Source organism: Roseivirga sp. (assembly GCF_965216855.1).
GTDB lineage: Bacteria > Bacteroidota > Bacteroidia > Cytophagales > Cyclobacteriaceae > Roseivirga.
Genome location: NZ_OZ244204.1, coordinates 865,074 through 1,095,759, shown reverse-complemented (window position 1 = coordinate 1,095,759; position 230,686 = coordinate 865,074). Strand labels below are relative to the sequence as shown.

Sequence of the window (230,686 nt, the reverse complement as noted above, 5' to 3'; positions counted from 1 at the left end):
TTTCGTCTCAACCGAAGCAAGCGGTCTTGAAAGCATTAGCTCGGCTGAAATTGCAGTAGAGTTAGACAAGGTAAATCCTCTTGATATCACTGTTGATTATACCGTAACCGGTACGGCTTCAAGCGGAATCGATTATACCCTTACTTCCGGCACCCTTACCATTAGTGCAGGCACAACCAGCGGAACAATTAATATAGCTGATATAGTAGCCGATGAAATTGTCGAGACAGACGAAACAGTCATTATTACTCTGTCTGATCCTGTCAATGCATTCCTCGGAGTCAACACAGTTCATACTTACACCATTACCGATGATGATCAGGCTACAGTCACTATCGGAAATATATCAGTTGCTGAGGAAGAGGGAGTTGCGACTGTAACCTTAACACTGGACAAAGCGGTAGACGGAGGCTTTACCCTTGAATTAAGTACAGCTGACGGAACCGCCACAGCAGACGATGGAGACTATATAGCATTAAGTGGTCAGGAGGTAGTTTTTGGCGGAATTGCCGGAGAAACTCAAGAAGTCAATATCACTATCGGGTCAGAGGCCAAACTGGAAGCCAATGAGAGCCTGACGGTTTCAATGGATGGTCTTAGTCCGGTTACTGTTTCTTCATCAGACATAGATATCACTGGTACAGCAATCGTCACCATTACTAACGATGATACTGCAACAGTAACCATAGAGGACGCAAGTGGAGTGGAAAATGAGGGAGCCATTACTCTCACAGCCACTTTGAGCAATGCTGTACAGGGGGGCTTTACAGTTGATGTGAATGCTACTGATGTTACTGCATTTGTGGGAACAGATTATTCATTATGGGCAGGTCAAACCCTAACTTTTGTCGGAACTGAGGGAGAAACCCAGTCCTTCACCATCACCCCCATCAATGATGACGTAGAGGAAGTCGATGAGACATTCATCATTAGCATGAATAATCTAGCGTCCACTTCTTTAGTCATCGATATTTCTGCCGAAGCTACAGTTACCATCCTCAATGATGATGACAATACTGCTCCTTCAGGCTATGCTGTTGAATTTGATGATGTGCTCATTGGTGGAGGAGAAGCCTCTATCTCAAGTTTTACTTTCGCAGGGGCTGAGATAGGAACTACCTATAACTACACCGTCAGCTCTGGCAGTGGGGGTGCGGACATCACAGGTTCGGGAGCAATTACTATGTCTACACAACAGGTAGTTTTGGCTGATCTATCTGGCCTCGAAGACGGTATCTTGACTCTGTCCGTTACACTGACTGATATATATGGTAACACCGGTATAGCAGCAACTGATCAGGCAACACTTGATACTACAACGCCCGCTGCTCCGGTGATTACCGTGCTAAGTGAGGATACCGGCTATAGTAATAGTGATAAAATCACAAGTGATAATACCCCTGATATCAATGGAATTGCTGAAGCTAATTCAATTATAGAAGTCTTCGTTCACGGCAGCTCAGTGGGAATTGCTACTGCTAACTCCTCAGGAGAATGGGTTTTGATATATGATGCTATAAGCAGCCCTCTGGCTGACGGCACAATCTCGGTCAGTGCCCGGGCGACAGATGAAGCAGGAAATATAGGCCCACATAGCCTTGCTGTCAATGTCACCATCGATACTTCGGCTCCTGAAACTCCAATTATTCTTGGTTTTTCAGGAGACAGTGGTTCAAGCAATACAGATGCCATTACGAATGATCAGACCACTATGGTAGTGAGGGGAACGGCCGAAGCTAATGCCTCCTTAACCATGACCTTCAATGGAACAACTTTCTCAGATATCTCAGTTGATGGAAATGGTGACTGGTCATTAGACCTGAGTGGGCTATTTGCTGAAGACGGTACGAAAACACTAGAGGTAATAGCATCAGACCTGGCAGGGAATAGTAGTGGAGAAGCCACTTACCATATCACTTATGATACCCAGGCACCGACTGTTCCGACCATAGGCCTTGCTTCAGAGTCTGATTCAGGTAAAAGCAATACCGATAACCTGACCAATGATCCGACTCCAACTATCCAAGGCCAAACGGAAGCCGGAAGTCTCGTAGAAATATTGCTCAATGGAAACAGCCAGGCCTTTGTAATGGCAGACAGTAATGGGGACTGGACCTACTCGGTCTCCGGTGATCTGAGTACAGGTGCCAATAGCTTTAAAGCCAAAGCTACCGATGTGGCAGGCAATACCAGTGATGAAAGTGTTGTTCTGACGGTCGTAGTGGATCTGTCGGTTAACAACCCTGAGTTCAGCCCCGCTGATGATGCTTTATATATCAGTCCGAATACCAACCTTGTGTTGACTTTTGATGAAGACATTAACAAAGGAATCGGAAATATCAGCATCAAGAGAACCAGTGACAATAACTTAATTGAAACGATCAGTGTGGTTGACACTCAGGTAAGTATTTCAGGAGGGGAAGTCATTATCAACCTTGAAGATGCATTACTTTCTTCGGCTACTGAATTTTATGTACTGATTGACGCAGGAGCTTTTAAGGATAATGCAGGTAACAGTTATATAGGAATCAGCAATAATACGGATTGGACATTCACTACCCTGGATGCACCCACCGTGACCTCTGTTGCCGTTCCATCAAAAGGTACTTATGGCATAGGATCTCATCTGGATTTTGAAATTAACTTCAGTTTACCAGTGACTATTACCGGTTCACCTGATATACCACTTACTATAGGAGATGAAACTGTAAGTGCTGGATTATACGGTACTGTCAGCAATAGCTATACCGCCACCTTCCGCTATACAATTACTGAAGGGAATGAAGATTTAGATGGTATCAGCCTGGCTTCATCCATTAACCTGAACGGTGGCACCATAGTAGATGAGTTTGGTGTCAATGCTACCCTTGGCCTAAATGGACTGGGGGCAACCGCAGGCATTTTGGTAGATGGAATCAAACCACAAGCGGCTATTACCAGTACTGTCAGCGAATTAACCAATGCTGCCTTTACAGCTACTTTTACTTATAATGAGTCGGTAACAGGATTCGAACTCAGTGATATCACGGTCACCAATGGTACGCCCAGCAACCTGACGACCGTGACTGCCGGGAAGGTATGGAATGCAACTATTACCCCTTCTACCGATGGAATTTGTACAGTTACCCTCGAAGCCGCTGTAGTGCAGGATGCTGCTGGCAATTCCAGCAAGGCCGGTAATATAGTCAGTACTACTTTTGATGGGACTGCCCCCAAAGTGACGGCAATTACAAGGGTAGACAAAGAGCGGCTGGCTACAGGTACAGCAAGTGCCGCTTTCGAGCTTGTATTTAGTGAAGAGGTTTTTGGTGTAGACGTGACTGATTTGGCGATCCACTCAACGGGATCAGTCATGGCCACGGTGAGTTCGGTGATAGCCTCAGATACTCATACTTATGCAGTGACAATTGACGGTATTTCTGGTGAAGGTACTCTGGGCCTGACTGTAAAGACTGATGGAAATATTAAGGATGCGGCTGGAAACCCACTTTCGACAGCCTTTTCAGGGGAGGTCTATAAAACCAACTTTGCTCCTAAAGATATTGGACTCACTGAAACCAGCATTCAGGAGAATAATGTCTTGGGAGCAATTGTTGGGACTTTGAGTACGGAAGATGCGGATGTTTCAGATAGTCATAGTTATAGCCTTGTTTCAGGCGAAGGAGATGAGGATAATGCCAGCTTTACCATTTCCGGAGCAAACCTCATGGCAGCAGTCAGCTTTGATTATGAGACCAAAACCAGTTACCATCTCCGGGTTAAAGTTGATGATGGTTTCGGAGGAACTTTGGAAAGAACCTTCGAAATTCTGATAACTAATCAACCTGAGGCATCCCTTTCCATTGAAGGAGATGAAATCTTTCCTGAAACTGGATTAGCATTGACATCAGTTATCACATGGACATTAAGTAACAGTGGTGATGCTGCTACAACGGTCAACATAGTTAATCCCATTGCTGCTTTCAGTACAAGTGCGGAGGAAATAACACTTGATGCTGGTGCAAGTACCAATCTTACAATAAGCTTCACACCGGTATTGGTAGAGGAATATTCCGGAGAAATCATATTTAACTATACGGTTGTCAATGCCACAGAGAGTAGCCTCTCGAAACCTCTTTCGGGAACCGGAATAGTAATTACCGGATTGGAGGTTCCTCAAATCACGGATCAGGGCATCAGTATTTTTCCCAATCCCACATCTGATTTTGTCACAATAGACCTGAAGTCACTTCAGGGATTACCGGTCAATATTCAAGTGGTGAATGCTGCAGGGGTAGTTATAGAGACGAGGATGGAGTTTAAAAAGCCTGAGCTGAGAATCGATCTAACCGGATATGAGAATGGATTATATATTATTCAATTCAGTAACAGAGAGTCTCTGGTAAGGAAAAAAATAATGATCAGGAAATAAGCTTTAAGAATAACAATTGGAGCATATGGACATAAAGGAAAAAGAATATCGAATCAGGAAAAGGGAGAAAATAACTGCCCGGATCATAGTCACTTACTGCATTATCATAATGCTGTTGTTACTGGCCTTTTCCTGTAGAAATAAAAAGGGGCCGGCCGAACCTAATCCTCAGGAGCTGACCTTTGAAAAACTGGCAGGCCAATGGGAGTTAGGCCAGTTCGGAAGTATACAGGTAGATGGGGTGAATTTAAGTGTAAACTACCCTGGTTTTGCCCTTTCCTTCGGAGAGCAAACCTACACAACCACCAATGCAGGTCAACTTTTTAAGTCTGGTGGTACCTGGGAATGGTTAAACGAAGAGGCAACTCAGATATCTCTGGATGATGGAAAGGTGATTACTATCAATTCGCTAACCACTGATCAATTCGTTTTTAGTTTTACCAAGTCAGATGGCCCGGTGTCGGCAGGTATAGCAGGTAGCTATCAGATTACCGTGGAGAAATGAGCCTAAGACTGTAAGTGATTTGGAGAAATTTTGATTATTTCGCTCTAAACACATTAGTCTTGAATACGGATAAGCATATTGTTCAGCAGATAGCAGAATTCATTAAAAGCATTGGGTTGAAAATTGAAAGGTCTGATATACCCAGCGAAACCTTTGTTCCTGGTATCCATATTGATCAAGGGGTGATTCTTTATGATGAATCAAGACTTAGCTACCCGGGAGACCTCCTTCACGAGGCAGGTCATTTGGCTCTGATGAAATCTGAAGAAAGAGCAAACGCATCTGGAGATCTGGAACCGGGGGAGGGGATGGATATCAATAGTTTGGAACCAGGCGCTATACTTTGGAGCTATGCTGCATTGAAGTACCTTAATTTAGATCCACATGTTGTTTTTCATGAAGCAGGATACAAGGGCTCTTCAGAATGGTACATCGAGAACTTCGAGTCTGGCAATTACATCGCTTTACCATTGCTGCAATGGATGGGGCTGTGTAGAAGCGAAGAGGAGGTTGCGAAAGGTCAGGCGGGGTTTCCTGTACTTACGAGGTGGTTAAGAGATTAATTATCAGAAGCTGTATTTGAATTCATCAATATCCTTTTCGCAGAGCCTGCTTACAAGGTTTTTGGTTGCTGTTGAATAATAATCACGATAGGCACTGGTCAACCGATTATTGTTCAGCTTGGGAATTTCATTGATGGGCATTTCAAGATATTCAAGTACTGCTTTTACATCATGTTCGTAATTTTCATATCTGTAAATTTGGTTGGCTATCTTCCCATTAGCCTCTGGTGTTAAGTAATCTACCTGATTAAATAGAAAGCTTCCGCATAAGCGTGACTCTTCTGCCTGAATCAAGTCTATAAATGTGATAAAATCTGTTTTTGTTTGAGCACGGCTTTGGACAAGAAGGTACCATGACATTATTCTTTCCCAGGGGTTACGAACCATGGAAAAAACGAAGAAACTATCGTTATACTCGGGATAGCATTTTGCTAAACAATTGAGCCGACAATGTTGGCTGAGTATTATATCATTCGGTTGTTTAGCCTGATGTAGCAGACTACTAATAGTGCTTCCTCCGGTCCGGTGAATGTGAATAAAAGCAACCTTTCTTTGTTGAGTCATTTGGGTAATTGGAAAAGTGTATGGTCTGATGATCTGCTTCCGGGATGAAAGTAACGAACACCTATCAGTACCCTATCTGAATTATGTTTTGTCTAACTAATTTCGTCTTCGAGCCCATATTTGCCAATGAGTTCTTTGGCCAGGTTAACAGAGGTATCACTATTCATCGCCAATAAAGATTTTATCATTTCGACTTTGGCAGATTTGGGTTGGCTGTCCATCGGATCAGGTGCCTCTTCTCCGGGACTAATGATACCCTCATTTTCAAACAAAGAAGTTAGCCAGTCATTGACCTTCATGTCGATTACTAAATGAATTCTATCGGTTTGTCCACCATTGTAAACACTATGCAACTCATTAAAATTAGCAAACCAGCATTCCCCCTCTTTCATGTATAGTTTCTCTCCTGCTACTATAAACTCAATATCTGGGTTAGTTTGTAAAGGAATATGCAGGCGAACGAGTCCATCAAAAAAGCTTAATCCATGGTCAGAGTGTTCCTTTATTTGACTGCCCGGAGTTAATTTAAGAATTCTGACTGCTGTCTTTTCACAATGAAAATAGTTCAATATGGACTGAGTAGAACTCATTAGGTCTGAATACTCAGTGTCTTGATAAACATCGCTTTGTTGATCTCCCGCACTCAATTCGTGACGGGAATCAACTGGTTTTCTCAAAGCCAGGCCACTCCATTCTCCATCGTAGTAACCAGTGTTGAAATGCTTCTGGCAGTCAACTGATAATGACTGAAATTCATTAAGTATAGGCTTATGATCAAATTGAAAGGAAAAGCAATGTGCGTGTTTCAAGGTGTGGTTATTTAAAGTGAGGACCGGTTATCCAGGCCACTAATGACTTTCTGCTTCCCGTCAAAACTGGTGTTACACGATGTTGTATAAATGAAGGGAAGATAATAACCGATCCCTTACTCCTCGGTGCGTTAATCTGATTCGTGTTTACCTTGAATTGTAGGTCTCCACCCGTATACGTATCAGGTTCTGAAAGTTGAACACTCAGGCTTAGTTTACGCGTTGAAGCCTGGCCATTACCAAAGTCAGAATGCCAGTCAAAGAAGTCCCCTTCTGTATATTCAGCAATTTGTAGGGGCTCATAAATTCCGGAGAGATCAAAGTGATACCGCTGATGATTAATCTGAATGGCTAGCTGGGCCAGTTTATGAATAAAGGCTGAATGTGCTGGATTGTCAGGTTGAAGTAGACTTACTTTTGACTTTCTAAGTTCCGGATTATTCAATCCTTCATCAGAAAGCTCTGCCTCTGACTTTTCATTGCCTTGATACATTTCAAGAATAGGAGCAATCTCGTCTGAAGTGAAGAGACCTTCAACCCAACAGGCATCCATAAATTGGTTTAGACCTGGTGGTTGAAATGGTAGTTTTCCATTTGTACTCATGGTTAAACAACTTTTGGGTCTTCGAACCAGATTTTTGTATCTGTGTAATTAACGGTGAGGGAAAGCTTTTGCCCCGCCTTGCCGGAAATTGGCTCATTGAAGTATGAGATAGCTTGTCCCCAGTGATTATCTTTTCTACCCGGAGCACTACTGAGTTGTATTTGACCATCCATAAAAAGTGTAAACCAAAAGGCTACTCCATGAATGGGTTTTTCGCGTTCAATGGGAATTGAAGCAATAAATCTAATACACTGATTAGGTGCCATAGGCGCCCATAGATTCTCAAAATCTACTTCCAGAATTTTAAACTCTTCTGAGCAAAAATCATGAGTAATGTCACTCAATTGCTGGGTTACATATTCCTCAGGGACTCTAAATTGGTCAAAGGCGGATACATCAAAACCGGAGATTTTCTTCATCGGGTTAACGGAAGCTGCTTTGGGAGCATGAATCAATCTGCCTTTTACTTCTGCTGCTTTTGGGATTATTCGAGTATTTTCAGAACAGAGATTCTCTAGCGCATGTCTGAACGATGGGATCGCATGTTCTCCTAATAACCCCGAATCAAATATTTCTGCTACAATCAGGTTAGGTTTAGGGTCTAACTGGCTTTCATTGATTTGACTTGATTTTGACTGGAAAAGCTGGATTTTATCAGCCAACTGGTTTTTTGCAATGTTTTGTTTAGCTGCCTCAGCGATATACTTTGACTGCTCACAGGCATAAACTTTTTTAGCTCCATGTCTGGCGGCCATCATGGCAAGCAAACCAGAGCCGGTTCCTATATCTAGTGCTACAGTATCTTCGTGAATCATATTTTTCAAAGCGCCTTCGAAGGCGTCATTCCTTTCATGATCGGCCAGCATTTTTAAATGCCAGGGGGGGACAAATCTGGATAGCACTCTGCTAAGATTTTGTCTGGTACCAAGATCATTAGGGTTAATACTTAGTGCCTTTTGGTAAGAAACAATGGCCTGGTCAAAATCTCCACTATCCTGAAAAGCATTTCCCAGGTGTACATGTAGCCCCCAATCTTCTGGTTGAATCTCTTTTGCTTTGTTCAGATAACCTATTCCTTCGGTCAATTGTCCCTGGCTACTTAGAAACCTGCCCATCTCCAGGTTTGCCTGAAAATGAAAGGGTACTCTCTGGATAGCATTTCTTAGGTGCTTTTCTGCTTCTTCTGTCTGACCCTCATTTTCCAGAATAGAAGCCAGGTTAATCATCGCTTCAGGCTGATTACTATCACGCTCTATCAGTCGGGATAAGGTTTTTTTGGAACCAGAGAAATCTCCTTGCATTAGTTGCAATTGAGAGTACATCAAAAAACTATTAGGGCTAAGCAAATTATCTTCTAGAAAGGGCTCTAACATCTTCATTGCTCCTTCCATATTACCATGTTGCGCCCTTATTTGTGCTATTTGTAAAGCAATATCATCTCTTTCTGGAGCTAAACTGTATGCTTTTTCCAGGTATTTAACAGAGTTGTTAAAGTCCTGTACCTGAGAATAAACGTATCCCAGATTGGTTAGACTTTCTAGATTATTTTTGTCTATCTCAAGCGCCTTATGCCAGTGGTTAACAGCATTCTGCGTGTCCCCTTTCATTAAAAAGAGCATGCCTAGGTTTGATATGGCCTCAACAGAGTCGGGATCTTCTATAAGTGCCTGATTGTAAAATTTTTCTGCGTTAACCAAGTCTCCATTTCTTTGGAATTTCTTGGCCTGTTCCAGTACGGATTGATCGTTTGTGGTGTCCATCTTATTAGTTCAGTGGGTTGAAACTATTCATTTAGAAATTATTCCGCAAGGTCTAATAGGTTGTCTTACTCTTTTTCTTGACCGGCCACCTAAAATCTGTTGGTTGGCTTTATTTATCCGTCTGCAATGATTAAACTCGTCAGATTTTTCAACTCAACCAACACAATGAAAATAAACACCAGCAACTATCTTGAACTTCAAAACCTATTAAACCAGGAAGAGCTCTCTGCCGTACTGCAGCTTGTTAATCAGGCCGGTTTTACTGATGGAAAAACTACTGCATCTGATAATGCAGCATCTGTAAAACAAAACCTTCAGATTAGTGCTGAGAATAACTTTCATGCGCAACAAATAGGACAAATTGTTCTTCAGGCATTATCCAGAAATCGTGAATTTCAATCTGCGGTAATGCCAAAGATGATCTTACCACCATTAGTGAGTTTGTACCAGCCGGGGATGCATTACGGAGTTCATGTAGACAGTCCTTTGATGGGTAATCAATTTACTATTCGGACTGATGTAGGTATGACCCTGTTTTTGTCTGAACCTGATAGCTATGAAGGTGGTGAACTGGAAGTAATGTCCGAGTCAGGAATCAAGCAGTTTAAGTTGTCGGTCGGAAGTGCCGTAATTTATCCTACCACCCGTTTACATGAGGTAAAACCTGTTATATCTGGAAAGAGAATCGCGGTAGTTACCTGGATGCAATCAGCGATACGGGAAGCTAATCAGAGGGAAATTATTCATCACCTTAACCAGGTAATCAGAGAGATGCCTGCTGATAGTCAAAAGGAGAATATACTTGTTCTTCAACAGGTTTATAGTAATCTGGTTAGAATGTGGGCTGAACTTTAGTTAGAAAACAAAAAAATCAAATCAGAATCAAAACACAACAATTGATTATGCAATCATATACTATTGGAATAATGATACCCACTTCGGGCATATTGCCTATGGGGAAACATTTTGATCGGGCTTTCAGGAAAGCCATAGAGGCAGAGCTCCTGAATGAAGAGGTAGAGTTAGAAATTATCACAAAAATGATTGGCCAGGGTGTACCATCCTATATTGAAAAGGCACTGGATGAGTTTATCGGCTATCATGATGTAGATATGGTGGTAGGGTTGGTCTCCAATAAGGTGATTGACGGTTTTGTTGAGCGTTTTGAGAAAAAAGGAGTGCCTTTATTAATTAATAACCTTGGAGAACACTTTATTCCAACAAAGGGATTTAACGCCAATGTAATTGTAAATTCAGAACACTTGTGGCAGCATAGTTGGGCCTTAGGGAGGTATGCGGCACAAAGCTTGGGTAAAAAGGGATTGATCATTAGCTCTGTTTATGATGCCGGATATGCCTTTATTAACTGTTTTCAGTTAGGTATTTTATCAGTGGATGAAGATTTCGATCATGATTTGAGGCTTTTGCCTATGCCTGAAGCTGGCTCATTGTCAGATATAAAGTTAGCATTTGAAATGGTAGACATGAGTGAATATGACTTTGTTATTCCACTTTTCTGCGGAGAGGAGGCCATGCTGTTTCTAGAGGAGTTTCATGGCAGAGGTTATCATGAAGAAATCTCTTTAGTTGGGTTACCTTTTTTGCTTGAGACTAAAGAAAAGCATCTTCCTGGCTTAGAAGTTTATTCCACAGTCATGACTGGCCAACCAGAAGGAGAGTGGTTATGGAGAGAATCATTTGCAAAAATGGGTGAATCCTCAGGTAAAGCCACTGGTCAGGCGATCAGGGAGACAAAGGGTTTGAATACAGAAGGAATTGTCAATTTTCTAAAGGAGATTAAGCCTGGGATAAATCCTGTATCTACGGATATTCCTCGTTTAATGGAAGATGTCTTGATAGTTCGACTTAATATTGAAGGAAATAATCATTTGAATTTCAGTCAGGTTGGCAAAGTGAATGCTGATATTTCTAATGATGAGAAAATAGTACAATCGAGAGACTCTTTAAACAGTGCATGGATGAATTCTTATTTAGCTGTATAATGAACATACTCGTATTAACTAATTCAGATATTTTATCAGGTCCTACACTTAAATACTTATTGGAGACAAACCAACTGGGGGGAGTGGGTTTTGTACAAAGTAGTGAAAGACAGGTGCTTCCAATGCTTGAGGGGTTGGGGTTGGGGAGCGATCATACTCTTAGCCTAAAAAGAGAAGATTGGGTCAAGGTCATGACAAGGTTTATTGAGGAACGGCAAATTCAGTCGGTTTGGGTACTCACTTTTCCATGGATTATTCCTTCAAAACTTTTGGAGATTTCTGATTTGACCTTTGTCAACTTTCACTTTGGTCTTCTTCCAAAGTACAAAGGAGCCGACCCAATTTTTTGGCAATTGAAGAATAGAGAACAAGAGGGAGGAGTAACTATTCATTTAATGAGCGAGCAGGTTGATGAAGGTCCAATTCTTTTGCAAAAGAAACTCAGAATTATTCCGGGAGAAAACTATGGTCTTCACTGCAAGCGTCTTGGTGAAACCAATAAAGAGTATCTAGATGAGTTGTTCGAAAAACTAAATGAAAAGGATCAGTCATTTTTGACATTGGAATCTGAGGAGGCTTTGTTTGATCGTAAACCATCCGAGCAGGATTTAAGCATCAATTGGAGCCAGCAATCAGCAGAAGAAATTGAATGGTTGGTGAATGCTGCTAACCCTAAATATCAGGGAGCCAGAACCAGTATTGCTGGCATTGAAATAAGAATTCTTGAAGTCACCCCCGTCAATATGGAGCAGTCTGTCGAAGCAAATCCTGGTCAGATTGTTCATGCGGATGTGGTGTATGGTATTGTGGTAGCATGTAGGGATCAGGAGTATTTAAGAATAACAGTGGTACAAACATCGGAGGGTTATCTATCAGGAGTGAAGCTCTTTAATTTAGGGTTTCTTGCTGGTCATTCTTTTGCAGATTAATTCAAATCCTATTGGAAATCGTTTTACTCCAACCGAATATTTTTATATCTTCCAAAGATTTTAAACAATACACATAGTTAAAATGAATCACACAAATCTTTTCTCACACATCAAATCAATCAAAACACAATGGAAGGATATTTAGCCGAAATCCGTGGCTTTGCCGGGAATTTTTCCCCTAGAGGCTGGGCTTACTGCAATGGACAACTAATGTCAATTGCACAAAATACTGCACTATTTTCCCTGTTAGGAACAACCTATGGTGGAGATGGCAGGACAACTTTTGCATTACCCGATCTAAGAGGCAGGGCCCCAATTAGTGCAGGTACCGGACCAGGGTTGACCCCCAGGAATTTAGGAGCAAGAGGTGGTACAGAGTACAATTATCTAACAGCTAATCAACTGGCAAGCCATACTCACCATGTAGTATCAGGTACGTTGCCTGTTTTGGGAAGTGCAACCGCAACAATGCTTGTTAATAATAGTGCAGGTAGTAGTTCAAACCCAGATGGTAATTACCTTGGGGTTGAGGGCGGCTCTCTAGGTTTGTATGAATCAACAGCTGACGGTACCAGTACTCTTAACGCAGGAGCTATTACGGTTGATACTAGTGGAATGGCTGTCAATGCAAGTAGCATTACTATAGCTAATGCGGGAGCGTCATCTGCTATTAACAACATGCAACCATATCTGGTGATTCATTGGATCATTTGTATGCAGGGAATATTTCCTTCTAGAAACTAAGGTTCATTTTGATTTATAAATTATGGAAGGAACTATAGGAGAAATAAGAGGGTTCGCTGGTAATTTTTCGCCAAGAACTTGGGCTTTTTGTCAAGGTCAGCTATTGGCGATTTCACAGAATAGCGCCCTCTTTTCAATATTAGGAACAACATATGGGGGTGATGGAAGGACAACATTTGCATTACCTGATTTGAGAGGACGTATTCCGATTCACTCGGGGACTGGTCCGGGGTTAACACCCAGACCGCTTGGTGCACGGGCAGGAACGGAAACCAATACTATGTCTTATAACCAATTGCCAGTACATCACCACTTTGTAACCGGTGGAGTTTTACCTGTTTCAGGGACGATTTCTGCTCATATGAATGTTAATAATTCTGCTGGGTCAGATTCTAATCCTGATGATGGATATCTAGGAGTAGAGGGTGGTTCTTTGGGATTATATGAACCAAATCATGATTCCTCATCGCTTGCCAGTGGGGCAATTCAAGTTAGTACCTCTGGCTTAGCTGTCGATGCCTCAACAATTACTCTTGATAATGCTGGAGCTTCACAGCCTATTAATAACATCATGCCATATGGTACATTGAATTGGATAATATGCATGTTTGGCATTTACCCATCACGGAATTAGAGACTTAAGTTATTTTAATAAAAAAGGTGCTTTATGATTAGAGCACCTTTTATTGCTTTATCTATTCAGTATTATTACTCATTTAATGGAACGCGTATAAATACTTGTTGAATTTTGATAAAGTATTGAGCTTCTTGTCACATTAAATCATTCTTCATCCAAACCATGAAAATATCTGTCTTTCATCTGTTTCTGTCTTCTCTGTTTTCAGGGATATTGTTATTTAGTCCTTTAGATTTGAAGGATTTGGGAGCTCCTTCTATAGGCACAACTACGTTCAATGATATAACGACCTCAGCTTCTGAAGTTGTGGGGTCGTCTGGATCAGGTAGTGCCTCGGCAAGTGATGTTTATTCTACAGGATGGGATATATCCGCAACTGGTGGAGGAACAGTCTCTGTCCGAGGTCAAAACAATCAGGGACAATTAGGAGATGATAATATGCTCATACTTGCAACAGGTGGGGTTTCGTCTTTTACAATTGCCAGTAACGATGGCTCTGGATTTAAGTTTAATGGAATGTATTTATATACATTGACCGGAAGTGGTTCGCTGGCCAGTTCAATTACAATTCAGGGGAAAAAGCTCGGGTCGAACGTCACTGGTGCCACTTTGACTCAGTCTAGTTTAAGTCAGTCAGTATGGATTCAATTTGATACCAGCGGAGATTCAGATTTTAACGATATCGATGAATTTGTAATTACCGTAAACTCGGGATCTCCTGTACAAATTAGGTTTGAAGATATTAGTATATCAGCAGCCGTAGCAGCTAACGCAGCACCCACTGCCTCTTCATTCACAGCAAACCCTTCAGAAAACCTTACCTATACCTTTTCAACAGCAGATTTTAGTTATAGCGATGGCGATAGCGATCCTTTAGATCATGTCTTGATTGAGGCTACACCTGCGAACGGTACGCTTTATCTTGATGCAGATAATGATGATGTTTTCGATGGGGGAGAGAGCGTTTCGGTTTCTCAACAAATCAGTAAGGCCGACTTGGACGCTGGTAACCTTCAATACATCCAGAATGGTTCTACGGCATCGTCATTCCAGTTTGAAGTGAATGATGGTACGGATAACAGTAGTGGTAATTATATAGCTACTTTGAGTATGCTGGCAGTGCCTACGGTTACATTAAGTGTAGCTCCAACATCAAAAAGTGAATCTCTAACAACAGCAACTACAGTTACAGCAACACTGTCTAATTCATACGGAGCAAATACTACCGTTAATCTAGCCTTTTCAGGAACCGCAACCGGAAGCGGAGTGGATTATTCTCTCTCCGGAACTTCTATTGTGGTAGGAACAGGAAATACTTCAAACTCAATCACACTTACCAATGTGCCAGATGCCCTTTATGAGGGAAATGAGACGGTTATAATAGATATTAATAGTGTGACGAATGGTACGGAGAGTGGAACCCAGCAAAGGACATTTACCATTATTGACGATGATTCTCAACCAAATGCTACCTTGGAGGTACTTCCTATTTATAACCCAATCACAGATGAAAGTGGCGGACAAGCTTATGTTCGAGGGAAAATTGATGCCGTTGCCGGGACTACGATTACCATCCCATTGTCATTTAGCGGAACAGCCTCTGGTGGAGGGACTGACTATTCTATAACAGGATCAACAATAACACTCTCACCTGGAGAGACAATGGATAGTATTAGAATAACCTCTCAATATGATGGAATAGAAGAAGGGAGTGAAACAGTAATAGTAGATATGGGTTCACCTACCAATGCTGTTGAAAGTGGTACTCAGCAGGTGACTATCACCATTGAAGATGAAGATGCTACCTTCCCTTCAACCACTATAAGTACTGGTGCCAGTAATCCAACTAACTCTTCACCGTTTTCAGTGACCATTACCTTTAGCGAATCGGTGACGGGCTTTGTGGTGGGAGATATCTCTGTTGGCAATGGATCAGCGAGTAATTTTTCCGGTTCTGGCACTACTTATACCGCAGATATAACCCCTTCAGGAGAGGGAACTGTTACGGTGGATGTGGGAGCAGATGTTGCAGCTGATGGTTTTGGAAATGGTAATACAGCTGCTACTCAACTAAGTCGCTCTTATGATGCAACAGCTCCAACGGTATCAATCACCACAGGAGCCAGTGATCCAACGAATAGTTCACCATTCTCAGCGACATTTACTTTTAGTGAGTCCGTTACCGGCTTTGCACTGGGAGATATTTCTGTTGGAAATGGGTCGGCAAGTAATTTGGCTGGCTCAGGCGATACTTATACCGCGGATATAACCCCTTCAGGTGATGGAACTGTCACTGTAGATGTAAATGCTGGGGTGGCTACAGACGCAGCAGGTAATTCAAACACTGCGGCAACACAACTTAGCCTATCTTATGATGGAACGGCTCCAACGGTTACAATCAGTACGGGAACTAGTGATCCAACCAATAGTTCTCCATTCTCTGTAACCTTTACTTTCAGTGAGTCAGTGAGTGGCTTTGTGGTTGGCGATATTTCAGTAGGCAACGGATCTGCCAGTAATTTTGCTGGCTCAGGTGATACTTACACAGCAGATATTACACCTTCTGGTGACGGCACTGTTACAGTAGATGTAAATGCAGGTGTGGCAACAGATGGTGCCGGTAACTCGAATACAGCAGCCACTCAGTTGAGCTTAACCTATGACGCCACTTCTCCGACAGTGACCATTAGCACAGGAGAGGGGGACCCTACCAATACTTCACCATTTTCAACAACTTTCACCTTCAGTGAATCGGTAACCGGTTTTGCTTTGGGCGATATTTCAGTTGGAAATGGGTCGGCAAGTAATTTGGCTGGTTCAGGCGATACTTATACCGCAGACATTACCCCATCTGGTGATGGAACGGTTACTGTAGATGTGAATGCAGGAGTAGCCACAGACGCTGCGGGTAATTCAAATACAGCAGCTACCCAGTTGAGTTTAGTCTATGATGTAACCGGACCAACCATAACAGGCCTTGGACTAAATAATAGCAATCAGTATGTAGAAATATTCTCAAATGAAGGCTTGTATAATACTAATGGTGGAAGCGGAGCACTAGAGGTGAGTGATATAGATATTTCTATCTCTGGAGGAACTGCTACCAACCCGGTAATTACCAGCCTTAAACAAAACGATGGTACCACTGACCTTGTTGGGGGTGAAACCATAATAAGAGTCAACTTTACCACAACGGGTGTTGCTGATGGTGGAGAAACGGTCACTATTAACTTTGCAGATGGTAGTTCTGTATTCGATGTTTTAGGTAATGCCGCTGCTGCATCTCAAAGTAATAATACAAGGGTCTTGAATGACCTCACTAACCCATATGTGACAGGAGTAAGCCTTGCAGCAGACAACTCTTATATAGATGTTACCTTTAACGAGGCAGTTTATAATGATAACTGTCTTGGAGGGGCACTAGATGCAACTGACTTTGATTTAAAAATAACGGGAGGTACGGCTTCACTGAACGCAATAACCTCTGTGACCAAAACGGATAACACCGCGGCAACTGGTGGAGAGACTTCTCTGAGAATTAACTTCACCTTAACAGGTACGCCTGATGGTGCTGAGACCATTGAAGTAGACCTTCAGGCCAATGAGGTATTCGATCAGAATGGACTCACCGGAGATGCAGACCAAACAAGTAATAATACCGCGACTTTAAATGATGAAACTGCTCCAACAGTGACTGTTACTACTGGTGCGAGTGACCCTACTAATAGCTCACCATTCTCGGTGACTATTACATTTAGTGAGTCGGTGACAGGTTTTGTGCTAGGCGATATTTCAGTTGGAAATGGGTCGGCAAGTAACTTGGCTGGCTCAGGCGATACTTATACCGCGGATATAACCCCTTCAGGTGATGGAACTGTCACTGTAGGTGTAAATGCTGGGGTGGCTACAGACGCAGCAGGTAATTCAAACACTGCGGCAACACAACTTAGCCTATCTTATGATGGAACGGCTCCAACGGTTACAATCAGTACGGGAGCTAGTGATCCAACCAATAGTTCTCCATTCTCTGCAACCTTTACTTTCAGCGAGTCAGTGAGTGGCTTTGTGGTTGGCGATATTTCAGTAGGGAACGGATCTGCCAGTAATTTTGCTGGCTCAGGTGATACCTACACAGCGGATATTACACCTTCTGGTGACGGAACTGTAACAGTAGATGTAAACGCAGGTGTGGCAACAGATGCTGCCGGTAACTCGAATACAGCGGCTACCCAGTTGAGCTTAATATATGATGCTACAGCCCCTACAATAACAGATATAACAATCCCCAATAGTACAGCCAAGGTTGGAGACGACATAACGGTAAGCATCACTGCTGGCGAAACAGGCTTAAGTTTGGTGAGTGGTTCTGTTAATGGGGTAAATGTCACAGGTTTCGTTGATAATAGCGATAACACTTATTCTGCTACATATACTGTTGTTGAAGGTAATACTGACAGAGCAGCAGTGGATGACATCCCCGTTAGCTTTGTGCTGGCTGATGCTGCAGGTAATAACTCAACAGCTTATACAACACCAATTAGTCAGAATGCTGATATAATCGATGCCAATTCACCGGGTATTCAATCTACCTCTCCTGTTGATGGCAGTACCAACCTATCAACTTCAGGAGATAGTTATTTGATCACCTTTGATGAAAATATTGCTTTTGGAACCGGATTGATTCAGTTGGTAGATGTAACTGATGCTTCTAATACTTTTAGCTTCGATGTAACATCAAGTTCAGATGTGTCAATTAGTGGTCAGGAACTAACCATTACACCTACTACCAGTCTGGATGCTTCAACCAATTACGCCATACAAATAGCAGCAACAGCTATTGTTGATAGCAATGGAAATGCATTTGCAGGTGTTCTTGATAATACAACCATTGATTTTACGACATCAGAGGCTAACGTGTCATTTAGCTCATCGAGTATTAGTTATGATGAGTCTTACTCTGGCTTTAGCTTACCGGTATCTCTATATACACCTGCGAGTGGAGTAGATGTGACTCTGGACTATACAATTAGTGGTACTGCAACTGGAGGAGGTGTAGATCATTCCCTGGCTAGTGGTCAGATAACCATTTCTGCGGGGAATAAAACTGCAAGTATCGATTTCTCAAGTGTTGTTGATGATGCTCTGGACGAAGATGATGAGACCATTATTGTTACACTCTCAAATCCTGTAAATGCGACCCTGGCAAGTCCTGATGTATTTACCTACACTATCGAGGATAATGATGATGCTCCTGAAGTTTCTTTGAGTGTATCACCACAAGATATCGATGAGGCTGCCGGAACTACAACAATAACAGCGACTCTTTCTGCAGTAAGTGGAAAGGATGTAACGGTTAATCTTGATTTGGATGCAAATCCCGGAACAGCTACTCTTACCGATGACTTTACCTTATCATCAAACTCAATTGTAATCACTGCCGGAAATACTACCGGTACGGCAACTGTCACAGCAGTTCAGGACGATCTGGACGAGGTCTTTGAGTCTATTAATGTAGCAGCGGATCCAACCAACGCGACAGTAGCGGCCCTGGCAGGAAATGTAAGTATAACAATCAACGATGATGATACTTCTGGTTTTACAGTAACAGAATCAGCAGGAAGCAGTACGGTGAGTGAGACAGGGACTACAGATGACTTCACAGTTGTACTCGATAGCGAACCATTCAGTGATGTGGTACTAACTGTAACCAGTGGAGATACAGGAGAAGGCACAGTAGATGCTTCAACCTTAACTTTCACTTCGGCCAACTGGAATACACCACAAACAGTGACTGTGACAGGGGTGGATGATGATATCATTGATGGTAATTCAAATGTTGTAATTACTATCTCGGTTGACGATCTCAACAGTGAAGACAATTACGATGCTGTATCGGATCAAACTGTCACCTTTATCAATACAGATGACGATGTAGCCGGCTTCACTATTACAGAAGCAGATGGATCAACCACTACTTCGGAGACCGCTACCACAGATGAGTTTACCATTGTGTTGGATGCCGAGCCTTCGAGTGATGTAGTATTGACAGTAAGCAGTGGAGATACAGGAGAAGGTACAGTAAGTCCTTCAACACTGACCTTCACATCAGCGAACTGGAATACACCACAGACAGTGACTGTAACAGGCGTGGATGATGACATCATTGACGGAACGATCAACTACAATGTGACTGTGGCTGTAGACGATGCCAACAGTGATGACGACTTCGATGGAGTGGTTGACCAGACAGTGGATGTAGATAACAGTGATGATGATGTAGCTGGCTTTACAGTAACAGAGTCAGATGGATCAACAACCACAGCAGAGACAGGAACTACAGATGACTTTACAGTAGTACTGGATGCAGAACCTTCGAGTGATGTAGTGATCAATGTCACCAGTGGAGATACAGGGGAAGCCACAGTGAGTGTATCCTCTTTAACCTTCACATCAGCGAACTGGAATACACCACAAACTGTGACCGTAACAGGAGTGGATGATGATATCATAGACGGCACTCAGACTTTCAATATTACTATGTCGATAGATGCAGCAGGTACAGATGATGACTTTGATGCAGTAGGCGATCAGACAGTGAGTGTAGATAATAGTGATGATGATGTGGCTGGCTTTACAGTAACAGAATCAGATGGTAGTACAAGTGTTTCTGAATCAGGAACCACAGACGACTTTACCGTAGTGCTGGATGCAGAGCCGGCCAGTAATGTAGTGATTAATGTCACCAGTGGAGATACAGGGGAAGCCACAGTGAGTGTAGCCTCCTTAACCTTTACTACAGCGAACTGGGATACTCCACAGACAGTAACAGTGACTGGTACAGATGATACAGACCTTGATGGAGATCAGTCTACGACCATTACCCTTGCTATTGATGACGCAAGTAGTGACGATGACTTTGATGGATTAGGAGATCAGACAGTATCAGTTACCACAGTTGATGATGATACTCCAGGTATTACAATTGGAGAAAGTGGAGGAACCACAGTTACTTCTGAGACAGCCACTACAGATGACTTCACCGTAGTGCTGGATGCAGCACCAGTAAGTGATGTGGTACTAACCGTAACCAGTGGAGATACAGGAGAAGGCACAGTAAGTCCTTCAACACTGACCTTTACTACAGCGAATTGGAATACACCACAAACAGTAACTGTGACAGGAGTGGATGACGATGTGATTGATGGAACAATCAACTACAACATTACCGTAGCAGTAGATGCAGCCTCAAGTGATGATAACTATGACGGAGTAGCCAGTGAAACAGTAGATGTAGATAACAGTGATGACGATGTAGCCGGCTTCACTATTACAGAAGCAGATGGATCAACTACTACTTCAGAGACTGCTACCACAGATGAGTTTACCATTGTGTTGGATGCCGAGCCTTCGAGTGATGTAGTATTGACAGTAAGCAGTGGAGATACAGGAGAAGGTACAGTAAGTCCTTCAACACTGACCTTCACATCAGCGAACTGGAATACACCACAGACAGTGACTGTAACAGGCGTGGATGATGATATCATTGACGGAACGATCAACTACAATGTGACTGTGGCTGTAGACGATGCCAACAGTGATGACGACTTCGATGGAGTGGTTGACCAGACAGTGGATGTAGATAACAGTGATGATGATGTGGCTGGCTTTACAGTAACAGAGTCAGATGGATCAACAACCACAGCAGAGACAGGAACTACAGATGACTTTACAGTAGTACTGGATGCAGAACCTTCGAGTGATGTAGTGATTAATGTCACCAGTGGAGATACAGGGGAAGCCACAGTGAGTGTATCCTCTTTAACCTTCACATCAGCGAACTGGAATACACCACAAACTGTGACCGTAACAGGAGTGGATGATGATATCATAGACGGCACTCAGACTTTCAACATTACTATGTCGATAGATGCAGCAGGTACAGATGATGACTTTGATGCAGTAGGCGATCAGACAGTGAGTGTGGACAACAGTGATGATGATGTGGCTGGCTTTACAATAACAGAATCAGATAGTAGTACAAGTGTTTCTGAATCAGGAACCACAGACGACTTTACCGTAGTGCTGGATGCAGAGCCGGCCAGTAATGTAGTGATTGATGTCACCAGTGGAGACACAGGAGAAGCCACAGTAAGTGCAGCTTCCTTAACCTTTACTACAGCGAACTGGGATACTCCACAGACAGTAACAGTGACTGGTGCGGATGATACAGATGGTGACGGTACACAAACCACTATTATCACTCTGGCTATTGATGACGCAAGCAGTGATGATGATTTTGATGCTTTAGCAGACCAGACTGTCAGCGTAACAACTATTGATGATGACGATGTCACAGCTCCTGCAGGCTATACAATTACCCTGGATGATGCATTGATTGGTGGTGCTGAATTGACCACCTCAACCTTCACTTTTGCGGGTGCAGAAGTAGGTGCTACTTATGACTACGATATCACCGATGGAACAACTACAGTTTCAGGAACAGGTACCATAGCTACTGCAACAGACCAGATAACATTAGCGGATCTAAGCTCCTTAAATGATGGTACATTGAACCTGTCAGTTACATTAACGGATGCTGCAGGTAATGAAGGTATTGCAGCAACTGATGACACATCGTTGGATGCTACTGCACCATCTGCCCCGGTAGTAAGCAGTATAAGTGATGATACAGGATCAAGTAGTAGCGATGGTATTACAAGCGACAATACACCATCCGTGGTGGGAACAGCAGAAGCCAACAGTACCGTAGAAGTATTTGTGGATGGAAGTAGCGTAGGAACAACTACTGCCGATGCTTCAGGAGACTGGACATTAACTTACAATGGAACCGATCCATTATCGGATGGTACCATAGCAGTAAGTGCAAAAGCCACAGATGCTGCTGATAATACCAGTGCTGAAAGTACAGTGGTTAACGTAACCATCGATACTTCTGCACCAGATGCACCGGTCGTGAATGGCATTACAGGAGATTCGGGAGCAAGTAGTACAGATGCTATCATTAATGATGATTCAAACATGACTATTAGTGGTACAGCAGAAGCTAATGCCACTTACGAATTAACCTTCAACGGTACAACTTTCTCAGGTTTATCAGTAGATGCAAATGGTGACTGGTCACTGGATCTTTCAGGCTTCTTTGGAGGTGTAGAAGGTACGCAAACAGTGAGTGTAACAGTGACTGATGCCGCTGGTAACAGCAGCGGAGTAACTACTTATGATATCACTTTGGATACTACCCCTCCTGATGCGCCAACAATAGCGTTAGCAACTTCATCAGATACAGGTATTAGCGATAGCGATAACTTAACTAATGATGACACCCCAACCCTGGAAGGTAAAGCAGAGGCAAATAGTACTGTTGAGGTAATAGTGGATGATGCTAAAGTTGCTGAGGTATTAGCAGATAGTAATGGTGATTGGTCATTTACACCACCATCTCGCCCACAAGGGGTCTATCGAGTTAAAGCCAGAGCAATAGATATAGCCGGAAATACGGGAGATGAAAGTGATGAGGTATCTTTGACTCTTGATCTTAACATTTCTGCACCTGTTCTTAGTCCAGCAGACAACGCTATAGATATCCTACCAGGCGCAAATCTTGAGATGACATTTGCTGAAGATGTATATAAAGGAGCTGGTAATATCGTCATTAAACTGAGTAGTGATAATTCAATTCTGGAGACAATAGATGTAACCGGTGCCAAGGTGACAATTTCAGGAGGTACGGTAACCATCGATCCGGATAATGCCTTGCTTCCTCCGGCTTCTGAATTCTATGTCATGATAGATGCCGGAGCATTGACGGATGCAGCAGGTAATGATTATGCGGGTATAAATAATAACACTGAGTGGACATTTACCACCGTAGCTGCTTCTGTGGTTACATCTGTATCTGTTCCTTCTGATGGAACATACGGTATCGGAGATGTCCTTGAGTTTGACTTGAACTTCAGCTTGCCAATAACTATTACAGGTTCTCCGGTATTGGAGGCAACAATTGGTACAAATACTGTTCAGGCAACACTTCAGGGTTCGGTAAGTAACAGCTCAACTGCAACATTCAGTTATACCGTTCAGGAGGGAGATCTTGATGTAAATGGTATCGGACTGGCTGGAACTATTACCCTGAATGGAGCTACGATCAAGGATGCTTTTGATGTAGACGCTATTACTACATTGAATAATGTTGGTGCTACTACAGCCGTATTAGTCGATGGAGTGAAACCTACACCGACAATTACGAGCGATGCAGGAACACTCATCAACGGAGCATTTACTGCAACATTCACTTATGATGAGACAGTATCCGGACTAGATATTAGTGATATCACCGTAACAAATGGAGCCGCCAGCAATTTCACTAGCGTGACTTCGGGTACGGTATGGACGGCTACGATTACGCCAGCTGCTGATGGTACAACAACTGTTACATTGAATGCCGATGTAGCAACTGACGCTGCAGGTAATGCCAGTAAAGCGGGTAACACAGTAAGTACAACCTTTGACGGAACAGTACCAACTGTGAATAGTATTACCCGAGCGGAATCAGACCAGATTCCTACGGGCACGACAAGCAGAGACTTTACTGTAACCTTTAGCGAAGATGTAACCGGAGTCGATGCTACTGATTTTGAGGTAGTTACCACCGGAACAGCAACGGGTTCGGTGAATACGGTAACCGCTATAGATGCTTCCACATATACTGTTAATGTCAATGGTATTAGTGGAGAAGGAACTATTGGTCTGAATGCCAAAGCTGATGACAGCATTGTAGATGCTGCAGCTAATGCTTTGGGAGCCACATTTACAGGAGAGGTTTACACAACCAATTTCGCGCCAACGGATATTGGCTTAAGCAACTCAGAATTACAGGAGAATAATGCCATAGGTGATGTGATTGGCACCATTAGCACTACAGATGCCGATGCAGGTGACAGCTTTACTTATAGTCTGGTGGCAGGAACCGGAGATAGCGGAAATGGAAGTTTCACCATCAGTGGAGATCAACTTCTGGCCGGTGCTGCTTATGACTTTGAGACACAAGCCAGCTACAGCATCCGTGTGAAAACTGATGATGGATTTGGAGGTACCTATGAAGAAGTCATCACCATTACTGTCACTAATGAAGCAGAAGCTATTATTGTGGTAGAAGGTGAAGGAGATTTTGAACAGACTATTCTTGGACTTTCGAGTACGAAGAGCTGGACAGTAACCAACAATGGAGATGTGGCCACAGAAGTGAGGGTAATCAGTACTTCACAAGGCTTTAGTGTACTCCCTGGTTCAATACAGGTAGGTGCAGGTGAAACTAAAAACATCTCAGCTGTATTCAGACCAGCAGAAGCCAGATTATATGATGGTGTGGTGGTGTTTAATTATGATGTTACTGATGACATAAAGGACAATGTAATTGAGATAGGCCTTTCTGGTGAAGGAGTTATTGTGACGGGAGTAGATAATGGTCAAATCAGCGATGATCAGATTAATTTATTCCCTAACCCAGCCAGTACCACAATTACTATTGACCTGAGTGAATTGAATGGATTACCAGTAAATATTCAGATGATCAATCCAACAGGAGTGAGCAAACTGGAGAAAGAAGGCTATGATAAGTCTGAGTTGACCATAGATGTATCAGGCTTTGAAAGTGGGCTATACATTATTCAGTTCAGCAATGAGAAGTCATTGGTAAGAAAGAAAGTCCTGATCAGAAGATAGACCACAAACCATTAGATAGTTAATCGAAATTGAAAATTGTAAATCAGAAAGATGAAAATCAGAAGTATATATAGCTACACATTGATGGCCATGATCGCCATGCTTAGTTTGTCTTGTGGTCCTGATGATGGTCCTGCTACTCCTCGTGCTACAGATGTGGCTTTTGAGAAACTGGCAGGTCAATGGACTCTGGGTCAATTTGGTAGCATCAAGGTAGATGGAGCCGATGTAAGCGCTAATTACCCCGGTTTTGCCTTGTCTTTTACCAGTACAAGCTATACCACTACCAATGCAGGAGACCTGTTTCGAGCTAGTGGTACCTGGGAGTGGTCAGATGAGTCGGGTCGTGTAGTAGACCTCGATGATGGTAAGGTTATTAATATACAGCAACTCACTCCAAGTAAGTTTGTATTTAGCTTCACTAAGTCTGATGGACCTGTTAGAGCAGGCATTGCCGGCAACTATGTTATAACAGTTGAGAAGTAAATCAGTTAATATTGTAACTAATGTAAACTTATGAGAAAACTAATCTTACTTTTTAGCTTAATGTCAGTCTGTGCTTTAGGAGTACAGGCTCAGGAACTCGGTGTTAGATTCGGTAATGTCACAGGAGGAGATGTTGCAGTAGATGCTATTTTTTCTGCCGGAGAATTTAGTCGTATTCATGCCGATGTTTCATTTGGTAATGACATTGTAGGTATTGATGCTTTATGGGACTTTTTATACCGTCCTTTTGAAGCTGAGGGAGAAACATTCTTCTGGTATGTAGGTGCTGGTCCATTCCTTGGAATTGGAGATAACTTTAGCCTGGGTGCTGCAGGAGAAATTGGCGTTGAGTATCACTTTACCGGAGCACCTTTAGCCCTGGGTATAGACTGGCGTCCCGGATTGAGGATTGTTGATGAAACAGACTTCTCAGTGGATGGCTTTGGTCTCAACCTGCGTTATGTTTTTGGCAAATAGAGAATTTTAGAAACTTACTATAAAAAGCCCTGAGTCATTTGATTCGGGGTTTTTGCTTTACTAACCTTTTGTTTCTGATCAGAACAATGATAGCCACAATAATCAAAGCGATTGAAATACTTAGAAAGCCGCCCCTAATCGAAGTGGAATTGATGATGGGTTGAAACATTAGAGGAGAAGCAAATTGCCCCAGAAAGATAAAGGTGGTCAGAAATCCCAATACTTTGCCTCGATTCTGATTGCTCGCTAAAGTCACCAGACAGAGATTGGAATTAGGCATAAGGAGTCCTGCACCCAGGCCTGATATTAGCAATCCGGGAAAGGTCGTCAGATAGCTATTCGCATTCGAGAGAAGAAAATAGCCGATACCCAAGGAGAGAAAGGTAAGGCCATAGATCTGATAGTGAGTGAGCCTCTGTTTGATTTTTGGGTAAATAAAAGACATGATGCCACCAACCAGCATGACCGCGGCAATGGCGAGTCCGGTAGCAGTATTACCAACACCCGATATTTCTTTAAGAAAGAAAGGAACTTGTACGGGCATCATGTAGAAAACCACCATCCCCAGAAAGGAGATTAAATAAATGGTCCATGCCATTTTAGGAATGCGTGATTCTGTACGAGACATCTGGTTTGTCTCTTTGCTTTCCCTTTTTGGCTCTTTCAGAAAAATAAGAACCATGGGTATAGCGAGGAGAGCTAACAAATAAATGGCGAAGGGGTATCTCCATCCCAGATCAGCCAGGAACCCACCCAGGCTGATAAACAGTGTGCCTGAAAGGGCCATGATCCCCGCCTGGATACCTAAAAATGATTGCCGCTCTTCGCCCTCGAAATAATCGCCAATTAGGGCAATCGCTGTTGTCATAATGCCCCCAACAGCAATCCCCAGGAAAACTCTGCCTACAATAATTTCTAGCAATGTGTTCAAGTATAAACCTGTACTCCCGGCTGCGGCATAAAGAAGAAGCATAAAGGCCAGCAACCGGATACGTCCGAAACGGTCAATAAACCAACCTGAGAAAGGAGAAGTAATTGCTATGGCTAAGCCCGGGATGGTTAGCACAAGTTTAACCAGCGTGTTGGCGGCAGGGTTATCCGGGAAAGCTTTCGCCATTTCCGGTAATGAAGGCGCAATGGTTGCTCCGGCCATTACGGTCATCATGCTACAAAAGAGAATAGTGGCTTTTACAAAAGGTTTGTTCAAAGTGGGCTGCATTAAGGTGAGAGAACACCCGTATGCTGCTAAATGGTTCAGGTACTGACTATCTTTCTCAGGTATACAGCCATGCCCAATAAATCAGCAAAACTTGGAGAGGGAGTCTCAACCAAAGAGCTGCTCTGTACCAGAGTCTTTTGCCTTTGTATGAAGTTAACATGTAAATGTTGGCGGGGAATACGGCTATCAATGTCAGAATAATCCCCCAGGCACCTATTATTCGGGTAGAAGGAAAGAACAACATGGCCCCAAATACCATTTCACATATTCCACTCAGGTAAACCAGCTCCTTGTGATAGGGTAGATAAGGCGGCATGATTTTAAGGTAAACTTTCGGTTTGATAAAATGGAGCAGGCCTGCCAGTAAGTAAAGACCTCCCATTATGTATAATCCCAAATGTTCCATTATCTCAAAACTCCTTTAAGGCTTCCACGGTTTTTGATCAGTTCAGGAATTTCATCAACTGATGGGTTAATGGCTAGAATCTCTCCTTCCGGACTGATTAAGTAATAAAAAGGAAGGAAAACCACGCCCAATTGCTGCAAAAACTCATTGTCAAATTCACCTTCAGCATGCGCCTGTTTCCACGGGAAGTTTTGTTTCGAAAGGTATTCAAGGGCCCGATCCTGAGTTGGGTTGATAGAAACTGCCAGGACCTCCAGCTGACCATCGAGCTCTTCATAGATTGGGACCAGTTCTTGAAACCCTTTTAGGCAGGGGCCACACCAGGTAGCCCATACATCAATCAGTAGATATTGATTCGGAAAACTCTCAATCGTGTAAATTTCACTATTGAAGCCGGTAAAGCTAAAGGAAGGAAACTGATCACCGGGGTTAAGTCTTTCCATTCGGCTGAGTGCTGTTCTAACAGATTTCAGGTCTGTAGGGTCCATAAGAAGCGTGTCGATAGTCTGGAGCAGCTGATTGGACTGCTGAATCGTGATAAAATCACTTGTAACCACTTCTGAGGTCAGTTCCCCTACAAATTCATTTCTTGGATAGAGATGAGCAATTGAGTCAATGTAGAGGAACATTTCATTGCTTCTCAGTCTTTCTTCATCTTCCATAATGGCTTCGAGGTCTGAAAGGATTTTAGCCATTAAGAGGTTGGAGGGACTCTTTGCTTCTACCATCCCCAGGCGGGAGTTTTGAAAGGAAGCCGTTAACTGAACTTCCTCATTACCCAGGTAAAAGGGAGCAAAATATGCTCCGTCAGACTGGTTCGTCAGCGTGGCCTGAACTACATGATCTACCTCACCTGTAAACTCGAAGGTGCCATTTTGGACCAGCGTGCTATCCACAAAATCGTTGTATCTAAGAAAAATATAGCCCTCATAGTTTTCAATTGTGCCTTTTATGAGATATTCCGGAGATTGGCTACAGCCAATTATAAAAGGCAATAAAAGAAGGTATAGTTTATTCTTATTCATGATTGGGTATGTTTTATAAAAGAAAATCCAGTCCTCAGAACTGGATTCAATATAATAATTCATGATAAGTTAAAGGCTAGACCTTCTGCAAATCAAATGGAAGCTTCCTGATGCGTTTACCAGTTAAGTCATAAACTGCATTGAGCAGGGCAGACCCGATAGGGGGTAAACCTGGTTCTCCAACACCTCCAGGAGCTTCATCATTATCTATGAGATGTACTTGAACGTCTCTTGGTGCCTCATCAATTCTCAACATTCTGTAAGTGTCGAAATTAGCTTGCTCTGCAGCTCCATCCTTGAAAGTGATGGGGTCTTTTAGAGCAGCTGTCAGACCAAAGATGATGTTACCCTCTGTTTGGGCTTTCACCTGATCTGGATTGACATAAATACCGCAGTCTACCACAGATACCACTTTAGGGATAGTCACTTTGCCATTTTCCTTTTTAAGGAATAAAGCGTGGGCTACAATGGTACCAAAGGACTCTACAATAGAAATCCCTTTACCTTCATTATCTCCAAGTGACTGATTCCAGTTAGCTTCCTTTTCCAGCCTTTCAAGCACCTTAATAAATCGTGGCTCTTTACTCAGCATCTCCTTTCGAAACTGCAAAGGGTCCTTTCCTGACTTCACTGCCACCTCATCTATAAAGGCTTCATGCGCCACACCATTGGTAGAACCAAAGACAGAACGCCACCAATGGATAGGTACCTGGCTTCGGAACTCGTTGTAGCGAACAGACATGTTCTCGAATTCATAGTGGGTATTAATTCCCTCCATTACTTCGAATGGTACGCGATTACCTTTAGGTCTGGCTTGCGCGGTTATGGAAGAGCTTACCATTTTATGCTGTAGACCAACTGGCTCACCCTCTTGGTTAAAAGGAGCCTTAAACTGATGCACAGTTCCCTGTCGGAATGGCCCTTGCTGGGTATCATCTTCCCTGGACCAGATCAGCTTTACAGGCTTCCTCAGAGCTTTGGAAATTTGGAAGCACTCTTCCAGTGAATCATTCATAGACCTGCGTCCAAAACCACCTCCCATAAAGGGCATATGTACCTTTATTTTGTCTTCCGCTTCTTCTGCCGATATACCCAGTTCACGGGCCAGCTGTCGCTGTACTTGTGGGCTTTGACTTGAGGCCCATATTTCAGCTGTATTGTACTCTCTCACGTGAACCGTACAATTCATGGGCTCCATACATGTGTGAGATAGATATGGCAACTCATAAGTGGCTTCCAATATTTCTGAGGCGCTACTAACGCTCGCTGAGAAATTGCCTTTTTCAACATGTTCCAGCCCCTCTTCATTGGCTAGATTTCTCATTTGCTCGTACAAACTGGCCGTATTCACCTTTTTGAATTCGGCATTGTCCCATTGTACATTTAGCTTTTTTCTTCCTTCTTGAGCAGCATAATAACTTTCGGCAATTACGGCTATACCGGTGTTTTCTTTGCCGTAAACTGTTCTTTTGATCTCCATGACATCATGAACTCCGTCAACAGACATGGCTGCTTGTTTATCGTAGCTCTTTACTGCTCCCTGTAGTGTTGGGCACCTTTCTATGGTGGCATATAAAAGGCCTTCTGTTTTGGCATCTATTCCAAAATCTGCCGAACCATTTACTTTGCCGATAAGGTCAGGCCGTTGGGTAGCCTTACCGATAATTGTGAATTCTGACTTGTTCTTCAGTTTGGGATTATCAGACAATTCCAGTTGAGCGGCTGATTTCACCAGTTCACCATAGCTAAGGCTTTTGGAACCATCTTTTGAATAGATTTTGGCATCTCTGGCTTCACAACTTTCCGGACTAACTCCCCATTCTTTGGCCGCAGCACGAATGAACAGGTCTTTAGTAGCTGCACCTAATTGCCGCATGGGGTTGAACATGGTTCGGATACTTCGGCTCCCACCAATAGATTGAGCTCCATATTTCCTTAAGGCGCTGGCTTTAATAATGGTTACCTGATCCATATTGACTCCCATTTCTTCAGCAATTACTGCCGGAATACCCTGGAAAATACCCTGTCCTAATTCCGGTATATGGGCCATCATGGTTATCTCACCTGATTCACTGACCGTGACATAAGGGTTAAGGCTTTCTCCTGAAATCAAATCTTCAGGCATGAGTTTCTTCAGCGTGCTTTCGTTGCCGCCAAATGCCAGCTTATCAAAACCAATGGCCAGAAATGCTCCGGTTATACCGGTGACTTTCAGAAATTTTCTTCGATTGACTCTATTTGCTTCCATTGGTAATTTCGTTTGAGGCTACATGAATCGCTTTTCTAATTCTGTGATAAGTCCCACAGCGGCAAATATTCCCGGACATGGCCTGATCAATCTGCTCATCATTCGGATTTGGGTTGCTGTTGAGCAAGGCAGCTGCTGACATGATTTGTCCCGACTGACAGTATCCACACTGAGGAGTTTGTACTTCCAGCCAGGCCTTCTGCACCGGGTGACTGTTGTCATTAGACAGTCCCTCTATGGTGATAATTTCCTGATTGGCAATGGCTGAAACTGGAAGCGAGCATGACCTTACAGCACTTCCATTCAGGTGAACTGTGCAGGCACCACACTGAGCGATACCACAGCCATATTTTGTTCCGGTGAGGCCAACTTCATCTCTGATGACCCAGAGTAGGGGAGTCTGAGGTTCAGCCTCTACCGTATAGCTTTTGTTATTAATCTTGAGATTGTACTTAGGCATGACGATGATCGATTTCTTTCAAGTTAATGAATTCAGCAATTAAAAGAGTGTCGTACTGTGATGAACAGCCTGGAATAGAAATAGTTGTGAAATGGTACTCTTTTGTGAAAAGGAAAGAAGCTGTTTTGAACTCAGACCAGAGTACGTCATGCTGAATTTATTTCAGCATCTCTGGCTTGTTACTCTCTCATTGAGACCCTGAAACAAGTTCAGGGTGACGCTGGAGGAGTGAGGTTCAAAACAGCTTCTTTAAATACTGCTAATGTCTATTGACAATTACTTTTTATTCTCAATAGCTTCTGCTTTCCAGTCGTTATTGTCTCTGTTGATATCTGCCATTCTTCCTGATGGATCGATTTGAATAGAAGCAATCTCAGAGATAGGTTTGTCAATGCTGAATTCATAAGTTGGATTGGTCCATGGCCAGTCAGCGTGGACAACTCTTGGATCATCTGTTTCAGCAGGCTTCTCTCCACGCATCATTCTCAAAGCCATATAGTGTACTTCTTTGGTGCCATCCTTATAGGTGACCACAACATCCATCGGCATCGGCATCAGGCCAATTTTCTCAAGGGTTACTTTAGTTGAATTTCCTTCGCCTACTACATTGCCAATACCATAGTCGATGGTCTTGGTGGTATAAACAAAGTATTCGTTATACCAGTCAAGCTCAAGACCCGATACGTTTTCAAACACTCTTAATACGTCATTTGGATTTGGGTGCTTGAACTTCCAGGTGTTGAAGTATTCGATCAAACCTTTGTTTAAGGCTTCTTCACCAATTACATAACCCATTTGACTCATCCAAACGGAACCTTTGCTATAGGCTGCAGCGCTATAAGCTCCGTTCAGGTTATAGTGATCAGAATGAGTACTCAATGGTTCTTCAACCCCACTTTGAGCGATTCTGATATAACCACCATTGGCACCCATTCCCAGGTTATCGATGGTAGTTTCTTCGTCTCCATTAGATCTGAGATGTCTTGAGATTCTTGATGAGGCATAAGAGGTGAAACCTTCGTCCATCCATGGGTGAAGTGCTTCATTGTTACCCAAAACTCCATGGTACCAATCGTGAAGTGCTTCGTGAATGGTCACACCAAGCAGGCTTCCTCTCATTCCGGTAATCATGGTAGACATAGGGTATTCCATTCCACCGTCACCGCCTTGAATTACTGAGAACTGCTTGTAAGGATACTGGCCAAAGTTGGCACTGGCATATTCAAAAGCTCTTTCTGCCAATGGCATCAGGTCTGCCCAGTTTTTCTCATTCTGTCCTTTTTGGTGGAAGAAATGAAGCACAAGACCACTATCCATTGTCAGTTTGTCGTGCACATAATCAGGATCGGCAGCCCAGGCAAAGTCATGCACATTAGGTGCTATGAAGTGCCAGGTTAGCTTTCCGTTTTGAATCTTCTTGTTGACGGTTTCTCCTTCATTCTCATATCCATGACCTATTTCAAGAGGGTTCTGAAGGTATCCGGTACCACCAATGACATAATCCTTGTCTATCGAGATTTTTACTTCATAATCTCCCCATACACCGTAGAATTCACGGCCAATGTACTCGTCAGCATGCCAGCCCTGATAGTCATACTCAGCTAATTTAGGGAACCACTGAGTCATGGTATATCTGACTCCTTCGGCATTGTCTCTACCCGATCTTCTGATCTGAAGCGGAACCTGACCTTCGAAAGTCATGTCGAAAGTAACCGTTTGTCCTGGCTGTATAGGCTTTGCCAGTTGTACTTCTAAGACAGTTCCAACCACTTCATAGTCCAGGTCCTGACCATCTTGCTTCAAAGAGAAGATTTTCTGATATCCGATTTCTTCATCGGAGAGTTTTGAGATTCTGTCTCTCACTCTTCTGTCTGGGTCATTGATAGTTCTGGATCTGACATCCATCATACTTCCCGGCTGGAAAGCATTGAAGTAGAGGTGATAGAATACCTGATTTAAAACATCAGGAGAATTGTTGGTGTATTCTAATTTCTGCACTCCCTGGAATCGATTGGTTTCTACGTTCATATCGATTTCCATATAGTATTTGGCATATTGCTGCCATCTTTCGCTGTTCTTTCTTGTTGCTTTCTGTTGAGCCAGCCCAGTAGATACCAGTCCAATTAAAGCGATGAAGAATACTGTCAGTTTTAGCTTCATTTCTATTTACATTTTAGGATTCGGAAATTATCAAAGTTTGGGTTGACCAACAAACCAAATGGGTTAAATGGAAGGATTATCTGATCTTGAACCTTAACTGAAATCTAAGATCAGTTTTTTTGTTTCCCTGAATGGTTTCAAGACCTGTGCCAATTTCATCCCGGTCGTAATAGCTTGTTCTGGCCAACCTCAGCCAGAAGTCTAACTGCCTGTTAAGTTTGTATTGTATCAGCAGATAGTTGCGAATACCCTCTCCACTATAGGCGGGAATGGAAAAGGCGTAGAGCGCATCTCTTTCATAAGCATATTGACGGTTATTGAGACCCTCGGTGTCAAACAGTGCTATTCGCCCGCTGAAAACAAAAGGGCCGGTATGATAAATGGCATCCTGAATGAAAGCATAGCCATTCGAGCTAAGTCCGGACATCTCATAACGGCTCATTTGTATTCTTGACCTTAGCTTGAGTCTTTCATGAATATCATAATCAAGGTTGATTAGGGCTTGTTCCTTAACCCCTCTTTGAACCATCTTTAGGGCGTCAATACCAGGGCTTCCATTTTCCTCTTTAGCTTTATTTCTATACTGTACATACACCTGAAGCCCCGATCTTGGTAGGTAATTCAGCCTCAACATATAATCATTACCTTCTGATGGAGTATCAGCTCTGAATCTAAGCCAGGGGAAGTAGAAGGTGTCATAATATGCTGTAAGAAATAATTTACTATTCAGAGTGTACTTGAATCCCCAGTAGATTCCGTTTTCGTTGATGTTCCTACTGCCTTCGGCAAATGAATTGCCTCTGAGTGAATGAAAATCTCTGGTGTAGTTTCTGAACAGCATGGCGAATTCAAGTTGAGGGATCAGCTTTGAGGTAAATCCGAATACCTGCCCCCTTCCACCACTTTTAGAGATACCCAACTCTCCAAAAAAGCGAAATTGCCTGATCTTGAAATTCGTGTAGAAGCTGGCATTCTGATTATGATTGCCGGTAAATTCAAAAAGATTATAAGCCTGATTACTTCTTTGTACCGGAAGGCTGTAATGTGTAGTGCTCAAGACTACACCAAATTGAGTGATTTCATTGACTTTAAGGTGAAGATTTGCTCCGAGCACCGTCTCAATGACCTGATTTTTGTTCTCAATTTCACTTGCAGTTCTGTGATAACCCGAGGTTTGAAAGGATGAAAAATAGCTTTCGTAGGATTCGGAATCATTTCTGATAAATGCATCTTGTCTGGTTCTGGAAACAAAAGTGGTTAGCTCCAGAGGTTTTCCTAATTCAAGAGTAAAGGCAGTGCCTCTGAGGAAGCCTCCCTCTAAAACTGAAGTATATGGCCTGATCCCCAGATTGACCCTTTCCAGGGTGTTGATTGTTTCTGAACCTTTGCCAATCCCTAATCCGGTACCAAAAATGAGACCCTGCCCAAACTGAAGCTGATAATCTCCCAGGATAATTTTTCTGAAACTCTTATGGTGTTCAACCATAAAGTGTGCTGACCAGAAATCCATTCCATATCGATGTGTTTCCGAATCCCAGGTGAATTTTTCTCCGGCATCTATTTCAGTAGTCAGGCCAAGACTGAAGTCCCCGGGTTTAGAAACCCTGTACCTCAGGTAATGGCTTGCTCTTCCTCCTGCATACTTATTGTCGTCAGGAGATTCTTGTGGAGTAAAGCCTTCTTTGGTTTCCAGGGTTTGACTATATCTATAAATGAGGTAGTTGTTTCTTTCAGTAAGTATTCTTTGATGAAGAGGCCGGTCATCACGTGTGAGCTCACTTGAGTCTACAGTGATAAAGGGCAGAATTCTTTCAATCGTATTGATATCAAACCCTTCAATCAATTGGAGCTCATAAAGTGTTAACAGTTTGCCGTTTTGATCAATGTAGCTTTTGAGAGAATCTATTTGAGCATTGGAGAGGAGATGTATGCTCTTCAATTCATTGTCTGATGCCGAGTTTAAATTGATTGGGTTCTCATACAATAAGAGTAGTCTCTCATAGAGGTCTTCATAGTTTATGGACTCATCCTGAAGGTTAAAAAAGGACTCGATGAAGAGTTGTAAATCAAATGATTGATTCTTTTGTGCGCAGATTCTCGTTGAGCATAAGATCAGTAGAGAAAAGGTCAGGACGATATGTTGGAGTTTCATTAGTCTCGGATCTGAAATGTCAGCCCGAAATTGTGCGTGGCCCCGGTGGTTCTATTCGCCCGGATGGCATAGTCGATTGTAAAGCGCTGAAAACTAAAGCCTGCGCCAAAAGAGTGTCTGTTCGTAAGTGTTGAAAAGCCCGTTCTCAGCCATAGGTCCTCCATCAGGCTATAAGCCAGACCCAGCCGTAAGTCAGGATCGGTTTCCACATCCTTTTCACCTTCAATAAATAAATTGAGCGTTTCTTCAGGTCTGTAGTTCAATGAGAGTCTGATGATGGTGGGTACTTTCTCCTGACTCTCCACAGCAATAACAGCCTGAGTGAAATTATAAACATGGACGCCAAAGTATAGCTGAGGGGAAAACTGTGCCAGGGCACCCATTTCAGCCACAAAGACCGAGCGCTTTCCAAACCCATCAATGTTATATTGCAGAACATTGGCTTTGACTCCCAGGCTCATGATACCAATCTTCCTGGCGAAGCCAAGACTTGCCATCTGATTGCTGAATAATTCATCGCCAAAGCGATAAACCCCAAAAGAAGCGTTGCCCCAGGGCGTTTCGGAATTGACTGCAGCAGCCACCGTATTGAATGGTGCAAAGTTGAAAATGGTTTGGTATGAAACTAAGGCATTCAACCCTTCATTGGCAATTAGACCAGCCGGGTTATTGAATATGGACCATTCATTTGCAGTAGACGAAGAGACACCACCCAAAGCCAGTGAAACAGGTCCCTTGGGAGGAACTCCTGAAATCTGACTTCTCGACTGACCAATAAAAGCCAGCAGAATAAATATTGTGAGTGTGACTTTTCGCACTGTTCAATAAGGTGTTAGGCTCTAGATTACTGGTATTGACTATAGAGCAGACCTGAAGTTCACAAAAAATCCGGTATTTCCTTCACGGTTAACACTGTATTCGAAGCGAATTACGAAATCATAGTAGGTAACAATGTCTAAACCGGCACCTACACTGCCAATCCATTTGTTGTTGAAGAAGTTATTGGAGTTCACTGCCAGTGGATCGCCTGCATAACCGGCATCCATAAAGAGCTTAATGTAGAAGGCATAGGGCAGGGTTCTGAACTGATCGATCATACTCCTTGGGTTCAATTCTTTTACCCCTTTCAGAATTTGGTATCTCATAGAGGTGCGATAAGCTCCAAGGAAGTCGCTTTCTACCACATACCTCTCATATCCCCTAATAAAGTCAGGATTATAACCAAAACCGGAACGGACGAGGTAGGGAATATCACTTGCAAAATTTTTGTAGATATCTACCGAGTTAGCCCAAAATAGTTTTTCTCCCAGTTGGGTATAGGTAGAGTAGTCGATTCGGGCAGAAAACATATCGATATCATCAAAGATACCCAGCCCCAATTGGCTTATACTTCCGGAAAAACGAGTTCCGGTGAGGGGATAGGCCACATAATCTCTTTTGTCGTGTACAAAGGAATAAGCGAAAGCAAAGTATTCCTGAAGTGTGGAACCTTGCCCAAAGTACTGGTCATTGAGGATTAGCACATCATCAGCAATGGTCGCACGGTTATATCCTAAGGAAAAGGTGTGTCGGTTATAGAAGGAAGGTCTGAATGTAAGTGCTCCAGAACTGCTGAATAATCTACGAATGGTATTATCGCTTTCTACAAACTGCAGCCTGTGGCCATCAGAAGAATAGCTGACTGTCTTATTGGTGGCAAAAGAGGTAGACAAAGTGAGTCCTGCTGTTTGCTCTTTGTTGATGTAAGGGATGGAATACTGAAAACTGTATTGCTTGGTAAACCCAAATTGAGTTCTAAGCACCAACTTATCGTTTCTGCCTGAAAAATTCAGATGGTAGAGTTGCAACCCGTAATTGACCCTTGAAAAATCCCGATTCTGATTTACCCACCACTCGGTGAAGTTTCTGTCGGCCAGTTTAAATATGGGGACAGGGAATATGTACCACCTTTCCTGCACTCTGATGAGTATTTCGGCATTGTTGGAGGAAAGGAATAGAGGGACAATTTCTGCGGTTACAAAAAGCCTGGTATTGATCAGTTTTTGCTGATCGAGTTCAATCGTTGTGGCCAGGTCTTTCATTTTCAGAGTCTGACCTTCCTCAAAATTCAATTCTCTCAGAATGATTGAGCGGAGTGTCCTTTTGTTACCCGTAATGTAGATTTTACCAATAGTAACATCAGTTTCAGGATCGATATCGGGATAGTCCTGGCAAAGACTGTCAAGGCCGAAGCTCAAACCACACAACACCAACAAAACCAATCTTGACAAATTTCTCCGCACGCTATTCTTTAGCTTTCTTAGATAATACTATGACTCTTACAAGTATAAATACCCCTATTAGTACCAGAGGAATACTCAACAACTGCCCCATGTTATAAGTCATACCATCTTCAAAGGCTACCTGATTTTCTTTGAAAATTTCATGGAACCACCTGAGTCCAAAGATCCATATCAGAAACAAGCCGGTAAGCAGGCCTTCAGGAGTTTTTTCTTTCCAACGGAACCAGATGACTAATAGAATAATAAATAATAGAATGCAGGTAGCGGATTCATAAAGCTGAGAGGGGTGTCTGCTTATTCCCCAGGTATGAACGACAGCCTGCATTTTGCGATCTACAAGACCCAGTTCATAATCCAAAGGAGCATTGGGTTGTACATAGTGTTCAGCTATGTTAGGATCACTTACCAATATGCTTCGTACATTACTTTCGATGATTTGTGCTGCCTGCGCTTCAGATATTTGATTGTTTTCGAAAATGAAGGTAAGGTCTACCGGAACAATTCCTGGCTCGAGTCTTTGATCAGAATAACCTTTAGAGGCCTCTACTGATTCAAAGCCAAGCGAAGATTTTTCGAATCTTTCTTCTGCTACTCTGCCAAATACCACCCCATAATCTGATTCAGTTGGTTTACCAATAATCTCAGAGTTTACGAAATTTCCAAAGCGAATGAATGCTCCTGCCAGCGCTACCGTTATGACGATTCTGTCTACGATCCATAAATAGCTTTGCCCTTCACGTTTCTGCTTAATGAATTTAAACTTAAAAGGACTCCATTTCGCTACCACAAAGTAATTGGAGTACAAAAACAGAGCGAGAAGAATTCCAAAGGCTGCTCCGTGACTGGCTAAGCCACCTTCCCAGGTTTTAAAGAATACCAAGGGGTTGGCCAGTAGCTTTTCCGGTTCATAGAAAAGTAAATGACCAAGCCGTGCACCTATAATGGTGGCGAGAATCATATGCACTGAAAGCGTATCTACATTGAGCGGGTTTTTGCCTTCTTTTTTGAAAATGTATACCATGATCTGGTATCCGAAAATGAACCCTGCAGCGAATAATACACTGTACCAGACTGGTGGTTGTATACCCTTAATGATTTCGCGCATGGGATCCCATACGATGTACGATAGCAATGATAGACTGTGCATGGAGCAAATATATACGAAATGCTTTAAGCTGGCAGTTTCCATGCCATAAAGCCTTCAACTTTCAGGAATAAATTATAATTCTTCTAGTTCTTCAGAAAAACCTGCTGACAGGATAGGGAATCTGCACCATGTTCTGGGATCAACATTAAATTCATCCAGATGAAAAGCCGGGGCTAGTCTTTCACGCTTCCACTGATTCCTGCTCCAAAGCCTGTAGAACTTGCGAATGTGTTCTTTCAAAAGAGTATCAGATTCCAGGTTCAAAGTCTTAAGCTGATTAAAAACTTCAAGTGGAGACTTATGATCTCGAATAGCAAGCTTTTCGATTTCAACCATAATGTGATAGGGCATTAAGTCATCCTCATCCGTTTGTTTGTGTTCCTGAGGTCTTAATTCAGCAGTGGGAGGAAGGCTGTTAATATATTTCAGGCCTTCATATCCAAGTTGTTCCTCTGCATATCTCAGCCATTGTCTGATAAAGTGCTTATCAACAGATGAAATAGGGGCCAGGCTACCGCTGGTATCACCATCCATAGTGGCATAGCCTACATCTCCTTCACTTCGGTTGGAGGTAGTTAGGAGCAGTGTATTGGTGATGTTGGTCAACATCCAGATAATGGGGCTTCTGGATCTGGCCTGAATATTCTGTAAGGCCAGGTCATCCTGTTCCCAGCTAAGCTTTCGTTCAAGGGCACCTTCTATAATTTCTGTATTCGCCTGAACAGTTGAATCAATCGTCCAGCTGTAGAAGCGGGCACCAATTGAATCGGCCAGGTATTTAGCCGCATTCAGCGTAGTCTCAGAAGAGTTTACCGTACCCTGGTAGGCAGTATTAAAGATGTTAAAGACTATTTCTTTTTCACTCAGTTTGGCCAGTTGTGGAAAGCCAATCGATTGACAGAAGGTTTCTTTACCAAGCTCTGATATGCCTCTTTTAACCATTTCAGCTACCATAACCGCACAGGTAGCAGAGTCTGCTCCGCCACTTAGTGACAGCGTATAGCCTCTTGATCGGCTTTTTCTCATGTAGTCGAAAAGGGCCAGACTACAGGCCCTAGGAAACTCAGTTTCTTTAGACTCTACCGGAGCAATCAGGTCTGGATTTCTTTCCGTAGACTGATCTGGTGAGAAGTCCCCAAAACTAAGCTGGTGAGGTTTGAAGCTTAGTAACTCATTTCTTAACAGTATTTCTCCACGTTGAGCGATCATGATTTCTCCATCATAGATCATTCTTCCGGCTTCATTGCCCAAAAGGTTGGCATAAACGTAGGTGCAGTTAAAATTCTTTGACGATGCTGCGACTAAATCAATCCGTTCTTTAGTCTTTTGCATGGCAAAGTGACTGGCACTGGGATTGAGAATCAGGTTAACGCCTTTTTCTACCAGGCGGCAGGCAGGCCTTACATCTCCTCTCCAGGCATCCTCACAAATTTCGATACCGATTTTCCAATCCTCAAAGTCGAAAGTCAGATCTCCGATTGGATACCGATTGCCCGCAATTTCGATTTCTTCTACAACTCCCTGAGGCCAGGGGTTAAACCAGCGTGGTTCGTAATGCACTCCATCCAGGGCCATGTATTGCTTGGCATAGACACCCAGAATGTTTTTGTTCTGAACCATGACTGTACAATTGTACAAAAGTCCGTTATGACGAATCGGTAAGTTGAGGGTGGTGAGGAGTCCCTTTGTTTCTTCAACCAATTCAGGGATGAAGGTAAGCGCCTTTTTAGGTAACCAGTCGCTTAGAAATATGTCTTCGCAACCGTAGCCTGTAATGGATAGTTCAGGGAGGCATAAGATTTCAACTTGCTGTTCCCTGGCTTCCCGCAATACGACCTTCAGTCGCTCAATATTACCTTTCCAATCCAGTGGGGTTTGATTAACCGTAGCTCCTCCAACTCTGTACTTTCTCATTGCTCCTCCAGCTCTAGAATTAAACAGGCTTCTCTCGCAGCATCCTGCTCAGCCTTCTTCTTGCTTAAACCATGCCCCTTGGCTATTGGTTCGTCATCAATTCTTACTTCCATCACAAACTCCTTATAATGGCCTTTGTCAATGGTGGAGAGGTGTTCGAAAGTTGGAGTTTTAGCATTCTTCTGAGTCCACTCAATCAGCTTACTCTTATAGTTCTTGGTGGTACTTATGATCTCCTCCAGGTCGAAGTGGGGAAGAAGTAGTTTCTTTAATATGAATCTTCTGCTGTAGTTGAACCCCTTGTCTAGATAGACTGCTCCAATCAGAGCCTCCAGGGTGTTTCCGTATAGAGATTTATGAGAATTGGGTGTTTTGCGCTTTCTGTCGTAGCGTACGATCTGAGGAACACCAATGGTTCTGGCCACTGCATTAAGGCTTTCTCTACTCACAATGCGTGACCTGACTTCAGTAAGGAAACCTTCATCTTTGAATGGGAAGCGCTTAAAGAGGTACTCGGCAACCACTACACTGAGTACTGCATCGCCAAGGTATTCAAGCCTTTCATTAGATTCTTTGAAGCCCTTTTTAACAGATTTGGCCACAGAGGTGTGCTGAGTGGCAATGAGGTAAGGCTTTAAATTAAAAGGCTTACTGCCTGTTATCATTTTGATAGAGGCAATAAGCGCTTTGTCTTCTTTACTATAGGTTCTAAAAAAGGACTTTAGACGGTTTATGAATAACCGCACGTTTAGTCAATTTTACGGAATACAACTGATGTGTTATGCCCTCCGAAACCAAAAGTATTGCTCACTGTTGCATTGATGGTTCTTGACTGAGCCTTGTTGAACGTAAAGTTCAGTTTAGGATCGAATCGGTCATCATCAGTAAAGTGATTAATGGTTGGGGGCACAATTTGGTGCTGAATAGCCATAATACTGGCAATAGCTTCAATAGCTCCGGCAGCACCAAGCAGGTGACCTGTCATCGATTTGGTAGAGGAGATATTCAGCTTGTAAGCATGTTCTCCAAATACCTTTTCTATAGCAACGGCTTCAGAAATATCACCCAATGGGGTAGATGTTCCATGTACATTGATATAGTCGATTTCTTCTGGTTTCATCTGTGCATCTTCCAGTGCATTGATCATTACATTTTCTGCACCCAATCCTTCCGGATGAGGGGCTGTAATGTGATAAGCATCGGCAGACATACCGCCACCTACCAGTTCTGCATAGATTTTTGCACCTCTGGCCTTAGCATGCTCATACTCTTCGAGAATGAGAGCTCCGGCTCCTTCACCTAATACGAAACCATCCCTGTCTTTATCAAACGGCCTTGAAGCAGTCTCAGGAGAATCATTTCTCTCAGAAAGGGCTTTCATTGCATTGAAACCTCCCATTCCGGCTTCAGTCACAGAGGCTTCAGAACCACCGGTGATCATCACTTTTGCCTTACCTAATTTGATATAGGTCATGGCATCAATCATGGCATTGGTAGCAGAAGCACAGGCTGAAACTGTAACGAAATTAGGCCCGTGAAAACCGTATTTGATAGAAATCATTCCTGCAGAGATATCTGCAATCATTTTTGGAATGAAGAAAGGATTGAACCTTGGAGTGCCATCGCCCTGGGCGAATGACATTACTTCTTCCTGGAAGGTTCTGAGACCACCGATTCCTGAACCCCAGATAACTCCGGCTTTCATTTTATCGATGCTTTCCAGGTCAAGACCAGAATCCTTTACCGCCTCATCGGCAGTTACCATGGCATACTGGGTAAACAAATCCATTTTCCTGGCTTCTTTTCTGTCGAAGTAGTCATTTGGATCATACCCTTTTACCTCACAGGCAAATTTGGTCTTGAATTTCTCAGGATCGAATTTGGTGATGGGTCCGGCACCACTCACACCTTTAACCAAGTTATCCCAATAAGTATTGAGACCATTGCCTAAGGGCGTAAGTGCACCTAAACCTGTTACTACAACTCTTTTTAATTGCATATAGGAGTCGTAAGTGAAAAGTTATTGCTGAACGTTTGCTTCCAAATAGGATATTGCATCGCCTACTGTTGCGATGTTCTCAGCTTGATCGTCTGGAATTGAAATGTTAAACTCCTTCTCGAACTCCATAATCAATTCCACAGTGTCAAGGGAATCAGCGCCAAGATCGTTGGTGAAGCTAGCTTCAGGAGTAACTTCAGAATCTTCAACACCTAATTTATCAATAATAATACCCTTAACTTTTGATGCGATTTCTGACATTTTGGTTAATATTTAGTTAAAACTCGATGCAAAGAAATGCAATTCTGCCCATATGTCAAACAAAATTTTTAATCTTGTCCTAAGTGGCTAAATGCCCTAATTTCGCCCATTATGGCTAAAAATAAGCTTCAGGTATCTTACGATTTTGACTTTCTGATTTTGGCACTCAATGCCAACGTTAAGCCCTACAAGCTCGCATGGTCTATTAATAAGGAGCTAGGGCTCAACTTAATCATGGCTGAGAACATAGAGATAGGCTTTAATGAAAAGAAGAGTCTCTCTATTCTTAACTATATAGATTCTGATGAATTCAGAACGGTACGATTAATTAAGAATAGAGCAGAAGAAACAGAAGAGGCTTTTAATGCCTATTTGCTCCCTGAATTGAAAAATTTTGACTATTTCCTGCTTTTGGAAAACGAAACCAATACTTTCGATGAGAATGCTTTTATTAGCGAAATCAAACAAATACCTTTCGTGCAGTTTACAACCAAAATCAACGCTCAGACACTAAAGTCTAAGGATAACCTTATTTTCTAAAATGGGTCACTCTATACATTCAAAAAGGGCCAAAATTGTTGCAACAGTAGGTCCGGCAAGTCAATCTAAGGAAGTATTAAAAGAACTTGTATTAGCCGGTGTAAACGTTTTCCGGCTTAATTTCTCTCACGGAGAGCACGAAACGCATGCAGGTGTAGTCGAGAGAATCAGAGAAGTCAATCAGGAATTGGGAACACATGTTTCCATTTTACAGGATTTACAAGGACCGAAAATCCGTGTAGAGAAGGTGGAAAATGGTGAGGTTTTTATTGAGCCGGGAGAAGATTTGATTATCACTACCGATAGCCTTTTGGGGACTTCAAAAAAAGTGAGTACCTCTTATCAGGATTTGCCAAAAGATGTTCAGATCGGAGATGTGGTATTAATTGACGATGGTAACCTTGAACTCTTTGTAAAAGACAAAAAGGGCAACGAGGTAATCTGCGAAGTAAAGTATGGCGGATCTTTAAAATCAAGAAAAGGAATTAACCTTCCGTTTACTGATGTTTCGGCTCCTGCCTTGACTAAAAAGGATAAAAAGGATTTAGAGTTCGGTATCTCTCAGGATGTCGATTGGATAGCTCTTTCGTTTGTTCGTACTGCCAAAGATATTATTGACCTCAAGGAGCGAATCAAGAAGTCCGGAAAGGATATTCGTGTAGTTGCCAAAATCGAAAAACCAGAGGCGCTAAAGAATATAGATGAAATCATTGAAGCGTCTGATGCATTGATGGTGGCCCGTGGAGACCTAGGGGTTGAGATTGTAATGGAAGAGGTTCCTATGGCTCAAAAGATGATTGTTGATAAGTGTAACAAGGCATCTAAACCGGTAATTATTGCTACTCAGATGATGGAGAGCATGATTAGCAATCCAAGACCGACCAGAGCGGAAACCAATGATGTGGCGAATGCGGTACTGGATGGGGCTGATGCTATGATGCTTTCTGCTGAAACAGCTGCGGGTAAATATCCTATTGAAACCGTGAAGTACATGGCCAGAACCATCTCTTCAGTAGAAGCATCGGCCGAAATATATGACCGATTCCATAGCCCGAATGAAGATAGTGATACCTTCATCAACGACAACGTGATGTTGGCTGCAACCAAGTTGAGTGAACAAGTGGGTGCTCATGCTATTACAGGGAACACAGTTTCCGGATATACAGCCTTTAAACTGTCTTCTCACAGACCACATGCAAAGATTTTTATCTTCACTGCCAATAAGAATCTACTGACCAAATTGGGATTGGTCTGGGGTGTGGAAGGTTTCTATTATGACAGCAAACAATCTACTGATCAGACTTTCGAAGATCAGGAAGAGATATTGAAAAATGCAGGCAGACTACAGCAGGGTGAAATATTCATCACCACAGCCAGTATGCCCATCAATGAGTTGGGTAGAACCAATACCTTAAAAATCAAGGTAGTAGACTAATCGTCTATTTCGATTTTTAATCCATCAAAAGCTATTGAGACATTGTCGGGAAGTAGAGCTTCTACTTCCTGATGTTTCCCCATTCTATGACTCAGGTGGGTCAGATAGGTTTTCTCTGCGCCAATTTTTTCTGCCATTTTCAGGGCTTCATCCAAAGTCAGATGGCTTAAATGCTCGGTTCTCTGAAGTGCATTGAGAATAACTACTTTACTCCCTTTTATTTTCTCCAGAGACTCCTCTCCAATTTCTTTGGCATCAGTTATATAGGTGAAATCACCAAAGCGAAAACCATAGACCGGTAGTTTATAATGTAAGACCTCTATTGGGGTGATTTTGACTCCTTCAAAGTCAAACGGTTCACCATCGAGCAAATGAACTTCTACTTGCGGAACACCTGGGTATTTCTTTTCAGAAAATACGTAGGAAAACTCCTGCTTCAGTTGATTCAATACCCGTGGATCAGCATAAAGCGGCATGTCTTTTTGTTGCATAAAGTTGAAGGAACGGATATCGTCCATTCCGGCAGTGTGATCCTTATGCTCATGAGTAAAAAGAAGCGCATCAAGTTGCTTTATGCGCTCTCTTAAGACCTGTTGCCTGAAATCAGGTCCGGAGTCCACAATGATGCTTTTACCCTTTGTCTCCACATGGATGGAAGCGCGAAGTCTTTTATCTCTGAAATCAAGTGAGGTACATACTGAACAATTGCATCCTATTACAGGTACACCTTGTGAGGTTCCGGAACCAAGTACAGTGATTTTCAAAGCTCGAGAGAGGTTTGAGATAGTTCCATCAACAGCTTAGCGTTTTTGTCGCTAAGCCGCTTCTGGTCAATTTCTACAGATTTAAGAATGTCGATCAGGCAATTTACTTTGCCTTCTGTGGTGTAGTATTTATTCACAATAGCAATCTTGGTATCTTTCAGAATACAGTAACCAGACTTAAAATTGCCTTTTTCATAACGCAATACATAATCCGATTCTGCGAAAATGTCTTCGAGTTTACCTAAGAAGTGCTTCGTGTATTTTACCGACATTAATTAGTTTGAGTGTATTTCTTTACCAATTCTATGAGCTTGTCATAGTCAAGCGGTTTTTGAATGTATTCATTCATACCCGCTTCAAAGAATTCGTCAACAGGAAGGTTTTTAGCGTTCCCTGAAATACCGATAATTGGAATTTTAGACTTCTTAGTCTTGCCTGCTCTGATCTTTTTTGTAGCCTCAAGGCCACTTAAAACAGGAAGGTTAATATCCATTATTACTAAGTCGAAATCTTCAGCATTGAATTTGTCAAGAACACTTTGTCCATCCTTAGCTGATGTAATTTTGCAATTTTCAAACAGAAGGATTTTCTTCAGTAGGTTTTGTATTACTGAACTATCTTCTGCAACCAGAACCTTCTTGTATTCTGCGTTTGTCATAATTAATTAATCTTTAACAGTCTGTGGTAGTCTCTCAAAAGGGAATCTGAATATTCTATAAATCCATCGAGGTCTGAATCAATGGTTTCAAGTTGTTTACTTTTTATCTTCACCTCAATTTCAGCCGCTAAAGAGGAAAGAACTGTGAACCCGAAAGAACCGGCATTCCCTTTTATGGTGTGCAAGATACTTAAAATTTCAGAGTGTCTATCTGACTCTTTAAATTTAGCAATTGACTGGATATCAGACCTTGTTTCCTCAACGAACTCATCGATTAAACTGAGTAGTGACTGGGCATCAGTAAACCTCAACAAGTCATTCAGTATATCATGATCTATATGTTCCAAATTTTCATTCATAGGTGATGAAAGTTTGTCATTGCTATTGAATCGGGAAAGCCAGAAGTTGACAATTCCCAGTAAAGTATCTGGTTTAACGGGTTTGGCAATATAATCATTAAAGCCAAAATCGAGAATTTCCTGTTTATCGGTCTGGTCAGAGAAGGCGGTGATGGCAATAATGGGACATCTCAATTCATATTGCTGCCTGATTTGATTATAGCATTCGAACCCATCCATTTCGGGCATTTGGATGTCTACCAACACAAGGTTGGCTTTGTTTGTTTTCAGCTTTTCCAGAGCTTCTTTGCCGCCTGAACATAGGATAGGGTTATACTTGTCATTACTGAATACAGACTTAAGATATTTTCGATTGATGGCATTGTCGTCTATGATTAGAATTGTGTTGTGCTTATTAGTCATGTCTCTTTATCAATTATAATATATTTGATGCCTGAATAGTATATAGCCGCTGTGAGAAAGTATTTAATCTGTTTTGTTGGTCCAACTGCTGTAGGTAAAACGTCAATGGCTATAAAAAGCGCAGTTTTTTTTAACACAGAAATTATATCATCCGATTCCCGACAGTTCTACCGCGAACTCGAGATAGGAACTGCTAAACCCAATGCTCAAGAGTTGGCTCAGGCACGACATCACTTGATTAACTCTCTCTCTATTCATGATCATTATGATGTAGGGCTTTTTGAGAAGGAGGCTTTGGAGTTGATAAATATGATTCATCAAAAGAATCGGGTTGCCATTATGGTAGGAGGGTCTGGCCTTTTTGTTGATGCCGTGTGCAATGGTTTAGACCAATTTCCTGAAGTCAAACCAGGTGTAAGGGAAGCGTTAAACCTGGAGTTCAAGGAGCAAGGTTTGCAACCATTGACTGAAGAACTGAAACGTACAGACTCCGAATATTATACTCAGGTAGATTTAAAAAACCCTCAACGTGTGATCAGAGCATTGGAGGTAATCAGGTCGACCGGGAATACATTTTCATCATACCGAAAAAAGAAGAGCAAGCCCAGGCCATTTGAAGTGATCAAAGTGGGATTACATATGGACAGGGAGGAGCTTTATAGTCGCATTGATCATCGTATGGATTTGATGATTAATGAAGGCTTGTTTGAAGAGGCCAAGAACTTTTTGCCTTTTCAATCGCTCAATGCACTACAAACTGTCGGCTATCAGGAGATATTCCCTTACCATGAAGGACAGTATGATTATGAAGAGGCTGTTCGCTTGCTCAAACGTAACTCAAGAAGATACGCTAAAAGGCAGCTTACCTGGTTCAAAAGAGACCCTAACGTACAATGGTTTGAACCATCTCAGACTACTGAAATAGTGAAGTGGATAGAAGAGCAGTTAAAAAGCTCTGAATCCGAAAATTGATGCTACAACACTGGCCGGTGATTTTTTAATGAACCCATTATATTCAGTGGCTTTGGCTTTTAGCATTTTCATCAATTCAACCTGCTTATTGTTGTGAGCCTGGAGTTTCTCTTTCAGATCGGTATTCGAAAGTCCTACAAGGGTATTGTCAATTTCCTGAATGAATTCTTCTTCTTTTTTATAACTCTGAAATCTATCGGTAGAGGTTCTTTTCAGTTTTTCTGCCAATTCAGAGAGTTGAGATTCAGGATTTTGAGCATCGTACTGCAGCACAAGTTGTTTTCTGTCTCTGCTATTAGCTGCCATCTGGTCGATGACTCTGGTTAAATTGGCCTTTCTGGGCTTGATCTGGTTATAAGTATAAATAGTGTATAGCAGAATGAGACCCAGAAGAGCAACAAAGATTGGTAAAAAGCCCATAGTTGAATTAGTTGAGTTTGACCTTATTTGATGGCTGAAATAAGATTTTTTTATTCTTAATTGCAAGTGAACTGTTAACCGAACTCCTAAAGCGCAATTTCAGACACCTGTTGAAACAAGAGTTAAAACCAATTCTGATCATCACCTATTACTGGCCTCCCAGTGGGGGAGCTGGAGTGCAGCGCTGGCTCAAGTTTAGCAAATACCTTCCTGAGTTCGGTTGGCGCCCCATCATATTTACCCCCGAGAATCCAGATTTCGACCTGAAGGATGAGTCCTTACTCAAGGATATTCACCCTGATGTTGAGGTACTGAAATTTCCGATTTGGGAGCCTTACCGGATATTTAAAAAACTGTCAGGGAATAAGGAACTCAGGCAAGGACAAATTCTTGAGGGTGGAAAACAGAGTTTTTTTAAATCCCTGGCCATTTGGCTTAGAGGGAATGTCTTTATACCTGATCCAAGAATTGGATGGGTAAAACCATCCGTCAACTACCTTCTGAGTATTCTGGAGACCAATCATATCAGACATGTGATTACAACAGGGCCGCCACATAGTATGCACTTGATTGGAGCAAGGTTGAAGATGAAAGTCCCTTCAATCACCTGGGTAGCAGATTTTCGTGACCCCTGGACTCAATGGGAGATTCTTCATGAAATGAGGATTTCAAAGCCTGTCTGGAGAAGACATGTAAAGCTGGAGCAGCAGGTAATTAAAGTGGCCGATTCATTATTAGTGACGAGTCCAAGTGCCAAGGATGAGTTTGAGCAATTAGGAGCCCGAAGAGTGAAAGTTATCACGAATGGTTTTGACGAGTCTGATTACATTCCTACCACAAATCAGAAAAAGGGTAGGTTCATCATTAGCCATATTGGTATGCTGAGTAAGCAAAGGAACCCTCATGCACTATGGTCTTCTTTGGATAAGGTGATTGATGAAACCAACCATGAGGTCTCTGTAAAATTCACAGGTATTATTAGTCCTGATGTGCTGAACAGTATTAATCAGAATCTGAACCTCAAAGGTGTTCTGGACTTGCAGGAAAGTGTGCCTCACGAACAGGTTTCGAAACGGTATGCTGAAAGTAGTTTGCTATTGCTAATTCAGACAAAGACAGATAGGAAACAGACCCAGTTACCGGGTAAGCTGTTTGAGTATCTTCAGGCCAGAAAACCAATCCTTTGTATAGGAGATACATCCAGTGATTTGGCCCGAATAGTTAAGGAAACCAATTCCGGGCAGTGCTTTGATTATGAGGATGAGAGAGGGGTTAGAGACTTTATTCTAAAAGTGGTTAACAGCGAAGTGGCTTTTTCTTTTGATCATATAGATCATTACAGCCGCAAGAGTTTGTCCAGAGACTTGTCGGCATGGCTGTCAACGCTTTAGTTTTTTGAATGCAGTGTAAAACAATTGGTTTACTTCTTCTGATATTTTTAATATGACGACAAGGCTTAAAAGGCTGAAACTGATGATAGCGGACCTTAGGATCAGATCAACTAAGTGACTGTTTAACACTGGAAGCCAAAAGTTAATGAGGAGAACAATGCCAATTATAAGCAGCATTTTTAAGGTTGAAATGCCAAATGGCTGAATCCCAAATTTCACCCATACAAATACATACTTAACGAGATTAAAGCTTAGCATGGCTACAAACGAAGCTATGGCAGCTCCCTCAATGCCGTATTGAGGAATAAGCCAAAGATTAAGTAGTACTGTAATCACCGCCAGAAAGGCTACTGCAATCACATTGAACCTGAAATACCGGGACATTACTATGATTTCGCCATTTGTACCGAAAATCATATCTGATAACTTACCGAGTCCTATAAAAAGCACCACGCTCAGGCCTCCTAAATATGCTTCATTATTGGGAATGAATGAATAGATGTTGTTAATGTTGGACCAAATACCAATAAGTAACAACGCCCCTATTATCATCTGATTGATTGACGTTTGTTTATAGAGTTTCTCTACGGCCTGCATGTCATTTTTATTAAATGATCGTGCAAGTAGTGGAGCGCTTAGCTGTGTGATGGCTCTTTTGGGCATTTCAATCACTACTCCAATAAAAAAGGCAATGGTATAGATGCCGGTCTCATCTAAACCTAGACTTCCACTGATCATCACACTATCAATTTGAAGAATGATTTGAGTACCTCCTGCACCAATAAGTGAGAAAAGACCATAGTTTAAGATCCTTTTCCATTGGCCCTTTTTTAGAAAACTAAAGTCTAGGGAAATAGATAATTGTTTGTTGCTGGCAAAATGAACGAGTAGCCCAATAACTGCTAATCCATATACCAGGAGCAGAGAGTGGATTAGGGTCGTGAAACTTATGTAAGATACACCATAAATAATCAGTAATAACATTGTTGATAACCTGAGACCAACATCCTTTAAGATAGTAGGCACAACGATGTTCAGAAGACTCCTGGAATAGGCCTCCAGCAGTTGATAAAGAATTATGAGGTAACTGATAAGTAGGGTAAGCTGAAAAAACTCAACGAAGAGGGGAGATTCTTGAGCAAAGTAACCGGCAATTTGTTTCTGAAATAATAGTGAGAAACCACATAAGAGGAGGAAACCTATAGTTCCACCAATGAGAGCGACAGGCAGATATCCTTTTTGCGATTTGTGTTCCGGGTAAAACCTGATAAAGCTTTGCGCCAATCCGAATTGTCCAAAGGTGGCGAGTAGATAAGCAGAACTTTGTATTAATCGAAAGAGACCTACTTGTTCTGTATCGAGAAAATAGGTGTAGAGCCAAAGCACATTAATGTACCCAATTAATACTCCCAGATAGGCAATTGCAGATGACTTTATACTTTGCCTTATAATGATTCCCAAAACTTCCTGTCTTTAAAGTGCAAAGTAATATTTCCTATTGACTTTAGATTGTAGAGACGAAGCTCGTCTCTAGTCTCGAGCGAGGGGACTCCTTGAGGCTTCCACAATGTAGTATCTGGGAGTGAACCTTCTTAAAATAGGTCTAATGCCTATCATCGATGTAGGGCTGGTCCATTTTTCAGATCTTTCGATATGCCATCCTGATTTTTCTAGTAGCCAGTCGAACTGCCAATCTTCAAACTCATGAAAGTGTTGGTCCCATTGATCATTTTTGTTTCTATAGGCCTTGGCAAACCATAAATCCAGTGGCACAGATGCATACAACTTGGGAGCTTTAATTTGAAGCAAAATACCCATTGGGTTGATCAGATGTTCCAGTACTTCGAAAATAGTCACAGCATCATACCCTTCAAGGGAAATGATCTCCGGATGTAAGTCAAAATCCTCTCCATAGGCATTGTCCACCTGATAGCCTGATTCAATTAAGAAATTAGAAAGGTCGTTGGGTGTTCCCAGGTCTAATATTTTGCTTCCTTTTGGAAGTCCCTTTTCCATAAAGCGAAGTGTTTTTTCAAACCTTGCCTTTTTGGTCTTCTCTTTATTTCGGTTCATAAGTTATGCCAGAAGTTCTTGATAAAGAGAGACTAGTCTAAGGCCCTCTGCTTCCCAGTTTACGTTATTTTTGGTTGTTTGCTCCAGGCCATTTGCACCAAGGGTTTTATACAAGCCGGAATCTGAATATAATGCATTGATTTTTTCTGCACAGTCATGCGGGTTGCCGGCTTCAAATACAAGCCCACTTTGAAGGGAGTTGACTACCCTTTCTAACGGTGGAGCATTACTGACTAGTACAGGTTTACCTACCAGCATACCCTGAAATAGTTTGTGTGGTATTGTATTGTCCGTATGGCCATTCCTATTATGAGGGATTAAGTTCACATCGGCTAAGGCCATATAACTGAAAAACTTATGGAAAGGCTGATAACCATTTAACTTCACCTGACTTCCAACACCATTTTCGTCAATCAGTTGATTCAGCCAGTTCTCAGTATCCTTAGATAGATTTCCAGTGATTTCAAGCCTGATCGCAGGCTTATCCTTGAGGTTTGCAAGAGCTTTGATGATTGTATCTACTCCCCGATGTGGCCCGACATTTCCTGTATAGGCTAAAATGAAATCTCCCTTATTCTTTTCATAAACATCTGGGTATAGCGTTTGATTTAGAAAATCTGTACTTTCTGAGTTGGTAATAACGGTTATCTTGTCAGGGTTTAAGCGATGGGTGTTAATAATACGATCTTTCATTTCTTCAACGACTACAATGATATGATCAGCCTTCTGAGAAGCCTTCTTTTCATATTTCAGCCAGCGTGAGAAATTAAAGAACAATCTGTTTTTGAGCCTTATCAAGGGATTGGACTTCCACTGAAACCAGACCTTTAATGCCTCCGGGTAGTTCTCGTGGAAGTCTAGTATGACTTTAAGCTCAGGATATTTCTTTTTCAGACGGAGAGCTGTATGAGACAATGGGAGATCATGAACATGGATAGCATCAAATCCATATTGTTTCATTAATGCCTTGAGCTTTCTATAAAAAACAGGTTGGTAAAATCCGAAAACAACCAGTAGAATATCCCAAATACCTCTCCAAAAGAAGCTTTGTGCAATATCAATTCTGTGGACATGGATTCCATTTACTTCGCCTTGAGCTGATTCACCTTTTCTTTGCAGGCAAATCAAATGGATATCAAAACCAGCTTCAATTAAAGGTGCTACTTCTTTGCTTACCCTAATGTCGTTGGGGTAATATTCATGCAAAAGCATACAGATTTTCTGGTTACCCATCATCTTTCTTGTGCAATTAAGTGTTCCCTCAAACCTTAGGACTATTCTTGAATATAAGTCCTGATAGAAAGATAGACTGATCCGAAGAACAATATTAAGACAATGACAGAAAAGACAGTCATAATCAGGCTTCCCACAGTATAAATCTTAGGCTCAAAACTGAATTCAATCGTATGGTCACCAGCAGGTATTTGAAGAGCTCGAAGAACATAGTTAGCTCGCAGCATTTCTACTTCATTGCCATCGATTTTTACTTTAAATCCTTTAGGATAATGTACCTCTGAGAATACAGCAAAACCTGAAGAGGAATTGGAAGACTCATATTTCCAATAGCCGGGGTGATAATCAACCAGGTTAATGTCTCCATCTACTGATGTGGTAATACCTTCGGGCACTTCATTCTTGTTAACTATGGCAGTGGTTCCTGGGGTTCTTAGGCTTAAAGTATTATTGAATTCGCCATCAGCGTCCTCTACATATTTTAAGTCGGATACAAACCAGGCTGCCCCAAGTGCCCGAGGATTCTCCATAGCACTTTGAGCACCTCTTTCAATGATGAATCGTGTGTTCATCATGTTTAAAACAGGGGTACTACTAAAGTCAGGTATAGAGCCATTATTAAGGTCGCCAGCTACATTTGAAAACTCCTGAATAATTGATTTATCCATTAATTCCTGATATCTCCTGATTCTGGCACCATGATACCCATTCACTAAATGGTGGTGGTAAGATGAAACGGCATTATAAAACTGACTATTGACGTCAATTACACGGTCACCCAAAGATTGATTCTGTTTGATGCTTCTGTCCGCAGGGCTAAGAGCAAACGCATTGTTTCTATAAGTTGTACTATAGTTTCTGTCTGAAATAAATCTGTTACTTACCATTACGATCTCTGCTATTCCTATGCTGATTAAGCAGAGCTTAAGGACTAAAGGTTTTACTTGTCCTATTTTATTCAGAAATATCACCAGAGCAAAGAGAGCGATAAAAAAGAAAGCCCGGAGTGTATCACTAACAAAAAGTGCTTTTCTATCTCCTTTCACTATACTGGCTAGCTCCTGAGGGAGCTGACTATCGATGGAAGACCTAAAACTGAATATTCCGGCAATAGCTGCTAACAGTAGTGCGAGGCCTGCCGTTGAATTGAAGGCTATGAGGAATTTCTTTTTAGAGACTTTATCCCACTTCATATCAAGGAGTCTCTGTAGGCCGAGCATGCCTAAGAGCGAAATGGCAAAAATGGGCATCACCATAGTAAAGGTGACAGATCTAAATTTGTTGTAGCCTGGGAAATAATTGAACATTAGGTCATTGAACCAACTCATATTTCGGCCATAACTCAATATGATACCTAATACTGCAACTGCCACCAGCCAGATTACATATTTTCTTTCTACCAACAGACAACCGAGTATAAAGAGGAATACCATAATAGCTCCGGCATAGTAAGTAGTAGGTGATTCTGATCCCCAATAAGTAGGAATGCCTTGTAAATACTGTTGCATTTGAGCTGTGTTAGCCCCATTTCTTCTCAGGTAGTTCGCCAAATCTGAATCTCTGTCAAACGGGCCGTTGCCTCCTAATGCATTAGGAATGAAGAGGGTAAAGGGATCCCATGTGCCGTTTGAGTATTGAAAGGCATAGCTAGGAGATAATCCATCAGCATTCATTTCGTCATCTACCTGTTGCGTAAGTTCGGAAGCTCCTCTATTAGAGTATTTTCCATATTCATAAGTCGCATAAAACTCTCCGAAAAAAGTACCTATTGCCAAAATTGCTGCTATTGTCAAAAGACCTAATCGTTGTCCATATTCTTTTATCTCACCTTCCTTGTAAGCATAAATCAGTTGCAGGAGGACGTAAATTCCTATAATAAAGGCCAGGTAATAGGTAATCTGAAGGTGATTGACTCTTAGTTGCATGGCTAATGCCAAAGCGGTAAGGCTGGCACCCAGCCATTTATTCCTGGTCATAGCCAGGTGTACTCCTCCCATGACCAGGGGCATAAAAGAAACAGCCGATATTCTGGCGTTATGACCTGCTGTTAGTCCAATAATGTTATATGATGAAAGGCCAAAGGCTACAGAACCAATAAGAGCCAGATAAGGATTGACTTTAAAGCAAAGTAACATGATGTAGAATGATAGCATGCTCACGAAAATGATCCTGACTGGGTGAGGCAAGCCTAAGGCGAAAACAGCATGGGTATGTTTGATAAGCTCATTACCCCATTTCACACTAATTAGATAGGCTGGCATTCCTCCAAAAATGGAGTTAGTCCAAAGACCTTCCTCACCTGTTTCTGATCTATACTCCATGAGCTCATGGGCACTCGCTTCCCATTGCACTATATCGCTCTGAGCTAGTTTTTGATCATCGAAAAAGACCGGATTGAAAAAAGAGATAGTGATGATTAGGAAGATAATGACTGCTACCAGATGTGGGAGTATGTCTTTGGCAAAGCTGATCTTTTTCATTCGGTTAGTTCGGTTTGGGCCACAATATGTTCAATAGGGCACTAATACAAAAGTATATGATTCGATTTGTAAGCCTATTGGTGGCCAACGGCTTTTTAAGACCAGAAATATGGCTATTTTTGCAAGCCAAAAGTTAAAAGCATGTTTGAAAATTTAAGCGGCAAGTTAGATAGAGCTTTTAAAACCCTCAAAGGTCAGGGTTCAATTACTGAGATCAACGTAGCAACCACTGTTAAGGAAATTAGAAGAGCCTTAATTGATGCTGACGTTAACTATAAAGTTGCCAAGGACGTAACGGACAAAATCAAAAATGAAGCCTTAGGCAGAGACGTACTTATTTCTGTCTCTCCAGGTCAATTGTTGGTTAAGATCGTGAATGAAGAACTCACCCAAATGATGGGTGGGCAGAAAGTAGATATGGTATTGCAGGGTGATCCCGCAGTCGTGTTGATTTCTGGTCTTCAGGGTTCTGGTAAAACTACTTTCTCTGGTAAGCTTGCGAGAATGTTGAAATCGCAAGGGAAGCAAGTGTTACTAACCGCTTGTGATATCTACCGTCCTGCAGCGATCGATCAGTTGAAAGTATTGGGTGAACAAATCGGTGTAGAGGTTTATGCTGAACCTGAGAATAAAAATGCTGAGGAGATTGCCAACAATGCGATCAAACATGCCAAGGCTACCGGTAAAAAGATTGTGATTGTCGATACTGCGGGTCGTCTGGCTGTCGATGAGCAGATGATGCAGGAGATTGAAGGACTTAAAAGAGCCCTAAAGCCTTCTGAGACACTCTTTGTGGTTGACTCCATGACAGGTCAGGATGCAGTTAATACTGCAAAGACTTTCAACGAACGACTGGATTTTGATGGGGTAGTTCTAACCAAGCTCGATGGTGATACACGTGGTGGTGCGGCTCTTTCTATCAGAAGTGTGGTTGAAAAACCCATTAAGTTTATTTCAACAGGTGAGAAGATGGAGGCCATTGATGTCTTCCATCCGGATCGTATGGCTAACAGAATCCTGGGAATGGGTGATGTAGTATCATTGGTTGAAAAAGCACAACAGACTTTTGATGAGGAGGAGGCCAAAAAGCTCAACAAGAAAATCCGTCAGAATAAGTTCGATTTTGATGATTTCCTTTCTCAGCTGGAACAAATAAAGAAAATGGGTAACCTGAAAGACCTGATGGGGATGATCCCGGGTATGGGCAAAGCCATGAAAGGTCTGGATATAGATGATGACTCATTCAAACCTATTGAGGCAATCATTCGCTCTATGACTAAGGAAGAGAGAGCAAACCCTGAATTAATGAATGGAAGCCGAAGAAAAAGAATCGCTGATGGTTCAGGAACATCTATTCAGGAAGTCAATAATCTTATGAAGCAGTTTGGCGATATGAGGAAAATGATGAAGATGATGAATAAAGTGGGAGGGAAGAGAGCCATGCAGAACCTTGCCCAAATGGGTGGAAGAAGGTAGTCGCTTCTACATCAACGATATTTAAAAGGCCAATCGTTAGATTGGCCTTTTTCAATGAGGATTGATCTATAATTCTTGATGGAGATATTCCAAGATTATCTTTTTATTGCTCTGATGCTGGCTGAGCCACCAGGCCTCGAGCCTCCTTGTAAGATTCCCACTTTACCCAAGCCATTTGATAGTCATAATCTGAAGTCTGGAAGGTGAGCTTATAACGATGTCTTTTGTCATCAAAGTATCGTATGTCATTAGCAGCTATGGTCATAGTGCTATCTGCTTTTTTGTTTACAACATATTCAATGTCCGTATCTTCTCTTTTCCACTTCAACGTATAGTAGTCTATGTTCTCATTGATTTTGTACTTGCCATTGCTCTTAACCAGTACATTTTCATTTTCCAGTAGTTTTTTGTTGTGGTAGTCATTGATGTAGATTTTTGCGGCTCCATATTTATTGAGAAACTCATGTGATTTATCTTCTCTGAGATAAGCCTGTATTTTAACTAGTAGACTATCAATAAAATAAAGGTTGATGTCATCAATGAAATAAGACTCAGCCAGGTAGTCTATGCGGTCAAGCCGGTAGATGGTAAAATCATCTGTATAGAACTCGCCATAGTGTTTAAATACACGCAAGTCCAGATCGTCCATATGTTGATTTAGCTCTAACGATCCAAATTGAAATTGATAGTTAGGCATCTCAGCAATGACCCGGGTTTTAGGCTCGTTAACTGTTTCTACTACTTCAGGTAATTCTTCTAGTTTATCTGGTTCTTTCTGAGGAGCAGAACAGGAGCATATGACCAATAATAGGATTGAGAATAAGGTGATTGACTTTTTCAAAACTAAGACTTTCGTTAAATAAAATGCTTTCGTTTCGTTTATGCAAGCATAAGATTGGATTTCACCTAAGTCTTTCGGTAATCTTCTGTATATCTATATCATTGAAGTCTTGCAACTCAAAGTCAGCAATGATTTGATGAGGATTGTGATTTTTAAGGTGTGCATTCCAAACATGTTGAATAAACCAATCCGGTTCAGCTCCCCAACGTTTTTCCTGGTGTCTCCTTTTCTTGAACTCAACCTCATCGATAGAAAGGAGGATGGATATATCGGCTTGTTTAACTAGCTGCAGATCGCTGAGCGTAAAAATTCCTTCTGCAATGACGTAATCATGTTCTGATGTGGCTTTTGCTATGGCTTGGGTCCATTTTGCCCAATTGATGGATTCCGGAGTTTCCCAGTCGATTCGATCATTGATAAGAGGAATCTCATCTTCTTCTTTTACAAAATTATCCTGATCTAGGTGAACAGCCTTATTTAATCTCGAGCATAGCTCTTTCGCCAGGGACGATTTACCTGATCTGCTGACACCTGCTATAAGGACTAATTGGCTCATAATAAAAAAGCCCTGACGGGTTGGTCAGGGCTTAAATTTAATTCTTTATTACTCTTATCTGTACATTACCGCATCAACTGCTTCTAATGTTCTCTTCACGTTAGGAAGAATAGCATCGATAAGGGTAGGAGCGTAAGGTAATGGAAGGTCCATACTGTTTACCCTTTTTACAGGAGCATCTAGATAATCGAATGCATCTTTCTGTACATTAAAGGCTATATCAGTAGAGATTGAGGCTAAAGGCCATGCTTCTTCAATAATCACCAAGCGGTTAGTTTTCTTCACCGAATCAATGATTGTTTTGTAGTCTATTGGTCTTACAGATCTTAAGTCTATTACTTCAGCGTTGATTCCTTTTTTCGCCAGTTCTTCTGCAGCTTCGTTGACAATCTTCATCATTTTACCAAAAGAGAGTAGGGTTACATCACTACCTTCTTTAACAATGTGCGCTTGTCCGATTGGAATGAGATATTCTCCATCAGGAACTTCACCTTTATCACCGTACATCAATTCTGACTCCATGAAGATTACAGGGTCGTTATCACGGATCGATGACTTAAGCAGGCCTTTGGCATCAGCTGGATTAGAAGGAACCACCACTTTAAGACCTGGAGTGTTAGCGTACCAGTTTTCAAAGTTCTGAGAGTGTTGTGAACTCAACATACCTGCATTACCGGTAGGCCCTCTGAATACAATCGGCATAGGGAACTGTCCACCAGACATTGACATCATTTTGGCAGCGGAGTTGATTACCTGATCAATGGCTACCAGAGAGAAGTTGAATGTCATGAATTCGATAATTGGTCGAAGGCCGTTCATGGCAGCACCTACTCCAATTCCTGCAAAACCCAGTTCAGCAATAGGGGTGTCAATTACCCTGTCAGCACCAAACTCATCGAGCATGCCCTGGCTTACTTTATAAGCACCATTGTATTCAGCCACTTCTTCACCCATCAGGAAGATCTTTTCATCTCTTCTCATTTCTTCTGACATGGCTTCTCTTAGGGCTTCTCTGAACTGTATTTCTCTCATCGAATTCTGTTTTAAACGGCCGTAAAAATAATCAATCAGGGTTCAAATCCCAACATAGAATTTAATAAGAAGGGACATAAAAAAAGCCCAATCAGAAGATCGGGCTTTAATATTTTAATTGAACTAATTCTTAGTTCATCAGATCAAGGAAGGCCTGAGAACCAGAGAAGTCTCTGAACTCAAGGTCAGACACTGCTTTAGCTTTCAAAGAAGCATCTGCATTGATCGCGTTTCTTAAGTGCTCAATTACTTTGTTTTCATTGTTTTGACGAGCAGCAGCTACGGCAGCAGCATAATGTGCCATTACGTAACCTCTGTCATTGCTGATTACACTTTCGAGAGTCGACTGTGCATTTCTGAAGTCCTTTCTCAACAGTTGAACCAAACCTTTGTTAAACTGATCTACTGATCTGTTAGTCGCTCTGTTCAAAGAAGCAATGGCAAGATCATAACGACCTACCATGATTTCAACAGCACCTTTGGCACCATTTACACCTTGGCTTACTTCGTTGTTAGGATTCATTCCAGCGGCTTTGGTCAGGGCATCATGAGCTCCCCAAAGGTTGCCTTGCATGGCAAGTGCCATTCCCATGTTAGCCTGAGCAAATACGTTAGACTGCTTTTGGTTTGAGATATTGAAGTGATTCAATGCAGTTCTTACATGGTTAGTCATTTCTCTTCCTGAAGTTTGTGTAGCCATCTGAAGATGAACTGCACCCAGGTTGTTATGAACTACGTAAGTGTCATTTTTCTTAGCGGCAGCCTCGTAAATCTTCTGCTTTTCTTCCAAAGAAGGGTTGTTAGCAGCAGCATAAAGCATTTCTTCGAGAGAAAGAGCATCTGCAGAAGCAGAACCGTTGGCGATTTGAGTAGCCAGTGTAGCAATTTCTTCTCTTGATTTCTTAGGCTTAACTGTTAGTACTTCAGTTTTGGCAGTTCTTAATTGAGGGTAGATATCATCAAATACCTTCTTGTAAGTGCTAAGTTTCTGAAGTTGTTTTTCTTTTTGCTCGAATGAACCGGTACCGTTGATGATAGAAGTCCACTCAGATTTTTGAGCAGAAGTAATTCCATCGTAGCTGGCCAGCATAGATTTCAAACCATTCCAATCTTGTACGATTGGCTTCTGGATGAACCTGATTTGATCGGCCATGCCTTGGTAGTCGTACATATCCATCTGCTCTCTGTACCACTTTTCGATAGCAGCAGCTCTTTCTTTAGATAAGTCAGAGTTGATAGTCTCTTTACCTTCAGGAGAGTGAGTACCAGTAATAGTAACAGTTCTGGTTACGTTCTTCTCTGCAATGAAAGCAGCGAATCTGGTTCCTCTGTCACTGTTTTTCTCTGAAGTTTTGAAAACTGATCTACCCTGGTCGAAGAAGAATTCAACATTAGTAGGGATTAGCTCTTCCTGATCGTTATATCCGTGTGGAGCATAAGAAGCATGGTAAGAAGGCTGAACCAATTTTGAAGTAGTAATCACACCATCAGCAACACCTAATCTCTCAGTGTCGAGGAAGTTTCCGTTCTTAGGGTTAAGGGCTTTACCTTGCACCTGAAGACTACCTCTTTCCATTCCTTCAACAAAAGGAAACATGAAAGTTTCAGTCACTTTTGGTTGCTCGGTAGCAGCATTAGGGTAATCAACTTCTCTGAACTGAATAGTTTTAAGTTGACGTTCCTGAGTGCCATAAGTATAATATGTGTTCAACTGGTATACTTTGCCAGGTTTGAGCATTTTCTCCGGGAGATTGGCAGCCATTTCGAACTTAACAGTGTCGGCATGTACTTCAAGAGGACTTGGAGTAACAGTCAACTGTTGGTCTTTTGCCATCTTCTTCATTGTACTCAATGCACATCCTGACAGGGTCAGAACACCGGCAAGAGCAAATAGAAAAAACTTTTTAGCAGTTTGGGTTTTCATAAGAATTTTGATTGTTTTCGTCTGTTATAGCCTGATTTAGCAGGCTGCAAGTTTAATAATTTTTTAGTACTTTCCGATTTCACTAATGATAAATTGTTTCTAAATTCGTACATCTTTTAGCGAAATGGAAAGAATTCAGCAGTTTTTTGAGAATCAGGCTTTTGGGGTCTGCACCAAACTTGGAGAAAAGCTCAACCTTTCAACTTCAAGCATCAGATTGTTCTTCATTTATGCATCATTTCTAACCTTCGGCTCACCTTTGATTGTGTACCTGGGTTTAGCTTACATCATTAACATTCGTAAGCACTTGAGGAGAAGACAAAATCCCGTCTGGTATAATTAATCAGCTCTCCATCTGAGTTGGCTGAAGTGCTTGTACCCCTTTACAAAATACTGCCAGGCTATAAACTTTTTGTAGATCGGAATGTTTGTGGAATTTTTGGAGCCTCTGTTTCTCTTACTTAGTGTATGCGGAAGGGAAAGGAGGGTGCTTAAGTGGGCATGAAGAATTGCTAATCCATGTTGAGGGCCACTTTGCACCGAAAATTTAAGAAGAGCTGTCCAATCGAGAAGAATTCGTAAAGGTAGTTTCCAAAAAAGGTGCTTTAAAGGTTCATTTTTGACCAATAGACTTAGACCATTTCTGAAGTTGAGGTAGGTCTTTTTCGGCTTTGACTTATCAAGGGTCCCTCCGCCTAAATGGTAAACGGTGCTATCCGGGCAGTAGCGAACTTCTCCTCCGGCATTCCAGAGTCTCCAGCATAGGTCGATTTCTTCCATGTGTGCGAAGAAATCTTCGTCCAGTCCACCCAAGTCTATATAAGTTTGTCTGTGAATGAACAGGCAGCTACCTGATGCCCAGAATATTTTGGCTGAATCGGAATATTGCTTTTGATCTGCTTCTAAGCTTTCGAAAATTCGTCCTCGACAGAAAGGGTAGCCCATTAAGTCTATGTACCCGCCTGCAGCTCCTGCATATTCAAATTTCTTTTTGTCATGGTAGGAGAGGATTTTTGGCTGAATGGCTTTGACTTCGGCTTGTTCCCGGAATGTTTTTAAAATGGGCTCAGTCCAATTGGCAGTTACTTCAACATCAGTATTCAATAGAACCACATATTGCGACTCAATCAGTGGAATGGCTTTGTTGTAGCCCCCACAGAAACCATAATTTTCTTTAAAGAGAATGAGCTTAATCTGGGGGTAGGTAGATTTTACAAACTCTACTGAGTCATCGGTGGACCCATTGTCTACCACGTAGATTTCATGTTGTCCACTATGAGTGACAACTGAAGGTAAAAAAGTTTCCAGGTGTTTTCTCCCGTTAAAATTGAGGAGAACAATGGAGAGGTTGTCCATTAAAAAAGATTACCAAGGTCCATACCGGGAATATTGGGCATCATTCCATCTGTGCTCTTCTTAATTTCTTCCTTAGCACGTATATCCGCCTTTTCCATAGCATTGTTAATGGCAGCGACAGTTAAGTCTTGTACCATTTCTTTATCAGCTGTATTCAGAAGACTTTCGTCAATATCTATTGAGATGACACTCTTTTTACCATTTACAGTGGCCTTAACCATACCAGCACCTGCTTCACCGGTTTCTTCAATAAACTCTAATTTTTCCTGGGCTTCCTTCATCTTGGCTTGCATCTCCTTCACCTTGCCCATCATTTTCATCATATCAAACATGACCTTGAAATTTTCTCAAAACTATCGAATTAAAACAAAACTACCTGTTTTTGTAATGACTAGATTGTCTGCATTCTGAAATGAAATTCGGTAGAGATAAGTTCCTGAGTTAGCTGCAGTGCCTTCGAATTCTCCGTCCCATCCCTGAGTTGGATCATCCGTATTGAAAACCAGGCTGCCCCAGCGATTATAGATCAGCATGCTGAAATTGGCATAAATGCCATCATTAATTTTAAATATATCGTTGACTCCATCACCGTTAGGACTAAAGGCGTTGGGGATGCCAAGTGATGTAGCCAGTATTATGCAAACCTCATCAGAAAGCTCGGAGATGTTACCACATTCATCGCGATAGGCCAATTTATAGCATGCCTCTGCCGTGCCTGGCGGAATCGTGGTATCCGTCAACCCACTTGCTGAGGTGCTGAATATTTCATTGAAACTGGTGGTAATATCTTTTCTGTATAGCACGTATTCACCGAGTGTAATGGGAGTAGAAGAGAAGCTTATTTCCACAACAGCACCATTGAGTTGTGCATTAGGGGCATTAATGGCAGGAAGCAGGGGTGGAGAAGACTCAAACGGAACCTGGCTGATACTTGTAGAAAGTATACCGTTGACATCAGTGGTCATTGTGATAGTTCCCAGGGTGTTGCAGTTAACCACATTGATAGTTTCACCTGAAGAATTATCAAAGGTGTTGAATGTCTGGTAAGTTGATCCATCAATCAGTAAATTGATATCGGTGAAGTTTTGATCAGAGGTAAGCCACTCAACAAGTAAATCGTAAGTTGTGCTTACCGTTGAAGAAGCTAATTCAAAAGCTATCGAGTACCCTGATTCGGATTCCTTTTTGATAGTAGAGCAAATGTCTTCCACTACAATTTTAAATCCATAGAATGAATTGTTGGTATCGAAGTTGGCGTCATTGATGATGAGGTTGGATGGGTTTGTCTGTGGATCTATGGAAGCATAATCCTGAAAACCTGTTCCCGTATCGATCTGAAGAGTGTAGGAGAGACCAACGGACAAAGGTTGATAGCCAAGTTCAATTTCATCAAGGGCCGTAACGCTAATTGTTTCTAAAACAGGTGTCGGGAGTTCTTCGAAGGTAGAGATTTCAATTTTTAGTAACCGACAGCCGGATGACTCCCCATCATCGAAACGCCCTCCTATAAAAATGTCATAAATGCCGGGAGTGGAGTAAGTGTGCTCTATTGGAGTATCACCAGGGTAAATCTGTTGATTGCCATCACCCCAAAGGATGTTATATGAATCGAATGAATCGGCCAAATGATCGATCATAATCTGTACGGTATTGCCCTGACAGTTGGTATAAGTGGCAGACGGTGGGACGTCAGGTAAGACCGTAATCTCCAATATGTCAGTTCTATCCGCTGTGCTTCCTGAACCTGACTGATCGACTACTACAATGTAGAATGTGCCGGGGTTATTATATTGAAAAGTGGCTGTTTCACCTTCATCGAAAGAGCCTGTAAAACTGGTTCCGGAAATTGGATTGTCCTTATCTCCTTCAAAACCATAAAACAGTGTGCCGGCTCCAACTCTAGTATGGGTAATAGTGACAAAGAACCCTGGACATCCTTTGACAAAGTTAGCATCGAACCATCCCTTATCACTTGCGTATTGGGCGCTGGACTTATGGGGTAACAAAAGAGAAAGTAGGATTAACCCATAGAAAATGGACTTGAGCAGTCTGTCATATTTCAAGGAGAACTCGCACATTCTACATTCTTCCAATAAACGCCTGGTTCACCGGAAACTTATTCAATAAGGTAAAAGTAATCAGCTTTTGCTATTCTTCTTCTTCAAGAAGATTGCTGATTACCTCGTCCAGGCTAAACATGGCCTGATTACCTGTTTCCATATACTTGAGCGTATATTGTTGTTGGGCTATTTCTTCAGAGCCAATAAGCAACACATATGGAATGCCTTTTTTATCAGCATATCCCATTTGTTTTTTCATTTTGGCCGTTTCCGGATACATTTCGGCTGCAATACCGGCTGATCTCAACTCTCCAAGGAGTTTCAAACCATGCTTTTGAGAATCTGAATCGAAGGTTACCAAAAGCACTTTGGAATAATTGGCTTTTGAATTAGGGAAGAGGTTTAGTTCTTCCAGTGTATCGTAAATTCTATCTATGCCAAAGGAAACCCCAACTCCAGAGATGCCCTGTAGCCCAAATACCCCGGTGAGGTTATCGTACCGGCCACCGGCAGTAATGGTTCCCATTTGAATACTGGTTGGTTTTACCTCGTAGATCATGCCTGTATAATAGGAGAGACCACGAGCCAAGGTGAAATCGATATTGACTTTGTCAGTAAGGAAACCAAGGAGGCTTAAGTTGTTTAGTGTTTCATTTACCTCATTGATTCCTAAAGTTCCTACTTCTGAGCTGTTGATGATTTCCTGTAGTTGAGTCAGTTTGCTATTATTATCTCCTTCAATGGTCAGAATTTGTTCAAGCTTATCAAGCCCAGTCTTAGATACTCCAATACCTCCCAGTTCAGTGAACACTTTTTCCTGACCTATTTTATCCAGTTTATCCAGAATGACGCAAAATCTGCTGAATTCGTCACTGGCTTCGCAAACTTCTGCTATGCCTTCAAGAATCTTTCTATTGCTGAGCGAAATAGAGAAAGCATCGAAATTGAATTTCTTGTAAACCTCCTGAACCATGGCCAGCAGTTCGGCCTCGCAGACTAAAGAATCAGTACCCACTATATCCGCATCACACTGGTAGAATTCTCTGTAGCGGCCTTTTTGAGGTCTGTCTGCTCTCCATACGGGTTGAATCTGGTACCTTCTAAAAGGAAAAGTAACATCATGTTGGTTCATTACCACATACCTGGCAAAAGGAACTGTCAGGTCATATTTCAAACCTTTCTCCGCGATTTTTGGAGTTAAGTTCTTTACTCCACCCTCAAGGTCTTTATCTGAAACTTTACTCAGGAAGTCGCCTGAGTTCAATATTCTAAACAATAGCTGATCCCCTTCATCACCATACTTGCCTGTAAGCACGCTTAGGTTCTCCATGGCAGGTGTCTCAAGTGGCATGAATCCATACTTCCTGAATACCTCCTTAATGGCGTCAATGATATAATTACGCTTGAGCATTTGCTCAGGGCCAAAGTCTCTGGTGCCTTTTGGTAAAGATGGTTTTTGGGCCATTTTGCTGTTTTTTTGCCAAAACTAGTAAAACCAAAGCTTTCAGTCGAGAGATATCTGGCAGTAAATGAAAAATCGTAAAGTTTTATTCTTAGAAAAATTCGCAAATGAATATTAAACCAGTATCTTTGCACCCTCATTTAGAAATAAGGTCTTAATCATGGGAGTTACAAGATTAAAGAGAAAAGGAAGAAGAAATAAGCAGAGATCTGCTCAAAGAGTTAACAGAATCAAACAACTTACTGCTACGCCAGTATTGAAAAACGTTGACAAAGAGGAGCTGATTGCTTCTTTCGAAACTAACGAGCCTAAGAAAGCTGCTAAAGCTAAAAAAGAAGAGGCGCCTAAAGCTGAAACTAAAAAAGAAGAAGCTCCTGAAGCTAAAGCTGAGAAAAAGGAAAGTGCTCCTAAGGCTAAAAAAGCTAAGAAAGAAGAGGCTCCTACAGAAGAAGTTGAGTCTAAAGAAGAAGCTTCTGATAAAGAATAATCATTATCAAATAATGATCGATGGAAAGTCCTGCTTACGTAGGACTTTTTTTATGCCTGAGCTCTTTTGCCCAATTCAATCACTTCCAGGTTTTTAATATCTCCGTTGATTAATTCAAATCTCAACAGAGTTCTCATTTGATGGAATCCGTGTTTCCCGGCAGCACCTGGGTTCATATATAATACATTCATTTCCTTGTCCATCATCACTTTCAGTATATGGCTGTGCCCGCAAATGAATAATTGAGGATTGTGTTGCTGAATCAGACTTTTTATCCCTTTGGCATAGCGTCTGGGTTTACCTCCTATGTGAATCATCAATGCCTTAATCCCTTCATGTTCTATTAAAAGGTATTCGGGGAGAGTTTTTTGCATTTGAACAGTGTCGATATTGCCGAAAACGGCTTTGAGTGGCTTGAATTCATCCAATAGTCTTAATACTCCATTTTCGCCAATATCTCCGGCATGCCATATTTCGTCACAGTCCTTGAAATGATGAAATACACGTTCATCCAAAAAACCATGGGTATCGGAAATCAGACCAATTTTCATGCTTCTAAAATTGGGAATGTTTTTCCAAAGACAAGAAAGCGGTATTCAAAATATTAGTGATTTTCTATTAAGAGTTATTGATATACTATGATCCAATTTCATTATATTCACTTGGATAGCATATCACAGAATCTGGTAGGCTATTTGAAACCAATAAACACTTTAACCAAAATGCTCGATATGAAAAAACTACTACTAGCAATCGCAATGGTGTTCAGTGCCATCACAGTTCAGGCACAATCAGCCGATGATCCATGGTGGATCGATATCAATCTAACAAACAACAAATTCAGCTATCGTTTCTACGAGAGTCTTTATGATTTCGGAAATCTTGACAACTCAGGCTTCAGGGTTGGTGCTGATCGTTACCTGAATAACAGTCTTGACCTGGAGTTTGGTGTTACTTATGGTAAGCTGAGACATGAAAATATATATGTTTCCAATGTCTTTGACGTGGACCTGAGATTGGTTTACAAATTGGCTAATGGCTATCTCATCAAATCTGATTCAAGAACCGCGCCCTTCCTTTTTGCCGGTTACGGTCTATCAGACTTTAGCAAGATTGAAGGTATATATGAAGAATTTGAAGAAGGTATGTACAATCATTTGCCATTGGGTGCTGGTCTGGAGTTTAAAGTGACAGAAGAGGCCAGCATTGAGGCCATGGTGTCCTACAGAAAAAGCCTGGAACAAGCTCCTAATTATATGCAATACTCACTAGGGGTCTCTTTTTCCTTAGGTGGAAAACGTGACTCTGATGGTGATGGAGTCTTGGATAAGGAAGATCCATGCCCGAATGAAGCCGGACCCGTAGAAAATCAGGGATGCCCTTGGCCAGATACAGATGGCGATGGTGTACTGGATAAGGATGATCAATGTCCAACTGAGGCTGGTACATTGAATGGTTGTCCCGATGCCGATGGTGATGGTATAAAGGATAGCGAAGATGCCTGTCCAGGTGTAGCAGGAGTGGCAAGATTTAATGGCTGCCCTGATACAGACGGAGATGGTATTCAGGATTCAGAAGATGAGTGTCCAACTGTTGCAGGTACTTTGAACGGCTGTCCTGATAGAGATGGAGATGGCATTAAGGATAGTGAAGACCAATGTCCTACTGTGGCTGGTACATTAAATGGTTGTCCTGATGGGGATAAAGATGGTGTACGTGACAGCGATGATCAATGTCCTGAAACTTTTGGGCTTGTAAGTAATGGTGGTTGTCCGGTAATAGAAGAAGAAGTGCAACAGGTTTTAGACCTGGCTGTTAAAAATATACAGTTCAATTCGGGTAGTGATGTATTAAGAGCGAGTTCTTATGGATCGCTCCAACAGGTAGCAGACCTTATGAAGGAAAATAACTTTGACTTGAAGTTGAGTGGCTATACAGATAATACAGGTAATGCCGACTCAAACCTGGAGCTTTCGAAAAGAAGGGCTAATGCCGTAAGAGCTTACCTGATTGACCAGGGGATTGATGGTGGAAGGATTTCGGCCGATGGTTACGGGATTGCCAATCCGGTTGCAGACAACAGTACCAGAGAAGGTAGGGCAGCCAATAGAAGAGTTGAGCTAGAAATAATTTACAGATAGAATCTATTGATTCAAATGAAAGAGGCTGGGTAGAAATACCCGGCCTTTTTTATGAATGCGTGATCAACTCTGAATTCTAAAGAAATTACAATTTTAATTTTTTAATATGAACGTATGTTCATATATTTGAAACAAACCTATCTGAAATGGAAGAGCAACTTGACCTGGACAGAGTTGAGAAAATTGCTTTTGTGTTAAAAACAATTGCTCACCCCATGCGCGTTGGCATCATTGATTTGCTAAACGAGCATGATAAAATGTCTGTCAACGACATTACGGCTTACCTGGGGTTAGAGCAATCTCTAACTTCACATCATTTGGCCAACATGAAAATGAAGGGTATTCTTGGCAGTAAGAGAGAGGGAAAGAATATCTTTTATTTTCTGAGAATGAAGGAAGTGCCCGATCTTATCAAAATCCTTGAAGACGTTGATGTAATTGTCTTTTAGGTTTCTTCAAATATCCATAACAATTAACTTGGTAGTACACTTGATTAGTTATGGCATTTCAATCTTTCAATCCCTATACAAATCAGCTTGAAGCTGAATTCGAAGAACATTCCGAAAGTTATATTGAATCTGTATTAGAAAGAACTGAGAATAGTTTTTCTCATTGGTCAGGAGAGTCATTTGCCTTCAGGTCAAAGCTATTTCAAAACTTAGCCACTTATCTTAAGGAGGAAAAGGAGCGCCTCACTCGACTCATGACTTTGGAAATGGGTAAGACCTTCAATGAAGGTGTGGCCGAAATCGAAAAATGTGCATGGGTTTGTGAATACTATGCCCAAAATGCAGAAAGTTTTCTCAAAGATGAGCTCTTACAGACAGATGAAGGAAAGGCATTTATAAGTTATGAGCCTCTGGGGTGTGTCCTGGCCGTAATGCCTTGGAATTTCCCTTTCTGGCAGGTTTTCCGATATGCAGCTCCTACCTTAATGGTTGGAAATACCGGAATTCTCAAACATGCTTCCAATGTACCTCAGTGTGCTCAGGCCATCGAAAGGGCCTTCATTGAATCAGGGTTTCCGATTGGTGTTTTTCAGAATCTATTAGTGAGCTCTGACAAGGTTGAGGGGATTATTAATGATAAGCGAATCAAGGCGGTTACACTCACTGGGAGTGAATTGGCAGGTTCTAAAGTTGCAGAAGCTGCGGGAAGAAACATTAAAACCTCTGTACTTGAGTTGGGAGGTAGTGATCCGTTCATTGTTCTCTCAGATGCTGATCTTGAAAAAACAGCCAGAATAGCTGCCAAAGCCCGAATGATTAATTGTGGACAGAGTTGTATTGCCGCTAAACGATTTATTGTAGTGGAACGGGTTTATGATGAGTTTTTAAAAAAGTTTGAAGCTCATATGAAAACTTATGTGCCAGGTGATCCTTCATTAAGAACTACCAATTGTGGACCAATGGCTTCTAAAAGGTTTGTGAAAGAATTAAGCGAACAGGTAGATGACTCTGTGAAGCAGGGTGCTCGTGTTGTCTTAGGAGGCAAGCCGATTGATTCAGAAGCTGCATTTTTCGAGCCTACTATTCTGGCGAATGTGGAGAAGGGAATGAGGGCTTATGAAGAAGAACTTTTTGGTCCCGTAGCGACCCTGATAAAAGTAAAGAATGCTGAGGAAGCTATTGAAGTGGCTAATGACTCCAGGTTTGGTCTTGGTGGGTCAGTCTGGACTCAGAATAAAACAACTGGCTTAGAAGTAGCCAGAAAGGTTGAGACAGGAGCAATGTTTGTCAATCAAATGGTAGCTTCAGATCCAAGGCTTCCTTTCGGTGGTATTAAGTCATCAGGCTATGGTCGTGAGCTCTCACATTTAGGTATTAAGGAGTTCGTTAACCGAAAAACCATTTTTATAGCTTAGAGATATCCCATTACCCTGTAGGTGGCAATACCTGCCCATTCTTTGAAAATTCTCTCCCATTTGTCAATTGCTGTAGCTCTTGGAACTACTACATCTTCAAAGTTGAAGGTTGGGAGATCAGTAAGAAATCCTGCCGGAAATACATCGAACTCAATATCTTGCTTTCTTAGGCATAACTCAGCTCTTTTCATATGGAAGGCTGATGTAACCAACAGGTACTTCTGTCCGGGAAATTTACTTCTAAGGATTTCGGCAGATTTAACAGCATTCTCATAGGTGTTAACAGCATCAGGTTCAATGGTGATAACTGAATCCGGAACTCCTGCCATAACCAGAAATGACTTGAGTCTGTCTGCTGCCCTACTATTAGTTACCTGTTCAAACCCAAGTCCTCCGCTCACCAGAATGTGTTTGACTTTCCCTTCACGGTAAAGTTGAAGTGTATGTGTAATTCTATCAGCTCCATCGGTAAAGTAAACCCTGTCTCTGGGTGTTTTGCTTCCCTTGGTAACACCGGAGAAAACAATAGCTACATCATAGTTTTCTAACTCTTGAAACGGTACGGGTTCATACTCCCACCAAAGCATAGCCCGATTGGCAATGTACTGGTTGGAGAAAAATATGAGTAAACCTGTTGCTAACCAGAAGCAGCGCTTTTTCCATTTCTGAGATTTTAAAAACACAGAAAGTAAAAACAGCCCTATGATCCATGTTAAGGGTCTGACGAAAAAAGCCAGTATTTTAGAGAGTATGAAAAACATAAAATGACCGAACGAAAATAAACCCAAAAAAAAGATATTCCTTATCAATTGATAGTCAAATATTTACGGTCAGTTTTTCAAGCTGGATTAATAATCTGTTAGCTATTGTGTAATGACTACAATTGGATGTCGTCTGTGTTATTGAATGGAGTTGCAAGAATTTAAAAACAAGGTTTTACCTCTGAAAGACCGGCTATATAGAATAGCACTGCATATGCTTAAATCGGTTGATGAAGCAGAAGATGCACTTCAGGATGTAATGGTGAAACTATGGGATAAAAGACAGCAACTCAAAGAGTACAGAAGTGTTGAAGCTTTTGCGGTAACAGTGACTAAGAACAGATGTCTTGATCAGCTGAAAAGTAAGAAGCATAAATATCACAAAGATGTACAGGAGTTGGAGGTAGACTCCGGTTTTGTCAGCCCTTATAAGAAGCTTGAGTTGAATGAAAGTATGAGGGTGATGGTGAGAGCGTTTCAGGAACTTCCTGATCAGCAACGGCTACTCATTACACTAAGGGATTTGGAAGGGTATAGCTATGAAGAAATCGCAGAGCAAACCGGACTGCAAATCAATAATATAAGAGTAGGACTCTCCAGAGCAAGAAAAGCGGCAAGAGAAGCCTATCTAAAAGTGGTGAATTATGAACAACAGTAATTACATAGATCAACTGATTGAAAAATATTACAACGGGGAAACTTCTCTGGAAGAGGAAAAGCAACTCCAGGGTTTCTTCAAAGGAGAAGACATCCCCGACCACCTGAAAAGTCATAAGGATCAGTTTTTAATGCTGAATCTATTGAGTAGTCAGTCAGGAACAATTTCTGATGATCAGCTTTTTGCGAAGCTGGATGCCGGGATATCTGATTCGAAGGTTATTCCAATCAACCGTTCAGCAAACTTCTTTACCTGGACATACAGAGTAGCTGCAGCAGCAGTATTGGTGCTGGTCGGCTTCTGGATCGGTGGGCAGTTCAGTACGGATAGCGATGTAGATGCTATTCGTCAGGAGCTCGCAGACCTTAAAAGTCAGCTACAGAGCAACTCCGCGAGTGGAAGATTGCAGGCAGTGAGTAATGTTTCCGGCTCTGATCAGTCTAGTGAAGAGTTAGTGCTTACGCTGGAAGCTGTAATGAAGAACGATCCGAACATGCATGTAAGAACAAAAGCGGTTGAAGCTCTTGCAAAAATGGGTAAAAGCAGGGGAGTGGTTAGTGCATTATCGGGAGCCTTGCTTGAGGAAACCGAGCCTGCAGTTCAGATTGCCATCATTGAGGCGCTGGTAGGCCTGGAAGAAAGAGAGGCCATTGGCTCACTCGAGAAACTCACCGAAAATGAGGAGGTACTGAAGGAAGTAAAAGACGAAGCCTACATCGGTATCTTCAAACTAAAAGAAATGTAAAACAACAAGAATAAATAGCGGACAGTCCAAAAGTTTAAACTCAAATATCTGAAAACAATAAAACGATGAAAATGAATAGATTAAATAAAGCTATGCTGATGATTGCCTTAACGATCATCGGCCTGATGGGCGCAAAGGCCCAGGATTACACCATGGATGTTTCCAATCCATCCTCAAAAACCCTTCACATCAAAGAAGTGAATAAGGTGAGTGTTGAGGCGTACGATGGGAACCAAATTCAAATTGAATCCAGTAGCCATGGCGAAAGACCGGAAAGGGCAGAAGGTCTGAAACCCTTGAGTGCCAGAGGAGAGGATAATACTAACCTCGGCCTGCATGTGAGTACAGATGGTGATATGATTACCATTTTCCAGACAGCCAGAAGAGAACAAGGGTTGTTCAAAATCAGAGTGCCTAAGGGAATGAAAGTCAAAATTGAACATACTGGTCAATGGGAAGGTGGTAAAATCGAGGTGTATAATGTTTCTACTGAACTTGAAGTTTCAGGGCGTTACAACTCGGTATACCTCGAGGATATTACAGGCCCGGCATTAGTGAATACGGTTTACGGAAGTGTAGAAGCTAAATTCAGTGCGCTAAGCCAGTCAGGTCCAACGTCTCTGGTGTCAGTTTATTCAACAGTAGATGTTACTCTTCCTGAGACTAGTAAGGCCAATGTTACAGTGAGAACACCTTATGGTGAAGCATACTCAGATTTGAATATTGAATTTTCAAAATCTGACGAAATGAAAAAAATAAGCTCACCGGTAAAAGGAACTTTAAACGGAGGAGGAGTAGATCTAGAGCTTAGAGCCTCTTACGGAAACGTTTATCTCAGAAAGAAATAGGTCAACAACCCCGGTATAACAACCGGGGTTTTCATTTAACTCAAAATAACATGAAACAAATCTTAACACTTATACTCTTCTGTTCAATGACCACAGGTCTTTTTGGACAGTGGTCGGTAGAAAAAAATTATAAACTCGAAGCCAATGAAAAACTTTCGCTGGACTTTGAGTATCCTGAAATCGTCAAAATCAGTACCTGGGACAAGCAGGAAGTGCAGATCAACGCCAGAGTACTGATTAATGGCAACGATGCGACAGAAGATTTTGAAATTTCTGATAGAAGAAACTCAGGCAGGTTGTCCGTTTCTTCAAAACTGAGAAATCTCAATAAGTACGATCGCAGAAATATCATCATCTCAGATGACGATGATGACGACAAAGTTTCAATCAATTCTAAAGGAAACAGTATCACCATTGGTAAGTCCGGCAAGAATGGTAAGAGCTATTACAATGGTACTGAGATAGAAATTGTTGTTGAAGTTATTCTCCCTAAGAATGCCGTAGTGGATGTTCAGGCTAAATATGGTATGGTAGAAGTGGTCGATGCACCGCAAGAGATAGAAGTATGGGCTAAATACGGAGGAGCAGATATTAAAGTAGATGAGGCCAGTATTAGGTCGCTGGAGGCTTCTACAGATTGGGGACAGATTTTTTCAAACCTTAACTCAAAATTGTCTGTGGGTGGTGATGATATGATCGGCAAAAATATGAGAGCCAGGCTTAGCAATAATAAAGGGTCGAGCCAGGTAAGAGTTGAGTCCGAATATGGCAATGTTTACCTAAGAAAGAACTAGTCATGAAAGCATTGCTTAGTATTTTCTTAGTTCTTCTTAGTCTTACGGGTGTAGCACAAACTGAAGTGTTTGAGAAATCTGTAAAAGTAGGAGACAAGAGAGTAGCCATTGATGCGGAGTTGGTCGATCAGATCAAAGTGTCTCACTGGAACCAGGAGACCATGTCTGTTAAGATTACATATTCAATCAATCAGGGTGAATTGAATGATGCTCTGGAAATATCGCTGGATGAAAGTGCAGGACGGGTTAAACTCGAAGTTGAGCTCGATAAGAGAATGATCGAAGATGCCGATTTCTATGATTGCGATAAAGAGCATTCCATTAACTGGAACCGAAACGGAAGAAGAAACGGTGTCTGTCTTGATGTATTGGTTGAAGTAAAAGTACCTTCCGGAATCGAACTCGATGTGGAATCAGTTATTGGAGACCTTTTCATAGAAGGCTCTTATAAAGAAATTTCTGCTAAGACCGTTACCGGTGATATAGAGCTGGAATGGCCTGAAAACCAGGGAGCAGAAATTGACATAAAAACAGTTAATGGAGCTATCTATACCAATCACGAGTTTACGGCCAAAAGCGATAAGGGACTGCCTCAGATTAGTTCTCACAAGGTAGAGGCGAACCTTGGGAACGGAGGGAGTTATGTATCACTAGAGACAGTTACCTCGGACATCTACTTCAGGAAGCTGAAGTAGCATCATGTTAAAGAGGCTTAACTAGTGTTAAAATTTAAGACAGGTGCAACATTTTTCCGTTAGAGATCATCTATAGAGTAAATGATCTCTTTCAGTGAGTAACTATTCTCAAATTGAAGAGTCTGAAAATAAACTGTAACCCGATGTTCTACCAACCAATGTTTTACCCCGAAGCGATGAATAGCCAGGACAAAATCACCATTAGCGGTGTGGTTTTTCATGTGGAAGACGCCTGCCGTAGTTTACTTCATAACTATCTGAAATCATTGGCCCGAAAACGTAATCAGCAATTAGAGGAAGAACGGATTGCAGAATTATTATTAGAAGAATTAAAAGAAGAAGGTAAGCAAGTCGTTACCAAAGAAGAAGTTGAACATCTGATTCAAAAGACAAAACACTTACAAATGCCTGATTAGTTTTTGGTTTGAGATATATTTAGCATACAAGTGTTTTCTATCCTTAAAACCCCGGTTCTGCCGGGGTTTTTCTTTTTGAGCAAGAATTGACATGCTATGCTCTCATGCTATTTTGTTTTTTTAAGAAAAATTGAATTATGACGAGATTTTTAAAATCATCCAGCCTGGTATTACTTCTTATCTCTTATGGCGGTTTAAAAGCTCAAAGTTTTGACTTTGCTCAGAATCAGATAGCTGTCTGGGAAATGGCAAAATCCAGAACAATAAGAGTGGCCCAATCAATGCCGGAAGACCTATATAGTTATAAACCTGTACCGGAGGTTATGTCATTTGGTCAGCAAATGGTACATATTTCCAATAGTATGCTTTCAATGAATTCAAGGTTCATTCTAAAGAAATCATATAATGGAATAGAGAAAAATGCTGCTAATCTGTCTAAGTCTGAGATTATTGAAGAGTTAACAACGGCTTTTGATGAGGTAATCAGTCTTATGCGTAAGCTTACTGATCAACAATTGATGACAGAAGGAAAACCCCATGGAGAATTTCCTTTAACAAAATGGCAATCATTACTCTTTATGAGAGATCATATTACAAATCATAGAGCAAAAGCCGTTTTATATCTTAGGTTAAATGGAATAAAACCTCCCGACTACGGGTTTAATTAAATTTACCAGTCTCTTTTGCTCTTAATTAATTCTGCCAACTGGTAAACAGCCATAGCATACATTGGGCTATGGTTATACCTGGTAATTACATAGAAATTGTAAAAGCCATACCAGTGTTCCTTGTCATTTTCATTTTCAAGAATAATAAGTGTAGCAGGAGTGTTTCCTGCAATGCTTTTTCCAGGCTTGATTCCTAAGGCAGTGTAGTCCGATAGCTTGTTTTTCGGGCGAAGCGATTGTTTGTTCAGGTTGGTGACTTCCCTGCTGAAGGTTGCAGTGGTTGCAATGGGCTCACCTTTTTTCCATCGATGAACCTTTAGATAATTAGCTACACTGGCTATAGCATCGGTAGGGTCATTTACCAAATCAGCATTTCCTCCTTCATCAAAACTCTTGGCATAAGCCAGATAACTGCTTGGCATAAATTGGGTATAGCCCATAGCTCCTGCATATGAGCCTTTAATTTCTTTAGGGTTCAGGTTTTCTTTGGTGCTCAGCTCCAGATACTTTGCCAGCTCTGACCTGAAAAATTTTCCTCTTTTAGGGTATCCAAAACCCAATGTATAAAGCGCATCCAGTACCTGATAGCTACCCTTGATTCTTCCGAAGTAACTTTCAACCCCTATTATGCCCAATATGATCTCTTCTGCAACCCCCGTTTCACGGCTTACTTTGGCCACAGTGGTCTGATGTTCTTTCCAGAATTCTATCCCGGCATTTGCTCGTTCATCCGTCACAAAAATCTTTCGGTATCTCTCCCAGGTCATGGTTCCCTCTGCCGGTCTGCTGATCTTATCAATAATTTCCTGTTGAAACTGAGCTGCACTAATAATTTCACGAACCTCCGTTTCACTTACCCCATGTTTGCTGGCGTAATCCTTAATGAAAGCATCGACTTCCTGTTGGTTCACCTGTGCCGTAAGTGTGACAGAAATAAAAAGAGAGAAGAAAAGGAGAAGTTGTTTCATATAGGAGAATTTGCTTTTAAATATAGGAATGCCTTTCCAAGGGCGAAATAGATGTTTCATAAATGGTCTTTCAGTTTAATGATCATTATCTTCCGCCATGTTTACCAACAATGATATTGCCAGATTCAGAGCCGATACGGATGGCGTACAAAATGTAATCCATTTCAACAATGCCGGGAGTTCACTCCCCACCAATCAGGTGACCCAGGCCGTTTTGGACTACATTCGTGAAGAAGCAATGGTAGGAGGCTATGAATTGCATGCCTTAAGAAGCGAAGAGTTGGAAGGAGCTTATTCCTCAATTGCCAGATTGATCAATGCCAGTGTGGAGGAAATCGCTATTGTTGAGAATGCTACTGCTGCCTGGAATGGAGCCTTTCAGTCGATCGATTGGCAAGAGGGAGATGAGATTATCTGTAATCAGCCAGATTATGCCAGTAATTATCTGGCGTACTTGCACCATCCTACAAAGCCGATTGTAAAGGTGATTCCTAACAATGATCAGGGTGATGAAGATTTGAGTGCTTTTAAGGAGCTGATCACTTCAAAAACCAAATTGGTATCCATCACACATATGCCAACTAATTCAGGTCATTTAGCCCCGGCCGAAGAAATAGGTGCTATCTGTCGTGAACATGGTATCCTGTTCCTGCTCGATGCCTGTCAATCGGTAGGACAATATCCTATCAATGTTGAAAAGCTCAACTGTGATATGCTTTCTGCCACAGGGAGAAAGTATCTCAGAGCTCCCAGGGGGACCGGGTTTTTATATGTTCGCAAAGAAGTATTACCCAAGCTTACTCCATATACGATAGACCTTCACTCGGCAACATGGACTGGTAAATCGTCTTACGAGATCAGGAAAGATGCCCGTAAGTTTGAGAATTGGGAAGGCAATAGGGCCAATCAATTGGGTCTGAAAGTAGCAGCTGATTATGCATATCAAGCCGGAATGGATGATGTCTGGCAGAGAGTAAGCCATTTGGCAAGACTGATCAGAGCGGGGATTCAGGAAATGGATCATGTTACTTGTCATGACATTGGTACGCGCCTTGGTGGAATAGTATCATTTACTGTTGAAGGGAAGACCGCCAGTGAGGTTCAGCAGTATTTGCTTTCTCAGGGGATTAACGTGAGCTGGAATGGTGTTCCTAATACCTATCTCGATATGACCGCTAAGGGGTTGGAAGAAATAGTGAGGGCCTGTGTGCACTATTATAATTCAGAAGAGGAGGTTGAATACTTCCTAAATGCCATAGGGCGCTTGGTACCTTAATTTAACCTGAAATCAGTTTAGGGTTTAAATAATTATGGTTAGTTTTCGATTCGGCATTCCGTAACAATAACCAAAAATACGCACACCACTCTGATCTAGCTACTATCACCATTATTTATTCTACTAACTATGAAAAGTGTAAAGCTTACTTTAATCACATTTATTTTTTTACTGCCATTTTTTACCAGGGCTCAGGTCGACATTAAATATGGAGATATTGAGCCGGAGGATTTTGAGATTATTTCCTTTAATGGAGATAGCTCCGTTTCGGCCATTGTATTGGCTGATATTGGCTTTTCCGAAATACAATACGATCCCAACAATGGTTGGTACTTGTATTTTGAAAGACATAAAAGGGTTAAAGTCATTAATACTGAAGGTTTCGACCAGGCAGATATCAGCATACCACTTTATGAATCCAATGGAAGTTCTGAGAAGCTAGGTTCATTTAAGGCTGCTACCTATAACCTGGATGGGAAAAAGGTAAATGAGACCAAAGTAAAGAAGCGAGATGGTTTTGAAGAAAAAGTAAACGAGAACTGGAGTCAGATGAAGTTTACCATGCCCGATGTGAAGGCAGGCTCTATCATTGAATATACCTATGATGTGCGTTCAGACTTTTTATTCAACTTACAAGACTGGACTTTTCAGAATTCCATACCTACCCTTTGGAGTGAGTACAGGGTCCTGGTACCTGAGTATTTCATTTATCAAAGAATTATGCAGGGTTTTCATCCTTTCATTTTGAATGAAGAAGGAACTACTTCTGGTACTATTACCATCATGGATCGTACCAGAACAGGCTCTTCAAGTAGAGGTGTGACTACTGCAGGTCGAACAACCACAAACCGCTATGACTACATGAAATATGTGAATCACTGGGGAGCAGAGAATATCCCTGCCTTTAAGCCCGAGCCATACATGTCAAGTGTGGGTAATTATATTTCCAAAGTAGAGTTTGAGTTGGCCAGTACTAAAGATGGTGACGGAAGTATTACTAAGTACATGGGTACGTGGGATGAGATTAATAAAACTATGCTGGAGAATCAGGACTTTGGTGGAAGGTTGTCAGGTAATGGATTTTTGAATGACATTGTTGCTAATGCTACGGCTGGAAAAAGTAGCCAAATGGAAAAGGTACAGGCTATTTTCGATTATGTAAGATCCAATGTTGAATGGAACGGATACTACAGGAGGTACGCTGATGAGAGCTTTAGAAATGTACTGGATAAAGGAACCGGAAGCTCAGCCGAAATCAATCTGCTTCTTATTAATATGTTGAGAAAAGCAGAGATAGAAGCCAATCCTGTATTGTTGAGTACAAGAAATAATGGTTTCATTAAGAAAGATTTTGCCATTTCCTCTCAGTTCAATTATGTGCTGGCTGAGGTAGTCGTAGATGGAGAAACTATGCTCATAGATGCTACCAGTAGGTCTCTTCCGATGGAACTACTGCCTACCCGAGATCTTAATGTAGAAGGCCTAAGGGTTTCCGCTACTAATCCTGGTTGGGTAGAACTCAGTACCAAGGGAACTTACACTACGATCATCAGTGCCGCACTTGATCTTGATGAGAGCGGCAGCATTTCTGGTGAAGTGTCAGCCAGGTATATGGGGTATTCCGCTGCTAATATGCGTTCAGATTTTAATGATGAGGATGAAGATTTCAAAGAAACTGTAGAGGAGGACTATGAGTGGACAATTGACAGCTTGTCTGTTGAAGGTGAGAAAGAGGCTGCCGATCCATTTTATGTGACTTATCAGATGGAAACACAGAAAGGAGTTGAAGCACTGGGAGACTTGATGTACGTCAATCCGTTTGTTTTGGGTAGAGTTGATGAGAACCCATTCAAATTGGAAACCAGAGAGTTTCCTGTTGACTTTATTGCAAGTCAGAGGTTTACTTACTCAATGACACTTAATATTCCGGAAGGTTACGTGGTTGATGAATTACCTGAACAGGCTGCCATGGCTTTACCGGGCAATGCAGGTATCTTCAGATACCTTATTCAGAATCAGGGAGAATCCATCATGATCAGATGTCAGTTAAACCTGATGAAGCCTTTGTTTACCAGTATTGATTATCCAGCTCTAAGAGAATTCTATAATCAAGTCGTTCAGAAGGAAGCTGAGCAGATCGTGTTGAAGAAAAAGACTGACGAATAAATTGCTGCTGCATGCTAACCAAAACCACATACTGTATACTATTTCTTTGCCTCTCGGTAGGGCAGCTATTAGGGCAGTACGAGATTAGTAAAATCAATTTCGATCTGGCTAAGCCTGACGAGGTAAATGCAGTCATCAGAAAGGATGAAGGAGTATTTAATATCAACGACTTTACCAGCGCTACATTCACTCAGCATTATGTAGCTACCATTTTCAATAAGAAAGCTGATTTCCTTGCCGAGATAGTTGAGTATTACGATGGTCTTTCATCGGTTAAAATTGAAGAGGCCCGAGTGTATGATGCCTTTGGTAAGGAAATCTACAAATTAAAAAAGTCAGATATAGTAGACCAGAGTAGTATCAGCGGTTTTAGTGTCTATGAAGATAGCCGCATCAAATACCTGGATATTTCACAAAACAGATACCCTTATACCATTGAGTATGTAATAGAAAAGACCTATGAACATACCTTTCATCTACCCTCATGGTCTGTATATGTTGATGAGGCCATTGCAGTAGAAAGCTCTGAATTTACCATGTCAGCACCATCTGGTTTAGAACCCCGTGTGTACCAGACCAATATTGATGATGAGGTTTTCAGCAGAAAAGAAGCTGACGGTAAAGTCACTTTGCATTGGAGCTTTGAGAATATGCCTGCGCTGGAAGAGATGTATTATGGAATGGAGCGAATGGAAAAGCTTCCGACCATTACCACATCGCCATCCAAGTTCGAGTTTGACGGCTACCGTGGGGATTTCTCTACCTGGGATGATTTTGCGGGTTGGATCGAAAAACTGAATGCCGACCGAAATGATATAGGAGAGGAGTTAAAAGGAAAGCTAAATTCGCTTGTAGCCGATGCTCCCAATGACAGGGAGAAGATCAGGCGTATCTATAACTACCTTCAGGAGAATACCAGGTATGTAAGTATCCAATTAGGAATTGGAGGTTATCAGCCATTCAAAGCTTCAGTAGTTGATGAAATGGGCTATGGTGACTGTAAGGCCCTTTCGTATTTTACCAAGGCCATGTTGAGCACTGTTGGTATAGAGTCAAAATATACCTTGGTTTCAGCAGGTCGCAATCCAAGACCGATTATTGAAGACTTTCCTCAATCGAACTTTAACCATGCCATCCTTTGCGTTCCTAATAAGGGCGATACTGTTTGGCTGGAATGTACCAGTCAGACCAATCCTTTTGGTTATCTGGGTACGTTTACAGGAGATCGGGATGTATTCTTGATTGACAACGGTAAAGGCAAAATTGTTAGGACACCGAATTACGATGAGACGGATAACCTGGAGAAAAATGAAATTTCCATTGCACTTGAAACTGATGGGAACGCCAGAGCTACAGTGAAGACTACTTTAGGGGCTCTCGTACATGAGAAAAACAATCTTAACTTTATTGTTCACAAAGGAGAAACAGAAAAGAAACAATGGATGCTTTCCAATGCCGGTTTTTCGAACTTCGATATGCTGAGTTACAGCATAGAGCGGAACAAAGATGACCTGCCACAAATTGAATTAACAGGGGAGTATCTGCTTAAGAAATATGCTCAGGTTTCTGGTAAAAGAGTATTCTTTGAATTAAACCCAAAAGCAGGAAAGTATAGTCCGGTAAGTAAGCCAGACTCACTCTCAAGTGGCAACTACTTTGAGATTAAGACGGGCTTTACTCGGATTGATTCCGTTTCAATTACTTTCCCTGAAAGCTATCGTTTTGAATATGCGCCTGAATCACAGAGTATCTCTACTCAGTTTGGAGAGTTCGAAACGGAGATCAGTCAGGAAGAGGGTAGATTAACCTTTGTGAGAAGGCTTGTTTTCAAAACAGGTAAATATGATGCAGAAGATTATGCCGCCTATCTGTTGTTCGTTGGCATGATCAATAAGAATGAAAACCCTAAAGTGGTACTCAATAAGGTCACTGAAGAATAGCAGAAATTTTACGTTATCACCGAAATGCCTCAATTGGTTGAAAATCACCGGTTGAGGCATTTTTTATTCGCTGAACTATTGGCGTTATTTTACTATTTGTCAAACTGATGGTTGACAAATATTCAAGTCAGCAGATTAAGTCAGCTTAACCTATATGCATTAGTATTCTGTAAAGTGGGCTTATCAAATAATTTTAAATATTTGATTATCAGATAATTGAATATTAACTCAGCGTAAACTTCTTTACCCTTTCATTAAAGAATTTCTCAGCGATTTTCTTAGAAAAATCTCTTCCTAATTTTACATATATGAACATTGGAGGGGCTTGAATTAATTAGTTGCCCGAGTTCATAAAGTAAGCTTTGAACAATTTGGCATGAGTAGTTCCGGGGTTTTTAAGAGAATGTGGGATTTGACCATTGAAGTAGAGGGTGTCACCTTCCTTCAGGTGAATCTTCTGATCGAGAAGACCATAAATAATTTCTCCCTCCAACAGGTAAACCAGTTCATAGGAGTCATTAGCCAGGGGCTTTCTGAATACTCCCGGCTGAACAGTAACGGTAACCACTTTAACCGGATGGTTATGGATGATTTTAGACATCAGGTTTTCGTAGGTAAGACCTTTAGAGTCATACCTCGATTCAATGGCACCTTCACCTTTTCTGATCAGTGTATATGATGTCTCAGGCTCTTCATCAACCGGCTTTACCAATTCTGACAGAGGCTCCTCAAGTGCTTCTGAGATTTTATACAGAACCGGCAAAGAAGGCATGGTTCGGAAGTTCTCGATTTTTGAAAGCAAACCAGGGGTTATGCCGCTTTTTTCAGCGACTTCAGCCAGGTTCATCCCTTTCTCTTTTCGAACGTCACGAAGCTTTTTGCCTATGGCACTTAGTATGTCAGATTTCATGCAATACCAGATTGGAAATTTTAAATGTAAGCAAAGGCATGCATTTCATGCCGCATATCAGTGTAAAGAATGATTAAAGAAAGTGTGAAGATGGTGGTCTTCGATATGGCTGGAACCACAATAGATGAACAGAAAACAGTCTATAAATGTGTCAGAGAAGCACTGATAGAATACGGCTTTGAGTATGACCTGGAAGATGTATTGAACAGAATAGGAGGAATGAATAAGCGTGAAGGTATCGCCTTGCTGATGAAGCAGGTAGAGCCTTCTGTGACCGAAGAAGCTATTGATGTGGTCTTTCAGGTTTTCAAGACCAATGTTGAGAAGGCATACAGTGAGGGTAATGGCCTGAAAGAAATGGACGGAGCAACTGAGCTATTTGGCTTGCTTAAAAGCAGAGACATTAAAGTGGTACTCGATACTGGCTACTTCAGAACTACTGCCAACCTGCTTATCGATAAAATGGGTTGGGAAAGAGATGGTCTTATCGACTTCTCTGTCACATCTGATGAAGTACGGGCAGGGAGACCGGAGCCCTACATGATTCAGAAGGCAATGGATGTCTTTCAGATTCAAAGCCCCTCAGAAGTAGCAAAAGTAGGCGACACAAGGTCAGACATTGAAGAAGGAATTAATGCCGGTTGTCAGCTGATTGTAGGCATTTCTTCCGACCAGTACTCCAAAGAAGATTTGCTGGAAATGGGAGCCACCCATGCCATCGATTCATTGAATGAACTTAAGGAAACCCTGAACCTCTGATGAATCGACTGAGATCATATTTGCAGAGGTCAGACCATAGGTTGGTAGCACTCATTGGAGCTTTGGCCGCCTTTGGTACCTATTCCTGCATGTATGCTTTCAGAAAACCTTTCACAGCCGCTACTTTTGATGAGCTCGAATGGCTGGGGATAGATTATAAGATATGGCTGATTTTTGCTCAGACTGTAGGCTATACATTGTCCAAGTTTTATGGCATCAAGTTCATTGCTGAAAGAGGGCAGTCAGGTCGGGCCAGGTTAATTCTCCTTTTGATTGGGGTGAGTTGGTTAGCCCTGTTGCTTTTTCCTCTGGTAACACGACCATTCAATATCTTCTTCTTACTCATCAATGGTTTCCCGCTCGGAATGGTCTGGGGCCTTGTGTTTAGTTATTTGGAAGGAAGAAGAACCACTGAATTTATGGGCGCCTTCCTGGGTGTGAGCTTCATCTTCTCTTCAGGGCTGGTGAAAACAGTTGGAGCAGAGCTCATGCTGAATTTCGGTGTGTCGGCCTGGTGGATGCCATTCTTCACAGGGCTCGTTTTTGTATTGCCGCTGCTGATATTTGTCTGGCTGCTCGATCAGATACCGGCACCATCCCAATCAGATATTGACTCCAGAAATAAGCGGGAAGCAATGAGCAGAGTGGAGAGGAAGAGCTTCTTTAAGCAATATGCCAGTGGTATTCTCATGTTGGTTATTGCTTATGTTTTTCTGACGCTTCTGCGTGATGTGAGAGATAATTTTGTGTCCAACATTTGGGCAGAACAGGGTTATGGGGAACAACCGGGAATCTTTACCCAAACCGAAATACCTATTTCACTGGCAGTACTGGTGATTATATGCCTTCTGGTCTTTGTGAAAGACAACCTCAAAGCCCTGATGTATAATCACCTGCTCATTGGTCTGGGGTTCATTATCATTTTTATTGGTACCTATTTATTCTCAAGAATGCAGATAGGTGCTTTACCCTGGATGATCATGGTGGGCTTTGGTCTATACCTGGCCTATGTGCCTTTCAACTGTGTCATCTTCGATCGGTTTATGTCTGCCTTTAAACATAAAGGCAATGCCGGATTCCTCATGTATCTGGCCGATAGCTTCGGTTACCTGGGAAGCATGGGCTTCCTGTTTTACAAAGAACTTGCCGGCTTCGGAGAGATGTCCTGGACCCTGTTTTTTCAGAATTCACTACTGGTGGTGTCTGTTTTTGGACTGGTCATCACGGTTGCAGCTGCCATCTATTTCAAGAGAAAACACCACAGTAAATCCATAGAAACCAGACAATTGATATTGAATTAAGCCATGAAGAAAAGAGCCATAGTTGTAGGAGCAGGAATTGTGGGATTAGCCACCGCCAGGAAGCTGGCTTTGAAGGGCTATGCGGTTGAAGTAATCGAACGCAGTGAAGCAGCTCAGGGTGCATCAGTGAGGAATTTCGGCATGGTCTGGCCCATAGGTCAGCCTAAAGGTCAGTTGTACGAAAGGGCACTCAAGTCGAGAGTCATTTGGAAAGAGGTGGCAGAGAAAGCCAACATCTGGCATGGTGAGGTAGGAAGCCTTCACATGGCCTATTTACCCGAGGAACTGGCGGTATTGGAAGAGTTCGCGGCTCAAAACCCGCAATACACCATTAAGAAGCCGGAAGAGATCGAGTCAGAGGCCGTAGTTAAGAAGAATCTTAAAGCGGCTTTATGGAGTGATGAAGAGCTAATAGTCGACCCAAGAGAAGCTATTGCTAAAATACCTCTTTATCTCCGGGAGTCATTCGGAGTAAAGTTTCATTGGAATACAGCGGTCGCAGAGGTGGTTCACCCCAGGGTTAAACTGGCTAATGGACGGACCATAGAAGCGGATTTCATTGTGGTTTGTAGCGGGGCCGATTTCGAAACCCTTTATCCTGAACTATTTCAAAAGGCTAACATCACCAAATGCAAACTACAAATGATGCGTCTGGTGAGCCAACCCAATGAATGGACTATAGGACCTGCCCTGTGTGGAGGCCTGACACTAGTTCATTACGAGGCCTTTAAGCAAACCGCATCTCATGCAGCTCTTCAGCATTGGTATCACAATAATCATCCTGAGTACCTGCGATGGGGGCTGAATGTAATGGTCTCGCAAAATGGAAGCGGAGAACTCACTATTGGCGATTCTCATGAATATGGCAATAACCTGAGTCCTTTCAATCAGGAGTTTATCGATCAGATGATACTCGACTATCTGGCCACTTTTGCGGACTTCAGGGATTGGACAATCGCATCGCGTTGGCATGGGATTTACCCTAAAATGACTGATGGATCAACAGAAATCATAATGACTCCGGAAGATGGAGTTTTGGTAATTAACGGTCTTGGCGGAGCCGGAATGACTATGTCTTTCGGATTAGCCGAGGAAAAACTAGAGACTATTTAGAGATCAGAAGACTACTAAAATGAGAAAGCCTATGTGATAACCGATACTAAAAAAAAGAGAAGTGCCCCGAATGAGGCACTCCCTAATGTTTTCAAAGTCTGAATCAACTTGGCGGAAGCTTCAGACAACTCAAACAAAATTTTACTAAAGCAATCAAAGTCAACTTTAATAAACGTTCTAATCTATGAAAAAATGCGCTAATAAGCCCGTGCGATTCACGCTCTGGCTTACGGTATTGGTGCTCATCGCGGGACAGCTAATCAATCCTGCTGCCTATGCCGGCACACCCATTTATCAAGCGAGCAAAACCATTACCGGTACAGTAACAGATGCGGCTACCAATGAGCCGTTTCCTCTGGTAACTGTTGCCGTTAAAGGTTCAACCCAAGGTGTTGTTACAGATGCTAACGGTCAGTATAAACTCACCGTACCACAGGATGCTAACATTCTGGTTTTCTCTTTTGTAGGATATGAGACTATAGAAGAAACGATCGGTTCCAGAACGGTAATCAATGTATCGCTTAAGGAATCAGCGACTTCACTCGATGAGGTAGTAGTTACAGCTCTTGGTGTAGAAAGAGAATCTAAGGCATTGGGCTATGCTGTTCAGGAAATTCAGGGTGAAGAAATGACCGAAGCCCGCGAGACCAATATGGTCAATGCTCTGAGCGGAAAGATTGCCGGTGTGCAGATTACAGGATCTGGCTCAGGTGTTGGTGGTTCTTCAAGGGTAATTATCCGTGGTGAGTCTTCACTGAATATCAATGCCAACCAGCCACTGTTTGTAGTAGATGGTATTCCTATCAGTAACAATGTAAATGGCTCTTCAGGTAGCGGTAACCTGGAGGTAGATTACGGTAACGCAGCCGGAGAAATTAACCCGGATGATATTGCTACCATTTCCGTATTGAAAGGTCCTGCAGCAGCAGCTCTTTATGGGTCAAGAGCAGCCAATGGTGCTATTCTGATCACTACCAAATCAGGTCAGGGTAAAAGAGGACTAGGTGTAACTATTAACTCCAACGTGACTTTCGAAAGACCATTGAGGTTGCCGGAATGGCAAAACGTATATGGACAAGGTAATAACGGTCAGTTTGCATTTGTAGATGGTGCAGGATCAGGTATTGCAGATGGTGTGGATGAAAGCTGGGGTCCAAGAATGGACGGACAATTGATTCCTCAGTTCGATTCTCCAAGAAATGTAGATGGATTCAGAGGTGGTGATCTCAATGCTCCAACAGGAAGTACGATTACTCCAACTCCATGGACGAGCAACCCGGACAACATCAATGATTTCTTCGAGACCGGAGTTACACTTTCCAACAATATCAGTGTGACCTCTGCCAATGACTATGGTAATGTTCGATTCTCATGGACTAACCTGGAACAAAAGGGTATGGTGCCTAATACAGATTTAGGAAGAAACACGATTGCATTGAAGACAGACCTTAAGCTGACAGATAAGTTGAAGTTCAATGCTTCTGTCAACTATATCAATACGCAGAGTGATAACAGACCGGCAATTAGCTATGGTACAGAAAGCTTGATGTATTTGTGGATCTGGTATGGTAGACAAATCAATACCAGAAACCTGAGTAACTATTGGATGCCAGGCCTAGAAGGTATTCAACAGTTTAACTATAACTACAACTACCACGATAACCCGTATTTCACTACTTACGAAAACACAAACGGTCAAAACAAGAATCGTGTGTTTGGTACAGTTTCAGCCAGCTATCAATTCACTGATGAGTTGAGCCTGCAAATCAGAACAGGTATTGACTACTACAATGAGTTGAGAGACAGAAGAAGAGCTTTCAGTACACAAAGATTCCCTAAAGGAATGTACAGAGAAGACAAGCTTTTCTTCATCGAGCAAAACTCAGACTTCCTTTTAACCTATAACAAAGAGGTAAATCCTGATTTTGCCTTTACTGTGTCAGTTGGTGGTAACCAAATGAAGCAGACCAACAACTACAATCAGACGGTAGCGCCACAGCTGTTGATTCCGGGAATCTATAACTTCTCTAACTCAGCCGTAAACTTGCAGGTAGAACAGTATGATCAGGAAAAGCAGATCAACTCTATCTACGGATATGGTCAGTTTGCCTATAAGAACATGATCTTCCTTGACATTACAGGAAGAAATGACTGGTCATCGACCTTGCCGGTAGACAACAATAGCTATTTCTATCCATCAGCTACATTGAGTGCTGCTTTGAGTGATATGTTCGTATTGCCATCCTTCATCTCTTTTGCTAAGGTAAGAGCAGCTTATGCTGAAGTAGGTAACGATACTAATCCATACAGCCTTACTAATGTGTACAACTCCAGCACGGCCTGGGGAGGAATTCAGGCCAAAACGGAATCTTCTACACTGGCGAACAGCGAGTTGAGACCGGAAAGAACCACCTCTTATGAGATTGGAGCAGATGTGAGACTCTTCGGAGGTCGTTTGGGTGTTGATTTCACTTACTACGACAACAGAACCAAAGATCAGATTATTCCGATCACCCTCGACATTGCTACTGGTTACAGCAGCCGTATTATCAATGCCGGTGAAATCCAGAATAAAGGGATCGAGTTGATGGTACATGGTACGCCCGTCCAGGCTAATAGCGGACTCACCTGGGATGCCTCTGTCAACTTTACCAGAAACAGATCATATGTGATCGAACTGGACGAGAATGTTGATGCCTACACCCTGACTTCCCGAAACGGTGCCTTTGTTCAGGCCAGAGAAGGTGAAAGAATGGGCGATATCTATGGTATCGGATTCCTGAGAGTAGAAGATGAAGACAGCCCGTATTATGGTCAGATCATCCACTCTGCTGAAGGTACTCCTCTAAGAGGATCTGAACTGGTGAAGCAAGGTAACTATAACCCTGACTGGATGATGGGTATTCAGAATAGCCTGAGCTATAAAAACTTCTCTCTCGGATTCCTCTTCGATATCAGACATGGCGGTATTGTAGTGTCAAGAACCAAAACTATCGGAAGTACTTCCGGACAGTTGAAGGAAACACTTTATGGCCGTGAGAACGGATATGACCTGAGTGTTGAAGGTAACGGTATTGTATCGCCTGGTGTGATTCAAAATGCCGATGGAAGTTACTCTCCAAATACCATCAAGATTACCTCAAGAAACTGGCACAACAGATACTATGAGAGAAACAATGTAGAAGCAGCTAAATATGATGCTTCTTATGTGAAGCTGAGAGAGGTGAAGATCAGCTACGACCTGCCATTAAGCTGGTTCCAGAATAGCTTCATCAGATCAGTGAAAGCCTCTGTTGTGGGAAGAAATCTGGCCTTGTGGACAGAAAACCCTCACTTCGATCCGGATGTAGTGGCTATGAGTGGTGGTACACTTCAGCCAGGTATTGAGAACATGGCTTATCCATCAGCCAGAAGCATTGGATTCAACCTGAATATCAAATTTTAATTAATTGAAAAAGACAATCATGAGACTATTCAATATAAAAGCGAAAGCATTGGCTCTGGCACTAATCATTGGTGTGAGTGCCTGTGACGATGGGTTTGAAGAACTCAACATGAACCCCAATAGTCCCGAAGATGTACCTGCTTCTCTCTTGCTGCCTACAGTATTGAGAAATGGTATCAACGAGAATGCCGGGCTTGCCTGGGGTCTGGGTAATGTGGTTATGCAGTACTCTGCCAAAATTCAGTTTACCAACGAAGACCGTTACAACTGGGGCCCTGAATCATCTCCATACAACTCATACTACAACATTATGAGAGACCTGGAGAATATCAAGCAGATTGCCACTACTTCCGGTAATGACAATTACCTCGGTGTAGCTATGGTGTATCAGTCATGGTTATACTCAGTATTGACCGATGCTTATGGTGACGTTCCTTACTCTGAGGCAACTCAGGCAAAAGATGGAGAAAACCTGCCACAGTTCGATACACAACAAAGTGTATATCAGGGTATCATCACCAACCTGGTGAATGCCAATGACCTGTTAGACCCGGCCGGTCCTTCAATTGAGGGAGACATCCTTTTCGAAGGTGATATCATGAAATGGAAGAAGTTTGCCAATTCACTTTTGCTCCGTATTCACATGAGACTGTCAGATCGAATCGATCCGAGCAGTGCCATGCAGAATATTGTGAGCAATCCGAACTTGTATCCGATCCTTGAGAGCAACGATGATAATGTGGCTTTACAATACCTGGCAGATTTGCCTAACCAGCAACCATTGTACACCACCAGATCAGGTTCATTCGATGAGTACAGATTAAGTGAAAAAATGGAAAATACGCTCAAGTCACTGAACGATACCAGACTTTATGCCTATGCTCAGCCCACCACTGATTCAGGTGCCGGTTTGGTAGGTGACTGGGATGATTATCAGGGAGTGCCTAACGGTTTGGCCGATGAAGAAGCCCTTCAGTATTCACCAAGTGGTGATCCTGCTAAAGGAGGTTCTAACTTCATCTCAAGAATTGGTTTAATGTTCTCTTGTTCAGCTTGTAACTCCCTGGCTTCACCGACTGCACGTCAGGCCATGTTGATGAGTTATTCTGAGCTTCAGTTTATCCTGGCTGAGGCCAGAGAAAGAGGTTTCATTACTGCAGGAGCTGCTGAAGGCTACTACAGAGAAGGTATTCAATCATCATTTGATTATTATGATTCCCGTTTGGAAGTAGGTGGATATACAGCCATTAGCAATGCAGTGAATGCTGATGCAGCTTATTTTGCTCAGCCCGATGTAGCTTACACAGGATCTTCATCTGAGAAGCTTCAGAAAATTGCCATGCAAAAATGGATTGGTAACTTCTTTAGCGGATTGGAAGCCTGGTTCGATTGGAGAAGAACTGCTTATCCGGTAATTACTCCGGGCCCCGGAGCAGTTCAACCCACTGTACCGGTTAGATTTATCTATCCGTCTAGCGTTCAGGCCTTGAATCGTGATAATTATAATGCAGTTGTCCAGAGACAAGGTGCAGATAATCTGAATACCCGCGTATGGTGGGATGTTAATTAAGGATATAGTTGTTAATTGATTTCATATAGACGGTTGTGGTCATTGACCATAACCGTCTTAACTCTTAAACCATGAAAAAAAACGCAGTCGTTTTACTTTTTGCCCTCATTAGCCTCAGTGCCTGTGCACAGCAAAAAACCGAGAATGTTTTTATTATTACCCTCGATGGACTTAGATGGCAGGAACTCTATACCGGAGCCGATGAAGCCCTGATAGGGAACAAGAAATACGTGGACAATACCACTGAGCTTTCAGAATTATTCTGGAGAGAAACCGCCCTGGAAAGGAGGGAAACCCTAATGCCATTCTTCTGGTCTGTGCTCGCTAAGGAAGGTCAACTATTGGGTAACAGAACCCTGGGAAGCTTGGTCAACTGCACCAATAATATGTGGTTCTCATATCCCGGCTACAATGAAATTCTAACCGGAAAAGCAGATGATGAGAGAATCAATTCGAATAGCAAAATCCCTAACCCCAACGAAACTATTCTGGAATTTGTCAACAAGCAGAAGGGCTTTGAAGGAAAAGTAGCTGCTTTCGGTTCCTGGGATGTCTTCCCTTATATCGTCAATGAAGAAAGAAGCGGTGTGCCGGTGAACGCAGGTTTTGAAAAATCTACAGACACCCCTCTGACAGAAAAAGAAGCCTTTCTTAACAGACTTCAGGATGAAATTCCTGGTCCCTGGGGAGGTGTGCGTTTGGATGCCTTTACCCACCATTTTGCTATGGAGTATGTGAAGAAACATTCTCCGCGTCTGGTGTATATTGCCTATGGCGAGACTGATGATTTCGCTCACGATGGAGAGTATGACCATTACCTCAAATCGGCCAGACAAACTGATCAATTCATCAAAGAAGTTTGGGAGTACATTCAGTCTACTCCGCAATACAAAGACAAAACTACCCTGATTATAACTACAGATCATGGCAGAGGAACTGACCCTATAGATACATGGAGAAGCCACGGTACAGACATTTCTAATGCTGGTCAAATATGGATGGCGGCTATTGGACCAGATACTCCGGCAAAAGGAGAAGCAGACAGTGGTCAATACTATCAGAATCAGGTGGCCGCCACTGTGGCTCAACTATTAGGTTTGAAGTATGATTTAAAAGGCGCAGGAAAGCCGGTTAAAGGCTTTTTGAAATAAACTTAACAAAGTGTTTACAAGGCAAAACCCAAGGATAGTAAACCAATGAACTAGATTAGGTTTTGTTTACATCGGAGAGAAGGCTGTCTCAAAATATACAGAATCACCCTGAACTTGTCTTGGTATACCGGAAGAGCCGGAAATTCTAAGCTCGAAGCTTCAGGACAGAATGATGGAACTCATTTTTTGAGGCAGCCCCTTTCCAACTCAACACAGCCAACATGACTGCAACAAGTAGAAGAAAATTTATCAAGCAATCCATTATTGTCAGCATTGGGTTTTCAACCCTGGCGCGCTGTGCTTCAAAGGGAGGTTCTGCTGAGGTGACCAGCCAACTGGTAAGTGACCCTAAGCAATACCTCGATTTACCCGAGGGTTTCAGCTACAGGGTAATTTCACAAGTAGGAGATAGAATGTCAGATGGTCTTCTGGTACCTGCAAGGTCTGATGGTATGGGGGCTTTTGAGGGAGCCGGAGGTAAGGTTATTCTGGTTAGAAATCATGAGAATAGCCCTCAGGACGCTCTGGAAGGTGCCTTTGGTGCCGAATATGAATTGCTGGAAGCTTTTGGAGAGGAAAACCTCTACGATGCAGGAAAGATGGAGTTACCCGGCCTGGGTGGTACAAGTACCCTTGTATATGATGAGACTAGCGGTCAGGTAGAAAGTCAATACCTGAGCCTGGCTGGAACCTATAGAAACTGTGCCGGAGGAGTTACGCCATGGGGTAGCTGGCTGACTTGTGAAGAAGACATCACCCGACCGCAGGGAAATATTGAGCATTATCATGGCTATGTATTCGAAGTGCCGGCTTCTTCAGCAATAAGGGTGGCAGCACCGCGACCTATTAAGGCCATGGGACGCTTCAACCATGAAGCTGTAGCAGTTGATCCTGAAACCCATATAGTTTACCAGACAGAAGATCGTCACGATGGACTGATTTACAGATTCATTCCCGATGACAAGAATGATATTCATGCCGGTGGCAAGCTTCAGGCCCTGGCCGTGAAAGGTCAACCGGGTATGGATACAAGGAACTGGGAGGGTAGAAGCATTTCACTTAACCAGAAACTGGAAGTGGAATGGATCGATCTGGAAAATGTAGATCCCGAAGAAGACGACCTTAGATTAAGAGGCTTCGAACAAGGAGCCGCCCGTTTCGCTCGTGGTGAAGGCATGTGGTATGGAAATGGCGAAATCTATTTTGCCTGTACCAACGGAGGGGCTCAGAAATTCGGACAGGTATTTCGTCTGGTGCCAGGCACTGATGATCAGATGACCTTAGAGCTTTTTGCTGAATCAGAAGATAAAAGCGTACTGCATATGTGCGACAATTTGACCATCGCTCCCTGGGGCGATGTGATACTGGCTGAAGATAATGGTGAACTCAACCATATCAGAGGCATTAACAAAGAAGGTGAACTCTACGATATAGCCTGCAATAGAAGCTCAGGTTCAGAATTCGCTGGACTTACTTTTTCCCCTTCAGGAAAAACACTTTTTGTGAACATTCAGGAAAATGGAGACACCCTGGCCATAACCGGTCCATGGGATAAACTTTCATAGTATGAAAAAGACAGTCAGAAGATATTTCACAGCGCTTTCTGGTGCTGTGCTGGGACTCCTATTGCTTTTAGGTTGTGGCTCTCAGAAGTCAGAGCCACTGGCAAAGCATGTTATTATCATTGGTGTAGATGGTATGAGTCCCGATGGAGTTCGGAAAGCCCGTACTCCAAACATGGATCAAATGATGCAGGAAGGTGCTTTCTCCATGGTAGCCAGGGGAGTATTACCTACGGTCAGTAGTCCCAATTGGGCCTCCTTAATTATGGGAGCCAGCCCGGCTCAGCATGGAGTAACCTCTAATGATTGGAGAAAAGACAGAAACCAATTACCCACTCAGGTTTCGGGGACTGGCGCTTTCTTTCCAACCATTTTTAAAGTAGCCAAAGACCAAAGACCGGAACTCAAAACAGCCATAATCTATGACTGGGGCGGATTTGGAAATCTCTTCGACCATTCAAGTCCTACCCATCAGGAGCATGCCAAGGGAGAGGAGGAGACTACCATGAGAGCCGTAGAATACATTAAGGCCGAACAGCCGAATTTCCTTTTCGTACATCTCGATCACGTAGACCATGCAGGGCATAGAGAAGGCCACGGCACTTCCGCATATTACGAAGCTGTGGAAAAGGCCGATTTGTTGATCGGCCAGATTAAAACGGCAGTAGAGCAATCAGGAGTGGCGAAGGAAACCGTCATCATTATTACGGCAGACCATGGCGGTATAGGCAAGGGCCACGGAGGAGAGTCTCTGGCTGAACAGCAGATTCCATGGATAGCCTGGGGGAAGAATATTCGCAAGTCGAAACAGCTGAAAAGCGCCATCAACACCTATGACACTCCCGCAACAGCCGCTTACTTATTAAATATTAGAACGCCACAGGCCTGGATTGGAAGGCCTGTTCTGGAAGCTATAGAAGGAAAGGAAGTTCAGCTTAACTACTATGCCCCTGAAGTTTTGCAACAACCCGAAATCAGCCCTAAGGCAGATGTATATTCAGAAGGAGGAGGACTATTTGTTGGAAAAAGCACCACTTTGAAAATCACTAATCCAAATCAGGATGGAATAATCCGGTACACCACCGATGGTCAGCTACCCGGTAACGATTCGCCTATATTTGAGGGCTCTCTGGATTTAACAGAGCATACTGTGATTCAGGCAGCCATCTTCAAAAATGATAGCAGGGTAAGTCAGGTGTCTTCGGGCTATTTTAGGTTTATCGACAGGCCGGCAGGACATGGTTTGACTTATAAACAATATGAAACGGAAGGTATCAGTCAGCTACCGGTATTTTCAAACTTAAGTCCGGTGAAACAAGGTACCGCGCTGGAGCCATCGCTGCATTATGTCGATTTGAGCAGGGAAGAGCAGGTAGCCATTGTTTTTGAGGGTTATATCAAAATTGAGTCGGAAGGCGATTATAGATTCTTTACCAGGAGTGATGATGGAAGTAAGCTGTATATCAATAATCAGCAAGTAGTTAATAATGATGGTGATCACGGTATCACAGAGCAGGGCGGAAATATCAATCTCAGTAAAGGGATGCATTCCATTCGTATCGCCTATTTCAATGGTGGAGGAGGAAGCTGGTTAGGTACTTACTATCAGGGACCGGAAATTATCAAACAGCCCATTCCGGGTAGTATGCTGTTTCTCAATAAGTAAAGTACAGGAAATGGCAGTCAATCAGGGAGAGCAGGTCAAGTCATTGCAGGCGATGACTCAACTGACGGATGTAGATGAACAACTACTTCAGCGAGATGCAGATGTGTTTTTTCATCAAACCCTTTCAACCCCCGTTTTCAATACAATCAGCAAAGCCGAAGGTACCTGCATTTATGATGGCAGCGGTAAGCGATACCTCGATTTGCATGGCAATGGAGTTCATACAGTGGGGTATAATCACCCCAAAGTGGTTCAGGCATTGAAGCATCAACTGGATGTAGCTTTATCATTTGCGCCAAGAAGATTTACCAATGAACCGAGTGTTAAACTGGCTGAAAGGTTAGTGAATGCCGCCCCGGAGGGTCTGTCCCGGGTCCTGTTTTGTCCCGGAGGATCAGAAGCGATTGAAATGGCCGTGATGCTCGCCAAGCACCATACGAGCAGGTATAAGACACTGTCTTATGAAGGAACATTCCATGGGGCAGGTTTTCAGGCAGTCAGTTTGGGAGCTGATCCTCATTTTCGTGATGGGTTGGGTCCCATGATGCCGGGTGCCATGCATTTGCCTCTGCCTGACTATTATCGAAATCCATGGCAGAGTAGCGATCAGGCTGACATAGATGATCGGTATCTGGCTCAATTGAAACAAAGGCTGTTGGAGGAGCCTGAAGTAGCTGCTTTGGTAACAGAGCCTATTTTTTATAACAGCACAGTGCCAACAGCTTACTATTGGCAAGAGGTAAGGAAGCTTTGTGATGAGCATGGAGTCTTGCTCATTTTCGATGAAATATACACGGCCTTCGGACGCACGGGAAAGATGTTTGCCTCAGAACATTTCGTTACACCAGATATTCTGGTGGTGGGTAAAGGCTTTGGTGGAGGAGTGGTTCCATATGCAGGAATTATCGGTCGGGAAGAGCTCAATACCTTGCAGCAGCAGTCCATCGGTCACTATACCCATGAAAAGAGCCCGTTCTGCGCGGCAGCTGCTCAGGCAGTTCTTCAGGTAGTAGAAGAGGAAGACCTGGTAGAAAGAGCAGAGTTGATGGGGGCGTATTTCAAAGAAGGACTTTTCGCTTTACAACACAAGTTCGAGCTAATCGGTAATGTCACCGGCCTGGGGCTGAATTTAGGGGTTGACCTGGTTAAAAACAGAGAAACCAAAGAAAGAGCTATTGATGAAGCACATCAGCTAATGGCTTACTGTTTTGAACGGGGAGTTTCCTTCAAACTCATTCAGCAAAATATCCTGAATCTCAAACCTGCCCTGATCATTAGTAAAGAAGAGATTGACTTCATTTTAAATACTCTGGAAGATGGACTTAAGCATATTCAGCAGGCATAACATGGTTAAGCCGATACTAGGTGTCATTATTGTTTGCTTCACGGCCTGTGAGGGGAGCAACGATAAACATACAGACTTGAATCATTATACACTGCAATTAGACCAGAGCATTTCTGCTCAATTGGATGAATTGGTACCCCTGGATGTCGATGCAACTCAACTCTCCAACCTATGGCAGGTTGATCTTTCTGATACACAATCAGGAGTGGACGTAGCGATGCCAGACTTTCCCGGAGAAGAGCAAGTAACTCTACCCCATAGGATCAACTTACCGGATCATTCTATATGGTATAAGGCTGTTGTGTCTCTGGATAAGGGTGTGCTTCAGGTCAATGCAGATGATGGTGCTCAGGTTTGGGTGAATGGACAACGTATAAGACCTGCGTTAGCTAATTTCTACCCTGTAGATCAGTCAGGTCAGCATGAATTGACCATCCGTGTAATCAACAATGCCATGGCCGGAGGCCTTCGTTCCGTCAGCTTTATTCCACAATCGGCCTGGCAGGATCACATAAACCATAGAGAGTTGAGAGCCGCTGTAAGACTGCTTCTGGAAAAGAGTTTTTTGTTAGAATTAAGTAATGAGGAAAGGAAAAGTATAGCTGAGGCCATCCATAGCCTGAACCGCCAAATGATTGAACAGACACTGGAGTCTTTGGCAGACAGACCTGTATTGCTGGCGGAGCCCATTCTGCAGAAATCGACAGATGATCAATACTATTTGAGATGGGTAAGCAGTTCAAATTCGCCAGCTACTCTTTATTGGGGAGAAAATGCCGATGACCTGCATCAGCAAAGAGAAGTTGAGGGAAAGGAAGGAGTCTTTCTGGTGCCTGTTCAACAAGCAGGCTTAAGTTGTAGAATTGAGCAGTTGAATACAGTTTCACCCATCTATGATTTTTCTGAAAGTGTAGCGAATTCCCGAAATCGCTTTATGGTTTGGGCTGATAGTCAAAGTGGCTGGCCCGTTTTCGATTCCATCATGCAAATGTCGAATGAATATGGCTTCCGCTTTTCAGTGGGGGCCGGTGATCTGGTGAACCAGGGTGATGATGATCTGGAGTACCTGCGATTTTTGAGATCACTTCATCAATCTTCCATAACGCATTATCCCGTTCCAGGAAACCATGATTATGATGGCTATTATGAAGATTTAAGAGCTGATAATTATCAACGTTACCTCGGTCTTCCGGCTCAGGAAAACTACTTCGCATGGCGTGAAGGAGAACTGGCTTTTGTTGCACTGGACTTTAACGAAAGCTTTCCGGTAGGTTTGCCGACTGATGCCAGCCAATTCGAATGGTTCAGGGAACAATTGAATTCAGAAGCATGGAAAACGGCTCGCTGGCGATTTTTAGTAATGCACCATCCACCTTATTCTCAGGGCTGGCCCGGTTATCATGGAGAATTGTCAATCAGAGAATTGCTGGAGCCACTTTATGAGTCAGCCGGAATTGATATGATCATTGCTGGTCATACGCATGACTATGAACGTCTGATCAAAGACTATGGTCAGCAACAAACCGCTTTTGTGATTGTGGGAGGTGCAGGAGGAGGCCTTGAGCCGGAGGAAAACTCACCATATCCTGAGATGGATGTAGTGATGAGTCAGCATCATTTTGGCATCATAGAAACTTCAGGCGATACACTGAGATTTAGTGCAGTTGGTTTAGAGGGAGAGGTGCTGGACGAATTTCGAATGGTCAAGCCAAAGGATAGGCTCAACAGACTAAATCAGGAGTGACAAAAGTTCTTTGGTGATTTTTGCTGCTACCATAGCCGTAACTCCATTAATATCCCTGTCCGGATTGTATTCAACCAGGTCCAGACCCACAACATTTAAATCCAGTGACTGAATAATGTCCAATACCTCGCGGGTACTGTATCCACCCGGCTCATGATGTGAGACACCCGGAGCAAAAGCCGGATCCAGCACATCCATATCGAAGCTTAAGTAAACAGGTCCGTTGAGGTTAAGGCCTTTTAGGGAGTTTCTGTCCTTCATGGTATTCACAGTCACTCCAAATCGATCCGCCTGGTCCAGCTGGTGCTGAGTAATGGTTCTTATACCCACCTGGGTAATTGTTTTGGCCAGTCCTTCTTCCATAATTCTGGCAAATGGGCACGCGTGTGAATACTTATTGCCATCCAATTCGTCATAAAGGTCAGAATGGGCATCGAAATGCAGAATGCTGACCGGCCCGTGTTTCTGTGAGACGGCCTGAAGGATAGGGTAGGTGACAGAATGGTCTCCTCCCAGAGAAAAGGGAATAGCACCTTTACTCAGAATCTGACTAATAGGCCGTGATATAGAAAAGTAGTCATCCAGTTCAGCCTCACCACACCAAAAGATGGAGGGGTGTTCATTCAGGTTTTGAAGTGATTCAGTGAAGAAGTTAGCAGAGTCACTTTCAATGGCATCAATAATCAGTTGTGGAGCTTTGGCAGGCCCCCGGAGAAAAGAGGAATGTTCATCGAAGGGAATTCCAAGGAGAGCAATGTGATTATTTGCTAATGATTGAATTGAGCTTCTCTTAAGTGCCATGAAGATAGTTTTGGGCAAGATAAGTCTTTCAGGATAAGCACCCGAACTTAGTTTTTTATTAAAAATAGAAACATATATAATTTTAAGGCGTACTTTTATTTAATATTAAAAATAGAAACTAATCAATGAAGGGTTATTTAGGTGAATTCGAAGAACTGGTTTTGCTTACCATTGCCCATTTAGGAAATGAAGCCTACGGTACGGCAATTATTGAGTCTCTGGCCGAGAGAGCAGGCCGAAAGATCAGTTTAGGTGCTTTGCATGCGACACTAACCAGGCTGGAAGAGAAGAGTCTGCTCACCTCTTTTCTGGGAGAACCCACTGCCACCAGAGGAGGAAGAAGAAAGAGATATTTTGAGCTTACTCAAAAAGCCATTCAGGCATTGAATGACATGAAGTCGCTTAGAGATGAATTGTGGTCAGTGTCTAAAGTAAACTTATCAGTCGAATGAGCTGGGACCCGCCTAAACTTCCTGAAAAGATCTTCAAGTGGTTCTGTGGTCAGGCCTATGTAGAAGATCTGCTTGGAGATCTTCATGAGGTCTATTTACATACTTTGGAAAAGCGAGGTCAACGCTATGCCAATTGGTTCTATTGGAGACAGGTAGTGAGTCTGATATTTTCCTACGCTACGACAAAACGGAAACGAGTCAATCAATACGAGAAATATCGAAATAACAACAAAGGAATTATGTTCAAGAGTTATCTGAAAATATCAGTTCGCACCATAGTGAAGCAAAAGGTGTTTACGGCCATCAATATTCTGGGGCTTGCTATGGGGATGTCTATTGCCTTGCTGGCTATTGCAATGTTCATTGAGTTGAAAAGCTTCGATGAATTTCACCCTGAAGCTGAGCAAATCTATAGAATAACCACTACGGTTAATCAATCAGGAAATAAATCGGTGTACGCCTCTGTACCGGCTCCCCTGGCGGAGGTAAGTAGTGAATCAATACCTGGCCTAAAGCAGGGAGTTTTGATCAACGATCACTTCTTTCCGGTCGTGGAAAGCATTGGAGACCCGCTGAGACTTCAGGGGTATCTGACACAACCAGCCTTTTTGGAAATGTTTTCCTTTCCCTTAGCTCAGGGCTCCAAAGAAGCTCTGGCTCAACCCGGAAAGACCATTATTACACACGAGTTGGCACAAAAGCTTTTTGGAGATAAGCCAGCTATGAATCAGGTGATCAAGACAGAAAACTGGGGTCATTTGGAGATAGCCGGTGTATTGGCCCCATTCCCTAAGAGAACTCATTTTAGTTTTGACCTGCTGGCCATGTATCCTGAAAGCATAAGTCAGGACTGGTCTGAATTTAGAGGAAGCTACTACTATTTCAAATCTGATACTGAGGCCAGTCAACTGGAGGCGGCTATCAATCAATTAGGTATTAGTGGTACTGACTACTTTGAACCTACAGAAACGGTCACTTACTCCTTGCAACCTTTGGGCGAAATTACTCCGGGCCCTTTACTGGAAGATAGTCTCGGAGTCATATTCGATATGCCCAACATGCTTATCTTCTTTGGAACCGCTCTGTTAATTCTTCTGCCTGCGGTTATTAATTATGTCAATATGGCCATTGCAGCGGCCTTGAAACGCTCAAAGGAAGTCGGTATCCGGAAAGTGGTCGGTAGTAGTTCCAGGCAAATTGTGAATCAGTTTTTGGTAGAAACCACATTGATCTGCCTGGGAGCATTGCTATTGAGTATGGTTATTTTTTACTACCTCAAAACCGGTTTTCAGCAAATGCTGGTTGGGGCAGGAGCTCTTAGTTTTGAAATCACTCCCGCTATACTGATCAGTTTTGTGCTTTTTGCCGTGGTCCTGGGTATTACGACCGGACTGATTCCTGCATTCTTCTTTGCCAGGATTTCTCCTATAGTCAGCCTGAGAGGTAAGTCTGAAGGAGGTCGCGTCTCTATATCGGGTATTCGGAAAGTGTTAATGGTTTTCCAGTTCATTACCTCACTGGCTTTTATGATTGGTATTGGTGTTCTGGTAAGGCAATATCAGCATGCCCTAACCTATAATTATGGTTTTCATAAAGAGAATATTCTTGTCTCTCCAATTCCTAGGGGTGATACTCAATTACTCCAGAATGAGTTCATGTCAGATGCCAGCGTTAGCCAGATGAGTTTTACCTCTAGCATACCTGGAACCTCTCTCGCAGGTGTTTCATATTTCTATAGTCCCGATGGTATGGACTCCATTCGAACCAGAGTGGTTAATGTTAATTCGGATTATATCGACCATATGGGCCTGGAATTAGTAGAAGGGACCGAAATGATTGAAAATCGTCAGGTAGAGCAGATACTGGTGAATCAAACCCTGATGAATCAGCTTAAGGTTTGGGGTCAGAGCAAGAACGAGAACATTCAGTACTTTGATTCGGGTAAACTGGTGTCCATTACCGGAATAGTAAAAGACTATAACCATGAACCGCTGAATGAGAGGATAGAACCTATGGTTTTCCGACTGAAAGAGCAGGAGGTGAGTTACGCTTTGTTTTCTGTAGCTCCGGAAAACTTAGCCGAGACACTGGAGAGGCTGGAGACCAGATGGGATGTGGTATATCCGGATGTGCCATTTAAGGCTTCTTTTCTCGATACGGAGATTGAAAAGGCCTATGACTCCATCATAGTAGCCCTGAAGCTTTTTGGTTTTCTGGGTCTGCTGGCAGTCTCTATCACCATTCTGGGGCTTTTGGGGATGATTATATATACCACTGAAAACAGAGTGAAGGAAGTGGCCATCAGAAAAACATTAGGAGCCAATAGCCGAAACCTGATCTATGCTTTGGCCAGCAGTTATTTTAAGCTGTGGATTATTGCCCTGCTCATTGCTGTTCCCGCTTCCTATATCTTTTATGATACCGTCTTTGTCAGTATTTATAATAAGTATAGTGGAGGGGTTGGTTTGTTTGAGGTATTGGTGAGTACACTGTTTACGATACTGATCGGAGCAGTATCTATTTTTTCTCAGACCGTAAGAGTCATGCGAATGAATCCGGCCAATACTTTGAGAATGGAATAGCAGAAGCTGAATAAAGAAGCTGTCCCTTAGCCCTGAAATAGTTACTACATCTGTGTGGCAACCAGGGTTTAGAGACAGCTTCTTTTGCTTTGTTTATTTCTTGCTCCAGTTATCTCTGAGCGTCACAGTTCTGTTAAAAACCAGCTTTTCAGCCGTAGAATCCTTATCAACCACAAAGTAACCCTGTCTCTCAAACTGGAACTGATCTCCTGGTTTGGCAGTGGCTAAAGAGGCCTCCAGCTGTGCATTAGGAATCACTTGTAGTGAATCAGGGTTGAGGTGGTTCAGGTAATCATCCTCAATAGTGTTCAGGTTTTCTGTCATGAACAACCTGTCGTACAGTCTGACTTCAGCTTCAACGGCATGAGCAATAGAAACCCAACCTAAAGTACCTTTTACCTTTTTGCCGCTGGTATCCTGACCGCTTTTGGTCTCAGGATCATATTCACAGTAGATTTCTTCAATCTCACCATCATCACCCTTTTTGAAACCTGTACACTTCACAATGTAGGCGTACTTGAGTCTTACCTCACGGTCGGGTCCCAGGCGGAACCATTTTCTTGGTGATGGCGGATCTTCGAGGAAGTCATCTCTTTCGATATAAATCTCTCTTGAGAATGGCATGTCTCTGGTACCTGCCGACTCGTCTTCAGGGTTATTGGTGGCTTGAAGCGTTTCGACCTGATCTTCAGGCCAGTTGGTGATTACTACTTTCAAAGGGTTTTGAATACCAAAGACCCTGTTGGCCTTCTTATTCAGGTCTTCTCTGATGCTATGCTCAAGCAAAGCAATATCAGTGATGCCATCTCTTCTGGCCACACCTACCTTCTTCACGAAGTTCTTGATAGACTCAGGAGTGTAACCCCTTCTTCTGTATCCACTTAATGTAGGCATGCGAGGATCATCCCAGCCCGATACGTGATTTTCTTCTACCAGTTGAAGTAGCTTTCTCTTACTTACTATGGTGTATCCCAGGTTCAGACGAGCAAACTCTGTCTGCTGGGAAGGGAAGATTTCCAGGTGTTCAATGAACCAATCATATAGCGGACGATGGTCTCTGAATTCCAGCGTGCATAAGCTATAGGTAATTTCCTCTATAGAGTCTGACTGACCATGGGCAAAGTCGTAGTTAGGATATATGCACCATTTGTCACCTGTACGGTGATGGTTCACCTTTCTGATACGATACATGATCGGATCACGCATGTGCATATTAGGGGAGGTCATATCTACCTTCGCACGCAATACACAGCTGCCTTCTTCAAACTCCCCCTGACGCATTTTTTCAAACAAGTCCAGGTTTTCCTCAACCGATCTGTTTCTGAAAGGGCTTTCAATACCGGGTACTGAAGGATTGGTACGTCCTGCACTGATCTCTTCTGCCGACTGATCATCGACATAAGCCAATCCCTTTTTGATCAATATGACTGCAAAGTCATACAGCTGTTCAAAATAGTCAGAAGCATAGCGAGCCTCTCCATTCCATTCATAACCCAACCATTCAATGTCGGCTTTGATGGCATCAACATATTCAGTGCTTTCTTTTACCGGGTTGGTATCGTCATAGCGGAGGTTGCAGGTGCCATTATATTTTTCAGCCAGGCCGAAGTTTAGTACAATGGATTTAGCATGTCCGATATGCAGGTAGCCGTTAGGTTCAGGAGGGAAACGAGTTTGCACACTTTGTCGCTTCCCAGATTTTAAATCGGCTTCTATCATCTGTTCAATGAAGTTCAAAGATTCGTGCTTTTCGTTTTCGCTCATTTCTGTAATAATTAGGCTGCAATTTTAGTGAAAATGCTTCAAACGGCATTGATTCGATGAATCTTCTTAAGCAAAGATTTTGTCAGGAATACAAGGTGAGGAGAGAAAGGCAAGTGATTGACAGTCAGAAGGCTGTGTATAACTATGTGTATAACCCTGTGGAAAACTCTGTGAATTAGCTGGTGGGAAACTTGTTGAAAACTAGGGAGTTACAAAGTTGGTGTGTAAAATTATTACATCTACTTTAGACATACCAAGTGAGGGATAAAGAACTGAAATTTTATTTCAATCTCTCTTCAGGGGAAGCCTGAAAAAGTGTAATGAAAGGATTTACCAAGGTAAATCTGAAACAGCAAAAGTTTCATTGCGGATTTCCGGAACTTCGGTGAAGGAAAGATGAAAAGTGGCTTTCAGGGACACATTTCATTAGCATAGATCACTACTTGAAAGGGAGTAATCGAAAGACGTTTTAAAAATCTTTCTGCTGAAAGGTGATTAAAGCAGGCTGAAGTATTGAAACAGACCAGATCGCAAGTGAAGGTCACTGCGACCTTAGGGTTGTGGGAACGTGTCAAGCTGGAAACGGCTTTCGGAATTCTTAGGAAGACTGATGTGATGAAAGGAGCTTGCTCTTAGTAGAGCAGACACATGCGAAAGCAAAAAAAGCTGCAAAAATTCACCCGCTTATTTGTACGAAGTGCAGGTAATATAGGCGAAGCTGAAAAGGGATAGACCAAGTACAGGGCAACCTGAATAACAGTCTGGTTCTGAACAGTATCTTGGCATCCTGTTTCAACTCAAATTGAAACAGGGTGAGTGGGGGCGAGCAATCGTCCCCCGCTTTTGTTATTTGGGGGTATTTGCAAAAATACGGAAAGGATCACTGGGGAGTGATCCTTTTTTTATGCCCTTTGCTTACCACACGGAAAAAATAATTGTCATTTCTGAACCTTTTAGTCTGTTGGTCGTTGTAATGCTAGTTTGTATGATAGTAAAGCTATCATTCAGTAAAGTGAAATTAACAAAACAGATATAATGGCTACTTTGCTAAAGCTGCATATGAATGAGAATCTTTATTTAAAAGATCCTCAGGATACAGATTTGGGAAGAAAGATTGTTAGTTGTTCTATTCAGCTCATTGATGAGTTGGGGCTTGAAGCCTTTACTTTCAAAAAGCTCTCTCTGGAGATTGACTCCACTGAAGCCTCCATTTACCGCTATTTCGAGAACAAGCATAAACTGCTGGTTTATCTCATTACATGGTACTGGACCTGGCTGGAGTATAGGATAGAATTTGAGACTAATAACATCCAAAACGATTTGGAAAGACTGGAAAGAGCGCTTCAACTCATTACTGAGAAGAAATGCTACGATAACTCATTTCCAGATGTGGACGAAACAGCTCTGCAACGCATTGTGATTAACGAATCGGATAAGACCTACCTCACCAAGCAGGTAGATATGGACAATAAGATAGGACTCTTCAGAGGCTATAAGTCCCTCTGTAATGGTATCGCTGCCATGGTCAAAGCGATTAATCCAGACTACCCATATGCACATTCTTTGATCAGCACCTGCCTGCAGGCAGCTCATCAACAGGTGTTCTTTGCAGAGCACTTACCTTCATTAACTGATTATTCCTGTGAGTTGGAAGAGGTTTATCCAAGAAACTACAGCTTTATCAGGCATTTAGTAATTAACGCCATCCAGAAATAAGATGACCAACCAGCATATTGCCAATACCATTAAAGAAGTTAAGCTCCTCCTGGGTGAGAGTATCGAAGATGCGCTCCATCAGGATTTGCAGGTAGGTACGCGTATCTACTCGCTGGACGAGGCTTACGAATTCAAGCGTGACCTGCTCGAGTCAGCCAATAAGGTTAGAGTAGTGTTGCTCGATCAGGCCCTTGAGAATAACGAACTGGAAATGTTCGTAGACGATGTGAACATTCCATTGATAGGCTTCAAGACCACAAAAGATGGTTTTTTGCCCGTTATCATTCACAAGGACAAAAAGAGAAGAACTCTGGTGACCATTGTGCATGAGAGTGAAACCGAATCTGGTTCCGTACAGGATATTCAGGAGGGACTCATCAGGAATGAGAAAGGCGAAGTGATTTTGCTCGGAGCCTTTAGTTATAAGAGCCTGGTTTCTGAACATGACGATGATGAAGTGCCTCAACAGCTATCACCGGTCAAACGTCTGTTCCGTCTCTTAGGAGAGGAGAAGAGAGATATATTCTATGTCTTTGTCTATGCCGCCTTTGTTGGTATTGTCTCTTTGACTTTGCCATTAGGTATTCAGGCTACGGTAGAACTGGTTTCTGGTGGTGTGGTCTTTAGCTCCATCTACCTGCTCATTGGTTTGGTACTGTTAGGAATATTGGCGGCAGGAGGACTACAAATCATGCAGATTACCATGGTGGAATATATTCAGAGACGGATTTTTACCAAGGCTGCACTGGAATTCACCTTCAGAATACCAAGAATGAAGGTGGAGTCATTGAGTAACCTGCATACACCTGAGTTGGTCAACCGCTTTTTCGATGTGCTAACCCTCCAGAAAGGATTACCTAAACTCCTTGGGGATCTCATGTCGGGTACTATTCAGATTCTTTTTGGATTGCTGTTGCTTTCCTTCTATCACCCTTTCTTTGTTTTCTTTGGTCTGGTGCTGGTGTTGACCTTAGTGCTGATCTTCAGGTTGACAGGGCCTAAAGGTTTGCAGTCTTCAATTCAGGAATCGAAGTATAAGTACAAGGTGGTTTACTGGCTGGAAGAAATTGCCAGGGTTTTGAACTCATTCAAAATTTCAGGCAATACAAACCTGCCTATCAAGAAGACTGAGTATAACGTGAACAACTACCTGAGAAACAGAAAGACACACTTCAAGGTGTTGATTACTCAGTATAGCTACATTGTGCTCTTTAAGGCAGCCATCACCGGTGGTTTGCTCATCATAGGTACTTCGTTGGTGATTAATCGTGAAATCACCCTGGGTCAATTTGTGGCTTCTGAGGTGATTATCATCCTTATTCTGAACTCCGTTGAGAAAATTATCACCTACATGGACGTAGTGTATGATATGCTCACTGCGGTAGATAAAATCAGCCAGGTAACAGACCTACCATTGGAAAAAGTGGGTGGTATTGACTTACGAAAGGAAGATGTCGATCGTGGTTTTACCATCGATATTAAGGAAATGAACTACACCTATCCGGGTGCCGACAGGCCGGCCCTCAAAGACATTAACCTGGCGGTAAATTGTGGTACCAAGGTATGTATTGCAGGAGCCAATGACTCCGGCAAGACCACACTGACCAATACGCTTTCAGGACTCAACCATAACTATAAGGGCTTGATCACCATTAACGGTTACAGCCTGCGAGATCTTGACTTCACCAATCTGCGTGATAAGATTGCCAAGAATGTTTCTCAGGAAGATATTTTCGAGGGTAGCATTCTGGATAATGTTACTGTCGGTAAACCTCAGGTTTCAGTAAGTGATGCTATTGACGCTATTCAGATGGTAGGTTTGCAAGACAAGGTGAATATGCTTCCTAACGGAATGAACACCCATATTCTTAGTGGGGGTAAAGGTTTCTCCAGTTCTTTCGTGAATAAGCTGATTCTCGCCAGGTGTTTGGTGAAGAAACCTAAGTTGATGATTTTGAACGACTTCTTTAACACTTTCCAGCGAAGTGAGAAGGAAAAGCTGATCAACCTGGTAATGCAGATGAATATCTGTACAGTGGTGGCAGTTTCTAACGATCCGGCAGTAATGTCGGCCTGCGATCGTGTGGTGTTGATGGATGATGGCCGAATTAAAGCAGAAGGTAGTTATACAGAGCTTTTGGCAGGAGGACATTTAACAGAATTGGTTAAAGACTAGATTATGCTGAACATATCCGATAACAAAGATAATGAGGTAATTGAGCAGAAGAGCATTCTGTTCAAGACGCTTAAAACACCGAGTGCCGGCAGGTTTATTGCCAAGGTACTCATGAGTGTTTCTTTCGTATTTCTTGTGTTGTTATTCTTTCCATGGCAGCAAAATATCAGAGGTAATGGTAAGGTTACTGCCTTTTCTCCAGGTCAACGGCCACAGGCCATTCAATCTGCTATTGCTGGTAGAATTGAGGCCTGGCATGTCATTGAGGGACAGTTTGTGCATAAGGGCGATACCATACTTACACTCTCTGAAGTGAAAGATGCTTACTTCGATCCTCTGTTACTACAGCGTACCAAAGAGCAGATTGATGCCAAGCAACTCAGCATAGAAGCAAAAGAAGAGAAAATGGTAGCCTTGGAGCAGCAAATTGCTGCTTTGGAGAATTTACTGACCGCCAAGTATGAGCAGGCGGAAAACAAATTAAAGCAGGCACGCTTCAAACTGACCAGCGATAGTGTAGACTATGAAGCCGAAAAGGTAAGATATGCTAACCAGGAGAATATCTTCGACCGCAACAAGAAGCGTTATGATGCGGGTAATATCGCATTAACTAAGTTTCAGGAGTTAGAGTCCAAGTTCCAGGAGTCGAAAATGAAGCTGATCAGTTCGGAGAATAAGTTTCTGGAATCCAGGACCGAAGTGATTAATGCTCAGGTCAATATTTCTGGTGTTCAGGCAGAGTATCAGGATAAGATCAGTAAGGCCAGATCAGACCTAAATAATACCTCGGCAGAGGTTTTCGAAGCTCAGGCAAGCCTGGCAAAGCTGGAGAATCAATATGCCAACTACCAGGTAAGAACTAATAACTATCAATTGGTGGCTCCTCAAAGTGGCTATATCGTCAAGGCGATGAAAGCTGGTGTAGGGGAAACCATCAAAGAAGGAGAATCTGTTGCTCAGGTGATGCCGGAGAATCCGCAACTGGCGGTAGAGATGTATGTAAGAGCCATGGATGTGCCATTGATTCAGCAGGGCAGAAAGGTGCGTATCGAGTTCGATGGATGGCCGGCATTGCAGTTCGCAGGTTGGCCCAGTGTCTCTGTTGGTACTTTTGGCGGTCAGGTACAGGTGATTGACAGGGTAAATTCTGTCAATGGAGAGTTCCGTATTCTGGTGACGCCTGATCCTGAAGATGAGGCCTGGCCACAACAGCTTCGCATGGGTTCTGGAACCAAAGGATGGGTCATGCTGGACAACGTGCCGGTATGGTATGAGATATGGAGACAGCTGAATGGTTTCCCTCCGAGTTTGTATGAAGCACCGGAAGAACCTGTACTCAAAAAAGAACAAGCAAAAAAGTAAGATGAAGCAGTCACTCAAATACATCGCGTTGACGGTGCTCTTCATTGGTTTTACGCCCTTAATGGCTCAGGACATACAGTTGAAGAGTATCGAAGAGATTGTGAGACCAGACGATTCGGTTCGATACTTTCCGCTGGAAGATTTTGTGAAAGTGGTTTTGTCGAATCACCCCGTTGTTAAGCAGGCCGACTTGTTACCTGACAATGCAAGGGAGGAGATTCGATTGGCCAGGGGTGCTTTCGACCCAAAACTTACCAGTAATTGGGACGTGAAGAACTACAAGGATACTGAGTACTATGATATCTTCAACACTACTCTGAAGGTTCCATTGTGGTTCCCGATAGACCCGAAAATCAGTGTAGACAGAAACCGTGGGGTGTATCTTAACCCTGAGCGAAATATTCCATCAGGAGAGGAGTACAGACAAGTAACAGCCGGCTTAAGTCTGCCTGTTGGACGTGGTCTCTTTATCGATCAAAGAAGAGCGGCAGTACAGCAGGCTCAGATTTTTGCTCAGATTAGCGAAGCAGAACGAATTAAGGTAATCAATAAAACCTTGCTGTCAGCAGTGAAGGCTTATTGGGACTGGTACTTCACTTATTTCGAATTCAGAATGGTGGATCAAAGTTTGGCCATTTCTGAAGAAATCTACAATCGGGTTAAGCTTGATTTTGAATTTGGCGAGGTAGCCGCAGTAGATACAGTTCAGGCCGCCATTACTTTTCAGAACAGGAGTACCGAAAGACAGGCAGCTTTAATAGATTTCAAGCGTGCAGGCCTTGTATTAGCCAACTATCTCTGGGGAGAGAATGAAGAGCCCTTGGAGATTCAGGATAATGTTGCGCCAGTGTGGGATGTTGAATTCCAGCAACCTGCAGAATCGCTCGATAGTCTGCTTGTATTTGCTGTTCAGAACCATCCAGAGCTGCAGAAGTATAGTCTTAAGCTAGATCAGTTAGATGTTGACGAACGTCTGGCTAAAGAGAATTTAAAGCCAAGAGTAGACCTGAATTATAATCTCGTCAACTCTCCCATTAATTATTCAGGTGAATTCACAGACATTGATCTGGGCAACAATTACAAGTTCGGTTTAGAGGTTGAGTTTCCATTGTTCCTGAGAAAGGAGAGGGCAAAACTCAGACAGACCCGCATTAAGATTGACCAGACGGATTATGAAAGCCGTTTTGCGAGACAACAAATCGTCAATGAAATTGAAGGAGCCTATTTCGAAATGGTTAACGGTCAACAAATGCTGAGCCTTCAAAGACAGGCCGTGTCGAACTATCAGCGTTTACTGGAAGCCGAGCTTTTCAACCTGAACCTTGGAGAGAGCGATCTGTTCAAGATCAATTTTCAGCAAGATAAACTACTGGAGGCTCAGATTAAGTTCATTAAGCAGCAGGTGAACCTGGAAAAGGCCAAGCTCGAATTACTCTGGGCAGCAGGAAAACCATATCTGAATTTCCGTTTTTAGGCTTTCACGGTATAAGATTTCATCATGTCTCATAATGAGTTGGTTGTCATTGTATTAGACTCAGATTCTGACATATATCATATGGTATTGTAACCAAAGTCACACTCATCTTTTTTGGGAATAGCTATCATTACCTGTGCTTTCGAAGGATGGCATTGAGATTTCAACCACTAACCCCAAGAAAATGAGTTCTCACCATAAAGTATTGATTATCGGTGGCGGTACTGCCGGAATCATGGTTTCTGCCCAACTCAAAAGGGCCAAAAAGGATCTGGATGTAGCCATCATTGAGCCGTCCGATACTCACTATTATCAACCTGCCTGGACATTAGTAGGGGCAAATACCTACGATTTTAATAAAACGGCCAGGCCCATGAAGGGCCTTATTCCTTCCGGTGTAAAGTGGATTAAGGAGTCTGCCAGTAAATTAAAGCCAGAAGAGAATACAGTAACTACAGCAGAAGGAAACGACTATACTTATGACTTTCTGGTGGCTGCCCCGGGCATTAAAATCGATACTAGTCTTATTGAAGGCTTAACTGAGGCGATTGATAAAGATGTGGTTTGTAGTAACTACACAGACCCCAATCATACCTGGAATGTCTTAAAGAACTTCAAGGGAGGGAATGCCATTTTTACTCAACCCACTACACCAATTAAATGCGGAGGTGCACCTCAGAAGATTTGTTATCTCGCTTCAGACTACTTTAGAAAAGAAGGTATCCTGGATAAAACCAATGTGGTATTTGCCACTCCGGGTACTGTGATTTTTGGAGTTCCATCAATTGCGAAAACCTTGATGAATGTGATTCACAGGTATGGAATTCACTTTAAGCCCTTCTACGCTCCAGTTAAAATTGATTCAGCCAGGAGAGAAATCACTTTTAAGAGTGTTAACCCGGAAGAAAACAACTGTATAGTTAATGAGGGTAATGTATTGCATGAAAGAACTGAGGGGACTTACTCCACGGTAATGCCTTACGATATGTTGCACCTGGCACCACCTCAAACTGCTCCGGATTTTATCAAAAGTTCTGAACTGGCCAATGAAGCAGGTTGGGTAGATGTAAACATCGAAACACTTCAACACGTGAGATATCCCAATGTGTTTGGTTTGGGAGATGCTGCAGGACTGCCAACTGCTAAAACAGGTGCCGCTATCAGAAAGCAGGCCCCAATTGTTGTGGCGAATCTACTGACCATGATGGAGGCCGATACCATTACAGATATGAAGTACAATGGTTACTCATCATGTCCGCTGGTTACCGGTTATGGGAAAATGGTTTTGGCAGAGTTCGATTACAAGAACAACTTTACTCCTGATCCACAGTTGAAGAAAATGTTGGTATTTAATTCAGACAAGGAACATTGGAGACTCTGGATGCTGAAAAAGTATATGCTTCCATATCTTTATTGGAACAAAATGATGAAAGGTAAACCTGTATAACACAGGTTTACTATTTACCTCCTATTGACTAGACACATGATAGAGCAAATCACACGTATGTTGGAACTGGTTGGACTCGAAAGCCAGCTGATCAACGAAATCATTCAAACAGGTCGCTTCCTGATGGTAAGAGAGGGGCAACCCCTGATTGAGCCCGGAATGGATGCCAAAGAGATGCCCATGGTAGTTAAGGGAACACTCCGTGTTATGAGGGAAGATAAGGAAGGAAGAGAAATCTTCTTGTATTACCTCGAAGGTGGGGATGCCTGTGCGATGTCTATCTCATGCTGTTTAGGAACTCAGATTTCTGAATTCAAAGTAGTTGCTGAAGAAGATGCCACTTTATGGATGGTGCCCATGCATCATATAGATACCTGGATGGTTAAGTATCGTTCTTTCAGAAAATTCATCTTCGACTCTTATCATGATCGCTTTGATGAAATGCTCAATACTATTGACAGCATTGCCTTTATGAATATGGATCAGCGATTGATGAAATATCTGCTGGATAAAAAACAAAGTACTGGCTCCTTTGTGATTAATAAAACCCATGAACAAATCGCTCAGGAGCTCAATACTTCACGGGTTGTAGTATCCAGACTATTAAAAAAATTAGAGAGGGAGGAGCGAATAGAGTTGCACAGAAACAGGATTGAGATTTTGTAACTCAATCCTCCAGTGCAACACACTCCAGACCCCAGGAATTCACGATGTCCATTACATCTGATTCCTGCACCTGGTCTTCTGCTTCGATCCGAAGTACTTTATCTCTGTCTTCCAGATCTACAGACCAGCCCATTACATTAGGGTTGTAAGCAAGTAGTGCGTTGACCTTCTTCACCCTACTTTCATTTTCAATGTTGGTTTTGAATATTAAGAGTTTCATGGTTGTTGTTGAGTTGATATTTTATGTTAATCTCCAAAGTTTGATGTTTAGTTCCATAAATGAATTGCCGAAGCGGAGAATTTTATCGGTGAAGCCTCGATTTTTCATGTTGAACTGATTCAGTCATTGATATTGACTATTACTTTTCCGGCACAATGGCCCTTTTCCTGGTAACTGATAGCGGCAGGTAATTCACTAAAAGTGAACTCCTTATCTATCACCGATCGTATCTTTCCCGAGGCCAGAATCTGGCATATTTCAGAAAGATCTTCCGTCTTCATTTTGGCTGTGTAAGCACCCAGTCTTCTGCCTGAAAAGAGGTGTATTGGAATTTTCCCGAGACTATAAGACAACATAGCCCCAAAGCCGGACCAACCGACCATCAGACACTTGCCCTTGGGTTTAAGCAACCTTCTGGCAGTACCTGCTGAAATATTTCCAACAGCGTCAAAAATCAGGTCGAATGACTCTTTGATATCTCCCAGGCTCTCATGCTTGTAATCTACCAAATGGTCTGCTCCTATCTTCTTAACCATAGCCATTTTTCCGGTACTGCAAACAGCTGTTACTTCCGCTCCGAGGTATTTGGCCAACTGAACAGCATAGTGTCCTACGCCTCCTGACGCTCCATTGATCAGTACCTTTTGTCCGGCTTTCAGATGACCATAATCTTTAAGGCCTTGCCATGCTGTTAAAGAGGCAACGGGAAGTGCGGCTGCTTGCTGAATACTGACTCCCTCAGGAATTTTTACCCAATGAGAAGCTTTTACACAAACATATTCAGAAAAGGCTCCGGCACCCGTGCCCATAACATCAGTGACCACCTGGTCACCAATGGAAAATGTGCTCACCTGATCGCCTGTTGATTCTACTACACCGGCTACATCTGCTCCGAAGAATGGGCTTTTGGGTTTGGGGAAACCAATCATCAATTTCACGAGGAATGGTTTTCCCCGCAACAGCCTCCAATCCGCAGGATTAATGCTGGTGGCTTTTACTTTAACCAGTATTTCGTCTGGCTTAGGGGTAGGTTTTTGAAAGGTTTGCAGCTGAATTTGCTCCGGACCACCGTAGCGCTTTCTTATGTAAGCTTTCATGTTGTTTTGAATTAATCTGACCTGATTATTTTGAGTTTTTGTCTATGGGCTCGTAAGAGAACACTTCGTGAAGCGGTACCTCAAACACCTGAGCTATTTTGAAGGCAAGCTCCAGAGTAGGGGAGTACTTGCCTTTTTCGATAGCCACTATGGTTTGTCTCGACACATCAACTTTGTCTGCCAACTGTTGTTGAGTCATCTCATCGTTCATGAATCTTAGCATGCGAATTTTATTTTGAATCTTATACTTCGCCATTAAAATCCTCTTTTGTAATAAACCAGCTGGACGGTGTTTTCTACCAGTTCAGCTATTATACCTCCTACCAAAAAACTAATAAAGAAGGTGTTTACTGACATTTCCAGAGCGAGAGAGCCCATTCCCGCTATAATCCCAAAAATAAAAATGACCTGACTGATATTCTTGGATTTCAATTCAATGAGCTTGTCGCGCTCATCCGTTTTAGGGATCGATTCGCGTGTTATAGCGGCATAAACGATAGCGTATAAAATCTCGATGCCGATTCGAATACCAATAGCTACGAGTATATAGACCATCATTTGTTTTCCCCAGAACTGAAGGAGTTCATCGCTCTTCAGGTCAGCCTGAGGAGAGTCTTTAAAAATGAAGAAGAAGTAAATCGCTGGCACAAGAATAGCCGCCAGCATGTTGACCCAATTTTTGTTTTCACGATATGACATGGTACGTTGTTAAGTATGAGAAATTTAACCTTGTGTCAAATATGACGTACCAAAGGTAAAAAAAGTTGGACTCTATGTTAAAAATATTTTACAAATAAATTTCAATCAATTGATAGTCAGGGAATTAAACTGTTGATTTTTTTGATTTTATCGAATGGGTTTGGCTTCTACGCCCTCAAAAGTCATTTTAATGGGCTTGATCGTACCATCGGCATTGAACTCCATTTTGTCGATGCTGGTTACCCGGTGGTCACGGTCTTCATTTGGAATTGGACGTCTGTGATAGATCATATACCATTCATCTTTACCCGGAACCTGAATGGCAGAATTATGACCTGCTCCGGTGGCCACGGTAGTATCAGATTCTAATATAGTGCCTATACGGTTATATGGACCGTCAACCTGATCGGCCATAGCATAAGCGACTTTGTAACTGCCATTGGTCCACCCACCTTCTGACCACATAAGGTAGTATTTACCTTTTCTGATGAACATGAAAGGACCCTCTACATAGCCTTCCGGAGTAATTTCTTTAAAAAGCTGTTCTTCGTCCCAAGGGATGATTTCGGTAAAGTCCTCGTTCAGCTTGCCAATATTGCAATGTCTCCATCCGCCATAGAATATGTAGTGCTGTCCATCTGTATCACGGAAAACGAACTGGTCGATGGGTTGGGCATCATTGTAAAAGTCATCGATTAATGGTTTGCCGAGATAGTCTTCATAAGGACCTTCAGGCTGGCTGGCTACGGCAATGCCTATTCCCCCGGTATGGTTGATAGTGTCATCAGCATTGTAGAGTGAGCTGCCCGGGCGCTGAATGTCATTGGCTGAAAAGAATAGATAATATTTGCCGTCCTTTTCTATGGCAGCCGGAGCCCACATGGCTTGTCTGGCCCATTTGATTTTGGTGGTATCTAATATTTTAGCATGTTTCTTCCAGTTGACCAGGTCCTTTGAGGAGAAAGCATCGAAAAAGACCTGCTGTTTATAACGGGCGCTGTAAGTTGGGAATATCCAGTACTCATCTCCGAAGACAACGCCTTCCGGATCGGCATACCAACCATCAATAATGGGGTTCCCAGAGGTGATGTTGGAGCTTGTTTTATTGCCGGATTGGCAGGACAACAAAATGAGACTGATAGAGAGCAAGGTTAATCCCGGCTTGAGCAGAGAAGATAGTTTAAAGGTCATTCCTGAAGATAAGGTGAACAGCCTGAAACACCTGAGATGATTATTTAATCGGCTATATATTTTGTTTCGGGGATTGAGTTGATTCATCTGTTGCCGGACTGGTTTTCCCAAAGAGAATGGATGCGATCAGGCCAATAAGGCCAAAGATTACCAATACCCCAAAGAGATACTGATGGCCCAATTTGCCAGGATTATTATCCAGAAGAACTCCCATTAAAGGTCCCATGAAAATATCAGGTGTATAGCCAATCACTGAAATAAATCCAATGGCTGCTCCGGCATAGGAAAGCGGTATTTTAGATTCTTGAAATAAGGCGTAATAGAGACCCCGCAGGCCATAAATACCCAGGCTTGTGCTGGCTAAAGTTATGGCAATGAAAATGAAAACATCTCCGGTTAAAATGCCTGAACTAATGATCAAAGAACCAACAATCAGAATGAGAAAGCAGACCCTGGTGATTTTTGAATGAACCAGTTTATCACCAAGAAAGCCGGCAATCATTGCTGCAATCGGTCTCATCCAGAATGAAATGGTAGCTATATGAGCAGACTCTACATCGTCATACCCAAAAGTATCCTGAGCATATAATCCAAAGTCATCGGTACATTTATATCCCACATAGGCACACAATACAATGAGTGCCTGTAACCAGACAGTACGCTCTTTAATGGCTCTTCCAACACCTTTGAAGGAAAGTCGGGTTGATTTAAGCTTGACAGGTGTAGCTTGTACCGGCAATATCAGCCAGGCTATCAGTGCAGCAAGAATCACTGAGAAGGTAAATACAAGAATGACCCGACTTAATGCATCGGTTAAGTTCTCTGTGCTGGCTTGCCCGGCAGATACAGGCAGGAATGCATCCAGTAAAAACACGGTTGAAGAAGCTATCAATGCAGCTACAAAACCACGCCCACCATCTACCAATCCCTGAGACTTTCCCTGACTCTCTTCACCGCCAAACTCTCGGATTCCTTTTATATAAGCTGACCAGAAGAGTAGTATAGTGCTCAGGCCCCAGAAACCATAAAGGAGAGTTAATGTAGTGAGGGATGGGATTAAAGCGAGGATAAAGCCTGCTGAGGCGGTCACTAAGAGTGAAAAGATGATCAGTTTTCTGGAAGAGAACCTGTCAGCAATTGGGCCACCGAAGAAGTAGGAGAACATGGCAACAATACCGTAGACTGAAAAGGCCGTGCCCAGTTGCAGGTTATCAATATCAAAAACAGTCAGAAATGTCGGTCTGAAGACTCTCGTCACAACAAAGGGCAGAAAAAACACTGCTTCACCAACAAACATGAGGGTAATAAGTATCGCTAGCCTTCGAAATGCGCTCACCCTTGAAAATGATAAGTTTCTTTTCAAATCACAAATGCCGATCAGTCAGGTGCTTAAATGCTTCGGTAACTTTGGTTACTTTTACTGCCTGAAAGTAGGCCTACTTTTACACCAACTTAATTCAGAATAGTGTGAAGCAGTTTTTACCGATACTTACCTGGTTACCTCATTATAAGAAGGCCGATCTCAGTGGTGATTTATTTGCCGGACTTACTGTAGGGATTATGCTTATTCCTCAGGGAATGGCCTATGCGCTTATTGCCGGATTGCCTCCGGTGTATGGCTTATACGCCTCAGTAGTTCCTCAGTTGATTTATGCTCTTTTTGGCACTTCAAGACAGCTTTCTGTGGCACCAGTGGCTATGGATTCCCTGTTGGTTGCTACCGGTGTATCGGTCATGGCCACCGAAGGAAGTGAGGCCTATATTACCTATGCCATCATGCTGGCCTTTTTTATGGGAGTTGCCCAGTTCATTTTGGGGGTCATCAGAATGGGGTTCATTACCAATCTGTTAGCTAAGCCTGTGATTAGCGGCTTTACCTCTGCAGCTGCCTTAATTATTGGGTTGAATCAGCTCAAATACTTTTTAGGGATAAGTCTGGAAAAGAGTAATCAGGTCTACAAGATTATTCTGAGTGCTGCAGGCCAGATTAACCAAACACATTTACTCACTTTAATTATCGGTATTGCCGGTATAGCCCTCATCAAAGGAGCGAAGAAAATCAATAATAAAATTCCAGGGGCACTCATCGCTGTAATCATCGGTGTGTTGGCCGTTACTTTCTTTGGGTTGGAGGGTAAAGGGGTGAGCATAGTGAAGGAAGTTCCTGGTGGGTTGCCTTCCATGATTATCCCTGATTTCTCTCTGGAGACCATTCAGAAGTTGCTTCCGCTGTCACTAACCATTGCGGTTGTGGCATTTATGGAAGCTTTCTCTGTTGCCAAAGCCATTGAAGCCAAGAGAAGAGATTATAAGGTGATACCCAATCAGGAGTTGATTGCCTTGGGAGCAGCAAACATTGTTGGATCTCTCTTCCAGAGTTACCCGGTAACAGGTGGTTTCTCCAGATCAGCCGTGAATAATCAGGCGGGAGCCAATACTCCTTTAGCCTCCATCATCTCTGCTGTTTTGGTAGCACTGACCTTACTGTTCCTGACTCCTTTATTCTACAATCTGCCTCATGCCATGCTGGCTGCTATTATTATGGTGGCAGTGGCCGGCCTTATTGACATCTCTTATGCGAGAGAGCTGTGGAGAACCAATAAAATAGAGTTCGGGCTATTGATGGCCACTTTTCTGGTGACCCTTCAATTCAGTATGGTGCCGGGAATTGTAACCGGTATCGTTTTGTCCATTCTTATTCTGCTGTTTAAAGCAGCTAATCCCCACATGGCCATTCTGGGCCGGGTGAATGGAATTGATGAATATAGAAATGTAAAACGTTTCGATAACCTGGAAACCTGGCCGGAAGTACTGGTCGTTCGGGTCGATGCCCCTTTCGCCTTCGTCAACATTCAGACCATCAAAGACAAGGTGATGAATGAAGTGTATAAAAGAAATGGAGAGCTTCGATATGTGGTGCTGGACGCTGGTTCAGTGGCCTACATAGATGCCACAGGAGTGATTGGTCTGAGAGACTTAATAGAGAGCTTGAATGAGAAAGGTATTACCATGCTTTTTGCTGAAGTAATAGGTCCTGTGAGAGACGCTTTCTACAGAAATGGACTGATCAGCAAGGAAGAGGGACAGGTTTTCTTCCTGACTACTAACGATGCGGTAAATTACTGTATTTCAGGAGAATATGAAGATAAAAAGGCACATCTGGTGAACCAGACAAATGCCTAACGTAACTTTTGTTACTTCAGAATTTAACAGAAGGAACGTAATTTACATCAACCATGTATTGTTACCAGCTTAACGAGAAAAATTAAAGCAAATGAAAATAGATCAAATTTACACCGGTTGTTTAGCACAAGGCGCTTACTACATCGAAAGTAAGGGTGAAGTAGCTATTATTGACCCACTTAGAGAGGTACATCCTTACCTCGCCATGGCCGAGAAAAACAGGGCCACCATCAAATATATTTTCGAAACACACTTTCATGCCGACTTCGTGTCAGGACATGTTGACTTAGCTAAAAAATCAGGAGCAACCATTGTTTATGGTCCCGGAGCAAAAACAGAATTTAATATCCATCAGGCTACTGACGGTGAGGTTTTCGAACTGGGTGATGTGAAGATCAAGGTATTACATACGCCTGGTCACACACTGGAAAGTTCTACTTTTCTGTTAATTGACGAGGAAGGAAAGGAACACGCCATCTTCAGTGGAGATACTTTGTTTATTGGTGATGTAGGGAGACCTGACCTGGCACAAAAGGGAGACATTACCCAGGACGATCTGGCAGGCATGCTCTATGATAGCCTGAGAAATAAAATCATGACTTTGCCCGATGATGTGATTGTTTATCCGGCTCACGGTGCAGGTTCTGCTTGCGGTAAGAACATGAGTAAGGAGACTTCAGATACACTCGGCAATCAGAAAAAGAACAACTATGCGCTAAGAGCAGATATGAGCAAAGAGGAATTCATCAGAGAAGTAACCGATGGTTTGCTTCCACCGCCTCAATATTTTGCTCAGAATGTAGCCATGAACAAATCGGCTGATACGGATGGTGTAGACAAAATTCTGGAAACCGGGAAAGTAGCACTCGATGTAGATACTTTCGAAGCCATGGCGAACCATGAAGGTGCTTTGGTATTGGATACCAGAAAGCCTCAGGATTTCGCAAAAGCGTTTATTCCCAATTCCATTTCAATCGGAATCGATGGAAGCTTCGCTCCCTGGGTTGGTGCATTGATTCCTGACCTACAGCAACCCATTGTTTTCATTGCAGATGAAGGCAGAGAAGAAGAAGTGGTAACCAGACTTTCCAGAGTAGGGTATGACAATACCCTCGGATATCTGGAAGGTGGTATTGCTGCCTGGGAGGCTGCCGGAAAAGAAGTCGATACGGTTACTTCTGTAAGTGCAGAGGTGCTTAAGCAAAGACTGGAGGAAGGTACCGCCAATGTACTTGATGTAAGAAAGCCGGGTGAATACCTGGCCGAACATATAGAGAAAGCTAAAAATACGCCTTTGGATTTCATTAATGATGAAATGGCAAGGATTGACAAAGACACAGAATACTTCATTCACTGTGCAGGAGGCTACCGCTCAATGATATTTTCATCAATCTTAAAATCAAGAGGTTATGAGAAGATCATAGATGTTGATGGTGGCTTTAAAGCAATTCAGGAAGCCGGAATTCCGGTGACCGATTATGTTTGTCCAAGTACCTTAAAATAAGACTTATGCCGGGCCTGATTTAGGTCCGGTTGTTAAAGAAATATCTCATGAACAATTTCATTGAATTTATTCAACAGCCATGGCCGTGGTATGTTGCGGGGACGATTATTGCCATAGTTATGTTTGCCCTGATCTATTTCGGCAACAGTTTTGGTCTTTCGGCCAACTTCAGAAATATGTGCTCCATGTTTGGCGGAGGAAGAAGTTGCGAATTCTTCGACTTTGACTGGAGAAAACAAACCTGGAATCTTGTATTCCTGCTGGGAACAGTAGTTGGTGGGGTTATCGCGCACTACTTTCTGATGCCGGATACAACTATTGCCATTTCAGAGGCTACCATAGCAGACCTGACCGAACTGGGTATTAATAACCCGGGCCAGGATATTGTTCCTCAAGACTTATTCAGTTTTGAATCACTGTTTAGCCTGAAAGGAATAATCATGTTCGTGGTCGGTGGGTTTCTGGTTGGATTCGGGACTCGATATGCCGGTGGTTGTACCAGTGGTCATGCCATTAGCGGACTGAGTGATTTGCAGCCGGCCTCATTGATTGCCGTCATCGGTTTCTTCATCGGTGGACTTATTATGACTCACTTTTTATTACCTCATATTTTAACCCTGTAAATCTGACATCATGAAATATGTAAAATATCTACTTCTGGGTACCCTGTTTGGAATAACCCTTTCGAAAGCAGAAGTCATTTCCTGGTACAGAATTTATGAAATGTTCAAGTTTCAGTCATTTCACATGTACGGGGTCATTGGCACCGCAGTGGTTTTGGGAATTATCATTACCCAGATTATTAAGAGAACCAAGATGAAAGCCATGTCAGGAGATCCGATTGTAATCCCTCCGAAGCAGTTTTCAATTCCAAGATATCTCATTGGAGGTACTATATTCGGTTTAGGCTGGGCCATGACAGGTGCTTGTCCGGGACCAATGTTCATTCTCTTAGGAAACGGGGTATTGGTGATTATCGTAGCGATTGCATCCGGACTTTTGGGGACTTTCGTCTACGGCAAAATCAAGCATAAGCTGCCTCATTAAATGATGAACCGGAGACTTTTATACTCCGTCTTAATGAGCTTACTGGCCCTGGGACTTTTGGCCCAGGAAAGTGAGTCTCCACTAAAATTGAAAAGCCAGATGGGTCTTCGGTATATGTCGACACATAATCGGGGTAATCTGGCTGATTTCAACACTCAGGTATTCTTTGGTCAGTTCAAGGCTGACTATGCCATTAAGCCCTGGTTGACCTTTTCAGGCCAACTGAATGGAATTTATCTGCCATGGACTTCCGGCCTTGAAGAAAGAGATGTGCTGACAGGACGTGGTCCTATTTATGAGGCCAATCTGTTCAACATGAGAACCATGACCGGTCAGACTGAACTGGCTTTACCCATATTGAATGCACAGATTAATCATTTGGGACATATCCTCACTATTGGCCGATTTACCAGAGATGTGCAGGCTTTCAGGCACGAAAGATGGCCATTCCCTAACGCTTTAGAGGGAATCTGGTATGAGAATTACACTGCCGAAAAGGCCTCCTGGCAGCTGGCTTTAATTCATCGAGTGATGCCACGCTTTTCAGGAGATTTCGAAAAAGTGGGGGATGCCATTGGTGTTGCAGGAATAGGGGTGAACCCCGATGGTACACCGAGTGGCTATAGAAATCAGGTGGATTCGAATGTTCTCATTGCCGCTAACTATAACAGACAGTTGAGCAATGATATGACAATCGATGTCTGGAATTACTGGATGGATAACCTAATGAATACGGTCCTGCTGGAACCCAAAGTCCATTGGTCCGATCAGGCGATTACCCTAAGCGCTAAATTGATGTATCAGTTTAAGGTGGGAGATGGAGGGAATGCTCTTGAAAACCTGCGCTATGTACAAGATGACCGCGCTCTCTATTTTGGGGTCAGAGCTGAAAAACAGTTAGGCAAAAGTAGTCTTCAATTTAACCTGACAAGAATTACTAATGATGGTCGCTTCCTGATGCCTCGGGAATTAGGCTTTGAGCCTTTCTATACTTTTCAGAGAAGAACCAGAATAGAGGGAGTGGCCAATGCCTGGGCACTTATGATCAAATGGAAAAAGGCCTGGGTCGATCAAGCGTTTAAGTATCAATTCAATACTTCGATTGGTAAAAACAAATTACCTCACATTACTGACTTTGCCAACAATAAGTATAGAGTGCCTTCTCATCTTCACTGGGATGCTGAATTAAAAATTCAGCCGCTTAAAAAACTAACAGGTCTAACCGCTGAGGTTTTGGTGGCCTATCGTTTTCTGGCAGCCAATGTTGACAATGAGATGCAGGTATTGATTAATCAGGCTGATTTTTTTCACACTGATATGAGGCTTACTTATACTTTCTAGTGAATGCCAGAAGTGTTTGAGTAAAGCTTCTTGTGGCTGATGACCAGAATATATAGATTCAAATGGGCGTTTAAGCTGTTATGTTAATTCTTAGAGATATAGAGGTGAAGAGCGTAACTTTTGTAACATTCCAAAAATCAGGATTTAATGAACTTCGTGTAGAATCTATTAAAGATGAATAAGTTTAATCACGTTTTTAGAAGAATTGGTTGGCTGATTGGTTTCAGTTTGCTTGTAACCTTGTTCTCTGCCCTAACTCTGATTGGTGTTAATTCTGGTTGGATCAAAACTAAAAACCAGGCAGGAGAGTGGAAGCCCAGATCTATTGCTACTGACCTGGAAGGAGAAGACAAGGCTGCTCTTATTAAACTCGGTTATGATGTAATAACCAAATCTCCTCAATTGATCGGTCCATTGGCTAAGGATGCAAAAAAACGCTTTGCCGGAAATAACCTGACCTGTCAAAGCTGCCATCTCGAAGCAGGTACTAAACCTGGTTCAGGAAGCTTTGTTGGAGTTTATAATCGTTTCCCTCAATTCAGAGGACGGGAGAACAAAGAGGGTACACTTTTGGAACGAATTGATGGCTGCATGGAACGCAGCATGAATGGCCGGAAAATGCCTCACAATAGTCTTGAAATGCAGGGAATGGTGGCCTATATGAAATGGTTAAGTGAAGACGTGCCTAATGAGAAGGAGGGTGTTTATAAGGGATTTGCTAAACTGGAATTACCTGAAGTAAAGGCCGATCCTGAGCTTGGTAAACTTGTCTTTGAAAAACACTGTACGGTTTGTCACGGAGAAAACGGACAGGGTATGAGACCCGATGAAAACTCCTTATATCAATTCCCTCCACTTTGGGGTGATGATACTTATAATCATGGTGCCGGTATGCACCGTATCATTACGGCTGCAGAATTCATTAAAGGAAATATGCCTTTCCAGCAGGCTACTTATGATAAACCGGTATTGACCGATGAAGAAGCATATCATGTGGCAGCATATATCAATAGCTTTGACAGGCCGCAGAAACAAAATACTGAAGCCGATTTTCCGGACCGAAAATACAAACCAGTATCAACCCCCTATGGTCCATGGTTAGATAACTTCTCGGCTGAACAACACAAATACGGTCCTTTTCAGCCTATTATGGAATTCTATCAAAAGGAGTATAATCTAAAGAAAAGTAAATAACCGGCTTAGTTGAGTACCAGCGGAATGCATTCGGTGGCGAACTTGTCTTCATTACAGTAGTGAATTTCAACTGTTCCCTGAGTATCAATTTCGGGGATACTCATGGCTGAAGAAATAATTACTCGTTTATCATTGAAATGCCCTCCTTCGATGAGCTGTTTAACCCTGCCAAAGTTTGCACCACTATCTGTGTCGATATTAAAGATATAGGTACAGTGTTGTTTTTTGGGAACAATCGTATCAATCTCTGCAAACGAGCAGGTATCGATCTTTACTGGCTTTTCTTTAGGCCAGGAGGTTTCAATGAGTTCGGAGAAGAGCGATTTCAAAATCTCACGATCCTCCGCAATTAATACGTGTGTCATCATGGTTCAAGCTTGAGTCTCAAAAAGCTTAATTCTCGAAAATAACATATTCTGTGGTAAACAACGAAAAAATGTATGTCAATTTTGTATCAGTTAATGAATTATGAATAACTGATATATATCAGTTTATGGGGTAACATTGGTTACGAAAATAATAGGGTACTCTGATCATCTTTGGTTATCCGATTCGAAAAAATATTCAAAGATGAAAATAGAACAGATTTACACCCAATGTCTTGCTGAAGCAGCATACTACATTGAATCTAATGGAGAAGCCGCCATTGTAGACCCATTGAGAGAAGTTCAACCTTATCTTGAGATGGCCGAGAAGAATGGAGCGAAAATCAAATATGTGTTGGAAACACATTTTCACGCTGATTTTGTATCAGGTCACCTCGACCTGGCCAAGAAGACCGGTGCTTCCATTGTTTTTGGTCCTACAGCAGTTCCAAATTTCGATGCTCATGTAGCAGCCGATGGGGAGATTCTTCAACTGGGAGGTGTTCGTATTAAAGTATTGCATACTCCAGGGCATACCATGGAGTCTTCAACCTTCCTTTTAATTGATGAAGACGGAAAAGACCACGCTATATTCACTGGTGATACACTGTTCCTTGGTGATGTAGGTCGCCCTGACCTGGCTGTAAAAACAGACCTGAGCCGCGAAGATCTGGCAGCTCACCTTTTCGATTCACTGAGAGAAAAAATTATGCCTTTGGCTGATGAGGTAATTGTTTATCCTGGTCACGGACAGGGTTCTGCCTGTGGTAAGAACATGAGTTCTGAGACAGTAGATACTTTGGGTAATCAGAAGAAGTTCAATTATGCATTGCGTGCAGATATGACCAAAGAGGAGTTCGTCAATGAAGTGACCTCCGACCTGGTTACTCCGCCACAGTACTTCCCTAAAAATGCTGTGATGAACAAAATGGGATATGAGAGTATTGACAACATTCTTGAGCATGGTGTGATTGGTCTGGATGTGAAAGAGTTCAGGCAAACTATTGAGAAGAATGGTGCTTTAGTACTCGATACTAGGCCAAAAGAGCAGTTTGCCGAGTCTAATGTGCCAGGTTCCTGGTTTATTGGACTGGATGATAACTTCGCACCATGGGTGGGTGCTTTGATAACCGACCTGAAACAACCCATTGTATTCCTGGCCGAGCCCGGTAAAGAGGAAGAGGTAGTCATCAGGCTTTCAAGAGTAGGCTATGACAATGCCTTAGGTTTTCTCGAAGGTGGAATAGAATCCTGGATCAAGGCGGGAGAGAAGACAGGACGAATAGAGGAAGTTACAGCTGAAGAATTTGTAACTGTTTTTGAAAGTGGAGCTAATCTGCTTGATGTACGTAAAGAGAGCGAGTTTGAATCTCAGCATATAGTGGGCGCTACCAACTTTCCGCTAGACTTTATCAATGATCGATTGAATTCAATAGACAAGGAAAGCAAATGGTACTTACACTGTGCCGGAGGGTACAGGTCTATGATTGCTACTTCCATTCTTCAGGCCAATGGCTTTACGAATGTGATCAATATTCAGGGCGGATTTAAAGCCCTTAAAGAGACAACTCTGCCAATGACAGAGTTTCACGAGCAAATCACTATGCTTTAGTGATTCTGGTTAAGTTGATGGTTGGAAACCCCGGCAATACGTGCCGGGGTTCTTTTTTATATGCCATCGAACAATTCCTTTAACACCGGGGTTGACGGTTCATGATCGGTAAATTTGGACTGAGCTTTGAAGATATAGACCGCATTATTGAGATGGCCTGGGAAGATCGGACGCCATTTGAGGCAATCGAGCAGCAGTTTGGACTCCCTGAGAAAGAAGTCATCAAACTGATGAGACAGGAATTGAAGCCAAATTCTTTCAAATTATGGAGAGAGCGGGTTCAGGGTAGAAAGACCAAACATTCGTCTTTGCAAGATTCCGGTCGTTTTAAAAGCGGATTACAGCGAGCCATTACCGGCAATAAGATTAGTAAACGCAACAGACCAAAGTGAAATAAAAAAGCCCGGTTTATACCGGGCTTTAAGTGCGCATGAGAGGATTCGAACCTCCACACCCGAAGGCTCTGCCGCCTGAAGACAGCGCGTCTACCAATTTCGCCACATGCGCAGGGTGGCAAAGATAACTGAAAATCTTTTCAATAAGCAACAATGCTAATGCAGGGTTTTTATGAAAATTTCCTTTCCCTTATTGAATCGGAATCGATGACTGTCAATCGGTTTTTAAAGTCATATTCTTCCTCTATCAGATTAGTCAGTATTATTGAAGGTTCTGCTGGGGCAAATTGAGTAAGCCTGAAGTAAATAACTCCCGGAGGCCTATAATGGTGTTTAAAGATTAGTTCACCATAGTCACCATCGTGCGTTAGGATGATTCTATTCTCATTAATGGCGAAATTCATAATCTCATGGTCAGATATCCCTGGGGAAATTTCGGTAATCCAGACTACATCTATACCGTTAGATTTGAGTTGATTTACTGAAGCTGCAGTAAAATTTTCGTTCGCTAGAAACTTCATTATGCAGATTTTGACCTGGGCTCTACCATTAAGCCATCTTTAACACAGTCATTTAGATAAGCGAAAACGGCTTGAAGGTCTTTGTGGGTGATGTGGGGATAGTTCTCAAGAATTGTAGATTCAGTCCAACCATTAGCCATTCTTTCAAGGATAAACTCAACTGAAATTCTGGTTCCCTTAATTACAGGCTTGCCAAGTAAAACAGCTCTGTCTGACACTATATGATTTTTCCAGTTCATTGCATGAATTTAATCAATCTTACGTCATAATAATTAAAGGAGTTCAAATAAGAACTCCCTTATTTAGTCGACTTCACCAAACCTTTCATCACCACACATTCTTACCACTTTGGGTTCAAACGTGCCTAATACTTCCACCAGATCTGTTTGTTGAGCCATTACCTCATGTATGTTTTTGTATACCTGTGGCGCCTCATCCAGTCCCGATCCGATAAGCGTTACTCCTGCTTTCTTGATGTGTTTTTTCACCTCTTTCTTAGAAAGCGTTTGTTTGGCTTTGGTTCTGGAAAGTACCCTGCCCGCTCCATGCGATGCGGAATTAATTGATTCAGTATTACCTTTCCCCTTTACAATGAAGCCGGGAGAAGTCATAGAACCAGGAATAATTCCCAACACACCTTCACCGGCCGGAGTAGCACCTTTTCTATGAACAATGATCTCTTTTCCTTCCGCATCTTGTTCCTTCCAGGCAAAGTTGTGGTGATTTTCGATCAGTGCCAGTGGTTGCTCACCCAGAGCTGCTGCCAGCCTATCGTGAATCTGGTGATGACAAGCCGAGGCATAGTCACCCGCCAGATTCATGGCTAACCAGTATTCCTGACCCGCTTCAGTATCTAAATCCAACCAGGCCAGGTGTTTGGCCTCTCCTGGTAATTTGGTCATATCCATGGCCAGCCTGGTGTAATGTCTTGCGATATTAGCACCAAGTCCCCTCGATCCCGAGTGAGATAAAACCGACAGATACTTGCCTACTGGCAGGTTGAATTCATTGATCTCTGAATGTATTTCAGTGATACCAAACTCTACAAAGTGGTTACCTCCACCTGAAGATCCGATCTGTTTCCAGGCAGTATCTTTCAACGATTTCAATAAATTGATTTCATTGAAAAGAGGTTTGTCCAGTACTTCGTGATCTTTCGGTCTTTTAAAGGTTGCCTGACCGAATTTGGTGTGATCCAAAAGCATCTCCTTTAAGGCATCTGTACTTTGATGTACGTAGGCCGGAGGAATATCATAGACTGTCATACACATTCTACATCCGATATCAACCCCTACACCATAAGGGATCACTGCATTTTCTGTGGCCAAAACACCTCCAATTGGCAATCCATAACCATGATGGGCATCGGGCATCAAAGCCCCATGTCTCGTGATAGGTAATTTCATGGCCACTTCCATTTGATTGATTGCCCCCTGATCAATCCCCTCTGCTCCATAAATGCTGTAAGGGACTCTCTTCTCCCTTAGCGCCAGGGTCTCATTATGTTCTGTTTTAATGATCAAGGCCGTGGCAACCGGACCCAGTACTTCATGCTTTAAATAAAGCCCTGGGTTAGTCACTACCTTTTTCAGCATGGCTTTTTTATGGAGTATGGATTTACCCTTGAAGTGCTCATCCAGCACTTTCATGGCTTCACCAATGGCTCTTCCTTCGGGGAATCCCAACTTTCTGAGATCCTTTCCTGTTAATTTTCGCGTTGCCATAATTTCCAGCGTTTTTTCAATCTTTTATACTTGTTTCTCTTGATGTGGTCTTTCAAGTCGTCCACATCATAATTATCCAGTGCCTGCATCAAACCTTTGCGATAATAGGCAATGGCCTTGCTAAACTGGCTTTTGGCTTCGGCTGCCTTGCCCATATTTTCATAGACAAAGGTTTTGTTGAAGCCTTCTACCTTCAAAGCTTTACTCATCAGGTTTTCCAGTCCATCATATTTGTCGTTTTCCAGGTATAGATCGGCCAGGTTATCGAAGGCGTTCTTGTAGTCTGCCTGAAAACGAATGGCTAACCAATAGTGCTTTTCAGCCTCAGCTTTGTTTAACAGGTTGTAGTGATAATGACAAGCCAGACGAAAGTGAAGTTTAGCATGTCCTGGTTCTTCAAACAACCCTTTTACAAACCATTTTCGGGCTTCTTCATATTGACCATTGTCAATGGCCTGATCTGCCATTTGGATTATACTTGCGATGTATTCTTCGTAAATGTCCATTTTGCTTAGAGAGGGCAGATACCTCTCAGTTCTGCGGACAGTTACTCTTTATGAGCCTGTGTAATCCACAGATATGGAAGGCATCCCCTCAGTTTGATATAATTGTTTCATATGTGACTCTTTAACTCTTTGGATTAGTCATTCCCGTGAAAACGGGAATGACATCCTCACCTGAGCTCTAAATTACCTGGAGAAGATCTCCTTCAACTGATCGACTACCTGGTTTCCGCCAGATAGAGAAATGCTGTTAATTTTATCAGCAATTCTTTCTACGTATTCCATCTCTTTGAGCTTGAATAGCATTTCGTTATCCTCCATTAACTTTGCTGTATTCAGCAAGCTTCTGGTAGAAGCAGTTTCTTCTCTGCGGGTAATTACATTGGCCTGAGCCTGCTTTTGGGCTACCAATACCTGGTTCATGATGTTTCTCAGTTCACCAGAAAGTATGATATCCTTGACACCACAATCCCAGACCTCAATTCCCAGCGTATTTGCTTTGCTCTTCAGGTATTCCTGTACATAGTCTGCAATGGCAGACTTTTGTTCCAGCAATTCGTCCAGAGAGTAACCGCCAATGTATTCCCTTAGGGCCAGTTGCATTAAAATGTACAATTGCCTTACTGCATCTTTGTTATCGATGAGATATTGCTCTACATCAACCACCTGATACTGGCAATAGAAATTGATTCTCAATGCAGCTTTATCGCTGGTCAGAATTTCCTGACCAGAAACTTCCATCTGAAGTTTCCTCATGTCTGCCTTAAGTACGCTAATGGCGGTAGTGTTTCTCCAGAAGTAGTAAATACCTTTATCAAGCATTTTTTCCAGTTTTCCATCTACCATCAATAGGGCCTTTTCATAAGACTCGACTACAAAGACCCTGATGTAACGTTGTACTTCGGTTCTGGTCAGAATGTCTTTACCAATATCTTGGGTGATGTTGTAATCACTCAGGTCAATTCTGATGAATTGATGGTCTTTCAGACCCTTCCAGAAAGCATATTGTCCAACAGTGAGTATGCCGTTGAATCGGTCATCCACATAGTGCATAACCAACTCATTGTCTCTTACGCTCACAACTTCCAGCATATCTGCCAACTCCTGATCTTTCAAGAGTATGTTCAGGTCTTTAGAAGCGTAGAACTGGTCGGCCAGGCTATAGACCATGACGGTATCCAGAAACCCCACCCACTGAACACCAGCAGTGATTACTCTCCTGTAGTCGCCATTTCTGAACACCAAACCGACTTTTCCTTCGTTGATTCGTATCCTTTTCATTTTGTTTCGGTTGTGGGGTTTCCCCCGGTTAAACATGATTTATAGCTATTGGCCAAATAGTTTCAATTTTAGCAAGGGCCTGGCAGGCTACCATTCTTCGAAAGCGGAGTGTCTATTGAGCCTGAATTCAATCCGGAGTTCAGTATTTGAAGTGGTCGTTTTCACAACCAGCGACAGATCGCTGAAGTCAGCATTTTCATCAGGCGGTATCCTAAACCACCCTGGCTTACTCAGAATGCTCCTGTTAACCGAAGTAATCAGGGGCAGCCTGCATGGGCTTACTTGTTTCTGGCATCGTTTTTTTAAAGAAGATCCGATGAACTTCTGTCAATGGAAACCTAATCCATTCCACGTTAACAGTGTGGTGCTCTACCTATTGAGCTACATCAGCCAACCGGTTATACCCGGAGTTGAAGGTGGGACTCGAACCCACAACGATTACAGAGCTCGTTACTCTAACCAGACTGAGTTACCAACCCAATGAGGGTCGGGGAGGAGTCGAACCTCCGTATACAAGCGTGGGAAAATCAAGCTAAGCAGCATACCGTGACCTATTGGCTCGGTACTATGGGGTTATACAGAAACCCTCATCAGGTCTTATACCTGAATGTATCCCGTGGAAATGACAGGATTCGAACCTGCTAAGCCATTAGCACCGGTTTTACAGACCGGCATAACTCTCCCGCGTTATCGCATTTCCATTGAGGTTATCTTTTCATGATTGTGTTGATTGTTCAACCCGACACATGACAGATAACCTGCTATTTACCCTGGAGCTTTTTCAAACATCATAGCCCGAACGAAAGGCTATTTAGGGGCTCTAACCCTTCTCCAAATTGAGGAGACACTCGTTCTGCCTCTCCTTTAGCGCGGTACCGGAGGGATTCGAACCCTCGACCTGATTATAGACATTAATCTATTCTACCCCTGAACTACGGTACCAATTGTCGACCTGAGCTCTTCTTTTGCTCCAACCGTCTGTAAGGAAGAGCACAAAAAAAGCCCGGCCTTATACAGACCGGGCTTTTCAATGCCGTTTATACGGAATTGTCAAGTCATTAATTTCCCGGTCTTATTTGGCAAAAGACATATGGCAGCACCGTCAAAATCTTTGAGATTTTGATAACCCAATGGTGATGTCCATAATTGCTCTAAGTGCATCATTCTCTTTTGCATCATTAATTCATTTGAAACAAAAAACCCGAACCAAATGGCCCGGGTTTCTAAGTGTCTTTATCCTTAAGTTTAACTTATAATCCCGAACCGTAGCACATCACAATCAATATAACTCCATGTTTCCATTGGTTGTATTTCGTTGATATGTGAGAAAAGTGCTTTCATTTCTTATGTGGCACAAAGGTAGAAAAAGAGATTTCTAATTTGCAAACGGTTTCATCAAGAGAACCAAAATGGCTCTCTATATATAAATAAGTTAACTATCAGTATTTCAGGTATTTATAGATTTGAAAAAAATTAAATTTTTTCATCATCTTTAAATTAATCGTAAAACCGTTTATACGGGTATTGTTTAATTAATCCCTTGATAGATAAGTTCATACATCTCATTCCAGAACTCAGGATGCTGAAATCCATTAACCTGTGTCATGCCTACGAAGACCATTTGTTCTGCCGGATCAATGAAGAATTTGGTGTTGAAATAGCCTCCCCACTCATAAGTACCCGGTGATTTGGGGCTGACCTTGGTGGGCTTATCCTGATAAAGTTGAAAGCCCAGTGCAAATCCACCGTCACTCCCTTTCGGATAGTTCTCATAATCATTTATGATCTTGGGGAGTTGGTCTTTAGTCATTTCATTCATAGCCTCTTCTCCCAAAAGCTGGCCACCACCTTCGACCAGTGTTTCGATGAATCTAGTATAGTCCATGGCTGTTGAACTTAAACCGGCTCCTCCGGCAAACAGGTCTCTGGGTCCCTCTTTGGGATAGTTGGTGAATGCGTCAAAACCCATTGTGTCGGTATTGATATAAGTGCTGTCGGCTTTCATCATCACAGGTGTAAGCCTGTCGAACTGGCTTTCTGCCAGATAGAACCGGGTGTCTTTCATACCCACCACATCGAAAATATGCTCTTTGAAATATGCATTCAGTTTCTGACCGGATACGACTTCAATGATTCTTCCCATCACATCCATGTTTAAGCCATAGGAAAAGCGGTCTCCCGGTTGATGTGCCAGAGGTACTTCAGCCAGCCTGTCAATCCATTCTTCGGTTGTCCATTCGGGATGTGAAAAGCCTACGTTCATATCAAATTGCTCATAAACAGCCATGAGCTTACCGGGATTAAAAGATCCATAGACAATCCCAGAGGTGTGTGTCATCAAATGACGAATGGTTACGGGCCGATCGACTGGAACGGTGGTATAGGTAGAGTCGGCAGCATTGAATTCATCCAATACGACCTGATTTCTATAGGCCGGGATATATTCATAAACCGGATCATCAAGGTTCACCTTGCCTTGTTCTACCAGTTGCATCATCGCCACACAGGTGACTGCCTTGGTCATGGAAGCAATGCGATAGATATCATCATTTACATAAGGTTCTCCATCCACAGTGCCAAAGCTTTTATTGTACACGATGTTACCATTTTTGGCAATCATAAAGGTGCCACCGGGAATAATGATATGGTCATCTACTGCCTGCTGAATGTAGGTATCCATGCTTTGTTCAAAGCCATTGACAAATCCGGCTTCGACAGGGTTGGCTTCTGAGAGCCAGACTTTCTTTTCTTCGGAAGACTGACAACCGATTAATACTACAGCAAGAAAGAGGGAAAGAATATGATGTTTCATCAGGTTAAGGTTTCCTGAAGTTAATCATTCTCCTCATTCGTTCATATTGAGAAGGATCTTACCTTTTCTACCCTGAGATTCCATGTGTTGAATTGCTTGTTGAAACTGTTTCAGGTCATACTCTGCTTCAATATCTGCTTTGAGAGATTGTTTGGTGAGCATACCCAATACTTCAGGAATGATCTGCTGACGTTGTTCTTTACTTAAGCCCATTATCCAGGTAGTAAGCCAAAAGCCTTTCATTGTCAGGTTCTTGAATATCATGAGCCCATTGTTAACCGGAACAGGTCGCAAACTTAGAGCACCATATACCAGCATAAGACCGTTGGATTGTAAGGCATTGAGCACCAGGTCGCCTAACTCACCACCCACTGCATCGAAGGCCACCTTCACCATTTGTCCCTCTGTGATGGTCTTTACGGACTTAAACAGATTTTCGGTCTTCTCGTTGATTACGCCTTTGGCTCCTAGTGCCAGCAGACCTTCTTTCTGCTCGTCTGACCTTACCGTTCCGATGACCTGAATGCCTCTTGAAGCAGCCAGCTGAATTACAAATTTGCTGAAAGCAGAGTTGGCTGCTGTGAGCAATAGCCAGTCGCCTGCCTGGAGTTGCGCCTCCATGAGCATGCCATAGGCAGTGAGCGGATTGATAAAGGCCTGGGCAGCCACCTGATCAGGCATGGCCTCTGGTTTGGGTATTATCGCTCTGGCATCTACGCAAACATATTCTGCCCAGACTCCCGTACCAGTAAAGATCACCGCTGTGCCTTGAGGATAGGCTACTCCTCCACCAACGGCCTCAATAACCCCGGTAGCTTCAAAACCAGCGATTTGCGGTAACTCAGGACGAATACCATACATGCCCTGAATGAACATAATATCTGCAGGAACAATATTGGCCTTCTTCACTTTGATAAGCACTTCGCCTGCTTTCGGTTGTGGTTTTTCCACTTCGACTAATTCGAGCACGTCCTTTGGTAGTCCTTTTCTCTTAAATTGTATTGCTTTCATAGGTAGGTCAATGTAGGGTGATGGATTTTAAAATCGGTAACAAGTTCAAATTACTCGTCATGCATACCAAATTAAATTAATTATCTTAGATACCCTCACCGAATTCACATTATGGAAATATCTAAGCAATTTGATTTATCAGGAAAAGTAGCCATTGTCACAGGAGCCAGTAAGGGCATTGGTAAAGCCATAGCCGAAGCACTTGCCCAGCAAGGTGCTCATGTGGTGGTATCGAGTCGGAAACAGGATGCTGTTGATGCTGTAGCTAAGGAAATTAATGATCAGGGATGGTTGGCATCTGCTTCGGCTTGCCATATGGGTGATGATGAGCAAATCCAGCGATTGGCTGAGAATACCATCAAAACTTTAGGAGGAGTTGATATTGTGGTTAATAATGCCGCAGCGAATCCGGTCTTCGGTCCTTTGGAAGATGCAGGTAACGAGGCTTTTCAGAAGATCATGCAAGTGAACGTACAAGGGCCTTTAAATCTGGCTGAGTACTGCCTCGATAGTATGAAGAGTCGGGGAGGAGGGAGCATTATCAATATTTCCAGTATAGAAGGAATTACCCCAGGTCATGGTCTGGGTTTATATTCAGTGAGTAAAGCCGCATTGATTCAACTGAGTAAAGTGATGGCTAGGGAGTGGGGGAAAGATCATATCCGGGTCAATGCCATTTGTCCCGGTCTCGTAGAGACGAAGTTTAGCGAAGCACTTACTTCAAATGAGAAGATCATGAAGATGATTATGATGAAGCAGGCTCTTCCTATGGTGGCTCAACCGCAGGATATTGCTGGTTTGGCTCTTTATCTGGCCTCTCCGGCTTCAGCCTTCGTGACCGGAGCAGTGATTTCGGCTGATGGTGGATTTACTATTTAGTTAATTAGTTAAGCGTTATTGGTTAATCGTAAGCTACTCTTAATCAATAACTGATAACGAATAATCACAAATCTCATGAACAATTTATACGCCACCGATAAACTCAAATCTATTTACCCCGGCATAAAGGCTTTTGTAGAGGAAGAATTATATCCAACCGAACTTCATCTTTTAAAAGGAGATTGGGAAGAGACAGAAGCTATTCTCAATGCCAAAAGAGAGGCAGTAAAAGCCCTGGGCTTATGGGCTCCTTATCTCTCAGAGGAGGAGGGCGGTTTAGGGTTAAGCATGGTGGAGTTTGGTCAGATTTCCGAGCTGCTGGGTACTTCAGTAATTGGTCATTATGTATTCAATTGCCAGGCACCCGATATCGGTAACATTGAGCTATTACATCAATTCGCCTCGAAAGAAATTAGAGAGTCCTGGCTAAAGCCATTGATGGATGGAGAGATACGCAGTTGTTTTGGAATGACAGAGCCGGAGTTTGCAGGTTCTAATCCTGTTAATATGGCCACAACGGCCATCTTCGAGGGAGATGAGATTATACTGAACGGGCATAAATGGTTTACTACGGCAGCCGATGGTGCTGCATTCTGTGTAGTCATGGCGGTAACAGATCCTGAAGCCGATACTTATGAGCGGGCAAGCATGATACTGGTGCCTACTGATACTCCCGGATTCGAATTGGTAAGGAATATTCCGATTATGGGTGATGCCGGAGCAGGATACTTTTCACATGCTGAAATCAGACTGAATGATTGTCGGGTTCCAGCCGGCCACCTGATAGGTAAAAGAGGAGAAGGATTTAGAATGGCTCAGATGCGTCTCGGGCCAGGGAGAATTCACCACTGTATGCGATGGATAGGTATCTGTGAAAGAGCATTCGATATGATGTGCCGCAGGGCAGCAGAGAGAGAATTAGGTCATGGAAGGATGTTAGGTCATCAGCAAACCGTGCAAAACTGGATAGCCGAGAGCAGAGCCGAAATTGATGCTTCCAGGCTGATGGTTTTGAATGCCGCGGCAAAAATGGATGCGGAGGGAGCTAAAGCAGCCAGGTTGGAAATTTCAACCATCAAATTCTATGTGGCTGATGTACTGATGAAAGTACTGGACAGAGCGATTCAGGTACACGGTGCACTGGGTATAACAGATGATACCCTGCTTTCATTCTGGTATAGGCATGAAAGAGGGGCGAGAATTTATGACGGTCCGGATGAAGTGCATAAGGCTAGCCTGGCAAAGGCGATTTTAAAGGGGTATGGATTATGATTTTTGAATACGAACCTCAATTATCATTACACATTGCAAAATTTGCGATAGCGAAAGATCGTAACGTGCCTAATCTGACTTGGATCAGCCTTTTTCCTCGTAATGACGAATCCTTATGATCGATAGCGCCAAAGATATAAGACTTGGAGAGGAACTCGATCTTCAAAAGCTGAAAGCTTATTTTCATAAGCATTTACCAGGATTTTCCGGTGAAATTGAAGTCAATCAGTTTCCATCTGGCTTCTCCAACTTGACTTATTTAATCAAAACAGAAGGACAGGAATATGTGCTTAGACGCCCTCCTTTTGGAGCCAATATCAAAGGTGGACACGATATGGCCAGAGAATATAGGGTCCTAAAGGCATTAGAACCATTTTATCATAAAGCGCCCAAAGCGGTACTTTTTTGTGAGGATCATGAGGTGATGGGCGCTGACTTCTATCTGATGGAAAGGGTGAGAGGAGTGATTTTGCGTGGACAACCTGCAGCAGACTTAGATTTAAATCCTCAGGTGATGCAATCCATCTCCCGGTCGACTGTCAACCATCTGGCGGAATTGCATAGAATTGATCTAAAAGCTGCCGGTTTGGAAGACTTTGGTAAACCAGATGGATACACCCAGAGGCAGGTAGAGGGATGGATAGGTCGATACTATAAGGCCGAGACCGATACGCTGGAGTCTATGAATCAGACAGCCGATTGGTTACAGAAAAATGTGCCGGAGCAAACAGTTATTTCATTAATCCACAATGATTATAAATACGATAATCTTGTCTTAAATCCGGATGATCTGAGCGATATCAGGGCAGTTTTAGATTGGGAAATGGCTACAGTTGGTAACCCATTGATGGATATGGGTACCTCGTTGGCCTATTGGGCAGAAGCAGGAGATTCAGATATACTTAAACAGTTCAGTCTTACCTGGTTGCCGGGTAACTTCACTCGAAAGGAATTTGTAGATCATTATGCTGAAAGAACGGGTTTTGATCTCTCAGATCAGCTTTTTTATTATGTATTCGGAGCTTTCAAAATCGGAGTGATCATTCAGCAGATTTATGCCAGATACAAGAAAGGCTTAACTAACGATCCTCGCTTTGCTCATCTGATTTACGCAGTGAAAGCCTGCGGGGCCAATGCCATCAAAGCCATCGAGAAGGATGCTATTTGAAGTGATTCATTCTCAGGGACTGAGTGAAGAAATGAAACTATGAAATTGGAAATACAGGACATCAATAAGGTACTGATTCTGGGAGCGGGGACATTAGGATTAAGGGTTGCTCTTCAGTCAGCTATCAGTGGTTTTGAGACTACTATCTTCGATATTAATGAAAAGGCACTGGATACGGCTATTCTTACGCAAGACCAGATCTTAAAATCTCTGATCAAGCGAAAGGTGCTGGAGCCAGAATCTATTGATGCCATTAAGGCAAGATTGAGCTTTACTACTAATGCTGAACTAGCTTCGGATGATGCCGATCTTATCAACGAAAGTGTGACTGAAGACCTCGCACTGAAGAAGAAAGTCTGGAAGGAGTTCGGACAACTTTGTCCGGAGAAAACCTTGTTTACCACCAATACCAGCTTTCTGCTGGGGTCACAGCTGGCGGAAGCTTCAGGCCGACCAGAGCGCTTTTGTAATTTCCATTTCCATGATGTTTTCTACGCCAATGTAGTAGATATCATGCCCCACCCGGGTACTGCTTTATGGATACCGCCTTTATTGCATGAATTAGGAGAGAAGTTTTGGCAAACACCCGTTCTGGTCCAAAAAGAAAACCCCGGCTATCTCTTCAATTATATCCTGATGGCGCTCATCACTGCAGCCGGAAACCTGAAAGCAATGGATATTGGCAGTATTGAAGATATTGACAGAAGCTGGATGGGGAACTTTAAGATGGATATGGGGCCATTCGGTATTCTCGACAATGTGGGCCTGGATACTGCCTGGCATATTGCCTCCGCTCAAAATGATGGCCAAAGTCAAAAGTTCGCTGATTTATTGAAACACTATATTGACCAGGGTCGGCTTGGTGTAAAAGCCGGAGCCGGATTTTATGACTACCCCAATCCTGCCTACAAGCAGGAAGGCTTTGTCAAGGGTGCTTGAAAATTCTGATTTTACTTTTCCTCCATTTTAGGTAACTTTCTTCAGCAACACACTGGTTATGAAGTCATTCCTAACACTACTATTGCTCTCTGTTCTGGCGAATGAGGGGGTGCGCAGTAGCGCCTACACCAACGAACATCTCCGGTTGGAATACCCGGCAGACTGGATCGTCAGGCCAATTGATAATACGTCAAAGGAGAATTATATACTGGAAGTCGAAAAGTTATTTGTTTGGAGTCCACTCAGGCCCGATGAGGACAGAAAGGTGTTAAAGCTCACAACACCCAGCTCTATATACTACAATAAATCCCCTTCTCTGAAGAAGCTTGACCGGGTACTAACCAAGGCAGCTAAAAAGAAGCTTGAGCACTTCGAAGTACTGAATTCTGAAGAAGGTGTGAAGGAAGGCATTCCTTTTATCAAAACAACCTTTACCAACCTAAAAGGAGCGATTCAGGAAACAACGGAATACTACATTTTTTCCATAGATGATACGCCCTATGTATTATACCTGACTGCCAGCACTAAGGAGTACAACGCCCAGCGAGCCCATTGGAATCGAATCTGGCAGGAACTGTCAATGCAATAAAAACACTGTTCCAGTGAACCTTAGCCGTACGTTGACGACCTTTAGTTGAACGAGGCATGAAAAGGGACTCCGACCAAATATTTGATGAATTACTGGTAATCCGCTGTCGCGAGAAGGATGAGGAAGCCATCGGCTTACTTTGGAACCGATGGCAGCCCAGAATACTCAAATGGTCTTATGATTTTCTGAAAGATCAGGAACTGGCGGGGGAAATTGCTCAGGAAAGCTGGATATCCATTTTCAAGGGTATAGGTCAGTTAAAAGATCCCGCTCTCTTTCGTTTTTGGGCCTACCGCATCGTACAGCGAAGGTCGGCCGACTATATCCGGCAACAGCAGAAGGAGCGGGAGGTAAATCAGGAACTTCAGAAAGAACTGAAGGAAGAAGACGAGTCTGGTACCGCCAACCATGACCGCATAGAGCAAATGCTCAGAAGCATTCGGGCACTACCCGAGATGCAGCAACAGATCTTAAGACTGTTTTATATGGAAAAGTATAGTGTCAGAGAGATTTCGGTGATGATGGAATTACCGGAGGGGACTGTCAAATCGAGACTTTTTCATGCCAGACAATTATTAAAGCAAAAATTACAGGAGGTAAACCATGAATAAATCAGAAAAGGAATTCGATGAGCTCATTCAGCAGGCATTGAGTAAAGAAGAAGCTCAGTACTTCAATGAAATGGGGGAGCAGAATCTACCACAAATGCTGGTGGGTTTGTATAAGGGTAAAAACAGCTGGTTGAACATTGTGACAACCGTTGTTCACCTGGCCATATTCGCTGTGAGTGTTTATACCCTGATTGAAATGCTTGGAGCAGAAGAAACCAATGACAAGTTGGAGTGGATGTTCTACACCCTGATAGGCTTTATCGCTATGGTGTTGCTCAAAATCTGGAGCTGGAATCAAATGGATAAAAATGCGTTACTCCGTGAAATCAAGCGGTTGGAGTACCAGGTTTCTTTGTTGAGTAAGAGGTGACTAAAATAGGTTGATAGAAAATAGATTGACTTTAGTTAAGGAATTTTTCGATTTTGTCAATGTTATACCCGTTAAAAAGTCTTTGGGCTTGCCATTGCTCTTCTTCTCGTTCCTTTTCCATCTTTAAAACGTGTTTTTAGAGTGTTTTTCTAGAAACTCATTGATGCTATCACGATCATAGAGAATGACCCTCTTCCTGGGCTGTGTGTAGCGTATCTCTCCGTTATTTCGATATTCCTGAAGAGTGGTTTGAGACTTGATATTAAGGAGCTTCATAGCTTCCGTCTGATCAACCCATTTTTGAGGCTCTTGATTATTGAGATTAAGTCTCTCAAGAACCCTTTCAACAAGCTCAAAGAATGCTTCTTCTTCTAGGCAGATAACTTGCAAAATACGACTCTTTTTATTTAATTTTATAAGTTTAACAAAAAACATGCACAATGAAAAAGACAATTTTATGTTGTATTAGTCTGGTTTTTTTTACTTCAATCCTTTCTGCTCAAGATGCAGTTAGTCTTTCTGACGTTATTGAAGAAACCAAAATAGCACTGCTTTTTGCTCAAAGTGATTTAGAGGGAATTAATATGGAACTCCAGTCTGTTGAGTTATCCTTTGAAGCGGTCTATTCTTTAAAAGCAGGTGGAGGATTCAAGCTCTTGTTTATAAAAGCCAAAGGTGAGCAGTCCAAATCCGAGTATCAGACGATATCTTTTAAGCTAACACCACCTTCTAAGGATGATACAGTTCCAGTTGCCAAAAGATCTGGAAGCTCTGAAGCTCTAAAAACAGCCCTAATTCAAGCTGCTAAAGAAGTAAAGGCAACTACGAGTTCTTCTGGTAAGCTTCCTTTAGACTTCTCAGAGTTGTCGGTAGAGTTGAAATTTGTGGTGAAGGAATCTTCAGAACCTGGTTTGGATTTTGAATTAGGTCCCATTGGTTTAAATCTAGGAGCTGGAGGAGAAGATCAAAATGCGCACAAGTTAAAAGTTACGTATGCTAAAATTAAGAAGCCATAGTTTACTTTTTCTCTTTTGTTGTATAGTTCTTTCTTGTGTTTCAAAGATGTCTTTATCTCGACAAGGCCCAGCTACCTGTCCTGGGTTTGTAGATTTAGAAAACTTAGATAGAGAAAAATTAAGAAGGAATTATGGAAGAGCTATTTTAGGTATAAGGGGGGAAGAGTCTGGTACAGGGTTTATCATTGATTTAAATCAGGGTTATATTTTGACTGCAGCACATGTAATACGTTCAGAATCGAATAGTTCAGGCATGATCAAAGCCTTTTCAGAATATTTTGATGGTGAGATAGAATTAGAAATAATTAAGGATTTAGGTGGTCGCCCTACTTCCTATAATGATATTGCCCTTTTGAAGGTTAAGTCTGTAGAGGACTTAGTTAAAGTAAATGACTTTTGTACCTCTTTGGATATTTCATTTAACCTGCCTTTTCATGAGACTAACCTGTGGTCGTTGTCATATACTAGGGATTTAGAAGAGTTGCATGTGAAGGATCTCTTAATCAGAAGAGGGACAAGCTATAGTGGACAAAAGAATCTGTATAACGTTACTTCAAATCCTCTCATAGATAGTGGAGATAGTGGAGCACCAGTAATTAATGAGAATGGATTTGTAATAGGCATAACTCTCAGTATTATATCTTCTAATGGGTATTTTGTTCCGTTGGGATACTCATCACCTCTATTGAATGAAATTCAAATGAGTGAAAGACTTGTTGACTTTTCTGAGTCTTTTTTGAATAATACGTTAACTGATAAGGAATTAAGAGCGAAATTGACAAGGCAAAGGAAGCCTATTTATAGTTTTTCAAATCTTGAACTCTATTTGTGGGCTTTGAATGTGCATCACAATAAATCAAAATACAAAGAATTCTATAATAGAGTTCGATGCCCTATCTCCAAGGCATATCAAGCAAGGAGGTTGGATGATATCATTTGGTATTTTGATGGTTTACTATCAAAGATTGAGACTGCGAGATCCTATCATAGGAAAGCAAATTATGAATCTATTTTGGGCGACTCTGAAGGTTACAGAATGTCTCTCGGAATGGCTAAAACTAATTATGAAGAAGCAGTCTCTGGATATTTAAATGATAACCCTGAAATACTAGGCTATGTGGCTTATAGATACCCTCAAGCGGAAAATTTAATTTCGGAAGGATTTTCAGAGTACCAGGTTAATCCAAATGGAAATAGCTTTGATGGCTCCCTGTATTCAAATTACTTTTCAGCTATTCTCAAGGACTACTCTCTACTACTGTACCGTGAGGCCAAACTTGAGGATAATCCTGAGACTAGAGAGACGGTTTTGAATCGAAGTCTGTTTTATTCAGTTATTTCTGCGATAACTGCTGAGGATTCTGCATTTAAGGCTGGGGCTTATGGATTAACGGGTGATATATTATTTGGATTAAATGAGTACGAAAAAGCCATGGATGCCTATTCATTGGCTTTTCAAAATGGTTCTAGTTCAACATGGTTGGTTAATAACTTTAACTCTGCTCAAATGAAGTTACCTACAAGTTTTCCTGGCTATGCATCAAATGCTTTAACCACATTAGAGAATCATTCGGCAAATTTAAATCTTGAAGAAATTCTGAGAAGAGTAAATGTAACAGATGTTAAGCTCAAAAAAGAATGGTATTAACTTTCTTTTGTTGAGCCAAACAATTTTAATTCTCAATTCTATCTAAACTTTAATCAGCTGTATCTTAACAATCTTCAATTTTAGGCTCTTTCTGTTTCTGATTTTTTTTTTGGTGCTTCGCAAAGGGTGCATTTTTCGAGAACATTTAAGGGTATATCAAGGCTCTCTACTAAATGAACTGGAGAGAAGTAACTTAGGGTACAATGTGTCTATACAGTCCGTATAGGCTGTTTTGAATTTCAGAAAAACGCGCAGAAAACGTGCAAATACGGCATAAAAAAAGACAGTCACTCTCGTAACTGTCTAATTATCAAGTGGGCCCACCTGGGCTCGAACCAGGGACTTTCTGATTATGAGTCAGATACTCTAACCAACTGAGTTATAGGCCCTATCCAAAGTCTAATGAAAGCCTTTGAAAATTGGAGTGCAATGTTACATATTTGGGCTTAATTAAACAAAGCCGATGCCCAGAGAAATATCAAATATCTCATACATCATTTTCGACCTTGGGGGAGTGATTATCGATCTCGATCCTGAAGCCACCTATAAGGCCTTTGCTGAAATCTCCAGTCACCCGTTGAGTATCGTAACGGAATTGGCTGCTTCGGCAGAATTCTTTAAAAAGTATGAGCGTGGAGAAATCGATGATCCTACTTTCAGGGCCCATATCCGGGAAGAACTTAAATATACAGGACCTGAGGAATTGATTGATGAGGCATGGAATGCCATGTTGGGACCTATTGCCAAAGAGCGCTTTGAGAAGCTGGAAGCCCTGGCTGATGATTTCGATTTATTCGTGATGAGTAATACCAATGAGATTCACGTCAGGAGGTTTCTGGATATTGCCCGCTATACTTCTCCCCAAAAGAGATTTCATGATTACTTCAAGCAAGTGTATCTGTCGCAAGAAGTAGGGGCCAGAAAGCCTGAACCTCAGGCCTGGCAGGTTATTCTGAATGATCATCAATTGACAGCAGGTGAGGGGCTCTTCATAGATGACAATGCATCGAACATTGAAGCCGCATCAGCTCTGGGCTTGCAGGTCTATCATAACCAGCAAGTCAATGACTGGATGAAACTCTTTTAGAAGGCTTTTGGCTTTAAAGATTCTGATTTCTGAAATCATAGATCAAAAATCTAACCTCGTAATTTTCAAACCTGACGAATTACCTTTCGCTAAGACTACAGGTATAAAGGATAAGGTTAAATCGTAAATCAAAAATCTAACCTCGTAATTTTTATACCTGACAAATTACCTTTCGCTAAGACTACAGGTATAAAGGATAAGGCTAAATCGTAAATCAAAAATCTAACCTCGCAAATCCCCATTAGTATCCGGCTTCGCGGAAGGCTTCAATTCCACCAGACATATTGATGACACTGTTAAAGCCTTGCTGTTTCAGGTACATCTGAGCCTGAGAAGCTCTGTTGCCTGACTTGCAGTGAATCACGATTTCCTGCTCCTTTAGTTCGGCCAGTTCATCAAGTTTATTAGGGATTTCAGCGAGTGGAATGTTCTGGGCACCGATGTTGTCTTCTTCATATTCCCAAACTTCGCGCACATCGATAAAGCAGAAGTCTTCTCCCTTTTCCAATCTGTTTTTGACCTCTTCAACAGTGATCATTTCCATTTCTATTGTTTTAAGATGATTCGTTTGATCCTTACTTTTCCTCCTTGCGTAAGGCGCAGCAAATATATCCCTTTTTTGTTGATGCCCAGATCAATTGTGTAGCCATTAGTGACCTTGCTGAGCTGATAGGAAGCTTCCTGTCCCCAGTTGTCGTATATGGCCAGGTCATCCAGTTCTCCTTCTATGAAAACAAGTCCTTCCGTAGGGTTGGGATAAAGCCGAATGTCAGGGGCTTCACCTGAAGCTTCTCCCTGTTCTTCAGCTATTCCCTTGTCGAATCGGGGACGCATTAGAAAACTACCCTGCACAAATTCATTGGGTCGCCATTGTCCGCTGACGTTGTAGTACATCATATCACCAGAATCATAGTTTTTGTCAAGTCCAACAGCCAGAAACTCATTAGTGGCCTGTTGGAAACCTATATAGAATGTGTCTTGGACGAACACAGGTTCTTCCAGCAAATAAGACCTTAATTCACCAACAGTTGAAGGACGTAAAACACTGTAGGAGTCCTGAAACAGGATGGATTCCGGTTGATTATCCAGCTTGCTCCATACATAAAGTTCAATGGGTTCCCCGGCTTGCTGCACAAAAGGAAAATTGATTTCAATATGAGTAAGGAGTGCTCTTTCTTCTACATGAAAAGTATAGGCCAGCTGACCACCGCTTTGGTTGATGCCCGCAGCAAAGTCAGGCTCACCATCGTCATAGGCCAGGTAGTCGTCCAGAACAGTCAACACTCTGACGGTGTCATTCAAGCGATAGTCGATATTGGTATTGAAGGTAGTATCGACTCCGGGGTTAATGTCTTCAATAAAGAAATTGTCACCGGAGCGAATGTAATAGGTGGTTTCAAGCCAGAGCGAATCGGCTAATGCATTCAGGTTACCGGGGTTTAGTGCCGGAGAAGTAAACGTTCGTCTTTCAAAAGCACCCGGCAGAGGGTTGGCAACGGTATTGTCATTGAGTGTTTCGATGTCTTCATTTTCCACCAGGTCTTTAACCCTGGCTGTGTATTGTACTGGCTGAAAGGAAGAGTTCAGGTTAACAAATTCGACTGTCGTGGTTTGCAGGTAAGTATCAGGATTGGCGAAGAATTGCTCTGTGGGCATGGCAGAATAGGGGCCTGTGAGGAAAGTAGGTTTTCGGGTCAGTGCCCTGTCCTGATAAGCTGTGTCATCGGCATATCTCGAGTCATTCATATAAATGTAGTCTACCAGCCAGGTATCGAAAGCACCTGCCAATCGGGAATAGGACTGAAACTTAAACTGAAATGCGTCTGAGAAAAAGCGGCTATTCACCTGAATGTTTTCCTGAAAGAACTCACCGGTTTGCAGGTCAATTCCTCCGGTAGTGGACCAGACAGTTTCCCATTGACCAGATTGATTTCTGAACTCGAGAGTGATGCTATCTTCTTCGTCTGGTAATTCTCCATTGCCGGTGACCTGCCAGAAAAAGGAAAGGAAGACAGAGTCTGCCTGATCGGGAGGTAGGGTTGCCAGATTAATGGGGTGAGAGACCAAACTATCGGTTTTTCCATTAATGAGGCTGCTGGCATTATAGGGTGCTCCACTGGCATCGACACCATCGAATATAGCTACATTGATTGATGGGGCCTGGACACCTGTTCCATTACTGATGCGCACCTGATCACCACTGAGCCACAAGCTGGGCGAAGGAGTGGTGCCGGCTGTTGAGAAATCGTCCCAGAAAGGCAGAGAAAGTACCGCCTGGCTTTGATGGTTACTGTAGACTGGTGTCGCATTGGGATGTTTATTGGGAAGCGGACGTTCGATAATCTGTCCGTGAGTCATCACGGAAACTATCATGAGCCCTATGATCCATCCCAGTCTGTTCAAATTACTGTTGGTTAGGTTCAGGGTCTTCTTCCGGAGTCTGCCTGCTATTGATCCAGACTTCAATGAGATCACCTGTTCTGATCATGGCACCAACAGGAGGTAGCTGTTTGTACACTCTGTTAGGCGGCACGGTGTCGTTAAGAATGAAGTTTACCTCATCCAGCTTTAAGCCTGAAGCCTCAATCTGGAACTGTACTTCTTCATAAGTTTTACCCAGGAAGTCAGGTGTAGGGAATCGTCTGATGCCTTCTCCGTTACCAATAATCAGGTCGATAGTTGACCCCTTGTAAATGAGAGTTCCTGTGTTGATGTCTTCACCATTTAGTTTTTGGGAGATGACAGCATTGATTCTTCTGTCTGGTACATAGCTGATCTCACCCAGTTTCAAGCCATTGCTTTGTAATATGTCTTCGGCATTATCCTTATCTGTATTGATCAGATTAGGCATGCGTACCTGTGGAGGTACATTGGCGTTGAGGGTCAGGTAGATTTTACGGTCTTCTTTTACTTTAGCTCCTCCCTTAGGGTTTTGACTAAGGATTACTTCAGGATCGTAATCTTCAGAGAAACCTGAGTCGACAGATACCTCATAGCGCAGGTTGCGATTGGTCAGGAATTCATCAATGTCTTCAAATGACTTACCTACCAGATCAGGTACCGTAATGGTTTCATTATGATTGGTGGTAGAGGGCAGATAGACATAAAAAAAGAAAAGCAGGGCAATTATTCCAATGCCTGCCATAATTCCGATGTTCTTAAGAAAGCTTAAAATACTGAAGGGCTTTTTGCTCATTTTCAAAGTTTAGAACGGACGAAATGCTATTTCATTTTATCCGATGCCGGCTTAATGGCAACAAAGATAACCAATAAGTGAAAGTGTCAAATTCCACGGGTCAATTGAGTGGTAAGAAACAAAAAAGGCGCTTGAAAAAGCGCCTTGATTCATGATCTTTTTTCTGTTCAGGCCTCAGCCACATTTACTGCAACTACTCCGGTAATTTCCGGAATATCTCGCTTGATGGCTTCTTCAATACCTGCTTTCATGGTCATATGCGACATGGGGCAGGATTCACAAGCACCCTCTAACTCCAACCTCACCACGAGGTCTTCTGTTACTTCGAGCACTTTTACATTTCCTCCGTCAGCAATCAGAAAAGGTCTGATTTTTTCTAGTGCTGCCTCTACTCTTTCAAGCATATCTTAAACGTTAATTTCTACTTTCCTGGTCTCAGCCTTTTCAGCATTTCTAATGGCAATCTGCTGAGCCACAGTTTCGGCCACTTTGCCAAAGGCCTGACCGGTTATATCATCCTGCATGATGGCAGGGTATCCAACATCTCCACCTTCTCTAATGCCTTGTACCAATGGAATCTCTCCAATGAAAGGCACATCGTGCTTCTCTGCCAGTTTACGTCCTCCACCTCTTCCGAAGATATAGTACTTATTGTCAGGCAGTTCTTCCGGTGTAAAGTAAGCCATATTTTCAATCACTCCAAGCACAGGTACGTTGATTTGAGCCTGCTGGAACATGTTCAGTCCCTTCTGAGCATCGGCAATGGCTACTTTTTGAGGAGTGGTTACCAATACAGCGCCTGTTACCGGTACAGTTTGTACCAAAGTCAGGTGAATATCACTGGTGCCCGGAGGCAGATCAATGAACAGGTAGTCTAACTCACCCCACTCCGTATCGGCAATGAACTGCTTGAGTGCACTGCTGGCCATAGGTCCTCGCCAAACCACTGCGTTTTCTGCAGGTGTAAGCAAACCAATGGAAATCAGTTTTACTCCGTACTGCTGCACAGGGATGATCAGGTTTCTGTCACCTTCTTTTTTGATACCGGGCTGCTCATGCTCACAGTTGAACATGGTAGGCATTGAAGGGCCGAAAATATCAGCATCAATCACACCCACTTTAGCACCTTGTTTGGCCAGAGCTACTGCGAGGTTAGCAGTTACGGTAGATTTACCAACACCACCTTTACCTGAAGCCACAGCAATAATATTCTTAACACCAGGCAAAAGAGGGGTATTGTCGCGGGTAGTGGTCACATGAGAGCTCATGTTCACCTTCACTTCAATCTCTTCGCCAATGTGTTTGGCAATAGCTTCTTCACAATCTTTTCTGATCAATTCTTTGAGCGGACAAGCCGGAGTGGTGAGCATTACAGTGAAAGCCAGTTGGTTTCCATCAATCACTATGTCCTGAATCATGTTCAACGTAACCAGGTCTTTTTTAATATCCGGATCCTGCACATGACGTAATGCTGCCAATACCGTTTCTTTACTCAATGCCATCTTCTCAAATTTGGGTGCAAATTAAAGGCTTTCGCCCGACATTCTATAGAAACATTTGTGCTTAAGAATAGTTCAGGATTCACCATTCCTCTTATGTAGTAATTGATCATTACTCATATATTTGAAATCCCGTATGGCCATTAGTGATTCAACAATTCAGGAGATCAAAAATCGCATCGACATTGTCGAGGTCATCAGCGATTTTGTGAGCCTTAAAAAAGTAGGAAGCAACTATAGAGGGCTTAGCCCTTTCACTAATGAGAAGACCCCTTCTTTTTATGTTTCTCCCAGCAAGGAGATTTTCAAGTGCTTTAGCTCAGGCAAGGGGGGGGATGCCATTTCCTTCGTTATGGAAGTCGAGGGTATCAACTATATCGAAGCGCTCAAATACCTGGCATCCAAATATGGAATAGAAGTACAGGAAGAGGAGCGCACCGATGAGCAGATTCAGGCGCAGAATGAAAGAGACAGCCTCTTCATTATGCTCAATTTTGCCAATGAGTTCTTTAAAGAACAGCTTTTCAAATCTGATGAAGGGCGCTCCATTGGCCTGAGTTATTTTAAGGAAAGAGGTTTCAATGAACAAACCATACAGACTTTCCAGTTGGGGTACTCGCTCGATCAATGGGATGCTCTATTAAAGGCTGCTAAAAGCAAGGGGCATTCTGAAGATATGCTGGAAAAGGCTGGTCTGATTCTAAGGCAGGAAAATAAAACCTACGACCGATTCAGAGGTCGGGTGATGTTTCCTATCCAGAACGTAGCCGGAAAAGTAATTGCCTTTGGAGCCAGAACGCTTCGCAGTGATAAGAAGCAACCTAAATACATTAACTCACCTGAGACTGAGGTCTACCACAAGAGTAATATTCTTTATGGTATTCATCAGGCCAGGCAGGCTATTCGCAATGAAGACCAGTGTTTTCTGGTGGAAGGTTATACCGATGTAATCTCTATGCATCAGGCTGGTGTACACAATGTGGTGGCTTCCAGCGGAACCAGTTTAACCAAAGAGCAGATACAGCTCATCAGTCGATATACCAAGAACATCACCGTGTTGTATGATGGTGATAGTGCCGGTATCAAAGCCTCATTCCGTGGGATAGATATGATTCTGGAGCATGACCTGGATGTGCATGCCGTGGTGTTCCCCGATGGGGAAGATCCGGATAGCTTTTCCCGAACCATGACTTCTGATGCTTTCAGAGAGTACATCGAAAGCAATGCCCGCGACTTCATTACCTTCAAAACCGATATCCTGACGGATGGAGGCAAGCAAACCGATCCGGTCAAGAAGGTGCAGGTAATCAGAGATATCATTGAAAGTATTTCCCTGATTCCCGATGGCATCAAAAGGTCGGTCTATGTTTCTGCCTGTGCCAATCTGCTGGATGTAGAAGAGCAGGTTTTACTAAGTGAGTTGAACAAGCTCATTATTCAGAAACAGCGCAAGAGTCGACAGCCGGAGGCAGAAGTACCGGAAGAACCCATCTTACCTCAGCAAGAGGAGCAGAGGAAACCCGATATCAGTTCGCTGGCCTATCCGGCCGAGAGTGAATGCTTACGACTGGTGGTGAACTATGGCAATGAGCTTTTCGATGAAGAGCTAAGTATTGCTGAGTTTATTCTGGGTGAAACAGAATCTATCAACTTTGAAAACAAGTTGATTGAAGAAACCCTCAGCCATGCTGCCAGGCTGGTGAATGAGGGAAGGAAACTGGAACCCGATCAATTTATAGGACCGGAAAACCCAACCATGAGTCAGTTGGTTATCGACTTGCTGGAAATGAAATATTTCGTAAGCGAAGGATGGGAAAAGAAACATCGCATCAGTACCATTCATGAGTCGGAAGATTTGCCGAATGCTGCTTATACGGCTATTCTAAGATTGAAAAGAAAGAAACTGGAGTCGCTCATTATGCAGAATGAGGAGACGCTGAAGAAATCGAAAAATGAAGATGAGCAGGATGAACTCATGCGAATGCACAAGCATTTAAAGGAGATGCTCAAAGAGATCAATGACGAATTGGGAACAGTGATCTCATCCTGATTTTTTACCCTTGTTGAACTTTATACCTTTGCAGGGCTTTTAGAAGAGATATGGCGGAAGAATTTAAGCTGAATACCATTGAAGAGGCAATTGAGGCCATCAGAAATGGTGAAGTAATTATAGTAGTAGACGATGAGAACAGAGAGAATGAAGGCGACTTCATTTGCGCTGCCGATAAGGTGACACCTGAGATCATCAACTTTATGGCAACACATGGTCGTGGACTGATCTGCGCGGCAGTAATAGAAGACCGATGTGACGAGCTGGGGCTCAACCTGATGGTTGATAATAACTCAGCGGCCTATGAAACCCCATTTACGGTATCGGTCGATCTGATTGGCCATGGGTGTACGACAGGTATTTCCGCCTCCGATCGGGCTAAAACCGTCAAGGCTTTGGTAGACCCGGAGACCAGACCTGAGGAATTAGGTAAGCCCGGTCATATCTTCCCCCTAAGGGCTAAAAGAGGAGGGGTGCTCAGAAGAACGGGACATACAGAAGCTGCCATGGACTTATCCAGACTGGCTGGCCTGAATCCTGCCGGAGTACTGGTGGAAATTATGAATGAAGATGGTACCATGGCCCGTTTACCGGACCTGGTGAAGGTAGCTGAGAGGTTCAATCTCAAACTGGTTTCCATCGAAGATCTGATTTCTTACCGCCTGGAGAATGAAAGCCTTATCGAAAGAGACATGGGAATTGACCTGCCTACCGAGTATGGCGACTTCCATTTACAAGCCTATAAACAAATAAACACCAACGAGATGCACCTGGCTGTGGTAAAGGGTGAATGGGAACCTGATGAGCCGGTATTGGTACGGGTACATTCGTCCAGTACGCTGGGCGACATTTTCGGATTTAAGTTCGACTCAGGTAATCCGATCAAACATGCGCTGCGTATGATAGAAGAGGAAGGTAAAGGCATTGTACTTTACATGAATCAGAATTCCCGCGGACAAAGGTTGGTTCAGGAGATGCGTATGCTGCAAAAAACAGGTATTACCGACCAGCCTTTAAGCAGAAAGTTTGGTGTGAAGATGGACGTGAAGGATTACGGTGTGGGAGCACAGATTTTGCGTGATCTGGGGGTTTCCAAAATCAAGCTGATTTCCAATAACCCACAGAAAAGGGTAGGGTTGATTGGCTATGGATTGGAAATTATCGATTACGTGGAAATGAAAATCACGGATCGTTAAAATTTAACTGAAACATTCGCGGGAGATAACGTTTTATAGAGTATGAAGTATAGTCTCTCAATGCTCCTTGTGATTTTTCTTGGGCTGCAGGCTACAGCGCAGGAATTTCCGGAACACCAGTTCCACCGAGGAGAAGTAATGCTGAATGACGGCTCGGTGTACGCTGGTCAGATCAAGTATGACCTGGACGCTGATGTGATATTCTTTCAGTCAGAAAAAGTCAAGGGTATTTCCACCTATAATGCCAATCAGTTTAAGTCTTTCAGAATACTGCCACTTCAGGCTAAGAAAGCAAGAGTCTTTTATACCCTGCCTTATCGGAATGAGGCCGGATATCGCAGGCCCAAAATCTTCGAAGCTATTTATGAAGATAAAGTGTCACTGGTAGGTCGTGAATACATTGTGGTGAAGTCCAGACCTATTAGCAATGGATTTTACAGAAGAAGCTTGTACGACCCGTTTTACGACCCCAGAGGAAATTTCTATACCAGCCGTTACCTGGCTTATAACCTTTATATAGTCGATCAGGAAGGCGGAATATCTCTATTGGGCAAGAACCGAAGAGAAGTGCTCCGGTCTTTTAATGATCATCAGAGTGAGCTCAAGAAATTCATGAAAAAGGAAAAGCTCCGCATGGAAAAACTGGAAGACATTACCAGGCTGGTAGAGTACTACAACGGTCTTGAGAATCTCTGATTAAATAAATCCTCCATTTCGGGAAAACTTGTTTCCCAGGCATCGGACAAATAAAACAGATGCAATATCTTTGAGGTATGTCGAAGCCTTTAATTCTAGTATCCAACGATGATGGTATAGTGTCTAACGGAATCCGTGTTTTAGCGGAAGTCATGTCTGAGATTGGGGAGGTGATAGTAGTCGCTCCTGACAGCCCACAATCAGGCATGGGGCATGCGATTACCATTGGAGAACCATTGAGACTGATTCCTTCCGATTTGTTCGAAGACCTGGGAATAAAGGCCTATAAGTGTTCCGGCACCCCTGCTGATTGTGTGAAACTTGCTAAACACCATGTCTTAAAAGATAAGAATCCAGACCTGGTGGTAAGTGGAATCAATCATGGTAGTAACCTGGCGGTGAGCGTGCTCTACTCAGGTACCATGTCAGCTGCCATTGAAGGGGCTATTGAAGGCTATCCTTCAGTTGGGTACTCCCTGGCCGATTTCTCTCATGACGCTGACTTTTCCCATACCAGAGAGTATGTGAAGAAAATCGCAGAAGAGGTATTGAGTAAAGGCCTTTCCAAAGGAGTAGCACTCAATGTGAATTTTCCTCCTAAGCAGAACGAGAGAATTCAGGGTATAAAAATCTGCCGACAGGCCAAGGCACATTGGGAGGAGGAATTCGATCATCGCAAAGACCCATACGGCCGCCCTTATTTCTGGTTAGCTGGCAATTTTGTAAATAATGATAAGGGCGAAGATACAGACGTATGGGCAGTAGACCACAACTATGTATCCGTTGTGCCTTGCCAGTATGACCTTACTGCCCACCACAGTATAGCCCAGATCAATGATGACTGGGACATCTAACCTTTTTCAGTCTAGTTGAGATTATGTTTCTCAATGGGCTTTGGTTTCAAAGTCCTGGAAGAGAATATCAAAGCCTGAATGATGAGGCCTAATAGAATCACCATTGCGATTTCGAACTGGGAAGAGGTGAGGCTTCCTAAAATCAGGCTCTCGGATTTGTTCCAAAGAGAGGCCCCTTCATCCATCTGGATGTTAGAGAGAGCATTGAGGTGTTCAATGGCCTCCTGATTCATGGCTGCCTTCCCCGTACTTAGTGACTGGCTATCGAACCGGGCTAAGGTAGCTTTAAGCGCATTGAAGTGCTCAGTTTCTTCCTGTGTCAGGTAGGTATTGGCATAAAGTGTTAAGAGCTGCTCTCTTTCAGCTCTCAATGAAGAGAGTTCACCTTCCATATGTGGTACAGAGTTACCCAGAAGACAGTCGTTTTGCAGTTGCAGGTTATTGTAAAGCTTAAAAATGTAGCTTTCAACCAATAACCTGTCCTGATAAATGGATGTGATGGATTTCTCCAAGGCCTTGTACCTTTTTCTCTCAGCGATATTATTGAAGATGATCAAAACCATAATGACTGCCAAAACACTGGCAGCCGTCATTTTCTGCTTTATTCCATAGGTCCATTTCATAGGGCAAGGGCTTAACTGTTCAACAAGGTTTCTATATCCAGCTTCTTCATTTTCATAAAAGCTGCCTGGACGCCTGCAGCCCTGTCGGGGTCAGACATGAGTTGGCCTAATACGGATGGGATGACTTGCCATGATAGGCCAAAGCGATCGACCAGCCAGCCGCAACGGCCTTCTTCACCACCCTCGCTCAGCTTTTCCCAATAGTGGTCAATTTCCTTTTGGGTTTCGCACTCCACAACCAGAGATACTGCAGGGCTTAACTGGTAGGAGGGGCCGCCATTCATGGCCATGTATTTTTGACCATTGAGTTCAAAGAGGGCCATGAAGCCATTGCCTCCCAGATTTTTGGAGTGCTCAAATAGGCTACAATAGAACTCAGCAGCGTCAAGTGCTTGATTTTCATACCAAAGACAGGTGTATGGAGCTTTCATGAAAAAATGTATTTGCTTATTGAATGTAAGCAAAACTGTATACAAAGCCTCTGGTTTGGGATGGTAATTCCCTGAACGGACACTTTAAAGCGGGCGCTAAAAACTGACGTTTAGATAAATATCTAAATCAGTAAATCGAGCTGCATGTTTTTGTGCTGACTAAAGCCGAGGCTTTCATAGAGTCTTCTTGCCCGATGATTGTCTGGTGTGACTTCCAACTGAATGGCAACAGAATTGCCAAATTTGCTGTTGGCCAGGTGTCTGATAAAGGCTGAGCCTATGCCTCGTGAACGGAACTCTTCTTTGATGTACAGTTCATCAATGTTGAGCAGGTTACCTCCAAACTCATTGCTCCAGAAGTTGATGAGAATGGCGTAGCCTACAATAATATTCTCGCTTTCAATCACCATAATGTTACCACGTCCGGGCTCATTACCCAGTGTTTCCAGTGTTCTCTGAATCTTCTCATCCGTCATAGGCTTATCGCTGGGATCTTCGATGTAGAGCCTATGCATTAGTTGCGCAACTTCTTTTTGGTCGGCTGGTTGAATCAGTCTGAAATTTGTCTTCATGGCCATCAATTAGAGGTGCAAATTTGGATAGAAACTAAGCTTAAACCTACAGAATCATTTGGCAGAAACTTCCTTTTGTAAGCTGTATTACCATTGCTGTTCACTCTTGTTTAGGTGGCATCTGGGAAAGGAAGCATAGCTTTATTGAGGCACTACACAATCCTCCTCGTTTCAAACGAGGAGGAGGAAGAAGTGTCATAGTAGAAAAGGAGGTATAGCATTATAGAAGCACTACATAATCATCCTCGTTTAAAACGAGGATGAGAAGAGACATTACTTTTGGGTAGTGACTAATGACTGGCCTGATAATATTCCAGTGCCTTCATGTAGTTTAAGGCACCCTGTTTGGTTTGGTCGTGCAAAAAGCCGTTCAGCTCAGGGTGATTGGCATTGATCCAGGAGAGTAAATCTTTACGAGTGTTCGTCCAGGTCACCTCATCGAACACGATATAATCAGTAATCTGTACGCTCTGTATTTTATCACCTTCAAACTGTACTACCTCATCTGTAATGATTGGCTTTTTGTTAAGGAAGAGTATTCTGGGTCCGGCTTTGGAAACATGCATTTTCACAGTTCCATCCTCAGCTTCTTCAATTTCAAGAATCTCATACTTCGGTTGAAAGATAGAATCCCACTGAAACAGGTGATAGTATTCTTCTCTGGAAAAATGGCTTTCGTAGACAATCTCTTTGAGTCGAACGCTATCCTGGAATTTTGACACGATTCCTTCGAAATCAAAGCTGTTAAGCGCGCTGACATAATCCTTAACCATTTGCACCTTATCTACCTCTTTCTCCTTGGGCTGGCAGGAGAAGGTCATTGACAAAATGATTAGTGCGAGTGTAAGGTTTTTCATCTCTTTTGAGTTTAGGAGCGTGCTTTGCGTTGGGTCATTCCTGTGATCAACAGGGACAGGCCTCCAAAGAAAGGCCCGTAGACAATCAGAAAGCTGTCACCCATGTTAATCAGACCGGTATAAGTGCCAACGGTAATGCCCGCACCCACGAGTGTGAGGATTAGTCCGGCTATTACCAACTCTGAAGCCTTTCCGTTATTGGTTTTCTTAAAGGCATTGGTTTGCAGGCTACTGTCAATTACTCTCACTATGGCTCTGATATCTTCTTCAGGCACTTTGCCATCCAGTTCTTTTCTGATCTGATCTATCTCAAAGTCTGGTTGTCGGGCTTGCTCCAGGTAATGATCGATAAGTTTGGCTCGGCTCATGGTATGAATGCTTTCATTGAAATCGGAAATTGATTAAAAAGTATGGAATAATCAATGGCAATCTAAAGCTTCGTAGAAGCGCTACTTAATGATCCTCCTCAGAAATCCGGGTGATGGAATAAGTCTGTTGGTAGTGCCGAAGCCAATAAATGAGTATAATCAGCGATTCGGCAGAGAAAACCATAAAAGAAGTTGGGTGTTAACCCTTATACCAAAAAATGTCAATTAAGGCTGATAAAACAGGTTCTGAGTGTCTCAGGGAATAATGTATTTTACAATCAGTGCTGGTTCTTCATTGACAAATCCGTATAGCTCTTTACCACTGGCGCTAATCTCAAAAGCACTGATGTCCCGATCGAGCTTATAATGTGCCAATGGCTCACCAGACCAGTCGTATACATGCAGGTCGTTCGATTCAGATGCATTGGCACCATATTCAGACCTTGTACGTCCTGAAAGTAGTAAGTATACTGCCTGGTTGGTTACAGCTATATCGGTATATCCCAATCGGCTTTCCTGCTTAAAAGCCACACTAATGGAATTTCCACCTGATTCATTGACAAATTCCGGCTTCCATGAATTGAGGCGGGATTTGAGAACAGGTTCCATTGGGTTATTGATATCAATGATCTCAAAGTTGGCAGACTGGACCGTAGCCAATACTACCTTTTTGCCTGACGGGCTGGCCAGAATATTTCCCTGGAAAGCCATCGCCAGAGAGGCATAGCTCATGTCATTATATTCATCCTCATACGGGTAATCCAAATATGTCTTTATGGTATCTCCTTCTGAGTTTAATAGTGCATATCGGTTTTTAAAAATCCCATAGGCCAGATAACTATTGGTATGTGTTTTTACTGCTCTTTGCACATTAAAGTCCATCTTGTTGATTATTTTTTCAGGCTTATGGCTATTCGATAGAATATGCTGCCTGGGCAGGGAATAAATGTCAAATCGATTCTTATCGAAAATTAACAGGTTGTCTTGATTTTGAGGATCGACCTGAACATAGGCTGGAAATCTGATTTCTCCCGGACCATTGCCTTTCTTACCAAATGGAGCAATGTATCGGGTGTTCTTGATATCAATAATCTGAAAAACATAGTCTTTTGAAGGGCTGGATAGGATAAGCAGTGAGTCAACAAGTGTCATGTTAAATACTCTGCTGACACTGTCTAAGTTGATGTTCAATACTTCAGATGAAAGCATTGTGGGCTGACTCTGTAATGGACTATCGGGTTTAGAATGTTTTTGGGGTGAAGAGCAGGCCAGGACAGAACATAGCAAAAGGAATGGGAGTGTGTTTTTCATTTTAACTAAGGTAGTAGTTTATGTCAGCAATATATAACCTGGCCCTATTTTAAAATGACATAATGGTTATGTGTTATGGTCATTTCCTCCTCCTCAGAAATCCGGGTGATGGAAAGAAAGTGTAGGTGAAGATGAATTAACCTTGTTAAGTAGGTGAGGTATGCTTTTTCAGACCATTACATATTCACTCCAAACAGGTAACCTACTGCTCCTGACAGCCCCATCGCCAAGGTGCCCCAGACAACTATTCTGAAGATAGCTTTTTGAATACTTGAGCCACCCGTTTTGGCTGCCACAGCTCCTAAAATGATCAATGAAATAATAGTGAATCCATAAAGGAAGTAAGCCATATTATCCAGTGGGGCAAAAAGCGTAACGAGGAGGGGTAGGAGTCCACCTCCGGTAAAGGCTGCTCCTGATGCGAAGGCAGCTTGTAGAGGTTTGGCCTGACTGATTTCGTTAATGCCCAATTCATCTCGGATATGAGTCCCCAAGGCATCTGCGGCAGTCAGCTCTTTGGCTACCTGCATGGCTGTTTCTTTTTTGAGACCTCTGCCTTCATAGATCTGGGCCAGGATTTTGAGTTCAGCTTCCGGCATGTCTTTGAGTTCCTGCCTTTCACGTTCGATATCTGCTTTTTCTATATCCGTTTGAGAACTGACGGAGACATATTCGCCTGCTGCCATGGAGAGTGCACCCGCCACAAGACCAGCTACAGCAGCCAGCAGGACTGATTCTCTGGCCGTACCAGCTGTGGCAATGCCAATGGCTAAGCTGGAAATGGATATGATACCATCGTTAGCACCCAAAACGGCAGCTCTTAACCAATTACTTCGATGGATATAGTGACTTTCGAGGTAGTTGTCTATGGTGAGTTCGGTATGGTTTGCTTTGGAATTATCCATGGTGCCATGTCTTGGTATTGAAGTTGATTAAAAGATTAATCATTAGCAAGCCGCAATGTAGGGGACAGATTTAGTTGTAACTGACTCCTTTTCCGGAATAGACTTCTTCAACATTACCTTGATCGTCAAAAACGAAATAAAATATAGTAGAGGCTCCTTGCCAGGTTGTATTGGGCTTGTACGAAGTACAAAATGACATCAATTCCGCAGCCAGGCCGTTTTTGTGTAAATCAGAAAAGAATACTACATAACCACTTTCACCAAAGTTTACCAGAGATGAAAGTGTAGATTTCATTTCATTGAAGCTTTTGGGTCTATAGTCTGCCCAGAAGTGGTTAAGTGAGTCTTTGATTTGAAGATTCACTGGACAGTTGTATATCCTCATTCTTAGGTCTCGCAGACAATCTTTGGAGATATTGTATTTCACGTTGACCATTGCCTCAAGAGGGAATGCGTGGTCGTTTCTTATAAACCGTTCAGCTATTTGTATTCCTGAAGGAACATCAGGTTTAGTTAGTCCTTTGGTTCTTGCTAAACAGTTTTTTTCGAATATACTATTATCCACTTTTTTTGAGTACACATAATCATTGAGGTATTCAATTGCTGATCTATAATATTCAGTTTCCTTATTTTGAGCACTCACTTTTAAGGTGGAAAAAATAATTAAAAGTGAGATGTAATAGAATAAGCCCCTCTTCATCCCTTTAAGGTATCAATTATATTAAACCGATTAAATGTTGCTTTCATTCTGATATCTATTGACTTTCATGATGTGAGAGCGATTGATACCTTCATTGTCAACCATCAATTGTCAGAAAACTTAACCTTTCACAGACCTCTTTTGATCAATTGTCTCGGTTGAAGACCTATGCCTAAAAATCTTGGTATTCGAATTTCTTTTGTGTCCTGTTCCAGTACCAGCGATCAATTATAGGTATTGGGATATATAATTGATATGTTTCATCCTTTGATGTATACTCAAATTTATTCAGAGGGTAAGTAGAAGGTAGTAGCTCCAAATCAATTACTAATTCTGAAAGAGTTTGAGGATAATTGCCGTGTTCAGATTTAAAATCCTCCAGAGACTGACTGATCATATCTCCTGCCATATTTCTATTTTGTTCATCCCAGTTCCATATTGGACGTTGAATCAAATACCCGATAAAAAGACCAAGCATAAGACCTATTAGAATGCTTTGCCACTTTGTTGTGGGTTTGTTTTTGATGTACTGGTAAACCACGAGGGGAGCTATTATCACTCCTAAAATGCCAAATAAATAAAGCAGGAATAAGATGGGTAATAGAAAGAGATCAATGCCCCAAATAAAAATGGATATAGAATAACAAGCAATTGTAAGAAATAGACCTACTAGTGCAGAAATCAATACCTGTTTTCTCATCAAAACCACTTCTGTCCATCTCTTTTAGGCACCGGATCATAACCATGACCTCCCCAGGGATGGCAGCGGCTAAAGCGTCTTAGTCCTAGCCACATGCCGCGCAATGGCCCCCATTCTTTAATGGCTTGTACGGTGTATGAAGAACAGGTAGGAGAGTAACGACAGTTAGCACCTAATAATGGAGAAATACCATATTGGTAAATCTTAATGGGGAAGGTGAATATGGCGATCAGTACTTTGCGCACAGAGCAATTTAGAAAATAATAGAAACTGGAAATCAGAAAACGGAAATCAATTGATGGGATTGCCTACTGATTTCTGCCTACTTCTTTTCAAAGTCTTTATATAGCATACTGGCCTGAATACCGGTGTTGTTTTGGTATTTGCCACTCTTATAGGTATCGTAATCTCCCTCAATGGTATGATAGAATATCTGGCAGATATCGACACCGGCATAGATTCGGATAGGCTGAACGCAGAAAATCTCCAATGTCCAGAAACCATTGAAGCCTACATCACCGAAACCAGCCGTTACGTGGATGAATAGCCCCAATCGACCGATCGAGCTTCGGCCTTCCAGCATGGGTACAAACTTGGAGGTTTCGGTCTTTTCTATGGTTCTGCCCAGGTAAAGTTTACCGGTTTCCAGCAGTAATCCTTCTTCAGGAATGATCAGCTTTTCTACAGGGTTAGGAGTCTTCATATCCAGTACCGGATTTGAATACACCATTAGCTCATTATGCAGCTTTAGGTTATAGCTGTTTGGGTTTAGCTGCGACTCATTGAAGGGTTCAATATTAATACCCTTGCCGATTTCGCGTTTAATTTCTCTTCCTGAAAGAATCATAGATTAATCTATCGTGTAGGACATTTCGCCCCCTTTTTCATCTTTTAATTGAATGCCTGCCGCTTTGAGGTCATCTCTGATTTTATCTGACAATGCATAGTTCTTGCTGAATTTGGCCTGCTTTCTCAGTTCAATCAGTACCTGCATAGCACCGTCTAGTTTTTTGCCATCCTGAGCCATTTCGGCTTCATTTCTCAGCCCCATAACATCGAAGATAATGCCTTTGAAGTGAGTGACGCTTTGTGCAAAAACTTCAGGGTCTATCATGGCTAATTCAGCTGGTTGCTGATAGAAAGTATTGATCTTGCTACTTAACTCGAACAAGCCGGCAATCGCTTTTGCGGTATTAAAGTCGTCACTCAGGTCTTTCATGGCCTGAGCGATGATGGTACTCAATTCAGCTGATTTTTCCTGGTCAATCTGACCTGTTCCTGGTTTGCCAAGCTTATCAATCAGGTTAACACTGGCCATCAGTCTTTTATAGCCTTTTTCAGCAGCCTGTAGTGCCTCATTAGAGAAATCCAGTGTGCTGGCATAGTGAGACATGAGCATGAAGAAGCGAACAGTCATTGCTGAATAGCCTCTTTCCAAAAGTTTGTGATCTCCGGTAAGCAGTTGCTCCGGAGTAAAACCATTGCCTTCAGACTTGGCCATTTTGCGACCATTAACTGTCAGCATGTTACCGTGAATCCAGTAATTGGCGCCACCGCTATGAGTGCAGCCTTTGTTCTGGGCAATTTCTGCCTCGTGGTGAGGAAACTTAAGGTCCATTCCACCACCATGGATATCGAACTTTTCGCCCAAATACTTGGTGCTCATCACGGAACACTCCAGGTGCCATCCTGGGAAACCAATACCCCAGGGTGATGGCCAACGCATCAGGTGTCCGCCATCAGCTTTTTTCCATAGGGCAAAGTCAAGCGGATCGTTTTTCTGATCCTGACCGGAGAGCTCTCTGGTGTTCGATAGCATTTCGTCAATGTTCCGGCCACTGAGCTCACCATACTGATGGTCTTGCCCATATTTACGCACATCGAAATAGACTGAACCGTCTTTCTCGTAGGCATATCCGTTGTCTATGATTTGTTTGATGAACTCAATTTGTTCAACAATATGACCTGTAGCCGTTGGCTCAATAGAAGGGGGAATGGCATTGAACAGGTGCATCACATCATGGAAACCATTGGTGTATTTCTGCACCACCTCCATAGGTTCCAGTTCTTCCAAACGGGCTTTCTTTGCAATTTTATCTTCTCCCTCATCGGCATCGCCAACCAGGTGACCTACATCCGTAATGTTTCTTACATATCTCACTTTATACCCCAGATACTTCAGGTACCTGAAAATGATATCGAAGGAAACGAAGGTTCTGACATTACCCAGGTGTACATCGCTGTAAACCGTAGGCCCGCAGACATACATGCCTACACGGCCTTCATGGATAGGTTTGAAAACTTCCTTTTCCTTATTGAGAGAATTGTAAATACTTACCGGATACTGGTCGTAAAGGCTCATTTCAACTTGTCGTTGATATAGGTCAAAAATTCTTTTTTGGTTGTTTCTTCATTGAACTGGCCACCAAACTCAACAGTCACTGTGCTTGACGACTGGTCTGAGGCCCCTCTTGAGCTCACGCACATGTGCTCTGCATCGATGTATACCGCCACATCTTCGGTGCCAAGGCTACGCTGCATCTCATTCAAAATCTGCAGGGCAAGTCTTTCCTGAACCTGAGGTCTGCGAGCATAGTAGTCGACAATTCTGTTCATCTTAGACAAACCAATTACCTTGTCTTTAGGAATGTAGGCTACATGGGCTTTTCCCACTATTGGCAGAAAGTGGTGTTCGCAGTTGCTATATAGAGTAATGTTCTTCTCTACCAGCATCTGACGATACTGATACTTGTTTTCAAAGGTAGACATGGAAGGTTTGTTCTTCTCATTGAGTCCTTTGAACAACTCATTTACATAAAGTTTGGCCACTCTTTTGGGAGTACCCTTCAGGCTATCATCTGTCAGATCTAAACCCAGGGTATGCATGATTTTCTCAAAGTATTCCTGGATTCGCTCTATTTTTTCGGCATCAGACAGTTCAAAAGCATCATCTCTAAGTGGAGTAGCTATCGAAGTCATTATATGATCGTTGCCCAACTCTTCAATTTCCTTCAAAATGTCTTCAGACAACTTATTCGACTTGTTTTCCATTCAATCTGTTTCTAATGTTAACACTTCTACTCGCCAACCGCGAAAAAGTTGGGCAAAAGTACGATTAATTCCTATGCTATTAAAATTGGTAATTAATAACTCTATTCAATCCAAAATGATTCGGTTAGGCTTTAAAAATCTCCGATGTATTTTATTCTCCGTCAGTATGAATTCGAAGCACAGTTATCCTTATTTTAGATGAATGGGAATTTTAGGCGAAAAACTAAGAGAGTACGCTGAGAAGCTCAAAAAGCGTGAAGATTTCTTTTTAAGCGATGTGAGACGGCATGAATATTTTGCTGAAAATCCACAGAATGATAATGAAGAAATCGTCCGGCAGAAGCTCAGTGTACTCAACCATCATGAAATACATGATCTGGCTTGTCATGAAGAAATGGTAAGGCATATTGTGGCGATGGACATTGACCCGGATTTGGAGCAGGACAATCTGGAGTTAGTGCCAAGGCTGGCAGCTTTTCACTACAAGGGTAAGGATTACAGGCTTTTGAGCTTTTCATCCGAATACTGTAACTCACACAAGCCCAATGTCTTCCCGATTTACAACCGAAAACATATAGGACTTTTAAAACAATATATGGAACATCACTCTTTATTGAAGAGCGATGAATCACTCGATGATTATTTTGTTTTTAAGCGCGGACTAGATCACTTATTGGACCGTTACCGTTTAAATGAACTTTTAAATTATTATGAGGTAAAGAAGCTTGACTGGTTATATTTGGACAAGCTTATGGCTGAAGTAGCCCACGAACTCAATCAGTAATTCCACTTTTTAAACATTACAGAACCGAATGAATGCATATAACCTGGTAATAGTACTCGCATGTGTAATTATTGCTTCACATGTATTCAATTATATCTCCAAGCGGACGAATATACCCAGTGTGATCTTGCTGATCCTGCTGGGCATTGGAGGAAAGTTTGCTATGGACTACTATGAGTTCAATCAGGATGGACTGATTTTCGGAACTCTCGAAGTGTTGGGGATTATCGGGCTGATTATGATTGTACTGGAGGCTGCCATAGACCTGAAGCTGAGTAAAGAAAAGTGGCCTATCATCTGGAAGTCCTTTTTGGTGGCCTTACTCTCGTTAGTGGTCTGTGCTTTTGGTATTTCATTCATTATCAACCAGTTTTTCAAAGAGGATCCGATTATTTCATTGGTCTATGCAGTGCCACTTTCAATTATGAGTAGTGCCATTGTAATTCCTTCTGTTACTCGCCTGGCGAAGGACAAAAAGGAGTTTATGATCTATGAGAGTACCTTTTCAGATATTCTGGGCATTATGTTCTTCTATTTCCTGGTTGAGAATGTTGGGGTTGAAAGTACCAATCAGGTGATCTACAGTGTGGTCGGAAACATCATTATCACTATCGTTATTTCAGTTGTAGTGAGTTATGGCTTGGTGATGCTTTTCCAAAGGCTGGTAGGTGATGTGAAGCTGTTTATGTTGATTGCCGTCTTGATATTGCTCTATGCAATAGGTAAGCAATTGCATCTTTCATCGCTGGTAATTATTCTCGTCTTTGGCTTATTACTCAACAACAATAACCTCTTCTTTGTCGGAAAGCTGAAACAGTACATCGATGAAAAAACAGTCAATTCCATTCTCAAGGACCTACACCTTGTGACACGAGAATCGGCCTTTGTAGTGAGAACTTTCTTCTTTGTTGTATTCGGTACCACCATTGATCTAAAAGCCTTATTGAATCTGGAGATATTTGCCGTAGGAGTGGGGATAGTCATATTCTTCTTCATTGTTCGCTTTATCTTCCTGAAAATGTTCTTCCTGAAGAAGTCAATCTTCCCTGAGTTTTTTATTACTCCAAGGGGATTGATTACGGTACTCTTATTCTTCTCCATTCCTGAAGAGTTGACCTCACTTACCTTTAATTCCGATATTATTTTGATCACGATTATTGTCACCAGTTTGGTGATGACCTGGGGACTGATCAAGTTTGGCAAGGAGGGTTTGGAAGAGGGAGCTCCGGCTCCAATGGAAGACTCCGGTCTTTCTTATTTCCTGCAACGGATGAGTAGCAATACTTCGGGGGCCAAAGAGGCTGCATTGGTGCAGCAGGTTGAAGAAGCTTTGGAAGACTCTCAAAAGGAGGATGAAGTGTCTACTCAGGAAGACGCTGAAGAGTCCGAAACAGAAGGAGAAAAACCTAAGGAGTAAGCAAATTCAGACTTAGACTTACTTTTCTTTTGGAGAATCAAAAGAAAAACCGACCAACCTGCCTTTGCCGAAGCAGCTACGCGCAGGCAGGCATCAAAACCATCGGAGCGGCAGGGTCACTCCACGAATCAGCTTCTGCCGATGGTCACAATCCCCACCCTCCATGTGACGAGGAAGTACATAAGCCAGGGTCAGGCGGTAGGGGAAGGATATGTGTTATTCCTACCTTAGGAGGGATCTTATACTCCATCCTAATTTTGTGCATATGATTTCTCAGTCGCACCTCCTTCGAAACACTTCAATGAGTCATGATGATCATGAAAGAAATACATTCCCAATTCATTTACCGCAAAATGCAATTTGGATAAGCTGGCTCAAGAGCTATGGGGATTGAACTTATGAATTCGGAATGGAAAGACTTGTTTAACGGCATTAAAGATTGGTGACCGTCATTGCGAGAAATGAAACCTGTGATAACAAGGTTTTATGACGAAGCAATCTTTCTGTTGTCTGCTACGGTAGCATGTTGAGAGGAGTTGATCTCTCTAATAAGGATCCACATCCACAACAACCTCAACAGACTTAAGGTCTTTTATCTTGAGTAACTCCAACTGCGCGTTTTTAATAAGGTCCTTAACTGCTTCCATTTTGTACTTCTTCTCAATCTTTAGAAAGACATCCATTAGAAACTTATCCCGGATCTTGTTAATCAAAGGTTCTTGTGGTCCCAGTACGCGGCTTCCTCCCATGTCTTCTTTAAGTATGTTGGCTAGCTTTTGCGCTGCTTCTTTTGTGAGCTTTTTGTCTTTACTCCGGATGAGCAGGTGAATCATTCGGGTGAAAGGAGGGTAGTGATACTTATTCCTTTCTGCCATTTCCCTACTATAGAAAGTATGATAGTCACCTTGCTGGATCAGTTCTATAATCCCCTGGTCCGGGTTCCTGCTCTGAATAATCACCTTTCCTTCGGTATCTCTTCTACCTGCCCTGCCACTAACTTGCGTTACCATTTGGAAAGCTCTCTCATAAGATCTGAAGTCAGGAAAATACAGCATTCTATCGATGTCGAAGACACCCACCAGGCTAACCCGATCAAAATCCAGTCCTTTGGAAACCATTTGTGTGCCTACCAGAATGTCTATTTCACCCTTTTCGAAATCATGGATGATATTTTGGTAGGCGTATTTGGCCCTTGTGGTTTCGAGGTCCATACGTTGTACCCTGGCTTTTGGGAACAACAGCTTGAGTTCTTCTTCTATTTTCTCTGTACCAATGCCCACTGTATGTACTTTGGTACTTCCGCAAGCAGGACAAACCAATGGCACAGCATCTTTATGCCCGCAGTAATGGCAGTTTAATTGATTTTTGTATTGATGATAGGTGAGACTTACTGAACAACGAGGACAATCGGGGATATAACCACAATCTTCGCAAGTGAGATAGTTAGAGTAGCCCCTTCTATTCTGGAAGATAATGGCCTGTTCTTTATTGTCTAAGACCTGTCCTATGGCTTCTATCAGTACAGAAGTGAATTCACCTACATTGGTCTTTCTTTTCTTTTCCTGAGTCAGGTTCGCCAGACTCATTTGGGGTAGACTGGCCTCATTGAAGCGCTGAAATAGTTCTACCAGGCCATATTTATTTTGTTGTGCATTGGTATAGCTTTCAAGCGATGGTGTAGCCGAGCCTAAAATGGTTTTGGCATTGTGGAGATGTGCCAGAAACAAGGCGACATCGCGGGCATGATATCTTGGTGCAGGATCGAACTGCTTGTAGCTGGTTTCATGCTCTTCATCTACAATCAGTAGCCCCAGGCTGCTGAACGGAAGGAATATGCTGCTTCGAACACCAACAATAAAGTCGAACCGCCCCTCCATCAGTCCATACCAAACCTCAACCCGTTCATTATCTGAAAATTTTGAATGGTAAACACCCATCCGGTCTCCAAATACTTTTTTCAGTCTATTGACAATTTGGGCTGTTAAAGCAATTTCCGGTAGTAGATAAAGTACTTGCTGACCGCTATCAAGAGCCTGTTGAATCAGGCTGATATAGATTTCTGTTTTGCCACTTCCGGTGATGCCATGAAGGAGTACGGTGGCCTTATCTTTGAAATGATCGAAGATGGCTGCCTGGGCTTGCTGCTGAATATCACTCAGCTCAATTTCAAGAGGTTCTTCCTGATTTTCTTCTTCAAAGCGGGAGATGATTTTCTCAAACTCTACCAGTATTTCATTCTTAACCAGCGTTTTTAGTGAGGAAGCTGATAAACCTGCATCCGTAAATGCTGATTTGGCTATCCCTGACTGGTTGAGCTGGGGTTGTTGGAATACAGGAACCTCCCGGAGATAGAATAGTAGCAGGTCAGATTGTTTCGGTTTCTTTTCCAGTTCCTGGAACAGTTCATCAAGCATGTCCTCCTGAGCCAGATAGTCTCCATGTAGCCTGATCTTCTTGATTTTTTTTGGCTTGTATCGCTCTTTCACCTCTTCATAGATGATGATCAATTCCTTTTGTACTAAAGATTTGATATAGCGATAAGCGCTTTTTAATTCGAGTACATCGGCAGCCTCCCGATAACTCAAGGCGTCCTTGTTTTCAAGGGCCGACAGTAAAATGACCTCTTTGTCGTCTAATGGTAAGTCCGTTTCATTCCAATCATAGTGCGGGTGCAACTGAATTTTCGACTCGCTACTGAGCTTGAGTCCTGATGGTAAAGCGGCATTCAATACCTCTCCGTAAGTACAGAGGTAGTAATTGCTCATCCACTTCATCATCCCGATCTGCTGTGTGGTGACCAAAGGTTCTGCATCGAGCACATCGAGAATCGGCTTAGCGGTGTAAACCTCAGGAGCTTTTTCGTGTACAGCATCTACCAGTCCGGTCACTACTTTCTGTCTTCCAAAAGAAACAATAACTCTGATTCCTGGCTTTACCAGTTCCAAAAACTCTGATGGTATTCTGTAGGTAAAGAGTTGAGGAATAGGCAGTGGCAGGGCTACATCTGCAAAGTAGGTGGCAGCTCCTTCAGGGGCATCAATATTGAGTTGAAGTGATGTCAAATGGTTATGCTGTATTCAAGTTTGAAGATATTAATTAATGCCTACTCAGCGATGGCAGAAGTAAAGAATGTTTCCCTTCAATCTACGAAGAGGACTTAGAGAAAGTATCTCTCTTCACGACCGAGGTAAAAGTACTACCTTTCAGTTTCGCACACTTTATCTCCCTTTAGGGTTGGGGTGAAAGCACTACCTATCAGTTCCGCATGCAGTAACTCCCTTTAGGGTCGGGGTAAAACACTTACTGATGGCACAATATTCCTATGCAAGATGAAGGCTGTGGATTCTCCCCCTAAATCCCCTAAAGGGGGACTTGGCTGCATCTGTCTGAAATAAGTGACTCGTCCTAAAATAAGTTTACAGATTTGACTTATAGTTTTCTAATGATAATACAATAATAGTTAATCCTGATATTGGTTTACAGTTGGTTTGTTATTTGGGTAATAGTTCTTCCACTTTCTTAATACTTCTATGTTCTTTGACTGGTGTATCTCTGAAGGGATCCTATTGTTAATACTCATATGAGGCCTTTCACTGTTATAAAGCCTTATGGTTTGCCTAAGTAGTTTTCTTGCTTGTTTAAGGCTGTTGACTTGGTAGTTTTCTAAGTATTCCCCTTTTATGATTCCGTTAATCCTCTCAGCTACAGCATTCTGTTTTGGGTCTCCGTTTTCTGTCATGCTGATTTTAACCTTGTGTCTTTTCAGAACCTTGACATACTCACCGCTGCAATATTGCAACCCTCTATCTGAGTGATGTATGAGGCCATTTAGAGAACCTGTTGCTTCCCGAATTGCCATCTTCAGTGCTTTGACCGATGCTGCTGCTTCCAGAGTTTTATCTACCCTAAAGCCTACTATCTTATGTGAGTATGCATCGGTAATAAAACTGATATACAGATATCCTATGGAGGTTTTCCAGTAGGTGATGTCGCTTACCCAAAGTTGGTTTACCGATAATGGGGCGAACTCCTTAATCAGGTTTGGATACTTGCGAAGCCAGTGAAAAGAGTTGGTAGTACGCATTCTGTTTTTCCTTCTTCTCACCAATAGGCTATTGGCCGCTAATAGATCGAAAAGGGCATCTCTACCCATTTTAATCTGATGATCAAGCATAAATGGTTCTAGGAGTTGGTATAACTTTCTGGTTCCTATACATGGGTGCCGTTTTCGGATCTGCATTACCTGCTTGACAACAAGCTCCTGTTCAAAGGTCTTCTCTTCCCAAAACCAGTAGTGCTGATAGTATGATTGCCTGGTCACACCAAATAACAAGCATAAACGCCCCAGAGCAATGCGTTGATGCCTTTCCTTTAAGGTGGTAATTACTTGGTGCCTGACTTTTTTCTAATCGGTATTTTTAGCTCCTTTTCTGCAATGTCGATCATCAACTCATAGCCTTCGGCCTTGAGTTTGGCCATTTCTAGCTGCTTTTCAAGTTCCTTGATCTTACGCTGAAGTTCTGCTGGGTCTTTATCGTCTGTAGGTTTGTTCAATGTGCCCATAGGTTGTCCAAATGAAGGTAACAGTATTTGTTGTCTTGACACAGCATCTTCAACATAACCTAACTTTCGCATCCAGTTCAATAACTGACCGTGTTCTTCATCTTGGCCGGTGTACTTCTTCCATATCTCTGCTTTACTCAAATCTCCTGAAAGGTACTCCTTAATCATTTCCTCACGCTCTATCCATGAAATTGAGCCTCCATGCCTAATCTTGTTTTTGTCCATTTTCTCTTAATAGGTTGGTGTAAACCTATTTCAGGACAAGACAAAGTGAAGCATAATTTTTGAAATGAATGCTGTAAGTTCTCTCAGGGTTTGATAAAGTGTTTCTTTTAAAGAGTAGGGTAAAAGGACTACCTCTCAGTTTCGCATACTCTATCTCCCTTTAGGGTCGGGGTAAAAGTACTGCCTATCAGTTCCGCATGCAGTAACTCCCTTTAGGGTCGGGGTAAAACACTTACTGCCGGCACAATATTTCTATGCAAGATGAAGGCTGTGGATTATTCCCCTAAATCCCCTAAAGGGGACTTGGCTGCATCTGTCTGAAATAAGTGACGCATAATTTTGAAATGAATGCTGTAAGTTCTCTCAGGGTTTGATAAAGTGTTTCTTTTAAAGGGTAGGGTAAAAGGACTACCTCTCAGTTTCGCATACTCTGTCTCCCTTTAGGGTCGGGGTAAAAGCACTACTTCCCAGCCTCGCACACTTGTAACTCCCTTTAGGGTTGGGGTAAAATACTTACTGATGGCACAATATTCCTATGCAAGATGAAGACTGTGGATTATTCCCCTAAATCCCATCATCGCTTTCGCGATGGTTCAACGGAGTAAAGAAGTGGACTTGACATCATCGGTAAGGGTTCGGTTTAGGTGTGGGAGGAATTTGTGCTTGAATTCAGGATTTAAGCGTTTGCTGATTTGCTCTGTATTACGTCAGTACACAGCGATTCTATTTGCATTAAGACTGAATCTATCGAGTCATCAATTTCGTCATTGGTGAATCTGATGACCTGAACACCGAGTTGTTCAAGGTGAGAAGTTCTAGCCTGGTCATATTCAAACTGGTCGGATTGGCTGTGATTTGGGCCATCGATTTCAATGACTAACCTCAACTTGTGACAATAAAAATCGGCAATGTATGAGGCCATTGGATGTTGAGCTTTGAACCTGAGTCCCTTCATACGGTTCAATCGAAGCTTTTCCCACAGTTTCTTTTCTTGAGTAGTCATATTATTCCTTAATCGCTTAGCTCTTTCAAAAATGATTGGAGTGGCCCCATAGAACATAGACTTTTTCATAATTATATTTTTATAGAGTAATTATATATAAAAATAATAATATTAGGCCAAAGTGAGACTAGTAGTTACTCGGATATAAACCTCTGTATTCTTCTCTGCCCGGGATAAAAGGTCTACTTCTTAGTTTCTAAAACTCTATCTCCCTTTAGGGCCGTAGTAAAAGCACTAACTCACAGTCTAGCAAGCCGTATCGTATCTCCCTTCAGGGCCGGGGTAAAAACACTACCTCACAGTCCCGCACACCGTATCTCCCTTTAGGGCTGGGGTAAAAGCACTACCTCACAGTCTTGCACACTCTATCTCCCTTTAAGGTTGAGGTAAAAGCATTACCTCACAGTCTCGCACACAATAACTCCCTTCAGGGCCGGGGTAAAAGCACTACCTCACAGTCTCGCACACAATAACTCCCTTCAGGGCTGGGGCAAAAGCACTGCCTCACAGTCTCGCACACAATAACTCTCTTCAGGGCCGGGGCAAAAGCACTATCTCACAGTCTCGCACACAATAACTCCCTTCAGGGCCGGGGCAAAAGCACTACCTCACAGTCTCGCACACCGTATCTCCCTTCAGGGCTGGGGCAAAAACACTACCTCACAGTCTTGCACTGACTCGTCCTAAAATAAGTTTACAGATTTGACTTATAGTTTTCTAATGATAATACAATAATAGTTAATCCTGATATTGGTTTACAGTTGGTTTGTTATTTGGGTAATAGTTCTTCCACTTTCTTAATACTTCTATGTTCTTTGACTGGTGTATCTCTGAAGGGATCCTATTGTTAATACTCATATGAGGCCTTTCACTGTTATAAAGCCTTATGGTTTGCCTAAGTAGTTTTCTTGCTTGTTTAAGGCTGTTGACTTGGTAGTTTTCTAAGTATTCCCCTTTTATGATTCCGTTAATCCTCTCAGCTACAGCATTCTGTTTTGGGTCTCCGTTTTCTGTCATGCTGATTTTAACCTTGTGTCTTTTCAGAACCTTGACATACTCACCGCTGCAATATTGCAACCCTCTATCTGAGTGATGTATGAGGCCATTTAGAGAACCTGTTGCTTCCCGAATTGCCATCTTCAGTGCTTTGACCGATGCTGCTGCTTCCAGAGTTTTATCTACCCTAAAGCCTACTATCTTATGTGAGTATGCATCGGTAATAAAACTGATATACAGATATCCTATGGAGGTTTTCCAGTAGGTGATGTCGCTTACCCAAAGTTGGTTTACCGATAATGGGGCGAACTCCTTAATCAGGTTTGGATACTTGCGAAGCCAGTGAAAAGAGTTGGTAGTACGCATTCTGTTTTTCCTTCTTCTCACCAATAGGCTATTGGCCGCTAATAGATCGAAAAGGGCATCTCTACCCATTTTAATCTGATGATCAAGCATAAATGGTTCTAGGAGTTGGTATAACTTTCTGGTTCCTATACATGGGTGCCGTTTTCGGATCTGCATTACCTGCTTGACAACAAGCTCCTGTTCAAAGGTCTTCTCTTCCCAAAACCAGTAGTGCTGATAGTATGATTGCCTGGTCACACCAAATAACAAGCATAAACGCCCCAGAGCAATGCGTTGATGCCTTTCCTTTAAGGTGGTAATTACTTGGTGCCTGACTTTTTTCTAATCGGTATTTTTAGCTCCTTTTCTGCAATGTCGATCATCAACTCATAGCCTTCGGCCTTGAGTTTGGCCATTTCTAGCTGCTTTTCAAGTTCCTTGATCTTACGCTGAAGTTCTGCTGGGTCTTTATCGTCTGTAGGTTTGTTCAATGTGCCCATAGGTTGTCCAAATGAAGGTAACAGTATTTGTTGTCTTGACACAGCATCTTCAACATAACCTAACTTTCGCATCCAGTTCAATAACTGACCGTGTTCTTCATCTTGGCCGGTGTACTTCTTCCATATCTCTGCTTTACTCAAATCTCCTGAAAGGTACTCCTTAATCATTTCCTCACGCTCTATCCATGAAATTGAGCCTCCATGCCTAATCTTGTTTTTGTCCATTTTCTCTTAATAGGTTGGTGTAAACCTATTTCAGGACAAGACACACACTCTATCTCCCTTTAGGGTCGGGGTAAACCCTGATTCTACGCTTAGTACTAGTGGGGATCAATTCTTCACCTGCCCAAACACCTCATCCACCGTATGCACTGGTAATTGGCAGGCCTGATTAAAGCAAAGAAAGAAGGTGGATTGAGCATCAATCACATCTCTGCCTTCTAATAAGTCCAATTTGGATGATGAACCTGGTAACTTTCCGGCTACCACCTTATTGGGTAAGTAATCCCTGTGGAGTGAATGAAGATCATCTTTGGCCTCTGTAATCATAACCACCTCTGCGGTAGGATAGGTGTGAAGGGCATAGAGTGAGGCCCAGTTGGCCAGATCTTGAGGAGCCAGCATCAATACCCTGTTCATTCTGTCAGTCATGTCTTCCGCTGCCTGGACGTATTCATGATGACTCAGCAAGTGTCCAAGGGTTTTGAGGTTGGTGGCCATCATGGAATTGGATGAAGGAATCACATTGTCAAAGATTTCTTTCTTACGGGCAATCAATTCTTCAGAAGTTGAGGAAGTATAAAAGAACAGACCTTCATTCTCATCATAGAATTCTTTCAAAGCAATTTTCATGAGGTCATTGGCGAGAAAGAGCCAGTCTTCTTTGAAAGTCACCTGGTAAAGCCTGGTATATCCATCGATGATTGCTGCATAATCTTCGAGGTAAGCCGGAATAGAAGCTTTGCCATTCTTGAAATTTCTGAACAGATGCTTTTCATTATCCATCATATGCTTTTTGATGAATTCAGCATTGTTGAGAGCCAGGTTTAAGAACTTATCTTCTCCAAAGGTAGCGTAGGCATCACATAATCCGGAAAGCATTAATCCATTCCAACCACTTAATATTTTGTCGTCCAGTCCTGGTCTGACTCTCCTGCTTCTTGCATCCAGCAGCTTCACTTGGGTTGCCCTGACAATGTCTTGCAATTCATCGACTTCCAAATCATGGTCCTGAGCGAATTGCTCATCAGTACCTGACCGGAAAGGGATGTTCTTGCCCGGCTCCCAGTTACCTGAGGTAATGTTATAGTAGTCCAGCATTAATTCAGCATCAGGGCCTAGTAGCTCATAAAACTCCTGAACAGTCCATAGATAAAACTTGCCTTCTTCTCCTTCGCTGTCAGCATCGAGTGCTGAGTAAAAACCTCCTTCTTCTGAGGTCATTTCTCTTTCCAGCCAGTCTACAGTCTGGAATACTGTTTCCCGATAAAGCTCCTTGCCTGTTGCTTGAAAGGCATGGGTGTATAAACTAACCAATTGACCATTGTCATACAGCATCTTCTCAAAATGAGGGACAAACCAGTCCATGTCGGTAGAGTAACGGGTAAAGCCACCACCTACCTGATCATAGATACCTCCAAGGGCCATATGGTCCAGCGTTCTTTCCACATGTTCCAGTGCCTGCTGATTGTTGTTAATATGGGCTTCTTTCAGTAAGAATTCATAAACCACAGGCATGGGAAACTTAGGAGCTCTTTTATTACCGCCCTTTTGTAAATCGAAATTCTCTGCAAACTTCAGATACATTTCGTGTACAGCTTCTTTCTTGAATGCATTCCCCTGACCTACGAGTCCATATTTCTCAACTTCGCTTCTGCTCAGTGTATTCATAAAGCCATCGGCTGATTTGGCCAGCTCATTATATTGTTTCTGAAATGCTTTGCTTACCTGTATGCATAATTGAGCCCAGCCTTTAGGAGGAAAGTAGGTGCCTCCATAGAATGGTCTCTGGTCCGGGAGGAGAAATACGTTCAGGGGCCATCCACCTTGTAGGCCCATGGCATGGACAGCTTCCATGTAGACCTGATCTACATCCGGTCTTTCCTCGCGATCTACCTTAATGCACACGAAATGCTCATTCATAATGGCAGCAATGTCTTCATTCTCGAAGCTTTCTCTTTCCATTACATGACACCAATGACAAGCCGAATAGCCAATACTCACAATAATGGGCTTGTTATCAGTTTTGGCTTTCTGCAAAGCTTCTTCACCCCATGGATACCAGTCCACGGGATTATGCGCATGCTGTAACAGGTAAGGAGAGGAGGCCGAGGCCAGACGATTCGTATGCTTGGTGGATGTCATTTATTTCAGTTGCTTTTTGATTTGAGCTATTTCCTTGTCCAGTGGAATTTGCTTATTCAGGTTTTTCAGTTGACTCAGTGTTTTCTGTAAGAACTTCTGATGTGCTCCTGATTTGGGATTAAAGGGCTTATGCTCCAATGCCTGTTTCAGCTTGGTCCACTGACCTAGTAGTTCTTTATCTTCAATAAAAGTATCAATGAATTTCTCCCAGATATAGTCAATCGCCTGCTCATTGGGATGGATCAGGTCCTTCTCGTAAAAGCGATAATCTCTGAGGTCATCCATCATGATTTCATAGGCAGGAAAGTAGTGCACATCTTCCGCCATATCTTCCATGTAGTAGCAGGCTGTTCTTAAAACCGATTTACTTACGGCATTAAGTTTCAATGTATCACGCTTATGGCGAACAGGGCTAACGGTAAGTACAAACTGCACATTTGGATTATGCTGATTGATGATTTCTTTCAGATTGAAGAAAGCCGGTACAATCTCTTCAGTAGCAACAAGCCTCTTGTTGAATTCTTTTTGAGGCACCTTGTGGCAATTGGCTACCAACATATGAGACTTTTGCTGCTCATATACCCAGGCTGTACCAAGCGTAATGAAGATAAAGTTGGCCTGCTTGACTTGCCTGCTTACTTCATCGAGCGCCTTTTCCATTCTTTTGTGTAGTGTGTCTTTGGTCCTGGCCCTAAAGGAAGAGTGGAATTTATAGTTCAGGTAGTAGCCATCTCTTTTGATGGTAGCATGTTCCAGTACTTCATTGCGTTCCAGTGATAATTCAAGCAGCTCAACAATGGACAGCGGATTGAAGATGGTACCGAAGGGATTAACAGTAGTTGAAAACCTGGACTGTTGAAGTCTTTCGCCAATACTGTCGGAGAAACAGGAACCCAGCGTTAGAATTTTCGACTTATAGTTAATCTTAACCGGGCTGTTTTGCGCTTCAATTTCCGTTCTGAACATATTCAAAGATAAAGTTTTATTATGGCCTTCCTCTCTTAAATCAGTCTGCATGAAGAAGGTTCAAATTCTGAAAAGTGCCAATGCATGAAAAACAAACGTTTGTTATGTTGAAGTCTTTGAAATAGAGAGACTTATATGGCTATTTCGTATGCAAACGTTTCACTACTTTTTTTGATTGAATACTTGTTGAAGCTTGGAATTGTCTGAACATTTGTATCGTAAACTATTTCAAAAATGAGCATTAAAAAGCAGTTCTTAAAAACAAAGCCAGCAGCTAACGTAACTTTTCAGTTTCCTGCTGAAGCTGCCGATGGAGCGAACAAAGTAAACCTGGTAGGTGAATTCAATGACTGGGATACTTCTGCTATTGAAATGAAGAAATTAAAAAGCGGTGACTTCAAAGCTACCGTGAAACTTGAAACTGGTAAGGAATATCAGTTCAGATATTTGATCGATGGTCAGACTTGGGAAAACGACTGGGAAGCAGATGCTTACGTCCCTAACCAATTGACTTTCGAAGACAATTCAGTCGTAGAGCTTTAAGATATTTAGGACTTTCCATAGGTGAGTTCTCGTTTGAGACGGGCGGTTATTGGAAACAATACCGCCTTTTTTTGTGGTTAAGATTTGAGGTCACTGTTCAACAAACCTCCCGTCTCCAAAGGCAGTATCAATTCTATCGCAACTTGGGTGGGACAAGCTTTTCCACCATCAGTTACATTATGTAGCTCTTGTTGTGATCTCTACTTTTGCTTGAGAGCTTTGAGTTCCTTCTCAAGTTGTTCAATTTTGACTTGTTGGGCCTGATTTTGCTTGTTCTGTTCGATAAGATACAGCGTAAGCTCCTCAATCTTTTGAAGAAGTTTTGCGTCTATCTCCCCCAAATTGATTCCTTTCTCAATTACTTCTGATTCACTTGGAATCCCTGGGAGGTGACCTTTCTCGGCAATGTGTGTCTCAATCTCCTGAAGAGTTGGGAGTTGATAATTGTTCTGAAAAACAAAGTCAGGCCAATCATTGATATCCACTTTGATTTTTTTAGCGTGAATAGTTCCATTAACTGAAAGTTCTTTATCAGGTGTGGTCGTGCCAATACCAACTCGTCCACCTCCAGTTATAGTCAGTACAGTTCTTTGACTGGTAAGATCGCTCGCATCATGAATTCTAAATTGAAGATAACTGTTGTCTGGGGCCGCAGCATGATTTGAATAGATAGAGTGATACCTAATGTCTGGGTTATCGTATCTCCCGATGCGAATTTGCTCTACGAGAGAGTTATAACTTGCATTTCCAACCAAGAACATACCATTGTTTACATGAAATTTTGCTTTTGGATTCGTAGTTCCTACACCAATATAGCCACCACTAGCGATAGTCATTCTAGTTCCATCAAGCCCTTTTTCTATGAGGTCTAATGACGAATTCACTCCAACACTTCTAACACTAAATCCCCATCCTCTTGCTCCAATGTTTTCATTAGCTACTCCCAGATATAACCCAATATCTCCACTGTTAGCAAAGGAAGTTATGGAACCAAACGAATATGCCGTTCCTGAACCTGTATAGCTATTCACCTGAAGTTTTGAGAGTGGGTTGGCACTTCCTATCCCAACATTGTCGGTAGTCGTAAGGTTATTTCCATTATCTGTCCATTGAGCTTTTGCAGAAGATACCATTAAGATTAAGATAATGGCAAATAGGTTTTTTTTCATAACACGGTGTTTAAAGTTCATAAATTGATCATAATGTTCTGTAAGTGCTACTAGCGTAGTGGTCATTTTATTAGTTAGCCGAAACTTCTTTATGCCTTACCAAAAGGTTGCCCATATGAATTTCCAGAAATACACAGAAGTTATTAAAAGAGGTGGTGTGTTTTTCTATCTTAAGAAAGCGGATTAGGAGCATATTTGCAAGAAAGCCCCCATCTCCTGTCTTCCCCCGTAGGAGGAAGATGATAAATTGTGCTAGCGTGTTGTGCTTTTGTCGGAATTGAGTGATGTTGTGCTGTCCCTCTTCTCTGTGAGGGATGAAAGGGTGGGATAGGACTACTCTAATTTCTTTTGGCAAGCTTAAATGCTCCGCCCCTCGGACACCTAACTCCTTTGAAAAGGGGGGATGGCTCGTGCAATTACTCAAGCTTCGACTGTCCATTAGGACTTCCAGTCCTAAGAAACTACCTGCTGCTTCAAATAGGAAAGATCAATATTGATTTCCCTCGCTATCTCCTCTAAGGTTTCAACCACCTTCTGATTGCCATCTATCGGAGCTTTACTTCGCGATATCATAGACTTACTCAACTCAAAGACACTGTTCTGTAAGTTGACTAATATCGGATTGAGGTTTACCTTCTTAAAAAGCTGTATGGTGGCCAGAATGTCGTCCAGGATATGGTGAAGAGAATTGTCGGCCAGAAACTCCTTGAACATGGCATCCAGTTTGTCATTTAAGCGAGCGTTCAACAGGTCTTTGTTGAGTTTAATATCCCACTTGATCACTTCATCGCAGAGTTCATCCATCTTCTGAATACTGAAGTGACCGTTAGCTAGCAGATCCTTAAACTCAATGTTAATGACGTCCTCAATGTTCTGCTTAAGCGTTGGTGGTATTTGAAGGTTTTCTACCTTCATCACATTCATGATGTTATAGTTTCTGTCGTAAATCTTACGATAGGAGTCATATGCCAGCTCTTCACTCTGGGCCAGGTATTGGTTGACCAGTTTCATCTGCTCGTCTTTGAACATACCAAAGAAAGAGAAGGTATGGGCCTTAAAGCTCTCTTTGATAATATCCACTACCATCGCCACATTACTCTGCTCAAAGGCTTTATTAAGTGCACTGGAAATCGGCTCGAACTGCTTGGTTGAGAGTCTTTCAGAGGTCCCGCCAATGAGGTGATGCTGTCCTAAATAGAGCACCACAAAGCTGAATTCCTTATTGGAGGTAGTTACCTTCGATTTTACCTTGGTAGTACCATAGGCCAGCTTTTGCATGCCGGCACTTTTCCGCTCAAAGAAGATACTGTTGCAGTCATAATTGAGTACCGTTAAGCTTTGGGGATTGTCTGCAAACAGAGAGGCCACTGCATAGTGCATACCTACCTGAGTCAGCGATAACTGATAGGGCTTAATGTGTTTGAGGTAAATATCCTTACCAGTGCCCTCGCTGGTTCTGTTACTTTCTCCCTCGCTAAGGTCTTGCAGGAACTGACTTTCAAACTCGTATTCAGACTCACTTTCGCCCAGCTGAATAGCCCGGCAGGCGTATTGAAGAATTTGCAACGTCTCGATTCCTGAAATGTCATTGAAGAACCAGCCGCAGCTCGTGTACATCAGCATGGCATTGCGTTGCATTTCCAGCATTCGCATCACATGTGTACGTTCCTCATCATTCAGTTTTCGGGTTATGTGCTTGCGGAGGAACTTGTTCAGGTTCGGTTTCGACCTGTCCAGAATGACATCGATATAATCATTTCGCATGGCCCAGGGGTCCTTCACATAGGCGGCCATTCCCTTCTCAAATATCTCAATGGTGGTGTTTCTGGCATTATCGAGAGCCGTTCTCAGCGGACCTCTCCACTTCTGATTCCAATGGCCTTCTCCACCGGTATGACATCCACAATTGGAACGCCAGCGTTCCACTCCATGGGCACAACTCCAGGAGCTGTCCTCGTGTATCTCTACCTCGTATTCAGGCTCAAACATGGACAGGTATTGTCCATAGTTCGTGAGCTGAGTGAGTTTGTTTTCTTCAATATATCTCAGGCAATAGGCCAGGGCCATGTCTCCATTCTTATGGTGGTGGCCGTAACTTTCACCGTCAGTCGCAATATGAACGAACTCCCTGCCATTGTCGGAGCGATAGCCCTCCATCAGATCATGGGCAAATGCTTTTCCGTTTTGAAGGACTCCCTTGAAGGCTACATTCTGTGAACGTTCACCATCATAGAAGAACAGAGCGATGCTTTTACCATTAGGCAGCTTGTATCGGTAGTGCTTGTTGGGATCAATACCATTGGTCCACTCTTCATCACCGATTTTTCTGAACCTGGCGGCCTGACTGGGTGCGAGCAGTGTGAATTTAATACCATGCTTAGCCATTAATTCCAGTGACTCTGTATCAACAGCAGCTTCTCCCAGCCACATGCCTTCCGGGTCGCGACCGAAGCGTTTCTTAAAGTCGACAATACCCCAGATGATTTGAGTCTCCTTGTCTCTGCGATTGGCTAAAGGCATAATCATATGATTATAAACCTGAGCCATAGCTGAGCCATGTCCACCGAAATTCTTCAGACTTTCTTTGTCTGAATCGAGAATAGCCTGATAGGTGATAGGAGCGTGTTGCTCCATCCATGACAGAAGGGTAGGACCGAAGTTGAAACTGATCTTGGAGTAGTTGTTAACGATATCGATGATTTTGCCATCATCGTTCAATACCCTTGAAAAGGCATTGGGATAGTAACACTCTCTGGTGATCCTTTCATTCCAGTCGTGATATGGAAATGCACTGGGTTGAATTTCGATTTTTTCGAGCCATGCATTTTCTCTAGGGGGCTGATAAAAGTGCCCGTGAATACATAAATATCTTTCCATGCAGATTAAAACCTACTTCTTGGCCTTAGCCTTAGCCGGAGCTTTTTTGGCCGGTTTGGCTGGCGTTTGCTTCAAAATAATTACCGACAGTGGAGGCAGGGTTAACTCCAGTGAATTCGGTCTTCCATGGTGAGGTTGCGCCAGCGATTTGATCTTACCTGCGTTGGTGACTCCACTTCCCCAGAAATCTTTACGATCTGTGTTGAAGACTTCTTCCCAGGTTCCGCCATTAATACCAATCTGGTATTTCTCGCGCACAACAGGCGTGAAATTACAGATTACTGCGAGGTTATCTTCTTCATTTTTGCCTTTTCTGATAAAGCTGATCACTGAATTCTGATAGTCATTCAGCTCAATCCATTCAAAGCCTTCGGCAGTGAATGAATTCTCAAACAGAGCAGGTTCTGATTTATACAGTTCGTTCAGAGCTTTGGTGAGTGCTTTCATACCCTGATGTGGCTCAAAGTCAAGTAAGTGCCAGTCAACAGAATAGTCGTGTTTCCACTCGGAAGTCTGGGCAATTTCACCACCCATAAATACCAGTTTGGTGCCTGGGTGAGTGTACATGTAGGCGTATAGCAACCTTAGATTGGCAAATCGTTGCCATTCATCGCCAGGCATACGGTCCATCAATGGGCCTTTACCATGAACCACCTCATCGTGTGAAAGTGGGAGCATAAAGTTTTCGGTAAAGGCATAGTTCAAACTGAAGGTGATATTATTCTGATGGTATTGTCTGTAGAAAGGGTCCTTTTTAAAGTACTCCAGTGTATCGTGCATCCAGCCCATCATCCACTTCATGCCAAACCCTAATCCGCCAACATAAGTGGGACGTGAAACGGCCGGCCAGGCAGTTGATTCTTCAGCAATGGTCTGGACTCCTTCAAATGAAGTATAGACATACTCATTGAGTTCTTTGAGGAAGGAAATGGCTTCGAGATTTTCGCGACCACCATACTGGTTAGGAATCCATTCACCTTCTTTTCTGGAATAATCCAGATAAAGCATAGAGGCCACGGCATCAACCCTTAGACCATCGGCATGACAGATGTCGAGCCAAAAGGCGGCACTACTGATGAGGAACGCTCTTACTTCATTTCTTCCATAGTTGAAGATGTAAGAGCTCCAGTCGGGGTGATAGCCCTGACGTGGGTCTTCATGTTCGTAGAGGTGTGTACCATCGAAGTTGTAAATACCGTGAGCATCGTTAGGGAAGTGGGAAGGTACCCAATCCAGAATTACTCCGATTTCAGCCTTATGGAAAGCATCCATCATCGCCATAAAGTCATCCGGTGTTCCAAACCTGGAGGTAGGAGCGAAGTATCCCGTACACTGGTAGCCCCATGATCCAAAGAAAGGGTGTTCCATAACCGGAAGGAACTCTACATGGGTATAGCCCATGTCTTTGATATAAGCCACCAGCTCCTTAGCCAGCTCTTTGTAAGAAAGTGATTCGCCATTGGCCTTTCTCTTCCATGAACCCAGGTGAACCTCGTAGACAGAGAAAGGTTGATTAAGTGCATTCTTCTCCTTGCGTTTCTTCAACCATTGGCTGTCTTTCCATTTGTATTTATTCTCCCAAATAATTGAGGCGGTCTTAGGCGGAACCTCCCAATACATGGCAAAAGGATCGCCTTTTTCCAGAACCTGTCCGTAGTTGTTGGAATGTATCTTATACTTATAAACTGTGCCATGGCCAAGATCTTCCACAAAGCCTTCCCAAATGCCCGTGCCATCCCAACGTGGATAAAGCTCATAGCCTTCGCCATTCCAGTCGTTAAAGTCGCCCATTACCTGAACTTTATTGGCATTGGGAGCCCAAACAGCAAACAGAGTCCCTTTTTTGCCCTCCAATTCTGTTACATGAGAGCCGAGCTTTTCATATAGTTTGAAGTGCTTTCCTGATTTGAAAAGGTCACTGTCGAAATCTGTAAATAATGAATGGGAGCTGACGTATTGATGTTCTTCCATGGTTATTCTTCTAATATTTGTTTAATACCGGTAAGTGGAATAATGACCCAATCCGGTCTGGCTTTCAATTCATAGCCAATTTCATACACTGCTTTTTCAAGCAGGTGATATTTTAATAAGTATCTGATCTCGGATTCATATCCGATATCCAGGTTATTAGCCATAGCTGTTTTAACATACTTATTGAGGAAAACAGCCGCAATGGCCCGGTAATATTTTTCTCCAGCCTCGAACAGTTCTTCTCTGGATAACTTGTGTTTGATCTTATCGTCAAAGATGACGGCATAAACACCATAGTGGAAGGAGCGTAACATACCGGCTACATCCTTCAACGGAGTTTGTTTTACTTTCCTATCACGAATGGTACTCTCGGGCTCTCCTTCATAGTCGATAATGTAGAAGTCCTGATCTTCAGTCATTAGGATTTGTCCCAGGTGAAGGTCACCATGAATCCTGATGCGGCTGGAGTTAAGTTCGGTTTCATCAAAGGCCAGAAACCTGGTTGTGATCTCTTCTCTGGAGGAAACAAACATTTCGGCATACTCCTTGGCCAGACCATTGAGCTTACTGATGTTCTCTTCCACCAGGATAAAGCGGGCATTCAGCTGATAGATAATTCTATTCTTCAGCCAGACCGTGTAATCGCCATTAAAGGCAATCGGATTAAATTTTGTGTCAACCTTATTGCTGAAAAGGGCAATGTGCATTTGCGCCACCCGAAGTGCCATACGCTCTACACTTGCCAGTACATCGTCACCAATAAGCAGTCGGAAATCTGACTTGAGGCTTTCCGGGCCCTTTAAGTCGAAGTTCTTAATGTCCTGAATATCGGCCGGATCGATATCTGTGGCCTGGATACGCTCAAAATAGCCCTTCATCATATCTAGAGTATGATTCCAGGCTTCTCCAATGTTATCGATGCGTTCCTGCATGATGCCGATGGAGATAGTGGCGTACTCATTTTTAATCCAGCTTACACTGCCGGCATAGCCCGGGCTATGGTTGAAATTGCTGCCATCAGAAAGGAATTTAGTCAATTCCAGATCTGGGTTAGTATCCTGAAAAAGTCTTCGGTAGGCCTTGAAGAAATATCGGCCATTGTATTCAATGGAGGTATTGCTTTGGTCGAAGCCCAGAATTCGGGATGACTCATAGGCCGGACTGGAGCGGAGCACCTTGCCTCGTTCAAAAAGCATCTTTGTATTTCCGTCACTCACAGTCTTTTGAGAGATCATCTGATTGTAAAGCGCTTTTCTGAAAGGTTCATAGTAGAGAGCATCGATTAAGATGCCTTTTTCTTCACCCAGAGACATCTTCTTGATCTTACCTTTAGCGTCATCGATTTTGGTGCTTTCATCGATAAAGGCCAAAGTCATGAAGTAATACTCTGTAAACCCTGCTTCGAAGTTGATTTCCAGCGTAATGAAGTAGGCCGTTTCATTTTCTTTAATCTGAAACGGCATATACATTTCTATCCGATAGGTTTTCGCCTTTTGGGTTTTGGCCGCATACCATCGGGTATCCATCATGTATTTGGGAAGTACCTCATTGCTGAGTTTAAGCCTGAAGGTTTCGTCTTCAAACTTAGTTACCCATGACTGATCGCGTTTCTTGGTTGAATTGGCCATAGTTCAGACTAATAATCTATTGAGAATATATGATATGGAACCTGATAAGGATCCAGCTCCACAAAGTTCCACTCCTGATTCCAGATGTAGCTGTTACCCGTGATCTGGTCAGTCATCCGCATGGGCTGGTTACCTGAAATACCCATCTTGTGACGAGGTACCTGAACCCATCCACCCTGGCGGTTATAAGGGTCGAGGTTGACCACCATGAGCATAGAGTCTTTGCCATCTTCGCTTTGTTTGAAGTACGCCAGAATCTGCTCATTATCGATCTGGCAGAAGTCGATGTTGTTGGTGAACTGAAGGGCTTTGTGCTCTTTTCTGATCTGATTGATCTTGGCAACCAGTTGGGTAAGCTTATTGGTTTTCGTCCAGTCCCAATGCCTTACCTCGTACTTTTCAGAATTGAGGTATTCTTCCTTACCCACTACCGCAGCATTGTCAATTTGTTCATAAACCGGACCATACATACCGAAGTTGGAGCTTAAGGTTGCCGCCATCATGTGACGGATAATGTAGAGGTTTTCATTGCCGCCCTGTAGCATCCAGGGATTGATATCCGGTGTATTAGGCCAGAAGTTAGGACGGAAGTAATCTTTCATCGGTCCTTTGGTGAGCTCTGTCATATACTCAATGAGCTCTGCCTTATTGTTACGCCAGGTATAGTAGGTATAGCCCTGAGAGAAACCAATTTTCGCCAGGCGCTGCATGGTCTTGGGTTTGGTAAATGCTTCAGAAAGAAAGAGTACATCCGGGTCGGTCTTTTTTACTTCTGCAATGAGATATTCCCAGAAGCCAAAGGGCTTCGTGTGTGGGTTATCCACCCTAAAGATTTTGATGCCTAGTTCATTCCAGTAAAGGGTAATGCCAATGAATTCATCCCACATGTTCTCCCAGTCATCCGACTCGAAATAGATAGGATAGATGTCCTGATACTTCTTTGGTGGGTTTTCCGCATACTGGACAGTACCATTCGGTCTCCACTTAAACCAGCTGGGATGCTCCTTGACATAGGGATGGTCGGGAGAACATTGCAGAGCGAAGTCCATCGCTATTTCAATTCCGTTTTCTCCTGCTACTTTAATTACCTCTTTAAAGTCTTCCAGACTCCCCAGTTCAGGAAGGATGTCTTTATGTCCACCTTCTTTGTTGCCAATGGCCCAGGGTACACCAACATCTCCCGGAAGTGCGTTGGTCGTATTGTTTTTTCCTTTTCTATGTGCAGTGCCTATTGGGTGTATGGGAGGGAAGTAGATGACATCGAAACCTTGTTTCTTTACATAAGGAATGATATCGAGTACATCTTTGAAAGTACCGTGCTCACCTTCTTTCTTGGCGGCAGACCGTGGGAAGAATTCATACCAGGTGCTATAAAGTGCTTTCTCTCGGTCTACATACAGAGGTAACAGTTTATCATAGACTGTCGAAAATTTCTTGGTAGGATTCTTCCAGAAAATATCGTGAAGCTTTTCAGACCTGGCTTCGTCAATTGCATAGTTATAAGACTTGGAGTTTGTAAATGCTTTGATGAGTCCGTCCAGGTATTCAGTATGCTGATTGCTCAGCGTTTTGACCTCTTCAAGGTATTGAATGCCATCTTCTAACTCGATATTGACATGCTGATTGTCGTCAATCTTTCTTTCAATATTGTGTTGCCAGGTCAAAGGATAGTCTACCCAGGCCTCTACTGTGTATTCGTAGTAGCCTTGTTTTTCAACCTCAAAAGTACCTGACCAGCGATCGTTGTCTGATAGCTTCATTGGGGCATATTTCCAGGTGCGGGCTTTCTCATGCTTATATTTGATATGAGCATTGAGTACATCGTGGCCATCAGCGAGAATATCGGCCGATACTTCGAACTGCTGACCCACTACGCGCTTGGCTGCATGTTGTCCGCAATTGATTTCAGGGGAAACGTTTTCAATGACTACACGTCTTTGACCGGATTTCATGTTCAGGTTGATTTAAAGTGTTTTTGATGGTGGTTTTATGAGTAAGTGTCAAGCTATTGCTTATTTATCCTTCTGAAAATAAGAAAAAATAAGTGGCCATTTCAAAAGGGGATGGGGGAATTGCATTGCAAACGTTGCCGTTTGGTGGGAATTGATATTTACGATTTACGATTTACGATTTACGATTTACGATTTACGATTTACGATTTACGATTTACGATTTATTCAAACTAGTAGGGGCTTTAGATATTATTATCACTGAATCAGTAATATGAGACTGATTGAGGTTTTGATCTGACCGATCTTGCCATGGCTGTTCCCGGTTCTTTGTTTTTATATTCAATTATAAAACAGAGGCTCCCGCTAATTGGCAAGCATTTAAATAGAGATGGAAGAGTACCGACTCATTTAAGCACATGAACCCTGGCGTAGACGTCAGGGTTTTTTGTGCTAAATAGGTACTTAGTTCTTTGTTGATTCATTTAATTGAGCTTGTAATGCTTTTATTTCTTTTTGCTGTTGATTGATTTGCTTCTGTTGCTGAATGGTATAAAGCATTAACTCCTCAATTTTTTCCAAAAGCTTCAGTTGAAGATCTCCTACATCCTGACCATTGGTTTCAATTTCCTCCGCTTTAGGAATGTTGGGTAGGTGAGAGTTAGTTTTGATAAAGTCTTCTACTTCTGCTAAATTTTTGAGTTTATAATCGCTTGAGAAGACATAATCTGGTACAGAGCCGGGTGTGGCAGTAACTTTTACTTTTTTGGATTCGATATTGTCTTTAACTATTAGATCAGATCTAAATTCAAAATGATTATTAGGACCTGAATAGAATAGATAGCTTGTTCCGCTGGGGTCAGTAAATTCTATGCCAGACCAATTATCTGTGCTTTTTGTTACTATAGGAGCATCATTGGATGACTGAAAAGAGTTCTGAAAACCGCCATTGTTGTTTGAAATTATGGGGCTGTTTGCTATCAAAGTACCATCACCATAAATAGCAAGTCTTTGAGAGCCCCCTTCCACTATTTGGAGAGCCTGACTACCGTTGGCTATCCCGTTGACATCAATATTGAGTCCTCCTCCACTATTTCTACTTAAAATTGGTTGAACAACTCCCGAGGTAGTAAATCGAACTTGATTAACAATCATTTCTGACGAAAACCTACTAGTTCCATTGACATCAAGGGTATAAGTGGGAGAAACTGTACCAATTCCAATTTTGCCATCAGCATCAAGGGTGAAATAATCAATATCTGAAGAGTTGTTGGAAAAATTTCTAAATAGATGAAGCTTGGTAGTGTTGTTGCCTATTGAAGTGGCTCTTATGCCTAATCGATCGCCTCCTATATTGAAAGTGATTCGAGAGTCATTTGTCATGTCTAAATTTCCGGTCATTGAGTCTCCAGTTTTATCAACATAAGATTGGGCATTCAATGAGACAGAGAAAATGAGTGCAAAGAATGTAGTTAGCTTTTTCATGATTTTAGTTTGTGTGTAAAAGAAAGTTTATTGGAAGATGGGGAATGTTGCCTTTGAAAGAGAGGTACAAAACAAAAAAAGCCCTAACGTTTCCGTCAGGGCTTTTCCTTTATGTTTTGAATAGTGCTTACTCAGCTACAACGCTGAATTTCACATCTTTCTTTACTTCTTTGTGTAGGTCAATTTCTACTTCATAGTCACCAACCATTTTTACTTCACTCTTGAAAGAGATTTTCTTTCTGTCTACATCGATGCCTTTAGCTTTCAATGCGTCAGAAATCTGAAGTGTAGTAACTGCTCCGAAGATTTTACCACTATCACCTGCTTTTGCTTTGATCTCCAATACAGTATCACCAATAGCGTTGGCGATGGCTTCTGCATCAGCTTTGATCTTCTCAGCTTTGTGAGCCGCTTGTTTGATGTTCTCTTCGATCATCTTACGGTTAGACTCATTAGCGATGATTGCAAAACCCTGAGGGATCAGGTAATTTCTACCATAACCAGGCTTCACATTAACGGTATCGTTTTTATAGCCTAAACCTTTAATATCTGTTTTCAATATTACTTCCATGACTTCTCTTCAGTTTAGGTTATTACTTCAATCCATCAGTTACGTAAGGTAGAAGGGCAAGGTGTCTTGCTCTCTTTACCGCCTGAGTAACTTTCTTCTGGTATTTTAAGCTTGTACCGGTAATTCTTCTAGGAAGAATTTTACCTTGCTCATTTACGAAGCTCAACAAGAAGTCAGGGTTCTTGTAGTCTACGTATTTGATACCATTTTTCTTGAAGCGGCAGTATTTCTTTTTCTGCTGCTCTCTGTTGATAGGTTCGTTTACTAATGTCATGACGCTACCTCCTCTTTCTTTTTCTTGTTAAATGCACCTGATCTTCTTTTCTCGTTGTATTCCACGGCATGCTTGTCGAGGGCAACGCTTAAGAATCTCATTACTCTCTCATCTCTTTTAAATTCGATTTCAAGAGAGGCGATTAAACTTGGGTCGGCTTTGAACTCAATGAGATTGTAGAAACCTGTTGACTTGTGCTGGATTGGGTATGCCAATTTCTTAAGTCCCCACATTTCAGTGTTGATCATCTCAGCTCCACCATCTTTGAGGAGTTGTTCGTACTGGCCGACAGCATCCTTCATCTGGTCTTCAGACAAAACGGGATTTAAAATGAATACTGTCTCGTAATTTTTCAACATTTGAATAAAATTATATTTCGGGCTGCAAAGGTAGGGGATTCAGGTTAAAAAACCATGCTTTGTAAAAGAATGTCACAAAATTAATAGGGCATTTCACTTATGCTTAACTTCAGGCTGATAAAATGCTCCTGAATTGACGAAATCCGGTAAAAAGTCCATTTTCATTATCCTGGTTATTCTGGTCATCCCTGTGGTGATCTATGGTATTTTCCAGTTGAATTCCCTTACGGTCGATGAGCAGGAGCTCTCCACTATTTACAGAAGGCAACTCGAATCGGTTCTTTTCTCAGTCAATGAAGCGGCACAGTCAAAGAGCGATGAGTTCTTCAATGTGCTGAAGAGGGAGGAAGTAAAGACGGACCCAACGGCAGTGTACAATTGGTTGTCAGCCTATCCCTTCTTTTATGCCCTTTATACCAAAGAAATTGGGGGAGAAGAAGAGTCTATTCTGTCGCCCAATCAAAAATTCCTAACTCCGGAATTTAGCCGAATAGCCGATAGTCTGGCTACATCTAATCAATCTGTTGTCAACCGGTTAATTCGGTACTTAGATGATGGAGGGTTTCAGAAGATTGAGTCCTTTGACTCATTTATCAGACATGCAGAGAACGATGTTGATTTTCATTTTTTGGTATCTCAGGTTGACGGTAAGTATTATCTGAATATCTATTTCTTCAATGCCATCAGTTTTGTGGAACAGGCCCTGGTGCCCAAATTTCAGGAAATGGCTCAGGGAGATTTCATTATCACTTGTAGCCGTACTAGTGATAATACCTTAGTCTATTCTACTTCAGGAGAGCTGAATGGTGAAATTGAGAGTGAAAGACTAGACCTGCTCCCACGTTTTGAAGTAGGAATTGCCCGCGAAGGGGGGACGGTAGAAGAAGCAGTGAACAGAAGAAAAAACCAAAACCTGATTGCTTTGGGACTGCTTATGGTAGTAATGATTATAGGTGTGGGACTGGTATTTCGAAATGTTCAGCGAGAGATGGAGCTGGCGCAGAAGAAGGCCGATTTTGTATCGAATGTATCGCATGAAATCCGGACTCCACTGGCCCTCATTAATATGTTTGCTGAGACTTTATTGCTCGACAGGGTTAAAGAAGAAAGTAAAAAACGTGAGTACTACGAGATCATTACCAAAGAAGTAACTCGTCTGTCTAATATGCTCAACCGTATTTTGAGCTTCTCGAAGATTGAAGCCAATAAGAGGGAATATCAAAAGCAAAAGCTCGATTTGTCTGATGTGGTAGAGGATGTGATGAATACCTATTCTTATCACCTCGATAGTAATGGCTTTGAACATGACCTGTCATTGGGCCATGAGCAACTTCCGATTAATGCAGACAAAGAAGCACTGATAGAAGTGCTGGTGAACCTGATTGACAATGCAGTGAAGTACAGTCCCGAAACCAAAAAAATGGAAGTAAAGACTTTCAGGGAAGATGACTTTGCTGTTGTTTCTGTTCGTGACTATGGCATGGGTATAGCCAGGAATCAACTCGATAAGCTGTTTGAGAAGTTTTACAGGGTACCCAATGGCGATGTACACGATACCAAAGGTTCCGGCTTGGGTTTGTCTATTGTGAAGCACATCATTGAAGCCCATGAGGGCCGCATTAAAATTAGCAGTAAACCGGGAGAGGGGAGTGAATTCAAAGTAATGCTTCCACTGAAAAAGCATTGAACTGATACTATTGGTTGAACACTATTAACACATAAAGATGTCGAAGATATTAGTTGTTGAAGACGAGCCATCGATGAGACTGGGTTTGAAAGATAACCTGGAGTTTGAGTCATATGAGGTCGAACTGGCTATTGATGGTGAAGAAGGCTTACGTAAAGCCACTTCGGGGAATTTTGATCTTATTATACTGGATGTAATGATGCCGAAGTTGTCTGGCTTTGACGTGTGTAAGTCAATGCGTAAGTCTGGTGTATTGACACCGATCATATTTCTCACCGCCAAAAGTGAGGAGATAGACAAGGTGCTGGGTCTGGAGTTGGGTGCCGATGATTATCTGACCAAACCATTTAGCTTGAGAGAGCTCATTGCCAGAGTAAAAGCTATTCTAAGGAGAAGTCAGGGGAGTGGCGATGCCAGTCTGAAAGGAGAAATGACCATTGGTGCACTCACGGTAGACTTCAACCAGTTTACCGCCAGAACCGAAAAGGAAGAAGTGCGTATGTCGCATAAAGAGTTCGAGATACTGCACTACCTGGCAGAGCATATGAATGAAGTGGTCAGCCGCTATGATTTGTTGAACAAAGTCTGGGGCTATGATAGCCAGCCGACAACCAGAACGGTAGATAACTTTATCCTTAGACTAAGACAAAGAATTGAAGAGAACCCTAATGAACCAAGGCATATTTTAACTGTGCATGGAGTGGGGTACAAATTATTGAGAAACTAGGAGAAGAGATGTGCGATGTACGATTTTGTAGGCTTAACCAGTATGGTTCGGAATGAATGCAGTAGTTGAGTCTTTAAATCTGATATCTAAAATCTGACATCTAAAACCTGTCGTGTGACAACTTATGACATTCGTTTACGCAGCAATGACACCGGGCTTTGAAAAGGGCCGTAAAATTGTATCGTAGCTCAACGGTCAAAAAAGCTCGAACGACTTAAACTAAAACTACCAATACTCCTGCTGTCTTATCAAGGCAGCAGGATTTACTTGAAACGCGAAATGAAAAAACTGATAATCATATTTACCCTAATGGGAATACAGCTTGCTGCCCTTGGTCAGGACGCAAGGCGGCTTCTCAGCTTAAGGGGTGACTGGAAATTTTCCATTGGAGACCGGGAGGAATGGGCCTCCCCCGACTATGATGATTCCGACTGGGAAGAGGTCTATGTGCCCGAACGGTGGGAAAGAGAAGGATTTAATGGGTATGATGGTTATGCCTGGTATAGAACTCAATTTGATGGAAAAGGTCTTAAGAAAGACCGATATCACCTGATCTCTCTGGGTTACATAGATGATGTGGATGAGGTATTCATCAACGGAGTGAAAATTGGTTTTTCAGGTGGTTTTTCGCCCAATTACTACACAGCATGGAACGCAGAGCGCTTATACCTTATTCCCCCGGAAGTATTGAAGTACGATGGAGACAATCAAATTGCTGTTCGGGTATACGATCAGGGTGGCGAAGGAGGAATCTACAGTGGCTCGGTTGGTATCATGTATCTTGATGACCTAACCACCAAAGACGGTGTTTATCTGGAAGGTCTCTGGAAGATCAGAATTGATGATGATCCGAGGTTTATTGATCCTGATTATGATGACAGCCGCTGGGAAGATATTATGGTGCCTTCTAACTGGAAGACCATAGGAATCAATGACCTTAGAGATTTTGCCTGGTATAGAAAGACCTTTACCATTCCTTCCGGGGGGCAAACTCGTGAAATGACACTTATTGGTGGACGTATCGATGATTTTGATGAAGTCTATATTAATGGTGTCAAGATAGGCGGGACTAATGATGGGAGAAGGTTAGGGTCATCAAGAAGCTATTCTGAACTTAGATTCTACAATATCCCGGATGGGGTACTCAAAGAAGGAAAAAATGTCATATCTGTCAGAGTTGAAGATATTGGTGACAATGGAGGTATCTACGAAGGACCTGTCATTATAATGCCAACAGATGCAGCCACCAGATATGTAAGAAGGAACTACTGGTGGCGATAAGGTTTTGCGGCCAGTTGCTGGAGTATTTGATCAGACAATTCATGTTTACCCTCGAAGCTGATGCTCTCGGGGGTAACTTTTATCTGCCGGGCAATACTCTCCTGTTCCTGAATCCTCGCATCTGTCAGGAATTCATCCTGCAGGCCATAGATTAAAAAGCACTGTTTATCCTTCAACCTGTCGGTACTTTTTAAAGGGGGCAGGTCTGGTGGGAAAATTCCGGCCCATAATACCAGTCGATCAAATTCCAGATCAGTCATAGTAGCCAATCTCGAAATGGTGGCAGCACCTTGTGAGAATCCGAGAAAAGTGGTTTTAATATCCTTTGGTAACCCTGATCTCACTTCGTGATAAACAGCAGATAAATAGGTGATGTAATTGTCGATGTCATTCACCCTGTCTTCCTTGGTCATCCAGGTAGCGCCCACTCTACCGGAGAAACCCTGAAGGTAATACCGGAATAGCCCTTCCGGTGCAACAATCAGGCGGTTAGGTTGGGCTATAGATTCGAATTTCCTGATAAAATACTTAGCCAGCTGCCCATGGCCATGACAAACGAACCATAGCTCTTCTACCTGTTCTGATGCGGTGCCCAGCACTTCATACCGACCATTAAACTGGAATTGAATTCTCTTTTCCATTAATCGTTTTTCAGGTTTTCTTCAGAAAATTTGAAGGGTAAAAGGTTTTCAATGGAATCAGACTCGTAGACTTCTCCATCGGTATTGAGCAGGAAAAGTCTGATGGGTTTCTTCTGATGATTCTCATATTCACTCATGGTCTGACGACAGCTTCCACAGGGAGTAGCCAGTTTGAAATGATCGGCAGTCGCATTTTTGGCTACAATAGCGATCATCTCGATATCTTCTTCGGGGAATTGTGATTTGGCTGAGAAACAAGCTACTCTTTCAGCACACAGGCCGGAAGGATAAGCAGCGTTTTCCTGGTTATTGCCTCTGATGATCAGTCCATTGCTCAATTTCAAAGCAGCACCTACCCAGAACATGGAATAGGGAGCATATGCCTGCTGAGTGGCTTTTTTGGCTTCTTCTATCAGATTTGAGATTTCAGGATCAAGGTCTTTGCCTGAATGAATAATGATTTTGGATGTACGTGTAATCTCTCTTTTCGTCATAGGTAGTTTTTGAGAGGGCGCTGAATATACGAATCTTTTACAGGATACGATGAAAACGGATGGGGAGTGAGTGTTTAAGACAATTATTTCAATAAAATGTCTGCACACAAGCCCAGATGCTGATTGGGGGAATAGGGCAAAGCTGCTTTTTTAGTAGAACAGTTTTAATTAAGCCTGAAAGGTTGACCTTGGCTTGCATTTTTGCCTAATTCGCTCAATACCTATTGTAAACTACCTATGGAGAAAATTTTAGTCTTTGGAGCAGGTCGCTCCTCAAACTCACTCATTAAATATTTATTGGACAAAGCTGAAAGCCTGGACTGGCAGGTGACCGTTGCGGACTATGCACTTCAATTAGCTGAAGATAAGGTGAAGGATAGCCAAAGAGGGCAGGCAGTAGCAGTTGATATCAACAGTGATCAGGAAAGGCAAGACCTTATCGGTCAACATGATCTGATTGTGTCGATGTTGCCTGCACGCTTTCACCCAATTGTGGCTGAAGACTGCCTGAAGTTAGAGAAGCACCTCTTCACTGCGTCATATGTTTCTGCCGATATGAAGGCCCTAGATGCCAAAGCCAAAGAAAAGAACTTATTGTTTTTAAATGAATGTGGCCTCGATCCGGGAATTGATCATATGTCGGCCATGAAGATTATCGATCATATCAGAGAAGACAAAGGCCTTGAACTGACTGCATTTGAGTCTTTTACCGGAGGCTTGCTGGCGCCTGACGACAAAGACGATAATCCCTGGCAGTATGGGTTTACCTGGAATCCGAGAAATGTGGTACTGGCCGGTCAGGGTACGGTTAAATTCATCCAGGAGGGGCGCTATAAGTACATACCTTATCAGAAGCTTTTTAGGAGAATTGAGATGATACATATTCCAGGTCACGGTTATTTTGAAGGTTACGCGAATCGTGACTCTCTCATGTATCTGGATGTATACAAACTCCGAGGAATCAAGACACTTTACAGAGGTACGCTAAGAAGACCTGGCTTCTGTAAGGCATGGGATATCTTTGTACAGTTAGGGGCTACTGATGATACCTACCAAATGGAAGGGGTGGAAGGAATGACTCACCGTCAGTTCATTAATTCCTTCTTGTCATTCAATCCACATGACTCAGTAGAGCTTAAACTTGCTCACTACCTGGGACTGGATTTGGATGGTCCTGAAATGCACAAACTGCAATGGCTTGGTCTGTTTGAAGAGGAAGAAGTTGGTCTTTTGAAGGGAACTCCCGCTCAGATTCTTGAACATATCTTAAAGAAGAAGTGGACCATTGGGGCAGACAAGAAAGATCAGATTGTCATGTGGCACCTGTTCAACTATGTAGAGAATGGGGTGACCAAGCAGATCAGGTCAGCCATGGTGGCTACAGGTGAAAATGCCAGAGAAACCGCCATGTCAAAAACCGTGGGACTTCCATTGGCTATAGCCATTCGCTTGTTCCTGGAAGGTAAGGTCGAGGCCAGAGGGGTTCAGATTCCTATTATTCCGGAATTATACAATCCTATTCTGGAAGAGCTAGATCAGCAAGGATTCCAGTTTATCGAAGAAGAAGTAACATTGGAAGAGAAGGATTAATTATCCTTCTTTTTCTTCCTTTTGAAGAGGTTGCCGATTTTCTTGAAGAGTCCTTCTTTTTTCTTCGGTTCCTGAGTGAGACTGTCAATTTCCAGACGGGTTGTTTTGGGTTTGTCAGTATTAACGAAAATTCGCTTTAACAAACCAGGCTCTTTCTCAGGAGAACAACTCATAATATTGAGTACCCGGGTAGATGGAGGTGAAAATCGGGCATTTGCTATACTCTGAAGATTCGCAGAACGGTTTAGTTTCTGCTGAAACAGTGCATAAATAGGGAGTGCCGAATTAGCTCCCTGTCCCATGGTAGTAGTTCTGAAGCCTATTCTGTGGTCATCATTACCTACCCAGGTAACCGTGATTAATCGGGGAGTGAGTGCAACAAACCAACCGTCCTTGTTGTCTTGAGTGGTACCTGTTTTGCCCGCTATATCATTAGACAGGCCGTATTTCCAGCGAAGTCTTTGGGCAGTACCATCATTTACAGTACCCTTCATCATTTCCAGCATCAGCTGTCTTGTTTGTTCTGAAATAACCGGTTCTTCTTTGGCAGTCGGCTTAAAGGATGCTAATACATTACCCTCGCTGTCTTCAATTCTGGAAATGAAATAAGGTTCTACCGGTTTCCCGCTATTGAGAAATGAAGTATAGGCTTGAGCCAATTCCATCATATTAATTTCTGCCGTACCCAAAGCAATAGAAGGTACATAAGGAATGTCTGACTCGATACCCATTTCATGGGCCAGATCAATAATCTCCGGAATTCCGGCATCTTCCATCACCTTCACTGCAACTGTGTTGATGGATTTAGCCAGGGCTGTTTTCATTGCATAATCAAGGTCATAAGATTCACCACCGGAGTTGGTAGCCGTCCAGTTATCATAGTTGGCATAGGTTACCTGTTGCCCTGAATAGTAATCACATGGCTGTTTCCCTTTTTCCAAAGCCGCAGCATAGACGATGGGTTTAAAGGTTGAACCCACCTGCCTTTTGGCCATACTCACATGATCGTACTGAAAGTGCTCAAAATTGATACCACCTACCCATGTTCTGACTGCCCCGGAATAAGGGTCGACAGAGAGTACACCTGCCTGCAGAAATTTGAGGTAGTGCTTTACACTGTCCATATGTGTAGCCTCGACCACTTTGCTGCCATCCCAATCCCAAAGCTCAATTTTGTGTTTGTAATTCAGTGAATCCTGAATCTGTTTATCGCTTAGTTTTTGAGCTACCAGTTTCTGATAGTATGGAGATTTTTTAAGGGCATCATTGATAATCCTTTGATTGGTTTCCCAGGGACCTCTTCGACCATAACTGTTTTCATAATCCTGTTGTAGGGATTTCAGGTGTTCCGTGTAGGCTTCTTCAGCCATTTGCTGCATTTCATAATTCAGCGTAGTATGTATTTTCAGCCCACTTGTGTGAAGATTATAATCCGTGTCATTTTCTTCGTTGTATGCTTTCAGCCATGTCTGTAGTTTTTTCTGCAGACTTGCTCTGAAGTAAGGAGCCAGACCATCGTCATGATTGAAGGAGAAGTAGTTGATTTTGACAGGCCTTTTTATGCTGATTTGTCTTTCTTCATTCATGAGGTAGCCATATCGCTCCATTTGAGCCAATACCGTATTTCGTCTGTTCAGAGATCTTTCAGGGAATAATCTCGGGTTGTAATAATGAGGTGACTTGAGCATACCCACAATCACTGCACTTTCTTCAAGACTGAGGTTTTTGGCTTCTTTACCGAAAAACTTCTCGGCAGCGCTTTCCACCCCAAATGTATTATCTCCAAAAGGTACAGTATTGAGGTAGAGAGTAATGATTTCTTCTTTGCTGTAGATTTTTTCTAAGCGGGTGGCACAAATGGCCTCTTTGATTTTACTGACTGGCATGGAGAAGATGCCATGTCTTTTACGAGGGTATAAATTCTTGATAATTTGCTGAGACAGCGTGCTGCCTCCACCGGCAGATTCATCTCCCATAAGTAGGGTTTTAAAAATTACCCTGACCAGGCTACGCCTGTCTACACCGTTATGCTCAAAGAATCTCGCGTCTTCTGTGGCAATTAGTGCCTCGACTAAATGATCTGGTAACTCTTCATAGGTAACCGGCTGTCGATCATAGATAAAGTACTTACCAATCAGTTCACCGTTCTGTGCAAAGACTTCTGTAGCTTCACTTTGACGAATATTAGCTAGTTGATCTTTAGAGGGAAGGGGCTCCCAGAACTCGAATAATACGGACAAATAGAAGCCAAATAGTGCCAACAATCCTGTTAAGCCGGTAAGGGCTATCCATTTAATCCAACGCTTGTAGTTTCTCTTTTTTCTGGTTGACATGGACTTAGGTGAAAACGTGTTGGTCTATGATTTCTTGCAAAAATAGTAGAATAGTTTCCCACTCTACATACGAGCTGCTAATTTGGCAGTTACATGGAACCCAAGTCTATATTTCTGAAGAGAAACCAGGTGGTAGATGTAGTTAAAAGCCTGCAAGGTGCAGACATGGCACTGAGCTATGATTTTGAGAAACATCGGTTTACCTGGGAAGAACAAGGTGAGCAGTTTGCTTTCCGCTTGCCCATTACAGTCTATAGTAAGCCGTCTGGGGAAATAGATGTTGAACGGGAGGTGACCTATGTGATGCTTTTGGTGCAAAGTGGTAGTTCTTCTGTTGGCGTTTTTCAAAACGAGAAATGCTTGTCACATAAGGTGTTTAGTTCATACATGGTAAGGAAGAAGCAAGGGAAAAGCCAGATCAAACACCTGAAGACCAAAGGAAAGTCAAGAGCGGGATCGAGAATCAGGTTGGCTAGCGGAGCAGAAATGTTCGACAATGTGAACGAAAGACTGCAAAAGCATTTTGAAGAACATGATTTAAGCCGAATTGCTTTCAGCTGTAGCAAAATATTGTTGCCTCATCTTTTCGGGGCTAAAGTGACTACTCCTTTCGACAAGAAGGATGAAAGGATATATAAAATACCCAAGCATCTTCATCAGCCCAACTTTGAGGTAATGCTTGGAATGCAAAGATTTTTGAATTTGGGTGAACTCATTATACCAGCCAAGGTTAATAAAGAAGACCTGTTTTATCTGAGAGATAGCTTATAGAAGTGATTTCAGAAGATAAGTAACCAGAGAATTATGAGAAAATTAGCTGTCATTACCAGCGGAACCAAAGGAATTGGAAGAGCCACTGTAGAGAGGTTTTTAAAAGAAGGATTCGATATTGTAACCTGTGCCAGGAGCGCAGAAGATTTATTGAAGTTGAAGGAAGAGTTGACGTCAGATGCCGAGGGAGAGGTTTTCACCCGACCTACAGACATGTCTAAGAAGGCAGAAGTGCTGGCATTTGCTGATTATGTCAAAAGTATTGGCAGGCCGGTGGACATGCTGCTCAACAATACCGGGATATTCTTTCCAGGCTCTATTCATGAAGAGGAAGACGGCAATTTGGAAAAGATGATTGAAACCAATTTGTACAGCGCCTATCACCTGACCAGGGCTTTAGTAGGTGGTATGAAAGAACGCAAGCAAGGACATATTTTCACTACGGGATCCATTGCTGGTTTTACAGCCTATCCTAATGGAGGTAGTTATGCCATATCTAAATTCGCTTTGCTTGGGTTTACCAAATGTCTCCGTGAGGAGATGAAGGAACATGGGGTACGTGTGACTTCAATCTTACCCGGTGCCACCTATACCGCCAGCTGGGAAGGAGTGGAGTTGCCCGAAAGTCGGTTTATGAAGGCAGAAGATATAGCCGATGCTATTTTTGCTTGTCATGCTCTTTCAAGACAAACTGTGGTTGAAGAGATCGTACTTCGCCCACAGTTGGGAGATATTTGACTAACAAAATCTTTTATTTACGGTTACCTTTGCAGCAAGTACAACATTCATGGAATCTATCGTTTCTCAAGCCAAAAAATACTGTAACAGCCTAGTGGAGTACAATCGCAGAAAAACCATCCCGGTAAGGGTTGGAGATGTAGTGATTGGAGGCGATAATCCAATTGTGGTGCAATCCATGACCACAATCGACACTATGGATACTGAAGGTAGTGTTGCGCAAACCCTGCGAATGGTTGAGGCGGGCTGTGAGTTAGTACGTATCACTGCTCCAAGTTTAAAAGAGGCTGAAAACCTCAGAAATATTAAAAATGAGCTTCGTAAAAGAGGTTGTCAGGTGCCATTGGTGGCCGACATCCATTTTACACCTAATGCAGCGGAATTGGCTGCTCAGATTGTAGAAAAGGTAAGAATCAATCCTGGGAATTATGCCGATAAGAAACGTTTTGAAAACATCGAATATACAGATGAAACGTATCAGGCTGAGCTGGAAAGGATCAGGGAGAGATTTACACCATTAGTTGAACTGTGTAAAAAGCACGGAACGGCCATGAGAATAGGAACCAACCATGGTTCGCTATCTGACAGGATCATGAGTCGTTATGGAGATACTGCTCTGGGGATGGTTGAGTCAGCACTTGAGTTCCTCAGAATTTGTGAAGATCTTAATTATGATCAGATCGTTCTTTCCATGAAATCGAGTAATGCGCAGGTAATGGTAGAAGCGTATCGTTTACTCGTTCAAAAGCTCGATGAAGAGGGGTTGAAGCCTTATCCACTTCACTTAGGAGTCACAGAAGCCGGAGAGGCTGAAGATGGCCGGATTAAATCAGCTGTGGGTATTGGTACTTTACTGGAAGATGGTTTAGGAGATACTGTTCGTGTTTCTCTCACTGAAGAACCGGAGTTCGAAGCACCTGTTGCTCAGAAGTTGGTAGATCGATATAAGTTGCGCTCCGGGCATGATGCTATCCCGGAAATTGAGGAAAATCCCATAGACCCTTTCCTTTATCATAAAAGACAATCAAGGGAAGTATTAAATATTGGAGATGTCAATGTGCCTCGGGTATTTGCGGACCTGAGCAGCCTGGAGGAGATTGGAATCAAAGACCTGAAGTCAGTAGGACATTTCTATTTACCTGAACCGGATAAATGGACCATGAATGATCAGGGAGCTGATTTTATCTATTCAGGAAGTAAGTCTATCCCCTTTATGTTGCCTAATGGTCTAATGGAACTGATTGACTATCCTGTCTGGAAAGAACTGGATGATAGGAAAAGCAGGTACCCGGTTTACTCATTGGAGCAATTGGCGGAAGCTGAAGACTGTGACGATGTATTGAACTTCATCAGGTTGGATGCTTCTGAAATAGACGAGGAAACCATGATGATTCTTGAAGCGGATAATCTGGTAGTACTTCTCGAAACTCAGAATATCCATGCCATGCCTGCATTAAGAAGGTTCTTCTTTGAGCTGGTCAAGCGTAAGCTTTCGGTTCCGGTTATTATTATCAGAAATTTCGAGGTGAGGGATGAAGAAGAGTTCCTGATTCATGCTTCAACAGATATTGGTGGGCTACTGGTTGATGGTTTTGGTGATGGCGTGATGCTGACATCGAGCCAGCAGGGTGGTAGAGATTCACTATTGGCAGATATTAAACTAAAGAATACAACAGCTTTTGGTATCCTTCAGGCGGCCAGAACCCGTATGACTAAGACAGAGTATATCTCATGTCCGAGTTGTGGCAGAACACTTTTCGATTTACAGGAAACCACGGCAATGATTCGCAAGAGAACAGACCACCTGAAAGGGGTAAAGATCGGTATCATGGGCTGCATTGTTAATGGCCCCGGAGAGATGGCTGATGCTGATTATGGTTACGTTGGCTCAGGTAAAGGAAAAATCACCCTTTACAAGGGCCAGGAAGTAATGAAGAGAGGAGTTCCCTCTGCTCAGGCAGTAGATGAATTGATAGAAATTATTAGAGCCGATGGTAAGTGGATTGAACCAAAGGCTGTTGAAGTATAAAATGGAGATCATGTCGGAAGAGAATAATAAAGAAGAAAAAACAGAAAGAGTTAAACTGACCACTAAAGAGGCTTTTGACTTCGGACCGGTATTAGGGTATTTCTTTAGGAAGAAAGATCCTAACAGACCCTCTAACTTCAATCTCAAGGTGATGCATGGAATCAATAAGATATCCATCATTATGTTTTTGATTGCACTGACCGTCATGATCGTGCGTTTTATTTCGCGGATGTGATTTACCTTGACGAATTCAGAGATTACTGTTTAGCCAAGTCCGGTGTTACCGAGGACACTCCTTTTGGTCCTGAAACACTGGTATTCAAAGCAATGGGTAAGGTTTTCGCCATTACAGGAATAGATGAATTTCAGTTTATTAATCTGAAGTGCGACCCGGAGAGAGCCATTGAGCTCAGAGAGGAATGGCCGGGAATTAAGCCTGGCTGGCACATGAATAAGAAGCACTGGAATTCTGTTTTTGTGGATGGATCAGTTCCAGACCATCTTATCAAAGAGCTTACCGATCATTCATACGACCTGATAATCGCCAGCCTGCCTAAGAAAGTTAGAGACGAACTAAATAGCTGACTAATAGTATTGAAGTCTTCCTCCTAATTATATACTTCTGAGCTAATTACGTTTGCCAGTATAGTGTTTGTGCCTGAATGGGGTTTTCGAACGGTATCTTCTCCTCCTGACATTTTTCGTAGCGCGTTCTAATGGCATTATACCATTTAGCCTGCATATCAGGGTCTCCCATTAGCATTAATGGAGGATTATTGTTCAGGCCTTCTTTCAGCTTCTTGAATACATCTACATCCTGCTGAATGAAAGTATCCGCAAAGCGATAGAAGATTGGCCTTAATGGTTTAAACCATTTGATGTCAGTATAGATGAACTGTGTAAGTTCTGTCTCATGCTCATTCACCGGAGTCAGTGTAGTCATAATGACGATATCGTTTTCCCCCACCTTCAAATGCTCTATTCTAATGCCCGGAAGCTGGAAGCTTATTTCAGTGGTCTGTTCCTTCTTGAGAATCTTGTAGGCCGCTGAATTTTTAGAAGGGGCATGTCTCACCATAGTGAAGCCCAAATGAGAAGGGGCGAAGTTCTTCTGCTTGAGTTTTAGGTTGGTCTTCTTTCTAAAGAACCATGACTGATGCACAAAAGGAACATGTGCAGGATCAATCAGTCCAATCACTGAATGATCAAGCCCACAGTCCATCTTTTTAGCTGTTACCAGATCGAAAGACTGGTCTTCACTTAATGGGAATTGAGGTGATAGACTTTCATCAATATCTTCCGGCTTACGCATGTCTTTAGGCAGATAGATAAAGACGATGCCATGCCTTTCTCTTACCGGATAATACGGTGCTCTGATTTTGGAAACATCGAGGGTAGACTGTGGAGGTAGAGCTGGTATTTTGGAGCAAACACCATCAGTTTGAAATCTCCATCCGTGATAACAACACTCAATTTCGCAGCCATCGAAATTACCATAGGTTAATGGAATACCTCTGTGTGGGCACTGATTTCTGAGGGCAAATGGCTTCCCGTTTTCGTCTCTGCCGAGACATATTTTCTCACCATCAATCTCTTTTTCTATGGTTTTACCTTTTGGTAAAGCACTTCCATGGCAGGCTACATACCAGATGTTTCTTAAGTTCTTTGACTTCACTGCACTCATAGCCTTACAAACATAATCAATAATGCTGGCGTATATGTGAGATAATATTTGCTTTTGTTTACTATGTTTATTTAATCAATAGTATGTTCAAAGACTCTTTTAAGATATCGTGTATGCTTGTCATGCTCTTCTCGGGCTGCTGCCTGTCAGCGCAGTCAGGAGCCGTTGTCAATAGTGTGAGTCTTCAGGAGTTCAATGCTGGCTTAGCACAGGACAAGGGGGAAGGGCATATGCTGGCCTTTGATGAATGGAGGTATGGCTTTTACGTTGATATCAATGGTGATACCTCTGAACACCTCCTGTTTAATTATCATACCAATTCAGATAAGCTTTTCGCACGGAAGCCTCAGGAAGGCATGGTCCTCAATCTGAATGAGAACCTCATAAGCCTGCTTATTCTCGACAAGAATGAGGGTGAAGGGCAGGAAAAGTTCGAATTGATCAACTGGCAAAGCTTTGAAGACTTTCCTGATTATTCAAGGTTTTGTGTCAGGCTGATTGATAAGCCTGATTTCGAAATAATTAAATATTACGATAAGAGGCTAAGAGTTAGACAGGGAAGAATTGATGGATATTCTGAAGGAGCAAAACCTGCTTATTTATCCAAACATAGGTACTTTTGGAGAAAGACAGATAATGATTCCTTCAAAGAGATAGAACTTACCAGACAGAATATTCAATCCATTCTTTCCAAAAAACAGCAGGAAGAAATCAGAGGATATATAAAAGCCAACAAACTCAAATGGTCTCGCGAAGAAGATGTTTTGAGAATGTTGGCCAGTGTGTTTTAAAGGACTTTGAACTAGTTTTTGATAATGATCTTTTTCACAGCTCGGTAGGTATTTCCTTGCCTGATTTCCAATGTGTATACACCAGAATTCAAGTTGCGTAAGATTATCTCTTCTGAAAAGAGAATATCAGTTTTAGAGAATTCACCAAGAGATATTTTCTTTCCTGTACTGCTGTATATATCGATTACAACAGGTACGAAAATGTCATTTTCAAACTCAACGATCGCTTTTTTGCTTGCTGGGTTTGGATATGTCTTTACTCTCCTTGATTGGATATCCTCGAAAATGGAAGCCACTGGATTAAACGTTATAGTGAGATTGAAACTCTCGCTATCAGCATTTCCATCATTTACCCTTACAGGGACTGTGACTTCTCCAAAGAAGTCTTCTACGGCAGTGATTGTATTTCCATCCAGTGTGTAATTATCACCTGCTTCTACTGTCAGAGTGAAATCATCAGGGTAACTATTGTCTGGATCGTTCACAATAAGGTCAGACAGCTGAATAGTCAAAGGGCTATCCATATCACTAATGATTGTCCCGGCCTGGCTCTGGATTACAGGAGCATCATTAACCGGATTGACTGTAATTAAGGCGCCAAAGTTTTCTCCGTTTTCTGTATCATTGATTCTCAAGTTCACTGTAAGTTCTCCGTTAAAATCAACAGCTGGTGTTACCGCATTTCCGTCAAAGCTATAGTTATCTCCTTCAAGAATCTCAAGTGTATGATCATCTGGAAAGGTATTGTCTGGATCATTAACTTGAAAGCTTCCAATTTCAAGTGTTATGGCGGTTTCTTCGTCTACGCTAAGATTGGTTGTTTGATCAGTGATTACCGGAACATCATTAACGGGAAGAACCTCCAAAGGAATGCTGAACGGCTCACTATCATCTTTACCATCACTGGCAACTAAGGAGATCATGAGAGTTCCATTGAAATTAAGGTCAGGAGTTACTGAAAGGCCATCGAAAGTATAATTATCACCTGATTGAAGTCTTATTGACAATTGATTTTGATCATCGTCTATGTCTGTGATATTTAGGTCATCTAATGAAAGTGTAATTGCTGTGTCCTCATTGGTTTCCAGATCATTTAAGGTGCCTATAACTTCAGGGGCAGTATTGGTTATTTTAATTTTGGCCAAACCGATATTCTCGCTATTACCAATTCCGGCAAAATCACCCATAAGTAAGGCATAGTCATTTGAGATTTGAATAAATTGTTTTAAGTACCCATATTCAAAATCGAATACATATTCCGGGTCGACTCTTCCATCAAGGCTTACTTTTGCAAAGTTTACTACAGGGAGGTTATTAACTTTCCCGAATAGGCCAGTAATGAATAGCTCTTCATCTTTAGTGACATGAATGTCTTGGATAATAGGAAAACCATCTCCTTTACCATTGACACTAATGGATTCAGAATCTACTAATTCACCATCCATGGAGTATTGATTAACAGGAATTGATACATTTTCAGGAGACCCTCCTACATTAAGAAAGCCACCTACTATGATTTTCTCATTGACTATGGCCATGGCAAAAATACCTAAGTCCAGATTTGGGTGCTCTGTAAATGACGGGTCTAAAGTACCATCAGGTAATATTTTATATAAGAAGCCTCTTGAATTCTGAAGGGTACCTGCTACTATAAGGCTACCATCCTCCAAAACTTCAACTCTTTTTACCTCATCAAATTGGTTATCAAGGAAATCTATAAAACTATCTATATTTCCGTCTTCGTCTATAATGGCGATGTGACCAGAAAGGTTGTTCCCGCTGAGCCTTTTACCTGCTACCAGAAGCTTACCTTCCCCATAATTTTTAATAACACTTATTCCTCCGGAGGATGAAGTGATAGAGGTATTAAATGAATTATCGAAACTTCCATCTTTATTAAATCTGGATAATGACCTTACTTGTCCATTCATAATTACATTTCCGGCCAAAAGAATTTGTCCGGTTGAAGTGGTATCAATTGCATTGATTTGTGCCTGTGCATAGTTGGCCAGGTCATTATCAACTGTAAAGGAATTATCTAATGTTCCATCACTATTTAATCTAAACAAAAGGTTTGCTCTCTCATCATTGACATCGGTAAACTCTCCACTCAAAAGTATTTTACCATCATTAAACAGAAAGGCTGATCGCAGGTTTGTAGCCTGGTCTCTTAACTTAGGGTTAGTGCCTTTGATTACTCCGGACTTATCAAACTCTACAAAACCTTGTAAAAGAGGATCTTCACCGTAGGTTATATGCCCGGCAGAGTAAAATGTGGTGTTATCAATGAGAGTCAAGCCAAAATTCGCCCCGCAACTTCCACTTTGGTTATTAAGGAGTATGGGGTTGAAATCAAAGTTTACAGTGCCATCATCTTTCAGGCTATATAATACAACTGCTAACCCGGATCCTGTAAGGGTACACCCGGCAATGTAGTAGTTGCCCTCGTCATCTTGGGTTGCTTCTGACAAGTAACTTGTATTGTAGGAGGTAAAATCATTTCCTAGGGTAAGATCAAAAGAGTCATCAAATGAACCGTCTGCATTTAATCTAAAATAGCTCGATGGAGTTGATTCACCCTGGAATGAAGTAAAGCTTCCATATACGAAAAGCTGGTCATCAGCTTCTCTAAAGGCTCCTCTTATTTCAATAGACTCCTGAGTGCCAGTATTGAAGTCTGAGGCCAACATACCATTAGGAAGAACTTTATAGGCTACTCCTATTTCATTCCCTTCGAAAAACTGATCTCTACCAACGACTATAACGTCTCCGGCATTTCCAGGTAATAGATACTGAGCTCCCTCAACCGAGTGCCTGCCAAAAGTCTCATCGATGGCTCCCTGGTTATCGATTTTTAATAGTTGTCTCCCACTTGTAGTAGAAGCGACTACAAAAAAACTATTTTCCAAAGGTGCTGCCAGGCTGATATTATTAATTGAGCCATCTAATTGAAAATTATCTTTGATCTGACCTGTTGCATCGTAAAGGTTAAGACCTTTTGATCCGAAGCCTATAAATGTTTCCACGGCAATACTGCCGTCTGCCATTTCATAAGCTGCTCTTATTCCTGATTCTGTCAGTTGGTTGTCAAATGCAAGACTATTGTCTCTTGTTCCATCGGGGTTGATAATAACAACAGTATTTCTAAAGCTTAAATCGAGTTGTTGACCATTTACCTTCTGAATATACCCGGCTAATATCAGCCTTCCATCAGAAGTGGGGTTTATTGAATAAATATTGGGTGATGTAGTTATTGAGACGTTAAATGTTTCATCAACGCTTTGCGCTTTGATATTCAGGCATAGTACTACAAGCAAGAAAACAATCAATAGTGGTTTATTTGTCATTATGATAGTGGATTAACTTTGGATGAAAATAAGCCGTAGAAATGGATTTTTATCTCCCGTTTACAATAAAATTCAAGGTACTTAAGCTGCCGTCAATTTCAGGATAAGACTTAATGTTCAGTAAGTCAGCGACTAAGGGGTAGATATGAATGTTTTCAAACTGACCTATTTTTAGCCCTTTTTTGAAGTTGGGGCCATTAGCATAAAAGATAGCTCCCAAGTGTGGGGTAGCATAGGGATCGAAGCCATGCTCTCCGCGAGTCATATTGTTTTCAACAGCGAATTTGATTCGTCTTTCTGAACTGATATAATGACCAGGATCCATGACTATCATGATGTCTCCTATTCTTTTGTGTTGGCCATAGTGCATGTGCTCAGGAAGTGACTCTTTGTAGTAGACTTTGAAATGATTCTCTCTGGACTTTAAAAGTTCGTAGGTTTCCTTTTTGGAAACTTCATCGCTGGTATAGAAGTGGGCATGGGCTCCATTGCTAACCACACGCACTTTTTCAGAATCGAGCCCTTTGGTCAGTTTTGTAAGGTCTTGATAGTTATCATAAGAAGGAAGGACTGGTTGCATTCCATGATCTGATACCAATATAATATTCACCGGCAGATTGAGTTGGTTTACGCCCTCTTTCAGCATTCCCAATAAACGATCGGCTTCTAAAACTGCTTTTTTCGTTTCTTCATGATCAGGGCCAAAGGCATGTCCTTGTGAGTCTACCATGGAAAAGTAAAGGGTAATAAAATGAGGACGATCTTCTTCAGGTAATTTTAGCCAGTCCAGAGTTGCGTTTACCCTGTCATCGTTGCTCACATTTCCATCATAGATGTGATAGTAGGACGGATAGGAACCGGCAATTTTTGCTTCAGAACCAACCCAGAAATAGGAAGCTGACTTCATTCCATTCTGTTGAACTAGTTGCCATAGAGGGAGGCCACCGTAGAAGGCGGGGTTTTCAACTCGCTCCCTGTTGCCAATGCTGTATTGAAGGTCCAGGTCCTTGTCATAGAAAGTGTTGTCAACCAGTCCGTGATGATCGGGGTACAAGCCGGTAACCAAAGTGTAGTGATTGGGAAATGTTTTCGATGGATAGGAGGGAATCATTGCTTCAGCGGCAACACCATCATTGATAAAAGCTTTGAAATTAGGGGCATCAAATTTCTCTACATAATCGTGACGAAAGCCATCGAATGAGATCATGATGACATAGGGAGTTGGCTCTTCCTGTTGGGTTTTCGCTACACTTACAAAGCAGAGTACTATCGCAAACAGAACTATTTCAAAATACTTTTTCATTCTGTGTCAAAAGTACTGTTCATTTGGGATGTTCTTCGAAAGGAAATATTAATTGTGGGTTAATAATTAAAGGAGTGGTGCCAGGAGCCTGCATACTGACTCTTTTAATTTCTGATAAAGCCCTCTAGCCTTCCATTCCTTCCATTCTACCTGCTTGCTTTCTAATTTATCCTTTTCGAATTCATTCATCAGTTGATGTACAATCACTTTATCATAGAAGTAGGCGTTGACTTCATGATTCAAATCAAAGCTTCTGTAGTCCATATTGGCGCTACCCACAGAGGCAAAGTTTTCGTCTATGATAATGACTTTGGAGTGAAGGAAGCCTTTCTTGTACAGGTATACATTCACATCGGCTTCGAGTAGCTGCTTGATGAATGATTTAGTAGCCGATTCAACAATCCATGAGTCAGCTGTATCAGGAATGATAATATCTATTTCAATGTCGCTCTTGGAGGCCGTAACAATGGCATCCATGATACTTTCATTCGGAATAAAATAGGGAGTGGCAATACTGACTTTTTTCCGGGCTGAGCAAATGGCCAGAAAGAATGAGTCCATAATGCTCGCTAACTCCCAGTCGGGGCCACTGGCATTGATCTGAACCAGGTCTTTCCCTTTTGGGGTGAACTCTGGAAAAAACTGACTTTCGGGGAGTATTTCTTCCTGTGTGACAAACTGCCAGCTGAGCAGGAACAAAAACTGAAGGGTTTTGACAGCTTCACCTTCTATGCGTACATGCGTGTCTCTCCAATAGGTAGGGTATTTTCCATTATTGATATACCTGTCACTGATATTAATTCCTCCAGTGAAACCAATCATTCCATCTACTACCACAATTTTGCGGTGATTACGGTAATTGATTTTACTGGTGAATGAAGGAAATAGTACAGGCATAAATTCAACTATGTGAACTCCTGCAGCTTTGAGGTCTTGAAAGAATCCTTTTGAGAGGCTGAGGGAGCCAACCCCATCCACAATCATCTTGACGGAAACTCCTTCACTTGCTTTTCTTTTAAGGACTTCAGCTATGTGGTTGCCAATATCTCCCTCTTCATAGATGTAGTATTCGAAGTGGATGTGGTGTCTTGCCTGCTCCAAAGCCTGAATGAGCACCGGGAATTTCTCTTCACCATTGTTTAACAGGGTAACAGTGTTGTTTCCAGTTAGTGGTGATAGGTCTTTTTTAAGGAAGCGGATCACCCGTTCGTATTGAGAAAGCTCCGGTGGGAGTACCTCATCAATAGATTCCTTTTCAATTCGTGTTTGAAAGTACAGGTCGCCAAAAGCCTGATTGATCAGTTGTTTTTTGGCAAATATTTTCCGTTTCCTAATGTTCTGGCCAAAGAAAAGGTAAATCACCACTCCGAATAGTGGCAGGAGTAAAAGCAGGAGCAAATATGAATGAGTCTTGAGCGGATTTCTGTTTTCCAGCAGAATGTTAATGACAACCGGAAATATGACTACATAATAGACTGGTAAAATGTATGGCGAAACGGTTTGCCAGAGCTCAAGCATGAATCAAGTTAAGATCTAAGACCTTAAGTTGGTCAAAAAATCACGGAATCCACTTAATATCCTTGAAGTCTGGCTTTCTTTTTTCCAGGAATGCATTTCTTCCTTCTTTAGCCTCATCTGTCATGTAAGCCAGGCGGGTAGCTTCACCGGCAAATACCTGCTGACCTACCATGCCATCGTCAGTTAGGTTAAAGGCAAACTTCAGCATTTTGATAGATGTTGGTGACTTCTGCAGTATTTCCTGTGCCCATTCATAGGCAGTGTCTTCCAGCTCATCGTGTGGAATTACCGCATTCACCATGCCCATATCGAAGGCCTCCTGAGCGGAGTAATTTCTTCCAAGGAAGAAGATTTCTCGGGCTCTTTTCTGTCCAACCATTTTGGCTAAATAGGCTGAGCCGTAGCCTCCATCGAAGCTGGTTACATCGGCATCTGTTTGCTTGAAAATGGCATGTTCTTTACTGGCTAAAGTAAGGTCACAGACCACGTGCAAACTGTGTCCGCCTCCGACAGCCCAGCCTGGGACCACTGCAATGACCACCTTGGGCATAAAGCGGATCAGCCTTTGCACCTCAAGAATATTGAGTCTTGGCATTCCATCGTCATCTACATATCCCTGATGACCTCTGGCACGTTGGTCGCCACCGCTACAAAATGCCCAACCACCATCTTTGGGAGAAGGTCCTTCTCCCGAGAACAGAACCACTCCAATACTGGTGTCTTCTCTGGCATCGAGGAAAGCTTCGAACAGTTCAGCTACTGTTTTTGGCCTGAAGGCATTTCTAACTTCAGGACGATTGAAGGCTATTCTTGCCACACCAGTTCCTGATTTTTGATAGGTGATATCTTCGTATTCCTTTACGGTTTGCCAGTTTGGTTTGCTCATGATGCTAAGTTTGACTGCGAAATTAAGCGATAGGGCAGAAGTAGCAAGCCAGAAACCCTTAAAACATTAATATTCGAATAGGTTCATTGGCTGAAAAGTCTTATTGATACCTGATCAATGGGTATAAAAAAAGGCTACCCCTGAGGAGTAGCCTTTTCAATTAGCTTATATCAATTCTTAGTTTCTGATAGGATCAGAGAAGTCTTTGAAGAAGTTGAAGCTCACTTTCTGATAAGCTTGCTGGAATGCTGGCCAGTCATTGCTGAAGAAGTCATTGACGGTGTCCATAGCTTCGTTAATCATTTTCTGAGCGTTTTCTTTCAGATCCATCTCATTTTGCCCCGGAGCAGTAAGTCTAGAGCTGGCATATCTTCTTGCCTGGCCCAACCAGTTATTGGCATTTGGATAGCTTTCTCTAGGAGTAGCTTGTCCACCTGGTCTTCTGATTCCGGTAGTGATTTTCTGAACCTCTTCGAATTTCTCTTTTACGGCTTTCAAAGCTTCGCTTAACTCTTTGGTCTTGCTCTTGTCTTCTTCTTCCTTAATCTGAGCTTCTACTTTGCTGATGATGTCGTCCGCTTCTCTAACTCGGTTAGTTAATTTGAAGAAAGTCTGAGACATTTTCAGGATTTCGTCCTGGAAGTCCTGCTTAGCTCTCAGGTCAGACATACTCACATCAATTCTAGGGTCAGTGTGAACTGTTACAGACTTTTCAACTTTGTGGTCTCCCAATTCAAGCACTACAGTGTAAGTACCCGGTAAAGCTTCACCGGCAGTTTGCTCACGGTTACGTCCACCACCGAAGCCTCCGCCACCGAAGCGACCGAATCCACCACCGCCAGAGAATTCAACAGGATAAGGATTTCTTCTGTTCAAGTCCCAGTTGATTGTATTAACCTGACCTTTTTTATAAGTGCTTTCGGCAGTTCTTACTGTATCACCACTGGCATCTAAAACGGTCATTTTAATACGGCCTGGTAGCTTCTTAGCTTCTGGTTTAGCTTCTTCCTCTGCCTGAGCATTTCTGCGTCTTCTTCTGTTATTTTCAGGAGCAGGCTCAGCAGCAGCTTCAGCCTCATCGTTTCTAACATAGAACTTAATGGCAGCACTACCGAAGTATTTGTTTTCACCTTCAAATGGTCCGCCATCTGCAGGGAATCTCATGCCAGCCGGCTGACGGTAAGTCATTTGATAAGCATCAGCCACATCAAATACGATCAGATCTTCGGCTTTAGCAGTGTTAACCCCTCTCTTGGCAAACTCACGCAATGGACGAATATCATCCAATACATAGAATGCTCTACCAAAAGTACCAATGGCTAAATCATGCTCTCTTTCCTGGTAAGCCAGGTCATAAGTCGAAACGTTAGGGTATCCGTGATTCCACTTGTTCCAGGTCTGTGCTTTATCGAAACTTACATATAGTCCATTCTCAGTACCAAGGAATACCAGGTTTGGCTCAATTGGATCCTGAAGGATAGAAAGTGTATATCCGAACACCTTGTTATCATCAGCGATTCTGGTCCAGGTTTGACCGTAGTCAGAAGTATGATAAGCATAAGCAGACCAGTCATTTCTTCTGTAGTTGTTGGCAATTACCCACGCTTCACCAGCATTATACTCTGATGCTCTGATTTGAGGAATCCAGCTCCCTGCAGGTAAACCAGGTAATTTAGCTCCTACATTAGTCCAGGTTTCACCTCTGTTTTGAGTGATTTGAACATTTCCGTCATCTGTTCCTGCCCAAACCACATTTCTGTCTACCGGGCTTGGAGCAATAGCAATTACAGTAGTGAAGTTTTCTGCACCAGTAGCATCAATAGTCAATCCACCACTTTCGTTTTGCTTTTGTTTCTCAGGGTCATTGGTAGTCAAATCTGGAGAAATGATTTCCCAATCATCACCACGGTTTGAGCTGTAGTGAACAAACTGAGATCCATAATACACACCGTTAGGGTTATGAGGATCAATTGCTACAGGAGCATTCCAGTTGAACCTTAATTCAGTAGCGGTATCAGGTTCAGTAGGTCTAACAGTTTTGTTATAACCAGAAACTTTGTCGTATCGGCTTACATTACCTTGCTGAGACATGGTGTAACCATAACGAGAGTCACTTACGATAGGGGCCACATCGAAACCATCACCAAAGCTCAATTCCTGCCAGTCGCTGTTTCTTACACCGGCATAGTTGAATACGTAAGAAGGACCTACCCATGAGCCGTTATCCTGCATACCACCATACAGGTTGTAAGGGAATTCATTATCTACATTTACGTGATAGAACTGTCCAACAGGGATTTTCTCAGTGAATCTCCAGGTTTTACCCATATCTCGAGAGATGTTGAGACCACCGTCATTACCATCTACCAGGAATTCAGGGTCGTTAGGGTGAATCCAGAAAGCATGGTGGTCAGGGTGAACACCAGAGTAAGGAATGATTACATCGAAAGTTTTACCACCATCTTCTGATCTTGAAACCATTGAGTACAAGCTGTACACTCTGTTCTCATTATCAGGATCGGTGTAGATTGAAGAGTAATAGAAAGGTCTGTTACCCATGTCGCCTTCTTTGGCAGCAGTAGTGCGCTCTTCCCAGGTAAAACCACCATCTTCTGATCTGTAAAGCGCATTGGCTTTAGATTCGATGATAGCGTATACATAGTTCGGTTTGTTATGAACGATAGAAAGACCAATACGTCCGTAAGGGCCTTTTGGTAGTCCACCTTCACCAGTTAAATTTTTCCAGGTGTCACCACCATCAAGTGTCATGTAAAGTCCTGAGCCTTCACCACCAGACTTAAATGTCCATGGCCATCTTTTGTGTTCCCACATGGCTACGAAGATTTTGTCAGGATTGCTTGGGTCGGCTACCATATCAGCCACACCAGTCAGGTTGTTGGTATAAAGGATTTTCTCCCAGGTTTTACCACCATCCATTGTTCTGAATACACCTCTTTCTTCGTGCTCACCCCAAGGTGAACCGATAGCTCCAACATATACAATGTCCGGATTGTCTGGGTGAATATAAATTCTGTGGATGTTTCTGGTTTTTTCCAGTCCCATTAGTTCCCAGGTTTTACCACCATCTAAGGTTCTGTAAACACCATATCCCGAGCTAACCGAGTTTCTTGGATTTCCTTCACCTGTTCCTACCCATACAACGTCAGGGTTCTTTTGGTAGATGCTGATAGCACCAATACCTTGAACTGCCTGATCATCGAAAATAGGCTCCCAGGTAAGTCCGCCTCCGGTAGTTTTCCATACACCACCTGAAGCAGCACCGGCATAAATTATGTCCGGGTTGCTCTGAACTACATCAATTGCTGTAATTCTTCCACTCATGGCAGCCGGGCCAATGCTCCTGGCATTCATGTCTTTAAAAATGTCCATGTCTACTTTCTGCGCCCAACCTAGTGAAGCGGTGAAAAGAAGCATGAAACTAAAAAGCAAGATTCGTCTGATATTTGAATCTCCGATTTTCCTAGTCGTCATCAGATTCTTTTTTTGATTGAATAAAAATCAAAATATGTTAAGAATTCCGCGACTAAAATCGAATTCTTAGGAGCGAGGAAAAAGCGTTATAAATGGCGAAGTTAGCTTGACAATTAGTAGAGATAGGCCTTAATGCCGATGCCGAAAGTAAAAGAATCGAATTTCGACTGTTGCACTTCCAGCAGGTATTCGTTGTTCTCCCTGTCATAGTTGACAGATGACGGAGACAAATATTCTGTTCTACCGCTCTTGAGGGACTTGAAATAAAGATCGAGTAAAACGTCTTCACCAAGTGGTACTTCTATGCCTGCCGACAGACCATAAGTAAAGGAAAAATCATCCCAATCTGTGAAGTGATCGAAAGCGTCTCTTAGTGGTCCATCGCGCAAAATGGAACGGGTATATACGTAGTTAACGCCAGCAGTGAAATCTACATAAGGGTAGAAACCTGCATCACAATCGGGAGAAAGTCTGATGAAACCCAGCAGTCTGGTCATTTCAAACTGTCTGCGATGCCTGACATCACCCAGAACCTGGCCGTGCCAGCCGTCTCTCACTTCAGAACCATACCGGGTGAAGTCCAGTGTACCTCCGGCATAAATAGGGGATTGACGAATATTGAAGGCTCCGGTCAATGCGAAACCACCACCCCAGATGCCTGGTGAATCTTTTCTGAGTTCTCCTGTAGGTACAAAGCCTTGTACATTAAGACCGATGGTATTTTGGGCAGAAAGCTGAAATGCACAACAGAGTAAAATGAGTGCTGAGAAAAAGGACTTCATGATTTTTGAGTTGATTGACCCCAACTTTCTAACCAATAACATGCCAAATTAACACTAAATATTTTGTCATATAGCTAAAATAATTAGTTATTTTAGTGCAAAATTGATGCTATGAGTTTGGTCTCCGAAAATATCAAATACCTGAGAAAGCTACACCATTGGACACAGGGAGAGTTTGCTGAAAAGATAAATATTAAAAGATCATTAGTAGGTGCTTATGAAGAAGGAAGAGCTGATCCTCGGTTGAACAACCTTCAGAATATGTCTAAACTCTTTGGAGTTTCAGTGGATGCTATGATTTCCAGAGACCTGACAGGTAAGACCCATGAAGAGCTGGAAGCATTGAATAAATCATCTGGCGGTATGAAGGTTCTTTCGATTACGGTAGATGAGGAAGACAATGAACTGATAGATTTGATCCCTCAGAAGGCATCAGCAGGTTACCTCAATGGATATGCAGATCCGCAGTATTTGGAAGACCTTCCAAAATTTCAGATACCAAGCCTGCCAAGGTCAGGTACTTACAGGGCTTTTGAAATTACCGGTGATTCTATGCTGCCTATCAGACCCGGTACGATCGTTATCGGTCAGTATGTAGATTCAATTCATGACATCAAGGATGGCCGATGCTACATCATTCTTTCAAAAGAAGAGGGAGTGGTCTATAAAAGGGTATTTGATTACACCAAAGAGCATGGTCAATTGTTCCTGGTTTCTGATAATAAAGCCTATTCGCCTTACAGGGTTGATGCCGGAGATGTCATTGAGATTTGGGAAGCCAAGGCTTATTTGAGCATGGAAATTCCTGAGTATGCAGATGATGATCTGAGTTTTGAACAACTGAAAAATATCGTTCTGGAGCTACAGCAAGAGGTGATTAAGATGAAGGGCTAGAAAAAGTCCCTGATCATTTCATCCAGCGGAAAGTTGTAGTTGGGGAAAATGTCGATTTCCAACATAGACTTGAGCTCCAGCGCTAACACAATAAACAGGACGATGAACAGCAGGTTAAGCAGGAATTTAACCGCGGTTATTATATCTGCCAGGATGAGGTTTGCGATAGATTTTCTCTGTAGGCTTCTTAAAGACATACCTAAAGATATTGGTTTTGTAATCTCTAAAACTAAGTAAAACGCCTAATTTCCAGCATCAAAAGATTGATTATTTAACTCTAAAGTTCTGGATCGATCGATCTTACCACTTGGGGTTAATGCCAAACTGTTTTTAAGTAATAGCCATTTTTTAGGGAAATGGTACTTGTCGAACTTCAGTTTGAGTGTGTCTTTGTTAGCAGAAATATGCTCATAGATATTCTCATCCTTCAGCATGGCTACCAACTGTTCACCCAGACGGTCATGGTTCTCTTTCCATAGAATTATCTCTGTCTGAAAGTAATCTGAAAGCTTCTTTTCCAATGGCTCAATCAATATTTTAATGCCACCACTATTGACTACCAGATCTGCTCGGCCCAGCCATTGAAAGCGCTGCTCTTTGATTTCAACAAGATCGTTGGTGGAAATCCATTTCCCATTTGTTACAGTGCCTTTAATTTCCAGACAACCCCAATCATTTAGCCGGATTTCATTATCACCAATGAGTTGATAGTACTCAGATGGGTTTTCCCCATTGAGCCGTTTCAATGCTATATGAGACAGAGTTTCCGTCATTCCGAAGGTTTGGTAAATATTCGTTTTCAGGTTTCGGACTTTCTGTAACAGCTGATCATTAATGGCCCCACCTCCGATAATGAGTGTATGAATACGGTTGAGGAATTCCTTACCCTCTTCAGTATCAACGAGGCTTTCAACTTGTAGTGGCACCATGGCTGTGAAGTCTATCTTGCCTTCGACCATGGGAGAGGAGCTGGCGGGAACAACTTTTAGACTCCATTGACCAATAATTGCCCGGACCAGCATCATTCTTCCGCCAACCATATCAGGGTTCATGCATAGCAAAGTTGTTGCTCCTTTTGGAATATGCAGATGGTTGATAGTGGCCAGGGCACTGGCTTCCATTTGATGCCTTGAAACGGCTATAGCTTTTGGCTTGCCTGTAGAGCCGGATGTATGGAGGGTAAAGTTTTGCTGGTCTGAAAACCAGTCGCGAATGAATTGTTGAGTTTTTTCTGCCCAAATCAATGATTTCGGCAAACTTATTGAGGCGAATTCGGTAAATGAATATGTTTGATTCTGGAATATAATCTGACCTACCACAACCAATTTTAACTAATTATGAGACACCCACTGCTCTTTTTATCTCTTTTCTTTCTATTTGTTTGTCAAGCCCGGTCACAGGAAAACTTTGTGATCACAGGCACGGTGAAGGATGCTGAAACAGGAGAGACACTTCCTTTTGCCAATGTGTTTTTTGCCGAGACGACTTACGGAGTTAATACCGATACGGAGGGTAACTTCCGGTTAGTGGTGCCGCAGGCTGGTACTTATGATTTGATCGTCAGGTTTGTGGGATATGAAACTTACGGGCTCAATATGAGGCTGGAAGAGGAGAAGGAGATTAGGCTGGATGTGAATCTGAGGCCGGAGCAGGTCAATCTTGGGAGTTTTACGCTCACTGCCAGAAAGGATGAGGAATGGCAGCGTTACCTCAAGGAGTTTACAGAACTGTTTCTGGGCTATTCCAAAAATGCTTCCCAGTGTAAAATCCTCAATGAGGATGTGTTGAACTTCTATTTCGACCGAAAGGAAAACACCCTTTATGCCTTTGCCAAAGAAGCCATTCAGGTCGAGAATAAGGCTTTAGGTTATAAGATTGATTATCACCTGGAAGAATTCAGAATTGAATATTCGAAAGGGTTGAATACCTACTATGGCTTTACTGTCTTTACCGAAATGGAAGGAAGTAAGCGTAAAGAGAAACGCTGGGAAGAAAATCGTCAAACTGCCTATGAAGGTTCCCTACAACATTTCTTTTCAACCGTATTTGAAGGTAAACTGGAAGAAGAGGGCTACATCGTACAATTGGCTCAGGATGTTGAAGGCTTCGGTCGGGTGCTAAATCCACAAAAAGTGAATCTAAAGGACTGGTTGGATGAAGGGGAGACTACCCTTTCCAGAAGGCTGCCTTTCGATAATTATCTATATGTGACTTATACCAAGGAGAAGGAAAGCCCTGAGTTTGTTCAGAATTTTAAACCTGGAGGTAGACTGAACTCAGTATCAGCTTCCGATTTAGGTCAACAAGTCTCATGGATTTCTTTAGTCGAGGGTAAAAACTCCATTGAGTTTGAAGGCAATGGCTATGTCTATGACCCGATCAGTTTTTACTCCGCTGGCTATTGGGGTTTTGAAAAGGTGGCGGATATGGTGCCTTTGAACTATAAACCCAAGCAATAGGCTTTAAAGTCGGCTAGTACTTTTTCATTGACCTTAGGATCAGAGAAGACTTCCAGAATTTTGGCTGAAGATGATGGATTGAAGAAGCTTTTGAGTTCGTCATTCAGTTGATCATCATTTTTAGCAGTAGCATATTCAAAGCCGAATTCCTTGGCTGTGAGTTTTGCAGTTATAGGTTGGTTCGTCTGAAATAGCTTTTCATAACTAGCCAGAGATCGTGGCCCCTTGATCATTCCGAAAATGCCGCCCCCTGCATTATTCATCACTATGATTCTGAGGTTGTTGAGGTCGTAAGGATGCCAGAAGGCATTTCGATCATACAGGAATGCCATATCTCCGGTAATCAATGTGACCATATCATCGGTGCTTAAAGCAGCTCCGACTGCTGTACTGTTGCTGCCATCTATTCCGCTGGTTCCACGATTGCAGTAAACCGAAACTTCATTTTGTCGAAGACCAATAAAGTTGGCATAACGAACAGACATACTATTGGCCAGGTGCAGTTGTCCTTGAGTTGGTAGTTGATTCAGGCAGGTTTGTACTGCTTTGAATTCTCCGAAAGTAGCTTGATGAAGGAAGTCTTGTGCTTTTTTCTCTACCTCGCGGCCTAAAGAGCTCCAGGCTTCACCAAATGCACTGGTATCAGATTCAGAAACAAGTGTAGTCAATGTCTGAATGAACTGAGCCGGTTTTTGGTCAATCACATGAGTCACTTGCCGGAGCGAGTCATTCAATCGACTTCCCTGACGAATATGCCAATGAGCTTTGGTGGGATTCTTTCTCAGGAATTCCTTCAGGTTTTTGGATATGAGGGAATTACCAAGGGTAATAAGCAATTCCGGGGCTTCCAGTTTAGGTTGCCCTTGCAGAAATACATCTTGTTTGGTTATAACATTCTCAATTCCGTGTTGATTGGCTGTAATCTCATTAATGATCGGGGTGCCTGTCTTTTGGGCTAAGTCTGCTAAGGCTTGACTTAGTTCGGTATCAGGATTCGATTGCCCCACAACGATGAGTCTGTTAGAGAAGCTTTTCCATAGTCCAAGCAGCTCATTCCAGTTGGCTTCACTTAATGTCTTTTCAGCTTCAAGGCTTTCGATCTTTCTGACCTTAGGATATTCAAATTTATCGTCTTCTCCCGGGTAGAAGGGTTCTCTTAAAGGTACATTGAGATGAACAGGTCCTTTTGGGAATGATCGTGTGGCCAAAATGGCCTCATTCACCAAACGATTGGCGTGCCATTGCGCATCGCTATGGCTTAGGTCAACTGGTAAGTTGAAAGCAGCTTTGACGTGTTTTCCGTAGATGTCTTCCTGCTGAATGGTTTGTCCGTCATACTGATTGACCCATTCAGGAGGCCTGTCTGCTGTTATGACCAGTAGAGGGATTTCCTGGTAATAAGCTTCGGCTATAGCAGGGGCATAATTAAATGCTGCGGAACCTGAAGTGCAGATCAGTGCAACGGCTTCCTGCTTTTGCAGGGCGATGCCCATTCCTATGAAGGCGGCCGATCTTTCATCAGCAACTACTTTCACATCAATTTCAGGGTGGTTTTCAAAGGCTAAGCTAATAGCTGCCGACCTGGAGCCAGGAGAAACTATGGCTTGTTTAATGCCATGGGCCGCACAAAGGCTGGCAATCTCGTTGATGTGAGGTAGTATCAATTGGACTGATTCAAAATGTTCAGTAAGGTATTGAATTTCATTTCTGTTTCAGCAAATTCCTTTTCAGGATTGGAGTGTGCCGTTACCCCTGCACCTGCGTAAAGTCTGGCCTGCTCATCAGTCAATTCCATGCAACGCAGGTTTACAAAGAGGTTGGTTTTGTCTTCAATGTTAACCGGGCCTAAGAAACCGGCATAGAATGAACGATCCAGTTTCTCCTCATGCTTCAGGAAGGAAAGGGCCTGTTCGCGAGGCATTCCGGCTACTGCCGAAGTTGGATGCAGCAACTCAAGCATTACGGTTGGTAATTCAGGAAAGTTGGTAGCGATTAAATCTACTTCCAGCGTAGTCTTCAGGTGTAATAAATTACCCGCCTTAATGGTTTCGGGACCTTTCTCTGAGAATTCTCTTAATCTGATCCTTTTGAAGCAGTTGATGATATATCTACTCACCATGGCCTGCTCCTCAATTTCTTTCTGTGTCCAGGCAGTCTCGGTCAATGAATTCTCAGGATTGTATCGTTGAGTGGCCGCGAGAGCAGTTGTTCTGAAAATATGGCCTTCTCTCTCAATGAGTACTTCAGGCGTTGCACCCATCCAGGTGCCCGTCTCAGGAATAGATACGAAAGAGATGAATGCATTTTGATAAGCAGTGCATAGCTTAGTAAAAAACTGCACTACATCGAAAGATGGGGGGAGTTGTATGTCTTTAGTTCGGGCCGGAACAACCTTTTCAATAAATCCATCTTTAATGGCCTCAACACATCGGGTAACCAGCTCACGATAGTCTGAGGCATTGGAAGGAGTGAGAGATCTGGGCTGAATAAAACCGGTAGATTCTTCGGGCTGCTCCAGTTTTTCAATCAAACTCACTTTGAACTGATTCAACTGGTCAGCTTGCTGTAGTGAGTCACCCGGCTTAATAACTATTTCTTCAAAGTCGAAAGAGATAATAACGTCAGCTTTAAGGAAGAGTCCTTTTTCTTCTCCAAAATTGAAGGGAGCCAGAGCGAAACCATTTTTCAGCTCTTCCATCTCATATCTTTCTAACTCCAAGGCCTTGTTGAAAGAGATCAACACGTTGACTTCTGACTGATGAGGCATTCGCCACACCGCCATTGGATATCCCTCTTCACGCGCTAAACGAATGGCGGCACTCATGATTTGCTCTTTTGAGTAGCTCTTTAAATCCGGTTCAGCGACAAATGCTTTCTTATTCTCCATCCTATTTTCTGTCCAATACAGCCATAGTTATTCGGCTGATGCATACCAACTGGTCTTCCTCATTGGTAATTCTAATCTCCCAAACCTGAGTCTTTTTACCTACATGAATGGGAGTGGTTTTGCCATAAACAAAACCATTGCGCACCGATTTAATGTGGTTGGCATTAATGTCCAGCCCTACGCAGAACTGCTCGTCCGGATCAACCGTCATGGTGGCCGCAATACTGCCTAGCGTTTCTGCTAAAACCACTGAAGCACCTCCGTGTAACATCCCAAGAGGCTGATGAGTTCTGTGATCAACGGGCATTTTGCCAATCAGGAAGTCATTTCCTAACTCAGTTATTTCTATACCTAAATGTTCAACCAAAGTGTTTTTGCCTAATTGGTTGATAAATTCTAAAGAGGCTTTTGGGTGGAACATGCAGTTCTTGATTAATTTTTAGCTTTGCGGCTGGTTCAGGCAAAAATAGAAGAAATCGATGATCAAAAAAATATACCTCACCCGGCATGGAGAAACTGATTACAACCGAAAAGGCGTAGTGCAGGGAAGTGGTATTGATGCTGACCTCAATGATACGGGTAGGGCTCAGGCAGAAGCCTTCTATCAGGCTTATCAGACTAAGGCGTTCGACAAGCTGTATGTGTCAGGCCTGAAAAGAACCCATCAGTCAATGGACAAGTTTATTCAAGGTGGTCTGGACCATGAGATTCTGCCGGAGCTGAATGAAATCAGTTGGGGTATTCATGAAGGCGTTTCGGTGGATCAGACAGGGCAGGAGTACTATGCCAGCATGATCAAAAAGTGGCAGAGCGGACAGGTTGATATCGGAATTGAAGGAGGGGAGAGCCCGTTGCAAGTAGCGGATAGAATGCAAAAAGCGCTTGATTATATTCTGGCTCAGGATGATGAGAAGGAAGTGTTAATCTGTATGCATGGTCGGGCTATGCGTGTGATGCTGGCAGTCATGCTCAACTATCCTTTGAAGAGTATGGATAGTTTTTCTCATGCTAACCTGTGTTTGTATCAGTTGGCTTTTACCGGAAGTTCCTTTCAGCTGGAGAAGTACAATGATACCTCACACCTTATTCATCTAGCAGGCTAAGCGCCACCTTGGCTTTGCTGTCCAGGCTCATCTTATAAGGATGTTTTCTGAAACTCAGTACTCGTTCAAAGTACATGCTGGCCGCCTCTTCATCTCCCGCATCTCTTTGCAGATAGCCTAATTGGAGGAAAGAGTTGGGGGCATAGTAAGTCTCTTCTATAGTCTCGGCCTGCTCGGTTACCTGTCGGTACAGGTCTATAGCTTTTGAATTTTCACCCTTCACATGATTCAGGCGTGCTTTCCTGTAAGTGAGCTCTACTTGTTCTAACTCTGAAAGAGCTGATGATTCCAGGTGGCCGATCAGGGTTTGCGCGCGGTCAAAGTAACCACCATCGATGGCAAAGCGCAGCTGAAGCATATCCAGGTTGATTGTAGGCAACTGATCCATGATTTTTTGCGCATTCTTGTCGATCTCTGAGCTTTCCGCCTTGCTGGCTTTAGCCATGTTCAAATAGTCATTGTATTCATTGTTTTTGCCCTGAAGCTTATGACTAAGTGCAATCTTCAGATAGGCATCTTTCTGATAGGTGAGGCCCTTAAAAGCATCAAGGAATTGGTGAAAATAGACAATGGCACTATCGTACCGACCTTCTTGAAAGTAGCTTTCCGCAATCAGGTAGTGTTTGAAAGGAACTGAAATAGCCTCGTCCTGCCACAAAACTCTGGCCTGAGAAGCCTGATGTGACTTTTGAAGAATAATGCCCTGAAAGTATTGCGGAAGCGGATTGGTTCCCAAAGGGTGCTCCATGATAAATTGTGGAGACATGGCTTTGTTTTCGAGCAGGTGAGAATAGACCATGCCCAGGATAATGGAAGACTCCAAACCAAAGATTTCGCTATTGGAACGATTTCGCCTCAATTGATCAATCCCTTCTTTAACAGTGCCTTTCATACCAAAGAGGTTGAAAATCCACTGGTAATTGTCGGGTGTTACACCAAAGAGAATGCTCAGCATCCCGGAAGTACGTCCATTCAAAGCGAAGTTTGGAAAGTCTTCTGTATTCTCTTTGATTGTTTTATTGGCACTGCGCAGGCTCCAGAAGGCGCCCCATTCTTCTCCATACTTCAGCTTAATGAAGGCCCACTGCAATTTGATCTCCGCCATGAGAAAACCTTTCCAGGGTGTTTTGGCTTCGTAGTCTTCTATGGCTTCAATCCGTAGGTCTTCAAATTCTTTCAGGGCTTCGAAAGTGGAATCACTTTCAAAGAAGATGAGTGAAAAAATGTCGTGCAGATTATCGTAGTAGATGTCTTTGAGTTGCGCCTCATTGCGAGCCTGAACAGGGAAGTTGCCAGGTCGGAACTCCATATTCAACAGTGCATTGAGCTTTTGACTTTGTCCGCTCAGCGACAGGCTTAGACATAAAAAAAATGGATAGACAATTAAGCCTATCCATTTTTTATGTCTTATGTAGTGTACCAAGTGTTTAGCCAGCTGTTTTTCTGGTTCTTCTTGGCTTTTTCTTCTCTTCAGTAACAATCTCGTCAGTCACTTCGGCCAGAATTCTACCACAGTGCTCACAAACGATGATCTTCTTGCTGTCTCTGATGTCAGCTTGTCTCTGCGGAGGGACAATGTTGAAGCAACCACCACAAGCGCCACGACTTACAGGAACTACTGCCAGACCATTTCTTGCATTATCTCTCAGCTTATTATAAGAGTTAAGCAATCTGTCTTCGATGTTCTTAGAAGCCTTCTCTCTGTCTTTCAAGAGTTTCTCTTCATCATCCTGGCTCTCTTTTGTCAATACTTCCAACTCATTTTTCTTGGTATCGAGATCTTTCTTTCTCTCGTCCATTTCGTGCTGAGTTTTCTCAATCTCCTCTTTCTTAGCGTCAATCTTAACGTAAGACTCTTTAATTCTCTTTTCAGAGATTTGAATCTCAAGATTCTGAAGCTCAATTTCTTTGGTTATTGCATCGTACTCACGATTGTTTCGAACGTTCATTTGCTGCTCCTCATATTTTTTAATGAGGGCCTCAGAGTTCTTAATCTGAGTTTTATGATCAGTGATATTGGCTTCTAGCTCACTGAGTTCGTTATTAAATTTCTCTATTCTTGTTTCGTATCCGGCTATCTCATCTTCAAGATCGGCTACCTCATCAGGAAGTGCTCCTCTTACTTTTTTAATCTCATCTAATTGAGAATCAATTGATTGTAGCTTTTGTAGCGCCTCTAATTTCTGTGCAACTGTTTTTTCCATTAACCGTGTTTTTAGAAGTATTTTACGGGGTTCGTATTCACCTCTGACAAATAGGTTGCAATATTAGCAAATTTTTCACTGATAAACGCACCAAGTAGCTCTTTTGTAAATACTTCACTTTCATAATGTCCAATGTCGGCAATCATGATTTTGCCCTCAGCATCGAAAAACTCGTGGTACTTAAAATCCGATGTCACAAAGGCATCGGCACCCGCTCCCATAGCAGCTCTCAGGAGAAAGCTTCCGGCTCCGCCACATACTGCTACGCGACTGATTTTGCCCTGATGAAGAGGGGTGTACTTGATGGTATTCAATTGCATGGCCTTTTTGAGATGACTGAGGAATTCTTCGCTCTCCATCGGTTGGTCCAACTCGCCAACCATTCCTGAACCCACTTCCTGATTTTTATTCTCTATGGTCTGAAGGTAGTAGGCTACTTCTTCATAAGGATGAGCTTTGCGAAGCGTGTTCAAAATCCTGTGCTTCAGGTAGGTCGGAAAAATGAGTTCTACCTTGTTCTCATTGACTTCTTCCTGCTCATTGTGCTTACCAATGGTTGGGTTGGCCTTGTCATTCGGTTTGAAAGTACCTGTTCCAACCACCCTGAAACTGCAATTGGAATAGTTACCAATATTACCTGCTCCGCTTTCATGTAGCGCATCCAACACCTGATTTGTATCTTCCTCAGGAATGAATACCTCCAGTTTGGTGAGAGTAGCAGATTTAGGGGAAAGGATGCTCGTGTTTTTCAGCCCGATTTTTTCAGCAATCTTCTTATTCACTCCCACTTCTACATTGTCGAGATTGGTGTGGATAGCATAAATGGCAATGTCATTTTTAATGGCTTTGATGATGGTGCGTTCCACGTAGTTCTTTCCATTCAGTTGTTTCAACCCTCTGAAAACAATGGGGTGATGGGCAACTATCAGATTACAGTCTCGCTGAATGGCTTCATCAATAATTGACTCAATACAGTCCAGCGTACAAAGTACTCCCTTGACTTCTGCCCGAGGATCTCCGGTAATTAAACCGGCATTGTCATAGTCTTCCTGATAAGCCTTTGGGGCTATGCTTTCGAGGAAGTCAGTGATATCCTTTATTTTTGCCATATTTGCTGCCTTTTACCGGCTAAGATAGTCAGCTTGCTATGAATTACATGAGGTATTTGCTGTTTCCCTTTTCCATGCTGTATGCCGGTATCATGCGTTTGCGCAATCGGCAGTTCAATCAGGGCAGCCGCCCCATTGCCAGTTTTGAGCGTGTGATTATTTCAGTCGGTAACCTTTCTACAGGAGGTACCGGTAAAACACCCATGATTGAGTACCTCATCCGGCAGCTTAAAAGCGACTATGCTCTGGCTACTGTAAGCCGCGGTTATGGTCGAAAAACCAGAGGGGAGCGCATTGCGGGGGAAGAGGATTCAGCCAGAACTTTAGGCGATGAGCCTTTTCAGTTTTACAGGAAGTTTGGAGATGAAATAAAAGTGGTGGTGGGTGAACAGCGTGCTCTGGCCATTCCACACCTGCTTATGGATTTTGAATTAACAGAGCTCATACTGCTGGACGATGCCTTCCAGCATAGGCAAGTAGCCAGGGATTTGAACATTATGCTTACTGATTACTCGACCCCTTTTTACAATGACTTTGTTTTACCTGCCGGTAATCTCAGGGAAGGTAGAGGTGAAGCCGTGAGAGCTGATGCCATAGTAATGACTAAGTGCCCTGAAGATTTATCAGAAGCGAATAAGAAGGAGATAACCGGAAAGATCAACAGGTATAACTCAAATGCCGAGGTCTTCTTTTCGTCCATTGCTTATGGTGACTTGAAAGCAATTTTTGGGGAGGCTCAGCCAAAGAAGCAGGTAGCCGTGGTTTCTGCCATAGCCAAACCCAAACCCTTCTACCGGTTTCTGGAAAGGCAGTTTGATATCGTTGAGAAGTTCGAATATGTAGACCATTACAATTTTAAAAGTCAGGACCTGGACAGGATTTTAAGAAAGCTTAACGGAAAGGATGTTTCTATTGTCACTACGGAAAAGGACATGGTACGACTTTTGCCATTTGCAGACCATTCTTTGATGAAGCAATTCGACAGCTTCTACCAACCCATTGAGCTGACAATTGACAGGCCTGAAGCTTTCAGAAAGCTGTTAATTGATGCCATTGAAAAGAGGAAACGTGAACTGAATTCGTAATTTTGGCTGTGCTTAAAAAAGTAGCTTTTCTTGCTGTATTAATATCGCTTTCATTCTCATTGAAAGCCCAAAATGGACTCAATTCATTCAATAACGGAGCAGACTCTCTACTTCAGGCCCGAATGAATGCCCGCGATGCAGAAGCCCTGGCGAGTAAGGGTAACTATAATGCCGGTAGCACCCGCTTTACTTTTGAGAAAAACTTCAAGTTCAACAATATCATTTTTCAGAATCCGGATACACTGCCCGATAATATGCACCGGGTGAGCATGTACGAACGCAATAAGTACCTGATCCAAAATCTGGGAAATGTTGGAACGGCTCAGCGCTCACTGTTCTACGAACCTTCGCATGTGATAGGAAGAACTTCAGGTTATACAGCCTATGATGCCTTTTACACAACTCCTGATAAAATCCGGTATTTCGATACCAGGTCACCCTATACCGATATCGAGGCCTTGTTTGCAGGAGGAGGGAGGTCAATCTCCAAGGTGTTGTTCACCTTCAATGATAGTACGCAGTTCAATATTGGAGGAAGCTTCAATGCCATCAGAGCGGAGAAGCAGCTGGCTTATCTGAGCCGAAGCGACAGGCATGTGAATAGCAATGACTGGAATATTTTTGGTTTCGTCAGGCCTAAAAATCTGAGGAAATACCTGCTGCTCTTTAACCTGACTCAGTTCAGTCATACCGTTTCAGAACAAGGAGGAATTATCGACCCGGAGCTTCAGCCGAATACCCCGGATGCTTCGTTTTTCGATTATGAGGATGCGAATGTCTATCTCTCCAATGCGGAGAGCTATGATAAGAGAGGTGGCTTACACCTGTTTCAGCAGTTTGACCTTGATTCCATATTTCAAATCTATCACACCTTCGATTACAGGGAGCAGCTGGTTCGCTATAATGACTTGTATGATCTGAATGGTTTTGATCAGTATCTCTATAGCGAAGTGACCCCGGGTGAGACTTCAGGAACGATAGAGGAGGGGACATTCTTTAGTGAATTATCTAATGAGTTAGGTCTGAAAGGCAGAACAAAGAAGTTTTCATACACTGCCTACTACAAAAACAGAATGCTCACCAGCGAGATTTTCAGAGATGCATCCAGTACTAAAAAGACAGAGCATTATGTAGGGGGAACCCTACGCCAGCAAATTACGCCTAAGATATTTCTGAGTGCAACAGGTCAGTTTCTCTTCGATGGTAATTATTTGGTTGAGGGAGAATTTACCAGTGATGTGTTTGAAGCGACCTATAGCCGGATTGTAAGACAGCCTTCGTTTCTGGCACAGCGCTATGTGGGAGAGCAAATGAGCTGGACCAATGACTTTGGCAATGAAACTTCAGATAACCTGGAGGGGACCATTAAGGTGAATTATGGAAGAGTGTCTTTCAGGCCTTTCCTACGTTTCAACCGAATTTCGAATTACCTCTACTTTGATGAAAATCAAATGCCTGCCCAGGCCAATAGCGATGTGGTGTTACTGACACCGGGTCTTCACTTCGATTATCAGTTAACAGAAAAGGTAAAGTGGAGCAACACCTTCCGATACAACTCTATCTCAGGAGGTTCAGCCGATACTTATCGTTTGCCTGAAATGATGGGGCTAAGCCAGTTAGCTTACCGAAGTGTGGCGTTTGATGGTAAAATGGTGGTGCATACGGGAATAGAGGCTTTCTTCCAAACGTCTTATCAACCTTTGGGGTATAACCCGATTGTGCAGCAGTTCTATCTTCAGAATGATTTCACAAACGATGACTTTGTGAAGGTGGATCTCTTCCTGAATTTTAAGGTAGGTAACTTCCTGTTCCTGGTAAAGATGGGGCATGCCAATCAACCATCAGGGGGAGGCTACTTCATTACTCCCAACTATACAGGAGCCAAGCGCAGCCTTGATTTAGGCGTACGCTGGCTGTTTTTTGATTAATTAGTCTTCAGTGGTGAATAGTGAGAAGTTCACTCCAAAGTTCAGCACATGCTTAAATTGAATAGCTCTTTTAGGCGCAGCACCATCAGCTTGAGGGATGAGGATATCATCGTCATAAATCAACTGAGTACCAAAGGTGGCATTGAACCATTTGTTCACTTTCATCACCAATAGTGTCTCCCAGTTGGTATCTACGTTACCGAAGGTATTATAAGCACTAAAGAAGTTCAATGTACTCTTAAAGCTAATGTTGTCCATAATAGGCAGGTCAA

At 42.6% G+C, this 230,686-nt stretch carries 198 protein-coding genes and 5 tRNA genes (2 of these 203 only partly in view); 88 read left to right on the top strand and 115 right to left on the bottom strand.

From position 1 onward, the window contains the following. The 3 genes in view from ACOOEY_RS04815 to ACOOEY_RS04805 are tightly spaced (at most 59 nt apart) and all read left to right on the top strand, a layout consistent with a single transcriptional unit that may run on beyond the window. Nucleotides 1-4,411, top strand: the 3' portion of a protein-coding gene (locus tag ACOOEY_RS04815; protein WP_420387538.1) for a Calx-beta domain-containing protein. 3,995 nt of this gene lie to the left of the window's left edge; 4,411 of the gene's 8,406 nt are visible here — the last part of the coding sequence; its start codon lies beyond the left edge, outside the window; it ends in the stop codon at nucleotides 4,409-4,411. Between the two features lie 25 nt (nucleotides 4,412-4,436). After that, nucleotides 4,437-4,916, top strand: a complete 480-nt coding sequence (locus ACOOEY_RS04810; RefSeq protein WP_420387537.1) for a hypothetical protein — start codon at nucleotides 4,437-4,439, stop codon at nucleotides 4,914-4,916. A gap of 59 nt (nucleotides 4,917-4,975) precedes the next feature. Beyond that, on the top strand, nucleotides 4,976-5,479 hold the full coding sequence (locus ACOOEY_RS04805) for a hypothetical protein (RefSeq protein WP_420387536.1): 504 nt from the start codon (nucleotides 4,976-4,978) through the stop codon (nucleotides 5,477-5,479). A gap of 3 nt (nucleotides 5,480-5,482) precedes the next feature. Here the strand turns inward: ACOOEY_RS04805 and ACOOEY_RS04800 are convergent, their stop codons facing one another. The 4 genes from ACOOEY_RS04800 to ACOOEY_RS04785 form a co-directional block, all read right to left on the bottom strand. Then, nucleotides 5,483-6,043 carry a sulfotransferase family 2 domain-containing protein gene (locus ACOOEY_RS04800; RefSeq protein WP_420387535.1) on the bottom strand — a complete coding sequence of 187 codons (561 nt, stop codon included), beginning with the start codon at nucleotides 6,041-6,043 and terminating at the stop codon, nucleotides 5,483-5,485. 92 nt (nucleotides 6,044-6,135) lie between these two features. After that, nucleotides 6,136-6,852, bottom strand: coding sequence for an aspartyl/asparaginyl beta-hydroxylase domain-containing protein (locus ACOOEY_RS04795; protein WP_420387534.1), 717 nt, complete (start codon nucleotides 6,850-6,852; stop codon nucleotides 6,136-6,138). A gap of 7 nt (nucleotides 6,853-6,859) precedes the next feature. Beyond that, nucleotides 6,860-7,456: a 2OG-Fe(II) oxygenase gene (locus ACOOEY_RS04790; RefSeq protein WP_420387533.1), complete on the bottom strand. Its 597-nt coding sequence runs from the start codon at nucleotides 7,454-7,456 to the stop codon at nucleotides 6,860-6,862. A gap of 2 nt (nucleotides 7,457-7,458) precedes the next feature. Continuing rightward, on the bottom strand, nucleotides 7,459-9,216 hold the full coding sequence (locus ACOOEY_RS04785) for a tetratricopeptide repeat protein (protein WP_420387532.1): 1,758 nt from the start codon (nucleotides 9,214-9,216) through the stop codon (nucleotides 7,459-7,461). Nucleotides 9,217-9,381: 165 nt separating this feature from the next. On the opposite strand from ACOOEY_RS04785, the gene ACOOEY_RS04780 reads away from it, so the two are divergent. From ACOOEY_RS04780 to ACOOEY_RS04745, 8 genes are all read left to right on the top strand, one after another. Next, nucleotides 9,382-10,071 carry a Fe2+-dependent dioxygenase gene (locus tag ACOOEY_RS04780; RefSeq protein ID WP_420387531.1) on the top strand — a complete coding sequence of 230 codons (690 nt, stop codon included), beginning with the start codon at nucleotides 9,382-9,384 and terminating at the stop codon, nucleotides 10,069-10,071. 98 nt (nucleotides 10,072-10,169) lie between these two features. Continuing rightward, the gene (locus ACOOEY_RS04775) at nucleotides 10,170-11,219 is read left to right on the top strand and encodes a hypothetical protein (protein WP_420387530.1); all 1,050 of its coding nucleotides are present in this window, start codon (nucleotides 10,170-10,172) and stop codon (nucleotides 11,217-11,219) included. After that, nucleotides 11,219-12,148: a methionyl-tRNA formyltransferase gene (locus ACOOEY_RS04770; RefSeq protein WP_420387529.1), complete on the top strand. Its 930-nt coding sequence runs from the start codon at nucleotides 11,219-11,221 to the stop codon at nucleotides 12,146-12,148. Before ACOOEY_RS04775 ends, ACOOEY_RS04770 begins: the two co-directional genes overlap by 1 nt. A 129-nt stretch (nucleotides 12,149-12,277) precedes the next feature. Beyond that, entirely contained in the window at nucleotides 12,278-12,892 is a 615-nt protein-coding gene (locus ACOOEY_RS04765; protein ID WP_420387528.1) for a phage tail protein, read from the top strand. Between the two features lie 22 nt (nucleotides 12,893-12,914). Further along, on the top strand, nucleotides 12,915-13,526 hold the full coding sequence (locus ACOOEY_RS04760; RefSeq protein WP_420387527.1) for a phage tail protein: 612 nt from the start codon (nucleotides 12,915-12,917) through the stop codon (nucleotides 13,524-13,526). A 165-nt stretch (nucleotides 13,527-13,691) separates the two neighbouring features. After that, nucleotides 13,692-25,271 carry an Ig-like domain-containing protein gene (locus ACOOEY_RS04755; protein WP_420387526.1) on the top strand — a complete coding sequence of 3,860 codons (11,580 nt, stop codon included), beginning with the start codon at nucleotides 13,692-13,694 and terminating at the stop codon, nucleotides 25,269-25,271. Nucleotides 25,272-25,322: 51 nt separating this feature from the next. Then, nucleotides 25,323-25,757 carry a hypothetical protein gene (locus ACOOEY_RS04750; protein WP_420387525.1) on the top strand — a complete coding sequence of 145 codons (435 nt, stop codon included), beginning with the start codon at nucleotides 25,323-25,325 and terminating at the stop codon, nucleotides 25,755-25,757. A 30-nt stretch (nucleotides 25,758-25,787) separates the two neighbouring features. Next, complete coding sequence (locus tag ACOOEY_RS04745) at nucleotides 25,788-26,234, top strand: outer membrane insertion C- signal (RefSeq protein ID WP_420387524.1); 447 nt, start codon at nucleotides 25,788-25,790, stop codon at nucleotides 26,232-26,234. A 34-nt stretch (nucleotides 26,235-26,268) separates the two neighbouring features. Here ACOOEY_RS04745 and ACOOEY_RS04740 read toward each other — a convergent pair whose 3' ends face one another. The 14 genes from ACOOEY_RS04740 to ACOOEY_RS04675 form a co-directional block, all read right to left on the bottom strand. Then, nucleotides 26,269-27,441, bottom strand: coding sequence for an MFS transporter (locus ACOOEY_RS04740; protein WP_420387523.1), 1,173 nt, complete (start codon nucleotides 27,439-27,441; stop codon nucleotides 26,269-26,271). A 67-nt stretch (nucleotides 27,442-27,508) separates the two neighbouring features. Further along, complete coding sequence (locus tag ACOOEY_RS04735; protein ID WP_420387522.1) at nucleotides 27,509-27,859, bottom strand: DoxX family protein; 351 nt, start codon at nucleotides 27,857-27,859, stop codon at nucleotides 27,509-27,511. Next, complete coding sequence (locus tag ACOOEY_RS04730; RefSeq protein WP_420387521.1) at nucleotides 27,859-28,884, bottom strand: DUF4369 domain-containing protein; 1,026 nt, start codon at nucleotides 28,882-28,884, stop codon at nucleotides 27,859-27,861. Before ACOOEY_RS04730 ends, ACOOEY_RS04735 begins: the two co-directional genes overlap by 1 nt. 76 nt (nucleotides 28,885-28,960) lie before the next feature. Next, nucleotides 28,961-31,132 carry a molybdopterin cofactor-binding domain-containing protein gene (locus ACOOEY_RS04725; protein WP_420387520.1) on the bottom strand — a complete coding sequence of 724 codons (2,172 nt, stop codon included), beginning with the start codon at nucleotides 31,130-31,132 and terminating at the stop codon, nucleotides 28,961-28,963. Next, nucleotides 31,119-31,592 (bottom strand): (2Fe-2S)-binding protein, encoded by a 474-nt coding sequence (locus ACOOEY_RS04720; protein WP_420387519.1) that lies wholly within the window; start codon nucleotides 31,590-31,592, stop codon nucleotides 31,119-31,121. Before ACOOEY_RS04720 ends, ACOOEY_RS04725 begins: the two co-directional genes overlap by 14 nt. A gap of 276 nt (nucleotides 31,593-31,868) precedes the next feature. Further along, a complete protein-coding gene (locus ACOOEY_RS04715) occupies nucleotides 31,869-33,752 on the bottom strand; it encodes a M1 family metallopeptidase (RefSeq protein ID WP_420387518.1) in 1,884 nt (627 codons plus the stop codon). A 76-nt stretch (nucleotides 33,753-33,828) separates the two neighbouring features. Continuing rightward, on the bottom strand, nucleotides 33,829-35,904 hold the full coding sequence (locus ACOOEY_RS04710; protein WP_420387517.1) for a ComEA family DNA-binding protein: 2,076 nt from the start codon (nucleotides 35,902-35,904) through the stop codon (nucleotides 33,829-33,831). After that, nucleotides 35,904-36,722, bottom strand: coding sequence for a hypothetical protein (locus ACOOEY_RS04705; protein WP_420387516.1), 819 nt, complete (start codon nucleotides 36,720-36,722; stop codon nucleotides 35,904-35,906). Before ACOOEY_RS04705 ends, ACOOEY_RS04710 begins: the two co-directional genes overlap by 1 nt. Before the next feature lie 39 nt (nucleotides 36,723-36,761). Beyond that, nucleotides 36,762-38,174 (bottom strand): BamA/TamA family outer membrane protein, encoded by a 1,413-nt coding sequence (locus ACOOEY_RS04700; RefSeq protein WP_420387515.1) that lies wholly within the window; start codon nucleotides 38,172-38,174, stop codon nucleotides 36,762-36,764. Nucleotides 38,175-38,187: 13 nt separating this feature from the next. Then, the gene (locus ACOOEY_RS04695; RefSeq protein ID WP_420387514.1) at nucleotides 38,188-39,333 is read right to left on the bottom strand and encodes a prolipoprotein diacylglyceryl transferase; all 1,146 of its coding nucleotides are present in this window, start codon (nucleotides 39,331-39,333) and stop codon (nucleotides 38,188-38,190) included. Between the two features lie 72 nt (nucleotides 39,334-39,405). Beyond that, nucleotides 39,406-41,247, bottom strand: coding sequence for an NAD(+) synthase (gene nadE, locus ACOOEY_RS04690; RefSeq protein ID WP_420387513.1), 1,842 nt, complete (start codon nucleotides 41,245-41,247; stop codon nucleotides 39,406-39,408). Beyond that, the gene (gene rnc / locus ACOOEY_RS04685) at nucleotides 41,244-41,993 is read right to left on the bottom strand and encodes a ribonuclease III (RefSeq protein ID WP_420387512.1); all 750 of its coding nucleotides are present in this window, start codon (nucleotides 41,991-41,993) and stop codon (nucleotides 41,244-41,246) included. Before rnc ends, nadE begins: the two co-directional genes overlap by 4 nt. Nucleotides 41,994-41,995: 2 nt before the next feature. Then, a complete protein-coding gene (gene fabF / locus ACOOEY_RS04680) occupies nucleotides 41,996-43,246 on the bottom strand; it encodes a beta-ketoacyl-ACP synthase II (protein WP_420387511.1) in 1,251 nt (416 codons plus the stop codon). A gap of 21 nt (nucleotides 43,247-43,267) precedes the next feature. Further along, complete coding sequence (locus tag ACOOEY_RS04675; RefSeq protein WP_068224820.1) at nucleotides 43,268-43,507, bottom strand: acyl carrier protein; 240 nt, start codon at nucleotides 43,505-43,507, stop codon at nucleotides 43,268-43,270. 111 nt (nucleotides 43,508-43,618) lie between these two features. Between ACOOEY_RS04675 and ACOOEY_RS04670 the strand changes: the two genes are divergently transcribed. Both ACOOEY_RS04670 and pyk read left to right on the top strand, forming a co-directional pair. After that, nucleotides 43,619-44,047, top strand: a complete 429-nt coding sequence (locus tag ACOOEY_RS04670) for an IPExxxVDY family protein (protein ID WP_420387510.1) — start codon at nucleotides 43,619-43,621, stop codon at nucleotides 44,045-44,047. Nucleotide 44,048: 1 nt separating this feature from the next. Next, nucleotides 44,049-45,482 carry a pyruvate kinase gene (gene pyk / locus ACOOEY_RS04665; protein WP_420387509.1) on the top strand — a complete coding sequence of 478 codons (1,434 nt, stop codon included), beginning with the start codon at nucleotides 44,049-44,051 and terminating at the stop codon, nucleotides 45,480-45,482. Here pyk and ACOOEY_RS04660 read toward each other — a convergent pair. Genes ACOOEY_RS04660 through ACOOEY_RS04645 form a run of 4 tightly spaced genes read right to left on the bottom strand, consistent with a single transcriptional unit; the run spans nucleotide 45,479 to nucleotide 47,665 of the window. After that, nucleotides 45,479-46,246 (bottom strand): MBL fold metallo-hydrolase, encoded by a 768-nt coding sequence (locus ACOOEY_RS04660; RefSeq protein WP_420387508.1) that lies wholly within the window; start codon nucleotides 46,244-46,246, stop codon nucleotides 45,479-45,481. The two genes, pyk and ACOOEY_RS04660, sit on opposite strands and share 4 nt — an antisense overlap. Then, nucleotides 46,243-46,518, bottom strand: coding sequence for a hypothetical protein (locus ACOOEY_RS04655; protein WP_420387507.1), 276 nt, complete (start codon nucleotides 46,516-46,518; stop codon nucleotides 46,243-46,245). Before ACOOEY_RS04655 ends, ACOOEY_RS04660 begins: the two co-directional genes overlap by 4 nt. Continuing rightward, nucleotides 46,518-46,904 (bottom strand): response regulator, encoded by a 387-nt coding sequence (locus ACOOEY_RS04650; protein WP_420387506.1) that lies wholly within the window; start codon nucleotides 46,902-46,904, stop codon nucleotides 46,518-46,520. The genes ACOOEY_RS04655 and ACOOEY_RS04650 overlap by 1 nt, the downstream gene beginning before the upstream one ends. A 2-nt stretch (nucleotides 46,905-46,906) precedes the next feature. Next, nucleotides 46,907-47,665 carry a response regulator gene (locus tag ACOOEY_RS04645; RefSeq protein WP_420387505.1) on the bottom strand — a complete coding sequence of 253 codons (759 nt, stop codon included), beginning with the start codon at nucleotides 47,663-47,665 and terminating at the stop codon, nucleotides 46,907-46,909. 51 nt (nucleotides 47,666-47,716) lie between these two features. Here ACOOEY_RS04645 and miaA point away from each other — a divergent pair, with 51 nt between their 5' ends. Beyond that, nucleotides 47,717-48,637, top strand: coding sequence for a tRNA (adenosine(37)-N6)-dimethylallyltransferase MiaA (gene miaA / locus ACOOEY_RS04640; protein ID WP_420387504.1), 921 nt, complete (start codon nucleotides 47,717-47,719; stop codon nucleotides 48,635-48,637). Here miaA and ACOOEY_RS04635 read toward each other — a convergent pair. Continuing rightward, a complete protein-coding gene (locus ACOOEY_RS04635) occupies nucleotides 48,611-49,057 on the bottom strand; it encodes a hypothetical protein (RefSeq protein WP_420387503.1) in 447 nt (148 codons plus the stop codon). The two genes, miaA and ACOOEY_RS04635, sit on opposite strands and share 27 nt — an antisense overlap. 110 nt (nucleotides 49,058-49,167) lie before the next feature. On the opposite strand from ACOOEY_RS04635, the gene ACOOEY_RS04630 reads away from it, so the two are divergent. Beyond that, complete coding sequence (locus ACOOEY_RS04630; RefSeq protein WP_420387502.1) at nucleotides 49,168-50,448, top strand: glycosyltransferase family 4 protein; 1,281 nt, start codon at nucleotides 49,168-49,170, stop codon at nucleotides 50,446-50,448. Here the strand turns inward: ACOOEY_RS04630 and ACOOEY_RS04625 are convergent. The 4 genes from ACOOEY_RS04625 to ACOOEY_RS04610 all read right to left on the bottom strand — a co-directional run bounded on the left by ACOOEY_RS04625 (nucleotide 50,437) and on the right by ACOOEY_RS04610 (nucleotide 56,234). Continuing rightward, nucleotides 50,437-51,909: a lipopolysaccharide biosynthesis protein gene (locus ACOOEY_RS04625; protein ID WP_420387501.1), complete on the bottom strand. Its 1,473-nt coding sequence runs from the start codon at nucleotides 51,907-51,909 to the stop codon at nucleotides 50,437-50,439. The genes ACOOEY_RS04630 and ACOOEY_RS04625 overlap by 12 nt on opposite strands. Before the next feature lie 69 nt (nucleotides 51,910-51,978). Beyond that, the gene (locus ACOOEY_RS04620; protein WP_420387500.1) at nucleotides 51,979-52,521 is read right to left on the bottom strand and encodes a methyltransferase; all 543 of its coding nucleotides are present in this window, start codon (nucleotides 52,519-52,521) and stop codon (nucleotides 51,979-51,981) included. A 3-nt stretch (nucleotides 52,522-52,524) separates the two neighbouring features. Then, entirely contained in the window at nucleotides 52,525-53,757 is a 1,233-nt protein-coding gene (locus ACOOEY_RS04615; RefSeq protein ID WP_420387499.1) for a glycosyltransferase family 4 protein, read from the bottom strand. A 38-nt stretch (nucleotides 53,758-53,795) separates the two neighbouring features. After that, nucleotides 53,796-56,234 carry a YfhO family protein gene (locus tag ACOOEY_RS04610; RefSeq protein ID WP_420387498.1) on the bottom strand — a complete coding sequence of 813 codons (2,439 nt, stop codon included), beginning with the start codon at nucleotides 56,232-56,234 and terminating at the stop codon, nucleotides 53,796-53,798. Nucleotides 56,235-56,375: 141 nt separating this feature from the next. Here ACOOEY_RS04610 and ffh point away from each other — a divergent pair, with 141 nt between their 5' ends. Continuing rightward, nucleotides 56,376-57,710, top strand: a complete 1,335-nt coding sequence (ffh, locus tag ACOOEY_RS04605) for a signal recognition particle protein (RefSeq protein WP_420387497.1) — start codon at nucleotides 56,376-56,378, stop codon at nucleotides 57,708-57,710. A gap of 103 nt (nucleotides 57,711-57,813) precedes the next feature. Here ffh and ACOOEY_RS04600 read toward each other — a convergent pair whose 3' ends face one another. The 8 genes from ACOOEY_RS04600 to hisS form a co-directional block, all read right to left on the bottom strand. Next, the gene (locus tag ACOOEY_RS04600; RefSeq protein WP_420387496.1) at nucleotides 57,814-58,551 is read right to left on the bottom strand and encodes a hypothetical protein; all 738 of its coding nucleotides are present in this window, start codon (nucleotides 58,549-58,551) and stop codon (nucleotides 57,814-57,816) included. Nucleotides 58,552-58,612: 61 nt separating this feature from the next. Beyond that, nucleotides 58,613-59,107 (bottom strand): uridine kinase family protein, encoded by a 495-nt coding sequence (locus ACOOEY_RS04595; RefSeq protein ID WP_420387495.1) that lies wholly within the window; start codon nucleotides 59,105-59,107, stop codon nucleotides 58,613-58,615. A 54-nt stretch (nucleotides 59,108-59,161) separates the two neighbouring features. Beyond that, nucleotides 59,162-60,139 (bottom strand): pyruvate dehydrogenase complex E1 component subunit beta, encoded by a 978-nt coding sequence (locus ACOOEY_RS04590; RefSeq protein ID WP_420387494.1) that lies wholly within the window; start codon nucleotides 60,137-60,139, stop codon nucleotides 59,162-59,164. A 130-nt stretch (nucleotides 60,140-60,269) separates the two neighbouring features. Then, nucleotides 60,270-62,063, bottom strand: coding sequence for a tetratricopeptide repeat protein (locus ACOOEY_RS04585; RefSeq protein ID WP_420387493.1), 1,794 nt, complete (start codon nucleotides 62,061-62,063; stop codon nucleotides 60,270-60,272). A gap of 339 nt (nucleotides 62,064-62,402) precedes the next feature. After that, on the bottom strand, nucleotides 62,403-63,419 hold the full coding sequence (locus ACOOEY_RS04580) for a glycosyltransferase family 2 protein (RefSeq protein WP_420387492.1): 1,017 nt from the start codon (nucleotides 63,417-63,419) through the stop codon (nucleotides 62,403-62,405). Beyond that, the gene (locus tag ACOOEY_RS04575; RefSeq protein ID WP_420387491.1) at nucleotides 63,419-63,751 is read right to left on the bottom strand and encodes a YbaB/EbfC family nucleoid-associated protein; all 333 of its coding nucleotides are present in this window, start codon (nucleotides 63,749-63,751) and stop codon (nucleotides 63,419-63,421) included. Before ACOOEY_RS04575 ends, ACOOEY_RS04580 begins: the two co-directional genes overlap by 1 nt. Nucleotides 63,752-63,772: 21 nt before the next feature. Continuing rightward, the gene (locus tag ACOOEY_RS04570) at nucleotides 63,773-65,497 is read right to left on the bottom strand and encodes a gliding motility-associated C-terminal domain-containing protein (RefSeq protein WP_420387490.1); all 1,725 of its coding nucleotides are present in this window, start codon (nucleotides 65,495-65,497) and stop codon (nucleotides 63,773-63,775) included. A 70-nt stretch (nucleotides 65,498-65,567) separates the two neighbouring features. Further along, nucleotides 65,568-66,944, bottom strand: a complete 1,377-nt coding sequence (gene hisS, locus ACOOEY_RS04565; RefSeq protein ID WP_420387489.1) for a histidine--tRNA ligase — start codon at nucleotides 66,942-66,944, stop codon at nucleotides 65,568-65,570. Between the two features lie 157 nt (nucleotides 66,945-67,101). On the opposite strand from hisS, the gene ACOOEY_RS04560 reads away from it, so the two are divergent. Then, complete coding sequence (locus ACOOEY_RS04560) at nucleotides 67,102-67,428, top strand: hypothetical protein (protein WP_420387488.1); 327 nt, start codon at nucleotides 67,102-67,104, stop codon at nucleotides 67,426-67,428. A 50-nt stretch (nucleotides 67,429-67,478) separates the two neighbouring features. On the opposite strand, the gene ACOOEY_RS04555 is transcribed toward ACOOEY_RS04560, so the two are convergent. Beyond that, nucleotides 67,479-67,979 carry a metallophosphoesterase family protein gene (locus ACOOEY_RS04555; protein WP_420387487.1) on the bottom strand — a complete coding sequence of 167 codons (501 nt, stop codon included), beginning with the start codon at nucleotides 67,977-67,979 and terminating at the stop codon, nucleotides 67,479-67,481. 180 nt (nucleotides 67,980-68,159) lie between these two features. On the opposite strand from ACOOEY_RS04555, the gene ACOOEY_RS04550 reads away from it, so the two are divergent. The 3 genes from ACOOEY_RS04550 (at nucleotide 68,160) to ACOOEY_RS04540 (ending at nucleotide 71,433) form a co-directional block, all read left to right on the top strand. Further along, nucleotides 68,160-69,569, top strand: coding sequence for an OmpA family protein (locus ACOOEY_RS04550; protein WP_420387486.1), 1,410 nt, complete (start codon nucleotides 68,160-68,162; stop codon nucleotides 69,567-69,569). A 146-nt stretch (nucleotides 69,570-69,715) separates the two neighbouring features. Then, nucleotides 69,716-70,018 carry an ArsR/SmtB family transcription factor gene (locus ACOOEY_RS04545; protein ID WP_420387485.1) on the top strand — a complete coding sequence of 101 codons (303 nt, stop codon included), beginning with the start codon at nucleotides 69,716-69,718 and terminating at the stop codon, nucleotides 70,016-70,018. 50 nt (nucleotides 70,019-70,068) lie between these two features. Then, complete coding sequence (locus ACOOEY_RS04540; protein WP_420387484.1) at nucleotides 70,069-71,433, top strand: NAD-dependent succinate-semialdehyde dehydrogenase; 1,365 nt, start codon at nucleotides 70,069-70,071, stop codon at nucleotides 71,431-71,433. On the opposite strand, the gene ACOOEY_RS04535 is transcribed toward ACOOEY_RS04540, so the two are convergent. Further along, nucleotides 71,430-72,194, bottom strand: coding sequence for a YdcF family protein (locus tag ACOOEY_RS04535; protein WP_420387483.1), 765 nt, complete (start codon nucleotides 72,192-72,194; stop codon nucleotides 71,430-71,432). The genes ACOOEY_RS04540 and ACOOEY_RS04535 overlap by 4 nt on opposite strands. Before the next feature lie 145 nt (nucleotides 72,195-72,339). Here ACOOEY_RS04535 and ACOOEY_RS04530 point away from each other — a divergent pair, with 145 nt between their 5' ends. The 7 genes from ACOOEY_RS04530 (at nucleotide 72,340) to ACOOEY_RS04500 (ending at nucleotide 77,018) form a co-directional block, all read left to right on the top strand. After that, nucleotides 72,340-72,852 carry an RNA polymerase sigma factor gene (locus tag ACOOEY_RS04530; RefSeq protein WP_420387482.1) on the top strand — a complete coding sequence of 171 codons (513 nt, stop codon included), beginning with the start codon at nucleotides 72,340-72,342 and terminating at the stop codon, nucleotides 72,850-72,852. Next, complete coding sequence (locus tag ACOOEY_RS04525; RefSeq protein WP_420387481.1) at nucleotides 72,839-73,597, top strand: HEAT repeat domain-containing protein; 759 nt, start codon at nucleotides 72,839-72,841, stop codon at nucleotides 73,595-73,597. Before ACOOEY_RS04530 ends, ACOOEY_RS04525 begins: the two co-directional genes overlap by 14 nt. A 71-nt stretch (nucleotides 73,598-73,668) precedes the next feature. Next, nucleotides 73,669-74,445 carry a hypothetical protein gene (locus ACOOEY_RS04520; protein WP_420387480.1) on the top strand — a complete coding sequence of 259 codons (777 nt, stop codon included), beginning with the start codon at nucleotides 73,669-73,671 and terminating at the stop codon, nucleotides 74,443-74,445. A gap of 50 nt (nucleotides 74,446-74,495) precedes the next feature. Then, entirely contained in the window at nucleotides 74,496-75,239 is a 744-nt protein-coding gene (locus tag ACOOEY_RS04515; protein ID WP_420387479.1) for a hypothetical protein, read from the top strand. A 2-nt stretch (nucleotides 75,240-75,241) separates the two neighbouring features. Further along, on the top strand, nucleotides 75,242-75,934 hold the full coding sequence (locus ACOOEY_RS04510; protein ID WP_420387478.1) for a hypothetical protein: 693 nt from the start codon (nucleotides 75,242-75,244) through the stop codon (nucleotides 75,932-75,934). A 143-nt stretch (nucleotides 75,935-76,077) separates the two neighbouring features. Beyond that, the gene (locus ACOOEY_RS04505) at nucleotides 76,078-76,350 is read left to right on the top strand and encodes a hypothetical protein (RefSeq protein WP_420387477.1); all 273 of its coding nucleotides are present in this window, start codon (nucleotides 76,078-76,080) and stop codon (nucleotides 76,348-76,350) included. A 137-nt stretch (nucleotides 76,351-76,487) separates the two neighbouring features. Beyond that, nucleotides 76,488-77,018, top strand: a complete 531-nt coding sequence (locus tag ACOOEY_RS04500) for a DinB family protein (protein WP_420387476.1) — start codon at nucleotides 76,488-76,490, stop codon at nucleotides 77,016-77,018. Between the two features lie 2 nt (nucleotides 77,019-77,020). Here the strand turns inward: ACOOEY_RS04500 and mltB are convergent, their stop codons facing one another. Beyond that, nucleotides 77,021-77,986: a lytic murein transglycosylase B gene (gene mltB, locus ACOOEY_RS04495; RefSeq protein ID WP_420387475.1), complete on the bottom strand. Its 966-nt coding sequence runs from the start codon at nucleotides 77,984-77,986 to the stop codon at nucleotides 77,021-77,023. 97 nt (nucleotides 77,987-78,083) lie between these two features. Between mltB and ACOOEY_RS04490 the strand changes: the two genes are divergently transcribed. The 3 genes from ACOOEY_RS04490 (at nucleotide 78,084) to ACOOEY_RS04480 (ending at nucleotide 83,368) form a co-directional block, all read left to right on the top strand. Then, on the top strand, nucleotides 78,084-79,262 hold the full coding sequence (locus ACOOEY_RS04490; protein ID WP_420387474.1) for an aminotransferase class V-fold PLP-dependent enzyme: 1,179 nt from the start codon (nucleotides 78,084-78,086) through the stop codon (nucleotides 79,260-79,262). A 129-nt stretch (nucleotides 79,263-79,391) separates the two neighbouring features. After that, on the top strand, nucleotides 79,392-81,428 hold the full coding sequence (locus tag ACOOEY_RS04485) for a DUF3857 and transglutaminase domain-containing protein (protein WP_420387473.1): 2,037 nt from the start codon (nucleotides 79,392-79,394) through the stop codon (nucleotides 81,426-81,428). Between the two features lie 11 nt (nucleotides 81,429-81,439). Continuing rightward, complete coding sequence (locus tag ACOOEY_RS04480) at nucleotides 81,440-83,368, top strand: DUF3857 domain-containing transglutaminase family protein (protein ID WP_420387472.1); 1,929 nt, start codon at nucleotides 81,440-81,442, stop codon at nucleotides 83,366-83,368. A 334-nt stretch (nucleotides 83,369-83,702) separates the two neighbouring features. On the opposite strand, the gene ACOOEY_RS04475 is transcribed toward ACOOEY_RS04480, so the two are convergent. Next, nucleotides 83,703-84,278, bottom strand: a complete 576-nt coding sequence (locus ACOOEY_RS04475) for a helix-turn-helix domain-containing protein (RefSeq protein ID WP_420387471.1) — start codon at nucleotides 84,276-84,278, stop codon at nucleotides 83,703-83,705. A gap of 69 nt (nucleotides 84,279-84,347) precedes the next feature. Between ACOOEY_RS04475 and ACOOEY_RS04470 the strand changes: the two genes are divergently transcribed. The 10 genes from ACOOEY_RS04470 to ACOOEY_RS04425 all read left to right on the top strand — a co-directional run bounded on the left by ACOOEY_RS04470 (nucleotide 84,348) and on the right by ACOOEY_RS04425 (nucleotide 99,934). Continuing rightward, a complete protein-coding gene (locus ACOOEY_RS04470; protein ID WP_420387470.1) occupies nucleotides 84,348-85,037 on the top strand; it encodes an HAD family hydrolase in 690 nt (229 codons plus the stop codon). Beyond that, entirely contained in the window at nucleotides 85,037-86,338 is a 1,302-nt protein-coding gene (locus ACOOEY_RS04465) for a DUF5690 family protein (protein WP_420387469.1), read from the top strand. Before ACOOEY_RS04470 ends, ACOOEY_RS04465 begins: the two co-directional genes overlap by 1 nt. A 3-nt stretch (nucleotides 86,339-86,341) precedes the next feature. Beyond that, nucleotides 86,342-87,451, top strand: coding sequence for a TIGR03364 family FAD-dependent oxidoreductase (locus ACOOEY_RS04460; protein ID WP_420387468.1), 1,110 nt, complete (start codon nucleotides 86,342-86,344; stop codon nucleotides 87,449-87,451). 184 nt (nucleotides 87,452-87,635) lie between these two features. Further along, nucleotides 87,636-90,896 carry a SusC/RagA family TonB-linked outer membrane protein gene (locus ACOOEY_RS04455; RefSeq protein ID WP_420387467.1) on the top strand — a complete coding sequence of 1,087 codons (3,261 nt, stop codon included), beginning with the start codon at nucleotides 87,636-87,638 and terminating at the stop codon, nucleotides 90,894-90,896. 4 nt (nucleotides 90,897-90,900) lie between these two features. Then, entirely contained in the window at nucleotides 90,901-92,466 is a 1,566-nt protein-coding gene (locus ACOOEY_RS04450; RefSeq protein ID WP_420387466.1) for a SusD/RagB family nutrient-binding outer membrane lipoprotein, read from the top strand. Nucleotides 92,467-92,537: 71 nt separating this feature from the next. Next, the gene (locus ACOOEY_RS04445) at nucleotides 92,538-93,617 is read left to right on the top strand and encodes a sulfatase-like hydrolase/transferase (RefSeq protein WP_420387465.1); all 1,080 of its coding nucleotides are present in this window, start codon (nucleotides 92,538-92,540) and stop codon (nucleotides 93,615-93,617) included. A 221-nt stretch (nucleotides 93,618-93,838) separates the two neighbouring features. Continuing rightward, nucleotides 93,839-95,182, top strand: a complete 1,344-nt coding sequence (locus tag ACOOEY_RS04440) for an alkaline phosphatase PhoX (RefSeq protein ID WP_420387464.1) — start codon at nucleotides 93,839-93,841, stop codon at nucleotides 95,180-95,182. A gap of 1 nt (nucleotide 95,183) precedes the next feature. Next, nucleotides 95,184-96,845 carry an alkaline phosphatase family protein gene (locus ACOOEY_RS04435; protein ID WP_420387463.1) on the top strand — a complete coding sequence of 554 codons (1,662 nt, stop codon included), beginning with the start codon at nucleotides 95,184-95,186 and terminating at the stop codon, nucleotides 96,843-96,845. A gap of 10 nt (nucleotides 96,846-96,855) precedes the next feature. After that, complete coding sequence (gene pbfA / locus ACOOEY_RS04430; protein WP_420387462.1) at nucleotides 96,856-98,190, top strand: (R)-1-hydroxy-2-aminoethylphosphonate ammonia-lyase; 1,335 nt, start codon at nucleotides 96,856-96,858, stop codon at nucleotides 98,188-98,190. After that, nucleotides 98,162-99,934, top strand: coding sequence for a metallophosphoesterase family protein (locus ACOOEY_RS04425; protein ID WP_420387461.1), 1,773 nt, complete (start codon nucleotides 98,162-98,164; stop codon nucleotides 99,932-99,934). The genes pbfA and ACOOEY_RS04425 overlap by 29 nt, the downstream gene beginning before the upstream one ends. On the opposite strand, the gene speB is transcribed toward ACOOEY_RS04425, so the two are convergent. Then, the gene (gene speB, locus ACOOEY_RS04420; RefSeq protein WP_420387460.1) at nucleotides 99,920-100,735 is read right to left on the bottom strand and encodes an agmatinase; all 816 of its coding nucleotides are present in this window, start codon (nucleotides 100,733-100,735) and stop codon (nucleotides 99,920-99,922) included. The genes ACOOEY_RS04425 and speB overlap by 15 nt on opposite strands. Before the next feature lie 125 nt (nucleotides 100,736-100,860). Between speB and ACOOEY_RS04415 the strand changes: the two genes are divergently transcribed. Together ACOOEY_RS04415 and ACOOEY_RS04410 are read left to right on the top strand one after the other, a co-directional pair. Next, nucleotides 100,861-101,187: a PadR family transcriptional regulator gene (locus tag ACOOEY_RS04415; RefSeq protein WP_420387459.1), complete on the top strand. Its 327-nt coding sequence runs from the start codon at nucleotides 100,861-100,863 to the stop codon at nucleotides 101,185-101,187. Then, nucleotides 101,184-103,769, top strand: a complete 2,586-nt coding sequence (locus ACOOEY_RS04410; protein WP_420387458.1) for an ABC transporter permease — start codon at nucleotides 101,184-101,186, stop codon at nucleotides 103,767-103,769. Before ACOOEY_RS04415 ends, ACOOEY_RS04410 begins: the two co-directional genes overlap by 4 nt. A 93-nt stretch (nucleotides 103,770-103,862) precedes the next feature. On the opposite strand, the gene ACOOEY_RS04405 is transcribed toward ACOOEY_RS04410, so the two are convergent. Next, on the bottom strand, nucleotides 103,863-105,533 hold the full coding sequence (locus ACOOEY_RS04405; RefSeq protein ID WP_420387457.1) for a glutamine--tRNA ligase/YqeY domain fusion protein: 1,671 nt from the start codon (nucleotides 105,531-105,533) through the stop codon (nucleotides 103,863-103,865). A 1,035-nt stretch (nucleotides 105,534-106,568) separates the two neighbouring features. Between ACOOEY_RS04405 and ACOOEY_RS04400 the strand changes: the two genes are divergently transcribed. From ACOOEY_RS04400 to ACOOEY_RS04375, 6 genes are all read left to right on the top strand, one after another. Beyond that, on the top strand, nucleotides 106,569-107,249 hold the full coding sequence (locus ACOOEY_RS04400) for a TetR/AcrR family transcriptional regulator (RefSeq protein WP_420387456.1): 681 nt from the start codon (nucleotides 106,569-106,571) through the stop codon (nucleotides 107,247-107,249). A gap of 1 nt (nucleotide 107,250) precedes the next feature. Beyond that, on the top strand, nucleotides 107,251-109,425 hold the full coding sequence (locus ACOOEY_RS04395) for a peptidase domain-containing ABC transporter (protein ID WP_420387455.1): 2,175 nt from the start codon (nucleotides 107,251-107,253) through the stop codon (nucleotides 109,423-109,425). Nucleotides 109,426-109,428: 3 nt separating this feature from the next. Then, nucleotides 109,429-110,787: an HlyD family secretion protein gene (locus ACOOEY_RS04390; protein WP_420387454.1), complete on the top strand. Its 1,359-nt coding sequence runs from the start codon at nucleotides 109,429-109,431 to the stop codon at nucleotides 110,785-110,787. A 1-nt stretch (nucleotide 110,788) separates the two neighbouring features. After that, a complete protein-coding gene (locus ACOOEY_RS04385; protein WP_420387453.1) occupies nucleotides 110,789-112,261 on the top strand; it encodes a TolC family protein in 1,473 nt (490 codons plus the stop codon). Between the two features lie 184 nt (nucleotides 112,262-112,445). Beyond that, entirely contained in the window at nucleotides 112,446-113,708 is a 1,263-nt protein-coding gene (locus ACOOEY_RS04380; RefSeq protein WP_420387452.1) for an FAD/NAD(P)-binding oxidoreductase, read from the top strand. A 36-nt stretch (nucleotides 113,709-113,744) separates the two neighbouring features. Beyond that, nucleotides 113,745-114,374: a Crp/Fnr family transcriptional regulator gene (locus tag ACOOEY_RS04375; protein ID WP_420387451.1), complete on the top strand. Its 630-nt coding sequence runs from the start codon at nucleotides 113,745-113,747 to the stop codon at nucleotides 114,372-114,374. Nucleotide 114,375: 1 nt separating this feature from the next. On the opposite strand, the gene ACOOEY_RS04370 is transcribed toward ACOOEY_RS04375, so the two are convergent. The 6 genes from ACOOEY_RS04370 to ACOOEY_RS04345 form a co-directional block, all read right to left on the bottom strand. Beyond that, on the bottom strand, nucleotides 114,376-114,594 hold the full coding sequence (locus ACOOEY_RS04370) for a hypothetical protein (RefSeq protein ID WP_420387450.1): 219 nt from the start codon (nucleotides 114,592-114,594) through the stop codon (nucleotides 114,376-114,378). 119 nt (nucleotides 114,595-114,713) lie between these two features. Continuing rightward, complete coding sequence (locus ACOOEY_RS04365) at nucleotides 114,714-115,691, bottom strand: NAD(P)-dependent alcohol dehydrogenase (RefSeq protein ID WP_420387449.1); 978 nt, start codon at nucleotides 115,689-115,691, stop codon at nucleotides 114,714-114,716. 25 nt (nucleotides 115,692-115,716) lie between these two features. Next, entirely contained in the window at nucleotides 115,717-115,947 is a 231-nt protein-coding gene (locus ACOOEY_RS04360) for a helix-turn-helix transcriptional regulator (protein WP_420387448.1), read from the bottom strand. Further along, nucleotides 115,947-116,390 (bottom strand): hypothetical protein, encoded by a 444-nt coding sequence (locus ACOOEY_RS04355; RefSeq protein ID WP_420387447.1) that lies wholly within the window; start codon nucleotides 116,388-116,390, stop codon nucleotides 115,947-115,949. Before ACOOEY_RS04355 ends, ACOOEY_RS04360 begins: the two co-directional genes overlap by 1 nt. Nucleotides 116,391-116,537: 147 nt before the next feature. Continuing rightward, complete coding sequence (locus tag ACOOEY_RS04350; RefSeq protein WP_420387446.1) at nucleotides 116,538-117,581, bottom strand: glycoside hydrolase family 43 protein; 1,044 nt, start codon at nucleotides 117,579-117,581, stop codon at nucleotides 116,538-116,540. A 52-nt stretch (nucleotides 117,582-117,633) separates the two neighbouring features. Next, a complete protein-coding gene (locus tag ACOOEY_RS04345) occupies nucleotides 117,634-118,944 on the bottom strand; it encodes an MFS transporter (protein ID WP_420387445.1) in 1,311 nt (436 codons plus the stop codon). Between the two features lie 104 nt (nucleotides 118,945-119,048). Between ACOOEY_RS04345 and ACOOEY_RS04340 the strand changes: the two genes are divergently transcribed. From ACOOEY_RS04340 to ACOOEY_RS04315, 6 genes are all read left to right on the top strand, one after another. Beyond that, nucleotides 119,049-120,764 (top strand): SulP family inorganic anion transporter, encoded by a 1,716-nt coding sequence (locus ACOOEY_RS04340; protein WP_420387444.1) that lies wholly within the window; start codon nucleotides 119,049-119,051, stop codon nucleotides 120,762-120,764. 91 nt (nucleotides 120,765-120,855) lie between these two features. Then, entirely contained in the window at nucleotides 120,856-122,268 is a 1,413-nt protein-coding gene (locus ACOOEY_RS04335; RefSeq protein WP_420387443.1) for an MBL fold metallo-hydrolase, read from the top strand. Between the two features lie 47 nt (nucleotides 122,269-122,315). Continuing rightward, nucleotides 122,316-122,891, top strand: coding sequence for a YeeE/YedE family protein (locus ACOOEY_RS04330; protein WP_420387442.1), 576 nt, complete (start codon nucleotides 122,316-122,318; stop codon nucleotides 122,889-122,891). A 10-nt stretch (nucleotides 122,892-122,901) separates the two neighbouring features. Continuing rightward, entirely contained in the window at nucleotides 122,902-123,315 is a 414-nt protein-coding gene (locus ACOOEY_RS04325) for a YeeE/YedE family protein (protein WP_420387441.1), read from the top strand. Between the two features lie 33 nt (nucleotides 123,316-123,348). Further along, the gene (locus ACOOEY_RS04320) at nucleotides 123,349-124,656 is read left to right on the top strand and encodes a hypothetical protein (protein ID WP_420387440.1); all 1,308 of its coding nucleotides are present in this window, start codon (nucleotides 123,349-123,351) and stop codon (nucleotides 124,654-124,656) included. A 174-nt stretch (nucleotides 124,657-124,830) separates the two neighbouring features. Then, nucleotides 124,831-125,850: a c-type cytochrome gene (locus tag ACOOEY_RS04315; protein WP_420387439.1), complete on the top strand. Its 1,020-nt coding sequence runs from the start codon at nucleotides 124,831-124,833 to the stop codon at nucleotides 125,848-125,850. 5 nt (nucleotides 125,851-125,855) lie between these two features. On the opposite strand, the gene ACOOEY_RS04310 is transcribed toward ACOOEY_RS04315, so the two are convergent. Continuing rightward, nucleotides 125,856-126,218 carry a hypothetical protein gene (locus tag ACOOEY_RS04310; protein WP_420387438.1) on the bottom strand — a complete coding sequence of 121 codons (363 nt, stop codon included), beginning with the start codon at nucleotides 126,216-126,218 and terminating at the stop codon, nucleotides 125,856-125,858. 202 nt (nucleotides 126,219-126,420) lie between these two features. Here ACOOEY_RS04310 and ACOOEY_RS04305 point away from each other — a divergent pair, with 202 nt between their 5' ends. Beyond that, nucleotides 126,421-127,827, top strand: coding sequence for an MBL fold metallo-hydrolase (locus ACOOEY_RS04305; RefSeq protein WP_420387437.1), 1,407 nt, complete (start codon nucleotides 126,421-126,423; stop codon nucleotides 127,825-127,827). Between the two features lie 101 nt (nucleotides 127,828-127,928). Further along, nucleotides 127,929-128,219, top strand: a complete 291-nt coding sequence (locus ACOOEY_RS04300) for a TIGR03643 family protein (RefSeq protein WP_420387436.1) — start codon at nucleotides 127,929-127,931, stop codon at nucleotides 128,217-128,219. Nucleotides 128,220-128,252: 33 nt separating this feature from the next. Here ACOOEY_RS04300 and ACOOEY_RS04295 read toward each other — a convergent pair. The 11 genes from ACOOEY_RS04295 to ACOOEY_RS04245 all read right to left on the bottom strand — a co-directional run bounded on the left by ACOOEY_RS04295 (nucleotide 128,253) and on the right by ACOOEY_RS04245 (nucleotide 136,074). Next, nucleotides 128,253-128,334: transfer RNA gene (locus ACOOEY_RS04295), tRNA-Leu, on the bottom strand. Nucleotides 128,335-128,392: 58 nt separating this feature from the next. Continuing rightward, entirely contained in the window at nucleotides 128,393-128,743 is a 351-nt protein-coding gene (locus ACOOEY_RS04290) for a DUF5615 family PIN-like protein (RefSeq protein ID WP_420387435.1), read from the bottom strand. Further along, a complete protein-coding gene (locus ACOOEY_RS04285) occupies nucleotides 128,743-128,982 on the bottom strand; it encodes a DUF433 domain-containing protein (RefSeq protein WP_420387434.1) in 240 nt (79 codons plus the stop codon). Before ACOOEY_RS04285 ends, ACOOEY_RS04290 begins: the two co-directional genes overlap by 1 nt. Before the next feature lie 63 nt (nucleotides 128,983-129,045). Then, a complete protein-coding gene (locus tag ACOOEY_RS04280; RefSeq protein ID WP_420387433.1) occupies nucleotides 129,046-130,467 on the bottom strand; it encodes an RtcB family protein in 1,422 nt (473 codons plus the stop codon). Further along, nucleotides 130,449-130,973: a hypothetical protein gene (locus ACOOEY_RS04275; protein ID WP_420387432.1), complete on the bottom strand. Its 525-nt coding sequence runs from the start codon at nucleotides 130,971-130,973 to the stop codon at nucleotides 130,449-130,451. Before ACOOEY_RS04275 ends, ACOOEY_RS04280 begins: the two co-directional genes overlap by 19 nt. Before the next feature lie 183 nt (nucleotides 130,974-131,156). Then, nucleotides 131,157-132,251 carry a slipin family protein gene (locus tag ACOOEY_RS04270; protein ID WP_420387431.1) on the bottom strand — a complete coding sequence of 365 codons (1,095 nt, stop codon included), beginning with the start codon at nucleotides 132,249-132,251 and terminating at the stop codon, nucleotides 131,157-131,159. A 406-nt stretch (nucleotides 132,252-132,657) separates the two neighbouring features. Continuing rightward, nucleotides 132,658-132,730: transfer RNA gene (locus tag ACOOEY_RS04265), tRNA-Gln, on the bottom strand. Between the two features lie 138 nt (nucleotides 132,731-132,868). Further along, nucleotides 132,869-132,951 (bottom strand) — tRNA-Tyr (locus ACOOEY_RS04260). A gap of 170 nt (nucleotides 132,952-133,121) precedes the next feature. After that, nucleotides 133,122-133,193, bottom strand: a tRNA-Asp gene (locus tag ACOOEY_RS04255). 586 nt (nucleotides 133,194-133,779) lie between these two features. Continuing rightward, nucleotides 133,780-135,063: a serine hydrolase domain-containing protein gene (locus ACOOEY_RS04250; RefSeq protein WP_420387430.1), complete on the bottom strand. Its 1,284-nt coding sequence runs from the start codon at nucleotides 135,061-135,063 to the stop codon at nucleotides 133,780-133,782. 33 nt (nucleotides 135,064-135,096) lie between these two features. Next, nucleotides 135,097-136,074 (bottom strand): zinc-dependent alcohol dehydrogenase family protein, encoded by a 978-nt coding sequence (locus ACOOEY_RS04245; RefSeq protein WP_420387429.1) that lies wholly within the window; start codon nucleotides 136,072-136,074, stop codon nucleotides 135,097-135,099. Between the two features lie 111 nt (nucleotides 136,075-136,185). Here ACOOEY_RS04245 and ACOOEY_RS04240 point away from each other — a divergent pair, with 111 nt between their 5' ends. The 7 genes from ACOOEY_RS04240 (at nucleotide 136,186) to ACOOEY_RS04210 (ending at nucleotide 141,902) form a co-directional block, all read left to right on the top strand. After that, nucleotides 136,186-136,953: a glucose 1-dehydrogenase gene (locus ACOOEY_RS04240; RefSeq protein ID WP_420387428.1), complete on the top strand. Its 768-nt coding sequence runs from the start codon at nucleotides 136,186-136,188 to the stop codon at nucleotides 136,951-136,953. Between the two features lie 75 nt (nucleotides 136,954-137,028). Continuing rightward, nucleotides 137,029-138,225 carry an acyl-CoA dehydrogenase family protein gene (locus tag ACOOEY_RS04235; protein WP_420387427.1) on the top strand — a complete coding sequence of 399 codons (1,197 nt, stop codon included), beginning with the start codon at nucleotides 137,029-137,031 and terminating at the stop codon, nucleotides 138,223-138,225. Between the two features lie 115 nt (nucleotides 138,226-138,340). Then, nucleotides 138,341-139,393 carry a phosphotransferase family protein gene (locus ACOOEY_RS04230; protein WP_420387426.1) on the top strand — a complete coding sequence of 351 codons (1,053 nt, stop codon included), beginning with the start codon at nucleotides 138,341-138,343 and terminating at the stop codon, nucleotides 139,391-139,393. A gap of 39 nt (nucleotides 139,394-139,432) precedes the next feature. Next, the gene (locus tag ACOOEY_RS04225; RefSeq protein WP_420387425.1) at nucleotides 139,433-140,332 is read left to right on the top strand and encodes a 3-hydroxyacyl-CoA dehydrogenase NAD-binding domain-containing protein; all 900 of its coding nucleotides are present in this window, start codon (nucleotides 139,433-139,435) and stop codon (nucleotides 140,330-140,332) included. Between the two features lie 58 nt (nucleotides 140,333-140,390). Continuing rightward, on the top strand, nucleotides 140,391-140,921 hold the full coding sequence (locus ACOOEY_RS04220) for a hypothetical protein (protein ID WP_420387424.1): 531 nt from the start codon (nucleotides 140,391-140,393) through the stop codon (nucleotides 140,919-140,921). 56 nt (nucleotides 140,922-140,977) lie between these two features. Beyond that, nucleotides 140,978-141,532: an RNA polymerase sigma factor gene (locus ACOOEY_RS04215; RefSeq protein ID WP_420387423.1), complete on the top strand. Its 555-nt coding sequence runs from the start codon at nucleotides 140,978-140,980 to the stop codon at nucleotides 141,530-141,532. After that, nucleotides 141,525-141,902 (top strand): DUF6768 family protein, encoded by a 378-nt coding sequence (locus ACOOEY_RS04210; protein WP_420387422.1) that lies wholly within the window; start codon nucleotides 141,525-141,527, stop codon nucleotides 141,900-141,902. Before ACOOEY_RS04215 ends, ACOOEY_RS04210 begins: the two co-directional genes overlap by 8 nt. 123 nt (nucleotides 141,903-142,025) lie before the next feature. On the opposite strand, the gene ACOOEY_RS04205 is transcribed toward ACOOEY_RS04210, so the two are convergent. Then, nucleotides 142,026-142,337 (bottom strand): helix-turn-helix domain-containing protein, encoded by a 312-nt coding sequence (locus ACOOEY_RS04205; protein WP_420387421.1) that lies wholly within the window; start codon nucleotides 142,335-142,337, stop codon nucleotides 142,026-142,028. Nucleotides 142,338-142,342: 5 nt separating this feature from the next. On the opposite strand from ACOOEY_RS04205, the gene ACOOEY_RS04200 reads away from it, so the two are divergent. Both ACOOEY_RS04200 and ACOOEY_RS04195 read left to right on the top strand, forming a co-directional pair. Beyond that, nucleotides 142,343-142,918 carry a trypco2 family protein gene (locus ACOOEY_RS04200; protein ID WP_420387420.1) on the top strand — a complete coding sequence of 192 codons (576 nt, stop codon included), beginning with the start codon at nucleotides 142,343-142,345 and terminating at the stop codon, nucleotides 142,916-142,918. A gap of 46 nt (nucleotides 142,919-142,964) precedes the next feature. Next, nucleotides 142,965-144,566 (top strand): S1 family peptidase, encoded by a 1,602-nt coding sequence (locus ACOOEY_RS04195; protein ID WP_420387419.1) that lies wholly within the window; start codon nucleotides 142,965-142,967, stop codon nucleotides 144,564-144,566. A gap of 315 nt (nucleotides 144,567-144,881) precedes the next feature. On the opposite strand, the gene ACOOEY_RS04190 is transcribed toward ACOOEY_RS04195, so the two are convergent. Next, nucleotides 144,882-144,955 (bottom strand) — tRNA-Ile (locus ACOOEY_RS04190). A gap of 74 nt (nucleotides 144,956-145,029) precedes the next feature. Between ACOOEY_RS04190 and ACOOEY_RS04185 the strand changes: the two genes are divergently transcribed. After that, nucleotides 145,030-145,653 (top strand): HAD family hydrolase, encoded by a 624-nt coding sequence (locus ACOOEY_RS04185; protein WP_420387418.1) that lies wholly within the window; start codon nucleotides 145,030-145,032, stop codon nucleotides 145,651-145,653. Nucleotides 145,654-145,894: 241 nt separating this feature from the next. Here the strand turns inward: ACOOEY_RS04185 and ACOOEY_RS04180 are convergent, their stop codons facing one another. From ACOOEY_RS04180 to ACOOEY_RS04160, 5 genes are all read right to left on the bottom strand, one after another. Beyond that, nucleotides 145,895-146,197, bottom strand: coding sequence for a rhodanese-like domain-containing protein (locus ACOOEY_RS04180; protein WP_420387417.1), 303 nt, complete (start codon nucleotides 146,195-146,197; stop codon nucleotides 145,895-145,897). Nucleotides 146,198-146,199: 2 nt separating this feature from the next. Beyond that, on the bottom strand, nucleotides 146,200-148,056 hold the full coding sequence (locus ACOOEY_RS04175; RefSeq protein ID WP_420387416.1) for a T9SS type A sorting domain-containing protein: 1,857 nt from the start codon (nucleotides 148,054-148,056) through the stop codon (nucleotides 146,200-146,202). 1 nt (nucleotide 148,057) lies between these two features. After that, a complete protein-coding gene (locus tag ACOOEY_RS04170; RefSeq protein ID WP_420387415.1) occupies nucleotides 148,058-148,849 on the bottom strand; it encodes a PASTA domain-containing protein in 792 nt (263 codons plus the stop codon). A gap of 167 nt (nucleotides 148,850-149,016) precedes the next feature. Further along, nucleotides 149,017-149,253 (bottom strand): NifU family protein, encoded by a 237-nt coding sequence (locus tag ACOOEY_RS04165; protein WP_420387414.1) that lies wholly within the window; start codon nucleotides 149,251-149,253, stop codon nucleotides 149,017-149,019. 3 nt (nucleotides 149,254-149,256) lie between these two features. After that, nucleotides 149,257-150,351: an Mrp/NBP35 family ATP-binding protein gene (locus ACOOEY_RS04160; protein WP_420387413.1), complete on the bottom strand. Its 1,095-nt coding sequence runs from the start codon at nucleotides 150,349-150,351 to the stop codon at nucleotides 149,257-149,259. A 133-nt stretch (nucleotides 150,352-150,484) separates the two neighbouring features. Between ACOOEY_RS04160 and dnaG the strand changes: the two genes are divergently transcribed. The 4 genes from dnaG to surE all read left to right on the top strand — a co-directional run bounded on the left by dnaG (nucleotide 150,485) and on the right by surE (nucleotide 155,144). Beyond that, entirely contained in the window at nucleotides 150,485-152,398 is a 1,914-nt protein-coding gene (dnaG, locus tag ACOOEY_RS04155; protein WP_420387412.1) for a DNA primase, read from the top strand. Between the two features lie 50 nt (nucleotides 152,399-152,448). Then, nucleotides 152,449-153,594 (top strand): 3,4-dihydroxy-2-butanone-4-phosphate synthase, encoded by a 1,146-nt coding sequence (ribB, locus tag ACOOEY_RS04150; protein WP_420387411.1) that lies wholly within the window; start codon nucleotides 152,449-152,451, stop codon nucleotides 153,592-153,594. A 60-nt stretch (nucleotides 153,595-153,654) separates the two neighbouring features. Next, complete coding sequence (locus tag ACOOEY_RS04145) at nucleotides 153,655-154,290, top strand: hypothetical protein (RefSeq protein WP_420387410.1); 636 nt, start codon at nucleotides 153,655-153,657, stop codon at nucleotides 154,288-154,290. A 77-nt stretch (nucleotides 154,291-154,367) separates the two neighbouring features. Continuing rightward, entirely contained in the window at nucleotides 154,368-155,144 is a 777-nt protein-coding gene (surE, locus tag ACOOEY_RS04140; protein WP_420387409.1) for a 5'/3'-nucleotidase SurE, read from the top strand. A gap of 11 nt (nucleotides 155,145-155,155) precedes the next feature. Here the strand turns inward: surE and ACOOEY_RS04135 are convergent, their stop codons facing one another. From ACOOEY_RS04135 to folE, 13 genes are all read right to left on the bottom strand, one after another. Continuing rightward, complete coding sequence (locus ACOOEY_RS04135) at nucleotides 155,156-155,767, bottom strand: MCP four helix bundle domain-containing protein (RefSeq protein ID WP_420387408.1); 612 nt, start codon at nucleotides 155,765-155,767, stop codon at nucleotides 155,156-155,158. 11 nt (nucleotides 155,768-155,778) lie between these two features. Then, a complete protein-coding gene (locus ACOOEY_RS04130) occupies nucleotides 155,779-156,198 on the bottom strand; it encodes a VOC family protein (RefSeq protein ID WP_420387407.1) in 420 nt (139 codons plus the stop codon). A 122-nt stretch (nucleotides 156,199-156,320) separates the two neighbouring features. Next, complete coding sequence (locus ACOOEY_RS04125) at nucleotides 156,321-156,770, bottom strand: GNAT family N-acetyltransferase (RefSeq protein ID WP_420387406.1); 450 nt, start codon at nucleotides 156,768-156,770, stop codon at nucleotides 156,321-156,323. A gap of 290 nt (nucleotides 156,771-157,060) precedes the next feature. Continuing rightward, nucleotides 157,061-157,627, bottom strand: a complete 567-nt coding sequence (locus ACOOEY_RS04120) for a hypothetical protein (RefSeq protein ID WP_420387405.1) — start codon at nucleotides 157,625-157,627, stop codon at nucleotides 157,061-157,063. 11 nt (nucleotides 157,628-157,638) lie between these two features. Further along, nucleotides 157,639-157,995 carry a hypothetical protein gene (locus ACOOEY_RS04115; RefSeq protein WP_420387404.1) on the bottom strand — a complete coding sequence of 119 codons (357 nt, stop codon included), beginning with the start codon at nucleotides 157,993-157,995 and terminating at the stop codon, nucleotides 157,639-157,641. A 255-nt stretch (nucleotides 157,996-158,250) separates the two neighbouring features. Continuing rightward, nucleotides 158,251-159,306 (bottom strand): BF3164 family lipoprotein, encoded by a 1,056-nt coding sequence (locus tag ACOOEY_RS04110; RefSeq protein WP_420387403.1) that lies wholly within the window; start codon nucleotides 159,304-159,306, stop codon nucleotides 158,251-158,253. Between the two features lie 176 nt (nucleotides 159,307-159,482). Next, nucleotides 159,483-160,211, bottom strand: coding sequence for a VIT1/CCC1 transporter family protein (locus ACOOEY_RS04105; RefSeq protein WP_420387402.1), 729 nt, complete (start codon nucleotides 160,209-160,211; stop codon nucleotides 159,483-159,485). Nucleotides 160,212-160,281: 70 nt separating this feature from the next. Continuing rightward, nucleotides 160,282-160,506 (bottom strand): hypothetical protein, encoded by a 225-nt coding sequence (locus ACOOEY_RS04100; RefSeq protein WP_420387401.1) that lies wholly within the window; start codon nucleotides 160,504-160,506, stop codon nucleotides 160,282-160,284. Nucleotides 160,507-161,083: 577 nt separating this feature from the next. Beyond that, a complete protein-coding gene (locus ACOOEY_RS04095; protein WP_420387400.1) occupies nucleotides 161,084-161,611 on the bottom strand; it encodes a hypothetical protein in 528 nt (175 codons plus the stop codon). Further along, the gene (gene yidD / locus ACOOEY_RS04090; RefSeq protein WP_420387399.1) at nucleotides 161,611-161,856 is read right to left on the bottom strand and encodes a membrane protein insertion efficiency factor YidD; all 246 of its coding nucleotides are present in this window, start codon (nucleotides 161,854-161,856) and stop codon (nucleotides 161,611-161,613) included. The genes ACOOEY_RS04095 and yidD overlap by 1 nt, the downstream gene beginning before the upstream one ends. A 77-nt stretch (nucleotides 161,857-161,933) precedes the next feature. Continuing rightward, the gene (gene dcd / locus ACOOEY_RS04085; RefSeq protein WP_420387398.1) at nucleotides 161,934-162,458 is read right to left on the bottom strand and encodes a dCTP deaminase; all 525 of its coding nucleotides are present in this window, start codon (nucleotides 162,456-162,458) and stop codon (nucleotides 161,934-161,936) included. 3 nt (nucleotides 162,459-162,461) lie between these two features. Further along, the gene (cysS, locus tag ACOOEY_RS04080) at nucleotides 162,462-163,973 is read right to left on the bottom strand and encodes a cysteine--tRNA ligase (protein WP_420387397.1); all 1,512 of its coding nucleotides are present in this window, start codon (nucleotides 163,971-163,973) and stop codon (nucleotides 162,462-162,464) included. Continuing rightward, the gene (folE, locus tag ACOOEY_RS04075; RefSeq protein ID WP_420387396.1) at nucleotides 163,970-164,662 is read right to left on the bottom strand and encodes a GTP cyclohydrolase I FolE; all 693 of its coding nucleotides are present in this window, start codon (nucleotides 164,660-164,662) and stop codon (nucleotides 163,970-163,972) included. The genes cysS and folE overlap by 4 nt, the downstream gene beginning before the upstream one ends. A 202-nt stretch (nucleotides 164,663-164,864) precedes the next feature. Here folE and ACOOEY_RS04070 point away from each other — a divergent pair, with 202 nt between their 5' ends. Together ACOOEY_RS04070 and ACOOEY_RS04065 are read left to right on the top strand one after the other, a co-directional pair. Continuing rightward, nucleotides 164,865-165,446 (top strand): hypothetical protein, encoded by a 582-nt coding sequence (locus ACOOEY_RS04070; RefSeq protein WP_420387395.1) that lies wholly within the window; start codon nucleotides 164,865-164,867, stop codon nucleotides 165,444-165,446. 28 nt (nucleotides 165,447-165,474) lie between these two features. Further along, nucleotides 165,475-166,863 carry a cation:proton antiporter gene (locus ACOOEY_RS04065; protein ID WP_420387394.1) on the top strand — a complete coding sequence of 463 codons (1,389 nt, stop codon included), beginning with the start codon at nucleotides 165,475-165,477 and terminating at the stop codon, nucleotides 166,861-166,863. Between the two features lie 545 nt (nucleotides 166,864-167,408). On the opposite strand, the gene priA is transcribed toward ACOOEY_RS04065, so the two are convergent. The 8 genes from priA to ACOOEY_RS04025 form a co-directional block, all read right to left on the bottom strand. Beyond that, nucleotides 167,409-169,925 carry a replication restart helicase PriA gene (priA, locus tag ACOOEY_RS04060; RefSeq protein ID WP_420387393.1) on the bottom strand — a complete coding sequence of 839 codons (2,517 nt, stop codon included), beginning with the start codon at nucleotides 169,923-169,925 and terminating at the stop codon, nucleotides 167,409-167,411. Nucleotides 169,926-170,323: 398 nt separating this feature from the next. Next, nucleotides 170,324-171,247: an IS3 family transposase gene (locus tag ACOOEY_RS04055; protein WP_420388627.1), complete on the bottom strand. Its 924-nt coding sequence runs from the start codon at nucleotides 171,245-171,247 to the stop codon at nucleotides 170,324-170,326. Then, nucleotides 171,247-171,651: a hypothetical protein gene (locus ACOOEY_RS04050; protein WP_420385706.1), complete on the bottom strand. Its 405-nt coding sequence runs from the start codon at nucleotides 171,649-171,651 to the stop codon at nucleotides 171,247-171,249. The genes ACOOEY_RS04055 and ACOOEY_RS04050 overlap by 1 nt, the downstream gene beginning before the upstream one ends. A gap of 676 nt (nucleotides 171,652-172,327) precedes the next feature. Then, on the bottom strand, nucleotides 172,328-172,723 hold the full coding sequence (locus ACOOEY_RS04045; RefSeq protein ID WP_420387392.1) for an endonuclease domain-containing protein: 396 nt from the start codon (nucleotides 172,721-172,723) through the stop codon (nucleotides 172,328-172,330). A 669-nt stretch (nucleotides 172,724-173,392) separates the two neighbouring features. Next, on the bottom strand, nucleotides 173,393-174,316 hold the full coding sequence (locus ACOOEY_RS04040) for an IS3 family transposase (protein ID WP_420388627.1): 924 nt from the start codon (nucleotides 174,314-174,316) through the stop codon (nucleotides 173,393-173,395). Continuing rightward, the gene (locus ACOOEY_RS04035) at nucleotides 174,316-174,720 is read right to left on the bottom strand and encodes a hypothetical protein (RefSeq protein ID WP_420385706.1); all 405 of its coding nucleotides are present in this window, start codon (nucleotides 174,718-174,720) and stop codon (nucleotides 174,316-174,318) included. Before ACOOEY_RS04035 ends, ACOOEY_RS04040 begins: the two co-directional genes overlap by 1 nt. 105 nt (nucleotides 174,721-174,825) lie before the next feature. Then, nucleotides 174,826-176,859: a thioredoxin domain-containing protein gene (locus ACOOEY_RS04030; RefSeq protein WP_420387391.1), complete on the bottom strand. Its 2,034-nt coding sequence runs from the start codon at nucleotides 176,857-176,859 to the stop codon at nucleotides 174,826-174,828. Beyond that, nucleotides 176,860-177,825: a GSCFA domain-containing protein gene (locus tag ACOOEY_RS04025; RefSeq protein WP_420387390.1), complete on the bottom strand. Its 966-nt coding sequence runs from the start codon at nucleotides 177,823-177,825 to the stop codon at nucleotides 176,860-176,862. A gap of 234 nt (nucleotides 177,826-178,059) precedes the next feature. On the opposite strand from ACOOEY_RS04025, the gene ACOOEY_RS04020 reads away from it, so the two are divergent. Further along, nucleotides 178,060-178,368, top strand: coding sequence for an isoamylase early set domain-containing protein (locus ACOOEY_RS04020; protein WP_420387389.1), 309 nt, complete (start codon nucleotides 178,060-178,062; stop codon nucleotides 178,366-178,368). 200 nt (nucleotides 178,369-178,568) lie between these two features. Here the strand turns inward: ACOOEY_RS04020 and ACOOEY_RS04015 are convergent, their stop codons facing one another. The 9 genes from ACOOEY_RS04015 to rpsF form a co-directional block, all read right to left on the bottom strand. Continuing rightward, complete coding sequence (locus ACOOEY_RS04015; RefSeq protein ID WP_420387388.1) at nucleotides 178,569-179,603, bottom strand: hypothetical protein; 1,035 nt, start codon at nucleotides 179,601-179,603, stop codon at nucleotides 178,569-178,571. A 387-nt stretch (nucleotides 179,604-179,990) separates the two neighbouring features. Next, nucleotides 179,991-182,414 carry a DUF3536 domain-containing protein gene (locus tag ACOOEY_RS04010; protein ID WP_420387387.1) on the bottom strand — a complete coding sequence of 808 codons (2,424 nt, stop codon included), beginning with the start codon at nucleotides 182,412-182,414 and terminating at the stop codon, nucleotides 179,991-179,993. A gap of 12 nt (nucleotides 182,415-182,426) precedes the next feature. Beyond that, complete coding sequence (glgB, locus tag ACOOEY_RS04005; protein WP_420387386.1) at nucleotides 182,427-184,385, bottom strand: 1,4-alpha-glucan branching protein GlgB; 1,959 nt, start codon at nucleotides 184,383-184,385, stop codon at nucleotides 182,427-182,429. 2 nt (nucleotides 184,386-184,387) lie between these two features. After that, entirely contained in the window at nucleotides 184,388-186,013 is a 1,626-nt protein-coding gene (locus ACOOEY_RS04000) for a hypothetical protein (RefSeq protein WP_420387385.1), read from the bottom strand. A gap of 8 nt (nucleotides 186,014-186,021) precedes the next feature. Then, nucleotides 186,022-187,965, bottom strand: coding sequence for an alpha-1,4-glucan--maltose-1-phosphate maltosyltransferase (locus ACOOEY_RS03995; RefSeq protein WP_420387384.1), 1,944 nt, complete (start codon nucleotides 187,963-187,965; stop codon nucleotides 186,022-186,024). Nucleotides 187,966-188,427: 462 nt separating this feature from the next. After that, nucleotides 188,428-189,447, bottom strand: coding sequence for a hypothetical protein (locus ACOOEY_RS03990; protein WP_420387383.1), 1,020 nt, complete (start codon nucleotides 189,445-189,447; stop codon nucleotides 188,428-188,430). Between the two features lie 127 nt (nucleotides 189,448-189,574). Further along, complete coding sequence (rplI, locus tag ACOOEY_RS03985) at nucleotides 189,575-190,018, bottom strand: 50S ribosomal protein L9 (RefSeq protein WP_420387382.1); 444 nt, start codon at nucleotides 190,016-190,018, stop codon at nucleotides 189,575-189,577. Between the two features lie 22 nt (nucleotides 190,019-190,040). Further along, nucleotides 190,041-190,292, bottom strand: coding sequence for a 30S ribosomal protein S18 (gene rpsR / locus ACOOEY_RS03980; RefSeq protein WP_420387381.1), 252 nt, complete (start codon nucleotides 190,290-190,292; stop codon nucleotides 190,041-190,043). Further along, on the bottom strand, nucleotides 190,289-190,651 hold the full coding sequence (rpsF, locus tag ACOOEY_RS03975; protein WP_420387380.1) for a 30S ribosomal protein S6: 363 nt from the start codon (nucleotides 190,649-190,651) through the stop codon (nucleotides 190,289-190,291). The genes rpsR and rpsF overlap by 4 nt, the downstream gene beginning before the upstream one ends. Before the next feature lie 133 nt (nucleotides 190,652-190,784). Here rpsF and ACOOEY_RS03970 point away from each other — a divergent pair, with 133 nt between their 5' ends. The 3 genes from ACOOEY_RS03970 to ACOOEY_RS03960 all read left to right on the top strand — a co-directional run bounded on the left by ACOOEY_RS03970 (nucleotide 190,785) and on the right by ACOOEY_RS03960 (nucleotide 194,346). Beyond that, nucleotides 190,785-192,338, top strand: a complete 1,554-nt coding sequence (locus ACOOEY_RS03970) for a sensor histidine kinase (RefSeq protein ID WP_420387379.1) — start codon at nucleotides 190,785-190,787, stop codon at nucleotides 192,336-192,338. Nucleotides 192,339-192,369: 31 nt separating this feature from the next. Continuing rightward, nucleotides 192,370-193,065, top strand: a complete 696-nt coding sequence (locus ACOOEY_RS03965) for a response regulator transcription factor (RefSeq protein WP_420388634.1) — start codon at nucleotides 192,370-192,372, stop codon at nucleotides 193,063-193,065. Between the two features lie 279 nt (nucleotides 193,066-193,344). After that, nucleotides 193,345-194,346 carry a beta galactosidase jelly roll domain-containing protein gene (locus ACOOEY_RS03960; protein ID WP_420387378.1) on the top strand — a complete coding sequence of 334 codons (1,002 nt, stop codon included), beginning with the start codon at nucleotides 193,345-193,347 and terminating at the stop codon, nucleotides 194,344-194,346. Here the strand turns inward: ACOOEY_RS03960 and ACOOEY_RS03955 are convergent. Then, nucleotides 194,331-194,987, bottom strand: a complete 657-nt coding sequence (locus ACOOEY_RS03955; RefSeq protein WP_420387377.1) for an alpha/beta hydrolase — start codon at nucleotides 194,985-194,987, stop codon at nucleotides 194,331-194,333. The two genes, ACOOEY_RS03960 and ACOOEY_RS03955, sit on opposite strands and share 16 nt — an antisense overlap. Next, nucleotides 194,987-195,481: a cytidine deaminase gene (gene cdd, locus ACOOEY_RS03950; RefSeq protein ID WP_420387376.1), complete on the bottom strand. Its 495-nt coding sequence runs from the start codon at nucleotides 195,479-195,481 to the stop codon at nucleotides 194,987-194,989. The genes ACOOEY_RS03955 and cdd overlap by 1 nt, the downstream gene beginning before the upstream one ends. A 237-nt stretch (nucleotides 195,482-195,718) precedes the next feature. On the opposite strand from cdd, the gene ACOOEY_RS03945 reads away from it, so the two are divergent. Further along, nucleotides 195,719-197,071: a saccharopine dehydrogenase family protein gene (locus ACOOEY_RS03945; RefSeq protein WP_420387375.1), complete on the top strand. Its 1,353-nt coding sequence runs from the start codon at nucleotides 195,719-195,721 to the stop codon at nucleotides 197,069-197,071. Here ACOOEY_RS03945 and ACOOEY_RS03940 read toward each other — a convergent pair. Next, complete coding sequence (locus ACOOEY_RS03940) at nucleotides 197,068-199,404, bottom strand: penicillin-binding protein 1A (protein ID WP_420387374.1); 2,337 nt, start codon at nucleotides 199,402-199,404, stop codon at nucleotides 197,068-197,070. The genes ACOOEY_RS03945 and ACOOEY_RS03940 overlap by 4 nt on opposite strands. Before the next feature lie 93 nt (nucleotides 199,405-199,497). On the opposite strand from ACOOEY_RS03940, the gene ACOOEY_RS03935 reads away from it, so the two are divergent. Genes ACOOEY_RS03935 through ACOOEY_RS03915 form a run of 5 tightly spaced genes read left to right on the top strand, consistent with a single transcriptional unit; the run spans nucleotide 199,498 to nucleotide 203,527 of the window. After that, nucleotides 199,498-200,175 (top strand): hypothetical protein, encoded by a 678-nt coding sequence (locus tag ACOOEY_RS03935; protein WP_420387373.1) that lies wholly within the window; start codon nucleotides 199,498-199,500, stop codon nucleotides 200,173-200,175. A 33-nt stretch (nucleotides 200,176-200,208) separates the two neighbouring features. Next, a complete protein-coding gene (locus ACOOEY_RS03930) occupies nucleotides 200,209-200,913 on the top strand; it encodes an SDR family oxidoreductase (protein WP_420387372.1) in 705 nt (234 codons plus the stop codon). Nucleotides 200,914-200,962: 49 nt separating this feature from the next. Further along, nucleotides 200,963-202,942, top strand: coding sequence for a (E)-4-hydroxy-3-methylbut-2-enyl-diphosphate synthase (gene ispG, locus ACOOEY_RS03925; protein WP_420387371.1), 1,980 nt, complete (start codon nucleotides 200,963-200,965; stop codon nucleotides 202,940-202,942). A gap of 10 nt (nucleotides 202,943-202,952) precedes the next feature. Next, nucleotides 202,953-203,177, top strand: a complete 225-nt coding sequence (locus tag ACOOEY_RS03920) for a DUF6728 family protein (RefSeq protein WP_420387370.1) — start codon at nucleotides 202,953-202,955, stop codon at nucleotides 203,175-203,177. After that, nucleotides 203,177-203,527 (top strand): MmcQ/YjbR family DNA-binding protein, encoded by a 351-nt coding sequence (locus ACOOEY_RS03915; protein ID WP_420388633.1) that lies wholly within the window; start codon nucleotides 203,177-203,179, stop codon nucleotides 203,525-203,527. The genes ACOOEY_RS03920 and ACOOEY_RS03915 overlap by 1 nt, the downstream gene beginning before the upstream one ends. A gap of 46 nt (nucleotides 203,528-203,573) precedes the next feature. Here ACOOEY_RS03915 and ACOOEY_RS03910 read toward each other — a convergent pair whose 3' ends face one another. Beyond that, nucleotides 203,574-204,626 (bottom strand): Rieske 2Fe-2S domain-containing protein, encoded by a 1,053-nt coding sequence (locus ACOOEY_RS03910; RefSeq protein WP_420387369.1) that lies wholly within the window; start codon nucleotides 204,624-204,626, stop codon nucleotides 203,574-203,576. A gap of 83 nt (nucleotides 204,627-204,709) precedes the next feature. On the opposite strand from ACOOEY_RS03910, the gene ACOOEY_RS03905 reads away from it, so the two are divergent. Continuing rightward, nucleotides 204,710-205,417 (top strand): hypothetical protein, encoded by a 708-nt coding sequence (locus tag ACOOEY_RS03905; protein ID WP_420387368.1) that lies wholly within the window; start codon nucleotides 204,710-204,712, stop codon nucleotides 205,415-205,417. Between the two features lie 11 nt (nucleotides 205,418-205,428). On the opposite strand, the gene ACOOEY_RS03900 is transcribed toward ACOOEY_RS03905, so the two are convergent. From ACOOEY_RS03900 to ACOOEY_RS03875, 6 genes are all read right to left on the bottom strand, one after another. Continuing rightward, nucleotides 205,429-208,764 carry an Ig-like domain-containing protein gene (locus tag ACOOEY_RS03900; protein ID WP_420387367.1) on the bottom strand — a complete coding sequence of 1,112 codons (3,336 nt, stop codon included), beginning with the start codon at nucleotides 208,762-208,764 and terminating at the stop codon, nucleotides 205,429-205,431. Between the two features lie 49 nt (nucleotides 208,765-208,813). Beyond that, complete coding sequence (locus tag ACOOEY_RS03895; protein ID WP_420387366.1) at nucleotides 208,814-210,067, bottom strand: ectonucleotide pyrophosphatase/phosphodiesterase; 1,254 nt, start codon at nucleotides 210,065-210,067, stop codon at nucleotides 208,814-208,816. A 66-nt stretch (nucleotides 210,068-210,133) separates the two neighbouring features. Next, entirely contained in the window at nucleotides 210,134-211,585 is a 1,452-nt protein-coding gene (cls, locus tag ACOOEY_RS03890) for a cardiolipin synthase (RefSeq protein WP_420387365.1), read from the bottom strand. A gap of 40 nt (nucleotides 211,586-211,625) precedes the next feature. Further along, nucleotides 211,626-212,471, bottom strand: a complete 846-nt coding sequence (locus tag ACOOEY_RS03885) for a 1,4-dihydroxy-2-naphthoyl-CoA synthase (protein ID WP_420387364.1) — start codon at nucleotides 212,469-212,471, stop codon at nucleotides 211,626-211,628. A 177-nt stretch (nucleotides 212,472-212,648) separates the two neighbouring features. Next, entirely contained in the window at nucleotides 212,649-215,963 is a 3,315-nt protein-coding gene (locus ACOOEY_RS03880) for a VPS10 domain-containing protein (RefSeq protein ID WP_420387363.1), read from the bottom strand. A gap of 113 nt (nucleotides 215,964-216,076) precedes the next feature. Further along, entirely contained in the window at nucleotides 216,077-216,745 is a 669-nt protein-coding gene (locus tag ACOOEY_RS03875; RefSeq protein WP_420387362.1) for a hypothetical protein, read from the bottom strand. 111 nt (nucleotides 216,746-216,856) lie between these two features. On the opposite strand from ACOOEY_RS03875, the gene ACOOEY_RS03870 reads away from it, so the two are divergent. After that, nucleotides 216,857-217,639, top strand: coding sequence for a helix-turn-helix domain-containing protein (locus ACOOEY_RS03870; protein WP_420387361.1), 783 nt, complete (start codon nucleotides 216,857-216,859; stop codon nucleotides 217,637-217,639). Here the strand turns inward: ACOOEY_RS03870 and ACOOEY_RS03865 are convergent. Together ACOOEY_RS03865 and ACOOEY_RS03860 are read right to left on the bottom strand one after the other, a co-directional pair. Beyond that, entirely contained in the window at nucleotides 217,636-217,836 is a 201-nt protein-coding gene (locus ACOOEY_RS03865; protein ID WP_420387360.1) for a hypothetical protein, read from the bottom strand. The genes ACOOEY_RS03870 and ACOOEY_RS03865 overlap by 4 nt on opposite strands. 45 nt (nucleotides 217,837-217,881) lie before the next feature. Next, nucleotides 217,882-218,883 carry an AMP-binding protein gene (locus ACOOEY_RS03860; RefSeq protein ID WP_420387359.1) on the bottom strand — a complete coding sequence of 334 codons (1,002 nt, stop codon included), beginning with the start codon at nucleotides 218,881-218,883 and terminating at the stop codon, nucleotides 217,882-217,884. Nucleotides 218,884-218,976: 93 nt separating this feature from the next. Here ACOOEY_RS03860 and ACOOEY_RS03855 point away from each other — a divergent pair, with 93 nt between their 5' ends. Beyond that, the gene (locus ACOOEY_RS03855) at nucleotides 218,977-220,098 is read left to right on the top strand and encodes a carboxypeptidase-like regulatory domain-containing protein (protein ID WP_420387358.1); all 1,122 of its coding nucleotides are present in this window, start codon (nucleotides 218,977-218,979) and stop codon (nucleotides 220,096-220,098) included. On the opposite strand, the gene menD is transcribed toward ACOOEY_RS03855, so the two are convergent. The 3 genes from menD to ACOOEY_RS03840 are packed head-to-tail and all read right to left on the bottom strand — an operon-like array spanning nucleotide 220,080 to nucleotide 223,406. Beyond that, complete coding sequence (menD, locus tag ACOOEY_RS03850) at nucleotides 220,080-221,762, bottom strand: 2-succinyl-5-enolpyruvyl-6-hydroxy-3-cyclohexene-1-carboxylic-acid synthase (RefSeq protein ID WP_420387357.1); 1,683 nt, start codon at nucleotides 221,760-221,762, stop codon at nucleotides 220,080-220,082. The genes ACOOEY_RS03855 and menD overlap by 19 nt on opposite strands. Then, a complete protein-coding gene (locus ACOOEY_RS03845) occupies nucleotides 221,759-222,985 on the bottom strand; it encodes an isochorismate synthase (protein WP_420387356.1) in 1,227 nt (408 codons plus the stop codon). The genes menD and ACOOEY_RS03845 overlap by 4 nt, the downstream gene beginning before the upstream one ends. A gap of 1 nt (nucleotide 222,986) precedes the next feature. After that, nucleotides 222,987-223,406 carry a hotdog fold thioesterase gene (locus ACOOEY_RS03840; protein WP_420387355.1) on the bottom strand — a complete coding sequence of 140 codons (420 nt, stop codon included), beginning with the start codon at nucleotides 223,404-223,406 and terminating at the stop codon, nucleotides 222,987-222,989. Between the two features lie 58 nt (nucleotides 223,407-223,464). On the opposite strand from ACOOEY_RS03840, the gene ACOOEY_RS03835 reads away from it, so the two are divergent. Continuing rightward, nucleotides 223,465-224,088 (top strand): histidine phosphatase family protein, encoded by a 624-nt coding sequence (locus ACOOEY_RS03835; protein WP_420387354.1) that lies wholly within the window; start codon nucleotides 223,465-223,467, stop codon nucleotides 224,086-224,088. Here ACOOEY_RS03835 and ACOOEY_RS03830 read toward each other — a convergent pair. The 3 genes from ACOOEY_RS03830 to ACOOEY_RS03820 all read right to left on the bottom strand — a co-directional run bounded on the left by ACOOEY_RS03830 (nucleotide 224,069) and on the right by ACOOEY_RS03820 (nucleotide 227,401). Beyond that, complete coding sequence (locus ACOOEY_RS03830; protein ID WP_420387353.1) at nucleotides 224,069-225,397, bottom strand: tetratricopeptide repeat protein; 1,329 nt, start codon at nucleotides 225,395-225,397, stop codon at nucleotides 224,069-224,071. The two genes, ACOOEY_RS03835 and ACOOEY_RS03830, sit on opposite strands and share 20 nt — an antisense overlap. Before the next feature lie 118 nt (nucleotides 225,398-225,515). After that, nucleotides 225,516-226,292, bottom strand: coding sequence for a zinc ribbon domain-containing protein (locus tag ACOOEY_RS03825; protein WP_420387352.1), 777 nt, complete (start codon nucleotides 226,290-226,292; stop codon nucleotides 225,516-225,518). Nucleotides 226,293-226,303: 11 nt separating this feature from the next. Continuing rightward, the gene (locus ACOOEY_RS03820; protein ID WP_420387351.1) at nucleotides 226,304-227,401 is read right to left on the bottom strand and encodes a Nif3-like dinuclear metal center hexameric protein; all 1,098 of its coding nucleotides are present in this window, start codon (nucleotides 227,399-227,401) and stop codon (nucleotides 226,304-226,306) included. 47 nt (nucleotides 227,402-227,448) lie between these two features. Between ACOOEY_RS03820 and lpxK the strand changes: the two genes are divergently transcribed. Both lpxK and ACOOEY_RS03810 read left to right on the top strand, forming a co-directional pair. Further along, on the top strand, nucleotides 227,449-228,486 hold the full coding sequence (gene lpxK / locus ACOOEY_RS03815) for a tetraacyldisaccharide 4'-kinase (RefSeq protein ID WP_420387350.1): 1,038 nt from the start codon (nucleotides 227,449-227,451) through the stop codon (nucleotides 228,484-228,486). An 8-nt stretch (nucleotides 228,487-228,494) separates the two neighbouring features. Continuing rightward, nucleotides 228,495-230,414 carry a putative porin gene (locus ACOOEY_RS03810; protein ID WP_420387349.1) on the top strand — a complete coding sequence of 640 codons (1,920 nt, stop codon included), beginning with the start codon at nucleotides 228,495-228,497 and terminating at the stop codon, nucleotides 230,412-230,414. On the opposite strand, the gene ACOOEY_RS03805 is transcribed toward ACOOEY_RS03810, so the two are convergent. Beyond that, a protein-coding gene (locus tag ACOOEY_RS03805) for a DUF3078 domain-containing protein (RefSeq protein WP_420387348.1) crosses the window boundary here: on the bottom strand, nucleotides 230,415-230,686 show its 3' end. It continues 640 nt past the right edge of the window; only the last 272 of its 912 coding nucleotides appear in the window; its start codon lies off the right edge, out of view; it ends in the stop codon at nucleotides 230,415-230,417.

Excerpts from the sequence above, each read along its gene's own strand:
- ACOOEY_RS04475 (WP_420387471.1), bottom strand. The coding sequence starts at position 84,278 with ATGAAATCTGACATACTAAGTGCCATAGGCAAAAAGCTTCGTGACGTT.
- ACOOEY_RS04550 (WP_420387486.1), top strand. The coding sequence starts at position 68,160 with ATGAAAAAACTACTACTAGCAATCGCAATGGTGTTCAGTGCCATCACA.
- ACOOEY_RS04180 (WP_420387417.1), bottom strand. The coding sequence starts at position 146,197 with ATGGAAATGATCACTGTTGAAGAGGTCAAAAACAGATTGGAAAAGGGA.
- ACOOEY_RS04760 (WP_420387527.1), top strand. The coding sequence starts at position 12,915 with ATGGAAGGAACTATAGGAGAAATAAGAGGGTTCGCTGGTAATTTTTCG.
- ACOOEY_RS03845 (WP_420387356.1), bottom strand. The coding sequence starts at position 222,985 with ATGGAGAATAAGAAAGCATTTGTCGCTGAACCGGATTTAAAGAGCTAC.
- ACOOEY_RS03835 (WP_420387354.1), top strand. The coding sequence starts at position 223,465 with ATGATCAAAAAAATATACCTCACCCGGCATGGAGAAACTGATTACAAC.
- ACOOEY_RS04635 (WP_420387503.1), bottom strand. The coding sequence starts at position 49,057 with ATGGGCTTTTTACCAATCTTTGTTGCTCTTCTGGGTCTCATTCTGCTA.
- ACOOEY_RS04610 (WP_420387498.1), bottom strand. The coding sequence starts at position 56,234 with ATGAAAAAGATCAGCTTTGCCAAAGACATACTCCCACATCTGGTAGCA.
- ACOOEY_RS03940 (WP_420387374.1), bottom strand. The coding sequence starts at position 199,404 with ATGTCAACCAGAAAAAAGAGAAACTACAAGCGTTGGATTAAATGGATA.
- ACOOEY_RS03830 (WP_420387353.1), bottom strand. The coding sequence starts at position 225,397 with ATGGAGTTCCGACCTGGCAACTTCCCTGTTCAGGCTCGCAATGAGGCG.
- ACOOEY_RS04110 (WP_420387403.1), bottom strand. The coding sequence starts at position 159,306 with ATGAAAAACACACTCCCATTCCTTTTGCTATGTTCTGTCCTGGCCTGC.
- ACOOEY_RS04045 (WP_420387392.1), bottom strand. The coding sequence starts at position 172,723 with ATGAAAAAGTCTATGTTCTATGGGGCCACTCCAATCATTTTTGAAAGA.
- ACOOEY_RS04620 (WP_420387500.1), bottom strand. The coding sequence starts at position 52,521 with ATGAACCGAAATAAAGAGAAGACCAAAAAGGCAAGGTTTGAAAAAACA.
- ACOOEY_RS03825 (WP_420387352.1), bottom strand. The coding sequence starts at position 226,292 with ATGGAAAAAACAGTTGCACAGAAATTAGAGGCGCTACAAAAGCTACAA.
- cysS (WP_420387397.1), bottom strand. The coding sequence starts at position 163,973 with ATGAGCCTTTACGACCAGTATCCGGTAAGTATTTACAATTCTCTCAAT.
- ACOOEY_RS04535 (WP_420387483.1), bottom strand. The coding sequence starts at position 72,194 with ATGTTTTTCATACTCTCTAAAATACTGGCTTTTTTCGTCAGACCCTTA.
- ACOOEY_RS04765 (WP_420387528.1), top strand. The coding sequence starts at position 12,278 with ATGGAAGGATATTTAGCCGAAATCCGTGGCTTTGCCGGGAATTTTTCC.
- ACOOEY_RS04595 (WP_420387495.1), bottom strand. The coding sequence starts at position 59,107 with ATGAGCCAATTAGTCCTTATAGCAGGTGTCAGCAGATCAGGTAAATCG.
- ACOOEY_RS04065 (WP_420387394.1), top strand. The coding sequence starts at position 165,475 with ATGAATGCATATAACCTGGTAATAGTACTCGCATGTGTAATTATTGCT.
- nadE (WP_420387513.1), bottom strand. The coding sequence starts at position 41,247 with ATGAGAAAGTACAGAGTTGGAGGAGCTACGGTTAATCAAACCCCACTG.
- ACOOEY_RS03820 (WP_420387351.1), bottom strand. The coding sequence starts at position 227,401 with ATGGCAAAAATAAAGGATATCACTGACTTCCTCGAAAGCATAGCCCCA.
- rplI (WP_420387382.1), bottom strand. The coding sequence starts at position 190,018 with ATGGAAGTAATATTGAAAACAGATATTAAAGGTTTAGGCTATAAAAAC.
- ACOOEY_RS04310 (WP_420387438.1), bottom strand. The coding sequence starts at position 126,218 with ATGATGACACACGTATTAATTGCGGAGGATCGTGAGATTTTGAAATCG.
- ACOOEY_RS04585 (WP_420387493.1), bottom strand. The coding sequence starts at position 62,063 with ATGAAAACCCAAACTGCTAAAAAGTTTTTTCTATTTGCTCTTGCCGGT.
- ACOOEY_RS04020 (WP_420387389.1), top strand. The coding sequence starts at position 178,060 with ATGAGCATTAAAAAGCAGTTCTTAAAAACAAAGCCAGCAGCTAACGTA.
- ACOOEY_RS04095 (WP_420387400.1), bottom strand. The coding sequence starts at position 161,611 with ATGAGAAAACAGGTATTGATTTCTGCACTAGTAGGTCTATTTCTTACA.
- ACOOEY_RS03990 (WP_420387383.1), bottom strand. The coding sequence starts at position 189,447 with ATGAAAAAGCTAACTACATTCTTTGCACTCATTTTCTCTGTCTCATTG.
- ACOOEY_RS04100 (WP_420387401.1), bottom strand. The coding sequence starts at position 160,506 with ATGAAATCTACACTTTCATCTCTGGTAAACTTTGGTGAAAGTGGTTAT.
- ACOOEY_RS04200 (WP_420387420.1), top strand. The coding sequence starts at position 142,343 with ATGAAAAAGACAATTTTATGTTGTATTAGTCTGGTTTTTTTTACTTCA.
- ACOOEY_RS04735 (WP_420387522.1), bottom strand. The coding sequence starts at position 27,859 with ATGGAACATTTGGGATTATACATAATGGGAGGTCTTTACTTACTGGCA.
- ACOOEY_RS04235 (WP_420387427.1), top strand. The coding sequence starts at position 137,029 with ATGAACAATTTATACGCCACCGATAAACTCAAATCTATTTACCCCGGC.
- ACOOEY_RS04250 (WP_420387430.1), bottom strand. The coding sequence starts at position 135,063 with ATGAAACATCATATTCTTTCCCTCTTTCTTGCTGTAGTATTAATCGGT.
- cls (WP_420387365.1), bottom strand. The coding sequence starts at position 211,585 with ATGCTTGAGCTCTGGCAAACCGTTTCGCCATACATTTTACCAGTCTAT.
- ACOOEY_RS03910 (WP_420387369.1), bottom strand. The coding sequence starts at position 204,626 with ATGAGTGCAGTGAAGTCAAAGAACTTAAGAAACATCTGGTATGTAGCC.
- ACOOEY_RS04360 (WP_420387448.1), bottom strand. The coding sequence starts at position 115,947 with ATGGCGAAGTATAAGATTCAAAATAAAATTCGCATGCTAAGATTCATG.
- ACOOEY_RS04775 (WP_420387530.1), top strand. The coding sequence starts at position 10,170 with ATGGGGAAACATTTTGATCGGGCTTTCAGGAAAGCCATAGAGGCAGAG.
- ACOOEY_RS04025 (WP_420387390.1), bottom strand. The coding sequence starts at position 177,825 with ATGTTCAGAACGGAAATTGAAGCGCAAAACAGCCCGGTTAAGATTAAC.
- folE (WP_420387396.1), bottom strand. The coding sequence starts at position 164,662 with ATGGAAAACAAGTCGAATAAGTTGTCTGAAGACATTTTGAAGGAAATT.
- ACOOEY_RS04105 (WP_420387402.1), bottom strand. The coding sequence starts at position 160,211 with ATGGATAATTCCAAAGCAAACCATACCGAACTCACCATAGACAACTAC.
- ACOOEY_RS03855 (WP_420387358.1), top strand. The coding sequence starts at position 218,977 with ATGAGACACCCACTGCTCTTTTTATCTCTTTTCTTTCTATTTGTTTGT.
- ACOOEY_RS03930 (WP_420387372.1), top strand. The coding sequence starts at position 200,209 with ATGAGAAAATTAGCTGTCATTACCAGCGGAACCAAAGGAATTGGAAGA.
- ACOOEY_RS04510 (WP_420387478.1), top strand. The coding sequence starts at position 75,242 with ATGAAAGCATTGCTTAGTATTTTCTTAGTTCTTCTTAGTCTTACGGGT.
- ACOOEY_RS04305 (WP_420387437.1), top strand. The coding sequence starts at position 126,421 with ATGAAAATAGAACAGATTTACACCCAATGTCTTGCTGAAGCAGCATAC.
- ACOOEY_RS04245 (WP_420387429.1), bottom strand. The coding sequence starts at position 136,074 with ATGAAAGCAATACAATTTAAGAGAAAAGGACTACCAAAGGACGTGCTC.
- ACOOEY_RS03920 (WP_420387370.1), top strand. The coding sequence starts at position 202,953 with ATGTCGGAAGAGAATAATAAAGAAGAAAAAACAGAAAGAGTTAAACTG.
- ACOOEY_RS04050 (WP_420385706.1), bottom strand. The coding sequence starts at position 171,651 with ATGGACAAAAACAAGATTAGGCATGGAGGCTCAATTTCATGGATAGAG.
- ACOOEY_RS04670 (WP_420387510.1), top strand. The coding sequence starts at position 43,619 with ATGGCTAAAAATAAGCTTCAGGTATCTTACGATTTTGACTTTCTGATT.
- ACOOEY_RS04500 (WP_420387476.1), top strand. The coding sequence starts at position 76,488 with ATGACGAGATTTTTAAAATCATCCAGCCTGGTATTACTTCTTATCTCT.
- ACOOEY_RS04425 (WP_420387461.1), top strand. The coding sequence starts at position 98,162 with ATGGACTTAAGCATATTCAGCAGGCATAACATGGTTAAGCCGATACTA.
- ACOOEY_RS04160 (WP_420387413.1), bottom strand. The coding sequence starts at position 150,351 with ATGGCATTGAGTAAAGAAACGGTATTGGCAGCATTACGTCATGTGCAG.
- ACOOEY_RS04120 (WP_420387405.1), bottom strand. The coding sequence starts at position 157,627 with ATGAAAAACCTTACACTCGCACTAATCATTTTGTCAATGACCTTCTCC.
- ACOOEY_RS04130 (WP_420387407.1), bottom strand. The coding sequence starts at position 156,198 with ATGAAAGCTCCATACACCTGTCTTTGGTATGAAAATCAAGCACTTGAC.
- ACOOEY_RS03960 (WP_420387378.1), top strand. The coding sequence starts at position 193,345 with ATGAAAAAACTGATAATCATATTTACCCTAATGGGAATACAGCTTGCT.
- ACOOEY_RS04145 (WP_420387410.1), top strand. The coding sequence starts at position 153,655 with ATGCTCCTTGTGATTTTTCTTGGGCTGCAGGCTACAGCGCAGGAATTT.
- lpxK (WP_420387350.1), top strand. The coding sequence starts at position 227,449 with ATGAGGTATTTGCTGTTTCCCTTTTCCATGCTGTATGCCGGTATCATG.
- ACOOEY_RS04330 (WP_420387442.1), top strand. The coding sequence starts at position 122,316 with ATGAACAATTTCATTGAATTTATTCAACAGCCATGGCCGTGGTATGTT.
- ACOOEY_RS04540 (WP_420387484.1), top strand. The coding sequence starts at position 70,069 with ATGGCATTTCAATCTTTCAATCCCTATACAAATCAGCTTGAAGCTGAA.
- rpsR (WP_420387381.1), bottom strand. The coding sequence starts at position 190,292 with ATGACATTAGTAAACGAACCTATCAACAGAGAGCAGCAGAAAAAGAAA.
- ACOOEY_RS04225 (WP_420387425.1), top strand. The coding sequence starts at position 139,433 with ATGAAATTGGAAATACAGGACATCAATAAGGTACTGATTCTGGGAGCG.
- glgB (WP_420387386.1), bottom strand. The coding sequence starts at position 184,385 with ATGGAAGAACATCAATACGTCAGCTCCCATTCATTATTTACAGATTTC.
- ACOOEY_RS04415 (WP_420387459.1), top strand. The coding sequence starts at position 100,861 with ATGAAGGGTTATTTAGGTGAATTCGAAGAACTGGTTTTGCTTACCATT.
- ACOOEY_RS04125 (WP_420387406.1), bottom strand. The coding sequence starts at position 156,770 with ATGAAGACAAATTTCAGACTGATTCAACCAGCCGACCAAAAAGAAGTT.
- ACOOEY_RS04645 (WP_420387505.1), bottom strand. The coding sequence starts at position 47,665 with ATGACTAATAAGCACAACACAATTCTAATCATAGACGACAATGCCATC.
- ACOOEY_RS04555 (WP_420387487.1), bottom strand. The coding sequence starts at position 67,979 with ATGAAAATTGGTCTGATTTCCGATACCCATGGTTTTTTGGATGAACGT.
- ACOOEY_RS03865 (WP_420387360.1), bottom strand. The coding sequence starts at position 217,836 with ATGTCTTTAAGAAGCCTACAGAGAAAATCTATCGCAAACCTCATCCTG.
- ACOOEY_RS04590 (WP_420387494.1), bottom strand. The coding sequence starts at position 60,139 with ATGAGAGAAATACAGTTCAGAGAAGCCCTAAGAGAAGCCATGTCAGAA.
- ACOOEY_RS04515 (WP_420387479.1), top strand. The coding sequence starts at position 74,496 with ATGAAACAAATCTTAACACTTATACTCTTCTGTTCAATGACCACAGGT.
- ACOOEY_RS03955 (WP_420387377.1), bottom strand. The coding sequence starts at position 194,987 with ATGGAAAAGAGAATTCAATTCCAGTTTAATGGTCGGTATGAAGTGCTG.
- ACOOEY_RS04655 (WP_420387507.1), bottom strand. The coding sequence starts at position 46,518 with ATGTCGGTAAAATACACGAAGCACTTCTTAGGTAAACTCGAAGACATT.
- ACOOEY_RS04490 (WP_420387474.1), top strand. The coding sequence starts at position 78,084 with ATGTTTACCAACAATGATATTGCCAGATTCAGAGCCGATACGGATGGC.
- ACOOEY_RS04390 (WP_420387454.1), top strand. The coding sequence starts at position 109,429 with ATGCTGAACATATCCGATAACAAAGATAATGAGGTAATTGAGCAGAAG.
- ACOOEY_RS04135 (WP_420387408.1), bottom strand. The coding sequence starts at position 155,767 with ATGAAATGGACCTATGGAATAAAGCAGAAAATGACGGCTGCCAGTGTT.
- ACOOEY_RS03840 (WP_420387355.1), bottom strand. The coding sequence starts at position 223,406 with ATGTTCCACCCAAAAGCCTCTTTAGAATTTATCAACCAATTAGGCAAA.
- ACOOEY_RS04195 (WP_420387419.1), top strand. The coding sequence starts at position 142,965 with ATGTCTTTATCTCGACAAGGCCCAGCTACCTGTCCTGGGTTTGTAGAT.
- ACOOEY_RS04215 (WP_420387423.1), top strand. The coding sequence starts at position 140,978 with ATGAAAAGGGACTCCGACCAAATATTTGATGAATTACTGGTAATCCGC.
- ACOOEY_RS04290 (WP_420387435.1), bottom strand. The coding sequence starts at position 128,743 with ATGAAGTTTCTAGCGAACGAAAATTTTACTGCAGCTTCAGTAAATCAA.
- ACOOEY_RS04810 (WP_420387537.1), top strand. The coding sequence starts at position 4,437 with ATGGACATAAAGGAAAAAGAATATCGAATCAGGAAAAGGGAGAAAATA.
- ACOOEY_RS04445 (WP_420387465.1), top strand. The coding sequence starts at position 92,538 with ATGAAAAAAAACGCAGTCGTTTTACTTTTTGCCCTCATTAGCCTCAGT.
- ACOOEY_RS04185 (WP_420387418.1), top strand. The coding sequence starts at position 145,030 with ATGCCCAGAGAAATATCAAATATCTCATACATCATTTTCGACCTTGGG.
- ACOOEY_RS03945 (WP_420387375.1), top strand. The coding sequence starts at position 195,719 with ATGGAGAAAATTTTAGTCTTTGGAGCAGGTCGCTCCTCAAACTCACTC.
- ACOOEY_RS04790 (WP_420387533.1), bottom strand. The coding sequence starts at position 7,456 with ATGAGTACAAATGGAAAACTACCATTTCAACCACCAGGTCTAAACCAA.
- ACOOEY_RS04275 (WP_420387432.1), bottom strand. The coding sequence starts at position 130,973 with ATGGACATTTACGAAGAATACATCGCAAGTATAATCCAAATGGCAGAT.
- ACOOEY_RS04725 (WP_420387520.1), bottom strand. The coding sequence starts at position 31,132 with ATGGAAGCAAATAGAGTCAATCGAAGAAAATTTCTGAAAGTCACCGGT.
- ACOOEY_RS04560 (WP_420387488.1), top strand. The coding sequence starts at position 67,102 with ATGGGAGTTACAAGATTAAAGAGAAAAGGAAGAAGAAATAAGCAGAGA.
- ACOOEY_RS04800 (WP_420387535.1), bottom strand. The coding sequence starts at position 6,043 with ATGACTCAACAAAGAAAGGTTGCTTTTATTCACATTCACCGGACCGGA.
- ACOOEY_RS04435 (WP_420387463.1), top strand. The coding sequence starts at position 95,184 with ATGAAAAAGACAGTCAGAAGATATTTCACAGCGCTTTCTGGTGCTGTG.
- ACOOEY_RS04240 (WP_420387428.1), top strand. The coding sequence starts at position 136,186 with ATGGAAATATCTAAGCAATTTGATTTATCAGGAAAAGTAGCCATTGTC.
- ACOOEY_RS04440 (WP_420387464.1), top strand. The coding sequence starts at position 93,839 with ATGACTGCAACAAGTAGAAGAAAATTTATCAAGCAATCCATTATTGTC.
- ACOOEY_RS03995 (WP_420387384.1), bottom strand. The coding sequence starts at position 187,965 with ATGAAATCCGGTCAAAGACGTGTAGTCATTGAAAACGTTTCCCCTGAA.
- dnaG (WP_420387412.1), top strand. The coding sequence starts at position 150,485 with ATGGCCATTAGTGATTCAACAATTCAGGAGATCAAAAATCGCATCGAC.
- ACOOEY_RS04115 (WP_420387404.1), bottom strand. The coding sequence starts at position 157,995 with ATGAGCCGAGCCAAACTTATCGATCATTACCTGGAGCAAGCCCGACAA.
- ACOOEY_RS04375 (WP_420387451.1), top strand. The coding sequence starts at position 113,745 with ATGATAGAGCAAATCACACGTATGTTGGAACTGGTTGGACTCGAAAGC.
- ACOOEY_RS04505 (WP_420387477.1), top strand. The coding sequence starts at position 76,078 with ATGTTCTACCAACCAATGTTTTACCCCGAAGCGATGAATAGCCAGGAC.
- pyk (WP_420387509.1), top strand. The coding sequence starts at position 44,049 with ATGGGTCACTCTATACATTCAAAAAGGGCCAAAATTGTTGCAACAGTA.
- ACOOEY_RS03875 (WP_420387362.1), bottom strand. The coding sequence starts at position 216,745 with ATGAAGTCCTTTTTCTCAGCACTCATTTTACTCTGTTGTGCATTTCAG.
- ACOOEY_RS04780 (WP_420387531.1), top strand. The coding sequence starts at position 9,382 with ATGAAAATAAACACCAGCAACTATCTTGAACTTCAAAACCTATTAAAC.
- ACOOEY_RS04385 (WP_420387453.1), top strand. The coding sequence starts at position 110,789 with ATGAAGCAGTCACTCAAATACATCGCGTTGACGGTGCTCTTCATTGGT.
- rpsF (WP_420387380.1), bottom strand. The coding sequence starts at position 190,651 with ATGTTGAAAAATTACGAGACAGTATTCATTTTAAATCCCGTTTTGTCT.
- ACOOEY_RS04325 (WP_420387441.1), top strand. The coding sequence starts at position 122,902 with ATGAAATATGTAAAATATCTACTTCTGGGTACCCTGTTTGGAATAACC.
- ACOOEY_RS04730 (WP_420387521.1), bottom strand. The coding sequence starts at position 28,884 with ATGAATAAGAATAAACTATACCTTCTTTTATTGCCTTTTATAATTGGC.
- ACOOEY_RS04370 (WP_420387450.1), bottom strand. The coding sequence starts at position 114,594 with ATGAAACTCTTAATATTCAAAACCAACATTGAAAATGAAAGTAGGGTG.
- ACOOEY_RS04270 (WP_420387431.1), bottom strand. The coding sequence starts at position 132,251 with ATGAAAAGGATACGAATCAACGAAGGAAAAGTCGGTTTGGTGTTCAGA.
- ACOOEY_RS04715 (WP_420387518.1), bottom strand. The coding sequence starts at position 33,752 with ATGAAGCTAAAACTGACAGTATTCTTCATCGCTTTAATTGGACTGGTA.
- speB (WP_420387460.1), bottom strand. The coding sequence starts at position 100,735 with ATGGCACTTAAGAGAAGCTCAATTCAATCATTAGCAAATAATCACATT.
- pbfA (WP_420387462.1), top strand. The coding sequence starts at position 96,856 with ATGGCAGTCAATCAGGGAGAGCAGGTCAAGTCATTGCAGGCGATGACT.
- ffh (WP_420387497.1), top strand. The coding sequence starts at position 56,376 with ATGTTTGAAAATTTAAGCGGCAAGTTAGATAGAGCTTTTAAAACCCTC.
- ACOOEY_RS04010 (WP_420387387.1), bottom strand. The coding sequence starts at position 182,414 with ATGGAAAGATATTTATGTATTCACGGGCACTTTTATCAGCCCCCTAGA.
- ACOOEY_RS04575 (WP_420387491.1), bottom strand. The coding sequence starts at position 63,751 with ATGTTTGATATGATGAAAATGATGGGCAAGGTGAAGGAGATGCAAGCC.
- ACOOEY_RS03870 (WP_420387361.1), top strand. The coding sequence starts at position 216,857 with ATGAGTTTGGTCTCCGAAAATATCAAATACCTGAGAAAGCTACACCAT.
- ACOOEY_RS04165 (WP_420387414.1), bottom strand. The coding sequence starts at position 149,253 with ATGCTTGAAAGAGTAGAGGCAGCACTAGAAAAAATCAGACCTTTTCTG.
- ACOOEY_RS04770 (WP_420387529.1), top strand. The coding sequence starts at position 11,219 with ATGAACATACTCGTATTAACTAATTCAGATATTTTATCAGGTCCTACA.
- surE (WP_420387409.1), top strand. The coding sequence starts at position 154,368 with ATGTCGAAGCCTTTAATTCTAGTATCCAACGATGATGGTATAGTGTCT.
- ACOOEY_RS04480 (WP_420387472.1), top strand. The coding sequence starts at position 81,440 with ATGCTAACCAAAACCACATACTGTATACTATTTCTTTGCCTCTCGGTA.
- ACOOEY_RS04755 (WP_420387526.1), top strand. The coding sequence starts at position 13,692 with ATGAAAATATCTGTCTTTCATCTGTTTCTGTCTTCTCTGTTTTCAGGG.
- ACOOEY_RS04675 (WP_068224820.1), bottom strand. The coding sequence starts at position 43,507 with ATGTCAGAAATCGCATCAAAAGTTAAGGGTATTATTATTGATAAATTA.
- hisS (WP_420387489.1), bottom strand. The coding sequence starts at position 66,944 with ATGGCCCAAAAACCATCTTTACCAAAAGGCACCAGAGACTTTGGCCCT.
- ACOOEY_RS04750 (WP_420387525.1), top strand. The coding sequence starts at position 25,323 with ATGAAAATCAGAAGTATATATAGCTACACATTGATGGCCATGATCGCC.
- ACOOEY_RS04000 (WP_420387385.1), bottom strand. The coding sequence starts at position 186,013 with ATGGCCAATTCAACCAAGAAACGCGATCAGTCATGGGTAACTAAGTTT.
- ACOOEY_RS04300 (WP_420387436.1), top strand. The coding sequence starts at position 127,929 with ATGATCGGTAAATTTGGACTGAGCTTTGAAGATATAGACCGCATTATT.
- ACOOEY_RS04405 (WP_420387457.1), bottom strand. The coding sequence starts at position 105,533 with ATGAGCGAAAACGAAAAGCACGAATCTTTGAACTTCATTGAACAGATG.
- ACOOEY_RS04455 (WP_420387467.1), top strand. The coding sequence starts at position 87,636 with ATGAAAAAATGCGCTAATAAGCCCGTGCGATTCACGCTCTGGCTTACG.
- ACOOEY_RS04460 (WP_420387468.1), top strand. The coding sequence starts at position 86,342 with ATGAAGAAAAGAGCCATAGTTGTAGGAGCAGGAATTGTGGGATTAGCC.
- ACOOEY_RS04720 (WP_420387519.1), bottom strand. The coding sequence starts at position 31,592 with ATGCCTAAGTACAATCTCAAGATTAATAACAAAAGCTATACGGTAGAG.
- ACOOEY_RS04350 (WP_420387446.1), bottom strand. The coding sequence starts at position 117,581 with ATGACCTTTAAACTATCTTCTCTGCTCAAGCCGGGATTAACCTTGCTC.
- ACOOEY_RS04335 (WP_420387443.1), top strand. The coding sequence starts at position 120,856 with ATGAAAATAGATCAAATTTACACCGGTTGTTTAGCACAAGGCGCTTAC.
- ACOOEY_RS04570 (WP_420387490.1), bottom strand. The coding sequence starts at position 65,497 with ATGTGCGAGTTCTCCTTGAAATATGACAGACTGCTCAAGTCCATTTTC.
- mltB (WP_420387475.1), bottom strand. The coding sequence starts at position 77,986 with ATGAAACAACTTCTCCTTTTCTTCTCTCTTTTTATTTCTGTCACACTT.
- ACOOEY_RS04470 (WP_420387470.1), top strand. The coding sequence starts at position 84,348 with ATGATTAAAGAAAGTGTGAAGATGGTGGTCTTCGATATGGCTGGAACC.
- ACOOEY_RS04220 (WP_420387424.1), top strand. The coding sequence starts at position 140,391 with ATGAAGTCATTCCTAACACTACTATTGCTCTCTGTTCTGGCGAATGAG.
- ACOOEY_RS04530 (WP_420387482.1), top strand. The coding sequence starts at position 72,340 with ATGGAGTTGCAAGAATTTAAAAACAAGGTTTTACCTCTGAAAGACCGG.
- ACOOEY_RS04710 (WP_420387517.1), bottom strand. The coding sequence starts at position 35,904 with ATGAAACTCCAACATATCGTCCTGACCTTTTCTCTACTGATCTTATGC.
- dcd (WP_420387398.1), bottom strand. The coding sequence starts at position 162,458 with ATGATTCTTTCAGGAAGAGAAATTAAACGCGAAATCGGCAAGGGTATT.
- ACOOEY_RS04485 (WP_420387473.1), top strand. The coding sequence starts at position 79,392 with ATGAAAAGTGTAAAGCTTACTTTAATCACATTTATTTTTTTACTGCCA.
- ACOOEY_RS04695 (WP_420387514.1), bottom strand. The coding sequence starts at position 39,333 with ATGCACAGTCTATCATTGCTATCGTACATCGTATGGGATCCCATGCGC.
- ACOOEY_RS04015 (WP_420387388.1), bottom strand. The coding sequence starts at position 179,603 with ATGACCACTACGCTAGTAGCACTTACAGAACATTATGATCAATTTATG.
- ACOOEY_RS04400 (WP_420387456.1), top strand. The coding sequence starts at position 106,569 with ATGGCTACTTTGCTAAAGCTGCATATGAATGAGAATCTTTATTTAAAA.
- ACOOEY_RS04525 (WP_420387481.1), top strand. The coding sequence starts at position 72,839 with ATGAACAACAGTAATTACATAGATCAACTGATTGAAAAATATTACAAC.
- ACOOEY_RS03885 (WP_420387364.1), bottom strand. The coding sequence starts at position 212,471 with ATGAGCAAACCAAACTGGCAAACCGTAAAGGAATACGAAGATATCACC.
- ACOOEY_RS04285 (WP_420387434.1), bottom strand. The coding sequence starts at position 128,982 with ATGAACTGGAAAAATCATATAGTGTCAGACAGAGCTGTTTTACTTGGC.
- ACOOEY_RS03895 (WP_420387366.1), bottom strand. The coding sequence starts at position 210,067 with ATGAAAAAGTATTTTGAAATAGTTCTGTTTGCGATAGTACTCTGCTTT.
- ACOOEY_RS03880 (WP_420387363.1), bottom strand. The coding sequence starts at position 215,963 with ATGACGACTAGGAAAATCGGAGATTCAAATATCAGACGAATCTTGCTT.
- ACOOEY_RS04280 (WP_420387433.1), bottom strand. The coding sequence starts at position 130,467 with ATGGCAACGCGAAAATTAACAGGAAAGGATCTCAGAAAGTTGGGATTC.
- ACOOEY_RS04785 (WP_420387532.1), bottom strand. The coding sequence starts at position 9,216 with ATGGACACCACAAACGATCAATCCGTACTGGAACAGGCCAAGAAATTC.
- ACOOEY_RS04315 (WP_420387439.1), top strand. The coding sequence starts at position 124,831 with ATGAATAAGTTTAATCACGTTTTTAGAAGAATTGGTTGGCTGATTGGT.
- ACOOEY_RS04395 (WP_420387455.1), top strand. The coding sequence starts at position 107,251 with ATGACCAACCAGCATATTGCCAATACCATTAAAGAAGTTAAGCTCCTC.
- ACOOEY_RS04320 (WP_420387440.1), top strand. The coding sequence starts at position 123,349 with ATGAGCTTACTGGCCCTGGGACTTTTGGCCCAGGAAAGTGAGTCTCCA.
- ispG (WP_420387371.1), top strand. The coding sequence starts at position 200,963 with ATGGAATCTATCGTTTCTCAAGCCAAAAAATACTGTAACAGCCTAGTG.
- ACOOEY_RS04365 (WP_420387449.1), bottom strand. The coding sequence starts at position 115,691 with ATGAAAGCTTACATAAGAAAGCGCTACGGTGGTCCGGAGCAAATTCAG.
- cdd (WP_420387376.1), bottom strand. The coding sequence starts at position 195,481 with ATGACGAAAAGAGAGATTACACGTACATCCAAAATCATTATTCATTCA.
- ACOOEY_RS03900 (WP_420387367.1), bottom strand. The coding sequence starts at position 208,764 with ATGACAAATAAACCACTATTGATTGTTTTCTTGCTTGTAGTACTATGC.
- ACOOEY_RS04615 (WP_420387499.1), bottom strand. The coding sequence starts at position 53,757 with ATGATGGGTAACCAGAAAATCTGTATGCTTTTGCATGAATATTACCCC.
- fabF (WP_420387511.1), bottom strand. The coding sequence starts at position 43,246 with ATGCAATTAAAAAGAGTTGTAGTAACAGGTTTAGGTGCACTTACGCCC.
- ACOOEY_RS04030 (WP_420387391.1), bottom strand. The coding sequence starts at position 176,859 with ATGACATCCACCAAGCATACGAATCGTCTGGCCTCGGCCTCCTCTCCT.
- ACOOEY_RS04745 (WP_420387524.1), top strand. The coding sequence starts at position 25,788 with ATGAGAAAACTAATCTTACTTTTTAGCTTAATGTCAGTCTGTGCTTTA.
- ACOOEY_RS04035 (WP_420385706.1), bottom strand. The coding sequence starts at position 174,720 with ATGGACAAAAACAAGATTAGGCATGGAGGCTCAATTTCATGGATAGAG.
- ACOOEY_RS04205 (WP_420387421.1), bottom strand. The coding sequence starts at position 142,337 with ATGTTTTTTGTTAAACTTATAAAATTAAATAAAAAGAGTCGTATTTTG.
- ACOOEY_RS03905 (WP_420387368.1), top strand. The coding sequence starts at position 204,710 with ATGTTCAAAGACTCTTTTAAGATATCGTGTATGCTTGTCATGCTCTTC.
- ACOOEY_RS04170 (WP_420387415.1), bottom strand. The coding sequence starts at position 148,849 with ATGAGCAAAAAGCCCTTCAGTATTTTAAGCTTTCTTAAGAACATCGGA.
- ACOOEY_RS04580 (WP_420387492.1), bottom strand. The coding sequence starts at position 63,419 with ATGGACAACCTCTCCATTGTTCTCCTCAATTTTAACGGGAGAAAACAC.
- ACOOEY_RS04355 (WP_420387447.1), bottom strand. The coding sequence starts at position 116,390 with ATGTCATATCGTGAAAACAAAAATTGGGTCAACATGCTGGCGGCTATT.
- ACOOEY_RS04545 (WP_420387485.1), top strand. The coding sequence starts at position 69,716 with ATGGAAGAGCAACTTGACCTGGACAGAGTTGAGAAAATTGCTTTTGTG.
- ACOOEY_RS04210 (WP_420387422.1), top strand. The coding sequence starts at position 141,525 with ATGAATAAATCAGAAAAGGAATTCGATGAGCTCATTCAGCAGGCATTG.
- ACOOEY_RS03935 (WP_420387373.1), top strand. The coding sequence starts at position 199,498 with ATGGAACCCAAGTCTATATTTCTGAAGAGAAACCAGGTGGTAGATGTA.
- ACOOEY_RS04520 (WP_420387480.1), top strand. The coding sequence starts at position 73,669 with ATGAATAGATTAAATAAAGCTATGCTGATGATTGCCTTAACGATCATC.
- ACOOEY_RS04380 (WP_420387452.1), top strand. The coding sequence starts at position 112,446 with ATGAGTTCTCACCATAAAGTATTGATTATCGGTGGCGGTACTGCCGGA.
- ACOOEY_RS04465 (WP_420387469.1), top strand. The coding sequence starts at position 85,037 with ATGAATCGACTGAGATCATATTTGCAGAGGTCAGACCATAGGTTGGTA.
- ACOOEY_RS04650 (WP_420387506.1), bottom strand. The coding sequence starts at position 46,904 with ATGACAAACGCAGAATACAAGAAGGTTCTGGTTGCAGAAGATAGTTCA.
- ACOOEY_RS04230 (WP_420387426.1), top strand. The coding sequence starts at position 138,341 with ATGATCGATAGCGCCAAAGATATAAGACTTGGAGAGGAACTCGATCTT.
- ACOOEY_RS04070 (WP_420387395.1), top strand. The coding sequence starts at position 164,865 with ATGGGAATTTTAGGCGAAAAACTAAGAGAGTACGCTGAGAAGCTCAAA.
- ACOOEY_RS04410 (WP_420387458.1), top strand. The coding sequence starts at position 101,184 with ATGAGCTGGGACCCGCCTAAACTTCCTGAAAAGATCTTCAAGTGGTTC.
- ribB (WP_420387411.1), top strand. The coding sequence starts at position 152,449 with ATGGCGGAAGAATTTAAGCTGAATACCATTGAAGAGGCAATTGAGGCC.